The organism is Mycobacterium sp. MS1601 (assembly GCF_001984215.1).
Classification (GTDB): domain Bacteria; phylum Actinomycetota; class Actinomycetes; order Mycobacteriales; family Mycobacteriaceae; genus Mycobacterium.
On record NZ_CP019420.1, the window covers coordinates 2671027 to 2900198 of the forward strand.

213 protein-coding genes and 9 pseudogenes (2 of these 222 only partly in view) are annotated in these 229172 nt (G+C 66.1%); 116 read left to right on the plus strand and 106 right to left on the minus strand.

Annotated elements, in window-relative coordinates; translation table 11 throughout:
* Positions 1–539, minus strand: partial view of a thiolase domain-containing protein gene (locus BVC93_RS13070; RefSeq protein ID WP_083737740.1) — the beginning only. Its footprint begins 640 nt before the window's first position; the window shows 539 of its 1179 coding nt (coding positions 1–539); the start codon lies at positions 537–539; its stop codon lies off the left edge, out of view.
* 104 nt (positions 540–643) lie between these two features.
* Between BVC93_RS13070 and BVC93_RS13075 the strand changes: the two genes are divergently transcribed.
* The 3 genes from BVC93_RS13075 to BVC93_RS13085 all read left to right on the plus strand — a co-directional run bounded on the left by BVC93_RS13075 (position 644) and on the right by BVC93_RS13085 (position 4182).
* Positions 644–1834 carry a PucR family transcriptional regulator gene (locus BVC93_RS13075; protein WP_083737742.1) on the plus strand — a complete coding sequence of 397 codons (1191 nt, stop codon included), beginning with the start codon at positions 644–646 and terminating at the stop codon, positions 1832–1834.
* A gap of 147 nt (positions 1835–1981) precedes the next feature.
* Positions 1982–3325, plus strand: a complete 1344-nt coding sequence (locus BVC93_RS13080) for an MFS transporter (protein WP_083737744.1) — start codon at positions 1982–1984, stop codon at positions 3323–3325.
* Positions 3322–4182, plus strand: coding sequence for an NAD(P)-dependent oxidoreductase (locus tag BVC93_RS13085; RefSeq protein ID WP_083737745.1), 861 nt, complete (start codon positions 3322–3324; stop codon positions 4180–4182). The genes BVC93_RS13080 and BVC93_RS13085 overlap by 4 nt, the downstream gene beginning before the upstream one ends.
* A gap of 8 nt (positions 4183–4190) precedes the next feature.
* Here the strand turns inward: BVC93_RS13085 and BVC93_RS13090 are convergent, their stop codons facing one another.
* Positions 4191–4859: an NADPH-dependent F420 reductase gene (locus BVC93_RS13090; RefSeq protein ID WP_083737747.1), complete on the minus strand. Its 669-nt coding sequence runs from the start codon at positions 4857–4859 to the stop codon at positions 4191–4193.
* Between the two features lie 265 nt (positions 4860–5124).
* On the opposite strand from BVC93_RS13090, the gene BVC93_RS13095 reads away from it, so the two are divergent.
* The 4 genes from BVC93_RS13095 to BVC93_RS13110 all read left to right on the plus strand — a co-directional run bounded on the left by BVC93_RS13095 (position 5125) and on the right by BVC93_RS13110 (position 11199).
* Positions 5125–5850: a hypothetical protein gene (locus BVC93_RS13095; protein ID WP_157516897.1), complete on the plus strand. Its 726-nt coding sequence runs from the start codon at positions 5125–5127 to the stop codon at positions 5848–5850.
* A complete protein-coding gene (locus BVC93_RS13100; RefSeq protein ID WP_157516898.1) occupies positions 5847–6326 on the plus strand; it encodes a hypothetical protein in 480 nt (159 codons plus the stop codon). The genes BVC93_RS13095 and BVC93_RS13100 overlap by 4 nt, the downstream gene beginning before the upstream one ends.
* A gap of 46 nt (positions 6327–6372) precedes the next feature.
* Positions 6373–9117 carry a helix-turn-helix transcriptional regulator gene (locus tag BVC93_RS13105; RefSeq protein WP_083741018.1) on the plus strand — a complete coding sequence of 915 codons (2745 nt, stop codon included), beginning with the start codon at positions 6373–6375 and terminating at the stop codon, positions 9115–9117.
* An 81-nt stretch (positions 9118–9198) separates the two neighbouring features.
* A complete protein-coding gene (locus tag BVC93_RS13110) occupies positions 9199–11199 on the plus strand; it encodes a YncE family protein (protein ID WP_083737753.1) in 2001 nt (666 codons plus the stop codon).
* Positions 11200–11250: 51 nt separating this feature from the next.
* Here BVC93_RS13110 and BVC93_RS13115 read toward each other — a convergent pair whose 3' ends face one another.
* Complete coding sequence (locus tag BVC93_RS13115; protein ID WP_083737755.1) at positions 11251–13218, minus strand: S9 family peptidase; 1968 nt, start codon at positions 13216–13218, stop codon at positions 11251–11253.
* A 223-nt stretch (positions 13219–13441) separates the two neighbouring features.
* Here BVC93_RS13115 and BVC93_RS13120 point away from each other — a divergent pair, with 223 nt between their 5' ends.
* From BVC93_RS13120 to BVC93_RS13160, 9 genes and pseudogenes are all read left to right on the plus strand, one after another.
* Entirely contained in the window at positions 13442–14212 is a 771-nt protein-coding gene (locus BVC93_RS13120) for an SDR family NAD(P)-dependent oxidoreductase (protein ID WP_083737757.1), read from the plus strand.
* A gap of 66 nt (positions 14213–14278) precedes the next feature.
* Positions 14279–16824, plus strand: a pseudogene (locus BVC93_RS13125) (ABC transporter ATP-binding protein/permease).
* Complete coding sequence (locus BVC93_RS13130) at positions 16821–18548, plus strand: ABC transporter ATP-binding protein (RefSeq protein WP_083737759.1); 1728 nt, start codon at positions 16821–16823, stop codon at positions 18546–18548. Before BVC93_RS13125 ends, BVC93_RS13130 begins: the two are co-directional and overlap by 4 nt.
* Before the next feature lie 75 nt (positions 18549–18623).
* Positions 18624–18818, plus strand: a complete 195-nt coding sequence (locus tag BVC93_RS13135; protein ID WP_083741019.1) for a hypothetical protein — start codon at positions 18624–18626, stop codon at positions 18816–18818.
* Positions 18819–18853: 35 nt separating this feature from the next.
* Positions 18854–21451 (plus strand): helix-turn-helix transcriptional regulator, encoded by a 2598-nt coding sequence (locus BVC93_RS13140; RefSeq protein ID WP_083737760.1) that lies wholly within the window; start codon positions 18854–18856, stop codon positions 21449–21451.
* Between the two features lie 157 nt (positions 21452–21608).
* The gene (locus BVC93_RS34535) at positions 21609–23174 is read left to right on the plus strand and encodes a TNT domain-containing protein (protein ID WP_083737762.1); all 1566 of its coding nucleotides are present in this window, start codon (positions 21609–21611) and stop codon (positions 23172–23174) included.
* The gene (locus BVC93_RS33580) at positions 23171–23674 is read left to right on the plus strand and encodes a hypothetical protein (RefSeq protein ID WP_192860308.1); all 504 of its coding nucleotides are present in this window, start codon (positions 23171–23173) and stop codon (positions 23672–23674) included. The genes BVC93_RS34535 and BVC93_RS33580 overlap by 4 nt, the downstream gene beginning before the upstream one ends.
* An 88-nt stretch (positions 23675–23762) precedes the next feature.
* Positions 23763–23981 carry a hypothetical protein gene (locus BVC93_RS13155; RefSeq protein WP_083737764.1) on the plus strand — a complete coding sequence of 73 codons (219 nt, stop codon included), beginning with the start codon at positions 23763–23765 and terminating at the stop codon, positions 23979–23981.
* Positions 23982–24169: 188 nt separating this feature from the next.
* Complete coding sequence (locus BVC93_RS13160; protein ID WP_157516899.1) at positions 24170–24550, plus strand: hypothetical protein; 381 nt, start codon at positions 24170–24172, stop codon at positions 24548–24550.
* A 10-nt stretch (positions 24551–24560) separates the two neighbouring features.
* Here the strand turns inward: BVC93_RS13160 and BVC93_RS13165 are convergent, their stop codons facing one another.
* From BVC93_RS13165 to mdcA, 6 genes are read right to left on the minus strand one after another with little or no spacing between them, the layout of a single operon-like run.
* Positions 24561–25541 carry an ACP S-malonyltransferase gene (locus tag BVC93_RS13165; protein ID WP_157516900.1) on the minus strand — a complete coding sequence of 327 codons (981 nt, stop codon included), beginning with the start codon at positions 25539–25541 and terminating at the stop codon, positions 24561–24563.
* Positions 25532–26149: a malonate decarboxylase holo-ACP synthase gene (locus BVC93_RS13170; RefSeq protein WP_192860309.1), complete on the minus strand. Its 618-nt coding sequence runs from the start codon at positions 26147–26149 to the stop codon at positions 25532–25534. The genes BVC93_RS13165 and BVC93_RS13170 overlap by 10 nt, the downstream gene beginning before the upstream one ends.
* The gene (mdcD, locus tag BVC93_RS13175; protein WP_083737772.1) at positions 26146–27792 is read right to left on the minus strand and encodes a biotin-independent malonate decarboxylase subunit beta; all 1647 of its coding nucleotides are present in this window, start codon (positions 27790–27792) and stop codon (positions 26146–26148) included. Before mdcD ends, BVC93_RS13170 begins: the two co-directional genes overlap by 4 nt.
* A complete protein-coding gene (gene mdcC, locus BVC93_RS13180; RefSeq protein ID WP_083737774.1) occupies positions 27789–28094 on the minus strand; it encodes a malonate decarboxylase acyl carrier protein in 306 nt (101 codons plus the stop codon). Before mdcC ends, mdcD begins: the two co-directional genes overlap by 4 nt.
* A 2-nt stretch (positions 28095–28096) precedes the next feature.
* Complete coding sequence (locus BVC93_RS13185; protein ID WP_083737776.1) at positions 28097–28909, minus strand: triphosphoribosyl-dephospho-CoA synthase; 813 nt, start codon at positions 28907–28909, stop codon at positions 28097–28099.
* A gap of 1 nt (position 28910) precedes the next feature.
* Entirely contained in the window at positions 28911–30554 is a 1644-nt protein-coding gene (gene mdcA / locus BVC93_RS13190) for a malonate decarboxylase subunit alpha (RefSeq protein WP_083737778.1), read from the minus strand.
* A gap of 306 nt (positions 30555–30860) precedes the next feature.
* Between mdcA and BVC93_RS13195 the strand changes: the two genes are divergently transcribed.
* The 7 genes from BVC93_RS13195 (at position 30861) to BVC93_RS13225 (ending at position 38296) form a co-directional block, all read left to right on the plus strand.
* Positions 30861–31688, plus strand: a complete 828-nt coding sequence (locus tag BVC93_RS13195) for a lysophospholipid acyltransferase family protein (protein WP_083737779.1) — start codon at positions 30861–30863, stop codon at positions 31686–31688.
* A complete protein-coding gene (locus BVC93_RS13200; protein WP_083737782.1) occupies positions 31685–32398 on the plus strand; it encodes a TetR/AcrR family transcriptional regulator in 714 nt (237 codons plus the stop codon). The genes BVC93_RS13195 and BVC93_RS13200 overlap by 4 nt, the downstream gene beginning before the upstream one ends.
* 58 nt (positions 32399–32456) lie before the next feature.
* The gene (locus BVC93_RS13205) at positions 32457–33641 is read left to right on the plus strand and encodes an FAD-dependent monooxygenase (RefSeq protein ID WP_083737784.1); all 1185 of its coding nucleotides are present in this window, start codon (positions 32457–32459) and stop codon (positions 33639–33641) included.
* Positions 33642–33686: 45 nt separating this feature from the next.
* A complete protein-coding gene (locus BVC93_RS13210; protein ID WP_083737785.1) occupies positions 33687–34259 on the plus strand; it encodes a TetR/AcrR family transcriptional regulator in 573 nt (190 codons plus the stop codon).
* A gap of 12 nt (positions 34260–34271) precedes the next feature.
* The gene (locus tag BVC93_RS13215; protein WP_083737787.1) at positions 34272–34835 is read left to right on the plus strand and encodes a DUF308 domain-containing protein; all 564 of its coding nucleotides are present in this window, start codon (positions 34272–34274) and stop codon (positions 34833–34835) included.
* A gap of 150 nt (positions 34836–34985) precedes the next feature.
* Positions 34986–35432: an MmpS family transport accessory protein gene (locus tag BVC93_RS13220; RefSeq protein WP_192860310.1), complete on the plus strand. Its 447-nt coding sequence runs from the start codon at positions 34986–34988 to the stop codon at positions 35430–35432.
* Entirely contained in the window at positions 35429–38296 is a 2868-nt protein-coding gene (locus BVC93_RS13225; RefSeq protein ID WP_083737789.1) for an MMPL/RND family transporter, read from the plus strand. The genes BVC93_RS13220 and BVC93_RS13225 overlap by 4 nt, the downstream gene beginning before the upstream one ends.
* On the opposite strand, the gene BVC93_RS13230 is transcribed toward BVC93_RS13225, so the two are convergent.
* From BVC93_RS13230 to BVC93_RS13240, 3 genes are all read right to left on the minus strand, one after another.
* A complete protein-coding gene (locus BVC93_RS13230; RefSeq protein WP_083737791.1) occupies positions 38283–38720 on the minus strand; it encodes a hypothetical protein in 438 nt (145 codons plus the stop codon). The genes BVC93_RS13225 and BVC93_RS13230 overlap by 14 nt on opposite strands.
* A gap of 104 nt (positions 38721–38824) precedes the next feature.
* Entirely contained in the window at positions 38825–39853 is a 1029-nt protein-coding gene (locus tag BVC93_RS13235; protein ID WP_083737793.1) for a fused (3R)-hydroxyacyl-ACP dehydratase subunits HadA/HadB, read from the minus strand.
* Positions 39850–40497, minus strand: a complete 648-nt coding sequence (locus BVC93_RS13240; protein WP_083737795.1) for a cysteine hydrolase family protein — start codon at positions 40495–40497, stop codon at positions 39850–39852. The genes BVC93_RS13235 and BVC93_RS13240 overlap by 4 nt, the downstream gene beginning before the upstream one ends.
* 58 nt (positions 40498–40555) lie before the next feature.
* Here BVC93_RS13240 and BVC93_RS13245 point away from each other — a divergent pair, with 58 nt between their 5' ends.
* From BVC93_RS13245 to BVC93_RS13255, 3 genes are all read left to right on the plus strand, one after another.
* A complete protein-coding gene (locus BVC93_RS13245) occupies positions 40556–41563 on the plus strand; it encodes a GlxA family transcriptional regulator (protein ID WP_335583135.1) in 1008 nt (335 codons plus the stop codon).
* 99 nt (positions 41564–41662) lie between these two features.
* Positions 41663–42622, plus strand: coding sequence for a glycoside hydrolase family 6 protein (locus BVC93_RS13250; protein ID WP_083737797.1), 960 nt, complete (start codon positions 41663–41665; stop codon positions 42620–42622).
* Positions 42623–42629: 7 nt separating this feature from the next.
* Complete coding sequence (locus tag BVC93_RS13255; protein WP_083737798.1) at positions 42630–44270, plus strand: ABC-F family ATP-binding cassette domain-containing protein; 1641 nt, start codon at positions 42630–42632, stop codon at positions 44268–44270.
* On the opposite strand, the gene BVC93_RS13260 is transcribed toward BVC93_RS13255, so the two are convergent.
* Entirely contained in the window at positions 44258–44599 is a 342-nt protein-coding gene (locus tag BVC93_RS13260; protein WP_083737799.1) for an ANTAR domain-containing protein, read from the minus strand. The two genes, BVC93_RS13255 and BVC93_RS13260, sit on opposite strands and share 13 nt — an antisense overlap.
* 97 nt (positions 44600–44696) lie before the next feature.
* A complete protein-coding gene (locus BVC93_RS13265; protein ID WP_083737801.1) occupies positions 44697–45143 on the minus strand; it encodes an Hsp20/alpha crystallin family protein in 447 nt (148 codons plus the stop codon).
* A gap of 319 nt (positions 45144–45462) precedes the next feature.
* Between BVC93_RS13265 and BVC93_RS13270 the strand changes: the two genes are divergently transcribed.
* Complete coding sequence (locus BVC93_RS13270) at positions 45463–46071, plus strand: NAD(P)H-dependent oxidoreductase (protein WP_083737802.1); 609 nt, start codon at positions 45463–45465, stop codon at positions 46069–46071.
* On the opposite strand, the gene BVC93_RS13275 is transcribed toward BVC93_RS13270, so the two are convergent.
* Positions 46059–46478 carry a pyridoxamine 5'-phosphate oxidase family protein gene (locus tag BVC93_RS13275; RefSeq protein WP_083741022.1) on the minus strand — a complete coding sequence of 140 codons (420 nt, stop codon included), beginning with the start codon at positions 46476–46478 and terminating at the stop codon, positions 46059–46061. The genes BVC93_RS13270 and BVC93_RS13275 overlap by 13 nt on opposite strands.
* Complete coding sequence (locus tag BVC93_RS13280; protein ID WP_083737804.1) at positions 46475–47308, minus strand: NAD(P)H-binding protein; 834 nt, start codon at positions 47306–47308, stop codon at positions 46475–46477. The genes BVC93_RS13275 and BVC93_RS13280 overlap by 4 nt, the downstream gene beginning before the upstream one ends.
* 82 nt (positions 47309–47390) lie before the next feature.
* Here BVC93_RS13280 and BVC93_RS13285 point away from each other — a divergent pair, with 82 nt between their 5' ends.
* The gene (locus tag BVC93_RS13285) at positions 47391–48329 is read left to right on the plus strand and encodes an AraC family transcriptional regulator (protein ID WP_083737806.1); all 939 of its coding nucleotides are present in this window, start codon (positions 47391–47393) and stop codon (positions 48327–48329) included.
* 37 nt (positions 48330–48366) lie between these two features.
* Here the strand turns inward: BVC93_RS13285 and BVC93_RS13290 are convergent, their stop codons facing one another.
* Together BVC93_RS13290 and BVC93_RS13295 are read right to left on the minus strand one after the other, a co-directional pair.
* Complete coding sequence (locus BVC93_RS13290) at positions 48367–48618, minus strand: hypothetical protein (RefSeq protein ID WP_083737808.1); 252 nt, start codon at positions 48616–48618, stop codon at positions 48367–48369.
* A gap of 73 nt (positions 48619–48691) precedes the next feature.
* The gene (locus BVC93_RS13295) at positions 48692–49270 is read right to left on the minus strand and encodes a hypothetical protein (RefSeq protein ID WP_083737810.1); all 579 of its coding nucleotides are present in this window, start codon (positions 49268–49270) and stop codon (positions 48692–48694) included.
* 184 nt (positions 49271–49454) lie between these two features.
* On the opposite strand from BVC93_RS13295, the gene BVC93_RS13300 reads away from it, so the two are divergent.
* On the plus strand, positions 49455–49808 hold the full coding sequence (locus BVC93_RS13300; RefSeq protein WP_083741023.1) for a VOC family protein: 354 nt from the start codon (positions 49455–49457) through the stop codon (positions 49806–49808).
* Between the two features lie 296 nt (positions 49809–50104).
* On the opposite strand, the gene BVC93_RS13305 is transcribed toward BVC93_RS13300, so the two are convergent.
* A complete protein-coding gene (locus tag BVC93_RS13305; protein WP_083737811.1) occupies positions 50105–51745 on the minus strand; it encodes an acyl-CoA dehydrogenase family protein in 1641 nt (546 codons plus the stop codon).
* A gap of 119 nt (positions 51746–51864) precedes the next feature.
* Between BVC93_RS13305 and BVC93_RS13310 the strand changes: the two genes are divergently transcribed.
* The 9 genes from BVC93_RS13310 to BVC93_RS13350 all read left to right on the plus strand — a co-directional run bounded on the left by BVC93_RS13310 (position 51865) and on the right by BVC93_RS13350 (position 61908).
* Entirely contained in the window at positions 51865–52983 is a 1119-nt protein-coding gene (locus BVC93_RS13310; RefSeq protein ID WP_157516903.1) for a zinc-binding dehydrogenase, read from the plus strand.
* On the plus strand, positions 52980–53669 hold the full coding sequence (locus BVC93_RS13315) for a hypothetical protein (protein ID WP_083737813.1): 690 nt from the start codon (positions 52980–52982) through the stop codon (positions 53667–53669). The genes BVC93_RS13310 and BVC93_RS13315 overlap by 4 nt, the downstream gene beginning before the upstream one ends.
* Positions 53666–55120 carry an aldehyde dehydrogenase family protein gene (locus BVC93_RS13320; RefSeq protein ID WP_083737815.1) on the plus strand — a complete coding sequence of 485 codons (1455 nt, stop codon included), beginning with the start codon at positions 53666–53668 and terminating at the stop codon, positions 55118–55120. Before BVC93_RS13315 ends, BVC93_RS13320 begins: the two co-directional genes overlap by 4 nt.
* 38 nt (positions 55121–55158) lie before the next feature.
* Positions 55159–56613 (plus strand): Nramp family divalent metal transporter, encoded by a 1455-nt coding sequence (locus BVC93_RS13325; protein ID WP_197687550.1) that lies wholly within the window; start codon positions 55159–55161, stop codon positions 56611–56613.
* 100 nt (positions 56614–56713) lie between these two features.
* Entirely contained in the window at positions 56714–57670 is a 957-nt protein-coding gene (locus BVC93_RS13330; protein WP_197687551.1) for a 2-hydroxyacid dehydrogenase, read from the plus strand.
* A 114-nt stretch (positions 57671–57784) separates the two neighbouring features.
* Positions 57785–58519 carry an IclR family transcriptional regulator gene (locus BVC93_RS13335; protein WP_192860311.1) on the plus strand — a complete coding sequence of 245 codons (735 nt, stop codon included), beginning with the start codon at positions 57785–57787 and terminating at the stop codon, positions 58517–58519.
* Positions 58520–58562: 43 nt separating this feature from the next.
* Positions 58563–59738, plus strand: coding sequence for a CaiB/BaiF CoA transferase family protein (locus tag BVC93_RS13340; protein WP_083737819.1), 1176 nt, complete (start codon positions 58563–58565; stop codon positions 59736–59738).
* Positions 59735–60907, plus strand: coding sequence for a hypothetical protein (locus BVC93_RS33585; RefSeq protein WP_192860312.1), 1173 nt, complete (start codon positions 59735–59737; stop codon positions 60905–60907). The genes BVC93_RS13340 and BVC93_RS33585 overlap by 4 nt, the downstream gene beginning before the upstream one ends.
* The gene (locus BVC93_RS13350) at positions 60904–61908 is read left to right on the plus strand and encodes a CaiB/BaiF CoA transferase family protein (protein WP_192860313.1); all 1005 of its coding nucleotides are present in this window, start codon (positions 60904–60906) and stop codon (positions 61906–61908) included. The genes BVC93_RS33585 and BVC93_RS13350 overlap by 4 nt, the downstream gene beginning before the upstream one ends.
* Positions 61909–61965: 57 nt before the next feature.
* Here BVC93_RS13350 and BVC93_RS13355 read toward each other — a convergent pair whose 3' ends face one another.
* Positions 61966–63483, minus strand: coding sequence for a sensor histidine kinase (locus BVC93_RS13355; protein WP_083737825.1), 1518 nt, complete (start codon positions 63481–63483; stop codon positions 61966–61968).
* Entirely contained in the window at positions 63480–64232 is a 753-nt protein-coding gene (locus BVC93_RS13360; protein WP_083737827.1) for a response regulator transcription factor, read from the minus strand. The genes BVC93_RS13355 and BVC93_RS13360 overlap by 4 nt, the downstream gene beginning before the upstream one ends.
* Before the next feature lie 232 nt (positions 64233–64464).
* Between BVC93_RS13360 and BVC93_RS13365 the strand changes: the two genes are divergently transcribed.
* Positions 64465–64875, plus strand: coding sequence for a DoxX family protein (locus BVC93_RS13365; protein ID WP_083737829.1), 411 nt, complete (start codon positions 64465–64467; stop codon positions 64873–64875).
* A 33-nt stretch (positions 64876–64908) separates the two neighbouring features.
* On the plus strand, positions 64909–66330 hold the full coding sequence (locus BVC93_RS13370) for a phytoene desaturase family protein (RefSeq protein WP_083737831.1): 1422 nt from the start codon (positions 64909–64911) through the stop codon (positions 66328–66330).
* Here BVC93_RS13370 and BVC93_RS13375 read toward each other — a convergent pair.
* Genes BVC93_RS13375 through BVC93_RS13395 form a run of 5 tightly spaced genes read right to left on the minus strand, consistent with a single transcriptional unit; the run spans position 66327 to position 69169 of the window.
* Positions 66327–67004, minus strand: a complete 678-nt coding sequence (locus BVC93_RS13375) for an energy-coupling factor ABC transporter permease (RefSeq protein ID WP_083737833.1) — start codon at positions 67002–67004, stop codon at positions 66327–66329. The genes BVC93_RS13370 and BVC93_RS13375 overlap by 4 nt on opposite strands.
* Before the next feature lie 11 nt (positions 67005–67015).
* Positions 67016–67324: a nitrile hydratase accessory protein gene (locus BVC93_RS13380; protein ID WP_083737834.1), complete on the minus strand. Its 309-nt coding sequence runs from the start codon at positions 67322–67324 to the stop codon at positions 67016–67018.
* Positions 67324–67941, minus strand: a complete 618-nt coding sequence (gene nthA, locus BVC93_RS13385; protein ID WP_083737836.1) for a nitrile hydratase subunit alpha — start codon at positions 67939–67941, stop codon at positions 67324–67326. Before nthA ends, BVC93_RS13380 begins: the two co-directional genes overlap by 1 nt.
* Positions 67938–68672, minus strand: a complete 735-nt coding sequence (gene nthB, locus BVC93_RS13390) for a nitrile hydratase subunit beta (RefSeq protein WP_083737838.1) — start codon at positions 68670–68672, stop codon at positions 67938–67940. Before nthB ends, nthA begins: the two co-directional genes overlap by 4 nt.
* Positions 68669–69169, minus strand: coding sequence for a DUF1097 domain-containing protein (locus BVC93_RS13395; protein ID WP_083737839.1), 501 nt, complete (start codon positions 69167–69169; stop codon positions 68669–68671). The genes nthB and BVC93_RS13395 overlap by 4 nt, the downstream gene beginning before the upstream one ends.
* Positions 69170–69399: 230 nt before the next feature.
* Here BVC93_RS13395 and BVC93_RS13400 point away from each other — a divergent pair, with 230 nt between their 5' ends.
* Entirely contained in the window at positions 69400–70338 is a 939-nt protein-coding gene (locus BVC93_RS13400) for a GlxA family transcriptional regulator (RefSeq protein WP_083737841.1), read from the plus strand.
* A gap of 56 nt (positions 70339–70394) precedes the next feature.
* On the opposite strand, the gene BVC93_RS13405 is transcribed toward BVC93_RS13400, so the two are convergent.
* Positions 70395–71414, minus strand: coding sequence for a GlxA family transcriptional regulator (locus BVC93_RS13405; protein ID WP_236950351.1), 1020 nt, complete (start codon positions 71412–71414; stop codon positions 70395–70397).
* Positions 71415–71612: 198 nt separating this feature from the next.
* On the minus strand, positions 71613–72086 hold the full coding sequence (locus tag BVC93_RS13410; protein ID WP_083741027.1) for a DinB family protein: 474 nt from the start codon (positions 72084–72086) through the stop codon (positions 71613–71615).
* Between the two features lie 130 nt (positions 72087–72216).
* On the opposite strand from BVC93_RS13410, the pseudogene BVC93_RS13415 reads away from it, so the two are divergent.
* Positions 72217–72641: pseudogene (locus tag BVC93_RS13415) on the plus strand (DUF6596 domain-containing protein); the annotation flags it as partial.
* A gap of 162 nt (positions 72642–72803) precedes the next feature.
* On the opposite strand, the gene BVC93_RS13420 reads toward BVC93_RS13415, so the two are convergent.
* From BVC93_RS13420 to BVC93_RS13430, 3 genes are read right to left on the minus strand one after another with little or no spacing between them, the layout of a single operon-like run.
* The gene (locus BVC93_RS13420) at positions 72804–74069 is read right to left on the minus strand and encodes an acyl-CoA dehydrogenase family protein (RefSeq protein WP_083737842.1); all 1266 of its coding nucleotides are present in this window, start codon (positions 74067–74069) and stop codon (positions 72804–72806) included.
* A 13-nt stretch (positions 74070–74082) separates the two neighbouring features.
* Positions 74083–75105 (minus strand): phosphotransferase family protein, encoded by a 1023-nt coding sequence (locus tag BVC93_RS13425; protein WP_083737844.1) that lies wholly within the window; start codon positions 75103–75105, stop codon positions 74083–74085.
* Positions 75102–75680: a TetR family transcriptional regulator gene (locus BVC93_RS13430; protein WP_236950352.1), complete on the minus strand. Its 579-nt coding sequence runs from the start codon at positions 75678–75680 to the stop codon at positions 75102–75104. Before BVC93_RS13430 ends, BVC93_RS13425 begins: the two co-directional genes overlap by 4 nt.
* A 667-nt stretch (positions 75681–76347) precedes the next feature.
* On the opposite strand from BVC93_RS13430, the pseudogene BVC93_RS13435 reads away from it, so the two are divergent.
* Positions 76348–77475, plus strand: a pseudogene (locus BVC93_RS13435) (1,4-beta-xylanase); the annotation flags it as partial.
* Between the two features lie 189 nt (positions 77476–77664).
* Positions 77665–78288, plus strand: a complete 624-nt coding sequence (locus BVC93_RS13440) for a pyridoxamine 5'-phosphate oxidase family protein (protein ID WP_083741028.1) — start codon at positions 77665–77667, stop codon at positions 78286–78288.
* Between the two features lie 132 nt (positions 78289–78420).
* Here BVC93_RS13440 and BVC93_RS33985 read toward each other — a convergent pair.
* The 4 genes and pseudogenes from BVC93_RS33985 to BVC93_RS13460 form a co-directional block, all read right to left on the minus strand.
* A pseudogene (locus BVC93_RS33985) lies at positions 78421–79554 on the minus strand (cysteine desulfurase-like protein); the annotation flags it as partial.
* Positions 79488–80384, minus strand: a complete 897-nt coding sequence (locus tag BVC93_RS13450; protein WP_083737848.1) for a 2-hydroxyacid dehydrogenase — start codon at positions 80382–80384, stop codon at positions 79488–79490. The gene BVC93_RS13450 and the pseudogene BVC93_RS33985, both read right to left, overlap by 67 nt.
* Positions 80384–81448: an aldo/keto reductase gene (locus BVC93_RS13455; RefSeq protein ID WP_083737850.1), complete on the minus strand. Its 1065-nt coding sequence runs from the start codon at positions 81446–81448 to the stop codon at positions 80384–80386. Before BVC93_RS13455 ends, BVC93_RS13450 begins: the two co-directional genes overlap by 1 nt.
* 18 nt (positions 81449–81466) lie before the next feature.
* Positions 81467–84007, minus strand: coding sequence for a DEAD/DEAH box helicase (locus BVC93_RS13460; protein ID WP_083737852.1), 2541 nt, complete (start codon positions 84005–84007; stop codon positions 81467–81469).
* Between the two features lie 77 nt (positions 84008–84084).
* Here BVC93_RS13460 and BVC93_RS13465 point away from each other — a divergent pair, with 77 nt between their 5' ends.
* Both BVC93_RS13465 and BVC93_RS13470 read left to right on the plus strand, forming a co-directional pair.
* Complete coding sequence (locus tag BVC93_RS13465) at positions 84085–85587, plus strand: phospholipase D-like domain-containing protein (RefSeq protein WP_083737853.1); 1503 nt, start codon at positions 84085–84087, stop codon at positions 85585–85587.
* Between the two features lie 10 nt (positions 85588–85597).
* Positions 85598–86317 carry an NUDIX hydrolase gene (locus tag BVC93_RS13470; RefSeq protein ID WP_083737855.1) on the plus strand — a complete coding sequence of 240 codons (720 nt, stop codon included), beginning with the start codon at positions 85598–85600 and terminating at the stop codon, positions 86315–86317.
* On the opposite strand, the gene BVC93_RS13475 is transcribed toward BVC93_RS13470, so the two are convergent.
* The gene (locus BVC93_RS13475; protein WP_083737857.1) at positions 86280–86918 is read right to left on the minus strand and encodes a TetR/AcrR family transcriptional regulator; all 639 of its coding nucleotides are present in this window, start codon (positions 86916–86918) and stop codon (positions 86280–86282) included. The genes BVC93_RS13470 and BVC93_RS13475 overlap by 38 nt on opposite strands.
* 65 nt (positions 86919–86983) lie before the next feature.
* Here BVC93_RS13475 and BVC93_RS13480 point away from each other — a divergent pair, with 65 nt between their 5' ends.
* Complete coding sequence (locus tag BVC93_RS13480) at positions 86984–87349, plus strand: hypothetical protein (protein WP_083737859.1); 366 nt, start codon at positions 86984–86986, stop codon at positions 87347–87349.
* Here the strand turns inward: BVC93_RS13480 and helR are convergent.
* Complete coding sequence (gene helR, locus BVC93_RS13485) at positions 87346–89520, minus strand: RNA polymerase recycling motor ATPase HelR (protein ID WP_157516906.1); 2175 nt, start codon at positions 89518–89520, stop codon at positions 87346–87348. The two genes, BVC93_RS13480 and helR, sit on opposite strands and share 4 nt — an antisense overlap.
* Positions 89521–89580: 60 nt before the next feature.
* Between helR and BVC93_RS13490 the strand changes: the two genes are divergently transcribed.
* Both BVC93_RS13490 and BVC93_RS13495 read left to right on the plus strand, forming a co-directional pair.
* Positions 89581–90240: a cutinase family protein gene (locus BVC93_RS13490; RefSeq protein WP_083737861.1), complete on the plus strand. Its 660-nt coding sequence runs from the start codon at positions 89581–89583 to the stop codon at positions 90238–90240.
* Positions 90241–90284: 44 nt separating this feature from the next.
* Positions 90285–90977: a cutinase family protein gene (locus BVC93_RS13495; RefSeq protein ID WP_083737863.1), complete on the plus strand. Its 693-nt coding sequence runs from the start codon at positions 90285–90287 to the stop codon at positions 90975–90977.
* Between the two features lie 29 nt (positions 90978–91006).
* On the opposite strand, the gene BVC93_RS13500 is transcribed toward BVC93_RS13495, so the two are convergent.
* Positions 91007–91582: a TetR/AcrR family transcriptional regulator gene (locus BVC93_RS13500; protein WP_083737864.1), complete on the minus strand. Its 576-nt coding sequence runs from the start codon at positions 91580–91582 to the stop codon at positions 91007–91009.
* Between the two features lie 182 nt (positions 91583–91764).
* Here BVC93_RS13500 and BVC93_RS13505 point away from each other — a divergent pair, with 182 nt between their 5' ends.
* From BVC93_RS13505 to BVC93_RS13520, 4 genes are read left to right on the plus strand one after another with little or no spacing between them, the layout of a single operon-like run.
* Complete coding sequence (locus tag BVC93_RS13505; RefSeq protein WP_083737866.1) at positions 91765–92190, plus strand: MmpS family transport accessory protein; 426 nt, start codon at positions 91765–91767, stop codon at positions 92188–92190.
* On the plus strand, positions 92187–95078 hold the full coding sequence (locus tag BVC93_RS13510; RefSeq protein WP_083737867.1) for an MMPL/RND family transporter: 2892 nt from the start codon (positions 92187–92189) through the stop codon (positions 95076–95078). Before BVC93_RS13505 ends, BVC93_RS13510 begins: the two co-directional genes overlap by 4 nt.
* Entirely contained in the window at positions 95075–95416 is a 342-nt protein-coding gene (locus BVC93_RS13515) for a DUF732 domain-containing protein (RefSeq protein ID WP_083741030.1), read from the plus strand. Before BVC93_RS13510 ends, BVC93_RS13515 begins: the two co-directional genes overlap by 4 nt.
* Entirely contained in the window at positions 95413–95844 is a 432-nt protein-coding gene (locus tag BVC93_RS13520) for a DUF5078 domain-containing protein (protein ID WP_083737869.1), read from the plus strand. Before BVC93_RS13515 ends, BVC93_RS13520 begins: the two co-directional genes overlap by 4 nt.
* A gap of 168 nt (positions 95845–96012) precedes the next feature.
* On the opposite strand, the gene BVC93_RS33090 is transcribed toward BVC93_RS13520, so the two are convergent.
* Positions 96013–96174, minus strand: a complete 162-nt coding sequence (locus BVC93_RS33090) for a hypothetical protein (RefSeq protein WP_157516907.1) — start codon at positions 96172–96174, stop codon at positions 96013–96015.
* Positions 96175–96236: 62 nt separating this feature from the next.
* Between BVC93_RS33090 and BVC93_RS13525 the strand changes: the two genes are divergently transcribed.
* Positions 96237–97205 carry a helix-turn-helix domain-containing protein gene (locus BVC93_RS13525; protein ID WP_083737871.1) on the plus strand — a complete coding sequence of 323 codons (969 nt, stop codon included), beginning with the start codon at positions 96237–96239 and terminating at the stop codon, positions 97203–97205.
* A 13-nt stretch (positions 97206–97218) separates the two neighbouring features.
* On the opposite strand, the pseudogene BVC93_RS13530 reads toward BVC93_RS13525, so the two are convergent.
* A pseudogene (locus BVC93_RS13530) lies at positions 97219–98513 on the minus strand (PucR family transcriptional regulator).
* A 143-nt stretch (positions 98514–98656) separates the two neighbouring features.
* On the opposite strand from BVC93_RS13530, the pseudogene BVC93_RS13535 reads away from it, so the two are divergent.
* The 5 genes and pseudogenes from BVC93_RS13535 to BVC93_RS13555 all read left to right on the plus strand — a co-directional run bounded on the left by BVC93_RS13535 (position 98657) and on the right by BVC93_RS13555 (position 103346).
* A pseudogene (locus BVC93_RS13535) lies at positions 98657–100083 on the plus strand (APC family permease).
* On the plus strand, positions 100076–100747 hold the full coding sequence (locus BVC93_RS13540) for an SDR family NAD(P)-dependent oxidoreductase (RefSeq protein WP_083737872.1): 672 nt from the start codon (positions 100076–100078) through the stop codon (positions 100745–100747). The pseudogene BVC93_RS13535 and the gene BVC93_RS13540 overlap by 8 nt, the downstream one beginning before the upstream one ends.
* Positions 100744–101508 carry an SDR family NAD(P)-dependent oxidoreductase gene (locus BVC93_RS13545; RefSeq protein ID WP_083737874.1) on the plus strand — a complete coding sequence of 255 codons (765 nt, stop codon included), beginning with the start codon at positions 100744–100746 and terminating at the stop codon, positions 101506–101508. The genes BVC93_RS13540 and BVC93_RS13545 overlap by 4 nt, the downstream gene beginning before the upstream one ends.
* A gap of 9 nt (positions 101509–101517) precedes the next feature.
* Positions 101518–102486 (plus strand): agmatinase, encoded by a 969-nt coding sequence (gene speB, locus BVC93_RS13550; RefSeq protein WP_083737875.1) that lies wholly within the window; start codon positions 101518–101520, stop codon positions 102484–102486.
* Positions 102483–103346: a polysaccharide deacetylase family protein gene (locus BVC93_RS13555; RefSeq protein WP_083737877.1), complete on the plus strand. Its 864-nt coding sequence runs from the start codon at positions 102483–102485 to the stop codon at positions 103344–103346. Before speB ends, BVC93_RS13555 begins: the two co-directional genes overlap by 4 nt.
* Here BVC93_RS13555 and BVC93_RS13560 read toward each other — a convergent pair.
* The 8 genes from BVC93_RS13560 to BVC93_RS13595 all read right to left on the minus strand — a co-directional run bounded on the left by BVC93_RS13560 (position 103321) and on the right by BVC93_RS13595 (position 114003).
* Entirely contained in the window at positions 103321–103950 is a 630-nt protein-coding gene (locus BVC93_RS13560; protein ID WP_083737879.1) for a TetR/AcrR family transcriptional regulator, read from the minus strand. The genes BVC93_RS13555 and BVC93_RS13560 overlap by 26 nt on opposite strands.
* Before the next feature lie 26 nt (positions 103951–103976).
* A complete protein-coding gene (locus BVC93_RS13565) occupies positions 103977–104918 on the minus strand; it encodes a helix-turn-helix transcriptional regulator (protein WP_236950353.1) in 942 nt (313 codons plus the stop codon).
* A gap of 325 nt (positions 104919–105243) precedes the next feature.
* Positions 105244–106983 carry a BCCT family transporter gene (locus BVC93_RS13570; protein ID WP_083737883.1) on the minus strand — a complete coding sequence of 580 codons (1740 nt, stop codon included), beginning with the start codon at positions 106981–106983 and terminating at the stop codon, positions 105244–105246.
* Between the two features lie 85 nt (positions 106984–107068).
* Positions 107069–108436 carry an L-serine ammonia-lyase gene (locus tag BVC93_RS13575; RefSeq protein WP_083737885.1) on the minus strand — a complete coding sequence of 456 codons (1368 nt, stop codon included), beginning with the start codon at positions 108434–108436 and terminating at the stop codon, positions 107069–107071.
* A gap of 11 nt (positions 108437–108447) precedes the next feature.
* Positions 108448–109230 (minus strand): IclR family transcriptional regulator, encoded by a 783-nt coding sequence (locus BVC93_RS13580; RefSeq protein ID WP_236950354.1) that lies wholly within the window; start codon positions 109228–109230, stop codon positions 108448–108450.
* A gap of 20 nt (positions 109231–109250) precedes the next feature.
* Entirely contained in the window at positions 109251–110411 is a 1161-nt protein-coding gene (locus tag BVC93_RS13585; protein ID WP_442929084.1) for an aromatic ring-hydroxylating oxygenase subunit alpha, read from the minus strand.
* A gap of 17 nt (positions 110412–110428) precedes the next feature.
* The gene (solA, locus tag BVC93_RS13590; RefSeq protein WP_083741031.1) at positions 110429–111526 is read right to left on the minus strand and encodes an N-methyl-L-tryptophan oxidase; all 1098 of its coding nucleotides are present in this window, start codon (positions 111524–111526) and stop codon (positions 110429–110431) included.
* Between the two features lie 50 nt (positions 111527–111576).
* On the minus strand, positions 111577–114003 hold the full coding sequence (locus tag BVC93_RS13595) for a GcvT family protein (RefSeq protein ID WP_083737891.1): 2427 nt from the start codon (positions 114001–114003) through the stop codon (positions 111577–111579).
* Between the two features lie 137 nt (positions 114004–114140).
* Here BVC93_RS13595 and BVC93_RS13600 point away from each other — a divergent pair, with 137 nt between their 5' ends.
* On the plus strand, positions 114141–115559 hold the full coding sequence (locus tag BVC93_RS13600) for an amidase (protein ID WP_083737893.1): 1419 nt from the start codon (positions 114141–114143) through the stop codon (positions 115557–115559).
* Here the strand turns inward: BVC93_RS13600 and BVC93_RS13605 are convergent.
* Complete coding sequence (locus tag BVC93_RS13605) at positions 115514–116104, minus strand: helix-turn-helix transcriptional regulator (RefSeq protein WP_197687552.1); 591 nt, start codon at positions 116102–116104, stop codon at positions 115514–115516. The two genes, BVC93_RS13600 and BVC93_RS13605, sit on opposite strands and share 46 nt — an antisense overlap.
* 204 nt (positions 116105–116308) lie before the next feature.
* Here BVC93_RS13605 and BVC93_RS13610 point away from each other — a divergent pair, with 204 nt between their 5' ends.
* Positions 116309–117415, plus strand: coding sequence for an alpha/beta hydrolase (locus BVC93_RS13610; protein ID WP_083737894.1), 1107 nt, complete (start codon positions 116309–116311; stop codon positions 117413–117415).
* Positions 117416–117457: 42 nt separating this feature from the next.
* On the opposite strand, the gene BVC93_RS13615 is transcribed toward BVC93_RS13610, so the two are convergent.
* Positions 117458–118567, minus strand: a complete 1110-nt coding sequence (locus BVC93_RS13615; protein ID WP_083741033.1) for an epoxide hydrolase family protein — start codon at positions 118565–118567, stop codon at positions 117458–117460.
* An 85-nt stretch (positions 118568–118652) separates the two neighbouring features.
* Here BVC93_RS13615 and BVC93_RS13620 point away from each other — a divergent pair, with 85 nt between their 5' ends.
* The 12 genes from BVC93_RS13620 (at position 118653) to BVC93_RS13675 (ending at position 128791) form a co-directional block, all read left to right on the plus strand.
* A complete protein-coding gene (locus BVC93_RS13620) occupies positions 118653–119009 on the plus strand; it encodes an STAS domain-containing protein (RefSeq protein WP_083737896.1) in 357 nt (118 codons plus the stop codon).
* Between the two features lie 61 nt (positions 119010–119070).
* Complete coding sequence (locus tag BVC93_RS13625; protein WP_083737898.1) at positions 119071–119724, plus strand: hypothetical protein; 654 nt, start codon at positions 119071–119073, stop codon at positions 119722–119724.
* A gap of 37 nt (positions 119725–119761) precedes the next feature.
* Positions 119762–120241, plus strand: a complete 480-nt coding sequence (locus BVC93_RS13630; RefSeq protein ID WP_083737900.1) for a MarR family winged helix-turn-helix transcriptional regulator — start codon at positions 119762–119764, stop codon at positions 120239–120241.
* A gap of 11 nt (positions 120242–120252) precedes the next feature.
* On the plus strand, positions 120253–120669 hold the full coding sequence (locus BVC93_RS13635; protein ID WP_083737902.1) for a DUF5313 domain-containing protein: 417 nt from the start codon (positions 120253–120255) through the stop codon (positions 120667–120669).
* A gap of 92 nt (positions 120670–120761) precedes the next feature.
* Positions 120762–121457: a fumarylacetoacetate hydrolase family protein gene (locus BVC93_RS13640; RefSeq protein WP_083741034.1), complete on the plus strand. Its 696-nt coding sequence runs from the start codon at positions 120762–120764 to the stop codon at positions 121455–121457.
* Between the two features lie 69 nt (positions 121458–121526).
* Positions 121527–122318 carry a serine hydrolase gene (locus BVC93_RS13645; protein ID WP_083737903.1) on the plus strand — a complete coding sequence of 264 codons (792 nt, stop codon included), beginning with the start codon at positions 121527–121529 and terminating at the stop codon, positions 122316–122318.
* 347 nt (positions 122319–122665) lie between these two features.
* The gene (locus BVC93_RS13650; protein WP_083741035.1) at positions 122666–123796 is read left to right on the plus strand and encodes a VOC family protein; all 1131 of its coding nucleotides are present in this window, start codon (positions 122666–122668) and stop codon (positions 123794–123796) included.
* The gene (locus BVC93_RS13655; protein ID WP_083737905.1) at positions 123793–124728 is read left to right on the plus strand and encodes a fumarylacetoacetate hydrolase family protein; all 936 of its coding nucleotides are present in this window, start codon (positions 123793–123795) and stop codon (positions 124726–124728) included. Before BVC93_RS13650 ends, BVC93_RS13655 begins: the two co-directional genes overlap by 4 nt.
* Positions 124725–126242 carry a bifunctional 3-(3-hydroxy-phenyl)propionate/3-hydroxycinnamic acid hydroxylase MhpA gene (mhpA, locus tag BVC93_RS13660; RefSeq protein ID WP_083737907.1) on the plus strand — a complete coding sequence of 506 codons (1518 nt, stop codon included), beginning with the start codon at positions 124725–124727 and terminating at the stop codon, positions 126240–126242. The genes BVC93_RS13655 and mhpA overlap by 4 nt, the downstream gene beginning before the upstream one ends.
* Positions 126223–127173 carry an enoyl-CoA hydratase/isomerase family protein gene (locus BVC93_RS13665; protein WP_083737908.1) on the plus strand — a complete coding sequence of 317 codons (951 nt, stop codon included), beginning with the start codon at positions 126223–126225 and terminating at the stop codon, positions 127171–127173. The genes mhpA and BVC93_RS13665 overlap by 20 nt, the downstream gene beginning before the upstream one ends.
* Before the next feature lie 32 nt (positions 127174–127205).
* Positions 127206–127853, plus strand: a complete 648-nt coding sequence (locus tag BVC93_RS13670) for a TetR/AcrR family transcriptional regulator (protein ID WP_083737910.1) — start codon at positions 127206–127208, stop codon at positions 127851–127853.
* The gene (locus BVC93_RS13675) at positions 127850–128791 is read left to right on the plus strand and encodes an amidohydrolase family protein (protein ID WP_083737911.1); all 942 of its coding nucleotides are present in this window, start codon (positions 127850–127852) and stop codon (positions 128789–128791) included. The genes BVC93_RS13670 and BVC93_RS13675 overlap by 4 nt, the downstream gene beginning before the upstream one ends.
* On the opposite strand, the gene BVC93_RS13680 is transcribed toward BVC93_RS13675, so the two are convergent.
* Complete coding sequence (locus BVC93_RS13680) at positions 128781–129833, minus strand: MBL fold metallo-hydrolase (protein WP_083737913.1); 1053 nt, start codon at positions 129831–129833, stop codon at positions 128781–128783. The genes BVC93_RS13675 and BVC93_RS13680 overlap by 11 nt on opposite strands.
* A 261-nt stretch (positions 129834–130094) precedes the next feature.
* On the opposite strand from BVC93_RS13680, the gene BVC93_RS34755 reads away from it, so the two are divergent.
* Complete coding sequence (locus BVC93_RS34755) at positions 130095–130247, plus strand: TetR family transcriptional regulator (RefSeq protein WP_442929085.1); 153 nt, start codon at positions 130095–130097, stop codon at positions 130245–130247.
* 29 nt (positions 130248–130276) lie between these two features.
* Positions 130277–130636 carry a hypothetical protein gene (locus tag BVC93_RS13690; RefSeq protein WP_083737917.1) on the plus strand — a complete coding sequence of 120 codons (360 nt, stop codon included), beginning with the start codon at positions 130277–130279 and terminating at the stop codon, positions 130634–130636.
* Here BVC93_RS13690 and BVC93_RS13695 read toward each other — a convergent pair.
* Positions 130622–131536: a phosphotransferase gene (locus BVC93_RS13695; protein ID WP_083741036.1), complete on the minus strand. Its 915-nt coding sequence runs from the start codon at positions 131534–131536 to the stop codon at positions 130622–130624. The two genes, BVC93_RS13690 and BVC93_RS13695, sit on opposite strands and share 15 nt — an antisense overlap.
* A 125-nt stretch (positions 131537–131661) precedes the next feature.
* On the opposite strand from BVC93_RS13695, the gene BVC93_RS13700 reads away from it, so the two are divergent.
* Positions 131662–132201 (plus strand): DUF302 domain-containing protein, encoded by a 540-nt coding sequence (locus tag BVC93_RS13700; RefSeq protein ID WP_192860314.1) that lies wholly within the window; start codon positions 131662–131664, stop codon positions 132199–132201.
* A gap of 20 nt (positions 132202–132221) precedes the next feature.
* Here the strand turns inward: BVC93_RS13700 and BVC93_RS13705 are convergent, their stop codons facing one another.
* A complete protein-coding gene (locus BVC93_RS13705) occupies positions 132222–133115 on the minus strand; it encodes an enolase C-terminal domain-like protein (protein WP_157516911.1) in 894 nt (297 codons plus the stop codon).
* Positions 133116–133135: 20 nt separating this feature from the next.
* On the opposite strand from BVC93_RS13705, the gene BVC93_RS13710 reads away from it, so the two are divergent.
* Positions 133136–133957, plus strand: a complete 822-nt coding sequence (locus tag BVC93_RS13710; RefSeq protein WP_083737919.1) for a PHP domain-containing protein — start codon at positions 133136–133138, stop codon at positions 133955–133957.
* Between the two features lie 30 nt (positions 133958–133987).
* The gene (locus BVC93_RS13715) at positions 133988–135166 is read left to right on the plus strand and encodes a metallophosphoesterase (protein ID WP_083737921.1); all 1179 of its coding nucleotides are present in this window, start codon (positions 133988–133990) and stop codon (positions 135164–135166) included.
* Here the strand turns inward: BVC93_RS13715 and BVC93_RS13720 are convergent.
* On the minus strand, positions 135141–135674 hold the full coding sequence (locus BVC93_RS13720; RefSeq protein ID WP_083737923.1) for a M15 family metallopeptidase: 534 nt from the start codon (positions 135672–135674) through the stop codon (positions 135141–135143). The two genes, BVC93_RS13715 and BVC93_RS13720, sit on opposite strands and share 26 nt — an antisense overlap.
* Before the next feature lie 23 nt (positions 135675–135697).
* On the opposite strand from BVC93_RS13720, the gene BVC93_RS13725 reads away from it, so the two are divergent.
* Positions 135698–136177 (plus strand): hypothetical protein, encoded by a 480-nt coding sequence (locus BVC93_RS13725; protein WP_192860315.1) that lies wholly within the window; start codon positions 135698–135700, stop codon positions 136175–136177.
* A gap of 36 nt (positions 136178–136213) precedes the next feature.
* Here the strand turns inward: BVC93_RS13725 and BVC93_RS13730 are convergent, their stop codons facing one another.
* Together BVC93_RS13730 and BVC93_RS13735 are read right to left on the minus strand one after the other, a co-directional pair.
* Positions 136214–137149 (minus strand): nucleoside hydrolase, encoded by a 936-nt coding sequence (locus BVC93_RS13730; RefSeq protein WP_083737925.1) that lies wholly within the window; start codon positions 137147–137149, stop codon positions 136214–136216.
* Positions 137149–138321: a nitrate ABC transporter substrate-binding protein gene (locus tag BVC93_RS13735; protein ID WP_236950355.1), complete on the minus strand. Its 1173-nt coding sequence runs from the start codon at positions 138319–138321 to the stop codon at positions 137149–137151. Before BVC93_RS13735 ends, BVC93_RS13730 begins: the two co-directional genes overlap by 1 nt.
* 197 nt (positions 138322–138518) lie before the next feature.
* Between BVC93_RS13735 and BVC93_RS13740 the strand changes: the two genes are divergently transcribed.
* From BVC93_RS13740 to BVC93_RS13750, 3 genes are all read left to right on the plus strand, one after another.
* Positions 138519–139256, plus strand: coding sequence for an ABC transporter ATP-binding protein (locus BVC93_RS13740; RefSeq protein WP_083737927.1), 738 nt, complete (start codon positions 138519–138521; stop codon positions 139254–139256).
* Positions 139257–139354: 98 nt separating this feature from the next.
* Positions 139355–140155, plus strand: a complete 801-nt coding sequence (locus BVC93_RS13745; protein WP_236950441.1) for an ABC transporter permease — start codon at positions 139355–139357, stop codon at positions 140153–140155.
* Positions 140152–141189: an isopenicillin N synthase family dioxygenase gene (locus tag BVC93_RS13750; RefSeq protein ID WP_083737932.1), complete on the plus strand. Its 1038-nt coding sequence runs from the start codon at positions 140152–140154 to the stop codon at positions 141187–141189. Before BVC93_RS13745 ends, BVC93_RS13750 begins: the two co-directional genes overlap by 4 nt.
* Here BVC93_RS13750 and BVC93_RS13755 read toward each other — a convergent pair.
* Positions 141180–141899, minus strand: coding sequence for a GntR family transcriptional regulator (locus BVC93_RS13755; protein ID WP_192860316.1), 720 nt, complete (start codon positions 141897–141899; stop codon positions 141180–141182). The two genes, BVC93_RS13750 and BVC93_RS13755, sit on opposite strands and share 10 nt — an antisense overlap.
* 90 nt (positions 141900–141989) lie before the next feature.
* On the opposite strand from BVC93_RS13755, the gene BVC93_RS13760 reads away from it, so the two are divergent.
* Together BVC93_RS13760 and BVC93_RS13765 are read left to right on the plus strand one after the other, a co-directional pair.
* Entirely contained in the window at positions 141990–143399 is a 1410-nt protein-coding gene (locus BVC93_RS13760) for an FAD-binding oxidoreductase (RefSeq protein WP_192860317.1), read from the plus strand.
* Positions 143396–143833, plus strand: coding sequence for a VOC family protein (locus BVC93_RS13765; RefSeq protein WP_083737936.1), 438 nt, complete (start codon positions 143396–143398; stop codon positions 143831–143833). The genes BVC93_RS13760 and BVC93_RS13765 overlap by 4 nt, the downstream gene beginning before the upstream one ends.
* On the opposite strand, the gene BVC93_RS13770 is transcribed toward BVC93_RS13765, so the two are convergent.
* Positions 143793–144254: an acyl-CoA thioesterase gene (locus BVC93_RS13770; RefSeq protein WP_083737938.1), complete on the minus strand. Its 462-nt coding sequence runs from the start codon at positions 144252–144254 to the stop codon at positions 143793–143795. The genes BVC93_RS13765 and BVC93_RS13770 overlap by 41 nt on opposite strands.
* 36 nt (positions 144255–144290) lie before the next feature.
* On the opposite strand from BVC93_RS13770, the gene BVC93_RS13775 reads away from it, so the two are divergent.
* The 5 genes from BVC93_RS13775 to BVC93_RS13795 all read left to right on the plus strand — a co-directional run bounded on the left by BVC93_RS13775 (position 144291) and on the right by BVC93_RS13795 (position 150758).
* Positions 144291–145397, plus strand: a complete 1107-nt coding sequence (locus tag BVC93_RS13775; RefSeq protein ID WP_083737940.1) for a zinc-binding dehydrogenase — start codon at positions 144291–144293, stop codon at positions 145395–145397.
* A 174-nt stretch (positions 145398–145571) separates the two neighbouring features.
* Positions 145572–147251 (plus strand): oxalyl-CoA decarboxylase, encoded by a 1680-nt coding sequence (oxc, locus tag BVC93_RS13780; RefSeq protein WP_083737942.1) that lies wholly within the window; start codon positions 145572–145574, stop codon positions 147249–147251.
* Positions 147248–148522, plus strand: coding sequence for a formyl-CoA transferase (frc, locus tag BVC93_RS13785; protein ID WP_083737943.1), 1275 nt, complete (start codon positions 147248–147250; stop codon positions 148520–148522). Before oxc ends, frc begins: the two co-directional genes overlap by 4 nt.
* Positions 148522–149829: an AMP-binding protein gene (locus tag BVC93_RS13790; RefSeq protein WP_083737945.1), complete on the plus strand. Its 1308-nt coding sequence runs from the start codon at positions 148522–148524 to the stop codon at positions 149827–149829. Before frc ends, BVC93_RS13790 begins: the two co-directional genes overlap by 1 nt.
* Positions 149830–149834: 5 nt before the next feature.
* On the plus strand, positions 149835–150758 hold the full coding sequence (locus tag BVC93_RS13795) for an endonuclease/exonuclease/phosphatase family protein (protein ID WP_236950356.1): 924 nt from the start codon (positions 149835–149837) through the stop codon (positions 150756–150758).
* A 36-nt stretch (positions 150759–150794) separates the two neighbouring features.
* Here BVC93_RS13795 and BVC93_RS13800 read toward each other — a convergent pair whose 3' ends face one another.
* The 5 genes from BVC93_RS13800 to BVC93_RS13820 all read right to left on the minus strand — a co-directional run bounded on the left by BVC93_RS13800 (position 150795) and on the right by BVC93_RS13820 (position 154906).
* Complete coding sequence (locus tag BVC93_RS13800; RefSeq protein ID WP_083737946.1) at positions 150795–151448, minus strand: EAL domain-containing protein; 654 nt, start codon at positions 151446–151448, stop codon at positions 150795–150797.
* Complete coding sequence (locus BVC93_RS13805) at positions 151361–152080, minus strand: GAF domain-containing protein (protein ID WP_083737948.1); 720 nt, start codon at positions 152078–152080, stop codon at positions 151361–151363. The genes BVC93_RS13800 and BVC93_RS13805 overlap by 88 nt, the downstream gene beginning before the upstream one ends.
* A gap of 121 nt (positions 152081–152201) precedes the next feature.
* A complete protein-coding gene (locus tag BVC93_RS13810; protein ID WP_157516912.1) occupies positions 152202–152387 on the minus strand; it encodes a hypothetical protein in 186 nt (61 codons plus the stop codon).
* A gap of 125 nt (positions 152388–152512) precedes the next feature.
* Entirely contained in the window at positions 152513–153259 is a 747-nt protein-coding gene (locus tag BVC93_RS13815) for a methyltransferase domain-containing protein (protein ID WP_083737952.1), read from the minus strand.
* A 108-nt stretch (positions 153260–153367) separates the two neighbouring features.
* Positions 153368–154906, minus strand: a complete 1539-nt coding sequence (locus BVC93_RS13820) for a GAF domain-containing sensor histidine kinase (protein ID WP_083737954.1) — start codon at positions 154904–154906, stop codon at positions 153368–153370.
* 132 nt (positions 154907–155038) lie between these two features.
* On the opposite strand from BVC93_RS13820, the gene BVC93_RS13825 reads away from it, so the two are divergent.
* Positions 155039–155392, plus strand: coding sequence for a response regulator transcription factor (locus BVC93_RS13825; protein WP_083737956.1), 354 nt, complete (start codon positions 155039–155041; stop codon positions 155390–155392).
* Here BVC93_RS13825 and BVC93_RS13830 read toward each other — a convergent pair.
* From BVC93_RS13830 to BVC93_RS13860, 7 genes are all read right to left on the minus strand, one after another.
* On the minus strand, positions 155389–156036 hold the full coding sequence (locus BVC93_RS13830) for a response regulator transcription factor (RefSeq protein WP_083737958.1): 648 nt from the start codon (positions 156034–156036) through the stop codon (positions 155389–155391). The two genes, BVC93_RS13825 and BVC93_RS13830, sit on opposite strands and share 4 nt — an antisense overlap.
* Before the next feature lie 53 nt (positions 156037–156089).
* Entirely contained in the window at positions 156090–157076 is a 987-nt protein-coding gene (locus BVC93_RS13835; protein WP_083737960.1) for an FAD binding domain-containing protein, read from the minus strand.
* Positions 157073–157579, minus strand: coding sequence for a (2Fe-2S)-binding protein (locus BVC93_RS13840; RefSeq protein ID WP_083737961.1), 507 nt, complete (start codon positions 157577–157579; stop codon positions 157073–157075). Before BVC93_RS13840 ends, BVC93_RS13835 begins: the two co-directional genes overlap by 4 nt.
* Positions 157576–159657: a xanthine dehydrogenase family protein molybdopterin-binding subunit gene (locus BVC93_RS13845; RefSeq protein WP_083737963.1), complete on the minus strand. Its 2082-nt coding sequence runs from the start codon at positions 159655–159657 to the stop codon at positions 157576–157578. The genes BVC93_RS13840 and BVC93_RS13845 overlap by 4 nt, the downstream gene beginning before the upstream one ends.
* Before the next feature lie 3 nt (positions 159658–159660).
* The gene (locus BVC93_RS13850) at positions 159661–160485 is read right to left on the minus strand and encodes an alpha/beta fold hydrolase (protein WP_083737965.1); all 825 of its coding nucleotides are present in this window, start codon (positions 160483–160485) and stop codon (positions 159661–159663) included.
* A gap of 76 nt (positions 160486–160561) precedes the next feature.
* The gene (locus BVC93_RS13855; RefSeq protein ID WP_083737967.1) at positions 160562–162202 is read right to left on the minus strand and encodes a peptide chain release factor 3; all 1641 of its coding nucleotides are present in this window, start codon (positions 162200–162202) and stop codon (positions 160562–160564) included.
* Between the two features lie 102 nt (positions 162203–162304).
* On the minus strand, positions 162305–163006 hold the full coding sequence (locus BVC93_RS13860; RefSeq protein WP_083741041.1) for a potassium channel family protein: 702 nt from the start codon (positions 163004–163006) through the stop codon (positions 162305–162307).
* Positions 163007–163093: 87 nt separating this feature from the next.
* Between BVC93_RS13860 and BVC93_RS13865 the strand changes: the two genes are divergently transcribed.
* Positions 163094–164590: a potassium/proton antiporter gene (locus tag BVC93_RS13865; protein ID WP_083741042.1), complete on the plus strand. Its 1497-nt coding sequence runs from the start codon at positions 163094–163096 to the stop codon at positions 164588–164590.
* Between the two features lie 25 nt (positions 164591–164615).
* Here BVC93_RS13865 and BVC93_RS34540 read toward each other — a convergent pair.
* Positions 164616–165787: pseudogene (locus tag BVC93_RS34540) on the minus strand (hypothetical protein); the annotation flags it as partial.
* Between the two features lie 655 nt (positions 165788–166442).
* Complete coding sequence (locus tag BVC93_RS13885) at positions 166443–166745, minus strand: hypothetical protein (RefSeq protein ID WP_083737972.1); 303 nt, start codon at positions 166743–166745, stop codon at positions 166443–166445.
* 449 nt (positions 166746–167194) lie between these two features.
* Between BVC93_RS13885 and BVC93_RS13890 the strand changes: the two genes are divergently transcribed.
* Entirely contained in the window at positions 167195–167569 is a 375-nt protein-coding gene (locus BVC93_RS13890; RefSeq protein WP_083737973.1) for a VOC family protein, read from the plus strand.
* Positions 167570–167573: 4 nt separating this feature from the next.
* Here the strand turns inward: BVC93_RS13890 and BVC93_RS13895 are convergent, their stop codons facing one another.
* The 3 genes from BVC93_RS13895 to BVC93_RS13905 form a co-directional block, all read right to left on the minus strand.
* Positions 167574–169007: a protein adenylyltransferase SelO gene (locus tag BVC93_RS13895; protein WP_083737974.1), complete on the minus strand. Its 1434-nt coding sequence runs from the start codon at positions 169005–169007 to the stop codon at positions 167574–167576.
* A complete protein-coding gene (gene treS, locus BVC93_RS13900) occupies positions 169004–171256 on the minus strand; it encodes a maltose alpha-D-glucosyltransferase (RefSeq protein WP_083737975.1) in 2253 nt (750 codons plus the stop codon). Before treS ends, BVC93_RS13895 begins: the two co-directional genes overlap by 4 nt.
* 142 nt (positions 171257–171398) lie before the next feature.
* Positions 171399–172616, minus strand: a complete 1218-nt coding sequence (locus tag BVC93_RS13905; protein WP_083741043.1) for a multidrug effflux MFS transporter — start codon at positions 172614–172616, stop codon at positions 171399–171401.
* A 47-nt stretch (positions 172617–172663) separates the two neighbouring features.
* Here BVC93_RS13905 and BVC93_RS13910 point away from each other — a divergent pair, with 47 nt between their 5' ends.
* Both BVC93_RS13910 and BVC93_RS13915 read left to right on the plus strand, forming a co-directional pair.
* Entirely contained in the window at positions 172664–173122 is a 459-nt protein-coding gene (locus BVC93_RS13910; RefSeq protein ID WP_083737976.1) for a MarR family winged helix-turn-helix transcriptional regulator, read from the plus strand.
* Between the two features lie 63 nt (positions 173123–173185).
* A complete protein-coding gene (locus BVC93_RS13915; RefSeq protein WP_083737977.1) occupies positions 173186–174520 on the plus strand; it encodes a serine/threonine-protein kinase in 1335 nt (444 codons plus the stop codon).
* A gap of 19 nt (positions 174521–174539) precedes the next feature.
* On the opposite strand, the gene BVC93_RS13920 is transcribed toward BVC93_RS13915, so the two are convergent.
* Positions 174540–174926: a DUF2237 family protein gene (locus tag BVC93_RS13920; protein WP_083737978.1), complete on the minus strand. Its 387-nt coding sequence runs from the start codon at positions 174924–174926 to the stop codon at positions 174540–174542.
* A gap of 36 nt (positions 174927–174962) precedes the next feature.
* Here BVC93_RS13920 and BVC93_RS13925 point away from each other — a divergent pair, with 36 nt between their 5' ends.
* Positions 174963–176252 (plus strand): MFS transporter, encoded by a 1290-nt coding sequence (locus BVC93_RS13925; RefSeq protein ID WP_192860382.1) that lies wholly within the window; start codon positions 174963–174965, stop codon positions 176250–176252.
* On the opposite strand, the gene BVC93_RS13930 is transcribed toward BVC93_RS13925, so the two are convergent.
* The 6 genes from BVC93_RS13930 to chvE are packed head-to-tail and all read right to left on the minus strand — an operon-like array spanning position 176231 to position 183167.
* Positions 176231–177172 (minus strand): aldose 1-epimerase family protein, encoded by a 942-nt coding sequence (locus tag BVC93_RS13930; protein WP_083741044.1) that lies wholly within the window; start codon positions 177170–177172, stop codon positions 176231–176233. The genes BVC93_RS13925 and BVC93_RS13930 overlap by 22 nt on opposite strands.
* A complete protein-coding gene (locus BVC93_RS13935; protein WP_442929052.1) occupies positions 177169–178263 on the minus strand; it encodes a galactokinase in 1095 nt (364 codons plus the stop codon). Before BVC93_RS13935 ends, BVC93_RS13930 begins: the two co-directional genes overlap by 4 nt.
* A 2-nt stretch (positions 178264–178265) precedes the next feature.
* Positions 178266–179303, minus strand: coding sequence for a galactose-1-phosphate uridylyltransferase (gene galT / locus BVC93_RS13940; protein ID WP_083737981.1), 1038 nt, complete (start codon positions 179301–179303; stop codon positions 178266–178268).
* The gene (mmsB, locus tag BVC93_RS13945; RefSeq protein WP_083737982.1) at positions 179297–180529 is read right to left on the minus strand and encodes a multiple monosaccharide ABC transporter permease; all 1233 of its coding nucleotides are present in this window, start codon (positions 180527–180529) and stop codon (positions 179297–179299) included. The genes galT and mmsB overlap by 7 nt, the downstream gene beginning before the upstream one ends.
* Positions 180526–182067: a multiple monosaccharide ABC transporter ATP-binding protein gene (gene mmsA / locus BVC93_RS13950; protein WP_083737983.1), complete on the minus strand. Its 1542-nt coding sequence runs from the start codon at positions 182065–182067 to the stop codon at positions 180526–180528. Before mmsA ends, mmsB begins: the two co-directional genes overlap by 4 nt.
* Positions 182067–183167: a multiple monosaccharide ABC transporter substrate-binding protein gene (gene chvE / locus BVC93_RS13955; RefSeq protein ID WP_083737984.1), complete on the minus strand. Its 1101-nt coding sequence runs from the start codon at positions 183165–183167 to the stop codon at positions 182067–182069. The genes mmsA and chvE overlap by 1 nt, the downstream gene beginning before the upstream one ends.
* A gap of 284 nt (positions 183168–183451) precedes the next feature.
* Between chvE and BVC93_RS13960 the strand changes: the two genes are divergently transcribed.
* From BVC93_RS13960 to BVC93_RS14000, 10 genes are read left to right on the plus strand one after another with little or no spacing between them, the layout of a single operon-like run.
* Complete coding sequence (locus BVC93_RS13960; RefSeq protein ID WP_083737985.1) at positions 183452–184438, plus strand: ABC transporter substrate-binding protein; 987 nt, start codon at positions 183452–183454, stop codon at positions 184436–184438.
* A gap of 3 nt (positions 184439–184441) precedes the next feature.
* Positions 184442–185428, plus strand: a complete 987-nt coding sequence (locus BVC93_RS33995; RefSeq protein ID WP_236950357.1) for an ATP-binding cassette domain-containing protein — start codon at positions 184442–184444, stop codon at positions 185426–185428.
* The gene (locus BVC93_RS34000) at positions 185320–185967 is read left to right on the plus strand and encodes an ATP-binding cassette domain-containing protein (protein ID WP_236950442.1); all 648 of its coding nucleotides are present in this window, start codon (positions 185320–185322) and stop codon (positions 185965–185967) included. Before BVC93_RS33995 ends, BVC93_RS34000 begins: the two co-directional genes overlap by 109 nt.
* The gene (locus tag BVC93_RS13970; protein WP_083737986.1) at positions 185964–187046 is read left to right on the plus strand and encodes an ABC transporter permease; all 1083 of its coding nucleotides are present in this window, start codon (positions 185964–185966) and stop codon (positions 187044–187046) included. The genes BVC93_RS34000 and BVC93_RS13970 overlap by 4 nt, the downstream gene beginning before the upstream one ends.
* Entirely contained in the window at positions 187043–188050 is a 1008-nt protein-coding gene (locus BVC93_RS13975; protein WP_083737987.1) for an ABC transporter permease subunit, read from the plus strand. Before BVC93_RS13970 ends, BVC93_RS13975 begins: the two co-directional genes overlap by 4 nt.
* Positions 188047–189069 carry a LacI family DNA-binding transcriptional regulator gene (locus tag BVC93_RS13980; protein ID WP_083737988.1) on the plus strand — a complete coding sequence of 341 codons (1023 nt, stop codon included), beginning with the start codon at positions 188047–188049 and terminating at the stop codon, positions 189067–189069. The genes BVC93_RS13975 and BVC93_RS13980 overlap by 4 nt, the downstream gene beginning before the upstream one ends.
* Positions 189066–190733 carry a ribulokinase gene (araB, locus tag BVC93_RS13985; RefSeq protein WP_083737989.1) on the plus strand — a complete coding sequence of 556 codons (1668 nt, stop codon included), beginning with the start codon at positions 189066–189068 and terminating at the stop codon, positions 190731–190733. Before BVC93_RS13980 ends, araB begins: the two co-directional genes overlap by 4 nt.
* A complete protein-coding gene (locus BVC93_RS13990; protein ID WP_083737990.1) occupies positions 190730–191443 on the plus strand; it encodes an L-ribulose-5-phosphate 4-epimerase in 714 nt (237 codons plus the stop codon). The genes araB and BVC93_RS13990 overlap by 4 nt, the downstream gene beginning before the upstream one ends.
* A complete protein-coding gene (araA, locus tag BVC93_RS13995; protein WP_083737991.1) occupies positions 191440–192951 on the plus strand; it encodes an L-arabinose isomerase in 1512 nt (503 codons plus the stop codon). The genes BVC93_RS13990 and araA overlap by 4 nt, the downstream gene beginning before the upstream one ends.
* 2 nt (positions 192952–192953) lie before the next feature.
* The gene (locus BVC93_RS14000; RefSeq protein ID WP_083737992.1) at positions 192954–193964 is read left to right on the plus strand and encodes a zinc-dependent alcohol dehydrogenase; all 1011 of its coding nucleotides are present in this window, start codon (positions 192954–192956) and stop codon (positions 193962–193964) included.
* A gap of 15 nt (positions 193965–193979) precedes the next feature.
* Here the strand turns inward: BVC93_RS14000 and BVC93_RS14005 are convergent, their stop codons facing one another.
* Both BVC93_RS14005 and BVC93_RS14010 read right to left on the minus strand, forming a co-directional pair.
* Positions 193980–194663: a cache domain-containing protein gene (locus BVC93_RS14005; protein ID WP_083737993.1), complete on the minus strand. Its 684-nt coding sequence runs from the start codon at positions 194661–194663 to the stop codon at positions 193980–193982.
* Positions 194660–195406: a FadR/GntR family transcriptional regulator gene (locus tag BVC93_RS14010; RefSeq protein WP_083737994.1), complete on the minus strand. Its 747-nt coding sequence runs from the start codon at positions 195404–195406 to the stop codon at positions 194660–194662. Before BVC93_RS14010 ends, BVC93_RS14005 begins: the two co-directional genes overlap by 4 nt.
* A 148-nt stretch (positions 195407–195554) precedes the next feature.
* Here BVC93_RS14010 and BVC93_RS34005 point away from each other — a divergent pair, with 148 nt between their 5' ends.
* From BVC93_RS34005 to BVC93_RS14035, 6 genes are read left to right on the plus strand one after another with little or no spacing between them, the layout of a single operon-like run.
* Complete coding sequence (locus BVC93_RS34005; RefSeq protein ID WP_236950358.1) at positions 195555–196262, plus strand: hypothetical protein; 708 nt, start codon at positions 195555–195557, stop codon at positions 196260–196262.
* Positions 196250–196753, plus strand: a complete 504-nt coding sequence (locus BVC93_RS34010) for a cytochrome P450 (protein WP_236950359.1) — start codon at positions 196250–196252, stop codon at positions 196751–196753. Before BVC93_RS34005 ends, BVC93_RS34010 begins: the two co-directional genes overlap by 13 nt.
* Positions 196750–196935, plus strand: a complete 186-nt coding sequence (locus BVC93_RS14020) for a ferredoxin (protein ID WP_083737995.1) — start codon at positions 196750–196752, stop codon at positions 196933–196935. Before BVC93_RS34010 ends, BVC93_RS14020 begins: the two co-directional genes overlap by 4 nt.
* A gap of 5 nt (positions 196936–196940) precedes the next feature.
* Positions 196941–198311 (plus strand): glutamine synthetase family protein, encoded by a 1371-nt coding sequence (locus tag BVC93_RS14025; protein WP_083737996.1) that lies wholly within the window; start codon positions 196941–196943, stop codon positions 198309–198311.
* Positions 198308–199027, plus strand: a complete 720-nt coding sequence (locus BVC93_RS14030; protein WP_236950360.1) for an ABC transporter substrate-binding protein — start codon at positions 198308–198310, stop codon at positions 199025–199027. The genes BVC93_RS14025 and BVC93_RS14030 overlap by 4 nt, the downstream gene beginning before the upstream one ends.
* The gene (locus tag BVC93_RS14035; protein WP_083737998.1) at positions 199020–199853 is read left to right on the plus strand and encodes a class I SAM-dependent methyltransferase; all 834 of its coding nucleotides are present in this window, start codon (positions 199020–199022) and stop codon (positions 199851–199853) included. The genes BVC93_RS14030 and BVC93_RS14035 overlap by 8 nt, the downstream gene beginning before the upstream one ends.
* Here BVC93_RS14035 and BVC93_RS14040 read toward each other — a convergent pair.
* From BVC93_RS14040 to BVC93_RS14090, 11 genes are all read right to left on the minus strand, one after another.
* Complete coding sequence (locus tag BVC93_RS14040) at positions 199837–200877, minus strand: sugar phosphate isomerase/epimerase family protein (RefSeq protein WP_083737999.1); 1041 nt, start codon at positions 200875–200877, stop codon at positions 199837–199839. The two genes, BVC93_RS14035 and BVC93_RS14040, sit on opposite strands and share 17 nt — an antisense overlap.
* Complete coding sequence (locus BVC93_RS14045) at positions 200874–202391, minus strand: GMC oxidoreductase (protein WP_083738000.1); 1518 nt, start codon at positions 202389–202391, stop codon at positions 200874–200876. Before BVC93_RS14045 ends, BVC93_RS14040 begins: the two co-directional genes overlap by 4 nt.
* On the minus strand, positions 202388–203257 hold the full coding sequence (locus BVC93_RS14050; RefSeq protein WP_083738001.1) for a sugar phosphate isomerase/epimerase family protein: 870 nt from the start codon (positions 203255–203257) through the stop codon (positions 202388–202390). The genes BVC93_RS14045 and BVC93_RS14050 overlap by 4 nt, the downstream gene beginning before the upstream one ends.
* Before the next feature lie 30 nt (positions 203258–203287).
* A complete protein-coding gene (locus BVC93_RS14055; protein ID WP_192860319.1) occupies positions 203288–205108 on the minus strand; it encodes a GMC family oxidoreductase N-terminal domain-containing protein in 1821 nt (606 codons plus the stop codon).
* Between the two features lie 131 nt (positions 205109–205239).
* Positions 205240–206019, minus strand: a complete 780-nt coding sequence (locus BVC93_RS14060) for a sugar phosphate isomerase/epimerase family protein (protein WP_083738003.1) — start codon at positions 206017–206019, stop codon at positions 205240–205242.
* On the minus strand, positions 206020–206790 hold the full coding sequence (locus BVC93_RS14065; RefSeq protein ID WP_083738004.1) for a sugar phosphate isomerase/epimerase family protein: 771 nt from the start codon (positions 206788–206790) through the stop codon (positions 206020–206022). It abuts the gene before it with no gap.
* Between the two features lie 9 nt (positions 206791–206799).
* On the minus strand, positions 206800–207777 hold the full coding sequence (locus BVC93_RS14070) for an ABC transporter permease (protein WP_083738005.1): 978 nt from the start codon (positions 207775–207777) through the stop codon (positions 206800–206802).
* A complete protein-coding gene (locus BVC93_RS14075; RefSeq protein WP_083738006.1) occupies positions 207767–208798 on the minus strand; it encodes an ABC transporter permease in 1032 nt (343 codons plus the stop codon). Before BVC93_RS14075 ends, BVC93_RS14070 begins: the two co-directional genes overlap by 11 nt.
* Positions 208799–208800: 2 nt before the next feature.
* On the minus strand, positions 208801–209976 hold the full coding sequence (locus BVC93_RS14080; protein WP_083738007.1) for an ABC transporter substrate-binding protein: 1176 nt from the start codon (positions 209974–209976) through the stop codon (positions 208801–208803).
* Positions 209969–211114 carry an ABC transporter ATP-binding protein gene (locus BVC93_RS14085; protein WP_157516915.1) on the minus strand — a complete coding sequence of 382 codons (1146 nt, stop codon included), beginning with the start codon at positions 211112–211114 and terminating at the stop codon, positions 209969–209971. Before BVC93_RS14085 ends, BVC93_RS14080 begins: the two co-directional genes overlap by 8 nt.
* Positions 211111–212253 (minus strand): Gfo/Idh/MocA family protein, encoded by a 1143-nt coding sequence (locus BVC93_RS14090; RefSeq protein ID WP_083738008.1) that lies wholly within the window; start codon positions 212251–212253, stop codon positions 211111–211113. Before BVC93_RS14090 ends, BVC93_RS14085 begins: the two co-directional genes overlap by 4 nt.
* 282 nt (positions 212254–212535) lie before the next feature.
* Between BVC93_RS14090 and BVC93_RS14095 the strand changes: the two genes are divergently transcribed.
* A complete protein-coding gene (locus tag BVC93_RS14095) occupies positions 212536–213606 on the plus strand; it encodes an ROK family protein (RefSeq protein WP_197687553.1) in 1071 nt (356 codons plus the stop codon).
* 18 nt (positions 213607–213624) lie between these two features.
* Here BVC93_RS14095 and BVC93_RS14100 read toward each other — a convergent pair whose 3' ends face one another.
* Positions 213625–214623 carry a zinc-binding alcohol dehydrogenase family protein gene (locus BVC93_RS14100; RefSeq protein WP_083738009.1) on the minus strand — a complete coding sequence of 333 codons (999 nt, stop codon included), beginning with the start codon at positions 214621–214623 and terminating at the stop codon, positions 213625–213627.
* Between the two features lie 43 nt (positions 214624–214666).
* A complete protein-coding gene (locus BVC93_RS14105) occupies positions 214667–215044 on the minus strand; it encodes a winged helix-turn-helix transcriptional regulator (protein WP_083738010.1) in 378 nt (125 codons plus the stop codon).
* Between the two features lie 94 nt (positions 215045–215138).
* On the opposite strand from BVC93_RS14105, the gene BVC93_RS14110 reads away from it, so the two are divergent.
* Entirely contained in the window at positions 215139–215381 is a 243-nt protein-coding gene (locus BVC93_RS14110) for a hypothetical protein (protein ID WP_083738011.1), read from the plus strand.
* Positions 215382–215410: 29 nt separating this feature from the next.
* A complete protein-coding gene (hrpA, locus tag BVC93_RS14115; protein WP_083738012.1) occupies positions 215411–219316 on the plus strand; it encodes an ATP-dependent RNA helicase HrpA in 3906 nt (1301 codons plus the stop codon).
* 92 nt (positions 219317–219408) lie between these two features.
* On the opposite strand, the gene BVC93_RS14120 is transcribed toward hrpA, so the two are convergent.
* The 4 genes and pseudogenes from BVC93_RS14120 to BVC93_RS14135 all read right to left on the minus strand — a co-directional run bounded on the left by BVC93_RS14120 (position 219409) and on the right by BVC93_RS14135 (position 223158).
* Positions 219409–220380: an IS481 family transposase gene (locus BVC93_RS14120; protein ID WP_083738013.1), complete on the minus strand. Its 972-nt coding sequence runs from the start codon at positions 220378–220380 to the stop codon at positions 219409–219411.
* Positions 220381–220570: 190 nt separating this feature from the next.
* Entirely contained in the window at positions 220571–221908 is a 1338-nt protein-coding gene (locus tag BVC93_RS14125; RefSeq protein ID WP_083738014.1) for an aspartate aminotransferase family protein, read from the minus strand.
* Positions 221909–221993: 85 nt separating this feature from the next.
* Positions 221994–222770 (minus strand): annotated as a pseudogene (locus BVC93_RS14130) (ATP-dependent DNA ligase); the annotation flags it as partial.
* A 178-nt stretch (positions 222771–222948) separates the two neighbouring features.
* Positions 222949–223158, minus strand: coding sequence for a long chain fatty acid-CoA synthetase Faa4p (locus BVC93_RS14135; protein WP_083738016.1), 210 nt, complete (start codon positions 223156–223158; stop codon positions 222949–222951).
* 305 nt (positions 223159–223463) lie between these two features.
* Here BVC93_RS14135 and BVC93_RS14140 point away from each other — a divergent pair, with 305 nt between their 5' ends.
* Positions 223464–224237 carry a glutaminyl-peptide cyclotransferase gene (locus tag BVC93_RS14140; protein WP_083738017.1) on the plus strand — a complete coding sequence of 258 codons (774 nt, stop codon included), beginning with the start codon at positions 223464–223466 and terminating at the stop codon, positions 224235–224237.
* Between the two features lie 43 nt (positions 224238–224280).
* Positions 224281–224814 (plus strand): DUF1697 domain-containing protein, encoded by a 534-nt coding sequence (locus BVC93_RS14145; protein ID WP_083738018.1) that lies wholly within the window; start codon positions 224281–224283, stop codon positions 224812–224814.
* A gap of 6 nt (positions 224815–224820) precedes the next feature.
* On the opposite strand, the gene BVC93_RS14150 is transcribed toward BVC93_RS14145, so the two are convergent.
* The 5 genes and pseudogenes from BVC93_RS14150 to BVC93_RS14165 form a co-directional block, all read right to left on the minus strand.
* Complete coding sequence (locus tag BVC93_RS14150; RefSeq protein WP_083738019.1) at positions 224821–225741, minus strand: AEC family transporter; 921 nt, start codon at positions 225739–225741, stop codon at positions 224821–224823.
* 124 nt (positions 225742–225865) lie between these two features.
* Positions 225866–225952: pseudogene (locus BVC93_RS34015) on the minus strand (thiocyanate hydrolase subunit gamma); the annotation flags it as partial.
* Positions 225953–226040: 88 nt separating this feature from the next.
* The gene (locus tag BVC93_RS14155) at positions 226041–227342 is read right to left on the minus strand and encodes a TRAP transporter large permease (protein WP_083738020.1); all 1302 of its coding nucleotides are present in this window, start codon (positions 227340–227342) and stop codon (positions 226041–226043) included.
* A gap of 2 nt (positions 227343–227344) precedes the next feature.
* Positions 227345–227956 (minus strand): TRAP transporter small permease, encoded by a 612-nt coding sequence (locus tag BVC93_RS14160; RefSeq protein WP_083738021.1) that lies wholly within the window; start codon positions 227954–227956, stop codon positions 227345–227347.
* A 36-nt stretch (positions 227957–227992) separates the two neighbouring features.
* On the minus strand, positions 227993–229172 hold the 3' portion of the coding sequence (locus tag BVC93_RS14165; protein ID WP_083738022.1) for a metal-dependent hydrolase family protein. Its footprint extends 20 nt past the window's final position; only the last 1180 of its 1200 coding nucleotides appear in the window; its start codon lies beyond the right edge, outside the window — the gene reads right to left on this strand; the stop codon is at positions 227993–227995.

The window sequence follows — 229172 nt, forward strand, 5'->3', positions numbered from 1 at the left end:
GCCACTCCGTTGCGGTGGTTCTTGGCGCTGATCCGCGCCAGCGCGTCATGGTGCTCGCCGAAGCGGGCGGCGTAGTCGGTGGCCAGTTGGCCGAACACACCGGCGAAACTGCCTGCGCCGGATTCGGTGCGCCGATGGGCGGCACCCAGCAGGACGTCGTTGACGGTGCCGGCGTCGGCGTGCGTCATCTTCTCCGCGCCGATCACCAGGGCGGTGCGTCCGCGTCGGGATTCGATGAGATCCAGTGCGCCGAAGACTGCGGCACTTCCTGTGGCGCACGCATTTTCCAGACGGACCGCGGGGATGCGGGCAAGTTCGGGGTGGCCGACGCCCACCAGCGCCGCTTCGAAGCTCTGGCGGGAGAAGCCGTTGTTGAAGACGCCGACGTAGATGGCGTCGATGTCGGACGCACTGAGTCCGGCGTCGGCCACGGCCGCCAGCGCCACTTCGGCCATCAGCGACTCGACGTCGGGGTGATGTTCGAGCTTGCCGAACTTGGTGTGGGACCAGCCGATAAGCCGGGGGGTGTCCGCGATCATGCCATCAGTCTCCGGGTGGGGGTGTGACGCACACCACCGACTACAGTCGGACAGAACTCGGACGCATTTCGACAAAGCGAGAAAGGGCCAGGACAACGGCGACGATGAGCGATCGCGGTAGACGCGAGCTCGAACAACTTGTGGATGACCTGGCCGATCGACTGCAGCGGTCTGTCGTCGTGGACGACCCGACCATCCGGCTGATCTACTCGAGCAGGCATTTCGGCGATGAGGACCAACAGCGCATCCGCGCGGTGCTCCAGCACGACGTGGGTGGCGCGGCGACCGCGCACATCCTGGGTTGTGGTGTCGAGGGCTGGTCTGCTCCCGGCCCCATCCCCGCCCGTGACGATCTGGGAATGGCACGTCGGTGGTGTGGGCCCCTGCGTTGGCGCGGCCTGTTCCTCGGTGTGCTGATGGTCATCGATGCCCAGGCAACCTTGACCGGCCAGGACATGATCTACATTGCCGATTGCTGCGCCGACATCGCTGCACTGCTCTACCGGGAAGCGGCACCCGGTGGCGGATTGCGCGACGCCGCGGTGGCGGACGCCGTATCCGATGACGCGTCACGCCGGACCCGCGGTGTCGCGGTACTACGCGATGACGACACGTTCCGCGACAGTGGTGCGTGCACCGTATCGACGGTGCGGGTGCTCGGTGCCGTCGACACGATCCGAGTCGAAGCGGTGTTGCGTTCGGTGCTCGACATCCTCTCGAGGGTGCGCACGGCGACAGTGGCCTACGCGGTGCACGGCGCACATGCCACCGTGGTCCAGATGGGCTCCTCGGCTGACGCCGCGAGCACCCAGGCGCTGGCCGCGGCAGTGTGTGAACGCACCGCCACCACGGTGGGTTCGCGCACGGTATGCGGGATCGGCGGACCGCGACATGATCTGGGTGAAGCGTGGAAAGCCATGCGTGACAGTGAGATCGCAATCGAAGCGGCGACAAGGGTGCTTAGTCTGGGTGACGTCTGCCGGCACGAGGAGTTGGGCCCCTACACGATCCTGATGCGGTTGCCCACAGCGGAGTTGACGGCCGAGCTGTTGCCCGCGCCGCTGGTCGCCCTGTTGGCGGCGGATTCCGGGGGTGCGCTGACGCAGACCTTGGCGGCCTACCTCGAGCATGCGGGCAACAGTCCGCGAACGGCGCAGGCGTTGCACATCCACCGAACCTCGCTCTACTACCGCCTGGGGCGCATCCGCGAACTCACCGGCGTCGACCTCGACGACGGCAGGACCCGCCTGAGCTTGCAGTTGGGCCTCGCGGTGCTTCCGCTGCTGGGGGCGTGACGAGCGCATTTCGACAAAGTGAGGATTTCGTGGCCGGCAATCCCTCTCGACGTTGGTGGTGTGCGTCGTCACAGCGGCCCGATACTCGCTGTGCTCGCCGTCACACACTCTGACCGGCGATTCACTCCACAAAGAACGAAGGCACGGATGAGCCCAACCGCCCATGGTTCGACGCAGGCCCGCAAAGTCGTTGCGGCCAGCCTGCTCGGCAACACCATCGAGTACTACGAATTCTTCATCTACGGGCTCAGCGCCTCGTTGATCTTCAACAAGCTGTTCTTTCCCTCGTTCGATCCGGTGGTCGGAACCCTGTTGTCGCTCACCACTTTTGCGCTTGCCTTCGTCGCGCGACCCATTGGCGGTTGGGCGGCAGGTCATTTCGGTGACCGCATCGGCAGGCGGGCCATGTTGGTCCTGACTCTGTCGGGCATGGGGGTGGCGACCACGCTGATCGGGCTCCTACCCACCTACGAGACCATTGGCGTTGCCGCCCCGATCCTGTTGTCGGTACTGCGGTTCGCGCAGGGCTTCTCGCTCGGTGGTGAGGCCAGCGGCGGGTTCCTGATGGCGCTCGAGCACGCCCGCGGCGGCAAACGTGGCCTGTTCACCGGCATCGTGGGCACCGGGAACGTCTGTGGTCTGTTGCTGGCCAACGGCGTGTTCCTCGCGATAACGCAACTGCCGGAAGCCGCCCTGATGTCGTGGGGTTGGCGCATTCCGTTCCTGCTGTCGGGGTTGCTGGTGATGGTCGCCCTGTACATCCGGTTGCAGCTCGAAGAAAGTCCGGTGTTCGAGGCGGCGCAGCGCACCGGGACCGTCAGCGCCAGCCCGTCGGCGGAACTGTTCCGGCACCACTGGAGACGGGTCATCGGCGTGGCGTTGGCCAACATGCCCACCAACGTCATCTTCTACTTCGGTTCAGTGTTCTCTCTGACCTATGCGGTGCAGCAAGGTGCAAGCCGGTCGATGGTGTTGACCTCGATCATGGTGACGTGCGCGGTGCTCATCGTCGCGATGCCGTACTTCGGTGCACTCGGGGATCGGGTGGACCGCAAGAAGATCCTCCTGGTGGGCATCGCCTTGATGGCGGTGGTACCTTTCGTGTTCTTCCCGCTGCTCAACACGGGTCACCCAGCCCTGGTGCTGCTCGGTTTCCTGTTGCTGTTCGCGGGATTCGCCGCCAACTACGGCGCATTGAACGCCTTCCTGCCGCACCAGTTCCCGGCCCGGCTGCGGTACTCCGGTGTGGCCATCGGCACCAACCTCGGCGGTGTCTTCGGAGGGGCATTGGCTCCCATCATCGCCACCGCACTGCTGGGAAGGTACGGCAGCTGGGTGCCCATCGCGGTCTACCTGTTGGTCATCATGATCGCGGCAGCGATCGCCACGGCGCTGCTGAACGAGCGCACGGACGCCCTGGACGACGCCGCGATCTATGAGGAGCCGCCCACCGACGGGGATGTCCAGACCAGCCAGCCGGCCACCGCATGACAGCCACCACGGTGGGGTTCATCGGCCTTGGCGCCATGGGACTTCCGATGGCGCAGCGGGTTGCGGCCGGCGGTCACGCAGTGATCGCGGTCGAGGCGAGTCCGGTGCGAAGCGAACTGGCTCGAGCTGCCGGCATCACGCTGTGCGACCTTGCCGACCTGGAGCGTGCGGACATCGTTGTCGCGATGGTGGCAACCGCTGATCAGCTGTCCGCCGTACTCGGCGGCCAAGCGGGTGCGTTCTCGGTGATGCCGGCGGGAACCACCTGCGTGGTGATGTCGACCGTGGGGCCGGCCGCTGTGGAGAAGGTGGGGGCCCAGGCGGCCGAGCGTGGCATCGACGTGCTGGACGTCCCGGTCACCGGTGGCGTCAATGGCGCCGAGCGCGGCACGCTGACTCTGCTGGTGGGTGGCGACCCCGATGTGGTGGGGCGGGCGGAGGCCGTGCTGGCATGTATGGGCTCGATCTTCCTGTGCGGCAAGCAGGTTGGCGACGGTCAGTCGGTCAAGGTGGTCAACCAATTACTGTGCAGCGTCCATCTGGCAGCGGCGGCGGAAGCCCTGATGCTGGCTCAGCGGCTCGGGCTGGACTCCGCACGGGTGCTGGACGCGGTGAAGTCCGGCGCGGGTGGTTCCTGGATGCTGGGTGACCGCGGTCCGCGGATGCTCCAGCCAGACCCGCCGTCTCTGACAATGTTGGACATCTTCGTCAAGGACAGCAACATGGTGGCCGAAGCCGCGGCAGACGCCGGTTTCAGCGCGCCGATCCTGGAAGCCGCCCGCGAAAGATTCCGTCGCGCCGCCGACGCCGGCTACGGCCGCGAGGACGACTCAGAGGTGCGTCGTGCGTATCTGTGATCCGGCGCTCACACTGCGTGCGCACGCCAGTCAGCAGTGCGCTCGGGTGATGCTTCGGCGAGCGCCTTGACCGTGTTCTCGGCATCAAAGTCCTTGCCGTACACCGGAGTACCAGGCTGTTGGCGCCATGATTCGGAGATCGGGCCGGCATCCACCGGGTCGAAGCCGAGTTGATCGACGATGCCGTGCACCAGGTCGCGCCCGGCGCCGTCCTCTCCGGCGACAGGCAGCGCGATGCGGCCGGGCGTCCCGCCCGGTGATCCGCTCTCCAGCAGGTGTTTCCACCAGATGCCGTTGAACACCTTGAACACCGGTGCGCCGATCTGCTCGGCAACCCAGGCGCTCTCGACTTGGCCGCCCTCGATCGCGGCGATCTCACCGTCTCGCTGTTGCGGGTAGTAGTTGTTGGTCTCGATCACCGGAGCGCCGGGCCGCCGCGCATCCACTATGCCGTCGGCGAGGTCCGGGACGTTCTTCTGCGGAATGCTCACGATCACGAGGTCGGCGTCGGTCGCAGCGTCCTTGGCCCATACGGCCGTCGCGCCTGTCTCGTGCGCCAGATCCGCGAGTGTCTCCGGAGAGCGGGAGTTGGCCACCGCGACATCGTGTCCCAGCTCGCGGAGTCGACGGGTCAGTGTGCCGCCGATCAGTCCTGCCCCGATGATGCCGATCTTCATTGGTCGCCTCCGTGTGTTTGTCGGGTGTGACGCGCAACGCGGTCCAGTTGTCGTCTATTCCTCCAGGGCTGTTTCCTAGGGAAACACCTAGTTATCCGACACTCCTGCCAACCATTAACGTCCCTGTCCGGGAGGGAGAGGTCCGACGGCGGGCCACTCCATCGGCAGGCGACCGAGGCGGGTAATCGTGGGGGCAGACGGGACAATAGTGCGCCGTGTGGTCAGTGCTGTGGTCGCCATGTGCTTGGCAGCCGGAACGGTGTCGATGCCTACTGCGCAGGCTGATGACCCACTGGCGCCCATCAAGGCGCGCGTCACTGAGAATCGGGCCAGAACGGTCTGCGGCCCGTTGACCTACAACAGTGCACTCGAAGGTGCGGCCCAGTCTCTGGTGCGAGCCGCAAACGCACAATCCTTCCAGGTCACGGGATACGACGGCACGACGGTGAAGTCCTGGGGTTACGGTGATCCGCAGGCCGAGGCCATCAACCGAGCCTTCGACAATGGTGCGTGGCAGAACGTCAACAACTGCAACTTCACCGAGTTCGGGGTGGGCTTCATCCGCGACGAGGAGTTCGAAGAGGACACTGTCGGTATCGTCTTCGGCGCGCCGAAGACCGCCACGCTGCCACCCGGACCCGATCCCAACACAAACCCGACCCTCACTCCTATTCCTGCTGCAGAGCCGCTGACGCCGCCCAAGGTGGCGCCGACGAATGCGGTGCAGGTGTCATTCGGCCGGGGTGGGTTGCAGTGGACGGTGAATGTCACCAGCACGGCTGACATTCCCGGAACCTGTAGTTATGCAGCAAGCAATCCGATGCTACCGGGGGTCAATCGGAACTTCACCATCGCCCCCAACGGCAGGGCCGGCTTCGCTGTTGTTGCTCCGCCGCCGCTGTCGGTCTATCACGTCGTGGTGGCGTGCAGCGGCCCCTTTGACGGCAAGACCGTGGAGTTCGGCCGCGTCGAGCAGGATGTGAGAGCGTGATGAAGACCATCCAGATCGCCGCCATAGCGTTCGTCTTTGCGGCAACGTCCGCCGTGGTGAACGCGCACGCGGAGCCGAGCTGCCCAGACGGATACACCCCGGACAGCGGAGGCTGCGTCGCGCGTTTGACCGCGGTCAGCGCAGACAGCGCAGAAGGAACCTTGACCGGCACGCCGATCGGCGGCGCGACACCGGTCACCATCTTCGGCGAACAGCGCTTCTATCTGCCTTCGGCCGGATTCGGAAGTGCGCCACCCGATCTCGTCGCGCAGTGGGACGCCGCCATCGCCGGGGCCGGCCCCGGCGCTCCTTCCGACCCCAACTGGTACGGAGAAGGCAAAGCCGCCGCGTTTCTGCCCAGACAGCTCAACGATCTGGCGGCACGGCTACCCCCGGGCACCATCGTGGTCCGCGGTGAGCCCGACCCAACGGACAGCCATCTATTCGAGTTGCAGTCGATTCAGCCGGTCGCCTGACCTCCCACAGTGGGCGTTACCGCCACGGGTGGCGGATCATAAATTCATGGTCGACGGATCACGCCTGTGCGGTCGCGAAGCCGAAACGCAGGTGTTGACTCAATTCCTGGCCGATGTCAATGAGCCGGCTGCACTGATGTTGCAGGGCGAACCCGGGATCGGCAAGACGACGTTGTGGCTCGCCGGGGTGGCGCAGGCCCGTGAGCGTGGATTCCACGTTCTCGTCACCCGCCCGGCTGCGGCGGAGTCGGAGCTGTCCTACTCTTCGCTGGCCGACCTGTTGAGCAGTGTCGATGTCGATGCCTGGTCCACCTTGCCGGATCCACAACGGCGCGCGGTCGACCACGTTCTGCTGCGGAGCGAAACCGGCGAGCTGCCCACCGATCCGCGCGCTGTGGCGGCAGCAACGTTCTCGGTGCTGCAACGCTTGGCTGCGGACTCTCGGGTGCTGGTGGCGATCGATGATCTGCAATGGCTGGATACCTCCAGTACGCATGCAGTCGCCTTCGCATTGCGGCGACTCACCGGACGGGTCGCGGTGCTGGTAAGCACCCGCAGTGACCGCGACAGCACAGCCGCAACCGCGTGGCTGCAACTAGCGGATCCGGATGCAGTTCAACGGATCTCTTTGCAGCCGTTGGACATGAGCGAGCTGAATACCGTCATCACCGGCCGTGTCGGCAGATCGTTTCCGCGAACGACAATGCAGAAGATCCATGAACTCTCACGAGGCAACCCGTTTTACGGCCTGGAACTGGCGCGGTCACTGGACGAACACAGCCTCCTACCGACGTCGCTGCCCGCATCCTTGGCGAACGTGGTGAGCAGCCGCGTCGCCAGCCTCGCTGAGGACGTGCGGGAGGCTCTGCTGGCCGTGGCCTGCCTGGCAAACCCAACTGTCGAGCTGGTTGCCGATGCGGTGGCTTCTGACGCCGAGAGCCTGGTGACATTACTCAAGGGAGCGGAAAGCTCTGCCATCATCGAAATTACAGGTGGACGAGTGAGTTTTGTGCATCCGCTACTCGCTCGCGGCGTCTATATCGAGGCAGGACCGGTGCTCCGTAGAGCGATGCACGCGAGGTTGGCCAACCTCATCGATGAACCCGAGGCACGTGCACGACACCTTGCTCTCTCCGTCACGCGCGCGTCCCGGGGAACCATCGAAACGCTGGACATTGCAGCCGAACTGGCCCGCAAGCGCGGGGCGCCGGCAGCCGCAGCCGAACTGCTCGATCTCGCACTGGGGCTCGGACCGCAGGGTGATACGCCGGGCCGCCGGATCCGCGCAGCGAGTCATCATGTCGCGGCGGGCAACTCCAGCCGAGCCAGGGATCTCCTCAACGAAGCCATCGCGCAATCCCGGCCGGGGGGTCTGCGCGCGTGGGCCCTCATGCTGCTGGCCGTCGTGGAACTGTTCGACAACAGCTTCCTCGACGGCGTCAGGGTGCTTGAGCGCGGATTGCAGGAGGTCGGTGAGAACCTGGCTCTGCGCGGACTCATGTTGGTCACGCAGTCGTTCGCGCTGATCAATGTTGGCCGAACCGCCGAGGCGTCCGTCAAGATGGAAGATGCCGTTCTGGTTGCAACCAGCTCAGGGGCCTCGGCGTTACTCGGGCAGGCCCTCGGCATGCGCGCCATGGTGCGATTTCTGCAGGGTGGCGGCCTCGACGACGCCGACCTGCATCGTGCGCTGGAACTTGAGGACACCGAAGCGGACATCCCGATCGCGTTTCGGCCCATCGTGCAGAACGCACTGCTGTGGGGCTGGTCAGGTCAACTCGACCAGGCCCGGGACGCGCTGGCCACCATTCGGCGCGGCTGCCTCGAACGCGGGCAGGAGAGTGAGCTGGTCTTTGTGTCCTTCCACGCATGCTTTGTCGCGGTTTGGCTGGGGGACTTGGAGGAAGCCGCCAAGCTCGCCGAGGACACTGTGGATCGGGCACAACAGTTGGGCGGCAACGTCTCCCTGTTCATCGCCCTGACGACTCGCGCTGCGGTACGGGCGTACGCTGGTCGCGAGGTCGATGCTCGAGCTGACCTGACCGAGGCCTTGGCCGCCAATGCACGCAGCGGATTTGCGGCCATGCGCGAATGGCCGACGACGGTGCTCGGCTTCTTGGAAGTGTCGTTGGGTAATTACCGGGCGGCGCTGACAACCCTGGCCCCGCTGATCGCTCGAGTGACTGCAAACCCCGAGGCGACGGAGATGAGTACCGCGGCCTTCATCCCGGATGCTGTTGAAGCACTGATCCACACTGGGCGACTGGGCGAAGCTGAGGCGTTGATCGACATGCTGGAACGAAATGGCCGCCGACTCGATCGCCCGTGGATGCTGGCGGTGGGCGGACGTGGTCGGAGCATGCTCCTGGCCGCCCGTGGAGAGTACGACGCGGCTCTCCGCGTCGGGGAATACGCGCTGGTGGCGCACAATCGAATCGCGATGCCCTTCGAACGTGCGCGAACACTGTTGACTATCGGCATAATCCAGCGCCATCGGCGACACCAGCAGGCTGGGGCGGCATTCCTCGACGAGGCGCTGAACGTGTTCGAGCAGTTGGGAACCGAACTCTGGGCGGCCCGCACGCGTGCCGAGATGGTCGTCCGGAACACCCTCACCCCGGCAGAACAGCGAGTCGCCAGACTGACGGCATCTGGAATGACGAACAGCGAGGTTGCCGCAGCGCTGTTCGTCAGTGCGAAGACGGTCGAGTTTCATCTTGCCAGCGTCTACCGCAAGCTCGGTATTCGCTCACGGGCCGAACTCGGCCGGCTCATGCGTGAAGGTGACTAGTTTTCTAGGGAATCACCTAGTTACCCCCGGATTTGCCACTGACTAACGTCGAGTGCAGGAACGCGCGACGGGGGATTCCGAATGGGTAAAACGGTTTTCGAGTATCTGGGTACCGGTGTGGCGATCGCCGGCGCAGGTATCTGCATCGCCGGTGCGACGGGTGTGGCATACGCCGAGACCGAGCCGAGTGATCCGTCGTCGGCTTCGGAGGCCGCGGGCACCGACAGCGCCGAGGAATCCGAACCCGCCGATGACGCGGAGCAGACGGATGAGGATCCCCGGCCGAGGGACGAGGAGCCCGAACCGAGGGACGAGGAGTCCGAACCGAGGGACGAGGACAGCTTCGAAACCGTGAGTACCTCGGTGGACGAGCCGCAAACGCCGGATTGGCAGACGAACTTGTCGCAGTCGTCGGATGAGACAGAGCCAGGTGATGGGTACTCCGCAACCTCGACGAAGCAAACGGAGTCCACCGTCGAACTCGCCGAGCAGGATACGACCGAACCCACACCGGATGCGACTGAACCCGTTCGGGAACCGGAACCCGAGCCCGAACCCACCGGACCCGTCACCGCGATCGAGACGGAACCCGTTCCCACTGCCACTCCGACAGAAGCAGTTGAGGAGAACCATGCGCATCTCCACACCGCAGCGACCGGCCGCACCGCGAACGCGACGGTCACTGCCAATCCGGTGGAGAATCTGCTGGTTGGTGTGCTGACCTTCTTAGGGCTCAATACCCCTGAGGCTCCGGACAATCCGCTGGGTGCGCTGGTTTGGGGGCTGTTCCGTCGCATCGAGAGCTCTCTCGGCGTGGTGCCCAGGCCGGGGGATCCCACGGTGAACGCGCCGACCGCCGAAGGTGTTGTTACCGGCGAGGTCGGTGTGAAGGGGACACCCGGACTACCCGTGACGTTCACCGGCACCGTGGACCCCGCACAGGGCACAGTGGTCTTGAAGCCCGATGGCTCGTTCACCTTCACGCCCAGCCAGACTGCTCGTCTGGCTGCCGGTGCGCCCGGTGGTGCCGTCACCGCAACGTTCACGGTGACGGCGAGCAACGGGCTGGCCGCCACCAACACCACTCTCACCGTTCCGGTCAGCCCACTGGAGGCGGGCACTGTGCTCGCCACCATAAACGTGGGCGGGTATCCGTCGGAGATGGTGGTCAGCCCAGACGGAGCCTCGCTGTATATCGCCGCGCTGGTTGTCGACCTCGGGGCCGGCACCGGCACCTATGTAGTCAAGGTGATCGACACGGGCACCAACACCGTCCGCGCCTCGATTCCCCTTGGCGACAATGGGTTGACAGACCTCGCACTCACCCCGGATGGCACCTATGCCTACGTCACCACCTTCGAGGACAAGGCAGTGGCGGTGATCGACACAGCCACCAATACGGTCACGGCGACCATCCAGGTCAACGGGTCACCGTCGGAAGTGGCCTTCACGCCGGACGGTGCGTATGCCTATGTCACGAACTCCAGCTATCCGTTCGGGTATGTGGCGGTGATCGACACCGCCACCCAGACGAAGATCGGTGAGATCCCGGTGAGCTTCAGCCCGAGTGGTCTTGCCATCGCCGATACACCGATGAACGCCTTGGCCTATGTCGCCCAGGGAAATGTAGACGGTGCGTTCACGGTGAGGGTGATCGACACCGCAGTGAACATCACCGTAGCCACGATCAGCCTGGATACCCCAGCGGGCGCGATGGTGGCCAGTCCCGACGGCTCGCACGTCTACATTAGTGACAACAGCACCGAGGGCCTGCTGTATGTGATCGACACCGCCACCAACACCATCGGACACACCATCGTGTTTCGCGACTGGTTGTCTTCACCGGTGGTGAGCCCTGATGGAGCCCGCGTCTACGTCCTCGAGCACTCAGACGAGCAAGTCGAGGTGCGGGTGATCGATACCTCGACAGGTGCCGTGTTCCGAGAGCCGCTCACGGTGGGCGACTTCAGTGGTCTGGCGGTCAGCGCCGACGGCAGTATGTTGTACGCCGCCAACTCCACTGACGACACCATCTCGGTGATCTACACCGGCAACCGGGCCGCCGACGGCGCGGACGCGTGATCGGCCTATCCCTGCAAGCACTGCAAGTCTGATGGCGAACACCCGACGAGATCAGAGATTCTCCACGACCACTGGTTCGATGTTCTCGTTTGCAGGCAACTCGAACCCGAAAATCTGGGCGTAGAAGGACAACTCGGAGTCCAGTGCACGGCGGATGTTGACCGCCTGGCGGAACCCGTGCTGTTCGCCCTCGAACGGCACGTACGCCACGGGCACACCCTTGGTGCGTAGCGCGCTGACGATCATCTCGGCCTGATTGGGCGGCACCACTTCGTCCTCGAGGCCCTGCAGCACGATCAGCGGACGGTCGAATCCGTCGACGTGGTGGATCGGGGAGCGCTCGATGTACAGAGCGCGGCGCTCGGGATACGGGCCGATGAGGCTGTCGAGGTAGCGACTCTCGAACTTGTGTGTCTCGGTGGCCAGTGCCTCGAGGTCGGCCACTCCGAAATGGCTGGCGCCGGCGGCAAACGTGTTCCGAAAAGCAAGGGCAGCAAGGGTTGTGTAGCCACCGGCTGAGCCGCCGCGGATGCACAACTTGGCCGGGTCCACGCGCCCCTGCTCACCCAACCACCGGGCAGCTGCCTCGCAGTCGTCAAGATCCACCACACCCCACTGTCCGCGCAGTTGGTTGCGGTAGGCCCGACCGTAGCCGGTGGACCCCCCGTAGTTGACGTCCACCACCGCGAAGCCTCGGCTGGTCCAGTACTGCGTGCTGAGCAGCAACGTGGGGCGGGCGGCGCTGGTGGGCCCGCCGTGGATCAACACCAGCAGCGGAGGCAGCTCCCCAGGCTCTGGGGTGACCTCGGGGTTGGTCGGTGGATAGAACAGGGCGTGAGCGGTGCGCCCGCCGCTGGTGGGAAACGAGATCGCTTCAGGTGTCGAGAACCAGGACTGGTCGAGACCGAGTTCGCGTGGTGCGCGCAGTATTTCGGTGCCCGTCACGATGCCGGAACGGTCGACTGTCACCGACACCACGGCCGGCTCGGTGGTGGCCGAGGCGCCGACGAAGACGATGCGGCCACCCTCGGCCTGGATCGACGTGAACGACGTGTATGGCACGTCGAGGTCCACCACGGAGCCGTCAGCCAGTCGCAGCGCGAGGAACCCGAGCCCGTCGCGGGCTGAGGTGAACACCGTGCGTCCGCCTGACAGAAAGGCATAACTCGACAATCCGAAAACCCACTGTGCACCGCCGATCTCAGCGTCCATGGCCACCATGGACTCGACTTGCCCAGCGCCCGGCACCCACCTGTAGAGGTTCCACCAGTCGGATCGATCGGAGATGAACCAGAGGCTGCCGTCGTCGGCCCAGCGAGGACCGGTCACCGACTCACCGCCAGGGCGGCCCGCCACCACCTGCGTGGTGTCCAACAGTGGACCGGCGTCGCTGTTGTGCAACTCGGCCACACACAGCTCGGTGCCATCCCACGGCATGTCGGGATGTGACCACTGCAGCCAACACAGCCGTTGGCCGTCGGGTGAGATTCGCGGGTCGGACACGAAGTCCGGGCCGGTCACCACCACCCTCGGAGCAAGCTCGCCTGCGACGTCCAGGACGACGATCTCGTTGACGACATCGGCTGGTCCGCCGCCGGCGGGATGGTGCTCACGGACCACCAGGACCCAACGGCCGTCCGCCGTCACACAGCCGTCGGCCCAGCGGTCTCCGCGCGGCACCTGCGGCTCGGGCGTCACCGGTACCGGTGCAGCGGACCCGGCGACGGTGTAGAGACGTTGGTCGGCCCAGTCGGTGAACCACACGGTGTCGTCGGACAGCCACCACGCACCTCCGCCGTACTCGTGGACGGCGGTGCGGGCGTTTGCGCTCGCAGGCAGCAGGTCGACGGCGGGACCGTCGCCGGTGCGTCGGACCAACTGCGTGCGACCGCCCTCCAGCGGTCGCAGCTCAGACCACACTACAGCGTCGCCCAGCAGACGGACATCGCCGAGCCCGGCGGCGGCGCGCACCACCAGTTCGGAGGTCACCGGTGTGGGCCATGAGCCGAAGGTCGCCATGGTGGTCCAGCCTAGGCGTCAGAGGGATGCCCTCACCACGATTCTGATGGTGGTCGCGTTGTGCCTTCCGACGGTTCTCGCCCTGGGCGTGATTGCCCGGGATGACGTTCGGCCTGGTGCCGCCGGTGCACCTTTGCATGTCGTTAACGCCAGTGTGCTGAAACCAGAAATGGTCCAGGTCGACTGTTCATCGGCAGATGACAGCGATGGAAGGACGTCAACGATGATCGATCTGGCAGGTCAGACGGCGATTGTGACGGGTGGGTCACGGGGGATAGGCCGGGCCACGGCCGTGAAGCTGGCGCAGGCCGGTGCGCGGGTGGTGATCGCCGATCGCTCCGACCATGCTGCGGACCCAGCCACGGCGACGTGGAAGGCGATCGTGGACAGCGGTGGGCAGGCGGAGTCGGTGGCGCTCGACATCGCCGATTCCGACGCGGTCGATGAGGTGATCGGACAGGTGGAGACGCAGTACGGGCTCGACATCCTGGTCAACAACGCCGGAGCTCTGCTCGCAGGATCGCTCGCGGACACCGATAACCAGACGTGGCATCAGCAATTCCGCGTCAATGTCGACGGCACGTTCTACTGCATGCGGGCGGCGGTGCGCGCCATGCTTGCGGCGGGTCGCAAAGGCAAGATCGTCAACGTCACCTCCATCAGCGGGCTGCGCGCCAATCCCGGTTTCGCGGCTTACTGCTCCGCCAAAGCCGCCGTGGTGAACCTGACTCGGCAGGCGGGAATCGATTACGCCCCAATGGGAATCAACATCAACTCGGTCGCTCCCGGATTCGTGGAGACCGAGATGACCGCCATCTATGACAGCTCTATCCGAAATGCCCTGGAAGGCCAGACCCCCAACGGCAAATGGGCCACCTCCGAGCAGATAGCGGACGCGGTGCTGTTCCTGTGCTCCTCGCTGTCGGATCACATCGTCGGCGAGATCATGGTGGTCGACGGCGGCTGGATGGTGGGGACGCCCGTCGTGCTGTGAACACGGGGCCGACCGTGCCGCCACGACTTTCGTTAGCCTTCCTTACGTCGATCCACAGGAGGCGTGATGGCACGGGGCTCACGAGGCTTTCAGGGCGTGATGCTGCGCGGGTTCGGCGCCCGCGACCACGAGTCGACAGTGCTGGGCAAGGAGTTCCTGGCCCCGCACCTGGTCCGAGTGCACCTCGCCTCACCGACGCTGTTCGACGAGGTGATCGCCGAGCCCACGTCGTGGCTGCGGTTCTGGTTCCCCGACCCCGCCGGCTCCGACACCGAATTCCAGCGGGCCTACACCATCGCCGACTGCGATCCCGGCGCCGGACGCTTCTCCATCGACATGGTGCTGCACGAACCGGCGGGCCCCGCCTCCACCTGGGCTCGAGATGTGGAACCCGGCACCAGCATCGCGGTGATGTCCATGGGGTCGCGGGGCTTCAACATCGCCGAGGACCCCGCCGACCGGCCAGCCGGTTACCTGCTGATCGGGGACTCGGCGTCCACCCCGGCGATCAACGGCATCATCGGCGCCGTCCCGCACGACATTCCCATCGAGGCCTACCTCGAACAGCACGATGACAACGACGCGCTCATCCCCCTGGCTGAGCATCCCCGGCTGACCGTGCACCGCGTTCCGCGCCGCGATGCGGCAACCATGGCGGCTGCTCTGGAATCGCGGGACTGGTCTAACTGGTACGCCTGGCTGGGGCCAGAGGCCGGTTCGTTGAAACACCTGCGCACCCGGCTGCGCGACGAGTTCGGCTTCCCCAAGCAGGAGGTCCACGCACAGGCCTACTGGACCGAGGGTCGTGCCATGGGTACCGACCGCAGCCCCGAACCCGAGGCAGCTCCCCCAAGAGCGCAACGCCCGAGCGACCCCAGGGACAGTGGAAGGCCAACGCCGGCGGCCGACTGTTGGCGCCGCTGAAGACTTCACTGATCCTGTCCGGGGTTCTGCAAGCCGTGATCACCCTTGTCGAACTGGCGCCGTTCGTCCTGTTGGTGGAGCTGGCCCGGCTGCTGCTCAGCGGCGCCGACGCCACCCGCCTGTGGACGCTGGGCATCGCGGCGGTGGTGCTGCTGGGCGTCGGCACCACGTGTGCGGCCGGACTGGCGCTGTGGCTGCACCGACTGGACGCCGTGTTCGCCAGAAACCTGCGCGGCCGGCTGCTGACCAAGTTGGCCCGGCTGCCGCTGGGCTGGTTCACCACCAGGGGATCGGGCACCGTCAAACAACTGGTGCAGGACGACACCATGGCTCTGCACTACCTGATCACCCACGCGATCCCGGACGCGGTGGCCGCGGTGACCGCTCCGGTGGCGGTATTGGTCTACCTGTTTGTGGTGGACTGGCGCATCGCACTGGCGCTGTTCGTCCCGGTGCTGGTCTACATCGTGCTGATGTGGGTGATGATGGCGCAGTCCGGACCCAAAGTGCTCCAGGCACCCCGCTGGGCCGAGCGCATGAACGGCGAGGCCGGCGCCTACCTCGAGGGCCAGCCTGTCATCCGGGTCTTCGGTGGTGCCGCTGCCTCGACTTTCCGGCGCAGACTCGACGACTACATCGACTTCCTGGTGTCGTGGCAGCGGCCGTTCGTGGGCAAGAAGACATCGATGGACATCGTGACCCGGCCGTCGACCTTCCTGTGGCTGATCCTGGCTGTCGGCACGCCGCTGGTGGTCTCGGGTGGGCTCGACCCGGTGAATCTGTTGCCATTCCTGTTGCTCGGCACCACCTTCGGAGCTCGCCTGCTCGGTATCGGCTACGGCGTCGGCGGTGTCCAGGGCGGCTTGCAGGCCGCCCGACGGATCCAGAGCGTGCTCGACGAAACAGAACTGGCGGTCGCGGACGGACCTGCAGTCGCGCCTTCTGACAACTCCGTCGAATTCGACGGCGTGACGTTCGGTTACCGCGCGGACGTCCCGGTGATCGAGGACGTCACCTTGACGCTGCGCCCCGGCACCGTGACCGCACTGGTGGGCCCATCGGGATCGGGCAAGTCGACTCTGGCGGCATTGGCCGCGCGGTTCCACGATGTGCAGTGCGGAGCGATCCGCATCGGCGGCATCGACATTCGCACCCTGTCGGCCGACGAACTCTACCGCCGTGTCGGATTCGTGTTGCAGGAACCGCAGTTGGTGAACGGAACGGTAGCGGAGAACATCGCGCTGGCCGCTCCGGACGCCGGACAGGACACGGTGCAGGCCGTTGCGCGCGACGCCCAGATCCACGAGCGCATCGCGGCGATGCCCGACGGCTACAGCAGCATCCTCGGCGCCGGGTCCACCCTGTCCGGCGGCGAGAAGCAGCGACTGACCATCGCCCGCGCTCTGCTGGCAGACACCCCGGTGTTGATCCTGGACGAGGCCACCGCGTTTGCCGACCCGGAATCGGAATACCTTGTGCAGCAGGCGCTCAACCGGCTCACCCGGGATCGCACGGTGTTGGTGATTGCCCACCGGCTGCACACCGTCACCCAGGCCGACCAGATCGTGGTGCTCGATCACGGCAAGATCGCCGAGGCGGGTACCCACGAGGAACTGCTGGCTGCCGGTGGACGCTACCGCGCACTGTGGGAAACCGGGCAACCCGTCACCGCCGAGGTCGGTCGATGATCCGCACACTGCTGAGACTGGTGCCTGCTGACCGGCGCAACAGGGTCGGGGTGTACGTAGCGTTGACCGTGGCATCGGTGCTGCTGCGCGCGGCAGCCGCGGTGCTGCTGATTCCCTTGGTGGCTGCGCTGTTCGGTGATGATCCATCGCGGGCATGGGGATGGCTGGGATGGTTGACGGTGGTCACCGTCGCCAGCTGGGGCATCGACACCGCCACCGCCAGAATCGGTTTCGATTTCGGCTTCGCAGTTCTCGACAGCAGCCAGCACGACATGGCCGACAAGTTGCCGGATGTCACGCTGGACTGGTTTGGACCCGAGAACACCGCCACCGCACGACAGGCGATCGCCGCAACGGGCCCCGAACTCGCCGGAACAGTGGTGAATCTGCTGACACCGCTGGCCGGTGCGATCCTGCTGCCCGGCGCCATCGGTGCGGCGCTGCTCGCGGTGTCGGTGCCGCTGGGGCTGGCCGCACTGGTGGGTGTCGCGGTGCTCTTCGGCGCACTCTGGCTGTCGGGGCGGCTGGGGCGTAAGGCGGATGAGGTTGCCGGCGAGGCCAATACCGCGCTCACCGAGCGGATCATCGAGTTCGCCCGAACCCAACAGGCGCTGCGCGCGGCGCGACGGGTGGAGCCCGCCCGCAGCCTCGTCGGCACGGCGTTGGAGAAGCAGCACGGCGCCACCCTGAGGCTGCTGACCATGCAGATCCCGGGACAGCTGCTGTTCGCCCTCGCCAGCCAGATCGCCCTGCTGGTGTTCGCGGGCATGACGGCATGGTTGACGATGCACGGCGAATTGGGCATCCCCGAAGCCGTCGCGCTGATCGTGGTGCTGGCCCGATATCTCGAACCCTTCACGGTGATCAGCGAGCTGGCCCCGGCCATCGAGTCCACGCGCGCGACGCTGGGCAAGATCCGGGCCGTGCTGGACGCGCCGGTACACACCTTCGGCACCCGGACTCCGGGTTCTGATGCGCCTGCCATCGAATTCGACGACGTCCGTTTCGGTTACGGTGACACCCAGGTACTCGACGGTGTCAGCTTCACGCTGGCGCCGGGTAGCACCACCGCCATCGTCGGCCCGTCGGGCTCCGGCAAGAGCACCATGCTCGCGTTGATCGCCGCTTTGCACCAACCCACCTCGGGGAAAGTGCTGTTCGGCGGTGTCGATCTCGCCGAGATGACCGCCGATGCCCGCCGCGCCGCGGTCAGCATGGTGTTCCAGCATCCGTTCCTCTTCGACGGCTCGCTGCGCGAGAACATCCTGGTTGGCGATCCGGCCGCCGGCGAGGACGCCGTGGCGACTGCGATGCGGCTGGCCCGGGTTGATGTGCTCACCGCCCGGCTGGCCGACGGAGATGCCACCAAGGTGGGAGAGGCCGGGTCGGCCCTGTCCGGTGGTGAGCGACAGCGGGTCAGCATCGCCCGGGCGCTGCTCAAACCGGCTCCGGTGTTGCTGGTGGACGAGGCCACCAGTGCACTGGACTCGGAGAACGAGGCCGCTGTCGTCGACGCGTTGGTCGCCGACCCCCGGGCGAGAACCCGCGTCATCGTCGCGCATCGCCTGGCCAGCATCCGGCACGCCGACCGGGTGCTCTTCGTTGAGGCAGGCCGCGTGGTCGAAGACGGCAGCATCGACGAGCTACTGGCCGCGGGCGGGCGATTCGCCCAGTTCTGGCAGCAGCAGCAGGCAGCGTCGGGCTGGCGGCTGCAACCCAGGTAGTCCACCCTGCGGTGGCTGTAGAAGCAGGTAGTCAGGTGCGGCCCACACGGGCGCAGTCGGGGCAGCATGGTCGTCGTGGGCACTAGCGACGAGAACTACGACGCTGCCCTGTGCAGACTGCCCGACGTCTACGCCCGGGCGCTGCGGTACATCGATGCCGGCCTGCCTGCCGACGAGATCTGCGCGCATCTGCGGATCGAGGCTGAAGCTCTGGAGCCCCTGCTGGATCTTGCGCGCCGAAAACTTCGGACCGAGTTGTCTCGCACCTAAGGTGAGCAGATCCGTTTTTGGCTAATGTTTGGCTGGTGATCGAGGCATGGCCACTGACCGGCCGGGACGAGGAGATCGCCATGATCTCCGAGCTGGCAACCAGTTGTGAATGGCGTGGGATTCTGCTGGCAGGACAGGCTGGCGTGGGCAAGACCAGGCTGGCCCGCGAAGCCGTCGCCGTGGCCGTCGATGCCGGCTGGACCGTACGTCGCATTGCAGCTACAGCAAGCAGTCGCTGTATTCATCTGGGCGCATTCGCCCAGTGGATCGAAGATGCCGAAGGTCCACCCCTGGCGATGGCGCACCGGGTCATCACCGCCTTGACCGCAGGCGCCGACGGACGCCGGTTGTTGGTCTCGATCGACGACGCGCACCAACTGGACGAGCTGTCGGCGCTGGTGGTGCATCAACTGGTGCTGCAGCGATCGGCAGTCGTGATCGTCACCGTGCGCTCCGGCGCACCCGCGCCGGAGTCCGTGACCGCCCTGTGGAAAGAAGGGCTGCTGCGCCGAATCGAACTGCAACCACTGTCGCGCTCGGAGTCCGCTGCGCTGCTGGCAGCGGGGCTCGGCCTGCCCCCGGACCAGGACTGCATGGACCGGATGTGGCGGCTGAGTGCGGGAAACGCGCTCTTCCTGCGTCAACTGGTCGATCAGGAGCAGCAGGCGGGCCGGCTTGTTGCGCATCGAGGCCGGTGCCGATGGGTCGGCAGCGCCGAGGTGACGCCGTCTCTGGTCGAGTTGGTGGAGCGCCAGATCGGTGCAGTCTCCGACCCGGTGCGCGCCGTTGTCGACCTGGTTGCGGTCGCCGAACCGCTGGACTATGCCTGCCTGGCAGGGCTTGCCGAGCAGTCGGCCATCGAAGAAGCCGATCAGCGGGGCCTGATCCGGGCGTCGGGTGACGTGGTGCTCGTCGGTCACCCGATCTACGCGGAGATCCGGATGAAGCAGTGTGGCCCGCTCAAGCTGCGCCGGCTCCGTGGTCTGGTTGCCGGCGCCTTGACGGGGGAGTCGGATCCGGCCACCAAGCTGCGCCGCGGTCTGCTCTGGATGGAATCTGACCTGCGGCCCGACAGACAGGTGCTGACGTCCGCGGCCGCCGCAGCCAGCATGCTTCTCGACTTCGAGCTGGCCGCGCGGCTGTCCAGCGCGGCCGAGGATGCGCGCGTACACCGCGCCTACAACCTGGTGCTATCCCAGCAGGGCGACGTGGCGGCACAGGTCATCAACACCATCGCGTCCGAGGACGCACCACAGTCGGACTTCATCAATGACGTGGTGCTGCGCGCCGCGAATCTGCTGTGGAACGCGCGTTCGCCACAGGAATCCTGGGACGTCATAGAGGAGGGTCTTGCGTGCGCCACCGGACCGCGTCGCGGACAGCTACTGGCCTTCCGTGCCAACCAGCTGATGCTCGCGGTCCGGCCTGCGGATGTGGTGGCGATGATGACCACGGCGGACTACGGGGCGCTCGATGAGTATGGCCAGGCTGTTCGGCTGTGTTGCGAGACATCGGCTTTGGCGGAGGTGGGGCGGACGGCTGATGCCATCACGACGTCCACCGCCTGCAATACCGTGCTGAGTTCGATGCAGCAGGGCAGCTTCCTCGGCGAGGCTCGTGTGGAGTTCCACTCTTTCGCCCTGGCCATCGCAGGACACGTCCGGGAGTCGCGCCTGGTGGCCGATGATCATCTGATCGCTTGTGCCGCAGGGCCGTCCAGTGCGCGCGCGTTGGCTGCTGCGGTGGCAGGTTCGGCCGCTCTGGCGGCGGGAGACCTACCCCGGGCACTTGAGCTGCTCCCATCCGAAAGCGCGGCCGACGACCCTGACAACGTACTGGCGAACAGCTTCTTCCGTTTCCACCTGCTGCGCACCCAGGTGCTGGCCCGCCTCGGTGACGTCGCCGCGGCCGAGCGGGCGTGGCAGGAAGCTCAGGCCGATCGCCATCCTGCCTACGTTCTGGTGGAGCTCAACGCGCTGCTGGCGTCGGCGTGGCTGTCGGCAGGTCGACAACAACTGGCTGAGGCACGTCGACTAGCTAGAAGGGCCGTCGAATTCACCTGTGCTCACGGCCAACTCGCACGCGAGGTGTTGTGTCTGCAGACTCTGGTTCAATTCGACGACTCCACCGTCGCAGAGCGGTTGGCTGAGCTGGCGACGGTGGTCGACGGCCCGAGGGCACCGTTGACGGCCCGGTACGCACGTGCTCTCGGCGACGACGACGCTGTCCAATTGGAAACCGTCTCCACCGAATTCGAGGAAATCGGCGATCTGCTCACTGCCGCCGACGTTGCCGCGCAGGCGGCCTCGGCGCACCGCCGCGCAGGCCGGGTGGGCAGTGCGCTGACCGCCGCGGGTCGGGCCGCAACACTGGCCACCCGCTGCGGCAATGCCATTAGCCCGGCTTTGCGGGCGGCTACCATCACGCTGCCCTTCACCCGGCGTGAGCACGAGGTCGCGATCCTGGTGGCGCAGGGCATGAGCAACCGCGAGATCGCCGAGGCGGTGTCTCTGTCGGTGCGCACCGTCGAGGGCCACATCTACCGGGCCAGCTGCAAGGCTGGAGTGGTGACGCGCGCCGAACTCGCCTCTGTGATCAATCGCTCTGTGTGTGCACCTGTTTCGGCGATCTAGTGTGCAGACCACCGGCGGAGTGGCTGACGAACTAGGTAGTCCTGACGCGAGGGCCGACGAAAACAGGTAGTCGACTCCGGGTTGGTTGGCAACAAACCCGCGAAAGATCCCCAGGCGAGGTCGTTCGGAGCGGCCGCGAACTTCGTGAGGGGACATCATGAGCGCAGCGCTGTACATCGGTCGGACTGGCGCGCTGGCAGCAGCGCTGGGCATGGGGGCCGTGATCGCGGTGTCTCCTGCCGCCGCCTACGCCGACGACACGAGCTCCCCGGAATCCTCGGCCTCTTCGAACAGCACCGGGTCGAACACCTCGGAGACCTCGGAGACATCAGAGTCGTCGAAGGAGACGACCAAGGCTCAAGACGAGGCCCAACACAAGACCCAGGACAAGGTCGAGTCCGTTGAGGACGAAGAGCCTGAGGCCGACGACGCCAAGGCTGAAGACGCACCCGAGGACGAGCCGGAGCCCGAATCCGAGGCCATCGATGAGGGTGAGCCGAAGGCAGAGGCTGAGGTAGAAACCGAGCCCGAGACCAAGGCTGAGCCCGCCGCGAAGCGGTCGCCGAAGAACGGCAGTCCGCGTGCCGCCCAGGCCGCCGAGCGGGTGTCGACCTGGCAGACCTTCACCGGAACCCCCGCCAATGCGGTTCCCCGTGCTGTCCTGGCGACCCCGGACCTCGGCTCGTTCGTGGCGTACTTCATCTCCGACGGCACCGCGACGCGTCCCAACGCCGGCGTCTGGATCGGCAATGGGTTCAGCTACACCGCTGCCACGTGCAACCAGGGCCTCGAGTGCACGGGCGGCAACGGCGGCTCTCTGTTCGGCAACGGCGGCAACGGGTTCAACGGGGGTAGCGGCGGCCGGGCAGGCATGGTCGGTGACGGCGGCGACGGCGGTGCGGGGCTGTCAGGCATCAACGCCGGCAACGGTGGAAACGGCGGCCGGGCCGGGCTGATCGGTGACGGCGGCAGCGGTGGTGCCTCGGATCGGTACACCGCCGCAGCGGTGGGCGGCACCGGCGGCCGCGGTGGGCTGTTGGTCGGCAACGGGGGCAACGGTGGCCAGTCCTCGACCGGCGCTGACGGAGCTGACGGCGGCAATGGTGGGTATTTCTTCGGCGATGGTGGTCGTGGTGGAACAGGTGGACCGGGAACCGTCTTGTGCGACAACGCCGAACAGATCTGCAGCATCCATTCCTTCGGCGGGGCAGGAGGTAGCGGCGGTCAGGGTGGGCTGTTCGGGGGTGCCGACGGCGCCACCGGCGCTGCGCCTCTGCCGGTCACGTCGCCACTGTTCGTCGGGTACGACCCGAAGTGGTTCACCGGGGTCTACGACTGGGGTGGTGCACCCGGCGACCTGTATCCCAACGAGAGCAATCCGAACAAGCCGTACGCGATTCCCGGTACCGTCGTGCCCCACGTCACTCTGCCCGCTGGAACCGAGCTGAGTCGATTCGGCTACACCACCGGTGGATACCTGTCCGGGCCCGACGCACACATCGCGCAGCTGTCGTTGACCCCGAGCAGCGCGGTGCTGCCGCACTTCGAGTACGTCGTCGCCGACCCCACGAAGCTCCCCTTGGGCTGGAGCATCGAGCAATCGCAAGTGGCGCCATGGTTCGGGCAACCGGGGGGCGGTATGCAATACCGGATCCTGATGCCCAACGGCAACAACGGCACGGTGCAGGGACTACTGGACTCCGGCTACCTGGCCGTCAAGTGAGCGACACCCCCGACTTCACCCGCCTGGCCCGGAACTGGAGACACTGGTCGAATGCGGGCCAGCTCAACGAGATAGCGGTCGCGACTGACTGTGACGACTGCGCTGTCTTGTTCAGCACCACCACTTACTCCGTGCACCTGCGCAGAACCGGACAGTGGTGGAGTGTCGACACCATCGATGACCGAGGCCAACGACAGAACGACACCGCGAAGTTCTCGACGTTCGCACTGGCGGAGAAGTATCTCGTGTGGACGTGGGCGTCCCTGGCTCGAAGCTACGTCGGCGCAACCATTCTGGGCCGCCCGCTCTACGACGCCGGTTTTGCTGCCGGGGTTGAGAAAGAACTGGTTGCTCCGGGCACCTTCGAACTGCGTTCCCGGGAGGGGTGTGCGGTGTTGATGGAGCCCTACGGAACCATCTTCAGCCACCTGATCGACATGACCGAAGAGCAGATCGAGAAGATGGTCCTGGTGGATATGGGAGGAACGGCGCCGATGTAGGTGGAATCATTCGATCACCCGTCCTGTTACAGCAGACATCGCAGGTAAACAACCCGTCGATGGAATTGCGCAGGAAGAGGCGAGACCGATGACGAAGATCGGACTGACAGGAATCATCGTTGGCGTGCTGTCGGCGGTCGTGGTGGGGTTTGCTGCCCCCGCACAGGCGGATGACGACCATGGCTTCGGCTACAGCGGCCGGGACCGTGACCGTAGCTATTACGGCGGCGACAGCAACAGCCCGTGGCTGGGTCAACTGGTACCGGACGTCAAGGTGCCGCGAGTGGACACCAGCGTCCGCAACTGAAGTTGTGATCGGTAGCGTACAGGGTTAGAAAGGCCGAGCTGCCTGACGAGACGGCGGCCGCTGTTGTCACGAAGGTTGTCGAGTCGGGCGCGGAACACATCACGAACACCGTGTCCCCGGACGTCTTCACAGCGGAGGGTATTGACCAGGCATACGCGGCGATCGCGGGACGCGTGGGTGCCCACTCCATGGAAGTGGTGGAAGTGACGATCGTTCCCGGGGTACTGACCATCGAGGCCATCGACCCGAATGCCCCGATAGAGCCGAACCAGTGGCAGTACACCTCGGGTGTGGTGGGGCCGTCGCGGCCCGTCGACTACGGGGATGACGTAGAAGCCTTGCGGCAGAATCTCTTTCCCGTCGATGATGTGCCTGCAGTCAATATCACCGCCGCCGTCGGTGCTGCGGTGGCTGCCAGTGGAATTGCCGACGGCGCGGTCGGTAGCCTGAGCATCACACGCAACCTGCCCTTCGATACGAACATCGTGATGTTCATCAACGTGCAAGGTGAGCGCAGTAGTAAGCAGGTGCGCGCCGACGTCACCGGTCAGATCACCGAGGTGGTCTGACCAGCGAGCCTCATTGCCGGCGTTGGTCAGGGCGGTGTCGACTCCGGTCATCTGGACGCGCCCGTCCTGCTCTGAGTGCAGATCCGGCAGCCACGGAGAGCCCCACGTCGTCGAGTGCCACGGTCACCATGTCGGGCACAGCGGTGGCCACCAGCCGAGTCAGCGTGTGACCCGGCGTCATCTCGACAGCGCAGTCGACACCCAGCTCGTGAATCAGCCGGACGCCGTCGTACCAGCGCACCGGACGCATCACCGATTCGGCCAGGTCGCCCAGTACCTGGGCCGCGCTGTCGACCGCCCGTCCGCCGGTGTTGGTGACGTAACGCGATGTCGGGTCACAGACACGGAGTGCGGCCAGACGGGCGCGCAGCGCCGCAGCGGTGGGCTCCTGCAGGGGGCCGTGTGAGGCGATGTCCACAGCGAGCCGTTCGAAGCCGCGGGCACCCATATCCCGTGCCACGCCCTCGGCTACCCCGAACGCCGCGGACGTACCACCGACCACCGTTTGGGTGGCGCTGTTGATGTTGGCAACCCACAGCGGATCCGATGCGGTGGACGTGCGGGTCACCAGCGTGTCGACGGCGCGGATGGGCAGCCCCGTGATTGCCGCCATTCCCCACGATCGGCCGTCGCACACACTCTGCATCGATGTCGCCCGCAGATGCACGGCCGCCAGCGCGTCGGGCAGCGTGAGCACACCGGCAACCACGGCCGCGGCGAACGCTCCGACCGAATGTCCGTCCACGAAGTGGACTGTCACACCGGAGTCGTCGATCAGTGCACGCGCGCTGGCGACGCCGACGGTCACCAGCGCAAGCTGAGTCAGCAGGGTGTCCTGGCCAGGGCGGTCCAGGTCGCCCGGCACGCCCAGGCGTGCGCATGTCCTGAGGGCCTGCTCGATGGCGTCGTGGGCCGCTGGGGTGTCAGGAACACCGCTCAACATGCCCGGCCGTTGAGCGCCTTGGCCAGGGAACAGTAGTGCTACGGCCACGATGTCAGCCGGGATCGAGACACCAGCTGTGGTCCATCGTGGCTGCGAGCCATCAGCTCGGAGACGTCTGAGGCGAGCTCGGTGAGGCTGATTGCGCCCCAACCGAACTCCACCAGACAGTCCACTCGCGCCGGGACGTCTTCTAGCGCACCATGTAGGTCGCGCAGCCACTCGAACATCCCGTCGGTATCGGAGTCGGCGTAGACGGCTACGTCCAGATCGCTGTCGCGGTGCACACATCGGTGCCCGGTCGCCAATTGGAACCCGACGCTTCCGGTAGGCCCCCACCGCAACCCGCTGGCGCCCAGAATCGGGCGTACGGCCTCGAGCGCGCGGAAGGCGGGCAATTCGTGATCGCCGCCGAACTCGTTCAGTTGTTCCGGCGAAACACGGTGCACAACGGTACTCCTGGGAATCTCCAACCCGAATCGTTCAGCCCGGGAGTGTCCACGAACGCCTACCAGCACATGCCCGGGCCGTGGATGGCCGCGGCGCACCACCACCCACGGCATCTGGGTCATTGCCGCGCTCACCCACCGCGGTACGTCCTTGCCCACGGCCGTCGGTGAGGACAGCCTGAGCAGATCGTGCGGTTGTTCCGTGGTCACGACCACTCGCGGGCGATGAGATCGCGCACCGCCCGCGACGCGTGGCGTGTCCGTACTGCTGCGGCAGAGTCCAACCGGTTGGACAGGTCGACCGGACCTCCGCGAGCACGTTTCACCGCTTGCGTCACCGCTGCTGCGACGGTGGTGATGTCTTCGGGCCCAGGAGAATCGGCGTTACCGACGGATAGCAGCCCGTCGCAGAATCCCAGGGTGGCCCAGTCCTGGATGTGATAGCTCAGCGGGGTGATGGTCCTGGCCAGCTCCTCGAGTTCGGCCACCGTCCGCAGCGTGATCCGGGCGGCCGCTTCGCGGTGCATGGCGTGGATCTCGACTCCGGGGTCGTCGAGGGCGAGGATCTGGTTGGCTTGCAGGCCGTGGGTGAGGAAGCCTCCGGAGAGCGCTTTGCCCACGACGAGAGCAACGACAGGGTGGCCGGCAACTCGCGCGGCGTGATAGGCGTCGACAGTGACCGCCATCGCCTGGTGCAGTCCCACGGTCTCCTCGATACGGCCGTAGGCCTGGCTGGGCAGGTCCACCACCGCGATGATGGCCCGCTTGGTGGCGGCATCGACATCGGCGTCGGTGACATCGCGCACGGCCTGTGCCAGCGCCACACATTCGGTGAGACCGACCTCGCCGTGGCGGGCGCAGTGATAGGGATTGCCGGCGTCGGGAACCACGGCCAGATAGACCGCGTCGTCGGTGATGGCGCGGACCACCGAGGGAATCACCGGCTCGGGGTCACGGCCCGCCAGCGCGGCGAGCCAGGTCCTCCCGCGAGAGGCGCTGGCGGACTGCACATCCGATGGCCTGACGGCGGGTGGATTCTCGGAGAGCAGACGGGCCATTTCGTTGATACGCAGACTGCGCGGTTGCCCCGAGCTCAGGCCTGCCGACACGGCGTCGGTGACCCGCGCCCGGATCAGGTTGGTGTCGTCGGCCACCAGGTCGTCGGCCAGCCCAGCCGCATGACGGGCACGACCACCGTCGATGGCCCAGATCAGGGTGTGATCACCGGAGTCGAACTCGGCGATGCCGTGCTCCTGCTCGATCACGGCAGGACCGTTCAAGCCGAGTCGGGCCTGCGGGGTGACGATCAGCCGTGAGCACAGGCCCGCGACTATGCTCATACCGCCGAAGCTGCCGACTGTTCCGGCGACCACGCCGATGACGGGAGCGTAACGCCGCAGATCTAGTGCGGCCGAACAGATCTCGGCCACCGCGTTGAGTCCCAGGTTAGCCTCCTGCAACCGTACGCCGCCGGTCTCGAGCAAGATGACAGCCGCGACGGGGGTGCCGGAGGCAGACTCGGCGGCGGCCGCCAGCAGCGCCTGGCTGATCTTCGCGCCGGATACCTCACCCACACCTCCGCCCTGGAAGCGTTGTTCGATGCCGATCACCACCACGGGGTTGCCCGCGATGGTTCCGCGTGCGATCACCACGCCATCGTCGGCCGCCGGTGTGACACCCTGCGGCATCAACCACGGTGATTCGAGACGATCGAACGGTCCGGCTATCACCCGCACTGTGCCCTCGTCCAACAACGCTGAACAGCGCTGTAGCGCATCGAGTTCGATGAAGCTGTGGCGGTCGATCAACTGTTGCCACGTCAGTCCTACCAGCAGATCGTCGGGCGCACTCATGGGGTGGCCGTCGCAGCCTCGGCGGCCTGCCGCAAGCGCAATGTCACCACGCCGGGGGTGGCCCCGAAATCATTGAGCTCCCACGATCCCGCCAGCGGCGTATGGGTGAAAAAGAGTTCAAGGACGTCTCGCCAGGTGGTGTCGAATCCGTTCACGCTGGTGCGGACCCGCACCGAGGCCACCGACGCCGGCACGTCGTGCTCCTCGAAAAGGATCTCCAGATCGCCGGAGGCCACCACACCTACGTGAGCCCGGCTGTTGGGCCGCACCGTGGCGGGGAACTCATAGGTCAGGGTCGGCATCGTCAACAACTCCGTCGTTCGAGGGTGTCCAGGAACAGGGTGACCGCGAGCAGGTCGCCGGATCCGCCGGGTGACAGGTTCTTCGCCATGCACATCCGATCCAGTTCATCAAAAAGCGCTCGGCCTGAGGAATGTTCGAGTCCACCGGCGGCGAGAACCCGTTGTGCTCCGTGTTGGACGGCAGCCAATCCGGCAGCTCCGCCGCGGTACAGCAGGCAGGTGTCGTCCACACGGGCCATCAGCGCCAGCAGTGCGCCGAGCGGGCCACCTGATCGCAGGGCGGGCATCCCGTGACGTATGACGTCGGGGAAGCCGTCCCGGGCCTGCCCGCGGGCACCGTGCACACCGAAGCGCCGCGCTGCCACAGCGCCGTGTGAGGAGCGTTCCGCGCCGCCTGCCGGATCGTCGATCTGCGCCAGTTCGGCGGCGACGGACACCGCCTCTGCTGCGGTGGACGCTCCGGCTCCGGCCGCGGCGCTGAGCAGTCCCAGCGCCCACAGTGCGCCACGGTGGGTGTTGACGCCACCGGTGGCGGCCAGCATGGTGTGCTCACCGGCTCGGCCTATCTCGCCGAGCTGAGCTCGCAGCGGCACCCCCACGGGTAATGTGGCTCCAGCACAGGCACATTCGAGCAGCGCCTGGTGCAGTGCGTTTGCCGAGTCATGCAGCATCGCTGCCGTCATGTCGTTGTGCGCACCGCTGCCGCGCGCGTCGACCAGTCCCGGTTTGGGTGTGAGGTCCACCTCGTCATGTAGTGCGGCGACGGCGAGATCGGCGATCTGCAGCGCTTCGAGAGTCTGGACTGCTGTGCTCATGTCACCAATCCCTGAACTTCGAAGGCGGATCGTAGAGGCCTCCCGACCAGGCGACCAGATCTTCGATACTGCGTGCCGCGAGCAGGCTGCGATCGGCCAGCCGGGTCTCGACGCCCAGGTCCTCGGGGAACGCCACCAGGCCGTCACGACGCAAGGTCTCGACGTCGCGGGCGGTACGACCGACCGGGGTGACGCCCGCAATCGCGGCCAGGGCGGCCCGACGGAGCTCGAGCGAGGGTGTCTTGTACAGGTATGCGACACCCTCTTCGGTGACGACGTGCGAAACGTCGTCACCGTAGATCATCACCGGCGGCAACGGCATTCCCGCCGTTTTGCCGACTTCGACGGCATCCAACGTCTCGACGAAGGTGGGTACTCCGCCGGCGTGGAACGTCTGTGCGAGCTGCACCACCAGCTTTCGGCCGCGACGTCCCGTGCCCTGACCGGTGGCCAGGTCGAGCCACGGAGGTGACGGGTGCCTGCGGCCGTGCGGGTCGTGACCCATGTTGGGCGCCCCACCGAAACCGGAAAGCCTGCCGTCGGTGACCGTGGAGGAGTTCGCGTCACGGTCGATCTGCAGCGAGGAACCTATGAACATGTCGATGCCGTACTGACCGGCCAACTGGGCGAGCACCCGGTTGGACCGCAGTGAGCCGTCGGCGCCGGTGTAGAAGACGTCGGGTCGGGCGGCTGTGTAACGCTCCATGCCGGGCTCGCCGCCGAAGCAGTGGATGGATTCCACCCAGCCGGATTCGATGGCGGGGATCAGGGTGGGGTGCGGGTTCAGGATCCAGTTCCTGGCGATGCGGCCCTTGAGTCCGAGCATCTCGCCGTACGTCGGCAGGATGAGTTCGATTGCGGCGGTGTCGAATCCGACACCATGGTTCAGCGAAGTCACCTCGTGTCGTTCGTAGACCCCGCGGATGGCGATCATTGCCTTGAGGATGTCCACGGCTCCGATGTGGCGCGGGTCTCGGGTGAACAGTGGTTCCAGGGCGTAGGGCCGGTCGGCCACCACCACGAAGTCCACCCAGTCGCCGGGGATGTCGACCCGCGGCAGCTCGGCGGTGTCCACCACCTTGTTGACCTGAACGATCACCACACCGTCGTGGAAGGCCACCGCCTCGGCGATGGTGGGGGTGTCCTCGGTGTTGGGGCCGGTGTAGAGGTTGCCGTCGCCGTCGGCCAGTTCGGCGCACAGCAGTGCGACCCGCGGCGCCAGGTCGGTGAACATCCGGGAGTACAGCTCCACATAGGTATGAATGGCGCCGATCTGGACCAGGCCGTCTTCGACCATCTGCGCTATCCGCACACTCTGCGGCCCGGCGTAGGCAAGGTCGAGCCGGGTGGCGATCTTGCGCTCGAACAGATCCAGGTGTTCAGGGCGCGATACCGATGAGATCAGCATGTGCAGGTCATGCAACCGGCTGGGATCGCAGTCGGCAAGCGTGCGCGAGAGGAAGTCGGCTTGCTTCTGGTTGTCGCCCTCCAATGAGACGCGGTCTCCACTGTGAATGACACTGTGCAGCAGGGCCTTCAGCTGCTCGGGGGGAACCACCTTGCCAACGGAGCAGCTACGTCCAGCGGCCACCCGGTCGGCTTTGTCGATGCGTCGGCTGTTCCACACTCGCGGCGGCGCGCTCATGGATGCAACCGTATCGGAAGGTGTACGGATAACCGCGGACATTCCGGTCGCGCGCCCACCGGGGTATCCAACGCTGCGTGGGTGCGCAGGTGCGCTCGGCAGCGGCGGATCACCACACCGGGGCGCGCTGATGACACCGGTCAGGTGTTGCCCCGCCCTCAACGCACTCAATATGCCTGAGGTGGAACCGATCACGGAGCGGTGGGCATTGGCCAAAGCGGGGCAGGGGTTCGATCAGCCCAACTGTTGGGCGTCGCCTAGGAGGCGGAATGACCGTTTGACCGATTTGGTCAGTACGATGGTGGTATGTTGGAGCAGGCGCAGGTGGCTGCGTGGAAATGGGCGCTGAAGACGTCCGCCGACAAGCTGGCTCCAGTGATGGAGCTCTACAGGCCCTTTGTCGACGGTCTGGACGTGCTGCCCGCTGACGGACGATTCTTGTTGGTGGGCAACCATACTCAGTTCGCAGCAAGCGAGATCGTCCTCATCCCTTACTTCGTGCGGCAACGGCTCGGCAGGCGCGTGCGTCCATTGGCGGATCGTCAGTTCGGCAGGATGCCGGGTCCGCAGTTGCATCTGATGGACGCTTTCGGGGCCGTGATCGGCTCGCCGGAGTCCGCCGCACAACTGATGCGCGCCGACCAGCCCATCCTGGTGTTTCCTGGTGGTGGCCGGGAGATTGCGAAGTTCAAGGGCGAGGAGTACCGGCTACGGTGGCAGAATCGGGCTGGCTTCGCCAGGGTGGCCATCGAACATGACTATCCGATCGTGACGGCGGCCCTGGTGGGCGGCGACGACGTGTACCGCAGTCTGATGGCGCGTGACAGCCCGGCAGGCCAGGTCAGCACCTGGATCACAGAGAAGCTGGGTGGGCCAACGGATTCCGCTTTCCCTCTGGTGCGGGGTCTCGGACCGACTCTCATTCCACGGCCGCAGCGCATGTATCTGCGGTTCAGCTCGGCGATACCCACCTCTCGCCCTGAGGGAACGAGGTGCGAGGAGTGGATCACCGAAGTCAAACGCGAGGTGCAGGAACAGCTCGAGCATGACCTGGAGGATCTGCAGAAGATCCGCGCCGAAGACCCCTACCGCAACCTCAACCCGCTGGCGTGGCGTGCAGCAGTGATGCCATGACCCCAGAGGTACTGCCGGAGATCCACTCGGAGAAGGCGGCCCGAATTCTGGCCGCGGCCCGCAGTCTGCTGCTCAGCCGCGGGGTCAAAGGACTGACCGTCGCAGAGGTGGCACAGAAGGCGTATGTCGGCAAGGGCACGCTCTATCTATTCTGGGAAACCAAGGAGGACTTGATAATCGGTCTGGTCGCCCGTGAGATATTGTCCACCACAGGGGAACTCATCGATCACCTCGATTCTGACCCTGCTCTGGCGTCACCTGACCGGTTCTGTCCGACGATGGTGGCCACGGCCCGGGGCCGGCCGCTGATGGCAGCGCTGGCCGACCGCGACGAAGCGGTACTCGGGTTGCTTGCGACGCACCCACGGGCGGCCGCGCTCGACGCAGCTCTGGGGCCTGGGGCCATCCTGCGTGGAGTACTTCCGGTGTGGCGCGGTGCGGGAATCGTCGGCGGCGACTGGGACATCGAAGACCAGACTGTGGCGCTCAACGCACTGGCCGAGGGGATCATGATGACACTGACCCGCCCGGTCGTTGGCTCGGACGCCGACCCCTTGCAGGTCCTCGGCCGCGCCGTCGCGATCCTGCTTGGGGTAAAGAACGTCGACGATAAGCAGCTCACCGCCACTGCCGCGGCCATCATCGATCTCCTGAACGACGGACGGAACACGGTCCTGACATCGATCGCCGGTCAGCAGGCCGCCGAGTAGTCAGAACCCAGAAACGTCCAGGTTTCACCGCAGCAGACACGGGGCAACCAGCACCACCATGTCTCCGCACGCCGTCATCTCCGGTGCAGGTATCGCCGGTCCCGCCCTGGCCCACCAGCTGACCGCCCGCGGTTGGCGGACCACCGTCATCGAGCGCTTTCCGCAGCGTCGCGACGAGGGCCAGAACGTCGACATCCGCGGCGCCGCCCGTGAGGTGGTGCGCCGGATGGGAATCGAAGACGCAGTGCGAGCAGCGGGCACCGGCGAGATCGGAACCCGCTTTGTCAGGGCCGACGGGTCGGTGGCGGCGGAGTTCCCGGTCGACCCCAGCGGTGACACCGATGGACCCACCGCTGACCTGGAGATCCTGCGGGGCGAGCTGTCGCGCATCCTGATCGAGCGCACCAGCGGGACTGAATACCTGTTCGGCACTCAGATCGCCGATGTCACCGATCACGCCGACCATGTCACGGTGACGTTGCAGGAGGACGCCACCCTGGAGGCGGACCTGCTGGTCGTCGCCGAGGGCTTGCACTCCCGCAGCCGCCGGTTCGTCACCGATACCGAGGTGGATGAGTTGGGCATGTACTTCGCCTACGTCACCCTTCCACGGACCGAGCAGGACAACCGATGGTGGAACTGGCAGCACGAAACCGCGCATCGCGGTGTGCATCTGCGCCCTGACAACCTCGGTACCACCCGCGCCATCCTGACATTCATCTCCGACGTCCGCGGGTTCGAGGAACTCGACCGGGCCGGGCAGATCACCATTTTGAACCGCACGTTTGCCGACGTCGGAGGGGCTGCGCCACGGGTGCTTGCCGAGATCGCCAACGGGGCGCCGATGTACTTCTCCGCGGTGGGGCAGGTGCGACCGTCGTCCTGGAGCCGAGGTCGGGTCACCCTGTTGGGCGACGCTGCCTTCTGCAACGCCACCTTCGGTGGTGCCGGAACCAGCCTGGCACTCATCGGTGCCTACGTTCTGGCCGGTGAACTGGCTGCCGTCGACGACACCATGACGGCCCTCCAGCGCTATCAGCAGACCATGAAGCCGTTCATCGGGACCGCGCCCAATGTTCGCGCAGGGGTGCTGAGGCTCGCGAATCCCCGTACCCACCAGGGGATCCGGGTGCTGCACGCCGGGGCCGTAATCGCTGCGGGTCCGCTCGGGCGGGTGGCCTCCAAGCTTGCCGGGATAACGGACATCGCAGGCGGGAATCTGCGGCTGCCGCTGTACGCCTAAATAGCTTGGTTGCCTACCTACCTACTAGAAGGTAGGCTGCTCGACATGGCCACCACCGATGCGATCCTCGAATGCGCACGTGCCTCCATCGTCGCCGGGGGCTACAACGGATTCAGCTACGCCGACATCTCTGCTGTCGTCGGGATTCGCAAGGCCAGCATCCATCACCACTTCCCGACGAAGGTGGACCTGGTACGCACTCTGGTCAAGCGGTACCGCGAGCAGGCGGTGGCGGGAATGGTCGAATCAGAACGCCGCGCACCGGATCCGCTCGAACAGCTTCGTGGTTACACCGGCTACTGGGCGGCGTGCATCGGAGCGCCCGACACCAGTTACTGTCTGTGTGCGTTGCTCGCAACCCAGATCCCGGTGCTGCCCGACGAGGTGGCGGCCGAGGTGCGGGCCTATTTCCACGACCTCTCGACCTGGCTGGCTTCAGCGTTGGAACGTGGTGCTGCGCAGGGCATTTTCACCCTCGCCGGTACTGCGCAGGATGAGGCCGAGCTGTTCATGGCCACCGTTCACGGCGCCATGCTCACGGCTCGGACGTACGACAACCCGCAAATTTTTGCCACTATCGCCGACGGCGCCATCAACAGGCTCCGCACGCACATCTGACAGGAGCGAGTCATGACCGACACCATCAACGAATCCACGGTGCACGAGGGTAGTGGTCAGTGGTTGAAGCGTTATTACCTTGCCCGCGCGGCCTTTTCCGTGGTGTGGGTGGCAGCGGCGTTCGCTGTGCCCGCCGACGCGACAGTTCTGGTAGCCGCCCTCTTCCTGGTCTATCCCGCGTGGGATGCAGCGGCCAATGTTGTTGACGCACAACGAAGTGGCGGACTGCGGCGCAACCCCACCCAGGCCTTCAACGCGGCCGTGAGTGCCATCACCACCGGTGCGGTCGCCGTTGCACTCACCGCAGGCATGAATGCGGTGCTGGGTGTCTTCGGAGTGTGGGCGGCCATGTCGGGGCTTCTGCAGCTCGCCACCGCAGTCCGACGTTGGCGGAAGTCCGGCGCGCAGTGGGCGATGTTGCTCAGCGGGGTGCAGTCCACTGCGGCCGGAGTCATGTTCCTCATCGAATCGACCTCGCCCGAAGTGCCGAACATCACCGTGGTGGCTCCGTACGTGGCGTTCGGGGCCTTCTACTTCCTGCTGGCTGGGGTGTGGTTGATCGTTCGCAAGGCATGAGTCGTGGTAGCCACACCAGGGGATGAGACTTGGAAGTTACTGTGAGTGACTGATATTGACCGGGCATTCACTTCGTTGGTGCGGTTGTGGAGTCCCGTCCCGTGACGTAGCGTCAACCAGGTTGATTAGTCTTTCTATAGAAAGTCACGGATGCAGCGGGTTTCGATCAGCCGGCAGCTCGGGCAGCGGTGGATGGCGTTGGTGGCAGTGGCGGTTGTCGTGGTCGCGGGTTTTGCCGTCTACCGGCTGCGCGGCGTCTTTGCCTCCGAGGATGTGGTGTCCACTCCGAGCGGTGCCGAGAACGACATCGTGCCGTTCAACCCCAAACATGTGGTGCTCGAGGTGTTCGGGCCGCCCGGCACGGTCGCCACCATCACCTACACCGACGTCGATGCCCAACCGCAGCGCGCCGACGGCGTCGCACTGCCCTGGTCGTATGACACCACCACCACCCAGCCCGCCGTCTTCGTCAATGTCTCGGCCCAGGGCGACAGCGACTCGATCGGTTGCCGCATCACCATCGATGACGCGGTCAAAGACGAGAGAACGGCCAACAACCTCAACGCGTTCACCTACTGCCTGGACAAGTCCGGATGAGCGCGGCGCGAATCCCTGATCTTATCCGGCGGTACTCGGTGCTGATTGCGCTGTTCTGGCTGGTGCTGGCGGTGCTGACCAACGTCTTCGTGCCCCAGCTCGAGACGGTCGCCGAAATGCACAATGTTTCGCTGAGTCCACAGGACTCGCCGTCGCTGCAGGCCAGTAAACGCATTGGCAAGGTGTTCGACGAATTCGATTCCGACAGTTCGGCGATGATCGTGCTGGAAGGCGACGAACCGCTGGGCGCCGACGCCCACCACTACTACGACGGCCTGGTGCAGAAGCTCTCCCAGGACACCACACATGTCCAGCACATCCAGGACTTCTGGGGCGACCCGCTGACGGCCGCAGGTTCCCAGAGCGCGGATGGCAAGGCCGCACTGGTGCAGCTGTACCTGGCAGGTAACCAGGGCGAGTCGCTGGCCAACGAGTCTGTAGACGCGGTCCGCGAGATCGTCGACCAGAACCCGCCACCACCGGGCCTGAGGGCTTACGTCACCGGCGCCGCGCCACTGGTCACCGATCAGTTCGAGGTGGGCCGCCAGGGCACTTTGAAAACCACACTGATCACCCTCGGGGTGATCGCGCTGATGCTGCTGTGGCTCTATCGCCGGCTCACCACGGTGTTCCTGGTGCTGTTCACGGTGATGATCGAGCTGACCGCGTCGCGTGGTGTGGTTGCCGTGCTCGCCAACGCGGGCATCATCGAGTTGTCCACGTACTCGACCAATCTGCTGACGCTGCTGGTCATCGCCGCGGGCACCGACTACGCGATCTTCATCCTCGGTCGCTTCCACGAGGCGCGGTACGTGGGGGAGGACCGCGTCACGGCGTTCACCACCATGTACCACGGCACCGCACACATCATCCTGGGTTCGGGGCTGACGATCGCCGGCGCGGTGCTGTGCCTGACCTTCACCCGGTTGCCGTACTTCCAGAGCCTGGGAGTACCTGCGGGCATCGGTGTCCTGGTGGCCGTGGTCGCGGCCCTGACCCTGGCGCCGGCGTTGCTGATCATCGGCCGCCACTTCGGGCTGTTCGAACCCAGCAGGCCCATGCGCACCCAGGGCTGGCGACGGATCGGCACGGCGATCGTCCGCTGGCCAGGACCGATCCTGGTCGCGACGGTGGCCGTCGCACTCGTCGGTCTGATCGCCCTGCCCTGGTACACCACCAGCTACGACGCCCGCCCCTACCTGCCCGCCAGCGCACCGGCCAACGTCGGCTATGCCGCTGCCGAACAACACTTTTCGCAGGCCCGTCTGAATCCGGAACTGCTGATGGTGGAAGCCGACCACGACCTGCGCAATCCCACCGACATGATTCTGCTCGAACGGGTCGCCAAGGCGGTCTTCCACACCGACGGCATCGCGCAGGTGCAGTCGATCACCAGGCCGCTGGGCACGCCGCTGGACCACACCTCCATCCCGTTCCAGATCAGCGCGGGCAGCGCCTCACAAATCAACAACCTGCCCTTCCAACAAGCTCGCGGTGCGGACCTGCTCAAGCAGGTGGACGTCATCAACAACTCGATCGACATTCTGCGACAACAGTATTCGTTGCAGCAGCAGTCCAGTGCCGTCACCGACGAGCAGACCAGGGCTTTTCAGAACACTGTCGCCACCGCGCAGGATCTGCGTGACAAGATCGCCAATTTTGACGACTTCTTCCGGCCGCTGCGCAACTACTTCTACTGGGAACCGCACTGCTACGACATCCCGATCTGCTGGGCGCTGCGCTCGCTGTTCGAGGCATTGGACGGCATCAACGCCCTGACCGACCAACTGGCCGATGTCGCGGGTAGCATCGCCAAACTCGATGAGCTGCAACCGAAACTACTGGCGCTGATACCGCCGCAGATCGCCAGTCAGGAGGCAAATCGCGACTTGACCCTGACCAACTACGCCACCACATCAGGCATCAACGATCAGGCGGCGGCGGCACTGCAGAACGCCACCGCGCTGGGCCAAGCCTACGACGCATCCAAGACCGACGACTCGTTCTACCTGCCGCCCGAGGCCTTCACCAACCCGGAGTTCCAGCGTGGCCTCAAGCTGTTCCTCTCACCGGACGGCAAGGCCGCACGGATGATCATCACCCATGACGGGGATCCAGCCACCCCCGAGGGCATTTCACATATCGATGCCATCAGACACGCCGCGAAGGAAGCGGTGAAGGGCACGCCGCTGGCCGGTTCCCAGATCTACATCGCCGGCACTGCTGCCACGTACAAGGACATCCAGGACGGCGCCAAGTATGACTTGATGATCGCGGCGATCGCCGCGATGTGCCTGATCCTGCTGGTGATGATGTTCATCACCCGCAGCATCGTCGCGGCCTTCGTGATCGTGGGCACCGTGGCCCTGTCACTGGGCGCGTCCTTCGGGCTCTCGGTGTTGATCTGGCAGGAGATCTTCGGGATCGATCTCTACTGGATTGTGCTGGCGCTGGCCGTCATTCTGCTACTGGCTGTGGGATCGGACTACAACCTGCTGCTGATCTCCCGGTTCAAGGAGGAGATCGGCGCGGGTCTGAACACCGGCATCATCCGCGCGATGGCCGGGTCCGGTGCCGTAGTGACAGCGGCGGGACTGGTGTTCGCCGCCACGATGGCGTCATTCCTGTTCGCGGACTTGCGGATTCTCGGTCAGATCGGCACGACGATCGCACTGGGCCTGCTGTTCGACACCCTGATCGTGCGGTCGTTTATGACTCCTGCCATCGCGGCCCTGCTCGGGCGGTGGTTCTGGTGGCCACTCAATGTCCGTCAGCGTCCCGTGCCCCGGTCGTTCACAACGCCGAGCAGGGAGCGGCAACTGCAGCTGTGGGAAGACGGCGACCCGGTGGTCACCCGGGACTGACGTCGGCCAGCTTGCCTTTCAACCCGGCCACCCTGCGCAACTGCGCCGCCATGTTCATCGACGTCAACATCGGGATGCCGCCGATGAACGTGCGAAAGGACGGATTCCCGCCGTGCAGGTGCAGCATGAACAGGCAGCCGACAACGTAGAAGAAGCCGATGGTGAACAACGCGGCGGGTATCGCGTAAGCCAGTGGTGATCGTGCGTCGGCCACCAGTTCGGCGGCGTAGTCGACTTCCTGTTGCGACATCGGTTGGCGCTTGCGCACTTTGGCCAGCACTGCCTTGTGGGCGCCCACCTGATCACCCATCGGGTGGGGCCGGCGCTTCTCCAGTCGCGAGATGTAGACGAAGACGCACGTGGCGAAGACGATTTCCATCACCGCGGCGAGGATCGTGAGGTCGCCCCAGATACCCAGTGTCACGCCAGCGACGCTACCTGAACTTAGGGCTTCTATCTATATGTCGGATGGCGAGTCAGCCGCGGCCGCGAGGTTTCCGACGACGAGCTTGGTCGCTCGCGAAGTGTTCAGCGAAATCTGACGGTGAGGGTCGCCAGTCCGAAGATCTTCTTCCCCGCTGACTTCGCGCCGACGAGAAGGACGCCGGTACGGGTTTCGGGATCCAGTGATTTCACCTTGCCGCTGTACTCGATGTCGGCTCCCTCGGCTGCCGACACCACCGCCGGCTGTGACAGCCGCACGGCGTAGCGGGTAGCCGCACCCGGGTCACCCGTCCAGGTCGAGGCGAACCCGGCGCCCAGGCCCATGGTGAGCATTCCGTGCGCGATCACATCCGGTAGCCCCGCGAGTTTGGCGATGGCCTCGTCCCAGTGGATCGGGTTGGCGTCGCCGGCCACGCCGGCGTAGTTCACCAGGTCGCCGCGCGACAGCCGGGTGTGGTGCACACCCAGGTCCTGGCCTGCGGTCACGTCCTCGAAGCGCGGAGTTCCCGGCGTGCGGGCGGATCCGTCGGCGATGCGGATCTGCCCTGCGGGGCGCAGCGTCTTCACATAGTCGGCATCGGCGCCACCGATGTCGAGGATGTTCATGTCGTGCATCATCGCCTTCTGCACGGCCGTCTTGACCCCCGCGTCGATGTCGTCGGCGGTGACTCCGACCACGGTGGTGTGCAGGGTGTGCACCCGCTCGCCTGCGGAGTCGGTGAAGGTGTTGGTGACGGTGATGAAATCTCGGCCCGCCGTTCGTCGCACCGAGGTCAATTCGACGTCGATGACCAGTTCGTCGCCGGCCACGATCGGGCGGTGCGCCTCGAACACCTCTTCGGTCTGCAGGTAGGTGTCATAGCCCACGACAATCTCTTCGAACATGCGGCGATTGCACTGCATGCCGGGGGCGGAGGTGAAGGTCAGAGGCGCGACCAGATCCGGGTAGCCCAGCTTGGTTGCGGCGGCGACATCCCAGTGCGCGGGGTGGTAGTCCTGCACCGCGCGGGCGTACTCACGCAGCTTCTCCCGGCCGACGAGGTAGGTGCCGTCCATTTGGTAGTGGTGGCCCACCCGAGCTTCGAGAGGCGATGTTTCTGCTGCTGCGGTCACCCAAGCACCCTATCCGCCGCCACCTCCTGCCCCTGCAGCGCCGACACCACGAGGTTGTTCTTCGGCAGCTCGGAGCCCGTGGCCACGGCCTGCGCCCATGCCGCGGTGGTGGCCACCGCGGCGAAGTTCGACTGGAACAGCACCATCAACGTCGTGTGCAACACCTCGGCACTGACATGGCCGGCCTCGTTGGCCAGGTTGATCGCGCCAGTGGCATCGGACAGGATCTCGGCGGCGAAACCCAGCCCCTCGGCCTCGACAGCGGTGGCCAGATCGCAGTTGTTGGCCATGAAGCCGACAATGGTGATTGTGTCGATTCCCTTGTCGCGCAACCACTCTGCTACATCGGTGCTTGCGAACACGCTGCCGTAGTTCTTGCGGACATGCTTCCAGGACACGTCCACTGCGGCCTCGACGTCCGGGTGCAGCTGCCAGCCCGCCGACCCCGGGGCGAACACCGGAGCGTCCTCGGACTCCTCATGCTGGACCACCACCACCGGGATGTCCCGCTGGGCGGCGAGCTTGATGGCCGCCACGATGTTGGCCAGCGACTCCTCCCGCGGCGGGTGGTGAATCTGCAGGGGTCCGGCGAAATACTCCTGCTGGACGTCGACAACGATGAGGGCGCGGCGCGGTGTGGTCATACCTGTGATTGTCTGAGTACTCCGTGGCGGCGGCTAGTGGCATGGATGCATACTTTCGATGAGTTTGTGCCAACTGGAGGTGGCTGTGCGCATCGGCGTGTACGCATTCGACGGAGTCACCATGTTCCATCTCGCCGCGCCGCTCATGGTCTTCGGCGAACTGGGCCGTCTGGGGCTGGCGACGGACTGGGAGACCCGACTCTGGTCCGATCGACCAGGCTCCGTGCGCACCGACGAGGGTTACGCGATCGGCGAGGTCGCCGGACCCGAGGTCACCGACTGGGCGGACATCTTGATCGTGCCCTCATGGCCGCTGTCTGTGCCTCCGAGCACTGAGGAGTTCCGCGACCAGCTCAGACGGGCGCACGCCCGCGGGGCCACGATCGTGGGGCTGTGTCTTGGCGCGTTCCCGGTGGTCGACAGCGGACTGTTGCAGGGGCGCGCCGCGGTGACACATTGGGAGATGTTGCCGCAGCTGGCCACGGCCCTGCCCGGCAGCTCGATGCAGACGTCGGTGCTCTACATCGACCACGGTGACGTCCTCACCTCGGCAGGCACCGCCTCGTCCATCGACGCCTGCTTGCACCTGGTGCGTCGTCACCTCGGGGCGGCGGTGGCCACTCGGGTGGCGCGCAGCCTGGTGGTGGCCCCGCACCGCGAGGGCGGGCAGTCCCAGTACATCGAGCGACCGCTGGCGCAGGTTCCCACCAACACCGTGATCGCCGACGTCCAGCACTGGGCGTTGACCCACCTCTCCGAGAATCTCTCCGTGGACAGCCTGGCCGCGCGGGCGAACATGAGCAGACGCAGTTTCATCCGGCAGTTCACCGACACCACCGGGACGACGCCGGCGCGCTGGGTGCTTCAGCAACGCCTCGACGAAGCACGCGCTCTGCTCGAAACCACCGACTGGAGCATCGACGAGGTGTCTTCGGCATGTGGCTTCGTCAGCTCGGTCACCTTCAGGCAGAATTTCGCTGCCGCGTTCGCGACGTCGCCGACGGTGTACCGCAGACACTTCACCGCCACGTCGGAGGACGGCACGAGGTGGGCGCGGTCGACGTAGGAATCGGTGCTGCCGGCCTGCTGCGTGTCGCGGGCAGATTGGCGCTGATAACGGAGCGCCACTAAGTTTTCGATCGTGATCTCCTCAGCTGCGCGATGGATGACCTCTCTCCTGGCAGCGGCAGCTGTCGTCGGGTTCGGCATCACGGCCACCCCGGACACGGTTGGCCCCGCGCCGGAAGTGCGCCTGGTCAACGACGCAAACCCCCTGGTGGGCCGGCCGTTCTACGTCAATCCCAACTCCAAGGGCATCCGTGCGGCAGCCGGAAACCCGAGCCCGCAGCTGGCTGCCGTCGTCAACACCCCCACCGCCTACTGGATGGATCACCTGTCGACTCCGTCGGTGGATGCCAAGTACATCGCCGACGCTCAGGCCGCCGGCACGATGCCGATCTTGGCGCTCTACGGCATCACCAACCGCGACTGCGGCAGCTACGCCGCGGGCGGTTTCGGGTCGGCTGATTCCTACCGGGCCTGGATCGACGGCGTGGCCGCCGCCATCGGTGGCGGACCGGCTGCGGTGATCCTGGAACCCGACGCACTGGCCATGGCCGACTGCCTGTCGCCGGCCCAGCAGGAGGAACGGTTCGCCCTGATCGGCTACGCCGTCGACGTGCTGACCCGTAACCCCGCCACGGCCGTGTACGTCGATGCCGGGCACGCGCGTTGGGTACCCGCCGACGTGATGGCCGCGCGACTCAACCAGGTCGGTGTGGCCAAGGCCCGCGGTTTCAGCCTCAACACCGCGAACTTCTTCACCACCGAGGAGTCCGTCGGGTACGGCAACGCGATCTCGGGGATGACGGGCGGCAAACCCTTCGTCATCGACACCTCCCGCAACGGCGCAGGCCCCGTCGAGGGTGACCCCCTGTACTGGTGCAACCCCAGCGGCCGGGCCCTCGGTGTTCCGCCCACCACCAACACCGGCAACCCTCAGGTGGATGCCTTCCTGTGGATCAAGCGTCCCGGTGAGTCCGACGGATCCTGCCGCGGCGCCCCGAGCGCGGGCACCTTCGTCAACCAGTACGCCATCGACCTGGCCGCCAACGCCGGTTGGTAATGACCTCATGACCGCCACGCTTGTTGCCAAGGATGTGGCAGGCGGATACGCCCACCGGACACTGTTCGAAGGGGTGCACGTCACGGTCTCACCCGGCGACGTGCTGGGGGTGGTGGGCGCCAATGGCGCAGGCAAGAGCACCTTGTTACAGATCATGGCCGGGGTTCTGGAGCCACTGGCCGGATCGGTGAACCTGGCTCCTGCCGACGCGTTTGTCGGGTGGCTGCCGCAGGAGCACGAGCGGGTGCCGGGCGAGTCCGTCGCCGCCTACATCGCACGGCGCACCGGGTGCGCCGAGGCCACTGCGGCGATGGAGGTGGCTGCTGCCGCCCTGGACGACTCCGATGCCGCTGCGGACGCCTACTCCGCGGCACTGGATCGCTGGCTGGCCGCCGGAGCCGCGGATCTCGACGATCGGATGCCCGCCGTGCTGGCCGACCTCGGCATCGACGACTTGCCTCCCGAGTCGACACTGATGACGTCGCTGTCGGGCGGGCAAGCGGCACGCGTGGGACTGGCGGCGCTGATCCTGTCGCGTTTCGACATCGTCCTGCTCGACGAGCCTACGAATGACCTTGATCTGTTCGGCCTCGAGCGGCTGGAGAAGTTCGTCCGTGACCTGCGTGGAGGTGTGGTGCTGGTCAGCCATGACCGGGAGTTCCTGGCGCGCAGCGTAACCCGGGTCCTCGAATTGGATCTGGCGCAGAACACCACCACGGTGTTCGGCGGCGGCTACGACAGCTATCTCGAGGAGCGTGAGGTTGGCCGCAGGCACCGGCGTGAGCAGTACGAGGAGTTCGCGGACAAGAAGGCCGACCTGGTGGCACGCGCACGCGTGCAACGGGAGTGGTCCAGCCAGGGTGTGCGCAACGCCATCCGTAAAGCTCCGGACAATGACAAGATCCGGCGCCGCGCGGCCACCGAGTCCAGCGAGAAGCAGGCGCAGAAGGTGCGGCAGATGGAGAGCCGCATCGCCCGGCTCGAGGAAGTTGCTGAGCCACGTAAGGAATGGACGCTGCAGTTCACCATAGGGTCGGCGCCCCGGTCCAGCTCCGTGGTGGCCACTCTGGACAACGCCGTTGTGCGCCAAGGTGATCACGTCCTGGGGCCGGTGTCACTCCAGGTCGACGCGGGTGATCGGATCGGCATCACCGGCCCGAACGGGGCAGGCAAGTCGACACTGTTGCGGTTGCTGTTGGGGCGCACGTCGCCCGACGAAGGCCGGGCGAGCCTGGGTGCCAACATCGCGATCGGCGAAATCGACCAGGCCCGAGCAGATTTCACCGGACCCGGCCTGCTGGTGGAGCGCTTCGAGCGTCGCGTGCGGGACTGGAACACCGCCGATGTGCGGACGCTGTTGGCCAAGTTCGGGTTACGGGCAGACCACGTGGAGCGACCGGTGGACGCGCTCTCGCCCGGTGAACGGACCCGCGCCGGGTTGGCACTGCTGCAGGCAGTAGGCACGAACGTCCTGGTGCTCGACGAGCCCACCAACCATCTGGATCTCCCGGCGATCGAGCAGCTGGAGCAGGCGCTCGACAGCTACACCGGTGCGCTGCTGCTGGTCACCCACGACCGCCGCATGTTGCAGAACGTCCGGCTGGACCGCCGGTGGCTGGTCGACAAAGGCCGAGTTCAGGAGCTGTAGTCCTGGTCGGACCTATGGCGAGCGGTCATGCTGATGTTGGCGAACAGGTCGTCGAGCACCGCATTGACGGGGGTGTCGCGCAGCCGCTGTCGCACCCCGGACACGAGGGTCTCGGCGAGATCGTTGACCTTGATGTTCTCGGTCATCGAGAAATCGCGCAACACGGCGAAGGCGCCTTGGGCATCCAGGTCGTAGAAGGCCATGAGAATGCCTTTGGCCTGCTCGATGACCGCCCGCTGCGACACAATCGTCTGTAGCTGAGCGGACACTTCGTCCTGTTGTTCGGGTGTCAAATGTGTTGCGTGCCCGTTGTCGTCAACATCGCTCATCGCGTCCCCATCGTGAAAGACGGTGCAGGGCAACCCATGTGGCAGGCACCGTGGCGGGTGTGAAGGAGCCACCCGCCACGGTGTCCGCGGTGGTCACCTATGCGTCGATGGTTGTTCTCTCGATCGGGGTGGACGTTGCGGTGTGGCTGACTTCGATCTTGCGTGGCTTGGCCCGCTCGGCCACCGGAATGGTCACCGTCAGCACACCGTTCTCGTAAGTCGCCGAGATGGCTGAGGTGTCGATGTTGTCGCCGAGTGAGAGTTGGCGGCGGTACCCACCGGAGAAACGCTCGTTGGCCAACCACTGCGCTGAATCGTCGGAGCGAGCACTGCGGTGCGCCGAAATGGTCAGGGTGCCGCCGTCGACGCTGACGTCCACCGAGCCTGGGTCGATGCCCGGCAAGTCGGCGGTCAGCACGTAATGATCACCGATCTTGCACAAGTCCATCGGCATGAAGCGAGGAACACGGCTGGAACCGGACTGGTTCGTGAGCAACCCGCGGGACAACACATCAAGGTCACTGAAGGGATCAAAACGAAGCACAGTAATGCACCTCCTCGACACTCGCGGCCCGCCACCCTGGCGGGCGACCAAATCACTGTGCACCGCCGAGATTAGCACTCGACTATCGAGAGTGCCAGATCTTTTTTGCCCCTTTTTTGTTGCTGGCCGCAGTACGCAGGCGCCCTCGCGGCAGCCGAAACCGGGTCTGCTCCGCCTCGCCGCGGCGGGGCATACGTTCGGGGAGTGGATGTTCGGGGGCAGGCTTCGACATTCCCGCCGATGGACCACCATCGCCGCGGTTCACCGTGAGCACGCTCCGCGAGGTTGCGGAGCCCCGGGTGACTAGACTGGTCGATTTGTGACCTACATACTGCAGCTCGACTCGTCAGCCAACCTCGCCTCGTCGGCATCGCGGCAGCTGACAGCCGAGTTCGCACAACGGTGGGCCGCCGCAGGGCCGGGGCGCGAGATTCGTCGCCGTGACCTGCACGCCGACCAGTTGCCTCACCTGCACACCAATGCGTTGCATTTCACCGCGGAGCTGGAACCCGAGGGCAGTGTCACTCCCACCCCTGAGGCGCGCCGCCTGCAGGACGAACTGCTCGCCGAGCTCAGCGACGCGGCCGCAGTGGTGATCGGCGCCCCGATGTACAACTACTCGATGCCGTCGACGCTGAAGGCGTGGCTGGACTACGTCCACGTCATCGGCGCCACTTCGCCTGCGGCACAGGGCATCGCCCCGTTGGCGGGCAAGCCGGTGGTGGTGATCTCGGCGCGCGCCACACCAACCGGTGCCGACGTGGAGACCGACTTCGTGATCGGTCCGTTTTTCGGCATCCTCGGCGGTTTCATGGGTATGGCGGTCCAGGGTTTTGTGGTGCACACCGAACCGCCGGCCAATCCCGGTGATTTCCACCGTCCCGTCGCCGAGGTGCAAGCCGAGCTGGCCGCCGTTCACATCGCGTAACTGCTGACCTTCTCCGGCTGGATCACCAGGCGAAGCCAGTTCTGCGTCGACATCTCGGCCAGGTCGGCGGCGCGGCCCGGAACAGCGAGGTCCCAGTAGCGTGCCGCCAAGCGGTGCAGCAGTTCGTCTGCGCCGTCGTGTTCGAGAGTGACGGCGCCTGCCACCGAGACCCAATGCTCGCGTTCGCCGACGGGTGCGGACACCACCAGCGAGGCGCGCGAATCCTTCTGTAGAAGACGCACTTTCGCCGTATCTGGGCCGGTGAACAGCTGCACCGTGCCGTCGTCGGCGGCTTCGAACCAGACAGGCCGAGGTTGCGGTGGCTGCGGGCCACCGGCCACCGTCAGGAAGCCGTACAGGGGGCGGCGCAGCAGTTCGAGATCCTGGGTGGACAGTGTTGTGCTCATCGGGTCCACGCCCCGGCGGCGGCAGCCCGTACCGCGTAGTCCTCGAACGTCCGCGGCGGTCGCCCCAGTAGGTTGGCCACCCCGCCGGTGGTGGACGCGATCGCGCCCCGCTCCATCAGGGCGAACATCTCGGCGACGTGGTGTGCATCCTCGTCGCTGACCCCCTGCGCCTGCAGATCGGCGACGAACTCCTCGGCGGAGATCTGCTTGTAGGTGATGCAGCGGCCCGAGGTCTGGGAGATCAGCTCGACGGCCTCGGCGAAGGTGATGGAACGCGGCCCCGTCAGCTCGTAGGTCTGCCCGCCGTGCCTGCCGGGTTCGGACAACACCAGGGCCGCGGCGTCGGCGACATCCTCGACGTCGATGAGTGGCTCGGGCTTGGTGCTGGGCAGCGCGAGTTCACCTGCCACCAGGGCAGCGTGGAAGATGTCCTCATCGAAGTTCTGCGCGAAGTTGTTGGGCCGCAAGATCGTCCACTCCAGTGTGGAGCTGCGCACGGCTTCCTCGCCGGCTCGCATGTCGAGCCCGAAGCTGGAGTTGCCCCAGGTGTCGGCGCCGCGGCCGGACAGCAGGACCAGTCGTCGTACTCCGCGCTCTTGGGCCAGGGAGACGAAATCCCGCACCGGCCCGGGATCGCGCGGAGCCACCAGATAGAGGGCCGTGACGTCCCGCAGTGCGGTGTCCCAGCTGGCCGGATCGGACCAGTCGAACGGTGTCTGGCTGGATCGCGAGGCGGCGCGTACCGGGATTCCACGCAGACGTAGCCGTGGAACGAGCCTGCGGCCCGTCTTGCCGCTGGCGGCCAGCACAAGGGTGTTGTGATGTGTCATGGCTTCGAGCCAACCGGGAATGACTGGACGATTCCATGGGTAAAAAGCGGGAATGCCTGTCCATTCGTCTAACCTGACGAAGGTGGATGCATTTGCCGACCTGTTTCGCGGGGTGCGGGCGCACGGTTCACTGTTCGGCAGCACGGCGTTGAGCCCGCCGTGGTCGCTGCACTTCGTCGACGGTGCGCCCCTGACTTTGTGCACCATCCTCAACGGCTCGGGTTGGATCGTGCCCGAGCACGGGTCGCCTGAGCCGCTGCGTTCCTACGAGACGGTGGTGGTGCGTGGGCCGGGGACGTTCACCTTTGTCGACGACCTGGACACGCAGGCGGAATCGGTGCCATGCGGCGAATTCTGCGCGACGCCCGAGCTGGGCGGCACCCAGCACCGGCTGGGCTGGGCGGACGCTGATGGCGGCGAGGGCGCGACGTTGATCGTCGGGGCCTATCCGGTGGGTGGTGAGATCAACCGTCGGTTGCTGGACGCGCTACCGGTGGTGTTGCGGGTCGAGGCCGGCGGTACCGGTGATCCCGTGTTGGACCACGTGGCCGCCGAGGTGGCCGTCGACCGGCCGGGGCAGCAGGTGGTGCTGGACCGGCTGTTGGACTGGATGTTGGTGTGCACGTTGCGGGAGTGGTTCGACCGGCCTGACAGCCAGCCGCCGGCTTGGTGGGCCGCGCAGCGCGATCCGGTGGCCGGCGAAGCCCTACGACTCATGCACGGCGAACCCGCCGCTTCGTGGACGGTGGCGATGTTGGCACGACGAATCGGAGTGTCGCGCTCTACGCTGGCCAAGCGGTTCACCGATCTGGTGGGCGAACCGCCGCTGACCTATCTGACGAGCTGGCGGATGACGCTGGCAGCGGACCTGCTGGTGCAGCACAAGGCTGCCACCATCGCGGAAGTGGCCGGCGCCGTGGGGTATTCGGATCCATTCGGGTTCAGCGCAGCGTTCAAGCGGGTACGCGGGATGAACCCGAGTGAGTTCCGGCGGGTTGCGGCGCCTGCCTCAGGTCAGTGATGACCGTCGGTTGGAATGTGCCGTCGAGGAAGAAGGCTCAGGCGGCGTTACGGCTGGTGATGTAGAGCGGGAAGCACATCTCCCAGAGCAGCAGCACCGCGAGTGACCACACCAAGGGCTTCTTCAACTGCACCGAACCCACGCTCGAGATGATCGGGCGGCCCCGGTGAGCAGAGGCGGTGGCGTCCCGATAGACCCACACGGCACTGATGACCATGACCGCCACCACTGCAACCAACACCGTGATCAAGCCGCCGACGGTGCTGCCCGCCGGTACTGGAAGAAACATTGCGACCTCTCCTGCCGTCCCGCTGACGGTAGAAGATACCGGCTGCGGGGCAGGTCTGTCGGGTCGCTGAGTATCAGGCGGTCATCTGGTAGTTGGCCCGGCCGACGTAGACCATGCCGGATGGGGCAGCGGCGTCGACCGCGCTGACCACGGCCGCTGCGACCTGCCGGCGGCTGGTGATGTCGCCCGAGACGACAGTGAACGAGACACCGGCCTGCGCGAATTCGGACCGCAGGGCATACAGCGCGGTCTCGCCGGCCCGCATGCTGGCGGCGGCGGCGGCGTACCCCTTCGGTACGGCCTTCGCGGGATAGAAGTGCGCCTGGTGGCTGGTGGCGAAGACAATGCGTGCGCCGACGGGCATCAGCGGCACGGCTTGCCGAGCCAACCGCCGCTGGGCCTCGGGGCTGAGGCTTACCGCGTCGGCCGGATCGGAGTCGATGTCCAGGCCGCAGGACGCGTTGATGACCACCGCGTCGAGGTGGCCGTACTGCGCGCCGATGGAATCGATGACAGCCGAAATGCTGTCCTCATCCCAGCGGGCGGCGGTGACCACGCGGGTACCTGCGGCGGAAAGGAGCCTGGCAGCCTCTGTGCCGACGCCTCCGGCTGCGCCGGTGACCAGGACGATTCGTTCGGGCTGGTGTCCCATGTCGAGTTCCTTCCGTCACTTCCTCCGGTGCTGAGCACCCACCGTACCGCAGATCTTAAGAAAAATAAGGACTACTTAAGGTCACGGTAAGGCGATGATCGAGACTCGGAAAGGCTTTAGGACCCAACATCGCGCGACCAAAGCCGCTGCCACGGGCCCACGCGACGGAACTAGCGTGACACAGGTGAGCACACATGAAGTGAAGATGATCCTGCTGTCCACGGACGACCTGGACGAGTCCATCGGGTTCTATGCCGACACCCTTGGCATGACGCTGAAGTTCCGCGACGGCGCGCACTTCGCCGCTCTCGATGGCGGACCGGTGACGTTGGCGCTGGCGACGTCGGTGGACCATCCCATCCCCGGCCAAGTGGTGGTCGGGATCAAGACCGCGGACGTCGATGCCGCCGCCAAAGCGGTCGAGGCCAGCGGTGGCGGCATCGTGCGCGGCCCATACGACGACGCCCATGAACGTCGAGCAGTGGTCTACGACAACATGGGCAATGGTCTGGTGTTCTACAGTCCGCTGACGCGCTGACTTTCAGACACTCTCGAACAGTCCGGAATCCGGCAGCGTACCCGCGGCCGGTTCCAGACCCCAGGCTCGGTAAGAACCCTCGTCAAGGACGTCGACGCTCAGGGTCGACGCGCGGCCGACCGGCTTCGGTGAGGGCGGGGACAAACTCTCCGACAGCCACCGACCCCAGCGCCGGAGACGTTGGGGTCAGGCCTCTCAGATACTCGGCCAAAGCAAGTCGAACCCATCCGAGGTGCCGTTCCCGCCGATGACGTCTGCTCATCTCAGCCTTCATTCCACCGCCCCGCCCGAAGGATTCACCGCGCCGGCGCACGCTCGACGAGCCCGCGGCCGATGACCCGCAGCGCGAGAGTTTCATCGGCTCCCTCGAACAGTGCCAGTACCCGAGCATCCAGGAAGTACCGCGACACCGGGTATTCCTCGGCATAGCCGTAGCCTCCGTGCAATTGCTGCGCTTCGCGGGTCACCCACTCCGCGGAGCGGCAAGCCACGGACTTGACCATCGAAGCCTCCAGCTGGCCCCCGCCTGCGGCCAACAAGTCTGCGACGTCGTAGGCGTAGGCCTGGCAGGCCGCCGCGTGGCAGGCCATCATGCCCAACTTCCATTGCGTCAGTTGGTAATCGAAGAGAATCCGGCCGAACACTGCACGCTCGTGGCTGTAGCGGAATGCCGCTCCCAGCGCTGCCTTCATCAGTCCGACGCCACGAGCCGCCGTCTGGGTCCGGCCATTGGCGAAGGCGTTCATCTGCAGATAGAAGCCCCGCCCCAGTGCGTCATCGCCGCCGATCAAACAGTCCGCCGGCACACGTAGGTCATCGAAGCTGATCTCGAAACTGTGCATACCTCGATAGCCGATGGTGGGGATTGCCTGGGCTTCGAGACGTCCGCCGTGTGGGCTGTCCCAGGTCCAGGTGTGACCGGTGAAGGCGGGCTTCTCCACCACGAACAACGACAGGCCTTTGTGGCGCTGCTGCACAGTTCCGGTGCGGGCCATCACGAGCAGCAGTTCGGCCCGACCGCTGAATGTCGACCAGGTCTTGACCCCCTTGATGACGTAGTGGTCACCGTCGCGGACGGCGCGCACCGTGAGATTGGCTGCGTCAGAGCCGTATCCGGGCTCGGTGACCGCCACCGCGACCATCTTCGCGCCGGCTGCTACGTCGGGCAGCCAACGTTTGGCCTGGGCGGCGTCGCCACCTTTCATCAAGGCGGTGGCCAGAATTTCGGGGCGGGTCACGAAGGGCCCGGCCAGTCCCATCGAGGCGCGGGTGATCTCCTCGGTGGCCACCAGCATGGCCAGCAGATCGTGGTGACTGTGGGCCGAGTCCCCACCGGTGGAGGAGCCGCCGTACTCCTCGGGAATGCCCATCCCGAAGAACCCCATGGCGGCCAGTTCGTCGATGACTGCATCGGGGATGTCCTGATCATGTCGGTGCAACGCCTCGGCGAAGGGTTCGATCCGATCCCGGCCGAACTCACGGAACACCGTGCGCGCGGTGTCCAGATCCTCTCCGATCGGCAGGTCGCGGTATCCCTGTGTTGGCAGTCGTCTGGCAATCGCGGTCAGTAGCTCGGCGTCGCGCGCCGCCGCCAGAGCGGAGGCCGGGAACTCGACTCCGTTACCCCACAGTGTCTGGCGCCCTGCTGATTTCGACAGCACCTCGCCGGCCACGTATCCGGCGAACCCCAGGGCCAACGAGTCGCCGTCAGGCCCGGCGGTGCCGGCAGCGGCACGGCGGGCCAGTGACTGCCCCGCCCCCACCAGACATGCCACCTGAGCCACGTCGACCAGGTCCACCTGGTGGGCGTCAAGGGCTTGCTGGTCGACGCGGCCCTCGGCACTGCGAGTGCTGCTCGCGAGCGTGTCGACCGCGGTGCTGAGGTGACGCTGTGCCGTCTCCAACAGGTCCTGAGCTGAGTCGATGCACTCAGACATGAGTCCGTTCCTCTCCTGTGATGGCTGATTGCGATGCCGTTCACTTGTGCCCCGCATCACACCGATGGTACCTTATTTCGAACGACGTTCGTACATAGGAACAAACGAAAAGGGCGTTCATGACCAAGAGCCGTGCCGCGGTTTTGCAGAAGTTCGAGACCGACGTAGAAGTCGCCATGTTCGATGTCCCAGAGCCCCAACCGATGTCGGCGATCGTCGATGTCGCCTACGCGGGGATCTGCGGCACCGACCTTCACCTTCAGCGAGGAAAGCTCCCGATTCCGGTTCCCGTGGTGCTCGGCCACGAAGCGACGGGCTACATCAACACCCTGGGCGAGGGGCTCACCCATGACGTGCTCGGCCAACCGCTGGCCCCCGGCGATGCGGTCTCGTGGCTGAACAACATCTCCTGCGGGCGCTGCAAGTTCTGCCTGGTCGAGATGCAGCCGACCCTGTGTGTGGGTTCGCGCCGCATCTACGGCATCAATCAATCGGCAGACGTGTTCCCGCACCTGTCCGGTGGGTGGGCCGACCAGATCTACCTGCAGCCCGGCACCGTCCTGGTGAAGCTGCCGTCCGGGGTGGAGCCGCGGGATGTCATCCCGCTGGGTTGCGCCGGCCCGACCGCGGTGCACGGTGTTCTCGACGAGGTCACCGTCGGGGTCGGCGACACCGTGGTGGTGCAGGGCAGCGGACCGGTCGGTGTGGCCGCGGCGATTTACGCCCGCCTCGGCGGCGCCAAACGGATCATCATGCTCGGGGGGCCCGCCTCTCGGCTGGAACAGGCCGAAGCGCTGGGGCTGGCCGATCACTACTTCGATGTCACCGACGGCAGTGACGCCACCGAGCGGGCCGACGCCGTCCGCGCGCTGACCCCCGGCGGCCTCGGCGCCGATGTGGTCCTGGAATGTGCGGGTGTTCCCGCAGCGGTGGCGCAAGGCATCGATCTGTGCCGCCCGGGAGCCCAGTACAGCGTGATCGGCCAGTACACCGACAACGGCGCCACGCCGATCAATCCGCACTACATCACCCGAAAGCAGTTGCGGGTACACGGTTCCTGGGGATTCTCGGCCCGGCACTACATCCGCTACGTCCAGCTGCTGCCCGCAGTCCTGGAACGGTTCGATGTCCGCAGCATCGCCACGGAGTACGCCCTGTCCGACGTCAACCGGGCAATGGCCGACGTCCGGGCCGGCGCTGTCATGAAGGCCGTCATCAACCCGGGACTGGACCGATGAGCAGCGCCCTGTTGTACCCCGAGGTCGACGCGCCCGATCCCACGGTGCTCGCCCTGTTCGACGGTCTGCCCACCGGGTGCATCTCCGACGCGCGCGGACGTAGCGGGTGCGCCGTGGGATTGGTGCCGCTCTCGGGTGTCGATGACGCGACCCATGTCGTGGGTCCGGCCCACACCGTGCGCTCCGAACCCGGCGACAACATCGTGGTACACCGAGCCACCGACCTGGTGCGCCCCGGTGCCATTCTGGTGGTCGACGCCGGCGGCGCACTGGACCGCGCCATCGCCGGCGGACTGCTGCTGCGCTACGCCGCGACCAAGGGCGCCAAAGCTGTGGTGATCGACGGGGTGATCCGCGATCTGCCCGAGCTGCGCGACATCGACCTGCCGGTGTACGCCAGAGGGGTATGCCCGCACGGCCCGTGGAAGGACGGGTCGGGCGAGATTCGTGGCCGAATCACACTCGGCGGCACGGTGATTCATCAGGGTGATCTGATCGTGGCCGATCGCGACGGCGTGGTGGTGGTTCCGGTCGCCGACGCCGACCACATCGCGGCCGAGGCCCGCGCCATCGCCGCTCGCGAGGAGTCCTTCACCCGCGACATCGACAACGGCCATTGGGTGCGCCCCTGGGTCGACAAGCTTCACCTCGTTCCCGCCACCGACGCCGAAAGGATCGACGCATGAGCACATCCATCGCCGAGCGCATCAAGACGCCGGCCAACTTCATCGACAACCAACCATCACCGGCCACCACCACCCACGAGTGCCGCAATCCCGCCGATCCCGACGACCTGGTGGGCCTGGTACCGGAAGCTACTGCCGCAGAGATTGATTCGGCCCTCGACGCCGCCGTGGCGGCCGCCGCACACTGGCAAGCCACGCCGGCGCCGGTGCGCGGTGACCTGATCCGCGAGTGGATGGCCGTCATCTCCTCGCACGCCGAGGAATTGGCGTCGCTGATGACCCGTGAGATGGGCAAGCCGCTGGCCGAGTCCCGCGGCGAGCTGGGTCGTGCCCGCATGGAGGCCGAGTTCGCCGCTGCCGAAGGCACCCGGCTCTCCGGTGCCACCATCCCTAGCCGCACGCCCGGTCAGCTGATCTACACCGAGCTCGAACCGCTGGGTGTGGTGGCCGCGATCACGCCGTGGAACTTCCCGGCCGTGGCGCCGTTGCGCAAACTCGCCCCCGCCCTGGTCACCGGAAACACCGTGGTGCTCAAGCCGGCTCTGGAGACGTCACTGACGGCACTGGCCCTGGCGGATCTGGCTCGCGAAGCCGGCATCCCCGCAGGCGTGCTCAATGTCGTGTGCGGTAGCGGTGCCACAGTGGGTGACGCGCTGGTCAACGACGCCCGCGTCGACGCGGTGTCGTTCACCGGATCCACCGCCGTCGGCCGGTCGGTGAACCTGGCTGTGGCCGCCCGGCTGGGGCAGGTGCAGCTCGAACTCGGTGGCAAGAACGCCGCATTCGTCGAATCCGCCGACGACCTCGACGCCGTGATCGGTCACATCACCTCCGCCGCGGTGCAGGCGGCCGGCCAGCGGTGTACGTCCATCAGCCGGGTCATCGTCGCCGACGCCATCGCCGACCAGTTCGTCGAGTCCGTCAGCGCGGTGTGGGACGGCCTGGTGGTCGGCGATCCCACCGATCCCGACACCCAGGTGGGCCCGGTGGTGAGCCGAAACCAGTACGAGCGGGTGAGCGGCTACGTCGATCTGGGACTGTCAGACGGCGCGGTGCGCACGTCGGCAAACCGACCCGTCCCCGACGGCCTCTACTACGCGCCCACGGTCCTTGACCAGGTGACTCCGCAGATGCGGGTGGCCCGCGAGGAGATCTTCGGCCCGGTACTGACCGTGACCAGGGTCAGTGACGTCGACGAGGCCATCCACGTGGTCAACGACACCGATTTCGGCTTGGCTGCAGTGGTTTTCACGCGGGACATGTCAGTGGCGATGCGCTTCGCACGTGAAGCCCGTGCCGGCATGGTGCACGTCAACCACGGAACGATCTCCCAACCGCACGTGCCCTTCGGCGGGGTGAAACAATCCGGGGTGGGCGCCTTCTCGATCGGTTACACCAGTGCGGCCGCGTTCACCCAGACCAAGACCGTCTACCTCGCCCCGGGCCTGTGACGACGCGACCGGGCGGTCCTCCCAACAAAGGACAAGCCATGGCCAACGCGGGTAACACCTTCGCGCCGGAACCACCCTCGAAGTTCCTGCCGCCGATGCCCTACAAGGACATCCCGGAGGCACCCAAGCTGAAAAAGGTTCTTGGTCCGTCGATTATCATGGCGGCCTTGGCTGTCAGCTCCGGCGAGTACATCCTGTGGCCGTACATCACGTCCAAGGTCGGGTTGGTGATGCTGTGGGCAGCACTCGTGGGCGTCACTGTCCAGTACTTCCTCAACATGGAGATCGAACGCTGGACCTTGGCCACCGGCGAGACGGCGGTAGCCGGCTTTGTACGGCTGTGGAAGCCGTGGGGCGCGATCATGGCGGTCTGCGGGTTCATCTGTATCGTCTGGCCGGGCTGGGCAACCAGCGGCGCGACAATTCTGGGGTTCGCGCTGGGTTATGACAGCGGCACCGCCTCGTGGGTGGCGGTGATCGCGTTGATCGCGATGGCGCTGACGCTCACCCTGTCGCCGGTGGTCTACACCACGCTGGAGAAGCTCGAGACGGTCAAGGTCGTCGCGGTGGTGCTGTTCCTACTCGTTGCCATCGCCGTCGCTGTCGGGCCGCAGGCGTGGGGTGACCTGCACACGGCGGTCAGCGGTATCGGCACCGGCCTCGGCGCGATTCCCGAGGGCTTGAATCCTGCCGTGGTTCTGGGCGCCATTGCCTTCGCCGGGGCGGGGGCTCTGGCAAATCTGGCACAGAGCAACTGGATTCGTGACAAAGGGTTTGGGATGGGCTCTCATATCCCACGGGTGGTCTCGCCGATCACCGGCGAGGATCAGGCGGTGGCGGCAACCGGGAGCATGGTGCGCCAGGATGAGGAGAACCTCCGCAGGTTCCGCAACTGGTGGCGGGTAGCCAACATCGAGCAGCTGATCTCGTTCTGGCTGTTGACCATTCTCTCTATCTCCGTGTTGTCGCTGGTGGCGTACCAAACCGTCTACGATCGCGAGATTCCCGGATCCGGGGATCTGGTGTTCGTCCAAGGTATGGGTCAAGCGCTGAAAGAGGACGTCGGCGGCTGGTTCGGCACCCTGTTCTGGGTGATCGGCGGCGCCGGTCTGCTGATGACCGCGCTGGCCAATGTCGACTACCCATGCCGAATTGTGGCCGATGTGCTGAAAACCGTGTATCTGCAGAACAATCATCGGTGGTCGGAGAGCAAGATCTACGCCATCGCGGTGTGGACGCTGGTGTTTTCGGGTTGCACGATCATCCTTTCGGGCTTCAGCCAGCCCTTGTTGCTGCTTGTGGTGTCAGGGGCGCTCAGCGGTGTCGTGATGTTCGTCTACACCATCCTGGTCACCGTCCTCAACCGCCGCGCACTGCCGAAATCCATCCGCCTCAGCGGCTTCCGGCTCGGAGCGATGATCTTTGCCGCGTGTTTCTTCGGTTACTTCTCGCTGCGTCTGATCCTGTTCTACGGCGGACAGCTCCTCGGCTGATTGGAGGCAAGACAATGGTCAAGCGCTTACTGGTGCGGTTCATGGTGTTCATGGTGCTGTTCGTCAGTCTGTTGGTCCTGGTTCGATCGGTGGGCATGCTGTGACGGCACCGCACGTGTTCGTCTCGCGGCATCTGGGAGACCCCGCGATGGACCGCCTGGCGGACGGGCCGTTGCCGGTGCTGATCGGACCTGGCGCGCAGGCCACCCGGCCGCAGGTGCTCGACGCGGTGTCGGGCGCCGCGGCCGCGGTGACACTGCTGACCGACTCGGTGGACTCGGAGTTCTTCGACTCCGCCGGGCCACAACTGAAGGTGGTGGCCAACCTGGCCGTCGGTTTCGACAACGTGGACCTGGCCGAGGCCGCCACACGCTCGGTGATCGTGACCAACACCCCCAACGTGCTCACCGAGTCCACCGCAGACCTGACGATCGGGCTGTTGCTGGCCGTCGAACGCAGGATCGTGGAAGCAGATGCGTTCCTGCGCAGCGGAGCACCGTGGCGCTGGGAACCGAGGTGGATGCTGGGCCGTGACCTCGGCGGCCTGCAACTGGGCGTCGTGGGTTACGGCCGCATCGGTCAGGCGGTCGCCCGCCGGGCAACGGCGTTCGGTATGAACGTCGTTGCCCTGGAGGGTAAGTCAGCCGCAGCAGCCGGTGTCGCCACCATGGAACTGGACCAGCTGCTGGCCACATCGGACGTGGTGAGCCTGCACTGCCCGCTCACCCCGCAGACGCACCACCTGATCGGCGGTAGCGAACTGCGCTCCATGAAACGGGGTGCGGTGCTGATCAACACCTCTCGGGGTCCGTTGGTGGACGAGGCTGCGCTGGTCACGGCACTGTCCGAGAGGCGCATTGCCGGCGCCGGGCTGGACGTGTTCGAGTACGAGCCGGCTCTCACCGAGGGGCTGACCGCACTGCCCAACACGGTGCTGACACCGCATCTCGGCAGCGCCGGTGTGCAGACACGTGATGCCATGGCACTGCTGGCGGCGGACAACGTGTTGGCCGTGTTGGCCGGCGACGAGCCGTTGACCCAGGTCACGGCGATATGAGCGGAGCGCCGGGCGACCATCGCATCGGTCGCAGCGCAACGTTAGTCTCGATGCAGCTCACGGTATTGACGAGAGGCGGAATCGGTGGTCGGTCAGGACGGCACAGTCCGCTCGGTGGATCGGGTCATCTCGTTGTTCGAGCTTCTGGGCGAACGCAAGACTCCGCTGCGCCTGATGGAGATCGCCCAGGCCCTCGACATCCCCAAGAGCACCGCACACGGCCTGCTCCACACTCTCGTGGCCAGGGGATTGGTGGTCAAGGACGAGACCACTCAGCGCTACCGGTTGGGTATGCGGCTGTTTGCCCTGGCTGCAACGGCTTTGGAAGTCGGCGAGCTCCGCGAACTTGCCCGTCCCATCATGGAGGAACTCTCCAGACAGACACAGTCGACCTGCAACCTGGCGGTGCTCGACGGACACGACGTGATGTACCTCGAGAAGGTCGAGGACCCGAGCAGTCCGGTGCGAGTGATCACGCATGTCGGGACCAGGCTGCCCGCCCACGCGACATCATTGGGGAAGGCCCTGGTGGCCGGGCTTCCGGCGGCGCAGCGCAGCCAGTGGCTGGCCGAGCACGACTTCGTGGCCGTCACAGCCGACACCATCACCGATGCCGCGGCATTCGAAGCTGCCATGGACCAGGCCAACCGCACCGGGTGGGCTACCGATCGCCACGAGTTCCATCCGGCGATCTGGGGTGTCGCAGCCCCGATCCTCGACGCCAAGGGCGAACCGGTAGCCGCACTGAGTCTGACCAATCTGGATCCCAACGCCGATCTGGCCGAACTCGGCGCTCAGGTTCGCACTGCAGCACAAGGTATTTCGGCAGCGCTACACCCGACCGGCTAACCCGACGGGACGCTGCCTCCGCACACGTACAACGGGAGAGGCAATGACGTCCCCACCACCAACCCAACCCCTGTCCGGGCTCGTCGTCCTGGACCTCAGCCACCTGGCCGCGGGGCCGTGGTGCACCATGGTGCTCGCCGATCTGGGCGCCGACGTCATCAAGGTGGAACGGCCACCAAAAGGCGATATGTCCCGCGACGCCGGGGCGGTCTACGCCGGTGAACGCAGCGCGGTGTTCCTGGCGCTGAACCGCAACAAGCGCAGCATCGCGCTGGACTTGAAGTCCGACGAGGGACAAGCGGCACTGCATCGGCTGGCCGCCCGCGCCGACGTCGTGGTCGAGAACCTGCGCCCAGGCAAGGCCGACGAACTGGGCGCGGGATACGGCACCCTCTCGGAGATCAACCCTCGACTGGTGTACGCCTCCATCTCCGCGTTCGGCGAGAACGGTCCTGGCCTGGACCTGCCCGGCAACGATCCGATCATCCAGGCGATGTCGGGCGCCATGGCCATCACCGGCGCAGAGAACGGCCCGCCCGCGCGCCAAGGAGTCAGTGTCCCGGACTTCGGGGCCGGAATGATGGCCGGCTACGCCATCCTGGCGGCGCTGCACGGCCGGGAACGCACCGGCCGGGGCAGCCGGGTCTCGCTGAACCTGCTCGACGTCGAGGTCTTCGCCCTCGGGCCCCGTGCGCAGGAGTACCTGATCAATGGCGAAGAACAGCCCCGGCTGGGCAGCGCGCACCCGCAGTTCGCGCCCTACCAGGCCTTCGAGTGCGCCGACGGGAAGTGGTTCTACCTCTCCGTCATCAACGACAAGTTCTGGCGCCTGCTGTGCATCGCACTGGAGCGCGACGATCTCGCCGACGACAGCCGGTTCGTCACCAATCGTGATCGGGTGGCCAACCGACCGGAGTTGATCGCCATTCTCGATCCTCTGTTCGCGGCCGCTGACCGCGGACTGTGGCTCGGCCGGTTGCAGCGCGCGGGAGTGCCGGTGGGACCGGTGAACTCGCTGGGCGAGGCACTCACCGATCCCCAGGTGGTGCACAACCAACTGATCAGCACACTCGCTGCCGGGCCCGACGGCCCAGCAGTGCCCACCGTCGGGTTGCCCATGCGATTCGACGGGGCGCGGCCGGGCGTCCGACGCACCGCGCCCGCGCTCGGTCAACACACCGAAGAAATCCTGACATGGCTGGAGGAGTCGCAGAGATGACCACCCAGGTAACCCCGCAGACCACCGCCGAACTCGCCCTGGCCGCCGCGCGCCGAGGCGCCCAGCCGGTGATCGACATGCTGCGCGAGCCGGGTGTGGTCCCCCGGTTCACCTACGACACCGGAGGCTATCTGCGGCAGACAGAGTATCTGCCCGACACCTGGCGGGAGTTCCAGTGGACCGGCTTTCTGGCCGGCCGGTTGTGGTTGCTCGCCGACCATTTCGACGACGACGAGATCCGTGCGGCAGCATCGACTCTCGCGAACATCGTGGGCCGGACTCTGTCGGAGCGCCCGCCGCGCTTCTCCGCAGCGGGCAGTGACCTGTTCTATGCGGTGTGTCTGGGCGCCCGCCTGACCGGTGACCCGCAGCTGGCCGAGTTGGGGCTGCGGGCGGTACGCCAGTACGCCCGCAACTTCGACGAACATCTCGGGGTTTTCCTGCAGGTCGCCGGCGTCAATCGTGCGGTGATCGACACCGGACTGAACCTGTTGCCCTTCTACTGGGCCTATCCGCACGATCCGGAGGTCACCGAGTACGCGCTGCGCCACACCCGGCGACTACTCGACTGCGGCATCATCCGCGAGGACGGATCGACCTACCAGGCAATAGAATTCGATCTCGAGACCGCGACCGTGCGCAAGCGGTTCAACATGCAGGCCCTCAACGACACCACAACCTGGGCGCGTGGTCAGTCCTGGGCCATGCACGGTCACGTCAATGCCTACGAGGCCACCGGTGAGCAGCAGTTCTTGGACGTCGCCAGGGCGGCCTGCCGGTGGTACGTCGACCATCTGCCCGAGGGGCACGTGCCGTTCTACGACTTCGGCGATCCCGCCGCCCCCGCCATCCCGCAGGACTCCTGCAGCGCCTCCATCGCGGCCAACGCCCTGCTGCGGCTGGCCGACCTGGACGCCGAATCTGCGACATGGGCACGGCAGGCCGGACAAGACATCGCCGAGGCGCTGTTCACCCGTCATCTGACCTCCGGCGGGGTGGTGCTGCACAGCAGCTGGGGCCGGCTCCCCGAGGACAAGGCCGGCGCAGGCTTCTCGCGCTTCCCGCAGGAGGACGTCATGCCCTACGGGAATTACTGGACTGTGGAAGCGGCGTGGCGCCTGAGCCGCCCAGACTGGACGCCGCTGTCACTGGCCCGCCCGTCGGCATGACCGGGCCACTGGCTGGTCTGCGGATCCTGGACTTCACCCACTTCGTGGCCGGGCCGTGGTGCACCATGCTGATGGCCGACCTGGGCGCAGATGTCATCAAGGTGGAGCCGACCGGACGCGGCGAGATCAGCCGCTCCATGGGCAATGTGTATTCCGACGAAGACAGCGCCATCTTTCTGGGGTTCAATCGGGGAAAGCGCAGCGTCGAACTCGATCTCAAGAGGCCACAGGGCCGCGAGATCGTGGGCCGGTTGGTGGCGGACTGCGATGTGGTGATGCACAATTTCCGCCCGGACGCAGCAACCCGGCTGGGCCTCGACGCCGAAACGATCACACGACACAACCCGGCGGTGATCCATTGTGCGGTGAGCGCATTCGGAGAGTCCGGCCCGCTGTCCACAGCGCCGGGCAACGATCCGTTGATCCAGGGCATCAGCGGGGCGATGCTGGCCACCGATCCGGAGCATCCGATACGGCTGGGTGTCAGCCTGCCCGATTTCGCCGGCGGGATACTGGCCGGGATCGCCGTGCTCGCCGCGGTCCGGCGACGCGAGTCAACCGGAGCCGGAACCGTGATTACGCTCAATCTCCTGGATGCGCAGCTGTATTCACAGGCCGACCTGATTGCCGGGGGGAAGCATCGAACCGGCGGCCAGGTGATTCAGTGTTCGGACGGCTCGGTGTGGGTCGACGAAACGTGTTCACACACCGGCCCGTACACGCCCCAGGGGGGCGTCGAGTCGGTGCTGGCCGTCGCCGCGGCCCGTGGTGTCACCGCCGTGCGCGTCGCCGGACTGGGCGACGTCCTGCCGGGTCCGCCTGGACGAACAGTGACCCTGAGCAGGAACCGACGCCGTTCCACCACCCTGGTGGGCACCCCAGTGCAGTTCGACCCTGCGGTGAGCCAACCGGACCGTCATCCGCCGACGTTGGGCGAACACACCGAGGAGGTGTTGTCCGAGTTCGGGTTCAGCGAGTCGGAGATCGCCGGCTTGCGTTGAGGGCGGAGCGGGCCGACGAACTGCGCTACGCACTCGACGGCGTGGGGCGCACCTGACTCACGCCGACGTCGTGGCGGGCTGCATCACCGTTGGCAACCGGATTGCGAAAGCTGTTCTTCCCGAACTGGATTCGGCGCTGATGGTGCCGCCGTGCGCTTCGACGATGGACGCGGCGATGGACAGACCCAGCCCGAAGCTGCCGGACTCGCGGGACCTGGACTTGTCGGCGCGGACAAACCGCTCGAACAGGTGTGGCAACAGCTCCTGGTCGATGCCGGTACCGTCGTCGGTCACCGTGACCTCCACGAAGTCAGTCCCTGCCTCATTCGTGGAGTCGGTGCGTCCGGTCGCCACGGCAGTGCGCACCGTGGTGCCGTCGGGGGTGTGCACTCGGGCGTTGGACAGCAGATTGGCCAGCGTCTGGTGCAGCCGGGCGCTGTCACCGCGGACGAACACCGGGTGCTCGGGGACGTCGGTGTGCCAGAAATGAGCGGGCGCGGACACCGCCGCGTCGTTGACCGCGTCCACCACGAGCTCGGTGAGGTCGACATCGGTGGTGTCGAGGTCCTGTCCCTCGTCGAGGCGCGCCAGCAGCAGCAGATCGGACACCAGTGCGTTCATCCGCTGCGTCTCGGCTTCGATGCGGGCCAGGGAGTACTCCGTCATCTCCGGTAGCACCGAACTGTCCTGTCGGGTCAGCTCCGCGTAACCGCTGATGGCGGCCAGCGGGGTCCGCAGCTCGTGGCTGGCATCGGTGATGAACTGGCGCATCCGTCGGTCCGATGCCGCGACGTCACCCAGGGCGCGCTCGACGTGAGCGAGCAACCGGTTGAGGGTGTCGCCCACCAAGCCCACCTCGGTACGCGGATCGGTGTCGCCGGCGGGCACCCGGGGGGTGATGGCGTGGTTGTCGCGATCCAGGGGCAGCGCCGCTACCTCGGCTGCGGTGGTGGCGACCCGGCGCAGCGGCCGCAGTGCGAACCGGACGATGATGATGGTGCCCAGCGCGGTGAACACCACCGCCAAGGCTGTCAGCCCGGTGACGATCGCGGTCTCGCGGACCATCGCCTCCCAGGCCGGTGTTCGCGACACCCCGGTCACCAGGATCTCGTTGCCCTCGCCGGGCACACCGACCATCCGGTACCACCCCAGGCCGGGCAGTTCGACACTGCGGACAGGTTCGCCGAGCCACGACTGCTGGGTTATCGCTTCGACTGCCTCCTCAGGCGCGGTGGTGGCCTCGCCGTCCATGAAGTACGCCGAGTCAACCACCCGACCGTCCTGGATGAGGGCGACGACGTTGCCCGGGGCCTGCCCCACCAGGTTGACCAGAGGTTTCATGGAACCCGGTTCCGGGAGCTCGCCGCTGGGGCCCGGCGTGCTGCGGTATTTGGCCATCGACTGGATGCAGCCGTCGGAGGCGCCGGCCAGCTGGCCGTCGATGATGCCGAGCACCGACGCTCGCAGGCTCACCACGGACATGGTGCCGACGGTGACCAGCGCGATCATCACCACCGCCGACACTCCGACGACAAGCTGGCGGAGCAGGGTCCAGCTGCCCCAGATGCGTTTCATTCCGGGGCCCTCAACATGTACCCGACGCCGCGGACGGTATGGATCATCGGAGCGTGCCCGGTGTCGATCTTCTTGCGAAGATAGGACACGTAGAGATCCACGATGCTGGTTTTGCCGCCGAAATCGTAGTCCCACACCTGACGCAGGATGTCTTTGCGGCTCAGTGCTTTTCGTTGATTGCGCATCAGCACGCGCAGCAGGTCGAACTCGGTGGACGTCAGCGACACCGCAGCGCCTGCCCGTGTCACCTGACGGCTGGCGGCGTCCAGTTCCAAGTCGGCCACCTGCAGCGTCTCGTCCGCGGCCGGAGTGAGGAACGCCGTGCGGCGCAGCAGTCCGCGCAACCGTGCCACCAGTTCTTCGAGAGAGAACGGCTTGGTCATGTAGTCGTCGCCGCCGGAGGTCAACCCGGTCACCCGGTCGGCCACCGAGTCCCGCGCCGTCAGGAACAGGGTGGGCGTGTAGGTGCCGGTGTCCCGCATCTGCGCCAGCACGCCGAGGCCGTCGGTACCGGGCATCATGATGTCGAGGACCAGCAGGTCAGGGGTGTTGGCTTGATACCGCTCCATGGCCTCGTCCGCGTTGTGCGCGACGTCGATCTCCCAGCCCTCGTACTGCAGTGCCATCCGGACCAGGTTGGTCAGGGCGCGTTCGTCGTCGACGAGCAGCACCCGGATGGGCGACCCGTCGGCGCGGTACATCCTGGGTAACTGTCCCAGGATGGCCCGGCGGGGCTCCTGTTTCTCCATCGGCGCAGACGTCACAGACCCATTGTCGCCGCAACACGCCGAGCCGTCTGCGGGTTCATAGACATCTCATAGGAGGCGCACCGGGCGCGGCAGTCGGTGTGGCGCACGACTCATCGCCGGGGCGGTCAAAGTTGGCTCACACATGGATATTTGAATCGCCTATGAGAGTGGAAACGGTGGCCGTGGGGCTGCAGAGGATGGACTCAAATCACTTCGAGGGGAAGGTTCGGACATGTCCACGATCACCACCACCGGCACCGCAACGGATAGCCGGCCAGCCACCAGATCCGACCTTGCGCTCGGGGTCTTCAGGATTCTCGTGGCGCTGATGTTCGCCATGCACGGCACCATGAAACTGTTCGGCTGGCCCAGCGGCGAAGCGGCGGCTGTCGGTATGTGGCCTGTCTGGTGGGCGGGCATCCTGGAGGTAGTGCTCGGCGGCCTGATCGCCGCAGGGGTGCTCACCCGGGTGGCGGCGTTCATCGCCTCGGGCATGATGGCCGTCGCCTACTGGTGGATGCACTTCCCGGACGGTTTCTGGCCGATCGTCAACGGGGGAGAGGCCGCCGTGCTGTACTGCTTCCTGTTCCTGCTGCTGGTGTTCACCGGGCCGGGTGCGCTGGCGGTGTCACGACGCTTCTGAACTAGAGTCGGCCCCAAGCGGGATGGGGGTCCGATGGCAAACGCGCTGGTGGTGGGATCGGGGCCGAACGGCCTGGCAGCGGCCATCACCGTCGCACAGGCCGGAGTGGACGTCACCGTGGTGGAGTCCGCCGACGAGATCGGCGGGGGACTGCGTTCCGGGGAGCTGACGCTGCCAGGGCTGGTGCACGATCACTGCGCCGCGATCGTGCCCACCGCGGTGGCATCGCCGTTCATCCGGTCGCTGGAGCTGGAAGCGCACGGGGTGAGCTTCGCCTGGCCGGACATCGAGTTGGCCCACCCACTCGACGACGGCACCGCGGGGGTTCTGCGGCGTTCGGTGGCCGACACCTGCGCCGCGCTCGGCGCCGACGGCGCCCGGTGGAAGTCGGTGTTCGGCCGCATGGCCGACGCCTACGACCGGCTGGCCGACGACCTTCTCTCGCCCATGGTGGCGGTCCCGCGTCGGCCGGTCGAGCTGGGTCTGTTCGGGTTGCCGGCGATGGTGCCAGCCACCGCTTTGATGCGACTGTTCACCACACCGCAGGCACGCGCCATGATCGCGGGCAACGCCGCGCACGGGTGGACACCGTTGTCGCGGCCACCCACCTCAGCCATAGCCCTGATGTTCGCGGCGATCGCGCACCGCTACGGCTGGCCGTGTGTGGTCGGAGGGACAGCACGTCTGGCCGACGGGTTGGCAAGTGTGCTGCGTGAGCACGGTGGCCGGATCCAGACCGGCGCCGCGGTCAGCCAGCCCGGCCAGCTCGGCGGCTATGACATGGTGTTCTTCGACACCTCGCCGCGACTACCCGCGGATCTACTGGGCGATCGCATCCCGGCACGCATCCAGCGGGCACTGCGCAGGTACCGGTACGGCGCAGCAGCCTTCAAGCTCGATTTGGCTGTGCACGAAGGTATTCCGTGGACCAACCCGGAAGCACGGGCGGCGGGCAGTCTGCACGTGTGCGGCAGTGCCGAGGAGGTGGCCGCCGCCGAACGGGACACCTTCGCCGGCCGGATGCCGCAGCGGCCATTCCTCATCGTGGCTCAGCAGTACCTGATGGACTCGAGTAGGGCCGTCGGTGAGCTGAAGCCGGTGTACGCATATGCCCATGTGCCGCATGGTTATACCGGTGACGCCACCGGCGCGGTGCTGGCTCAGATAGAGCGGTTCGCTCCCGGTTTCCGCGATCGCATCGCAGCACAACGCGTCTCTACTCCCGCGAACTTCGAACAGTTCAATGCGAACTTCATCGGCGGTGACATCAACGGCGGTTCGATGGATCTGCGGTCGTTCATCGCCCGGCCGCGGCTGTCCCCGAATCCGTACTGGCTCGGGGTGCCGGGCATGTACCTGTGCTCGGCGGCGACACCTCCGGGTGGTGGTGTACACGGGATGAGCGGCCATCTGGCCGCCCGGGCGGCACTTCGCCGGGCGGCCAGAACACGTTAGGCCGGATGGAACAGACGCGGCTGTAGCCAGGCCTCTTCCCGGAACCGATGCAGTGCCTTGGCCGCCGCCAGCACGCCCAGGTCGGCCAGCGGTTCCACCAGGATCACCGCGAGGTACGCGACACCGAAGGTGGCGACGGAGGTGATTGTGTCGACGCTGAAGCCGTTGCCGTAGATCGCCCAGAACGTCACCCATGAGACGATGCCCGCCTGATACGTTGCCGACAACGCCAGTGCCTGACGGTATTTCAGGTCGACATAGCGGGTCTGGGGAGCTACCGCGCGGTGCGCCACGTACTGCAGCGCGAACAGTGGCACCAGCAATGTGGTCATGTTCATGCCGTACTGGGGGAGATCGAAGGGAGCGACCAGAATCCCTTGCAGCAGCAGGCCGCTCGCCAGACCGAACGACGCAGGTGCCGCCCCGAACAACAGGAACAACGTAGAGCCGAGGATCAGATGAACCTCTGACACCCCTACCGGGTAGTGGGGGAACACCTCGAAGAACACGAAGACCAACGCGGTGGTGGCGGCCGAGCCGGCCACCAGTGAGATCGGGCCGCGCTCCTTGACGTGCTTCCACGCCAGGGCCAGTGCGTAGCCGCCTGCACCGGCGGCGGTGACGTAGCTCAGCGCGAGCTTCGCGCCGTCCACAACTCCTGGTTCTATGTGCATCGCTTGTCCTTTCAGTGATGATCGTCGAGTACGGCGTGGTCGCCGTCGTCGGTGTGCAGTGGCGCGGTCAGCAGTTGCCGGTGGTCCACCACGTGTTCCAGGGCGGCGACCCAGTGGTCGTAGTACTGCCAGTCATCCCTGACGTCCTCGGGTGCCGACTCCCACGCGCCGATGGTGTCGATCAAGCTCTGCTGGAACTCGCTCCACGGGTAGTGTCCGAACTCGGATAGCGCCAGTGCCAGGCCGAAGGCCCGGCGTTGCCACTCATGGTCGAACGATGGGGCCGCCTGGTCGGTGGTGCAGGTGGTGTGCAGTTGCATCAGGACTGCCCCGCCAGAGCCACGCCCATCATGGACTCGGTGGTCACCAGCTTCATCAGCTCGTCGTCTGGGAGACCTTCAGTGCCCGCGGGGCGTTCGGGAATGACGAACCACCGTGAGTGGCCGCTGGAGTCCCAGACCTTGATCTCGGTGTCATCGGGCAGCGCGACACCGATCTCGGTGAGGACGGTGCGGGGTTCGCGCGCGGCGCGGGCCCGGAACACCGGATCTTTGTACCAGTAGGGTGGCAGGCCCAGCACCGGCCACGGGAAGCACGAACACAGTGTGCAGATCACCAGGTTGTGCACGCCCGGGGTGTTGGCCACCGCCTGCAGGTGCTCGCCTTCGGCGCCGGCCATGCCCTCGGGCAGGTCCAGCTCGGCCAGCGCCGCCGGGGTGTCCACCACCACTCTGGCGGCGAAATCAGGGTCCGTCCAGGCCTTCACAACGATCTTCTGCCCGTTCAACGGCGTCATCTCGGACTCGAAGTACGCCAACACCTTGTCCACGGTCTGGCTGGTGATGACGCCCTTCTCGATGAGCAGACGTTCCAGGGCGGAGACGCGCTCGGCGCTGGACTGTTCACGGTCGGATGGGTAGGCGAATTGGTCGGTCACTGGTTCTCCTGGACAGGTAGTAGGTAGGCCTCGAACAGTTCGGCGTAGAGCGTGTTGGCGCCGGCTTCGGCGCGCACACCCCAGAGTTCGGCGGGAGTGAACTCGACGATGTAGATGGGCATCGGATCGCCGATACCGTCCCCGGTGTGCACGAAGTAGCCGTAGTCGCCCTCGAAAATTCTTGTCACCGTACCGATTCGGTCACGAAGGTAGCCCGGCAGCCGGGTGTGGGCGCCGGCGGGCAGGTCGGCGATACGGACCCGTTGACCGACGGCGAACTTCGGATGGGCCACGTCACGACGAGGGCTGTCGCCGCGTCGCAAGTAGTCCATCACCTGATCGTCGATCGCGGCCGCCCCGGGGACAGACAGTGCCGACGAGGAATCGAGCACAGCGGCGATCTCGTCCTCGGTCACGTAGCCCTGGTCGATGAAGAACTGGGTGATGCCGCCCAGCCACTTCTCGTAGTAGCGGAACTTGAAGTAGTCGAACGGGTTCATCGCCTCGGCACCGGTGCGCAGTGACGCCCATGTCCATTCGTCCCGGAACGCCGTCGGCACCTCGCCGATGGGGTACTGCGGCACCGCGGTGTCGAGATGGGTGCTCAATCCCATCATCGCGACGTGGATGCCGAATATCCGCTTCTCCCATTCCTCCACGAACACCCGTTTCTCGAGGTCCAGTGGCTGGGGTAAGCCCTCCAGGCCGCCCAGATAATGCTGCAACTTCATGCCGGTGCCGCTTCCTTTCGTGTCATCACGGTGGCCAGATATTCCGAGGCGATGCCGAACGTTGCGCCCAGCACGCAGGCGCAGGCCGCCACCAGCCCGGGGTGGGAGATGCTCGTGGCAGTGACCAGCTGGCCGGTGCCGGCCACGGTCGACACGGTGGAGGCGAATCCCACCACCACAGCGGGAGTGGTGGACAGCAGGCTTACCCACGAAGCCTGCACCATCACCGCGCTGCCGACGCCGACGGCGATCGCCGTCATCGTGAGACTGCCGCCGAGCAGGTGCGCGGCATAGAGGCTGGCGCAGGCGATGACCACACCGGTGATGTTCGACAGCACGGACCGAACCCAGCCGGCGGGGCCACCGCCGACGAAGAAGAAGGAGGCCCATGCCAGGAACACCACCCAGATCGGGACGGTGATCACCGTGGCTGTGAAGGCCACCGCCACCCCACCGAGCACTCCGATGCTCAGGGTCAGCGCAGATCGCGAATCCATACAGTTCCACCTTGATCGCTCGAAATACTTGGGACAGTGGGAGAATCGTGAACAACGTTGGGCAGGATGTGTTTCCGTCCGGTAACGCACACTTTGCGGGTGACCGCCGCGGTGGACAGGATTGCTGCAGAAGTGGACATCGGTGACAGAGGACCGACGCTGAAGGACACATCGAGTGCAGATCCGGACATTACCGCGCCCGTGGCCATTGCCCGCGGCACGCTTGGCCGATGTGCCACGAGCAGGACCGCCGCCCCCGTCGTATCGCGGTGCTGGTCTTCGACGGGGTTCGCACCCTCGACGTCACCGGACCGGTGGAAGTCTTCGATGTCGCCAAGGCGTTGGGCTGTGCTTACGACGTGCGTCTGTACTCGACCGCCGACGCCACCACTGTTCGCTGTTCCTCGGGGCTGACATTTGCCGCCATCCCGATCTCGGAGCTGACCGCAGAGGCAGACACGTTGTTGGTGCCGGGAGGTGAATGCCTGGTGGCCCAGGTCATTCCGCACCATCTTCGGAGGTCCATCGAGACACACGCCAGGACGGCGCGACGGATAGCGTCCATCTGCGCCGGGTCGTTCGCTCTGGCTGCGACGGGACTTCTCGACGGCCGTCGCGCGACCACACACTGGCGCCACCTCGACACGCTCGCCGCCCGGTATCCCGCGGTCCGCATCGAGCGGGAGTCCATCTACACCCACGACGGCGCAGTGTGGACGTCTGCGGGTGTTGCCGCGGGCATCGACCTCGCCCTGGCGCTGGTCAGTGATGACCACGGAGCAGCTGTGGCACAGGAGATCTCGAAGGATCTGGTGGTGCTCAGCCGGCGGATGGAGGGACATCCGCAGATCTCGGTGGCGGCCAGGACGCCGCGCCCGAAGCATCCGGAGTTGGAGCGCCTGCTTGCCACGGTCAACAGCGACCCGGCGGGCAACTACGACCTCGACACCGTTGCCGTCCGGATCGGCATCAGTCCACGTCACCTCTCGCGACTGTTCAAGGCCCAGGTGGGTGTGACGTTGCATCAGTACGTCCAGGAGGTCAGGCTCGAGAACGCGGTGAGTCTGGTGCTGGCGGGAGAGTCGTTTCATGCCGCAGCCCGGCGCAGCGGCCTGCGTGACGGCGCCCGGGTGCGTGATCACCTCTCAGCGCACGGCGCCGCCGTCTAGACGGGGCGACGAGTCGAGGGGAGCCGGGGAGGAAGGGCTGCCTGGCTACGGAGCTTCTAGATGCCGGTGGTGCGGAATCGATTTCGGTAGGTTCCGGGCGAGATGCCAAGGTTGCGGCGAAAGGTGCGTCGCATGGTGTCCGGTGTTCCGAAACCCGCACGCCTGGCCACTGCTTCCTGCCCCTGATCGCCCGTGGCGAGCAGTACTTTCGCGGCCTCGAGACGAGCCTGCTCCACAAACCGGGCCGGGGTTGTCCCGGCCTGATCGTGGAACATGCGTACCAGGTGGCGCTCGCTGACAGCAGCTCGATGTGCCATCGAGGTGAGTGAATGGTCGGCGGCCGGGTCGGAGATGACGGAATCCATGATCTCGCGGAGCCCTCCGGTGGCTGGCAGCGCGGATTGCGCCCAGACGCTGAATTGTGCCTGTCCGCCCGGACGTTGGAGGAACACGACGGTCCACCGAGCCACCCGCCGAGCCACCGCGGGTCCGTAGTCGCTCTCCACCAGGGCCAGCGCCAGATCGATCCCGGCGGTGATGCCCGCGCCGGTGATGAACGGGCCGTCTTGGACGAACAGGGAATCCGGATCCACGCGCACCTGCGGATAGGTGCGGGCCAACGACTGACAGTGGGCCCAGTGGGTGGTGGCCCGGCGGCCGTCCAGCAGCCCCAGGTGTGCGAGGACAAAGGCACCCGTGCAGACCGAGGCGATACGGCGTGCGCGTGGCGCCAACTCGCCGACCATCGTCACCGCATCTGGCACCGTGTCCGGTGTCGGCTCCTCGGGGATGTCATGTACGCCCGGGGTGAAATCGAAGTCCGCCGGAACTCCGCCGGGCACCAGCAACGTGTCGATGGTCTGTGGCACCTCGGCCAGCGGCAGGTCCACATTCAAGGTGGCGTAGGCCGTGGTTCCGACGGCGCCGCCGGTGGGTGACGCCAACAACACAGTGTAGTGGGCGCCGAAATCATTGGCACGAGCGAAGATCTCGAGTGGCGCGGCGACGTCCTGCAGGGTCACCTTGTTGTAGAGCGCAAACACCACGGTCTTGGCCTCGGCGCTCAATGCGCCCACCAGGCCGCGAAGATGTCAGGAATCGTCTGCCACATGTCCGCCACTGCCCTTCCGTTTGTCCCTCTCACGCATCACACTGACGCATGGCGACGAACGTCCGGACGCTGGCTGAGCGTGCGGTCAATGTAGCGGGATTCTGTCCCCTCTGCAGTGTGGAGACTTACAACCATGAATTGAGGTGTGCTACAGCAGTACTGGCTACCGTCCTGTGGCGCCGTCGATGAGTTCGCGCAGGATGTCGAGGTGTCCGGCGTGCCTTCCGGTCTCCTCGATCATGTGTGTCAGTGCCCAGCGCATGCTCGGCGGTGTCCGTCCCGGTCGTAACGAGGGCGATTCGAGATCGTCACATTCGCCGATGACGCGGTTGGCGTCCTCGACTGCCCGGCGGTAGGCGAGTATCAGTCCTTCGACGGTGTCGTCGGGACCGGCATGAAACGTCGCGGCCCAGTCAGCTGTCGACTCGCCGAGGAACGTGTAGCGCTCGACGTGGGTCAGATGGTTGAGCAAGCCCAGCAAGTTGGTGCCGGACGGGACGGCGGGTTCACGCACCGCCGGTTCCGGCACTCCGGTCACCTTGTCTACGACGCACTGGCGTAGGTAGTCGAGGAAAGCCAGCAGTACCTCTTTCTCACTGCCGTCGGTGCGGGGCGGGCGTCTGTCCAATGCAGTCATACCTTCCACAGTGGAGGAGCCCCTCGTATATGCCAACATGCATTGCGCACAGGGCAAGAAACTGGTGCCCGACCGATGTCGAGAATGGCGTGACAGCACCGTGCCCTGGGTACGTGGCGCTGACGCTACGGCCCGCCAGCTTTCGGCCCGCACCGATGACGAGGCGGCCGCGGGACTACTGGCATGGTTCCTGCTGCACCACGCCAGGCGGGCGGCCCGCGTTCGCGCCGACGGCAGCCTGGTGACCCTCGCCGACCAGGATCGCAGTTTGTGGCGCACCGACCACATCGCCGAGGCGGTGCTGATCCTGCAGGCGGCCCTGGCCCGAGATCGCCTGGGCGAATACCAGGCGCAGGCCGCCATCGCCGCGCTGCACGCGGACGCCTCGAGCGCCGAGGAGACCGACTGGGTGCAGTCGAGTGGTATGACGAGCTGATCACACTGACCGACAGTCCGGTGGCCCGGCTCAACCGAGCGGCCGCCCTCGGCGAGGCCGATGGGCCGGCGGCCGGGCTGGCGGCGCTGGCCGAACTCGACCCGACGCTGCGCCGCCATCTTGGGATCGGTAGCCCGCAACCACCGTTGAACTGACTCCCGACAGCACCGCCGGCCCTGGCGGTGCATGGCGAGAGGACAGTCCCATCAACGACATTCTGCTGATGTTGACCGAGCTCTGGTACGGCCCACCGCCACCACCGGAGGTGCAGATGTGCGTCACTAATTGTGTTTGCGCAGCTCGGCTTTCGCGAGGGAACGCAGGTGCACCTCGTCGGGTCCGTCGAAGATTCGCATGGACCGGTGCCAGCCGTACATGGCGGCCAGCGGCACGTCATCGCTGACGCCTGCGCCGCCGTGTACCTGGATGGCCCGGTCGATCACGTCCAGCGCCACCCGGGGTACTGACACCTTGGCTGCCGAAATAGTCTGTGCCGCAGCTCGATTACCGTGCACGTCGATGGTCTTGGCCGCGAACTGACACAGCAGTCTGGCCTGGTCGATGGCGATGCGTGACTCGGCAATCTGCTGCTGCACCGTGCCCTGGTCAGCCAACGGCTTACCGAAGGCGATACGCGAGGTGGCACGCGCCGTCATCAGCGACAGTGCGCGCTCAGCCGCTCCGAGTGCCCGCATGCAGTGGTGGATGCGTCCCGGCCCCAGGCGCGCCTGCGCCACAGCGAATCCGGCTCCCTCTTCACCGAGGATGTTGGTCACCGGTACCCGGACGTTGTCGTAGACCACTTCGCAGTGACCGTGCTGGTCATGACGGCCGAACACCGGTACATCGCGCACGATGGTGACACCCGGTGTCGCCACCGGGACCAGCACCATGGACTGCTGGCGGTGCGGTGCGGCGTCGAAGTCGGTCTTGCCCATCACGATCAGCAGAGCGCAGCGGGGATCGGCCGCGCCGCTGGTCCACCACTTGCGGCCATTGATCACGTACTCGTCACCGTCGCGGACGATGCTCGTCTCGATGTTGGTGGCATCCGAGCTGGCCACCGTCACCTCGGTCATGGAGAACGCCGAACGGATCTCACCGTCGAGCAGCGGCTGCAACCACCGGGCCTTCTGGTCCTCGGTGCCGAACAGGTGCAGCAGTTCCATGTTGCCGGTATCAGGGGCTTGTCCGTTGGTGGCCTCGGGCGCCAGATGCAGGCTCCAGCCGGTGATCTCGGCCAGTCCTGCGTAGTCGAGCTGGCTGATTCCGGATTCGGCGGGCAGGAACAGATTCCACAGGCCGCGGGAGCGAGCCTCCCGCTTGAGTTCTTCGACCACCGGCGGCACCACGTGATCATCGGGGCCGGCGGCCCGGCGGTAGGCCTCGTACTCGTGCTCGGCGGGGAAGACATGCGAGTGCATGAAATCCACCAGCGTGGCGCGGAGCTCGCGGGCCCGCTCCGAGGGGCGCAGGTCAAGTGTCGCGGGATCGGTCTCGGGCGGCAGTGCCGGGGCGGCGACCAGGGGGGCGGTGGTGGTGGTCATGAAATCCTCCGGTTCATATGACGGCGGAGCGTGACGCCCGCTCCAGGGCTCGGTTCAGCAGTGGATCCACCATGGCACCGACACCGGCAAAGTCCTCGCCCTCGGTGTGGCCCTGCAGATGTCGGGCGTGGATGCCTTCCAGGATCACCGTCACCTTGAAATCTGCGAACACCAGATACCAGTCGATGTCAACGACGTCGATGCCGCGGGCATTCAGGTAGACGTCCACCAGTTCGTCGCGGGTGGGGAAGCCGGGTAGCGCTGTGGCGCCCGCGGTGATCGGATTGTGAAACTCGCCCTCGTGGTCCCAGAACGAGCACAGGATGCCCAGATCGGTCAACGTGTCACCGAGGGTGGACATCTCCCAGTCCAGCAGTCCGATGATGCGGGTGGGATTGCCGGCTGTGACCATCAGGTTGTCGATCTTGAAGTCCCCGTGCACGATTCCGGGGTAGCGGCTGGCAGGCAGCGTGGAGGCCAGCCGCGTGTGCAATTCCTGCACCTCCGCGCGCGGGCGGGTGACCGAAGACTCCCACTGACGCATCCAACGGCGCAGTTGACGCTCCAGGTAGCCGTCGGGTCTTCCCCAGTCCGCCAGTCCCACCGACGCCGGATCGATCTGGTGCAGATCGGCCAGTACCTGAATTGCATTGTGTGCCAGTTGTGCCCGCTGCTGCTCGTCGAGCTTGCGGGTGTCGTCGGCGGTGCGCAGGGTGATGCCGTCCAGTTTGTCCATCACGTAGAACCGGGCACCGATCACCGAGGTGTCGTCACAGAGCGCCACCGTCCGCGGTACCGGAACTGCGCTGCCCTGCAATGCGGAGATGGCGCGATACTCGCGCCCCATGTCATGGGCGGTGGGCAGGACATGGCCCACCGGAGGGCGGCGAAGGATCCAGTGTCGTTGCCCATCGGTGAGCTCGTAGGTCGGATTGGAGCGGCCACCGGCGATCAGCCATGCGCGCAGGTCGTCACCCACCGGGTGGGTCTCTACGTCGGCGAGCCAGTCCCGCAGCCGTGAAATGTTCTCGATCATCGTTGTGCTCCAACAGTTCCCAATGCCAGTTCGGCGTAACGCTGTGCGATTTGCTCAGGGGTGAGGTGGCCGTTCGGGCGGTACCAGCTGGCGATCGAGGAGCCCATGCTGATGATGGCTCGCGCCGCCTCGTGCGGATATGCTGTGGTGAATGCCCCCTCGGCGACCCCGCGGTCGATGATCACGCGGAACATCTGCTCCTGCTGATCTCGCAGGGCCACCACGATCCGGTGGCCCACGTCATCGAGGCTACGGATCTCCGAGGCCCCGATCAGCGCCTCGGCTCGACGCTGAGTGTGAAACAACGCCCACGCCCGCATCAGCGCGTCGAGTTGCTCGGTCGGTGAGTTGCCCGCCTGGATGAGCGCCGCGTTGGTCGAGGCGATGACGTCCTTCATCGCCGCTTCCATGATGTGTTGGAGGATGCGCTGTTTCGACGGAAAGTAGTGGTAGATGGTGGCCGGTGTCATACCGGCATCGCGGGCGATGTCGCGGATAGAAGTTCCGTGGTAGCCCCGCGATTGGAAGTTCTGGACCGCCGCGGCGACCACGACCCGGCTTCCGCTACCGTTCACTGTTCTCACAGTACGGCTCGCAGTGTCAGGCATCACGCGACTCCCGTCGCAGCCCGAACCGCGGTGGACGCAACCGTGGCGTGAGCGGCTGCCAGGTCCGGGTAGGGCATCGCCCACGGTGGCACGGTCTCCTCCTTCGCATCCGACCGATGTGACTCAGCTCTCCGCGATGTTGCCAACCGAACGATCGTTTGTCAACGGTGCATAAATTGGTCTATCGCTGCACTTCAGGGCGATTACGACATCTTCCCATCTAGAAAACGGTTGTTCGGCCGTGGATTGTGCGCCGTTCGAACGGGCCGAAAACGCGCGGTGGGCGCGGATCACGCGGCGTTGGCTGGGGACCATGCCGACTGCCGTGCCCGCCGACGTCCTCAATCCCGTGGACGTGCATGGGACCTCCTGGCGCCGAGCCGATTTGGCAACGGAAGTGACTGTGCATCAGGGTGTTTCGCAAAGCTATGTACTGCGGCGGCCGGTATCCGTAACGTTTCGGAGCCCCCGCACGACTGACTTGTCGACGGTATGGTGGGTGTCTCGCGGGTGGGGGTCGCCGCGTCAGGGGGAAATTCTCGAGCGTCACCGCCGACGTGCTTGGGTGCGGCACCGTGGCCGCCTATGAGGGAACGACAGCGATTCGCAAAGGATGACGATCGTGGTGCCAATAATCCGGCGGCGTACTGCGCTCAAGCTGCCGGTGGTTGCCTCCGCAGCAGCATTGTTGACGCTCACGCAAACCCCACGGGCCTCGGCGGCCCCGGCCAGGTGGACACCGGAGCGCGCGCACACCTGGTATCGCGGGCAAGGCTGGTTGGTGGGGGCCAACTACATCCCATCGAATGCTGTCAACCAATTCGAGATGTTTCAGGCCCAGTCGTTCGACCCCCAACTGATCGAGAGTGAGCTCCGCCTCGCCAGGCTGATCGGTATCAACACCGTGCGGGTGTTCCTGCATGACCAGTTGTGGACGCAGGATCGGGTGGGTTTCCTGCGCAGACTCGACCAGTTCATCGGCATTGCCGAGCGCAACCGGATCAAACCCCTACTGGTGCTGTTCGATTCGTGCTGGGACCCGCTGCCCAGAGCGGGCCGCCAGCGCGCACCACAGCGCGGCATCCACAACTCACGATGGGTGCAGAGCCCGGGGGCGGCGCGCCTGAACGACCGCCGCTATGCGTTGGTGATGAACGACTATGTCAAGGGTGTGTTGACCCAGTTCCGCAGGGATGATCGAGTGCTGGGCTGGGATCTGTGGAATGAGCCCGACAACCCCGCCAGCGTCTACAGTGACGTGGAGAATCCCGACAAACTGGAACTGGTGGCCGAACTGCTGCCGCAGGTGTTTCGCTGGGCGCGTGACGTGGACCCCAGCCAGCCGCTGACCAGTGGGGTCTGGGAGGGTGAATGGGGCGACCCGGCGCGGCGCACCGAGATCGCGGGCATCCAGCTCCAGCACTCCGACGTCATCACTTTTCACAGTTATGCGCCGCCGCCGGAGTTCGACTTCCGGATCGATGAACTGTCGCCGTGGCGGCGGCCGATGATCTGCACCGAGTACATGGCCAGAACCGAGGGCAGCACGGTCGAGGGAATTCTGCCGATTGCTCAGCGCCGCAACGTTGGAACGTACACCTGGGGCTTGATCGCCGGCAAGACACAGACGTATCTACCCTGGGATTCCTGGGACCATCCCTACGTGACCGAGCCTCCGCGGGAGTGGTTTCACGACCTGCTGCACCGCGGTGGCAGGCCCTACCGGGACCGGGAGATCCACACCATGCGCAGGCTCACCGGCCGGGTGGACGCCATGCCCGGGCGGCGTCCGGACTCCGAGTGGCGCACTCGACGGGGGCGCGTAGTCACCCGCTGACCCTCGTCGGCTCGCCGGTGCCACCGCCGCGGATGCCCTCGCTCGCCGTGAAACCACCAGTCAGTGAAGGAAATCGAGTTGAGGCGTGCCGACCCGCGGTGTTCACTTGTGAACATGGCGGACAGATTGGCGGGCCTGACCCGCAAGCCGGACCGTGCCGGCACCCGGGCCCTGGTGGACGAGGTGTTCGACACTTGCACGGTGGCCACCGTCGCCACGGTGCTCGACGATGAACCCTGGTCGGTACCGATGCTGGTGGTTCGTGACGGAGACCGGTTGCTACTGCACGGCTCCACCGGGGCCGGCGCCCTACGTCACCTCGCCGCCGGGGCGAAGGTGGCGGTCAGCGCGTTCCTGCTCGACGGCCTGGTGATCGCCGAACGGCAGTTCGAACACTCGGCGAACTACCGCTCGGTCGTGGTCCGCGGCGTCTGCTCGGCCATCAGCGGCGACGAGATTGCCGCAGCCCTCGACCTTTTCACCGAGCGCCTGATACCGGGGCGAGTCGGCGAATGCCCTCCGCACTCCGCCAAAGAGATCGCCCAATCCCTGGTACTGCAGCTGGCGATCACCGAGGACAACTGGATCGCCAAGCAGCGCTGCGGCCCGCCGTCCTCGCCGAGTGACCAATGGACCGGTGTCATCCCAGCTATCCATGGCTACGGGCCGCCGGTGTCGGAGTCCCCGCAACCCGTGCCGCGGTCCGTCAGTGACTTCGTGAGCCAACGGCGTCACTGAGTGACGCGAGCAGCCGGTCCACCTCCTGGGCAGTGTTGTACGGCGCCAACCCAATTCGTAGGCCGCCGGCCTCCCGAGCCCCAGATGGCGGGCCGCCTCGTAGGCGTAGAACGATCCGGACGGCGCATTGATGTCCCGGCGCGCCAGCTTGGCGCTCACCATCGCCGCGTCCACCCCGTCGAAGGTCACCAACAACGTCGGAGTCCGGTGCGCCGCCCGCGAGTGCACCGTGATCCCCGGGATCTGGCGCAGCCCGATTTCGATGCGCTCGCGCAGGGCCAGTTCGTAGGCGTCGACGGCGGCCATCGCGGTCACCAGACGGTCCCGTCGGCTGTCCCCAGCCGCCAGTCCGGCAAGGAAGTCGATGGCTGCGGTGGTGCCTGCCATCAGCTCATATGGCAGGGTGCCGTGCTCGAAGCGTTCCGGCACCCGATCGGGGGAAGGCAGTAACTTGTCGGGTCGCAATTCGGCCAGCACCGCGGCGCGCCCGGCCACCACACCGCAGTGCGGCCCCAGGAACTTGTACGGCGAGCAGGCGAAGAAGTCGGCCCCCAGTGCACGGACGTCGACACTGTGGTGGGCGGTGAAGTGCACACCGTCGACATAGAGCAGAGCATCCACGGCGTGGACATGCCCGGCGATGGTCGCGATATCCGGCATGGTGCCGATCAGGTTGGACGCCGCCGTCACCGCGACCAACCGGGTGCGCTCACTCAACTGTGCTGCGACGTCCTGCGCGGACAGCTCGGAGGTGGCCGGGTCGAAGTCCACCCACCGCACCGTGACGCCCGCGGCCGCAGCGGCCAACACCCACGGCCGGACGTTGGCGTCGTGGTCCAGCCGCGTCACCACGATCTCGTCGCCCGCACCCCAACTCCGGGCAAGGGTTCTGGCGAAGTCGAAGGTCAAGGCCGTCATGCTGCGGCCGAAGACCACTTCGTCGGCGGCGGCGCCAAGCAGGTCGGCGAGCGCGGCACGACAGCTCAGCACCAACTCTTCGGCATTGCGTGCCGCCACCGTGACGCTGCCCCGGTTCGCCAGCGGATTCAACAGGGCGCTGCGAATCGCATCCGCCACCGGGACGGGGGTCTGGGATCCGCCGGGACCGTCGAAGAACGCGGTACCTGACGAGAGTGCGGGAAAATGGCTGCGAATCGTGTCAACGTCGAGAGTGGGTGCCGTCACCCGTGAAGTCTGCCTCACACCCGGTTGGGTGGCACCTCGCCGTCGGCGAACGCGGTGATCTGGCGCAGCGCCACCCGCCACGCGCGCTCCTCGGCACCTGCCGTGCTACCGGCCACGTGTGGTGTCAGCAGCAGGCCGGGCGCCGACCACAGCGGGTGTCCGTCGGGCAGCGGTTCCGGGTCGGTGACGTCGAGCGCGGCACGTAGCCGTCCGGACCGCAGTTCGACGAGAAGAGCATCGGTGTCCACAGCAGACCCCCGGCCGGCGTTGACCAGAACGGCACCGTCACGCATCCGTGCCAGGAAGCCGGCGTCGACGATGTGGCGGGTGGCCGGGGCATCGGGCAGCATCGCCACCACCGCGTCCGCGTCCGGCAACAGGTTGTCCACATCGGCGAGGGCATGCACGCCCGGCCGCGCGGTGCGCCCCACCAGTGTCACCTCCACCTCGAACGGCGCCAGTCGCGCTGCCAGATTGGTGCCCAGATCGCCTGCCCCGAGCACCACGATCCGCTTACCGATCAAGGTGTCGCTGGTCCGGTGTCCCCAGGTGCCCGCCGCCTGTAGTCCGGCGAACAGCGGCAGCTCACGGTAGATGTCCAGCAGTACTGCCACTACCCATTCGGCAGTCGAACCCCCATGGGCGCCACGGCCGTTCGACAGCATCACTGCGCTTGGTACGAAGGGCCGCCACTGTTCGTAGCCGGCGTGCAGCGTCTGCACCAACCGCAGCTCTGGCAGGTCGGCGAACCGTCGTCCGGTGGCCGGGGCATCGAAGAAATCGACGACCACCACCGGGGTGTCGAGATGCTCCTCGGGCCAGGGCTGACCGGCCTCGTAGCGGACGGGCGCCAGCTTCTGCGACGACCCCAGTATCTGCATACCGAGGTCGTCGGGAACAAGCACCTTCATCAGATGTCCGAGCTCTCCCGCCACAGGTCGATACCGGATTCCGTTGCATATCTGTCGATTTCGGACAGCTCCTCGTCGGTGAAGTCCAGGTTGTCCAGTGCACCCAGGTTTTCGTCGAGCTGCGCGACGCTGGAGGCGCCCACCAGGGTGGAGGACACCGCGGGGTCCCGCAGCACCCAGGCCAGGGCCAGCTGTGCCAGCGACTGACCGCGCCGCTGTGCAATGGCGTTCAGGCCGCGGAGCTGGTCGCGCACCTGGTCGGTGACCAGCTTGTCGTCGAACGACGGGCGGGAGCGGTCAATGTCCTCGGCGGGCTGCTCGAGGTAACGATTGGTCAGCAGTCCCTGGGCCAGGGCGGTGAACGCGATGGCCCCCATGCCGGCCTTGCCGAGCTCGGCGGTGAGTCCGCCTTCGATCCAGCGGTTGAGCAGCGAGTACGACGGCTGATGGATCACCAGCGGGGTGCCCAGCCGGGCGGCGATGGCCGAGGCCTCTGCGGTCTTGCTCGCCGAGTACGACGAGATGCCGACGTAGCGGGTCTTTCCCGCGCGCACGGCGGTGTCGAGCGCGCCGATGGTCTCTTCCAGCGGTGTCACCGGGTCGATGCGGTGGGAGTAGAAGATGTCGACATGGTCCAGCCCCAGGCGGTCCAGCGACTCGTCCAGGCTGGCCAGCACGTAGGCCCGCCCACCCAGCTGACCGTAGGGGCCCGGCCACATGTCCCAGCCCGCCTTGGTGGAGATGATCAGCTCGTTGCGATACGGCTTGAAATCGCGCCGCAGCATCCGGCCGAAGTTCTCCTCGGCTGATCCGTACGGTGGGCCGTAGTTGTTCGCCAGGTCGAAGTGTGTGATGCCGCGGTCGAATGCGTGCCGCAGGATCTCACGCTGGCCGTCGAAGGGCCGATTGTCGCCGAAGTTGTACCAGAGCCCGAGCGAAATGGCGGGCAGCAGCAGGCCCGACGTCCCGACTCGCCGGTAAGGCATGGCGGCGTAGCGGTCCCGCGCCGCCGTCCACGGATCGTGGGTGAAAGGGACGTCGGTGATCACGAGGTCGTCGGCCATGGGTTCAGGTTAGTCGGCTCAGTCCAGCCGCCCTGCGTCCACCAGCGACAGCACCGGCTCGCCGGCCTCGTCGGAGGCCTCCAAATCCACCTCGACGTCGAAACCCCAGTCGTGGTCACCTGCGGGATCGTCGAGAATCTGGCGCACCCGCCACAGCCCGGGTTCACGGCGAATGATCAACAACGCGGGTCCACGGGCATCAGCTCCGGTGCCGACCTCGGAGTGTTCGTCGAAGTAGTTCTGGCCCAACTCTTCCCAGCGTTGCGCAGGCCACCCGGCATGCAACTCGGCGAGTGAGTCCCAGCGCTGCCGGGCGAACAGCTCCACCCGCCGGAACAGCGCGTTGCGCACCATGGCGGTGAAGGCGCGTTCATTGCCGGTGAGTGGGCGCGGCCGAGCCGGGATGGCCGCAGGCCTGTCGTGCGGCTGTTCGGGATCGGTGAGCTGTTCCCACTCGTCGAGCAGGCTGGAGTCGACTTGGCGCACCAGCTCACCCAGCCACTCCACGATGTCGGTCACCTCCTCGGTACGTGCGGCGGCGGGCACCCCGGAGCGCAGCGCCTTGAACGCATCCGACAGATACCGCAGCACCGCACCCTCGGACCGGGTGAGGCCGTACACACTGACCAGTTCCTTGAAGGTGAAGACCCGTTCCCACATCTCGCGGACAACAGATTTCGGTGACAGCTGACCGTCGGCGGCCCACGGGTTGGTCTGCAGGTAGACCTCGTACACGTGGCCCAACAGCTCTTCCAGGGGCTTGGGATAGGTGACCTCGTCGAGCAGCTCCAGACGTTCCTCGTACTCGATGCCTTCGGCTTTCATGGCGGCCACTGCCTCGCCCCTGGCTTTGTTCAGCTGCGCCGAGATGATCTGCCGCGGATTCTCCAGCGTTGCTTCGATCACCGAAACCACGTCCAGCGCATAGGTTTCCGACGTCGTGTCCAGGACGTCGATGGCGGCAAGGGCAAACGTGGACAGCGGCTGGTTGAGCGCGAAGTCGGGCGGGAGGTCGACAGTCAGCCGGTAACGCCGCCCGTCGGGCTCCGGTGTGTCCAGGCGTTCGAGCACCCCGGCTTGCAGCAGCGAGCGGGCGATGCCGACGGCCTCGCGGATCAGCCGTAGCTGACGTTTGCGCGGTTCGTGGTTGTCGGTGAGCAGCCTGCGCATGGCCTCCCAGGGATCCCCGGGGCGGTCGACGACGTCCAGGATCATCGACGTCGACACCTTCATGTTGCTGGTCAGCGCCTCCGGGGTGGCGTCGACCAACCGCGTCATGGTCTTCTCACTCCACGGCACCATGCCCTCGGGAACCTTGCGCCGCACCAACTTTCGGCGTTTCTTCGGGTCGTCGGCAACCTTGGCGAACTGCTTGAGGTTCTCGACCTCGTGCTCAGGTGCCTGCACCACCACATTGCCCACGGTGTCGAAGCCGGCCCGGCCGGCCCGGCCGGCGATCTGATGGAACTCGCGGGCATTGAGCAGCCGGGTGCGGGTGCCGTCGTACTTGGACAGCGCTGAGAACACCACCGTGCGGATCGGCACGTTGATCCCGACACCCAGGGTGTCCGTGCCGCAGATGACCTTCAGCAGCCCGGCCTGTGCCAGCTGTTCGACCAGGCGGCGGTACTTGGGCAGCATGCCCGCGTGGTGCACGCCGATGCCGTGGCGCACCAGTCGCGACAGCGTGTTCCCGAATGCCGTCGAAAAGCGGAAGCCGCCGATGTGTTCGGCGATGGCTGCTTTCTCCTCCTTGGTGCTGACGTTGACGCTCATCAGTGCCTGGGCCCGTTCCAGTGCGGAGGCCTGGGTGAAGTGCACGACATACACGGGGGCTCGCGAGGTCACGAGCAGATCGCCGATGGTCTCGTGCATCGGGGTGGTGGCATACGAGTAGAACAGCGGCACCGGTCGCTGCGCACCGGCCACCAGGGCCGTCGGCCGGCCGGTCCGTCGGGTCAGGTCCTCGCGGAGGAAGGTGACATCGCCCAGCGTCGCCGACATCAGCAAGAACTGGGCCCGCGGCAGCTCGAGCAGTGGCACCTGCCAGGCCCATCCCCGGTCTGGGTCGCCGTAGAAGTGGAACTCGTCCATCACACACAGGCCCGGTTCTTTTCCAGGTCCGCCGCCTCCTCCCTCACGCAATGCCACATTCGCCAGGATCTCGGCGGTGCACGCGATGATCGGGGCATCGGCGTTGACCGAGGCATCACCGGTGAGCATGCCCACGTTGGCGGCACCGAAGACGTCGCACAGCGCGAAGAACTTCTCGCTGACCAGCGCCTTGATCGGCGCGGTGTAGTAGCTGCGCCTGCCAGCGGCGAGTGCGGCGTACTGCGCACCCATGGCCACCAGCGATTTCCCTGACCCGGTGGGGGTTGCCAGGATGACGTTGGAGCCGCTGACCAGTTCGATCAGCGCCTCCTCCTGCGCCGGATACAGCGTGGTGCCGTTGGCCTCGGCCCACGTGGCGAACGAGGTGAACAGTTCGTCGGCGTCGTTGCCAAGGGCGCGCAGCGCACCGAGGTCGGTCGGGTCGTCCAGGAGTGGAGTGCTCATGTCGGGTACCAGCGTGCCTGACCGCTGCTATATCCGTGTCACCGGCCGACCGTGCACGGCTGTGGTAGACACACCAGATGCGCGACGGGCGCCTCCTGGTCACCGGTCAGACGTGCTGGCGCGTCGAGCACGCCGACCGGGTCGCGTGCATCATCGACGGCCAGGACTACTTCCGGCACGTCAAAGCCGCCATGCTGCGGGCGCGGCGCCGCATTCTGCTGATCGGCTGGGATTTCGACACCAGGATGTTGCTGGAGCGTGGCGGTAAAACACTGCCCGGGCCCAATCAACTGGGCACGCTGCTGCGCTACCTGGTCCGTATCCGGCCCGAGCTGGAGATCCACCTGCTGCGCTCCAACGTGCGGCTGGTGTCGGCCTTCGAGGCCATGTGGGGTGCGGTGACGCCGGTGGCACTGATGAACCGGCTCAGCAGTGACCGGTTGCAGTTCGCCGTCGACGGAGTGCATCCCACCGGTGCCGTGCCGCACCAGAAGATCGTGGTGGTGGACGACAAGATCGCGTTTTGTGGTGGTATGGACCTCACCGTCGACCGCTGGGATACGCGAGAGCACTTGGACCGCAACGAGTTCCGCCAGAACGTCGGCCACGCGTACGGTCCGCGCCATGATGTGGCCGCCGCGGTGGACGGGGCGGCCGCCCGGGCGTTGGCCGAACATGCCAGGCAGCGCTGGCACACCGCGACCGGGGTGGAGCTCGAGCCGGTGGAGGCCGCCCACCTGGTCTGGCCACGCGGCCTGGAGCCGACGATGCGTGACGTTCAGGTCGGCATCGCGCGGACACTGCCGGAGCTGCCCGAGCACCCCGAGGTCCGAGAGGTGGAGGCACTCAACCTCGCCGCTCTCGCGGTCGCGGACAAGTCGATCTACCTGGAGAACCAGTACCTGGCCTCCAGAAAGATCGTCGACGTCCTGGCTGTTCGCCTACGCGAGCCCGCCGGCCCGGAGGTCCTGATCGTGCTGCCCCGCCATTCCGAGAGCAAGCTCGAGGAACAGTCCATGGACAGCGCGAGGTATCGGCTGCTGCACATCCTGTGGGAGGCCGACAAGCACGGGCGGCTGGGGGTGTTTTGGCCGGTGACCGGCGGAGAGTCGAGTTCGCCAGGGACGAGCGGCCGGAGAGCTCGCCGCCCAGACAGCCCCGGCGGCACGTCGGTCTACGTGCACTCCAAGGTGATGGTGATCGACGATCAGCTGCTGCGCATCGGTTCGTCGAATCTGAACAACCGGTCGCTGGGCTTCGACAAGGAGTGTGACCTGGCGTTCGAGGCGGCCGGCGACGAGCAGAGATCGGCCATCGCGGCGGTGCGCAACGGTCTGATCGCCGAACATCTGGGTCTGGATCCGGGCGACTTCGATGCGGCCGTGGCGGCGGCGGACGGATCGCTGTTGGCTGCCATCGAGGGGGCCCGTGGTCAAGGTAGGACGCTGACGCCGTTCACCGAGGAGACCATCGCCGGTGAAGGCAGCCTGTTGGCGGAGAACGATCTGATGGATCCCGACCGCGTCCCGACGTCGTTCGTGCGCAGTGCGCAGCGTTGGATCGCGCGCCTCAATGAGTAGGTTCGGTGGCGTGACGATCAGCTACGACGACGACCTGCGGACGTTGATCTCCGGCCATCTGGCAGGGCATGAGCGCCGGGTGGTGACGGACTCGACGAAGCGGCACGCGGCGGTGGCGGTGGTGCTGGTGGACTCGGTGGCCGGTGAGGACCGGGTGGACCCCGTGCTGCCCGACGGTTGGATGGCCGGACGGCCGATGCCGGGGCAGAACCTGGACGGCCGCATGGTCGACGTGGCGGGTGGTGCGTCGTTCTTCCTGTGCCGCAGGGCTTCTCGGCTCAGTTCGCATGCCGCACAGTGGGCGCTGCCAGGTGGGCGGCTCGATCCAGGGGAGACGCCCGAGCAGGCCGCGCTGCGCGAGCTCGACGAAGAGGTGGGTATTCGGTTGCCGGAATCGGCGGTGCTGGGGTTGCTCGACGATTACGCCACGCGGTCGGGGTACGTCATCACCCCGGTGGTGGTGTGGGGTGGCGGCCGAGGTGATCCGCGTCCGTCGCCGGACGAGGTGGTGGCGGTGTACCGGGTGGGCCTGCACCAGCTGCTGCGCGACGATTCACCGCGGTTCGTCGCCATTCCGGAGAGCCCGCGGCCGGTGGTGCAGATTCCGTTGGGACACGACCTGATCCACGCGCCGACGGGTGCGGTGCTGTTGCAGTTGCGCTGGCTCGGACTGGAGGGACGCTCCGAGGCGGTCAACGAGTTGGAGCAGCCGGTGTTCGCCTGGAAGTAGCGAGGTCATGTTCCACCATGGCGGCGGCGTCGGCGGCCACCGCGGTGGCGTCGGCGTCGCGTGCGGTGGAGAACAGCAGCATGGCGGTGCCTCGCAGCATGCCTACCAACGTCAGCGCGGTGGTGTCGGGATTGGCGTCGGGTCGAACGGAGCCGTCGGCGATGCCGTCGCGGATGTGCTGGGCCAAGAGTTCTCTGAACCACGAATCCCGTTCGGCGAACAGTGGTCCCAGCTCTGAGTCGCTGCGCATGGACTCCGCCCACAGCTGCAGGAACGCCTCGGGTTTGGGGGAGCGCTGGCGGATGACACCCAGGTAAGTGGTGATCAGCGACGTCAATCGGCTCAGTCCGGTGGGCGCGTCGGCGGGTACGGCGAAGTTCTGTGAGTTCTCCAGTACCGCGGCCAGCAGCCGGGTCTTGCTACCGAAGTGATGGTTGACGATGCCGCGGCTGTAGCCGGCCGCGACGCCGACGTCGGCCAGCGACATCGACCGGGAACCGCGTTGCGCCACCAGTTCCGTGGCTGCGTCGACCACTCTGCGTCGGGCTTCGGTGCGCCGCTGTTCCTGGGTGCGGCGGGAGGCTTTCTCCTGGTCATGCATGGGTTGACAGTACCGCTGGGACGATTAAAGTTGCTTGATGTATGGCAAGTATCTGAAGGAGTGTCATGTCCGTTTTGGATGAAGCAGCAGTGCAGAAGTTTCTCGCCGAGGACGACGGCGGGCCCGTGGTGATGCTCAACTTGGTGAAGTTCGAGCCGGATGGCGGCGAGGCGAAGTACCTGTCCTACCTGGAGAAGTTCGAGACCAGCGGCGTCAAGGAGCGCTACAACGTCGAAGTCGTCTACGGCGGGGCAGGCTCGGCGCCCTTGGCCGCCGATGGCCGGATTTGGGACATGGTGGCCCTGGTGCGGTACCCGAGTCGCCGGCACTTCGCGGAGATGATCGTCGACCCGGACTATGTCGCATTCGAGCATCTGCGCAGCGAGGCGGTGGTGGCCGCAGTGCTGCAGCCCACCACCCCGGTGCTCTAGCTCGTGTGCAACCCGCTCAGCGCCTCTGGCAACGGACCGGTGTGCAGCACACCCAGGCGCTGGGTGGCCCGCGTCAGCGCGACGTAGAGTTCGGCGCCGCCTGCGTCGGAGGCCAGGATCTGATCGGGCTCGACCACCAGCACGGCGTCGAACTCCAGCCCCTTGGTCTCCGACGGCGGTACCGTGCCCGGTGTCCCGGGCGGGCCGATCACCACGCTGGTGCCGTCCAGTTGTGACTCACGGTCGACGAATTCAGCTATCGCCGAAGATAATTGGCCCGGAGTGACCTGTCGGGACCATGGTGCGACACCGCTGGAGCGCACCGACTCCGGCGGTGTCACCGCCGGTGCGATCTCGGCGAGCAGGTCCGCCGCCACCGACATGATCTCCGCGGGCGTGCGGTAGTTCACCGACAGCGTCCGATACACCCACCGGCCCGGCACATAGGGATCCAGCATGGCCCCCCAGCTGGGTGCACCCGCGGAGGACCTGCGCTGGGCCAGATCACCCACGACGGTGAACGACCGGCTGGGGCAGCGACGCATCAGCACGCGCCAGTCCATCTCCGAGAGCTCCTGGGCCTCGTCGACCACCACGTGGCGGTAGGTCCAGTCCCGGTCGGACGCGGCGCGCTCGGCCAGGTCGCGGGTGTCGCGCTCGGTGAACCGGTCGGCCAGCTTCTCGGCGTCGATGACGTCGCCTGCCAGAAGCTTGTCCTCGTCGTCCATCAGATCTTCGCGGTCGATCAGCAGGTCCAGCACCCCGGCGGCGTAAGCCTCCTCCTCCTGGCGTTCACGCTCCGCGACCGCCTCGGCCCGGCGGTCACGGCCCAACATGTCGATCAGCTCGTCGAGCAGAGGTACGTCCGACACCGTCCAGGCCTGCCCGTCTTCGCGCCACAGCGCGGGATCGGCACCCGCGGTGCTCAGCCTCTCCTGCGAGCTGTACAGCGATGCCAGCAGCTTCTCCGGAGTCAGGATCGGCCACAGCGCGTCGATCGCTTTGCCCACCTGCTCGTGATCGTCGAGTTCGGCGGACAGGTCCGACCGCAGTTCGGCCCAGGCATTCGTGTCCTCACGCGACAGCCAGCCTTTGGCGATCCGGCTGGTGGCACGCTCGGTGAGTACGTAGACGATGATCTCGCGGAACTTGGCCCTGGCATCGTTGTGCGGCAGTCCGCTGTCGCGGGCCTCCTGGCGCGCCCACTCGGCCGTCGCGGCGTCGATGCGCACCTCGGTGTCGGTCAACTCGATCGGGATCGGATCCTGGGGCAGTCGTTGCCAGTCGGCAATGGCCGCGGCCAGCACCTCGAGCATCTTCAGCGACCCCTTGAACCGGGCGGCGTCGGGAGTGTCCTCGGCGCTGACCTGCAGGCCCGGGACCAGATCGCCGGTGGTCATGAACACCGCGTCCGATTCGCCCAGCGACGGCAGCACCCGGCCGATGTGGTTGAGAAACGCCTGATTGGGGCCCACGATCAGGACACCGTGCCGCTCGAACCGGGCGCGCTGGGTGTAGAGCAGGTATGCCACCCGGTGCAGCGCCACCACGGTCTTACCGGTGCCGGGGCCGCCTTCGATCACCAGCACACCGGGATTGTCCAGCCGGATGATCCTGTCCTGCTCGGCCTGGATGGTGGCGACGATGTCGCGCATGCCCTCACCGCGCGGGGCGCTGACAGCGGCCAGCAGCGCGGCGTCGCCGCGTGCTCCCGCATGCGGGGTGCCGAACTGCTCGTCGGTGAAGTCGACGACGGTGCGCCCCCGGGAATGAAACTGCCTGCGCCTGCTCATGTCCTCCGGGTGCGCCGCGGTGGCCACGTAGAACGGCCGCGCCGCCGGGGCCCGCCAGTCGATCAGCAGTGGGTCGGATTCGGCGATCTCCACGCCGATGCCGATGCGCCCGATGTACAAGCGCTCACCTGCGTTGGTGTCGAGGCGGCCGAAGCACAGACCGTGGTCGGCCACATCGAGGCGCTGCAACTGCTTGGCCACCGCGCGCACCTCGACGTCGCGCTCCAGCAACGCCGCGCCCTCACGGTCGTCGTGGCCACGCAGGGCGGAGCTGTAGCGGGCCTGCAGCCGCGCCCGCTCGGCGTCCAGCCGCGAGTAGAGCTCGCTGACATACCTCTGCTCGGCCTGCAGTTCCTGTCCGTAATCTTGATCCGGCACCTGGCTCCTCACGTAGTCCCAGTCGATTATCCTGGCGTCGCAAAACACGCAGGGGGAGACATGAAGGCGCGGTGGGCAGCCCAGGTCACGGGCGCGGCGCTGGTGGCGGTTTGTGCTGCAGTGACTCCCGCCACCAACCCGGCGGCGAACGCAGACTCCTGTCCCGACGTCGAGGTGGTCTTTGCGCGCGGCAGCGGCGAGCCGCCTGGCGTCGGGGGAGTGGGCCGGGCATTCGTCGACGCGGTGCGCTCGCAGGCAGGCCGGCGAACCGTCGGTGTGTACGCGGTGGACTATGCGGCCAGCAGCAATTTCTCGGACCGCCCCGAGATCGCCAGGACCGTGGCGGCGGGTGTGCGCGATGAGGCCGATCATCTGACGTGGATGGTGCGGTACTGCCCCGACACCAAGATGGTGCTCGGCGGGTATTCGCAGGGCGCGGCGCTCACCGGCATGCTGACGTCAACGCCGCTGCCCGCTCGGGTGGCCGACCACGTGGCCGCCGTGGTGTTCTTCGGTAAGCCCTCCGGCGAACTGCTGCCGCGCTACAGCGTCACGCGCATCATCATCGGTAAGCGTTACGCGTTCAAGACACTTGATCTGTGCGCACCCGGCGACGCCGTGTGTGAAGGGATTCTCGACGGCCCCCGCGCAGCGCACCGGCTGTATCCGGTCAACGGCATGGTGGCCCGCGGAGCGGTGTACGCCGTCAGCAAGCTGTAATTGTTGCCTGCGTTGTACGCCGCTGTGCCGGGTAATGACAGCGCATGAGTCTGCGAAACACACTCGGTCTGTTCTGCGCGACGGTGGCTGCCGGCGCCCTGATCGGTGCTCCGGTGGCGTCCGCCGAACCCGCTTGCCCCGACGCCGAGGTGATCTTTGCCCGCGGAACCGGTGAGGCGCCGGGCGTCGGTGGCATCGGGCAGGCCTTTGTCGACTCGGTGCGCAACCAGGCCGACGGACGCTCTGTCGACGTCTACCCGGTGAACTACCCGGCCAGCGGCAACTTCAACGACCGCCTCGACATCGTGCGCAGCGTCACCGCGGGCGTCCGTGACCAGGGCGCCAGGATCGAGTACATGGCAGCCACCTGCCCGGACACCCGGCTGATCCTGGGCGGCTACTCGCAGGGCGGAGCAGTCACGGGTTTCACCACGTCCACGGCCGCGCCTGCCGGGGTGCCTGCTGAGCTGGTTCCGCCTCCGCTGCCCTCCGACGTCGCCGACAACGTGGCCGCGGTGGTGCTGTTCGGGAAGCCGTCGAATCAGTTCCTCAGCTCTTTCAACGCCCCGACCATCGACATCGGGGCGGCCTACACCGGCAAGACGCTGGATCTGTGTGCCGCCGGCGACACCATCTGTGAGGGTGTATTCGGTGCAGGACCGACGGTGGCTCATGCGCTGTATCCGGTCAATGGCCAGGTCTCCGAGGGTGCGGCGTACGCCGTCAGCCGAATCTGAGATGGCGCCGCGCTACTGATTCGGGGGCTCTAGCTCGAGCAGGCGCATCTCTTCGAGCAGGCCAGGAGAATGGTGCGCAGCTCGTTGTCGTCCACATCGGCCAGCATGGGATCGGTTGCGCAGGCGTAGATTCCGGCCGTGGTCATGGACATGGCCACCCGCGTGACGGTGTCGGGGGCGGGTCCCAAGAGCAGTGCCGAGAACCGGTCGATGATCTTCTGGAAGTCGCCGTACGATTCCACGATCTGATGGATGGTGGGATCACCGTAGAACAGCGATGACACCCGGCGGTGCCGGATGGCGAGTTCGACGAGTCCGCTGACCGCCACATCGCGCTGCGCCTCGTGGGAGGGCTGCAGTTCGGCGATCCGGTTCAGGTGTTCGATGTCCTCGAAGATCGGCTTCACGACGGCCAGTGCGATTTCGTCCTTGGACTGGAACTGGTAGTAGACCGCGCCCTTCCCGACACCGAGGCGGTCGGCGATCATCTGCAGCGATGTCCCGTGCACGCCGTGCTTGGCGAACAGCTCAAGGGCGGCGTCCAGCACCCGCTCACGGGCGAAGCCGCGCGGCGCAGTTGTTTTGGTAGCTGACGGTTTTGACACAAGAACCCCTCATCTACTGCCGTCACCGTGGGTGCAGACGTCGATCTGCGGACTGTACCCCGGTCTCGGTGTGACTACGAACACTTAGCCGCTCGGCTTGTAAAACGATAGTCGAATGGATAGCGTTTAGCCCCACTAAGGACGAGTCAAACCAACCGTTCAGCCACAGAGGAGTCCGGGGTATGAAGGTGGTCAGGCGAGCATGGCTGCCGCTGTTGATCGTGCTGGTTGTGGTGATCGCCGGATTCACCGTCCACCGCATCCGCGGATTCTTCGCGTCCGAGGGGCCGACGATCACGCCGGTGAACTTCGCTGACGACCCGGAACCCTTCGAGCCCAAGGTCGTCGAGTACGAGGTCGACGGCCTGGGTGGAGTCGCCAACGTCAACTACATGGACCTCGAGGGCAAACCCCAGCGGGTCGACGGAGCGGCGCTGCCGTGGCACGTGCGCCTGGAGACCACCAACCCCTCGGCCATGGCGCACGTGGTGGCCCAAGGCGACGGCAGCAGTCTGACCTGCCGCATCATCGTCGACGGTGAACTGAAAGAGGAACGAACTGTGGACGGCGTGAGCGCCCAGACCTTCTGCATCGAGAAGTCCGCATGAGCGATCCCTCGGCCGAGGCGCCCACCGGGCCCGTGCAGGTGATCGAACCCCGGCACTTCCACTTCGAGAAGCCCGCCCGGCTGTTCCGCAAGCTGTCGGTCCCGATCATCCTGATCTGGATCGCCATCGCGGCCTTCCTCAACATCTCGGTGCCCCAGCTGGAGACGGTGGGCGAGGAACGTTCGGTCTCGATGAGCCCCGACGAGGCGCCCGCGGTGATCGCGATGCAGCGCGCGGGACTGGTGTTCGACGAGTACAAGTCCAACAGCTCGGTGATGATCGTGCTGGAAGGCGAAGAGCCGCTGGGCGACGACGCCCGGCAGTACTACTCCGAGATCATCCGCAAGATGCAGGCCGACCCCACACATGTCGAGCACGTGCAGGACCTGTGGAGTGATCCGCTGACCGCCTCCGGCGTGCAGAGCAACGACGGCAAAGCCGTCTACGTACAGGCCAACATCGCGGGCAACCAGGGCGAGTCGCTGGCCAACGAATCCGTCCAGGCGGTCCGCGACATCATCGACAGCACGCCTGCGCCCGAGGGGGTGTCGACGTACATCACTGGCGCGGCGGCACTGTCAGCTGATCAGCAGGAGGCCAGCCACAACAGTCTGCGCATGGTGGAGGCGCTGACCTTCGGTGTCATCATCCTCATGCTGCTGATCATCTACCGCTCCATCATCACCACGGTGCTGATGCTGGTGATGGTGGGCGTCAGCATCGCCACGGTGCGCGGCACGGTGGCCTTTCTGGGCTATCACGACGTTATCGGTCTGTCGGTGTTCGCCACCGGCCTGTTGTCCACGTTGGCCATCGCGATCGCGGTGGACTACGCCATCTTCCTGATCGGCCGCTACCAGGAGGGCCGCGGTGACGGGGAGGATCCGGAAACCGCCTACCTCAACATGTTCGGCGGCACTGCGCACGTGATCGTGGGTTCGGGCCTGACCATTGCCGGCGCCACCTTCTGCCTGAGCTTCACCCGGCTGCCGTACTTCCAGACTCTGGGGGTGCCGCTGGCTGTGGGCATGCTGGTGCTGATCTTCACCGCCATGACCTTTGGCCCTGCCGTGATCACCGTCGCCAGCCGTTTCGGACTGCTGGACCCCAAGCGGTCCATGCGCAAACGGGGTTGGCGCAAGATCGGTGCCGCCGTGGTGCGCTGGCCCGGTCCGATCCTGGTGACCTCGGTGGCTGCCTCGCTGATCGGCCTTCTGGCGCTGCCCGGGTACGAGACCAGCTACAACGACCGGCAGTACCTACCGCCGGACATCAACACCAACCTCGGTTACGCCGCCGCCGAACGCCACTTCTCGCCGTCGCGGCTGAACCCCGAGATGCTGATGATCGAGACCGACCGCGATCTGCGCAATCCCGCGGACATGTTGGTGATCGAGAAGATCGCCAAACGGATCTTCGCGGTGGAGGGCATCGGCCGGGTACAGACCATCACCCGGCCCGACGGCAAGCCGATCGAGAACACGTCCATTCCGTACCTGATGAGCCAGCAGGGCACCCTGCAGACGCTGAACCAGCGTTACAACGACGACGTGATGGCCAACATGCTCAAGCAGGCCGAAGACATGCAGGTCAACATCGACTCGATGACCGAGATGCAGCGCATCACCACCGAAATGGCCGACACCACCCACCAGATGGTGACGCAGATGGACAACATGGTGGTCGACATCCAGAAGCTGCGCGACAACATCGCCACCTTCGACGACTTCTTCCGTCCGATGCGCAACTACTTCTACTGGGAACCGCACTGCTACGACATCCCCATCTGCTGGGCACTGCGGTCGATCTTCGACACCATCGACGGCATCGACGTGATGACCGCGGGCATTGAGGATCTGTTGCCCTCGATGTACCGGCTGGACTCGCTGATGCCTCAGATGCTGGCGATCATGCCCTCGATGATCGAGACGATGAAGTCGATGAAAACCATGATGCTGACGATGCAGCAGACCCAATCGGGGATGCAGGAGCAGCAGAAGATCATGTCGGAGAACCAGACCGAGATGGGTGACGCCTTCAACGCCGCCCGCAACGACGACTCGTTCTACCTGCCGCAGGAAGCGCTGGACAACCCGGACTTCGCCAAGGGGCTGGAGCAGTTCATCTCGCCCGATGGCAATGCAGTGCGGTTCATCATCGCCCACGAAGGCGATCCGATGTCGGCGGAGGGCATCGCCAAGATCGACGGCATCAAGAACGCCGCAAAGGAAGCCATCAAGGGCACGCCGCTGGAAGGCTCCACCATCTACCTGGGCGGCACCGCGGCGACGTTCAAGGACATGGCCGACGGCACGGCGTTCGACCTGTTGATCGCCGGGATCGCCGCGATCTGCCTGATCTTCATCATCATGCTGATCTTGACCAGGTCGGTGGTGGCCGCGGCAGTGATCGTGGGCACGGTGATCCTGTCGCTGGGCGCGTCCTTCGGTATCTCTGTGTTGATCTGGCAGCACCTCATCGGTATTCCGTTGCACTGGATGGTGTTACCGATGGCGGTGATCATCCTGCTGGCGGTCGGCGCCGACTACAACCTGCTGGTGGTGGCGCGACTCAAAGAGGAGATACATGCCGGTCTGAACACCGGCATGATCCGGACCATGGGCGGCAGCGGGTCGACAGTGACCGCGGCGGGCATGGTGTTCGGTTTCACCATGATGACGATGGCGGTCAGCGACCTGACCATCATGGGTCAGGTGGGCACCACCATCGGTCTTGGACTTCTGTTCGACACCTTCGTGATTCGCTCGTTCATGACGCCCTCGATCGCCGCGCTGCTGGGCCGTTGGTTCTGGTGGCCGCAGAACGTGCGGATGCGACCCAAACCGCAGCCCTGGCCGACGCCGAAGACCGCCGAGGTGACCTCGTGATCAGGGCAGTGGTTGGCGCGCTGGCTGTTTCGGTGGGGTTGGTGCTCAATGCCCCGGTGGCTGCGGCTGATCCGGATGAGGCGTTTGCCGACCAGTTGCACACCTTCGGGATCTACGGGCAGAAGGACTTCAACGCGTGGATCGGGAAGTTGATGTGCAAGCGGCTGCGTAACGGTCATGACGCGGATGCGTTCGCTTCGGCGAAGTTCGTCCACGATCAGTTGCAGAAGGGCAGCACCACCGATCAGGCGTGGCAGTTCGTGGGCGCTGGTATCCCGATCTATTGCCCGGAGCAGGCGTTTGTGTTGCAGCAGGCTGCGGATCGGAGTGGGCGATGAAGCGTGTTCTGACTTCGGTGTTGGCGGTGGCTTTTGTGGCCACTGCAGCTCCGGCGGCTGCTGATGCCACCGATGAGTATCCGATTCCCAGCCGGATGCTCAAGACCACCTGCACGGTGGATCAGTACATGGCCGCTGTCCGCGATACCGATCCGGTGTACTACGAGCGCTACATCATCGACTACAACAACAAGTCCCCTGATGTGCAGAAGTGGACTCGTGACCGGATCAGCTGGTTCTTCTCGATGGACTACGCGGGCCGTCGGGCGTACTCGGAGGAGACGGCCACCAACGCCTTCTACGAGACGCTGGCCTGGAACTGGCCCAACTGGGCCAAGCTGTTCTTCAACAACAAAGGCGTCGTCGCCCACGGCACCGACGTCTGCATGACCTACCCACCCGTCGACCCCACCGTCTGGACCTGGTAGCCGCCGCTCTCGTTCGCGCCACTTCACGCCCACTAGTCACCACTTCACAGCCACTCACGCCACCTCACGCCACCTCGCGCCACTGTGGCCACGTGCGCCCCAGACGGTGAACGCGCGTCACTCCTGGGCGGGATTGGGGTGCAGATTGCGCCCAGAAGTGACAGGCGGTCATTTGGCGGGCCTTGCGGGGGACCGCGGTGACACCGGCACGCCGTGCGCGATGCCGTTTGCGGCGTGGATCCCGGCCTGGAAGGCGGCGACGCTGCGGATGCCGCGGCGATCGCGGAGCTTATGCCATCGAGTTCGCTTCTGGTACAGCATGTTCTCCATGGTGGTGGAGCTCCACGGCCATAGACAGTGGCACTGGTGCCGTTGTTCGTTAACATAGTGACATGCACTCGGTGGCCATCCTCGCCTATGACGGCATGTCGGGTTTCGAATCCGGAGTGCCCGCAGAGATCTTCGGAATGACCGAGCTGTCCGAACAGTTCTCGGCGGGAATCGTGCGACCCTGGTACTCGCTCACCATGTGCGCCGAAACCCCCGAGGTGCGCATGCTGGGTGGAGCCACTTTGAGGACGCCACATGGCCTCGACACCCTGGCCGCCGCTGACACCGTGATCATCCCCAGCGTCCGGGACGTCACCGAGCAACCCTCACCCGAACTCGTCGCCGCGATCCGGTCAGCGCGCAATCGCGGCGCCAGGCTGGTGTCCATCTGCTCCGGGGCGTTCGCACTCGCGGCCGCCGGAGTCCTGGATGGCCGCACGGCCACCACACATTGGATCTACGTCGACCAGCTGCAGCAGCGTTACCCCGAAATCGACGTCGACGCCGCGCCGCTGTACGTCGACAGTGGTGATGTCCTGACCAGCGCGGGATGTGCGGCGGGACTTGACCTCTGTCTGCACATCGTGCGCAACGATCACGGCACTCAAGTGGCCAACGACGTCGCCCGCAAGCTCGTCATCTCGCCGCACCGGTCCGGTGGTCAGGCACAGTACATCGAAACACCCGTGCCCGAACCGTCGACGGACGGCCGCATCGCCGCCGGAATGGCCTGGGCGCTACAGCATCTGGACCAACCCCTGACGCTCGACGAACTGGCCGCCCAGTCCGCGCTGTCGCGGCGCAGTTATCTGCGGCAGTTCGCGAAGGCCACCGGTACCACGCCGATCAAGTGGCTCATCGAACAGCGCATCCAGGCCAGCCTGCCGTTGCTGGAATCGTCGTCGCTGTCCGTCGAACAGATCGCTGCCAGAGTGGGATTCGAATCAGTGGTGACCTTTCGCCATCATTTTGTGCGGCAGGTGCGCACCACCCCCAGCGACTACCGCGGTAGTTTCGCCCTGACACGCTGAGCAGCTGCCGAGATCACGGCGAACGATCGCATGCCCGCAAGCCGATGGCGAACGCGGTCAAATCGCTGTGCTGCAACGGATCCCGGCCGGTGATCTCCTGGATACGGGTCAGCCGGTGGCGCACGGTGTTGGTGTGCAGGTACAGTTCTCTGGCGGTTTCGCTCAGGGAACCGTTGGCGGCAAGGAACACCCGCAATGTCCGGACGTGTTGGGTGCCGCGGTGCCGATCCAGCTCAGCCAACGGGTCGATCAGCTGCTGTTTGAACGGTGCCAGCTGCGCCGCCGGCAGTTGCTCCAGCAGTGATTCCAGGGTGCTCAACTGATCGGGGCCGACCCGGCCGCCGCGGTGCTGGGCCAAGTCGAGGGCGATGCGTGCCTGAGTTATCGCCGACCCCAGTTCCGTCAGCGGCACCGGCGCGGAGTGTCCGGACGGCACCGAGAGCTCCTCGGGAGGATCAACCGCGAGCATCAGGCACAGATCAGGTGCATCGCCCACCAGCTCACCGGGAAACGCCATGGACAGCAGGGCGCCCGCGCCGGCGGGCCAGGCCGAGCAGGTGATCGCGGCGGCGCCGAAGCCGGGCCAGTCCAGCAGCTGGCTCAGGGCATCGGGCAATAGCATGCGGCGTTCCACCAGAGACAACAACTGCCCCACCCGCTCACGGCCCAGCGCTGCTTCGATATCCCTTTCGCCCTGGGCGGCCCGGACGAATCGGGTGATCATCTCCAACAACGCCGGTTCTGGCGCCTCGCCGCGCCCCACCCACTCGACCTTGTCCGGCGGTTCCAGCAGGAAATAGCAGCCCAGGATCTGGCCGGCGATGTCCAGCAACTGCCGGGGTGACTCGTGGCGCCGCAGTCCCGACACCAGCTCGGGGACCAGGGCATTGGTGGCCCTTGCGACGGCGATCTCCGTACCCAGCCAGTACTCGGCCACGTAGCGGCTGACCTGGCTGAACGGCACACTCGGCGGGGCAACCAGCACGGCGAGGCCCACGTGGTGGCAGTGCTCCAGCAACGCGGCGGGAACGGCGTCGTGGCCGTCGCCGACACCGAAACAGATGCCGGCGACGTCGGCCCCGGCCAACGCGTCGGCAAAGGTCCGGCAGTCCAGTGGGGTCTGCAGGCTGAGGCCGACGGTGCAGACCAACTCTCCGCCGCGCAGGTAGCGCGACGGGTCCCGCATCTCGGTTGTGTGCGCCCAGCTGATCGCCCGATCCAGATCGGCGACGTGGTCCGTGGGAGGGTGAGCCCCAGCCCGGAAGTCTCGAGGAGGTCGCGCACGGTCGGCGCCGACGGGTCGGGCATCTGCCGAGCGTAACGTCCCCGACACACCAGTGGGCCGATCGCATTGTGCGATCCACCAATGGGGTGGCGGTCCAACGGTGCGATCTCTGCGTCTTCGCCCTGTCCGCTGGTGTGATCGCACAACACCGGAGATAGTTCGTCTCATGTCATCAGCGGTCAGTCCGGTCGAGCAGCCCCAGCAGCTGCGCCGTGAATTCACGTTGTGGTCCTCGTTCGCCTTCGCGTTCGCCTTCATCTCGCCGATCGTCGCCCTGTACGGCATCTTCGGCCTTGCGCTGTCGGCTGCGGGACCGAGCTTCTGGTGGGGCTTCGGGCTGGTCTTCGGCGGCCAGCTCCTGGTGGCACTGGTGTTCGCCACCCTGGTGTCGCGCTGGCCGTTGGAGGGGTCGATCTACCAGTGGTCTCGCCGGTTGCTCGGCACCACCTACGGCTGGTTCGCCGGCTGGGTCTACATGTGGACGCTGGTGATAGCGATGGCCACGGTGGCCCTGGGGGCGGCGGGCTTCCTGGCCAACATCGCCGGGCTCGAGGCGCCCTCCGGGGGACGCTCGCACTGATCGCGCTCGGCATCCTGCTGGCCGGCACCGCGGTCAACCTCATCGGCCGAAAAGCGCTGAAGATCTTCATGATCGGCAGCATCGTGGCTGAGGTGATCGGCTCTGTGGTGCTGGGCACCTGGCTGCTGTTGTTCCATCGGCAGAACTCGCTGTCGGTGCTGTTCACCGGTGGCGGCCCCGATGTGGACCTCTGGGCGTACATGAGTGGGCCTTTCCTGCTGGCCGTCGCCTTCATCGGCTGGTCGTTCGTGGGCTTCGAAAGTGCCGGTTCCATTGCCGAAGAGGTGCGCGAGCCCCGCCGGGAACTGCCCAAGGCGGTGCTGTTCTCACTCGTGTTCATCTTCCTGGTGGTGGCCTATTCGAGCCTGGCGATCATCCTGGCGATTCCCGATCTGGATGCGGTTGCCGACGGGTCGGTGGCCGACCCGGTGTACGAGACCCTCACCACGGCACTGGGTCACGGCATCGCCAAGCCGGTCGAGGTGTTGTTCGTCATCGGTTTCCTGGCCAGTTTCCTGGCGCTGCAGACCTCGGCATCGCGGGTCATCTGGGCCTATGCCCGTGATCGCGCGCTGCCCGGAGCCGCTGCGCTGGTGCAGCTTCGGGGCCAGGCGCGTATCCCGGTGGTCGCGATCCTGGTCACCACGGTGGTCGGCAGCGCCCTGTTCCTGCTGAGCATCGTCGCCGGCGACGTGTACTCGTTGATGGTCAACTTCACCGCGGGCGGGTTCTACCTGGCCTTCCTGTTCCCGCTGATCGGCTTCCTGGTCGTGGTGCTGCGACGTTCCTGGTCGCCTGGGTCCTTCAGCCTCGGTGCGCTGACGGTGCCGGTGGCAGTGGTGGCTGCGGTGTGGGCCGTGCTGCAATTCCTCAACATCGCCTGGCCCCGTGTCGCTTTCGAACAGCGCTACCTGGATTGGTCGGTGTGGATCGGGGTGGCGGCACTGGCCGTTCTGGGCGGACTGACCATGGCGAGTGTGCGTTCACGGATCACGAGCCCCGCTGATGACTGAGCAGCCCGTTGCGCTGGTCACCGGCGGCGCCAGCGGTATCGGCGCGGCGGTGGTCGACGCGCTGACCGCCCGCGGGTTCAGTGTGGGCATCCTCGATCTCGCTGTAGGCGTGGATGTTTCGGACCCCACCGCCGTCACCGACGCCGTGGCACGCCTGCGTGATGAACTTGGTCCGGTCAGCGCGGTGGTGACCGCTGCCGGCCACTACGAGATGGCGCCCGCGGCCGAGATCACTGCCGAGGCCTGGCATCGGATGCTGCGGGTGCACCTGGGCGGGCTGGTCAACGTGGCACGTGCAACGCTTCCGGATCTGATAGCTCGGCGCGGAGCCCTGGTGGCGGTGGCCAGTGAGCTCGCCGTCGGCGGCGGTGAGCACGACGCGCACTACGCTGCCGCCAAAGGCGCGATCCTGGGGACCGCGCGCAGTCTCGCTGCCGAGGTGGCGCATCACGGTGTCAGGGTGAACTGCGTGGCACCTGGGCCCACCGATACCCCGTTGCTGGCGCCAGATTCGCCGTGGCGGGCAACCGAGTACCTGGCGACGTTGCCATTACGCCGGCTCACCAAGCCCACCGAGGTGGCGCGCTGTGTGGAGTACCTGGTGTGTGACGCGACCTTCAGTGTCGGTGACGTGGTCAACGTGAACTCAGGAGCGGTGATTTGAGTACCGATCTACGCGGGCGCGTTGCGTTGGTGACCGGCGCCGCCCAGGGGATGGGCGCCGCGCACGCTCGACGGCTCGCGGCGGCCGGAGCCACCGTCGCGGTCAACGATCTTCGTGACAGTGCCGAACTGACGGCGCTGGCCACCGACATCGGTGGGTTCACCGCCGCTGGTGACGTCGCGGACCGGGGCGAATGTGCACGCATCACAACCGAAGTGACGCAGCAAGCCGGACGGCTCGACATCCTGGTGGCCAACCACGCGTACATGACCATGGCGCCGTTGCTCGACCACGACATCGACGACTGGTGGAAGGTGGTGGACACCAACCTGGGCGGCGCCTTCTTCCTGGTGCAGGCGGCGTTGCCGCACATGCGAGCCCAGGGCGCTGGTCGCATCGTGATGATCACCAGCGAGTGGGGAGTCACCGGATGGCCGCAGGCCACCGCGTACGCCGCCTCCAAGTCAGGACTGATCTCTTTGGTGAAGACCCTGGGCCGGGAGTTGGCCGCTGAACACATCATCGTCAACGCCGTGGCACCAGGGGTGATCGACACCCCGCAACTGCACGTCGACGCCGACGCAGCCGGGGTTGGCCTCGATCAGATTCACCGGCAGTACGCGGCGGCTATTCCCTTGGGCCGCATAGGATCACGTGAGGAGGTTGCTGCGGCGGTGGAGTTGCTGTGTGACTTCGAGATGGAAGCGATTGTAGGACAGGTGGTCTCGTGCAATGGCGGATCGACCAGGACCCGTGTCTAGGAGGATGACGTGACCAGCGAACCTGACGTGCGGTCAGCGTCGGCAACCGTGGGGCAGGTGGACGCTCAACAGGTACCGCGGTATGCCGGCCTGGGCACCTTCGCCCGACTTCCGCAGTGCCGTGACGTCGAACGTTACGACCTTGCCGTCATCGGAGTCCCGTTCGACAGCGGTGTCACCTATCGTCCTGGCGCACGGTTCGGACCGTCGGCGATCAGACAGGCCTCCCGTCTGCTCAAGCCCTACAACCCTGCCCTCGACGTGGCTCCGTTCGCGGCGATGCAAGTGGTGGACGCCGGCGACATCGCTGCCAATCCGTTCGACATCGAGACCGCGGTGGCGCAGGTGTGTGCCGGCATCCTCGATCTGGTGCCGGATCCCGCCCAGCGTTTTGTGCTCCTCGGCGGTGACCACACCATCGCGCTGCCCGCACTGCAAGCAGTCAACCGCCACCACGGACCGGTTGCGTTGGTGCACTTCGATGCTCACCTCGACACCTGGGACACCTACTTCGGAGCGCCGTGCACCCACGGCACCCCGTTCCGGCGGGCAGCCGAACAAGGTCTGTTGGTCAAAGGGCATTCGGCGCACGTCGGCATCCGCGGATCGTTGTATGACCGCAAGGATCTGCTGGACGACGCCGAACTGGGGTTCACCGTTGTGCACTGCCGCGATATCGACCGCATCGGTGTCGACGGCGTGATCGAACGCGTACTGCAGCGGGTGGGAGGGCATCCGGTGTATGTGTCGGTGGACATCGACGTGCTGGACCCCGCCTTCGCACCGGGCACCGGAACACCGGAGATCGGCGGCATGACCAGCAGGGAACTGGTGGCGGTACTGCGCGCGATGCGTGCGCTCAACATCGTCGGTGCCGACGTGGTGGAGGTGTCTCCGGCCTACGACCATGCCGAGGTGACCGCAGTGGCCGGGGCCAACATCGCCTACGAGTTGATCAGCCTTATGGTCGACGGATGAGCCAACTCAGCTGGCCCGACGGTAAGCGTGCCGCTGCGGCGTTCACCTTCGACGTCGACGCGGAGTCGGCTGTGCTCTGGGGCAACGCCGAGGTGGGCGCCCGGATGAGTGTGATGAGCCATCAGGCGTACGGGCCACTGGTGGGTATTCCCCGGATCCTGGATCTGCTGGAGCAGCACCAGATCCGGTCGACGTTCTTCGTGCCGGGCCACACCGCCGACCGCTACCCGGACGCGGTGCGCAGCCTTGTGGCTGCCGGGCATGAGATCGCCCACCATGGTTATCTCCACGAGCAGCCCACGCAGTTGACGCTGGAACAGGAAATCGAAGCCCTGGACCGTGGTCTGGCGGCCCTGTCCGACGTGGCGGGGGTTCGGCCGGTGGGGTACCGGGCACCGATGTGGGACCTGTCGTGGCGTACCCCGGCGCTCCTGGCGGAGCGGGGATTTCTCTACGACTCCAGCCTGATGGACGCCGACCACCCCTACGAATTGGCCGTCACACCCGGCGCGGACCAATCGCTGGTCGAGATCCCCATCCAGTGGGCGCTCGACGACTGGGAGCAGTACTGCTTCCTGCCGGACCTGTCCGGCAGTGGGTTGATCGAGAGTCCACGCAAGGCGCGGGAACTGTGGCAGTTGGAGTTTGACGGGTTGCGCCGGGTTGGCGGGTGCTGGGTGCTGACCAACCATCCGTTTCTGTCCGGCCGACCCTCACGTGCCTTCGAGTTGGGTGATCTCATGCGCTACGTGCTGGACCACGCTGACGTCTGGGTGACGAATCTGTCCACGATCGCCGAACACGTTCGTGGGCTGGGGCTCCCACCCAGGTCCATCACGCCTCCGGCTGTTCCCCGCTGACGGGACCGCCGATCCGGCCGTTGGTGGCGTCCAGGATGGCGGTGTCGATCATCGCCATGGCCTCCTCCGAGGTGAAGGTGCGGTGCTCGACGATGACGGCACGACTGACGTCCTCGTCGATCACACGTAGTGCCCCGGTGACGGTGGCGGCGCACAGTCGTACCGTCAGGTCGTCGGTGCTGCGCCGTAACCGCTTGGCGATCACCGGCACCAGGGCACGTTCGAGTTCGTCGTGCACCATCAGGTACGAGGTACGCAGTGCGGGTTCGCTATCGGTCATCGTGGCGATCCGCATGGCACTGCGTTCGTCCTCGAGGTCCGCGGCGGTGAACGGATGGGCCACCACGTCGGCGGCCAGATGCTCACCGAGCGACAACTCGTCTGGCCAGCGTTCGAGCATGCCGACGAAGCGCTGCATGGACTTGGCCAGCACCGGTTCGACGCAGCTCTCCTTGGATCGGAAGTAGCGCCAGATGGTGCGGGTGGAAAGTGCTGCGGCGGAGGCGATGTCGTCGCCGCTGGTGCCGGAGACCCCGTTTTCCCAGAACAGGGCACAGGCGTGCCGCGATACCTCCAGTCGGGCCTGCGCCTGTTTGCTTTCCATGGTGGTTTACCACCATGCCACAGCGATCAGCCGTGCAGTGTCTGCTGTGGCGACTTCCCGTAGGCCTGCCGGTAGTGACGTGCGAAGCGGCCCCGGTGGGCGAACCCCCATCGGGTGGCGATCTGGGACACCGACGTCGTGTCCGGGTTGGAACTCACCAGCTCGCGGTGGGCGTGCTCGAGTCGCACCCGGCGGACGTATTCCATAGGGGTGCAGTCCAGCTCGCGGCGAAACATGTACTGCACCCCGCGTGGGGTCATGTTCACCTGCTTGGCGATGTCGACGATGGAGATGTCGGTTTGCGCCGACTCGTCGATGTAGGCGATGGCCCGGCGCAACAACGCGGCCTTGGGCCCCCCGCGGTCGGCCGCCGTGGGTTCGAGCTGGGCATTGGTGGGGAAGGTGGCCAGTACCACCGCCGCCAGGTGCATGGCGGCGGTGGAGGTCACCAGCTGCGAACTGGAGATCTCCGGATTCATCCGCACCCGTTCGCGCAGATATCCGATGAAGGCGCCCAGCTGATTGCCCGCCGCACGGGAGACGGGACGATGCCCCGTCAGCTTCACGTGAGCACCCGTGTCACCGGGGCTCGCCACCCGGTCCAATTGGTCGGGGTCCAGCATGGTCGCGTGGTAGACGGCTTTGCTCACCTGGCCGGAGTAAGCGGTGTCGGGCGGGGTTATCAGGGCGACGTCGCCAGGTGCCAGGACATCGCGGACCTGGCCGAACCTGGTTTCGATGTGTCCGGAATGCACCTGACCCACCGGCACTTTGTTCAGTGGCAGGACGGTGAAATCCATGTCGAAGCTGAAGGCCAGCGAATCCAGGCTGACCGGCCCCAACCATCGTCGGTCGACTTGAGTTCGGGTGGGCTGCCCCCGCCCGCCGATGCGCATCGCGGTGTAGGCCTCGGTGAGGAAGTCCTCGGTTTCGGCCAGATCAAAGCTCTCGAAATGGAGATCGTCCAACGGTAACCCCCCGGTATAGGCAGGCCATGACTCGACCCGCAGCATCCCGAGCCCCTCCAGGTGGCGCGGCGGTGCCCTCTATTGACAGCAAAGCGTGTGGCGGAGTGCTCAGCAAACTAGCAGTTCCTGTTGCGCCGGGTGGGGGTTTTCGCCGGAGAATTGTTGGGTAAAGGCAAGCAACGCTCAATGCATCGGCGTCATGGGTCATAGTTTCGGGAGGCCTTCTCATGCTCGATTTCATCTGCCCCACCTGCGGTTCCTTCGGCTTCGACGAGGCGGATTGCGGGGCCTGCGACGGCCGCGGCGATGACGTGAACGTCACTCGCTAGTCGCTGTCCTTCGGCCCTGCGGTGTCGAGTTTGTGGTACCGGGTGACCAGGTCGAAGTTATCGCCGTAGTGGCCGGCGCCGGTGACCACAGCACGCTCCACCAACTCGGTGCTGCGACGGTCGACGATGACGATTCTGTCGTTGCGCAGGTCTTTGTACAGCGCCACGCACAGCAGCACCATGACGATCACGAAGGGCACGGCCGCGACGATGGTCAGGTTCTGCAGGCCGGTCAAGGCGTCTGCGCCACCGCCGCCGATGATCAGCATGATCGCGGCGACGGCGCCGGTCAGCGATCCCCAGAACACCACCGTGGCACGGCGGGGTTCGTGCGAACCGCGTTCGGACAGTGAGCCCATCACGATCGAGGCGGCGTCGGCGCCCGAGACGAAGAAGATCGCCACCAGCACCATGACCAGCACGGTGGTTATCCCGGCCAGCGGCAGGGTGTCGAGCAGCTGGAACAGTGCGCCGGTGCTGTCGACCGCGCCTTCGGCGTCGACCATGTCCCCGACCGTGCGCTGGCGTTCGATGCCTGCACCGCCGAAGATCGCGAACCACATCAGGCTCACCAGGGTGGGAACCAGCAGCACGCCGGTGACAAATTGCCGAATGGTGCGTCCACGGCTGATGCGGGCGATGAACATGCCGACGAACGGCGTCCACGACACCCACCACGCCCAGTAGAAGATCGTCCAGCCTGACAGCCAGGCCGCCAGTTCAGCGTCGCCGTTGGCGTCGGTGCGCGAGCTCATCGCCACAAAATCGCGGATGTAGTCGCCGAGCGCGCTGGGGATCAGATTGAGGATCAACAACGTCGGGCCCGCAACGAAGACGAACACCGCGAGTACCAGCGCCAGCACCATGTTGATGTTCGACAGCCACTGGATGCCACGGGCGATGCCGGAGACGGCGGATGCGATGAACGCGATGGTCAGAACCGCGATGATGGTGACCAGGATCGGGGTGCCGACGCTGCCGACCCAGCCGTTGAAGACCAGGCCGTCGCCGATCTGCAGGGCGCCCAGGCCCAGTGAGGCGGCGGACCCGAACAGCGTGGCGAAGATGGCCAGGATGTCGATGATCTTGCCTGCCGGACCGTTGGCGCGATCGCCGAACAGTGAGGTGAAGGCTGCCGACAGCAAGCCGGACCGGCCCTTGCGGTACATGCCGTACCCGATGGCCAGGCCCACCACCGCATAGATGGCCCACGGGTGCAGGCCCCAGTGGAACATGGTGGTGGCCATCGCGGTCTGGAACGCCTCGTCGGACTGCGCCTCGCTGGTTCCCGGCGGCGGCGTGACGAAGTGGTTGAGCGGCTCGGCGACGCCCCAGAACATCAGCCCGATGCCCATTCCCGCGCTGAACATCATGGCGATCCAGGAGATGGTGCGAAACTCTGGCTGCTCGTCGTCACATCCCAACGGGATCCGGCCGTATTTGCTTGCGGCCAGCCACAGTACATAGATCACGAAGAAGCTTGCGGCGAGGACGAAGAACCAGCCCAGCCCTTTGATCGCGGCGTCTTTGGTGCCGGCCGACACCGCGGACAGTCCGGGGGTGTCCACCAAACCCCAGATCACGAACGCGATGGAGATGGCACCGGTGACGCCGAAGACCACCCAGTCGCGACCCGGATTGGGGTCCGTGGGCGTGACTGGTGTGGTGATGGGCGTCAGCGGATGCGGATTGTCGTCGGAGGCGGATTCGGAAGCGCTGTTCGTTTCGATCGACATCGGAGAGCTCCTAACGGCGTCTGTTGCGAATTGCGCACGTGTTGCGTATTAAACAACATCTGGAGATAAGGTGCCGGATAACCGCTTAACACTCCACGACGTTGAGGGCCAAACCTCCCAGCGAGGTCTCCTTGTACTTGTCTGCCATGTCGGCTCCCGTGTCGCGCATGGTCTTGATTGCGGTGTCGAGGCCGACATGGTGGGTGCCGTCACCCCGCAGTGCCATCCGGGCGGCCGTGATGGCCTTCACCGACGCCACCGCATTGCGTTCGATGCACGGGATCTGAACCAGGCCGCCTACCGGATCGCAGGTCAGGCCGAGATTGTGTTCGATACCGATCTCCGCTGCGTTCTCGACCTGGGCCGGCGTCCCGCCGAGCACCTCGGCCAGTCCGGCCGCCGCCATGGCGCATGCCGAGCCCACCTCGCCCTGACAGCCCACCTCGGCGCCCGAGATCGAGGCGTTGGTCTTGCACAGGATCCCCACTGCACCTGCGGTCAGCAGGAACCGGACCACCGCGCCGGCGTCGAACCCGGGAACGTAGTCCCGGCAGTAGTGCAGCACCGCGGGCACGATGCCGGCTGCGCCATTGGTGGGCGCCGTCACCACCCGGCCGCCTGCGGCGTTCTCTTCGTTGACCGAAAGCGCGTACAAGCCAACCCAATCCATGGCGGCAAGAGGGTCGGCGGAGTCGCGTTCCTGCTCCAGTCTGGCGCGCAGTGCCGCAGCTCGACGACGCACCTTCAGTGCGCCGGGTAGCACACCGGTGCCGGTCATCCCGCGGTCGACGCACTGCTGCATCACCTGCCAGATGGCCAGCAGGTCGGCGTGCACCTCCTCGGTGGGGCGCATGCTGGCTTCGTTGGCCAACATCAGATCGCTGATCCGCCAACCGGTTTTACCGGTCAGTGCCAGCAACTCCTCGGCCGTGCGGAAGGCGAACGGTACCGGCGCGGTGGAATCGCCACCGCGAGTGGCTATCTCGTCCTCGTCGAGAACAAAACCGCCGCCGACTGAGAAGTATTCGCGCACACCGAGTGTGCCGCCGGCACTGTCGGTGGCTGTGAAGCGCATACCGTTGGTGTGCTGCTCCAGCCGCCGGCCCATGTGTAACGCGATGTCGTCGGCCGCGCGGAACCGGATGCTCTGCGCCCCGGCAAGTGTCAGCCCCCGGCTCTTCTCCACGGTGGAGAGCAGGGCGGGAATGGCGTCGGGGTTCACGGTCTCCGGCCGCTCGCCCAGCAGGCCCAGCACCACTGCGCTGACCGTGCCGTGGCCCACCCCGGTGGCGCCCAGCGAGCCGAACAGCTCCACGTGCACGCCGGCGGTGGCGGTCAGAGCACCGCGCCGGTCCAGCCATTCGACAAAGCGGGTAGCTGCCCGCATCGGCCCGACAGTGTGTGAACTCGACGGTCCGATACCGACTTTGAAGAGTTCGAAGACGCTGATCACGGGAGGTTCCGTCAGCCGACGTAACCGAGGCGGCGACTGATTCTCTCGGCGGCCTGTGTGGTCAGCACTGCGACGTCGCGGAAACGGTCCGGCGCCAGCCGATAGGCAGGCCCTGAAACGCTGAGCGCCGCGATCACCTTTCCGGTGCTGTCACGAACTGGTGCGGCTACCGCATTGAGTCCCACCTCGAGTTCCTCGGTGACGCTCGCCCAGCCGGCTGTACGTGCCTGATCCAGCTCGACGGCAAGCGTTTTAACGTCGGCAATGGTGTTGTCCGTGAAGGTCGGCAGCTTCTCGCCGAGCAGCTCCCGGACCGCGGCCGGCGGAAGTGCCGACAGCAGTGCCTTTCCGCTGGAGGTGGCATGCGCGGGGCAGTTCTGACCCACCCAGGTGCGCAGAGTGATCTCGGCGGGTCCGTGTGCTTCGACGATGTTGATGATCCGGTCACCGTCGAGGATCGCGATGTTGGTGGTCTCGCCGCTCTGCTGTGCCAGTTCGTCGCAGACGGGCTGGCTCTCCTTGGCCAGATCCATCTGTGCGCTGGTGGAACCGGCCAGCCGGACGATGGTGAATCCCAGCCGGTACTTGCCGCGATCGGAGAGCTGCTCGACGAAACCCCGGGACTCCAGGACGGTGATCAACCGCGACACTGTCGATTTGTGCACACCGAGTTCCGTCGCGATCTCGGTGACACCGGCCGAACCGAACTTGCCGATGATCTCCAGCACCATCAGTGCGCGATCGACGGACTGAACTGCCGCGGGGGCCTTCTCGTGCGGGATATCTGCAACCATGGCGCGTCCCAGTGTAAACATCACGACCTCAGCCTGGCCTGCACCCATTGGTGGAACTCGACGATGTGGTGTTCAGAGGGCACCAGCACGCCCCCGTTGCGGTACGCCCGCGACGACATGGCAGGCTGGGTACGTTCACACGCCTCGAAGTCCTGGACGTTGACCCGATGGAAGAGCTCCACCGAGCGGTCGAGGTCACGTCCGGCGGCCACCACGTCGGGCAGATACAGCCAGTCGCATTCGACGATGGTGCGGTCCGCCGCCATCGGGTACATCCGGTGGAAGATCACGTGGTCGGGCACCAGGTTGATGAACACGTTGGGCCGCACCGTGATCGCGTAGTAGCGCCGGTCCTGGTCGGAGGTGACACCGGGAATGGTGTCCAGGCCGGGGCTGCCGTCGATGGTGAATCCTTCGACGTTCTCCCCGAACAGCGCGCCGTGGCCGACGAAGTATTGTGCGGCCAGCCCGTCGGCAAACTCGGGCAGCACCTCGGTGAGCTCGGGATGAATGGTGGCGCAGTGGTAGCACTCCATGAAGTTCTCGACGATGAGTTTCCAGTTGGCGGCAACGTCGTAGACGACCCGGCGCCCGACCACAAGATCCGCCACCGCGTAACTGTCCACAGCGCCGGCATCACCCAGGCGCTCGGTCACCGCACCCATGACGTCGGCCTCGAAGGATGGCGGCTCGGCCGCCAGGCACACCCAGACGTAGCCGAGCCATTCCCGCACGGCCACTTTCAGCAATCCATACTCGGTTCTGTCGATGCGTGCTCCGGTCTCATCGGTGAGTGAACCGAGATTCGGTGCAGCGAAGAGCTTTCCGTCCAGGTTGTAGGTCCAGGCGTGGTAGGGGCAGCGTAGGTGGCGCTTGACCGTTCCGGAGTCCTCGGTGCACAGCATGGCCCCGCGGTGGCGGCACACGTTGAGGAAGGCGTTGAGTGCACCGTCTTTGGCGCGCACCACCAGCACACTCTCCCGGCCGACCTGGACCTTTTTGAAGGCGCCGGGCGACGGCAGATCGGCGACCCTGGCGGCGCAGAACCACATCCGTTCGAAGATGTGTTCCTGCTCCGATTCGAAAATCGTTCTGTCGGAATAGAACCCGCCGCCGAGGGTGGGCATCAGGTTGCTCCCCGGGGCGGGGGTGCTGAACGTCGTCGGATCTGGGGCGCCCAGGGGGGCATCGACAGTGGTCATGTGGTCACCAGTCGCCGGGGGTTGAAGAGCCCGATGGGATGGGGGGTGTCTCCGGTGACGGCGAGGTCTGCCAGGACCTCGCCGACGACGGGGACGAACTTGAAACCGTGTCCCGAGAAGCCGCACGCCACTGTGACATTGGTGAATCCGTCGGGACGGGTGATCACGAAGTGCTCGTCGGGGGTATTGGAGTACATGCAGGTGGCGGTGTGGACGGCAGGGCCGGTGAGCGCGGGAAGCAGCTGCGTCGCCCGCTCCCGCATCTCGTTGATCTCTTGTTCGTGCACCGTGCGGTCGATGGTCTCCGGTGTACAGACCTGGCCCTTGCGGAAGAAGGCCACCTTGACTCCACCGTCGGGGCCGTCGATGGCCGGGAAACCGTAGATCTGCATGCCTGCGGTGTCCTCGCTGATGAAGATCGGGTGGTCGACGAACGGTGTTGTGCCGCTGTCCGGTTGGAGCCAGTACAGCACCTGTCGCTCGATGGTGATGGGGATGCCCAGTTCGGTCAACAGCGACGGCGCCCAGGCTCCCGGGCAGATCACCAGCTGACCAGCGGTGTAGGTGCCGCGCGCAGTGGTCACCCGGACCCCGGACGGACCGTCCTGCCATGACTGCACCTCCTCACCGAAGCGCAGTTCCGCGCCTTCACGGGCGGCGAGGTCGAGGTGTGCCTGCACCGTCATCTCGGGTCGGGCGAAGCCCGCCTTCGCCTCGTACAGGGCGACATCACCCGGCGCGGGCGTCAAAGTCGGGAAACGCCTGCTGATCTCACCGACGTCGAGCATCTCATGGTCCAGGGACCACTCCTGGGATGCGCGCAGGCTGCCCGCCACCGTCAGGCAGTCCGGTGCACCCATGAACAGACCGCCGGTGAGGCGGTACACCTCCAGGCGCGTGCTGTCGGCCAGTTCTGCCCACAGCTCGTAGGCGCGCAGCAGCAGCGGCACGTAGGCGGGATCCTCGAAATAGGACTGCCTGATGATGCGCGAACCGCCATGGCTGGAGCCTTTGTCATGGGCGGGGGTGAACTTCTCCAGGCCCAGCACCCGTACCCCACGCCGGGCCAGGTGGTACGCCGCGGCGCTGCCCATCCCGCCGAGCCCCACGACTATGGCGTCGAAGCTGTTGTCGTTCAAGGCTGTTACCTCCGGATCAGTATCATGTCGGGATCGACCACCGGCTCGGCGGTGACCACCGCGGTGTAGGTCGAGGTCAGGTAGGCGACAGTCACGGGGTCTCCGATCGCGATCTCGGCGGGCAGCCATGCGTAGGCGATGCTGCGTCCGATGGTGGCCGAGTAGCCGGCGCTGGTCACATAGCCCACCACCTCACCACTGACGCTGACCGGTTCCTTACCCAGCACCACAGCGGCAGGATCGTCGAAGACGATGCTGCGCAACATGGTCGAGGGTGGACCGGCCGAATCCAGTGCGGCTCTGCCCAGGAAGTCGCCCTTCTTGCCGGACACCGCGAAGCCGACTCCCGCTTCGGCGGGCAGGTGTTCGGCGGTCATGTCGGTGCCCCAGGAGCGGTAGCCCTTTTCCATCCGCAGACTGTTGAAGGCAATGCGGCCGGCGGCGATTGCCCGGTACTCGGCACCCGCGGCGAACAGCAGGTCCCAGAGCTTGAGACCGTGCTCGGCCGAGGTGTAGATCTCCCAACCGAGCTCGCCCACGTAGGAGACCCGCATCATCGTCACAGGCACCGATCCGATGAAGGTGCTGATCGCCTTGAAGTATCCGAATGTGTTGTGTGAGATGTCCGCTGCACACAGCGGTGCCACCAGGTCGCGGGCCCGCGGGCCCCACACCCCGATGCAGCAGGTGCCGCCGGTGATGTCGCGGACGGTCACGCCACTCTCCGGCAGGTGACGGGTGATCCAGTCCAGGTCCAGAGGTCCGTTGGCGCCCACCTGGAAGGTATCGTCGGTCAGCCGGGCGACTGTGAGATCACTTCGAATGCCACCGGTTTCGTCGAGCATCAGCGTGTATGTGACCGAACCGGGTCGTTTGTCGACATTGTTGGTGGTCAGCTGCTGCAGGAAGGCGCAGGCACCCCGCCCGCTGATCTCGTAGCGGGTCAACGGCGTCATGTCGTACAGCGCCACGTATTCCCTGGTCCAGCGTGCCTCGGCGATCGAGATGGTGGAGTAGAACTGTCCCGACCAGTCGTCGCGCTCTGGGAAAGCCACTCCGGCAGAGGCGAGTTCGTCCACCAGCGCCGCATTTGCCTGGTACCACGCGGGGCGTTCCCAGCAAGCGCCCTCGAAGAAGAACGCGCCGAGGTCCTGCTGCCGGGAGTAGAACGGGCTGACCCGCAGTTCTCGTGGGTCGGAGCGGTACTGGTGCGGATGGATGATGTCGTAGACCTCGACGAAACCCTGCGAGCTGGTCTTGAGGATGAACTCGGGGCTCTTCGCGGGCTCTTCGAAGCGGTACAGATCGCACTCGTGGACGTCGGTGCCGGGAGTGCCGTCGACAATCCACTCCGCCATCGCCTTGGCCACCCCGGCCGAATGCGTCACCCAGACTGCCTCGGCCACCCAGAAGCCGGGCAGGTCACGGTGCTCACCCATGATCGAGAAGCCGTCGGGGGTGAAGGAGAAGATGCCGTTGAAACCCTCTTCGTACTTTGAATCACCCAGCGCTGGAAGCAGATCGGCGCTGGCGGCCCAGGCGGGGGCGAAATCGTCGTCGGTGAACGGCAGCATGGAGGGCATGGGCTCGCCGGCGGTGTCGGTGAGCAGGGTGGTCATGTCCACCGGCATGGGCCGGTGTCCGTAGAAGCCGATGCCGAGACGGTCGCCGTACTCGCGGTAGTACAGGTCCTTGTCCTGGTGGCGCAGGATCGGCATCCGAGGATCGGTGTTGCCCTGCAGGTCGGCCAGCTGCCCGGTCTTGGCGAACTGGTGTGCCATCGGGACCAGCGGCACTGTCAGGCCCACCCTGGCGCCCAGCTGGGCGCCCCAGAATCCGGCGGCGGACACCACCACGTCGGCGGCGAACTCGTCGCCGGAGGCGGTGCGGACTCCGACCACGCGGCCGCCGCGCTCGAGCACGTCGACCACTTCCTGGTGACCCAGGAACGTCGCGCCCCGTTCGGTGGCACGCTCGGCCTGGGTGGTTGCGGCCGCCAGTGCCTTGGCCAGACCGTCGGTGGGGGTGTGGAAACCGCCCAGGATGCGATCGACGTCCAGGAGAGGGTAGAGCTGCTTGCACTGCTCGGCGTCCAGGAGTTGCCCGGGAATGCCCCAGGACCGGGCCCACCCGAGTTTGCGGTGCAGATCGGTCCAGCGCTGCGGCGTGGTGGCGATCTCGAGCCCGCCGACCTGCTGGAAGGCGCCCAGGCGGGAGAACTTCTCGACGGTGTAGCGGGCGAATTCGGTCATGGTCTTGGACCCGTTCGTCTGGAACACCAGACCGGGTGCATGCGACGTCGACCCGCCTGTGGTGAAGAGGGGCCCGCGGTCCAGGACGGTGACATCGGTGCACCCACGGGCGGTCAGTTCGTCGGCCAGCGACGTCCCGACGATTCCTGCGCCGACGATGATGATCTTCGGGGTGGCCATACCTGAGCTCCTGTTGCGCATAAAGCAACTAATGCGTGATGCGCAACAATATCCACCGGGGTGGCCTACCGCAACCTCTGCCGTTCTACGTATTTTCGCCGGTGCGCACGCCGGGCGGAGCTTTCTACGCTGACGCGATGCCCGATAGCCAACTGTGCTGGACTCCTGCCACCGTGCTCGCCGACCAGATCCGCTCCGGCGCCGTTTCGACCACCGAGGTCGCAACAGAGTTCGCCGACCGGATCGAGGCCGTCAACCCCGCGCTGAACGCCTACATCCACTTCGATCGTGAGCAGGTGTTGGCCGATGCGGCGCAACTGCAGGCCGAACTCGACGCGGGCACTCCCCGTGGACCCCTGCACGGCGTGCCGTTCTCCATCAAGGGTCTGACCACCATGGCGGGCCTGCCCTTTGATTCGTCGCTCAAGCCACTGGCAGGCACGGTGGGGACGCACGACGCCACTGTCGTCACCCGGATGAAGCAAGCCGGCGGCCTGTTCCTGGGCAAGACCAACGCCCCTGAATTCGGTTACTACGGAGGTACCGACAGCCACCTCTACGGACCCACCCACAACCCCTGGAAACCCGGTCACACCGCGGGCGGCTCCAGCGGAGGCGCCGCGGCCTCGGTGGCCGCCGGTCTCGGACCGCTGGCCGAGGGCGCCGACGGCGCCGGATCCGTACGCATCCCGGCGGCCATGTGCGGAGTTGTCGGCTTCAAGCCGTCGCTGGGCCGCATTCCCCACACACTGCTCGACGGGCGGCACTACACACACATCTTCCACGGGCCCATCACCCGTACGGTCGGCGACGCGGCACTGATGTTCTCGGTGATGGCCGGCGTATCGGATTCGGATCCGAACTCCGTGCCCGCCGACGGCATCGATTACGCCTCGGCGGTCCGGGGGGACATCACCGGGTGGCGGGTCGCATGGTCGCCCGACCTGGGTCTGGGTTACGTCGATCCCGAGGTGGCCGCCGTCTGCGCCGAGGCGGTGAAGGCATTCGAGGCGTTGGGCGCCGTGGTGGAGGAGGCGACGCCGGACTGGGGTGACCCCGAGGAGGCGATGTGGAAGGGCCTGTGGGTGCCCGGCTACTCGTGTGAGTACGACGTCCTGGACTGGAAGTCGTTGGGCGGGCAGGTCGACGACTTCCTCATCGAGATCTTCGCGCAGGCCGAGACGCTGACTGCTGTCGAGATCGGCCGTGCGGAGGCGTTCCGCGGCCGGATGTGGGACACCTTCAGCGCCTTCATGCGCGATTACGACCTGGTGGTCAGTCCGACGTTGGCGTCCGCGACATTCCCGCTGGACCGGTTTGCACCCGCTTGGCTGGACGGGCAGTCGTTGCAACGGCGGTTGCTGGGCTGGCTGCTGACGTACCCGTACAACATGACGACCACGCCGGCCATCTCGGTGCCCGCGGGATTCACCTCCGACGGCAGGCCGGTCGGGTTGCAGATCGCGGGTAGGCACCGCGCCGACGCCTCGGTGCTGAGGGCCGCCGCCAACTACGAGGCTGCCAGGCCGTGGGCTGCCGTGATGCCTGCGTTGTGACGCTCGACGATGCCGCAGTCGAGGGCGACCCGGGCGGCCTGCACCCGGTTGCTGACGCCGAGCTTGCGAAAGATCGCCTCTACGTGGGTGGTGACCGTGCGGACCGAGACGCAGTCACGCCGAGCGATCTCGGCGTTGGTGTGACCCTCCGCGACAGCGGCCAGCACCTCGGACTCACGGCTGGTCAGACCCAACTGGCGCCGCTTGGTGGCCACTTCGGCCACGGCCGCGAAATGGGGCGTCAGGGCGGCGATCGCCACCATGGTGGCCGGCGAGCAGTTCTGGCCGGTGCTCAGTTGCAGCGTGCCCACCGAGCACCCCGCAGCATCGCTCAACCTTCGCACCAGCGTGCCCGTCTCGCCCGGCCGGGCCAGACTGCGGGGCCCGCGGACCAGCGCAGCGACAGTGACCTGCCTGCCGTGGGCGTCCAGCGCGGTCAGCCGGCCGGACGTGATGCCGGTCGAGCTGTGCAGTACCTGCAACAGCGCTTCGCCGCGGTGCTCCGGGACGGGTGACATCAGGCCGGCGATGGAGGTGAAGTTCACGTCGACCACGTTGTCGCTGGACCATTTCTGGTCTTGCCCCGGCTTCGTCACCGGCGCGTTACGGCTGGTAACGGTGTCGTTTCGCGAACATGTGCAAAGACCGCCGAAATCGCGCGTTTGACGGCTCAGCGCGGTGGGTAGCCAGACCCAGCGCTGCAGTCCGAGCGGCGCCGGATTCTGCTGCCGCTCATGGAGGTTACGGCCATGGCCCTGCCCTCGCTCCATCCTGTTGACCTCATGCTGGCGTCCACCCGGCTGTACTCGTCGCTGCCAGTGGTGGGCAAGCACCTGGAACCCTTCGCGGGGCTCACCGCGATGATGATGTACGGCGGTCACTACGCGCCCGCCGCAGTCCGGGCGGCCATCGACCGGCGCAGCGCCGCGGCCGCGCCGGTCGAGGACACCGAAGCCGGCCTGGACCCGATTCGTGGCAGCCGGATCCCACCCTTCGTGCGGGCCGCTGCGCAACGCCGCCGCAGCCTGCACCGCGCTTCCGTGCGCTACGGAGATCACCCTGCGCAGCTGCTGGAGGTCTGGCGTCGCCCCGATCTGCCCGGCGGGCCGGCCCCGGTGCTGCTCTTCGTGCCCGGTGGGGCGTGGGTCCAGGGCACCCGGGTGCTGCAGGGGCACACCCTGTTGCACCATTTGGTCAGGCAGGGCTGGGTGTGCCTGACGATGGATTACCGGGTGTCACCCGTGCATCGCTGGCCTCGTCACATCGCCGACGTCAACGCCGCTATCGCGTGGGCGCGGGCGAATGTCGACCGCTTCGGCGGCGACCGCGGCTTTGTCGCCGTCGCCGGCTGTTCGGCGGGAGGCCACCTTGCCGCGCTGGCCGGCCTGACCCCCGGGGATCCGACCTTCCGCGGCGAGTTGCTCGACCATGCCGATACGTCGGTGGATGCGGTGGTGGGCATCTACGGGCGCTACGACTGGCAGGACCGCTCGACGCCGACACGGGCCAACTTCCAGGGCTTTCTCGAGCGAGTTGTGGTGCGCCGCAGTCAGAATCGTCATCCCGAAGTATTCGAGGCGGCTTCGCCGGTGGCGCGAGTCCATGCCGATGCACCGCCGTTCATGCTGATTCACGGAGACAGTGACGTCGTCATCCCGGTGGGGGAGGCGCGGGCTTTTCGTGACGCGCTCCGCGCGGTGTCCCGCAATCCCGTTGAGTATCGTGAAATCCCCCGTGCCGGACACGCTTTCGACCTTGTGGACACGTCGCACGCACGGCGCTGTGCGGTCGAGGTCTCACACTTCCTGAACGACGTGCACCAGCGCAGTGCGCATCAGGTGATGGCGGCGGTCTGATCCGTTCGCCGAATGCGGCGGTCGCCGGGGAAGGCGGTGTTGTCAGCGGATCGTATCGAAGAACGTCCGCACGTCCTCGACGAACAGATCGGGCTGTTCGAACGCCGCGAAGTGGCCTCCGCGAGGCATCGTGGTCCACCGGGTGATGTTGGGATAGCCGGCTTCGCACCACGAACGAGGTGCCTGCAGGATCTCCTTCGGGAACGCTGCCACCCCGGTCGGCAGCGTGACCGGCGACCCGTCGCCGAAGCTGCCGAAACTCTCCCAGTACAGCCGCGCCGACGAGGCTCCTGACGAGGTGAGCCAGTAGAGCATCACGTTGTCGAGCATCTCGTCGCGTGTCAGTGCGTTCTCGGGGTGGCCGTCGCAATCGGTCCAGGACCAGAACTTCTCGACGATCCACGCCAGCTGCGCCACCGGAGAATCGACGAGGCCGTAGCCCAGTGTCTGTGGCCGAGTGGACTGCTGCTTGGAGTAGCCAGCGTCCCACTTGCGGTAGTAGTCGATGCTCTCCAGCGCTCGCACGGCTTCTTCGGTTGGGTTGTCGAACGCGTCAGCCGGTGGGCGTCCGATCGGCATGTTGGTGTGGATGGCCACACAGTGGCCGATGTTGCGGCCGATCTGGCGGGTGACGGCTGATCCCCAATCGCCGCCCTGGGCGCCGAACCGTGAGTAACCCAAGCGCACCATCAGGGTGTCCCAGGCCCGCGCGATGCGCTCGACGCCCCAACCCGGCTCGGTGGGTTTGCCGGAGAAGCCGTAGCCCGGCAGCGACGGACACACCACGTCGAAACCGGCCTCGGTGAGCGGTTCGATCACTTTCTGGAACTCCACGATGGACCCGGGCCATCCGTGGGTGATGAGCAGTGGGAAGGTGTCGGCCTGGGGTGAGCGCTGGTGGATGAAGTGGATGTCGAGGCCGTCGATCTCGGTGGTGAACTGCGCGAACCTGTTCAGGCGGGTCTCGCGGTCCCGCCAGTTGTAGTCCGTGGCCCAGTATTCGGCCAGTTCACGGGTGTATGCCAGCGGAATGCCCTGACTCCAGTCGTCCACGGGTTCCGGTTCGGGCCAGCGGGTGTTGCGCAGTCGTCCGGAGAGGTCGTCGAGTGCGGAGTCGGGGATGTCGATGCGGAATGGGCGTACGTCGGCCATGTCCGTGATTCTGCCCGCCCACGGCATTCGCCAGGTTGTGTTGAGATACTGCCCGCAACGGTCGGGGAGGGCGTTGGGGAGAGGTATGGCTGAGCAGGCATCCAATGGGTTTGCCGTGTATGAACGGGTTGTCGACGGGGTGGCTGTGGTGGAGGTCAGTGATGTCGTCGACATGCTGACCGCGCCGCTGCTCGGTACCGCTCTCGGTACCGCCCTGGCCGACGCGCCGCGCGGATTGATCATCGATCTAACCGACGTGACCTTTCTGGCATCGGCCGGGATGACCGTGCTGGTACAGGCCAAGCAACAGGCCGGCGACAACATTGCCTTCGCGGTGGTGGCCGACGGTCCAGCGACCAGTAGGCCGCTGCAGGTCGTCGGTCTCGACGACCTACTGGGGTTGTGGTCGACGTTGGATGATGCACTGCGTGCGGTGGGCTGAGCCGGCCACCTGAGGTGAGACGGCCTTGGTCGCGGGTTTCGATCGCTGGCATCCTGGCGGTATGGGCCTGATCATCCGTCTGATCGAGCTGCTGATCATCGTCATCCCGATCGCCGGCGCCGCTTTCGCGGGTTACCGAGCTGTGCAGCGCCGGCGCCCGCAGGTGGCTGAGCAGCCAACCGACCGTCCGGTGACTGAGCCGCAACCGACCGGCAGCGCCGCTACCTGGAAGGCGATCCAGCGCACGGTCGTCGAGCACGACCGCACCGACACCCGCTGGCTGGAGTACGAGCTGGACCCCATCACGCTGCTGGAATATCCGCTGATGACCGATCTGACGGAAGCGGTTACCGAGCGCTTTCACCGCGCGAAGTGGCGCGCCGACCTGCTCCGGCCCCAGGCTGCCGAGTCACTTCTCGACGACCGCGACTCGGCGGCGGAGTATCGCCAGGCGGTTGAGGAGTACGTCAGTGCGTTCAATGTCGCCGAGGCTGAGGCCAGGCGTCGGCGCGATGCTGGTTATAGCGATGCCGAGAAGCAGCGGCTGCACCGGGCGCGGAGCCTGTTGCGGGTGGCCTCCGACGATGCGGCGACAAATCAGGAGCGAGAGCAGGCCTACCGGCAGGCACGCAAGGAGTTGGACGGCCTGGTCGAACTACCTGAGCGCACCCGGGCGCAGATCGAGCGGGGCATCGCCGGCGAGCTCGGCGCCTAACTGGATAGTGCACTAACTATTAGGGTACGATCGACTTATGTCCGTTTCCGCCGCGCAGGCTGACCCCCTGGCTCTCGAGCAACAGGTCTGCTTCGCGCTGGCGGTCACCAACCGGGCAGTCCTGGCTGTCTACCGCCCGCTCCTGGAGCCGCTCGGTCTGACCCACCCGCAGTACCTGGTGATGCTCGCACTCTGGGACCACCGCAAGATCTCGGCGGCACCCCTGTCCGTAAAACAGATCGCCACTACACTGCAGCTGGACTCGGCGACTCTCTCGCCGATGTTGAAACGACTGGAAGCACTCGGTTTGATCACCCGCACTCGCAGCGTCGCCGATGAGCGCTCCACCGACGTCGAACTCACCAAGGCCGGAGCGGCATTGCGCACCCAGGCCGAATCGATACCGCCCGCCGTCATCGCCCGGCTGGGTGTCAGCATGTCCGAAATCGAGCAACTCCACAGCGTCCTGACCCGCGTGAACTCCGCAGCGCTGGCCGCCGGAACCCTCGCCAGTTGAACAGGAGCATCATGGCCGCCGACAAACCGAACCTCTGGCAGTACATCGCCTTCTCGTACGGGAAGCGCCTGCCCCCTTCCATGAACCGTTGGGTCGCCGAGGATCTGGCCGGACAGGGCGCGGTGCGCCGCCACCTGATCCGCTTCGCCATCCCGCCGCTGCTGGTGCTCGGGCCGATCTGGTTGATCGATGCCTCGTTCTATGTGCGCCTGGAGATGACGGCGCCCATCTACATCTGGGCGATCCTGATGGCGCTGGCGCTGAACAAGGTGTGGCGCAGGCACCGGCTGGCTCAGCACGGTCTGGACCCCAATCTCGTCGACGTGATCAAACGCAAGCGCGATGCGCACATCCACGAGGACTACATCCGCCGGTTCGGCCCTCGTCCGGAGGATGCAAAGCGCCAGTCCAACAGCAGTCCGTTCTGAATCGCGTCGACGGGTTCGTGTCGAATGTCGCGCGGCCCGAAAGGACAGATGCCGCAGCCGGATTCGGCACCGCAGAGAACGAGGGAGTGTTCATGTTCACCGTCGCGGAGACGACGATCGCCGTGCACGGATCGACGGAGCGGTTCCCCGTCCGGCGGGTCTACTGCGTGGGACGCAACTATGCCGACCATGCGCGCGAGATGGGCGCGGATCCCGATCGTGAGCCGCCGTTCTACTTCACCAAACCCGCCGACGCGGTTTTCACCGCCACGCAGGGCTACCTGGGCGGGCCTGCGGGTGTGGTGCCGTATCCGCCGCAGACCGCCAACCTGCACCACGAGATCGAACTGGTGGTCGCGATCGGCACCGGCGGTGCAGATATCGCGGCAGAGGCTGCACTGCAACATGTTTGGGGATACGGAGTGGGCGTCGACCTGACCCGTCGGGACCTGCAGGATCTCGCCAAGCAGGCGCGCAGGCCGTGGGATCTTTCCAAGGGGTTCGACGCGTCGGGGCCGGTGTCGCCGCTGGTCCCCGCCGGCGTGGCAGACCCGGGGCAGGGACGGATCTGGGTCTGCGTCGACGGGCAACTGCGCCAGGAAGGTGACCTCAAAGATCAGATCTGGCCGGTCTCCGACGTGATCGCTCACCTCTCCGCGTCGGTCACGCTGGCGCCAGGGGACCTCATCATGACAGGAACCCCGTCGGGTGTCGGACCCATCGAACGCGGCCAACGCGTCGATGGCGGCATCGACGGCATCGGCGAACTTCACTTCACCGTCCGCTGATCGGGGCGGTGACCGCGTTGACGGCGCGTCCTTGCGGTGCGGGCCGCTTCGGCTGGGACAGTCGACGCCATGGTGCGGTTTCTCGCGGTTGTTCTGGTGGGCGCTCTGACTCTGATTTCTCCGGCAGCGCCCGCTCGCGCGGACTTCGCCCAGCGGATCGCCACCGCTGAGGAGTACCTGTCCACTCGACCAGGCACCGTCGGTTACGTGCTGCGGGATCGCTCGACCGGACTGGTTCACCGCAACCAGTCCGCGGGCGCGTTGATCTGGACGGCATCAACCATCAAACTCGCCATGGTGGTGGATCTGCTGACCAGGGCAACGGCTGGTCAGATCACCTTGACCAACGCCGACCGCCAGCTGATGGCCGCGATGATGCACTCCTCGGACAACGATGCTGCCGCCACGCTCTGGAAACGTTTCGGTGGCGTCGATCACGAGGCGTTCAACCGCAACTTCCCGTCCTATGGAATGACGGGGCTGCAACCTCAGCAAGGGTTCAGCGACGTCTACCCGGACTGGGGTTTCCAGAAGTCGAGCACCGACGACCTCGACCGGCTGATGAACTACGCACTGGGGCGGCTACCGGCTGCGCAGACCGAAGCGATTGTGTCGGAGATGCAGGGCGTGGATGCCAACCAACAGTGGGGTGTCTGGGGCGCGGGTACTGCCATGCAACCAGGCAACAAGAACGGCTGGTCCCTAGAGCAGGGCGGTTGGGTAGTCAACAGTGTCGGGTTTGCTGGGCCGGGCCAGCGGTACACCCTGGCCATCATGAACTCCCTCGAAGGTGAGGGCGGGTTCGAGGAGGGCAAGGCAACCACCACCCGGCTGGCCGAGATCCTGCTCGGTCCTGGCTGACGGAGCCGCGTCACCGTGCCCAAGTGGAGTCGTCGCTGAGCGGTAATCCGGTGACGGCGGCCTTGGCACCGGACCTGGTCCTGTCGGACAGGCGGTGACCCGTCCGACGCGCGCATGTTGTCGAGACGATGTGTGCGGAAGCCCTCGAAATCGTTTCCTCCATCGCATCCAGTACTGCGTGTACGTGTTCTCGGTGGCGATGGTGTGTTCGAGGCGGGCTGTGACTGCGGTCCGAGCGGCCGGGCCGTCCACACGTGGAGATCCTTGTGATGCGGGGTGTGCACCAACTCGATCTGATGATAACGTCGTAACTGACGAAATCATCATTACTATCCGAGGAGGTGACCATGACGACTCCCGTCGATGCCCACCACGGCCTGCATTCCGAGAGTGGAGCGCTGCGCGGTGAGCACACCGGACGCGGACGCAATCCCCTGATCAAGGTCGCGGACATCGCGTGGTTGGAGTTCGAGAAGCCCGACCTGATGCGTGCCGAGGCATTTGCCCGGGCATTCGGCTTCCACACCGCACTGCGGACCCCCGAGGAGATCCAGCTGCGTGGAACCCGGGCCGGATCGCCCGCGGTGATCATCCGGCGGGCCGCCCGGACCAGGTTCGCCGGTGTGGCGTTCCGCGCGCAGGACGAGGTCGACGTCCTGCGCCTCGCCGATGCGGTCGGAGCGCCCACACATCGGCTGCCGGACGCGCTCGGCGGAGTCGCGGTGGAGCTCCAAGACCCGAGCGGCTGCCGCGTGCAGGTGGTGGCGGGTATGCATCAGCTGCCGGAACTTCCCGAGCAGCAACCGACTACGTTCAATGCGGGCGACGGCGTGCAGCGTGTCAACGCCACCGTACGTCCGGCGCACGTGCCGGCCCGCGTGCAGCGGCTGGGTCACGTTGTCCTGCAGTCCAATCGCTATCTGGCCACCTTGAATTGGTATCTGGACAACCTGGGGATGATCGTCAGCGACTTCCTCTACTTCCCGGGGCAGCGTGACCGGGGTCCGTCGATGAGCTTCATCCGCTGTGACCTCGGGCCGGTCCCGGCTGATCACCACACGCTGGCTCTGGCGCTGGGGCCTGCGAACCGCTACGTCCACTCCGCGTACCAGGTCAGTGATCTCGACGCACTCGCCGCCGGTGGCGAGTACCTGCGCGCGCGGGGGTACCTGCGGTCGTGGGGTATCGGGCGGCACATCCAGGGCAGTCAGCTGTTCGACTACTGGCGCGACCCCGACGGCTTCCTGGTCGAGCACTTCACCGACGGTGACATGTTCGACAACACTCTCGAACCCGGCTGGGCGCCGTTCACAGCCTCCGGTCTGGCGCAGTGGGGCCCGCCGGTCACCAGCGACTTCCTGGAAACTGGCCCCAAAAATGCACGCACGCAGGTGCTTTCCATGATCAACGGACTGCGTGACGACAACGAGTTCGACGTACACCGCCTCATCGGCCTGATGAAAGTAGCGACTTCATGACCATCTCCGTTCTCAAGACCGCTGACGCCTGGTGGGTCAAGACCGACGCCGATCACGCCGCCGAGATCGCCACGGCAGCAACCACCACCGGCGAACTGCTGGGCGATCGCGCCGCGATCGCGGCCGCCACCGGCACACCCGTGGCGATCAAGGAACTCGATCTCGTCTCACCCATCACCGCGCCCTGCCGGGTGGTGGCGCAGATGACCAATTTCGAATCCCACGTGGTGGATTCGAACATGGATCCGGCTACCGTACCGCTGACCTTCTTCCGGAAATCATCGGCGTCGATCAGCGGACCCACCGACGACATCATCAAGCCCCAGCACGTCAAACTCATGGACTACGAGGTGGAGATAGGTCTGGTGATCGCCACCGACATGCCGGTGGGCACCACGGTGACCGACCTGAACATTGCCGATTACGTGGCCGGCCTGGTGGTCACCAACGATGTCTCCGCCCGCGACGTCCAGCTGCCGCAAACCCAGTTCTACGAGGCCAAGTCCTACCCCACGTTCACCCCGACAGGACCGGAACTGGTGCTGCTGGATGCCAAGGAGCTCAGCAGATTCGGCGATCTGCGGTTGCGTCTTTCCGTCAACGGCGAACAGCGCCAGAACGCACTGGTGGACGGTGACATGCTCTACCGTCCGCTGCAGGCGCTGCAGTCGCTGACCCGGTTCCAGACCCTGGCCGCCGGTGACCTGATCCTCACCGGAACGCCGGTCGGCACTGCACTGAGCGCGCCGCCCAAGATCATCGAGAAGATCGGCGCGCTGCTGCCGACTGCGCTGAAATGGAAGAGCTTTTTCGCCTCCCAGGCCAAGAACCCGAAGTATCTGCACGACGGTGATCTGGTCGAAGCTTCGGTGGCCACCGACGACGGAGCCATCGACCTCGGCGTGCAACGGATGTCGGTCCGGTACGCATGAACCCGATCGTGATCGTGGGCGGCGGGCCAACCGGGATCGCCGCGGCGACACTGCTCGCCCAGCACGGGGTGGCCTCGGTGGTGCTCGAGCGCTGGTCCGACATCTATCCGCAGCCGCGCGCGGTGGCCGCCGATGACGAGGTGTATCGGATCCTGGCCCGCCTCGGCATCGGTGCGGACTTTGCGAAGATCTCACGTCCGGGCCTCGGGCTACGCCTCGTTGATCCGGAACTCAAGGTCTTCTGCGAGTTTGGCCGCAGTGCTGTCGGAGTCCATGGTCACCCCGAATCCAACATGTTCGATCAGCCGGTACTCGAACGGTTGCTCCGCGACAACCTGAGCTCCTATCCCGCGGCACAACTGCGCTCCGACGTCGAGGTCACCGCCATCAATCCGCTTCCTGACGGCACCGTGGAGGTCCGGTTCACCGATCGGCTCACCGGTGGGCGGGAGAGTATCTGTGCCAGCTACGTGCTGGGCTGCGACGGCGCAAACAGCCTGACCCGCAGGGCCATCGGCTCCGCCATGACCGACCTGGGGTTCGAACAGCGCTGGCTGGTGATCGACATCGACACCGACGTGCAGCTGGGGCAATGGGAAGGCGTGCACCAGGTCTGCAGTTCGGTGCGCGCAGGCACCTACATGCGAGTCACCGAGACGCGTTACCGATGGGAATTCCAGCTGCTGGCGCACGAAACCGAGGACGACTACCGGACACTCGTCGAGATCGCCCCGTTGATCAGGCCATGGGCGCCATCCGTAGAGCGCCTGAGGTTGATCCGCACCTGCGAGTACACCTTTCGCGCCCAGGTGGCCGACCGGTGGCGACGAGGCAACATCTTCCTGCTCGGTGACGCGGCCCACCTGACGCCGCCGTTCATCGGTCAGGGAATGGGCTCAGGGCTGCGTGATGCGATGAACCTGGCGTGGAAGGTTGCCGGTGTCTGCCGGGGAGCGCTGCCGGAGTCGGCCCTGGACACTTACCAGACTGAGCGCAAACACCACGCGCGCAGCATGATCCGGCTCGCCGTGGCCATCGGATGGGCCATGACCGCGGGCGGCAGGCGCGGCGACGCACTGCGCAGCCGGGTGCTGCCACGGCTGCAAGCCCTGGCTGCCAGATTCGGGTCGCCGGCCACCCCTGCTCTGCGGCGCTCGGCGTTGACCCGGCGCACCCGCCGGCGAGGAGACCTGACGGGGTCGCTGTGCCCCAATGCCGAACTCGACGGACAGCGACTCGACGAGGTGGTCGGCACGCGCGTTGCCGTGGTGACGAGTCACCCGCTGACCACCCAGCAGCGCACCCTGCTGGTAGGCGACGGAGTGGCCCTGCTGGAGGTGGCAGCAGGCAGTAAGCTCGGCACCTGGTTGCAGCGGGGGCGGGCCAACACGGCGGTGATCCGTCCCGACCGTTCCGTGCTGGCCACCGCTGCCGATCACCGTGGCGCTGACGAATTGTGTTTTCTGGCAAGAACAATCGCAAGAGTGGGAGTTCATGACCATGCGCGCCGCTGAGCTCGAGCTGGAGACGGTGACCGTAGAACAGATCGAGCGTGTGCTGGTGGCGCGGGTGTCAGCCCCGCCCTACAACTTCATGACGGCCCAGATGCAGAAGGATCTCGATGCGTTGACCATCGCGGTGGACGCCGACGACTCTGTTGGCGCAGTGATCCTCACCGGCGGAATCGAACACCGCTACATCACCCATTTCGACATCGAGGACATTCTCACGGCGTCCACCGGCCGTGTGCTGCCGCACGCAGTGGTGTCAGGCCTGCTTGCCGGGGTGGCTGCCTTTCCCGGAGCACGTGACATCATCGAACGCAGCCCCATCGGCGGCCTGCTCACCATCACCCGCTTCAACGACGTGGTGCTGCGCATCATGCGCTCGCCGGCGGTCTACCTCGCGGCCATCGGAGGACCGTGTGGCGGTGGGGGACTGGAACTCTCGGTTTGCCTCGACGTGCGTATCGCCGCCGATGACGACCACACCGGCTTCATGTTGCCCGAACTGTTGATCGGGCTCACCACCACGGTAGGCGGGCAGCGCCTGGCACAACTGATCGGGCCGTCCCGCGCACTCGAGATGCTGCTGCAGGGCAGGCGGTACTCGTCGCAGGAGGCTCTCGGCATGGGACTGCTGAACCGCGTCGTCCCCGCCGAGCGCCTGATGGACGAAACCATGGAGCTTGCGCAGCTGTACTCCCGGCGCAACCGGGCCACCGTCGCCGCGCAGAAACAGATCTTCAACGAGCACCACGCCCTCAGCCCGGCCGACAGTCTGCGCAGGGAGGGCGCCACCAGTGTCATCTCGATCAACGCCGATGCGGCCAACCGCGCGCTGCAGGAGTGGGTGGACCGACAACGTGACGGGGACTCGGTGTTCCTCACCGAGCCCGAGCCGTGGGTCCGCGGTGATGCGGTCAGCCTCAACCGACGCGACTAGCATGTAGGGCTGATCATCCGGCAAGGAAGTACATGACCGAACCAGCAGCAGGTACCCTCAGCCGACTCGAGCGGCGCAAACAGCGCACCCGAGCGGCGCTGCTCAAGGCTGCCCAGTCCTTCATCGCCGCAGGCAAGCTCAACGCACCGGTCCTCGAGATCACCCAAGCCGCCGATGTGGGAATGGGGTCCTTCTACAACCATTTCCAGAGTAAAGAGCAGCTGTTCGAAGCCGCGGTGGCCGAAGTGCTGGACAACCACGGTGCCCTGATGGACGAGCTGACCGCGGGCATCGCCGATCCAGCCGAGACGTTTGCATGCAGTTTCCGGTTGACCGGCAGGCTGTTCCGGCTGCGCCCGCAGGAGACCCGAATCCTGCTGGCCCGCGGATTCGACGTGATGAGCGGGGAGCGGGGGTTGGCGCCGCGCGCGTTACGCGATCTCAAGGCCGCCGCCAAGGCGGGCCGCTTCGACATCGACGACTTCGAGCTGGCACTTGCCGTCGCCGGTGGTGCCTTGATGGGGATGGGCACGCTGATCAGCAACAACCCTGACCGTGATGACGCCGCTACTGCCGACAAGGTGACTGAAGACGTGTTGCGGATGCTGGGCCTGACAGCCAAGGATGCGCGTGCGATCTGCGGTCGGCCACTTCCGGATCTGGCCGGGCTCACCCAGTGACTGGATGGTTGGACGTCCACGCGCACTACGTCACACCGCGATACCGCGCCGAGTGCGAGACCGCGGGCCTCGGCGAACCTGACGGCATGCCTGGCATTCCCGGCTGGAGCGTGGAGCAGGCGCTGGAGGTCATGGCCGCCAGCGGAGTTGCGGCAGCGGTACTGGCCATCTCGTCACCGGGTGTGCATTTCGGTGACGACCGGGCGGCGCGTGATCTGGCCGCCCACGTCAACGATTTCGGCGCGGAGGTGGTGGCCTCCCGGCCCGGGTCCTTCGGGCTGGCCGCGGTGCTGCCGCTGCCCGACATCGACGGCGCGCTGGCCGAATTGGCGCGATCCAGAACAGATCTGGCAGCTGATGCGGTGGCGTGCAAGACCAACTACCACGGGCGGTATCTGACCGACCCTGAGTTCGACTGCGTGCTCGCGGAACTGGACAGCCACTCCGATGTGGTACTGCTGCACCCGACGTCGCCACCGGGTTGGGAGGCGACGGCGCTGGGATATCCGCGACCCATGCTGGAGTTCCTGTTCGATACCACCCGCTGTGTGGCCGATCTGATCCTGTCCGGCACTCTGACGCGGTATCCGGCGATCCGCTGGGTGGTGCCGCATGCAGGTGCGGTGCTGCCGGTGGTGGCGCATCGCCTTGCCGCCATGAGTGTGGTGACGGGAACACCCGTGGACGTGCCTGCTGCGCTGGGAGCGTTGTATTTCGACCTCGCGGGTTTCCCGATGCCGGTGGCCCTGGATGCTCTGCTGAAAGTGGCTTCACCGCGGCAACTGCTGTACGGCAGTGACTTTCCGTTCACGCCCGCACCAGCGGTGACAGCGCTGGCGCAGGCGTTGGCCCAGGAACCCACGTTGGCCGGGGCCGACCTGACCCTGGGCCCAGGTGCCACTGCCGCTGCGCTGTTCCCGCGGCTGCTCAGGGCGTGAGCACCATGCCGTCCTCACCGAGGGTGATCTCACCGCTGTAGTACTCGCTCATACCCTGGGTGAACAACTGCCGGGCGAAAAATCCGTTGGGGTAAGGCGTGAGGTGAGTCAACGCCAGATGCTTCACACCGGCCTCTTCGGCTTGCTTGGCCAAGGCGATGGTATCGGCGTGATAGTCGATGGTGCGTTCGGCGACCATGGCGTCGTACTCGTTGCCCATCTCCCGCATGATCGGGATGGAGCGCCGCACCAGATGTGTCGCATACGCCTCGTGGACAACAAGATCGGCGTCCTGCATGGCGGGCAGGTTCAGCGGGCTCACCATGGTGTCACCGCTGATGAAGACCTTCTTGTCGCCATAGGCGATGACGTATCCCAACGCGGGTTCCACCGGATCGTGCACCACCAGGTGTGCGTCGATGGTCACACCGTCCTGGTCGTAGACGCGGACCGATCTGGCATCATCGGGGAAGTCTATGTCGATGGGCACCGCCTGGCTGCCGGCCATGGCGTCGTGCAGATCCGACATGTTCTCGGCGCGGTAGCCGTTGTCGAGCCTGTAGGCCGAGTTCAGCGACGCCACCACCGCGGTGGTGCCCACGGGCCCGGCTACCGTCAGAGGTTGCGAGCGGCCCCAGATCCAGCCGTAGTTGATCAGCGTGCCGAGGCCGTTGAAATGGTCGGAGTGGTAGTGGGTGATGAAGACCCGTTCGATCTCGTGCACTGGCACACCCGAGTGGGCCAGGGATCGGGTGGCGCCCTCGCCGGCGTCGAACACGAAGATCTTGCCGCCGGCCGAGACCATGGTGCACGCCTGCGCTTTCGCGGCACTGTTCTCCGGAGATCCGGTGCCGCAGAGCATGACCCGCATGTCGCGGTCACCGCTGCCGAACGCGAACTGCTTTGCTTCGGTCAACTGGCTGCGGATAGCGCGATCGATGATCCAGTCGCGGTTGACGTAGGCGGTGAGGCCCGCGATCAGAGTCGCCGCCGCAACGGCGGTCACTGTGATGCCCGCGTATCTCTTCCACTGGCGTGACATGTTCCGTCGCTCCCTCACCCATTTGATGACTATTTCGTCAGTTACGCCGTGATCCTCAGTTACGGATGATCACAACGGTAGCGGTTTCTATGCTGAGCGTCCAGTAAGTGCTCGTGGGGCAACACCCGCCGCGCCGGGAAACGCGTTCAGCCACTGTGTACTCGATTGCGCAACTGCGTCTTTCAGTGTGGTCGTGGCCTCTGGGCTGGTCTGATGCCCTGGGACGGCGGTTAAGGTGATGCCATGGGCCGTCAAGCGGAGATGAGTGCGGAGAGTCGGTCGCGTCTGTTGGCGGCGGCATGGGAGTTGCTGGCCGAAGGCGGTTCGAGAGCCACCACGGTCCAATCGGTCGCCGAACGCGCGGGATCAGCAGAGGTTCGATCGCCTGGCACTTCGGCTCGAAAGAAGGGCTGATCGTCGGCGTCGTCAACAGTGCATTCGACATGCTGTACTCCAGCATCGCGTCGGCATTCGAGGAAGCCGAGCAGGCGGGGTGGCAGCAGATCCTCGGTGCTCAGTCGGTGGTGCTGACCGATGAACGGTTTCAGATCTTCGGAACTCTGGCCCTGGAGGCCGTTGTCGAAAAGGGTCCGGTCGCAGAGGCCTTCGCCGAAGGTCAGCGACGGATCCGTGACCTGTACGCCGACTACATCAGCAAGCATGAACTGGTGGGTGACGAAGTGGATCCGATGGAAGCGGCCACCGCATTGCGTGCCCTGACGCTCGGCCTCAACATCCACCGCCGGTTCGACGGCGGCGTCATCTCCTTGCCGCAGGCGTTCGACGCCCTACGTTCCGTGTGAGCGCCATGCCGCGATTGCCGGAGCCAGCCCTTCGGCCAGGATGGGGAGCTCCGGGATCAGGGCCGCGCACCCGACGAACTGCAGGGTACGGGCGGCGTCCATCATCTGCTGAACGGTTGGATCGGTCACCCGCAAACCCAGTTCCCTTGCAGCTGTGTCATATTCGTCGTTGGCGGCAGGTCCCAGGTGTGCCAGATCCCATTCCACCGGTCCCAGGCACACGTCCTCGAAATCGGAGAACTTGATGCCAGAGACGGTCCGGATGACGTTGTGCGAGGGTCCATCACCATGCAAGGGCTGGACGGTGACGCCGGGGAACGCTCTCGCGAAGGCCTGCTGATCGCCCAGTGTGGTGCTCAGTGCCTCGAATTCGGCACGCGCACGGTCGATGTCGGCCCACGACAACAGCTCGGACTCGGTGAGCGCTGACAGCAGCTGCGGTAACCCGGAGTTGAACGGAGCCAGGAACGGCAGCGATGCGGGATATCGGGCCAGCGCAGCGTAGAGCGGGGCGGTGAGGCCGACATCGACGCCCGCGTACGGTTGATGATCGGCGGAGACGTCGGCCAGCTCCCAGAACGTCATCGCGAAACCGTCCTGAACCGCCGGGTGCATGGGTACCAGCGGCGACGGCCCCACCACGGCGACGTCGTGATCGGCCAACCACGCCACCACGTCGAGTTCGCGTTGCTGGCGGGCGGCCCGGTCTTCGGGGGCCAGCCCAGGTGGGGTGACCACCTGGATCCTGGCCACCACCGGTTCGGGCCGCAGATGCACCACCACCGAGAACACGTCGTGCAGCACGACACCATCGACGACGCCGAGGCCGAGCTGTCGGCCCGCGTGGATGGCGGCCTGAACCGCGCGGTCACGACGGGTCGCCAGTTCATCTCCAGTCATCGTCATAGGCGCTTCACCCTGCCACGGGCGTCACGGCGATGTCACATGATTTTGGGTGCTAGCACTACCGTCGAAGTGAAGGCAGCGCGCTGGCGGAAGAGTCCAGAGCCGGACAGACTCGATTCATGCAGGAGAGCATCCCGACCACAGTCGAGCACCTGTCGCGCCGATTCTCGATCGGGCTTCCGGGTTCCTACGACGTGGTGCGTTCCCGGTTCGAGCGCCTGGTTCCCATCGTCGACTACGCAGCCTTTGCCGCGGCGCACAACTGGCAGGAGGCGGTGATGGCCGCCGACGACAGTGCCCCCTACGGCTTCATGCGCTACTACCGGGCGGATATCGCTGCAGCCCTGGCCGATTCACCGTCACAAGGGCGGGCCACAGAGTACCTCATGGGCAATCACGTGATCGCCGAGCAGATGTTTCGCCATGACCCCGCAGTCATGCTGCACGCGCCGTTACGCGTGGTGATCCACACCGACGACTCCGGCGCCACCCGCCTGGTGGTGGATCAACCCAGCTTGCTGTTCGCCAGCTATGGGCGGGCCGAGATCAGCGCGGTGGGAAAACATCTCGACGATCTGCTGGCCCGACTCATCACACTGCTGGGCGGGCGCGTGCCCCCGGCGCTGGCCGCCTCCAGCGCGCTGTCGGCCCGGTTGTGAGAATCTCGAGCACGGCGAACTCAGAGCGCTTGCTGTGCCACCGACAGCCGGTGTCGCCAGCGGGCGACGGCCGCGGGATCAGCAGCCCACCTGCTCAGCAACTCCATCTCCGGAGCGGCTGGCATGGGCGCCACCGGTAGGTACCCATCCACCGCGACCAGCTCGCGGGACGCGGTGGTGATGTCGGCGGTGACCCACGCCGGGCGACTGACTGCGCAGGCGTACCGCAGCTCCGGTAACGCCCCCGCCAATGCGACGGCACCCGCCAGCCCGACGCTGCTCTCGCGGCCTGCCCGCACCACACACGGCACCCGAACGGTCTCGGCGATGCGCAACGCCCGCCGCACTCCGCCCAACGACGAACTGCTCAGCACCGCGATATCCGCGCCACCGAGCCCGGCACGGTCCACAACGACGGCGATCGGCACGTCGACCCGGCGGCGCACCCCCTCGAGGATCGCGCGGGGCACCTCCACGTACTCGACCGCATCGGTGATGGCGCGGATCGTGGTGACCGCGGTGTCGACGTCCCAGTCGTCAGGCCCGACGACGCGAACCCTGCCCTGCGGTCCGAGGGCGTCGCGCACCGCCTCGATCCGGGCCGGTGTGTCACCGCCGGCCGTCACCTCCGCGGTCAGACACCCGGACGAACGCACCAGCGCACAAGCGCGGTCGACGTCGACGGCGGGCACTTGCACCGCCACCGGAACCCGTCCACGCACAGCGTCCGGCCAGCCGACGGTGCCCGGCTCCACCGCAGCCGTCAACGCACGCACGTCCCCCGGCGCGCTGAACTCACCCCAGCCCTGCGGGCCCTCGATGAGCATGGACTCCCGAGGGTCGGGTTCGCCGAAGCCCGGACTCACCGGCAGTGCCACCACGACGGCGTTGTCGAAGTCGATCAGTGTCTTCACGCATGGCACGATCTCATTCGATGCTTCCCCCCGACAATCATGTGCACTCACAATTCTCCTGGGACACCGGAGCGCAGGCGTCTATGAAGGACACCTGCCGGCGCGCCGTCCAGGTAGGACTGCCGGCCGTCGCCTTCACCGAACACATCGACTTCACCGAGTGGGGAGTCGACGACCAACCACCTGGTGACGGGGTAGAAATCGTTGAACGTCAACGTGTCTCACCCGTCGACGTCCAGGGTTATCTGGCCAGCGTGCAGGAATGCCGCGACCTGTTCCCCGGGCTGCGGGTCCTCACCGGTATCGAGGCCGGCGAACCGCACCACTTCGCCGGCGGCGTGGCAGCGGTGCTGAAGGAGGCATCGTTCGATCGGGTGCTGGGCTCGCTGCATTCCATCGTCCACGACGGCGGACTGATTTATGCCGACCGTGTTTTCCGCCACCGTCCGGCAGGTGAGGTGATGCGTGACTACTTCACCGAGATGCTGAACCTGGTGGCCGGATCCGACGTTTTTCAGGTGCTGGCGCACTGCGACTACCCACGGCGCTACTGGCCCGCCCAGGCAGGGGAGTACCGCGAGGCTGACTACGAGGAGGAGTACCGCAGCGTCTTTCGCGCACTGGCGGACTCCGGACGGGCGCTGGAGCTCAACACCGCCAGCCCGCTGGCCTCGGCCGAACTGATGCGGTGGTGGCACCAGGAGGGCGGAGACGCGGTGTCCTTCGGCAGCGACGCGCACACCCCGCTGCGGGTCGGGGACAAATTCGGCCTCGCCGTCGACATCGTGACGGCCGCCGGATTCAAGCCCGGCCGTGACGAGTACGACTTCTGGCGCAGGTAGCCGACCCGGACCGTCGGTACGCTGGCGGAAATGTCAGATGCCCCGGCGCGAACCTCCGTGCGCCCCCGCCGGTCGTGGCGGCGCCTGCTGATCGTCTTCTCCGTCATGGCCATCCTGCTGGGGGTGCCGTGGTGGACGCTGCTGTCACCTGCCGCGGACTGGCCGGTCACCGTCACCGTCATCGGCTCGGTGGTGCTCCTTGCCGCGTTCCTGGGGCTTCCGCTGATGATGATGATCGGCCACGGCCGCAGGCACCTGGACTGGGCCGCCATCACCGGTGACGTGGTGCTGGGGTCGGCGTGGGTGCTGTTCGTCTGGTCGGTGTTCGGCCAGATCCTAGGTGTGGCGATGTTCGTCGCGGGCGTACCCGACCCGCTGCGGGCGCGGCTGGTCTCGGTCGTGGTGCTGGTGACGGTGGTCGTTCTGCTGGCCTGGGGACATTACGAGGCCATGCGGGTGCCGCGGGTGCGTGACGTCGATGTGCCGCTGGAGCGACTGGGGCCAGGACTCGACGGGCTGCGGGTGGTGATGATCACCGACACCCACTACGGCCCGATCGACCGGGCGGCGTGGTCATCGGCGGTGATCGACCGGGTGAACGAGCTCGAAGCCGACGTCGTGTGCCACGTCGGCGACGTTGCCGACGGCACCGTGGACGTTCGTCTGGCGCAGGCGGCCCCGCTGGAGCGGGTCCAGGCGAAACTGGCCAGGGTCTATGTCACCGGCAACCACGAATACTTCAGCGAGGCCCAGGGCTGGCTGGACTACTTCCAGCGCATCGGCTGGGATGCGTTGCACAACAAGCACATCACCGTGCAACGCGGCGGGGACACCCTGGTGATCGCCGGCGTCGACGACCGCACCGCGCGGGCCTCCGGGGTCGACGGCCACGGCGCCGATCTGGGCGCGGCGCTGTCCGGTGCCGACCCGACGCTGCCGGTGCTGCTGCTGGCGCACCAACCCAAGCAGATCCCCGCAGCCGTCGACGCGGGCGTCGACCTGCAGATCTCCGGGCACACCCACGGCGGGCAGATCTGGCCGTTCAACTTTCTGGTCCGAATCGATCAGCCTGTGGTGCAGGGGCTCAGTCGCCACGGCGCCCGCACACAGCTCTACACCAGCCGCGGCACCGGGTTCTGGGGCCCGCCGTTCCGGGTGTTCGCGCCAAGTGAGATCACCGTGCTCACCCTGCGGCGTTCGGCCGCATAGGTGGGCACACGCCCTGGGGGTCGGCTGTCAGCTCGTAATGCCACAGCTCGTTGGCGAACACCTGGCACAGTCCAAAGCGTGGCGCATTGCGTGCCATCCACGCTTGTGCCTCCGGTGGTCCCACATCGACAGCGTGGCCCGTCACATGCGACGAGTTCTCCGGGGTGGCGACGAATTGCCGTGCGGCATCAACACTTCCGTAGGTGCGCACGCCGTCGTCGAACAACCGCTGCTGGAAACCGCGCGAGCGCCACCCGGAATTGATGCGCATGGTGACGCCCGCGTCCGCAGCCACCCGGGTGGCCTCTTGCACCGCCGCCAACAGGGCCGGATCGAGCCGCGCGATGATCGGGTTGGTGACGTCGAACGCCGTCAGCTCGAGACCATCGGGCAGGTAGCCACCGAACGAGTCCACAGCTCCGTCGCCGACCAGTGGATCGGCGTGCGCTGGCGCCGCAGTGATCACACACGCCACGGCGCACGCTGCCACCCAGAAGTCGACCCGCATGAGTGAACTCTACGATCTACGACATGCAGCAATCGGCCGCCGTGAGGAGAACCGGACTGATCCTTGCTGCGCTGGCGTTCCTGCTGGCAGCCGCGGCGCTGGCGGTGTCGCTGTACGCCTGGTGGTCGTCGACCAGGTCCGTCGAGTACACCGCCGAGCAGCAGTCTGCAGCCAGAGACAGCGCCTGTGCGGCGTACACGACGGTACGCACGGGCGTGCAGACCAACACCAACCTGGCGGTCGCCGGGGACGATGTCGGTGGTGCGCTCGCTGTCGCCGCCAACTCCCGAGTGGCGCTGATGAGTGGTGGACAGTATGTGCTGGACCGGGTGGACCCCGCGACCCCTGCCGAGTTGGCCGAGCCGCTGCGCCGGTTCGGCAACACCCTGCTGGACGTCGGTGCCGCCGCCACTGCGGGCGCGCTGAACACCGACCCGGCTCAGGCCGAGCTCTTGCGTGAGGTGGACGAGCTCAACGGTCAGTTGACTGCGCTGTGTGGCTAGGGACGGACTGCCCGGTCATTTGCCGGCACCACCGGATCACAGACCGTCCAACAGCCCGAAGATGTAGCCGCGCACGGCGTCCGCTCTGACACCGACCGCTATGGAGCAGTTGGGTGTCTGGATCCGATCGAGCACCGCGACACCTCTGCCCGCCTGGTCGTCGGTGATGATCTGCACCGAAATGTCTCGCCAGTCCAGCAAATCCGGTCTGGCTGTTGCTGCCACTGCCAGCGCATCATGCAGCGAACACGAATCGCCGACGAGCGGATCCTCCGGGTACTCTCTGGCCAATCGGTCGATCCAGGCCACCGCGTGTTCACCGATGTGCGGTGCGAAGTCGCCGTCGCTGCCGGCCAATCGCAATGCGTCCGCACGTGAGAGCTGTATCTGAGTCGTGACGTCGAGGCCGACGAGGCGAACCGCAGCGCCGCTCCGGAGAACTGCCTGAGCCGCCTCGGGGTCGAGCCAGAAGTTGAACTCGCCGGGCAGCGAACCCCAGCTGAGATTCCGGAAGTAGGTGCCGCCCATCACCACGATCTCCTTCACCGCGGTGGCGAATCCGGGCTCGAGATTGATGGCGACCGCGATGTTGGTCAGTGGGCCCAGGGCGATCACCGTGATCTCGCCGGGTGCTTCCATCACGAGGCGGGCGAGTTGGGCGGCGGCGTACCCCTGCGCTACCCCCTCCACGTTCGGTGCGGAGGGCGCCACCGGTCGTCGGCCTCGGGGGTCGCACAGAGGCGACGTGGCGCCGGTGAATACCGGGACACCGGAAACATCCCAGCGTCCAAAGAGATCCAGTACCAGCTGTGCTGCGCTCTTGGCATCCACATTGCCACTGACCGTCGTCACCGCTTGCAGATCGAACCCGGGTTCGGCGACCACCATGGCCAAGGCCAGGCCGTCATCGATCTCAGATCCCAGTGCACCCAACGACAGATCGGTGTCGACGATGACCCGACGCTTAGCCATCAATCCATTCCGATGGAATGATCCGCGAAGCGGTCGGTGAATAGTTGTTTGCCCGACACGTCCTGGGGCACGTCGGCGCCCCCACTTCGCAAGACCGGCGCAAGCTCGGCGACAAAAGAGTCGACACGTTCGAAGTCGTACGTCCCGACCGAGCCGTCGGCCTCGGGGCCGATCAGTCCTGCGTCGGCGAGATATCGTGCGCTGTATTCGGCTTCACCGTCGCTGTACGGAGACATAGACGGGTCCTGGGCTACGACGTCGACGATCTTGGCATTGGCCGGCGCCGGGTCAGCCAGGTAATCCACGGAAGCCTGCTGGACCATGGGAACAAGTTTCTCCAGGCATGGCGCCATCTCCTCCAGTCGGTCCCGGCGCACCGACAGATTGGATGCGTAGATGTTGTAGCCGGCATCCTTGAGCAGCTGGAAGCTGACCTTGCGCCCCCATGCGGGGGTGTCGAATTCGTAGGTGTAAGGCTCGGAGTTGGCAAACCCCTGCTGGATGATCTGGGTGTCGCCGACAAAGCGTGACGGGTTTCCGTCATAGCTGGTGTCGATCTGATCGCTGCGGACGAAGCCCTTGTCCACCAGCCATGCCGAGAAAACCGTGCCACTGGCCACCACAACAGGTGCGTCCAGGCCGTTGATCTCGGGGATCTGCAGGTCCTCGCCGTAGGACGCGGGGTCCCACATCAGCATCTGCGGTGTGTACTTCAGCAGTGGAGTGACGCCGACGACGGGTTGGGCGGCTGCTGCGGCAATCAGTTCATCACCATGTACCAACCCCAGATCGATGTTGTCGTCGACGTACATCTGCGAGCTGACGGACTGGAAGCCGATCGCTGGGCCACCGGCCTTCAACGTCAGGTCGACACCGGTGTCCGCGCCGTCGAACACCAGCGCCCCGGTGACGGACTTAGCCTCGGTATCCACCTGGTAATCCTCACCGAGGAGTTCGAAGAGTGCCCCCATATCGGACTGGGGCTGCCACTGCAGTTGGATCGCCACGTCGTCGCCGCATGCCGATGCCAGCTCGTGATCGCCGGTAGCCGTAGGTATCCCGGCGGCTGAGTCGGAGGGGCTCTCCGCAGAACCGCCGCAGGCGGCCAGCGGGGTGAGCAGTGCAGCCGATGCCAACACGGTGGCGATTCGGCGGGCAGGACGGACCTTCATCGGATGAGAACTCCTGGTCTTTGCAGGGCAGTCGGTGCTAGCACTATGAACCGCCGTGAAGACCGAGCGCAACAACTCAGATTTCATGTAACACGATCTTCATGGCACACAGATTGCATAAATATCTGCCCTGAAGACAGACTGAGAACACGTCAGACGCTTCACATACATGAAATTCAGAAGGGGTTGGTGAGCCTGTGCACCCGGTGGACGAGATCGTCTACGACCGAGTGTCGATGCAATACGACACCGGCACCCAGGCGCTGGAGGACATCGTGTTGTCGGTGCGCACCGGGGAATTCGTGGCGATCGTCGGACCCTCCGGGTGTGGGAAGTCGACACTGCTCAGACTTGCCGCCCGGCTAGAGCGACCGACCTCGGGCTACGTCGAGATCGGTTCCAGCTCTGTAGGTTTCGTCTTCCAGGAGCCGACCCTGATGCCCTGGGCGTCAGTGGCGCGTAACGTCAGCGTCCTCGTCGACCTGGCCAGACTGCCCAGCGGCGAGCGCAACTCACGCACCCGCGAGGCCATCGCGTCGGTGGGATTGGCTGACTTCAGTGATCAACTGCCCAGCAGTCTGTCCGGCGGTATGCGCATGCGCACCTCGCTGGCACGTGCCCTGGCGCTGCGACCCGACGTGTTGCTGCTTGATGAGCCGTTCGGTGCGCTCGATGCCCTCACCAGGGAGGACATCCAGATGCTGCTGCTGAATCTCTACGACCGGGAAGGCTTCACCGCACTGTTCGTCACCCATTCGGTCGATGAGGCCGTGCTGTTGGCCGACCGGGTGGTGGTGATGTCACCGCGGCCGGGACGCATCAAGGCGATCGTCGACATCAACCTGGCTCGTCCCCGTACTCGTGAACTGCGGTTCGAGCCCGAGTACGTCTCGTTGGTCGCCATGATCGCCGACACCATGAGAGGCACGTCGTGACCATCCGCTTGCCTACCCCAGGTGACGTCGAATCGTTCAACGCCAGGCCGGTGCGGTTTCCACGTCGCAGACGGCCTCCCGGGCGATTCCTCACCGCAATCAGCAGTTGTGTTGTTGCACTCGGCATCTGGTATTCGGTCAGCTACTTGGTGCTGACTCCGCAGCGGCGCTTCCTGCTGCCGCCACCGCACCAGATCCTCACCCGGTCGCTGCTGAACACCGAGCAACTACGCATCATGCTCGACGCGCTCTGGGTGACGGCACGAAGCGCGGCTCTTGGCTTGCTGATCGCGGCGGTGGTCGGAGTTCTGGTGGGTGCGTTGATGAATCAGGGTCGCTGGATCGAGCGTTTCATGTTTCCCTACGCCGTCGCGTTCCATGTGGTGCCGATCCTGGCGATCGTCCCGCTGATCGGGCTTTGGTTCGGCTTCGGGGCCACATCGCGGGTGGTGGTGTGCGCGATGATCGCATTGTTCCCCATCATCAGCAACACTCACTTCGGCCTCAGTTCGGTGGACCGCGGATTGCATGAACTGTTCGACCTCGGCCGCGCCTCGCGCCTGCAGCGTCTGCTGCGGCTGGAGTTGCCCTCGGCGATGCCGGCCATTCTTGCGGGCCTGCAGATCGCCGCAGGGCAAGCCGTGGTGGGAGCCATCATCGGGGACATGTTCTTCGCGCGCGGAGAGCCTGGTATCGGCACCCTGATCGACGTCTATCGGTCACAGCTGCGGTCGACGGACCTGATCGCCGCCATTCTGGTGGCCTCCGCCTTCGGTATCGCCGTGTTCAACCTCTCCAGGTTCGTGGCGCGTCGCGCCGTGGGCCGGTGGCACGGTCCCCGTGAGCGGCCCACCGGTCACAACCCCTCATCACGCACACAATCCGAGGAGCCGCAATGACATTCACCGTACCCACTGTGGACATCTCGCCGTATCTGAGCGGTGGTGATGGTGCCGGACGCCGCACCGTTGCCGAGCAGCTGGGCCGTGCCTGCACCGAGGTGGGCTTCATCCAGATCGTCAACCACGGTGTCGACCCTGCAATCATCGAAGGCCTGGCCGACGCTGTGGACGAATTTTTCGCACTGCCCTTGGATGTCAAGAAGCGGTACGCCGAGACGTCGGGCCCCAACCGTGGTTACCACCCGCCGAAGTCGGATTCTCTGAGCATGAGCCTGGGAATCCCGTCGGCAAACATGATGAACGATTTCTACGAGGCCTTCACCATCGGAAGTGAAACCGACTGGTATCCCGGTGAACAGCTGCCGGAGGCCAACTACGCCACCAATGTCTGGCCCACCGACGCTCCTGGCTTCAGGCCTGCCGTGGAATCGTATTTTGCTGCAGCCCAGGGTCTTTCGCGGGTCATGTTGGCCGCGCTGACAGACGCCCTGGGGCTTGCGAGCGGCTACTTCGATGCCATGACCGATCATTCGATCGACGTCCTGAAGATGAACAACTACGCACTGCCCGAAGGTGAGGTGCACCTGTGCGGGGATCTGACCGGCATGGGTGCCCACACCGACTTCGGGATCCTGACCATCTTGTGGGCAGACCAGGTGGCAGGTCTGCAGGTGCTCGACAAGCGCGGCCGCTGGCATGACGTGATGCCCGATGATGGTGCGTTGCTGATCAATCTGGGCGATGCGATGGCACGCTGGACCAACGATCGCTGGCTCTCGACGGTCCACCGGGTCAATCCACCGGTTGTGGACGGCCGGATCATGCGCAGACGGTCGGTGGCATTCTTCTTCGACGGCAACTTCGACGCCGTCATCGAACCGCTGGCCGGATGCGTGGGAGACGGTGAGTCCATGTACCCGCCGATCTCGATCGCTGACAACATCAACGCCAAACTCGCCGGTGTGCGGAGCAAGAAGGTGCCCTCAGCGGTCGGTCGTGAAGCGCACCGTGTGCTGTCGGCTCAAGACTGATGGCGGGTCACCGCGTGCAGACCAGCGTCTCGCCGAGCTGTGCGTCCCAAAGACGCTTGATCCTCGGCGAGCCATCGCATGAGCCGGGTGCACACATTGCGGGTGTGACTGGCAGCGGCCTGTTCCGCGTTGTGGGTATCGGCGGACGCGATGGCGCGCACCATGGCCGCGTGCTCGTCGATCGATGCCTGGGCGAACACGGGCTTGTTCCAGGCGGCCGGCACCACCAAGTGGGTGCGAGTGGTGAACTGCCCGAGCACGGCCAGAAGCGTCGCCGAACCGGAGAGCTCCGCGATCAAAAGGTGAAACTCGACATCCAACCGCATCAGAGTCCCCGCCGCGACGGGGGTGGTCTCCGCGGCTCGTGTCTGCTGGTCCACCAGATCCCACAGTTTCTCCAGATCGGCGTCGGTGACGTTGGCCGCCGCGCGCCGTGCGGCGATGCCTTCCAACGGCTCCTTCGCCTCGAAGATGTCGGGCAGATCCGCGGGCCGCAGTTTGGTGATCACCGCGCCGCGGTTGTGGACATGCTGTGCCAAGCCCTCGTAGATCAGTCGCTGGACCGCCTCACGCACCGGCGAACGGCCCAGATTCGTCGACCGTGCCAGAGCCGGCACGCTCAGGGCCGAACCGGGCTCCAGCCGGCCGTCGAGGATGCGCTCCAAGATCAGCTCGTACGCGTCATCGGCCAGTGACTGCTGGACACCCATCTCAACACCTCGCCTTCCCGGCGCCTGCGGCGAGCCAAATTTTAACCCATGCACTACATGAAATAATTCCATGAAATTGACGGGAGCCTTGTGCCTGATCTAACTGCTGCCCTCGCTGACCTCATCGACCTGCTCGGTGTCCAACGGGTAGTACCCGCTGCTCGCGCCTCGAAGTACCTGCGTGACTTCTCGTGGTACAGCCCGATTCTCGAATCCGAACTCGCCGACACCACTGTCGCGGCGGTCGCGTTGCCCACCACGGTGTCCGAGTTGACCGACATCGTGGCCTTGGCTGCGCGGCATCGGGTGCCGATCACCATGCGCGGTGCCGGCACCGGTAACTACGGACAGTCGCTGCCGCTCGAGCACGGCATCGTCGTCGACATCCGAGGTGTAGCCGGCGTCCAGTCCGTCAGCGACGGGCGTGCTGTCGTCCTGCCAGGCACGCGCATGAAGGACATCGAAATTGCCGCACAATCCACCGCCCAGGAACTCGCGGTCATGCCGAGTACCTACCGCGTGGCCACCGCGGCCGGTTTCGTCTCCGGTGGCTCCGGCGGCCTGGGCGCTGCGGCACACGGGGATCTGTGGAACGACAACGTTCTCAGCGTCGACATCATCACCGTCGAAGAGCAGCCCCGCCGACTCCACCTATCCGGCAACCAGGTGCACGCCGTGTTGCACACCTACGGCACCGTCGGTGTCATCGTCCAGCTCGAGCTGCGCTTGGTACCTGCCCACGAATATGCGCAGTACTGCGTGTCTTTCGACGAATTCGACTCCTGTGCCCGGTTCGGATGGGAGGTAGTCGACTCTCCTGACGTCCACGCCCGCCTCGCATCGGTGCACCAGGCTCCGCTCGGCGCGATGATGACCCCCATTGCTCATCTGTTCGCACCAGACGAGCACGTGGCCCTGATCTGGGCCGACCGCACGCACCAGCCGCATCTCGCCGCCTTGGCAGACCGGTATCGGGGCACGCTGCAGTCGTGGCCCGAGGGGGTAAAGGACATCACTCAATTCCCCTTCAGCCACAGCATCCTCTGGTCACGTAAAGCGCACCCGACCTCGTCCTGGCTGCAGTGTGAATACGCTGCCGACGACCAGGAAGCAGTCTCCAGACAGGTAGCCGACATCAGCGTCCGGTACGGCGGAACCTTTCTTCAACACCTGGAGTTCATCCGCTCGCAGAGCGGAGGTGTGCGCGCGGTGGGCATTCCGGCGCTGGTGGGTTTGCCCGACCACGGTGAGGCACTCGACCAACTGATGTCGTTCGCTTCATCGATCGGCATCAGGGTGCTGAACCCGCACAGCTTCGTTGTGGAGGAGGGCGGCTTCGTCGGCGACACCGACTACATGCTCGACCTCAAACAGACCTCCGATCCACATCTCCTCCTCAACCCCGGCAAGCTGGGCGGCAGCTTCTTCAACAAGCGAGCTTGGCGGGCAGGGTCGGTTCGAGAGCGCGAGATCGTGGCCCCGGAGAGCCTGCCGACATGACGCTGCCGTTCGATCATGCCGGAATCGAGTCGCTGGACATCGAAGCCGATGTCGCGCTCTACACCCTGGCCATGGGTCTACGACTTGTCCGCTGGGGCAGTCATCGCACCACCGGTCGACGGATCGCAATGATGCACGACGGGATGGGCGTCAAACTGGAACTCATCGAAGTGGCTGTGCGTGACGGAGCATGGGCGCACATCGCATTCCGTTCGTCAGACGTCGCCACCGACCACGACCGTGCGGTCGCCGCGGGGTTTCTCAGCGTGCAGGGTTGTACCCGAATCGAACCCGCCTTGGCGACGACAGCCTTCGTCCGGTCGCCTTCCGGGACCTTGGTCCAGTTGATTCAGTACGACGACGCCAGCCCTGATCTTGTGACCCCTGAGGGAGTCACGACGGCGCCGTGGCGGTGTCCAACAACGGGCGGATGACGTCCGGAATCGGGATCGGCTTCCGGGTTTCCCGGTCCACGTAGACGTGCACCCAGTGCCCGACGGCGGCCACCGGATGCTGCTGATCGGTCTCACCGGCCCGGGACCGGAACACACACAGTCGGTAGGTGACGCTGCTGCGACCCAGCCGGGCCACCGACAGGCCGACCATCAGCGGGTCGGGGAACTTCAGTTCGGCGAAGTAACGGCAGCCCGACTCGGCCACCACCCCCAGCCATGGCGCCGTCACGGGATCGACCCCGGTGCTGGTCTGGATCCAGGCGTTGATCGCGGTGTCGAACAGCGAGTAGTACACCGCGTTGTTCAGATGACCGAACATGTCGTTGTCGGTCCAGCGGGTCAACACCGGCCAGTGCACTCCGAAGTCGCTGCTGGTCAGCTCTCGTTCATCGGCGGTCATGGCCGCAAGTCTGGCAGGTGAGGCAGGCTGGTCCCCATGACCATCTCGATTCGTGGTGCGGTGCTGGAGGAGATCGGCCGCCCGCGGCCCTACGCCGAGTCCGCACCCCTGAGCATCTCCGACCTGGAACTCGCCCCGCCCGGTGACGGTGAGCTGCTGCTGCGCATCGAGACCGCGGGCCTGTGCCACTCCGATCTGTCGGTGGTCGACGGAAACCGGGTCCGGCCGGTGCCGATGCTGCTGGGCCACGAGGCCGCCGGGGTGATCGAGGAGATCGGCGGACACTCCGACCTGACAGTGGGGCAGCGGGTGGTGTTGACGTTCCTACCCCGCTGCGGTGCGTGTGCGGCATGCGACACCGACGGGCTGGCCCCCTGCACGCCGGGCAGCGCCGCGAACGGGGCGGGCACTTTGATGAGTGGTGCGGTGCGGCTGAGCCGAGGCGGCGAGCCGGTGCGCCACCACCTGGGGGTGTCGGGCTTCGCCACCCACGCGGTGGTGGACCGCCGTTCGGTGGTCCCGGTTGACGCAGATGTCCCCGCGGTGGTGGCTTCCTTGTTGGGCTGCGCGGTGCTGACCGGAGGCGGTGCCGTGCTCAATGCGGGGCAGCCGAGGCCGGGCCAGACGGTGGTTGTGGTGGGCCTCGGCGGGGTCGGGATGGCCGCGGTGCTGACCGCGCTGGCACACGACGATGTCCGGGTGGTCGGTGTCGACCGGCTGCCGGAAAAGCTGGACGACGCCCGTGCCGCGGGTGCACACGAGGTGTACACCCCGGAGGGGGCGGTGGACGCCGGCTTGAAGGCCGCGGTCGTCATCGAAGCTGTCGGCCATCCCGCCGCACTGGAGACTGCGGTCGCCCTGACCGCGCCGGGCGGACGCACCGTCACCGTCGGGCTACCGCGCCCGGACGCGCGGGTCACGTTGTCGCCGTTGGGCTTCGTCGCGGAGGGCCGCTCACTGATCGGCAGCTACCTGGGTTCGGCGGTGCCGTCCCGCGACATCCCGCGGTTCGTCGAGATGTGGCGTTCGGGCATGCTGCCGGTGGAGTCGTTGGTGTCGGCGTCCATCACCTTGGATCAGATCAACGAGGGGATGGATCAGCTGGCCGACGGCCGTGCGGTGCGTCAGGTCGTCGAATTCTGAAACCCTGACTCTCATTCCCGAGTCGGCGGCCGTACGGGTGACCGTCGGTAGTGGCGACCCTCGCGGATGTCCTCATGCGCTGGGATTGCAGATCGTGGGTGGGGGCTAGCGTTACCTGACAGTGTCCAGCCAACCCGGTAGTCCTGAACTTCGCGGCGTTGGACACTGAACCACATGACCGAGACAGACGGATTCCACCTGGTTGTCGACGCACTCAAGCTCAACGATGTCGAGACCATCTACGGCGTGGTCGGCATCCCCATCACCGACCTGGCCCGGCTGGCTCAAGCCTCCGGTATCCGCTACGTAGGGTTCAGGCACGAGTCGACCGCCGGTCACGCGGCCGCGGCGGCAGGCTTCCTGACCAAGAAACCCGGTGTGCTGCTGACGGTTTCCGGGCCCGGTTTCCTCAACGGCATGGTCGCACTGGCCAACGCGACGGTGAACTGCTTCCCGATGGTGCACATCGCCGGTTCCAGCGATCGCGCCATCGTGGACCTGCAACGTGGTGACTACGAAGAACTCGACCAGATGGCCGCGGCCCGGCAGTTCGCCAAGGCCAGCCTGCGCATCGACCGGGCGCAGGACATCGGCCGCGGCATCGCCCGTGCCCTGCGCATCGCGTCCTCGGGCCGCCCGGGCGGGGTGTACCTGGACATCCCGGCCGCGGTGCTGGCCGAGACCCTTGACTCCGGCGTCGCCGACGCCACCGTCTGGAAGATCAATGACCCAGCTCCACAGCAGTTTCCGGCGCAACAGAGGGTGCTGGAGGCCGTCGAGCTGCTGGCCGGCGCGCGGCGGCCGTTGATCGTGCTGGGCAAGGGCGCCGCGTACGCGCAGGCCGACCGAGGCATCCGCGCTTTCGTGGAGCGTACGGGTATCCCGTTCCTCCCCATGTCGATGGCCAAAGGTCTGCTGCCCGACGGACATACGCAATCCGCGGCGGCGGCCCGGTCTCTGGCGCTGGCCAAGGCCGATGTTGTGCTGCTGGTAGGGGCGCGGCTGAACTGGCTGCTGGGACACGGGGAAGCGCCACAGTGGTCACCGGAGGCGAAATTCATCCAGGTGGACATCGACGCGGGAGAATTCGACAGCAATCAACCCACCGCGGTCCCGCTGGCCGGCGACATCGGCTCGGTGATCGACATGATGGTCGACACCCTTGACCAGCATCGCGTCTCCTGCCCCGAGGACTGGCGCGCCGAACTCGCAGAGAAAACCCGCACCAACGACGCCAAGATGGCCGCCCGGCTGGCCGAGGACCCCGAACCCATGCACTTCCACAACGCCTTCGGTGCCATCAAAGATGTGCTGGCCCACTACCCGCAGGCCTACGTGGTCAACGAAGGCGCCAACACCCTCGACATCGGTCGCAATGTCCTGCCGATGACCGTGCCCCGCCACCGCCTGGACTGCGGCACCTGGGGGGTGATGGGCATTGGTCTCGGTTACGCCATCGCCGCGGCTGTCGAGAGCGGTCAACCGGTGGTGGCGATCGAAGGGGACAGCGCCTTCGGCTTCAGCGGTATGGAGATCGAAACCATTTGTCGCTACCAGCTTCCCGTCACCGTGGTGATCCTCAACAACGGCGGTGTGTACCGCGGCGACGACGTGAACCCGCTCGGTGCAGGGCCTGCGCCGACTGTGCTGGACGCCCGGGCCCACCACGAACACCTGATCCGGGCATTCGGTGGTACCGGGTACCACGTGCGTACCTCCGCCGATCTGAAATCCGCTCTGGCAGAGTCCATGTCATCAGGAGGGCCGGCGCTCATCGACTGTGAGCTGGACATCCACGTCGGCGCCGAGAGCGGCCACCTGACCAACCTGAACCCGAAAGGACTACCCCGATGAACGCGCCCCTGACAGGTATCAAGGTCATCGACTTCACCGGCGTGCAGGCCGGACCCGCCTGTACGCAGATGCTGGCCTGGTTCGGTGCCGACGTGCTCAAGGTCGAACGGGTCACCGGCGGGGACGTCACTCGTCACCAACTGCGCGACGTCCCCGACCTGGACGCGCTGTACTTCACGATGCTCAACAGCAACAAGCGCTCGTTGGCCATCAACACCAAGACTCCAGAGGGCCTGGAGGTGATGGAGAAGCTGATCCGCGAGGCGGACATCCTGGTGGAGAATTTCGCCCCCGGCGCGATGGACCGGATGGGCCTGTCCTGGGAGCACATCCACGACCTGAACCCGCGGCTGATCTTCGGTTCGGTCAAGGGATTCAACGACGAGTCACCCTGGAAGGACCTCAAGGTGTACGAGAACGTCGCGCAGGCCGCCGGTGGCGCGGCGTCCACCACCGGTTTCTGGGACGGTCCGCCGACCGTCAGCGCGGCCGCCCTCGGTGATTCCAACACCGGAATGCATCTGCTGATCGGACTGCTGACCGCGCTGCTGGCGCGGGAAAAAAGCGGTGTGGGACAGAAGGTGTCGGTGTCCATGCAGGACGCGGTGTTGAACCTGTGCCGGGTCAAGCTGCGTGACCAGGAACGTCTGGAACAGCTCGGCTACCTCGAGGAGTACCCGCAATACCCCAACGGCACCTTCGGTGACGCCGTGCCGCGCGGTGGCAATGCCGGTGGCGGTGGGCAACCCGGCTGGGTGCTCAAGTGCAAAGGCTGGCAAGAGGATCCGAACGCCTACATCTATTTCACCATCCAGGAGCAGAACTGGGCCAAAACCTGTGCCGCGCTCGGCCGGCCGCAGTGGGTCGACGACCCGGCCTACGCCACCGCCGCGGCTCGCCAGCCGCATCTGTTCGACATCTTCGCCGAAATCGAGACTTGGCTGGCTGACAAGACCAAGTATGAAGCGGTGGACATCCTGCGGAAGTTCGACGTGCCCTGCGCGCCGGTGCTGTCGATGAAAGAGATCGCCTACGACCCTGCCCTGCGGGCCAGCGGCACGGTGGTCGAGGTGCAGCAAGAGGGGCGAGGCACGTTCCTCACGGTCGGCAGCCCGGTCAAGTTCTCCGACTACACCCCGCAGATCACCGGGGCCCCGTTGCTCGGCGAACACAGCAGCGCGGTGCTCGCCGACCTCGGCTACTCGGCCGAGCAGATCGCGGGATTCATCACCGACGGCATCATCGCCGAGACGCATCTGGCGGCGCACTGATGTGGCAGCATCTGGGTGATCTACTGGCCGGCGCGCCGCCCAGGTCGACGGCGCTGATCGACGGCCGCACAGCGGTCACCTACGCCGAACTCGACGACCTGGTGACCGCACGCGCCGCGGAGCTCAGCGGGAGGGTGCTGGCGGTGACGGGCGCCAACACCGTCGACTTCGTGGTGACCCTCCTGGCTGCCGCCAGAGCACGTGTTGTTGCGGCCCCGTTGGATCCGTCCTTGCCCGAGGCGGAACGGACGCGCCGGATCGCGCTGCTGCAGAACCCGCACGGGCTGTGCGACGACGACGCGTTGATCATGCTGACATCCGGCACCACCGGAACTCCGAAGCTGGTCCCGTGGACACATCAGAGCCTGGCGGCCAGTGTGAAGACAGTGGTGGACAGCTACGGGCTCACGGCCCGGGACGCCACCGTCGCGGTGATGCCGCTGTTCCACGGCCACGGACTGGTAGCGGCGCTGCTGGCCACACTGACTTCACGCGGCACGCTGCTTCTACCCGAATCAGGCAGGTTCAGTGCGCACACATTCGCCGACGACATGGCCGCGGTGTCGGCCACCTGGTACACCGCCGTGCCCACCATCCACCGGATCGTGGCGCGCCGCGCGGACACCCTGCCGCCGCTGCGGTTCATCCGCAGCTGCAGCGCGCCGTTGAGCCCCGACCTGGTGACCGACCTGGAACGCCGCTTCGGCACCCAGGTGCTGGCCGCGTACGGGATGACCGAGACCACCCACCAGGCCGCGACCGTGCGCCCGGGTGCCGGTGCGGAGGTGCGCCAGAACACCGTGGGGACTCCGGTAGGCCTCGATGTGCGAATCATCAACGGAGAAATCTGTTTTCGCGGACCGACGGTGATGCGAGGCTACCTCGGCCCGGATCCCGCGGACCCCTTCCTGGACGGTTGGCTGCGGACCGGTGATCTGGGCATCCAGGACCTCGACGGCAACCTCGTGGTGACCGGCCGGATCAAAAACCTGATCAACCGGGGCGGTGAGAAGATCTCGCCCGAACACGTCGAACAGGTTCTTGCCGGGTGCCCGGGTGTGCTGCAGGCCGCCGTGGTGGGTGTTCCCGATGACCTCTACGGCGAACACGTCGCCGCCGCAGTGGTCCTCGACGGTGACACCGACCCCGGGCAGATCACCGAGTACTGCCGAACTCGACTGGCCCCGTTCGAGATACCACAGCAGATCGTGCCCGTGGCGGCTCTGCCTCAGACGGCCAAGGGTGATGTTGACCGGACCGCGTTGGCGGCGCTGATGGTTGGGCAGTCGCCGACCCGGGTACCTTGACGTGCGTGCGCCGTTGGCTGAGGAACCCCAAGACGCTGCCGGTCGGTGCCTATGACAGCCGCGAAGGACGATGGCGCGACCACCCCGACCACCGGTTGGGCGACTGCGCTGAGCTGACGGTGGCGACCTACAACATCTGGTTCAACGACCTGTATGCCACGCAGCGCTACCGGGCCATCGCCACACTACTGGCCGACGAGCAGCCCGATGTCATGGTGTTCCAGGAGGTCACACCGGCGGCGCTCGACATCCTCCTGGCGCAACCGTGGGTGCGTGAACAGTATCGTCGGGTGGCGATCGTGGGTGCGGCGCTGGGCAACTACGGCATGCTCGTGCTGTCCCGGCTGCCGGTCCGCGCCGCCACCTACACCCGGCTGCCCACCCAGCTGGCCCGCGGCTACCTGACCGTCGGACTGGCCGTCAATGGCGTCATCCAGAACGTCGTGTCGGTGCACCTGGAAAGTGGCAAGAGGAACCGGGAACTGCGCGCCCGTCAACTGGGATGTCTGTTCAGGGCATTCCGCGATGCCGGCGACGTGATCGTGCTCGGTGACTTCAACATGCGTGACGATGAGAACGACGCGCTGGATCCGGCGTTCCGCGATGTGTGGCCGGGTCTGCGGCCCGACGAACCCGGCTTCACCGAGGACACGTCGATCAACCACATGCGCTACGACATGAAGGACAAGCACCGCCATGTGCGCTTCGACCGAGTGCTGGTCAAGGGCTCGGCGTGGGTGCCACAGAGCATCGAACTGTTGGGGCGCGAACCGGTGGATCCGGCGCTGCCGAGGGTGTTCCCGTCGGACCATTTCGGGGTGCTCTGCCGGTTACGGTGGACCGGGGTCAGTTCGCAGGCCAGTGATCGTCCGCCTTGGCAGCGGCGACTTCTCGCCGGCCGAGCGGGCGCATCCGGTTCTGCGCGGTGAGCCGCCACCGTGCTGGCCGGCACTGCGGTACCGCGCTCAACTACGTTCGGCTGCGATTTTCAGCTGAGGCCGACCCAGGTGGAAACCCTGTCCGTATTCGATACCAAGACGAATGAGTGTCTGGAGCTGATCAGCCGTCTCCACCCCTTCCGCGATCAACTTCGCGTCGAGTTCGGTGGCCAGGGAGGTCAATGCGGTGACTATTGCGCGCTTTGCCGGATTGCTGTCGATGCCGGCGATCAGCTCGCCGTCGATCTTGATGATCTCAGGCCGCAGCCGCAGCAGTTGGGTGAAGCTGGCATATCCGGCACCGGCGTCGTCGACTGCCACCTCAATTCCCCGCTCTCGCAAAGCCGTCAACCTCTCACCGAGGTCATCGGGAAACGGTTCGTGTTCGGTGATTTCGACGATCAACCGTCGGTTCTGACGTACCAGGGAATCCTGAATTATGGTTTCCAATACGGCGTTTGGGCTCAGATTGACCGATACCGGGTAATCGCCCGAGATGCCGTCGGCGGCGGCCAAGACGGCACGCAGAGCCGCGCTCTCCAGGTCGAGGCCTCGACCCAGTCGGCGCGCGGTGCTGAACCATTGCGCCGGGGTCAACCCCATGGACGCGGGAAACCGCGCCAACCCTTCGTAGGCGATGGGAGCGCGGTTCTCCAGTCGGACGACGGGCTGAAAAGCCACCCGAGTGCGTCAGGCCGTTCCAGCAGCGCGTCCAGAGCATTCTGGTGCCTATCCGCCTCAACCGCCTCGGGCATCATCACCGACGCCACGAAGCGCGCTGTGAAGGCCCCCTGCCTGTGGAATGGACCGTCCGTGATCACGTTGGTCAGCTGCGTCGAGAGCTCGAACCGGCTGCCGATCAACGCCGAGACAAAATTGCTGACGGCGACCATTGGTTCGATGTCCGACTCGGTGAAGGCGGCCGGGCTCGTCGCGGCGAGCATCAGTGACCCGATGGCGGTGTCGTTGTACACCAGCGGGATCATGGCCCAGGAGCGGGTGCCCCACTGCCTGTTGCTGGCGCGGACAGTCTCCGACAACCGGCGGTCGACGAGCGCATCCTGTATCAGTAAGGGGCGTCCCTCCAGCGCGGCGATGCCCTGCAAACTGCTGTTCCTGGCTATCACGAATCCCATGGCCGGCGCCAAGACGCCGCTTGCCGACACCGTCACGTAGGAATCGTCGGTAGCTCGAAGCAGATTGATCGCGGCACCGTCGGCATCCGCCATGAACGCGCACGCCTGTTCGGCGACGCGGACCATCAACGACGCGGGATCCACCGAAGCGGTCAGTGCCCGAACCAACCGATCCATCGCGCTTTCCCTCGCCCCGGCGACGTGGTGCTGCCAGGAAGTGTGTTCGTGGGCGAGGCATGGACTGGCCCCCGCCGGCTTCGGTAGCGCCCAGGTTACCGACTGCTCTCACGACGAAGGCCTACAACAGCGGAAATGTCGGCAGATTGCTGGCTGGAGTCCCAGCGAAGCCAAACGCGCCCGCCTTCAGCACCGAGACTGACGCGGCAGACTCCGATCCGGTGAAGACGGACGTCGCGTCGAGCCGACGGAGGTCACCAGCCATGGTGGTGTCGACGCCGGTCTGCGGTGCGCTCGTCGTGGACAACTGTCGCCAAATCGTATGCACTGCTGCATGATTGGGCTCCAGCCGGGCCTCACACCCATCGGGTGTCCGTGCGTCGAGAACGTCGTGTTGCACCTGGCTTGAGGTGGGGGTAGCGGCGAAACCGGTCAGCGCCCCATGAGTGCGAAAACTCCCCACCCGAGAAACTCACGCTGGTATCGCGTGTAGCGGCCGGGTTCGGTGGTGAGTTCGGCGCGCACATCGGCGGCGAGCTCGTCGTCGGGATTGGCGTCGAGCCACCGACGGAGATTGAGCCACTGCGCTGCCTGGTAGCGGTCCCAACTGTCCTGATCGGCCAACACCATCTCCACAGTGTCGAACCCGAGATCGCCGAACTGCTCGATCAGCTCCGGTAACAGCAGGAAGTCGTTTTCCGAAACCGCGCCGCAGGCTTGAACGGTCACCTGGTCCGGCACTTCGCGTCGCCAGTACGGTTCGCCGATGAGCATGAGGCCGCCGTGGCGCAGGCTCTTGCTCAGCAGCTCGACGGTGCCGGCCACCCCGCCTCCGATCCACGTGGCTCCCACGCAGGCAGCGAGATCGACAGGTTCGTCAGCGACGAAACCGGCGGCGTCAGCATGTAGGAAGCGGACCTGGTCCGCGACGCCGAGTTCAGCGGCACGGGCACGGGCCTGTTCGGTGAACATTGTGCTGATGTCGACGCCGGTTCCGGTGACACGGTGATCACGGGCCCATGTGCAAAGCATTTCGCCTGAGCCGCTGGCGAGATCGAGCACGCGAGTACCGGGTTCCAGATGCAGGGCTTGCCCCAGGGCGGCGAGCTTGTCCGGTGTGAACGGGTTGTGGATGCGGTGGCCGCTTTCCCGGATGGTGAAGATGCGCGGAAGATCCACAGGCGGGTGCTCCTCGGGCTCGGTCGTTGACGGTGTTCGTTACCGGGCCGATCAACGTATCCGCTCGTCGTCGGGAAGTTCCATCGAATTTCCCGACCTGTAGAGAACTCAGTGATCGGCTATCAGTGGAATCGCCACTGTCAGCGTGGTTCCCGCGCCGGAAGGGCTGCTGACCGCCAGTTCTCCGGAGAGGGCATTCACCCGGTCCTTGAGCCCGATCAGACCGGAGCCGCCGCCGGAGACGGCACCGCCGATCCCGTCGTCGGCGATGGACAGCTCCAGCACGCCGTCACGGGCTCGGGCGTGCACCTTCACCTCGGAGGCCTGCGCGTACTTGGCGGTGTTGGTGAGCGCCTCTGCGGTCACGTAATACGCCGCCACTTCTACCGAATCGGGGATGCTGGAGTCGATCTCCAGAACGAGATCCACGGGCACGGGGGAGCGGCGCGCCAGAGTTTTGATGGCAGGGCCGAGGCCGCCCCTGGACAGGATGGCCGGGTGAATGCCGCGGGAGAGTTCCTGCAGATCCGAGTACAGCCCCGACATGCCCTTCACCACCTCGGCCAGCTGTGCACCGGCTTCGGGGTTGTCGGCGGCGACCGCCGACTGGATGGCGCCGAGCTCCAAGCCCAGCGACACGATGCGTTGCTGGGCACCGTCGTGCAGGTCGCGTTCGAAACCCCGGCGGGCGGAGTCGGCGGCGGCAACGATGCGCGCGCGGGACGCCTTGAGTTCGGCGCGGGTCTCGGAGTTCGAGATCGCGGTGGCCACCAGATCAGCGAAATCGCCGATCCGGTCCTCGGTTCCGGCGGGTATCGGGGCCGAGTGCACCGAGCCCACCAGGATGGCGCCCCAGACCCGTCCGTCGACCGTGACCGGGGCCCCGACACCGGAGACCAGCCCGGCCCGGACCACCCGCGCAGCGGCGGGCCCGGCTGCGGTGCTGTAGTCGTCCACCCGGGCCGGCCTGCCGGTGTTCAGGATCTGCACCGAAACGCCGTCGCCGGTCAGCGGCAGCCGCTCACCCACCTGCAAACGCAGACGGTGCTGATCGTCGGCTGCCGCCATCACCTCGGCCTCACCGTCGTGGAACTTCAGCAGCGTGACGTGCTCGGCGTGCAGACCGCGCGCCAGCTCGGCCACCGCGACGGCGTACACGGCGTCGGGTTCGGCGCCGCGAGCCACCTTGGTGGCGACGCGGCGTAGAGCTGCCTGTTGCTCGGCCAGGGCGCTGACGGCGGCCGCGGCCAGGTCGGCTTCGCGGCGCCGCTCGTCGGCCTCCAGAGCCCGCAGGCGGGCCTGCCCCACCAGGACGTTGGACAGCAGCGCCACCGTCAAGAACAGAAGTGCCGCCGGCGCCAGGCTGCCGCTGCCCTCCATCACGTGGAACCAGACATAGGCCAGCGTGCTGACCAGCGAGGTCGCCAATGCCAAGCCGAATCCCCAGCTGGCCGACACCACCAGAACGCCCAGCAGGAAGACCGCACCGAACGCGTTCTCGGGGGCCACCTGCTTGAGCAGACTCACCAGCAGCACCTCGACCGCGATCAGGACCACTGCCGTGGCGATACCCACGGCCAACGGGGGTGCGGTGGGCCGCAAGACCAGCGCCAATAGTCGCTCCCGCAGCGACATTTCCGCGTGCATGCGCTGATCGTACGGCCGAAATTCGAGGTCAGCACCGGTGTTGCGGGCGTGGGGAGAGATCTTCCCGTTAGCGGTAATGTCTCGGCGCGCCGGCTCTGACAGTCTGGAACAGTGCCGCAACAACCTGACCCGATGCGCTGTCTGATCGTCGACGACAGTGCCGCCTTTCGTGCGGCGGCAACCAGCATGCTGGAACGTGCGGGATTCGATGTCGTCGGTATCGCCTCCACCGAGGCCGAAGCGCTGAGTTGCGCGCAGCAGTTGCACCCGGACGTGATCCTGCTCGACATCGATCTGGGCGCCGAGAGCGGGTTCGACGTGGCACAGGCGTTGCACCGGGCCGGGCCGCCGGAGCCGTCGGTGATCCTGATCTCCACGCATGACGAGCAGGACTTCGCGGACCTGATCGCCGACAGTCCGGCGCTGGGATTCCTGCCGAAATTCGCGCTGTCGCCGGAGTCGATCCTGAAGCTGGTGCGCAGCTAGCGGCTGTCGAGGTACATGATCACCGCGCGGACGCGGCGGTGGTCATCCCCGGTCTCGGGCAGGTCCAGCTTGGTCAGGATGCTGCGGACGTGTTTCTCCACCGTGCCTTCGGTGACCCAGATGCGACGTCCGATCCCGGCGTTGGACAGGCCTTCGGCCATCAAAGTCAGCACCTCGTGCTCGCGGGTGCTCAGAGCCGCCAGAGGGTCGTCGCGGCGGCGGGCCGATACCAGTTCCTGAACCAGGGCGGGGTCGACGATGGAGGCACCCGCGGCGATCCGGCCCACGGTGTCGACGAAGTCACTGACATCGGTGACGCGGGTCTTCAGCAGGTAGCCGATGGCTTTGCCGCCGGCCAGCAGTTCCATCGCGTGGTCTACCTCGACGTGCGCGGAGAGCACCAGGATCGCGGTGGCCGGTAGCTCGGCCCGGATCACCTGGGCCGCATCCAGGCCCTCGCTGGTGTGCGTGGGTGGCATCCGGATGTCGGTGACCACCAGGTCGGGCTTGTGGTCGCGGACCGCACTGAGCAGGGAGTCGCTGTCACCGGCACGGGCCACCACGTCGAAGCCGGAGCGCTCCAGCAGGCTGGCCAGACCTTCCCGTAGCAGGACGTCGTCGTCGGCGATGACAACTCGGGTCATGGCGGCCTCCTGGGTCTGCAGCGGTACCGGCCGATTGTTGCATGCCCACGCTTCTAGGAACCCTCGGCAGCCACAGTCAGCGCACGGACCACGCTGTGCTTGCCGAGGTCGACCTTGAAGGCGTTCTGGCTCAGCGGTTTTGCCCCGCGCAGGGCCAGCTGCGCCGCCTCGCGGAAGGCAGCGGCCCCGGGCCGGCGTCCCACCAGCGCCGCTTCGGCGTTGCGCACCCGCCACGGCATCGCGGCGACACCACCGAGAGCGATTGCGGCGCAGCGGATCACCCCGTCGTCGAGCACCAGGCCCGCCGCCACGGACACCAGAGCGAAGGCGTAGCTGTGGCGGTCGCGGACCTTCAGATACCAGCTGTGTGGTGTGTACGGCGACGGCGGCAGCTCGATCCCGGTGACGAGTTCTGCGTGTGACAGGGTGTTGTCCCGCGCAGGTGTGCCCGTGGGCAACCGGAAGAACTCGTCGATCCCGATGGTCCGCCTGCCGGTGGCGGTCTCGGTGTGCACCCGGGCGTCGAGCATGCTCAAGGCGACGGCCATGTCGGAGGGATGGACGGCCACGCAGCTGTCGTCAGCGCCGAAGAGCGCGTGTTCGCGGTTGAACCCAGACAGCGCCGCGCAGCCGGAACCGGGGTTGCGTTTGTTGCAGGCGTCGAAGGCCGTGTCCATGAAGTAGGGACAGCGGGTGCGCTGGGTGAGGTTCCCGCCCGCGGTGGCCATGTTGCGCAATTGTGTGGTGGCGCCGCTGAGGATGGCCTGCGACAGCACCGGATACCGGGTGCGAATCAGGGGATGGTTGGCGACGGCGGAGTTGGTGACGCCCGCTTCGATCAGCACGCCGCCGTCGGGGGTGGTGCGCACGGCCGACAATCCCAGCCCGCGCACGTCCACCACCGTGGTGGGCTGCTCCACCCCGCTTTTCATCAGGTCCAGCAGGTTGGTGCCACCGGCGTAGAACATGCCGCCGGTTTCGACGACGCGGCGCACCGCGTCCTGGGGTGAGGTGGCCCGCTGGTAGTCGAACGTCTTCACGACGCGGCCTCTCTGATGGCGCTGACGATGTTGGCGTACGCGCCGCAGCGACAGATGTTGCCCGCCATCCGTTCTCGGATCTCTGAGTCGGTGAGTACACAGGCGTGGGGCTCGAATGCCGCGCCAGACTCAAAAGACTCGGCACTGACATCGCCGCGGGCATGTTCACGCAGCATCGCGTGCGCCGAGGTGATCTGACCGGATGTACAGAATCCGCACTGGAATCCGTCGTGCTTCAGGAACGCCTCCTGCAGCGGGTCGAGCTCCTCACCGTCGGCGATGCCCTCGATGGTCACCACGTTGTCGCCGTCGACGGTCACAGCCAGCGTCAGGCAACTCAGCACCCGCTCGCCGTTCACCGTCACCGTGCAGGCGCCACACAAGCCGTGATCACAACCCTTCTTGGTGCCGGTGAGGCAAAGGTGTTCACGCAGGATGTCGAGGAGGGTGGCGCGGACGTCGGTGGCCACGTCCCGGGTGACGCCGTTGACGGTCAGTTTCATCGCGCACCCTCTTCGAATGGTCGCATCAGGTCTTCACACGTGATGGGCAGCGAACGCAGGCGCCGGCCCGTGGCGTGGAAAATCGCGTTGGTGATCGCGGCGGGCACCCCACAGGTGCCGATCTCCCCGATGCCGCGGACTCCCACGGGATCCAGGGCGTCGTCGACGCCGTCGACGAACGTGATGTCGAACTCCGGCCGGTCGGCGTGGGTGGGCACGTAGTACTCACCGATCAGCTGCTGTGAATAGCGGTCGTAGGGAACCTGTTCCAGCAGGGCCATGCCCAGACCGAAGGTGATGCCGCCCATCACCTGGTTACGGGCGAGCTTGGGGTTGAGCACGCGTCCGCAGTCCATCACCGCCACCCACCGGGTGACGGTGACGCGGCCCAGCTCTTCGTCGACCCGGACCTCACAGAAGTGGGCGCCGAAGGATTGGGACGGTGCGACGGAGCCGTCGGGGGTGCTGGTGACGGTGAAGTCCGTCGGCTCCCCGGCGTCGAGCCTACGGCGCCATTCCTGGGCAGCCTGCAGAACCGCGGATCCGACGGTGGCTGTGGTCTGTGAGGCCCCGCTGTAGGGTGCGTCCGGGAAAGACGAATCCCCCGAGACGAATTCGACCTGATCGAGCGGCAGCCCGCAGGCGTCGGCGGCGATCTGGGCCATCACTGTCCGCACTCCGGTGCCCACCTCGTGGGTAGCTGACGCGAACTGAACCCGACCGTCGAGCAGGGTGCGTACCCGGCAGGAGGCAGGCATCCGGCGGCCCGGGTACGTAGCTGTGGCCATGCCCCAGCCGATCTGTATTCCGTTGCGCTGCAGACTACGTGGCTCCCTGGGACGGGCATGCCAGCCGAAGCGCTGCGCGCCGATCCGGTAGCAGTCCAGCAGATGCGCCGCCGACCAGGGTTTGCCGCTGGCCTGGTCGATGTCGCTGTGGTTACGAACCCGCAGTTCCAGCGGGTCCAAACCGCAGGCGTCGGCCAGTTCGTCCATCATCACCTCGAGTGCGAACAACCCCGGTGCCTCACCGGGGCCGCGCATGAAACACGGTGTGGGCGCGTTGGTCCGGGTGGTGCGGTGGGACACCTCCAGATGTGGTGAGTGATAAAGGATCCGGCTGGACAGCCCTGCGGGTTCGCAGAAGTGGGCGACGGTGGACGTCTCGGTCTCGGTGTGGTGTTCGGTGCTCAGCAGCCGACCGTCGGTGTCGGCGCCCAACACCAGCTCCTGTCGGGTGCGCGGCCGGTGCCCGGTGGAGGTGAACATCTGGTTGCGGGTCAGGACCAGCTTCACCGGCCTACCGATGTCGCGGGCGGCGACGGCTGCCAGTGCGACGTGCATCCACAGGAAGCTCTTCGACCCGAACGCTCCGCCCACCAGCGGTGAGATGATGCGAATCCGGTCTTCCGGGATGGCGAGATACGCCGCCAGCACCCGCCTTTCGCCGGTTATCCAGCGGGTGGTGTCGTGCACGGTCAAGCTGTCGGCGTGCCAGTGGGCGATCACGGCGGACAGTTCGATCGGGTAGTGCGCATTCACCGGTGTCGCGAAGGACGCCTCCACCCGGTGCGCCATGTCCGCCGGTCGGTGGCCTCGACTGTCCTGCAGTCTCTCGTCGTCGAGTTTCACGAAGTGATCGGGGCGGTAGCTGCCGTGGTGCACACCCTGGCCGTCCCCGTCGTCGTCGGTATAGCGCAGATCGAACAGCGACGCGGCGTCGGTGGCGTTCTCCCAGGAATCGGCCACCACCAGTGCCATGTGCTGACCGGCGTACTGCACCGTCAGATCCGACAGCGGCGGCCTCCGCTCGATCGGCAGATCCCAGGTCATGTCCACCGGCGGCGGCTGCAGTGCAGGGCAGTTCAGGGGCGTCAGGACATACAGCACCCCCGGGGCGGCAGCGGCCCGGGAGGCGCTGCTGTGAAGGGATTCCGCGGACACACTCCCCCGGTGCACCCGGGACTGCACCAGCACCGCGTAGGTCAGGCCGTCAAGGGCGGTGTCGGCGGTGTATCGGGCGCGGCCGCTGACCTTGTCGCGGCCCTCCACACGGTCGACCGGTTTGCCGACCTGCACTGTTCAGCTCTTCAAGAACGCCAGTACGTCAGCATTGATGACGTCGGCGTGCGTCGTGGGCATCCCGTGCGGAAAACCGTGGTAGGTCTTGAGGATCCCGTTCTTCAGCAGCTCTGCGGACTTCGGGCCGGAAGCCACGTACGGCACGATCTGATCCTCTGTACTGTGCATGACCAGCGTCGGCACAGTGATCTTCAACAGGTCCTCGGTGAAGTCGGTCTGTGAGAAGGCCACGATGCCATCGTAGTGAGCCAAGGCGCCGCCCATCATGCCCTGGCGCCACCAGTTCTGGATCACGGCCTCTTGGGGTTCGACCCCGGGTTGGTCGAAGTTGTAGAACGGCCCGGCGGGCAGGGCGCGGTAGAACACCGACCGATTGGCGGCCAATTGTGCCTGCAGGTCGTCGAATACGGATTTCGGCAGGCCTTCGGGGTTGGCGTCGGTTTGCACCATCAGCGGCGGGACCGCGCTGATGAGTACCGCCTTCGACACCCGGTCCTCACCGTGGCGGGCCAGGTAGCGCACCACCTCGCCGCCGCCGGTGGAGTGCCCGATGTGGATGGCGTCGTGCAGGTCCAGATGCGCGGTCAGTGCGGCGAGATCGTCGGCGTAGTGGTCCAGGTCGTGGCCATCGGAGCCCTGCGTGGAGCGGCCGTGCCCGCGCCGGTCATGGGCGATCACCCGGTAGCCCTGCGCCAGGAAGAACAGCATCTGGGTGTCCCAGTCGTCGGACGACAGTGGCCAGCCGTGGCTGAACACGATCGGCTGACCGGATCCCCAGTCCTTGTAGAAGATGTCGATACCGTCGGCGGTGGTGATGGTTGGCATGCGGACAACCTTGCTCTGGCCGCGGCGCGGAGTCGTCAACGCTGGCCACCAAAGGTGACTACCGGCTAGCGGGTAGTCAGTCGTCGCCGGCGGCCACCAGCGAACTCAGCCGGACCTCCGGGTGGTCACGCTGGAAACCCTCCAGGCGCCACCGGGTGGAAAACAGTGCGAGCATCACCCCGTCGGAGCGGGTGAGCACCTCGGCTGACGGCTGGCGGTTGACGAAGTCGGCGTCCTCGGGGTCCACCGCCCGGGCCACCTGATAGGGCAAGGATTCCAACGAGATGGGCGCCGACAGCTCGGCGGCCATCCGGTGGCTGGCCACCTCGAACTGCATCGGGCCGACGGCCGCGAGCACGGGGGACTGGTCACCGCGGCGGTCCGAGCGCAGGACTTGAACCACGCCCTCCTGCTCCAACTGCTCGATACCCTTGCGGAACTGCTTGTGCTTGCTGGGATCTTTACCGCGGGCCACGGCGAAATGCTCGGGGGAGAAGCTGGGGATCGGTGGGTAGCGCACCGGCACATCGCGGAACAGCGTGTCACCGGGGCGCAGGGCGGCGGCGTTGGCAAGGCCGATGACGTCGCCGGGCCAGGCGTTGTCCAAGGTGGTGCGGTTCTGGCCGAACACGGACTGCGCGTACTTGGTGACGAACGGCTTGCCCGTGGCCGCGTGGGTCAGTACGTCACCGCGTTCGAAGGTCCCGGAGCACACCCTGGCGTAGGCGATCCGGTCGCGGTGTGCGGAGTCCATACCAGCCTGCACCTTGAAAACGAAGGCGCTGAAAGGGGATTCGGGTGAGCGGCGGTTGCCGTCGACGTCCAGCTGGCCGCTGGGGGAGGGGGCAAGTGCCACCAGCACGTCCAACAGCTGGTTCACGCCGAAGTTCAGCGCGGCGGAGGTGAACAGCACCGGCGTCGAGACACCGCCGAGGAACGTCTCCTCGTCGTAGTTGGCGTCGTCGGCCTCCAGCAGCTCGGACTCCTCGACGGCGGTGTCCCAGTCGACGCCCGCGGCGTCGTGAGCCCGGTCGGGGCTGATGTGCTCTTCCGGGGCGGCAGTGGCGCCACCCGCGGTGCGGGTGAAGCGGATGAAGTTGCCGGTGCGACGATCAAGCACACCCTTGAAATCACCGGCGATGCCCACCGGCCAGGTCAGGGGGGTGGTCTTGAGGCCGATGCGCTCGTTGATCTCGTCCATCAGTTCCAGCGCATGCCGGCCGGGGCGGTCCCATTTGTTGATGACGGTGATGATCGGAATGCCGCGGTGCTTGCACACCTGGAACAGTTTCAGCGTCTGCGGCTCCAGCCCCTTGGCCGCATCGATCAGCATCACCGCGCAGTCCACCGCCGTCAGCACGCGGTAGGTGTCTTCGGAGAAGTCCGCGTGGCCCGGGGTGTCGAGCAGGTTGATCACACAGTCCTGCCCACCCGTCGAATAGGGGAACTGCAAAGCGGTGGAGGTGATGGAGATACCGCGGGCCTTCTCCATCTCCATCCAGTCCGACACCGTGGAGCGGCGGCCGGCCTTGCCGTGGATGGCGCCCGCCTCGGTGATGATGCGGGCGTGCAGCACCAACGCTTCGGTCAAGGTGGACTTGCCTGCGTCGGGGTGACTGATGACTGCGAAGGTCCGGCGGCGGCGCGCTTCCTCGGAGATACGACCAGAAGTGGCCCCGACGGCGGCCGTCCGGACACCAAGGACGTTCTCGCTCATTACGACGACGATGCTACCGGTTCTGTCGACTCGACCGCTCCGGGTGTGGGGTTCCCTCCAGCGAAGCGAGGGGGCGGACGAAGCCGGTGCGGAGCGAGACATTCACTCGAGCTCGGAAACTCCGGTGGACGGGGCGCGCAACAGTTGGGCGCCCCCGATGGCGTCTCGCACGGACTGTTCGACAGTGCTGTCGGCCACGAACACCATCTCGTCGCCCGCTTCGAGGACGTGGTCAGGGGCGGGCAGGATCACCTCGGAACCCCGTAGCAGCGTCACCAGCGCGGTGTTCTCCGGCAGCCTCAGCATGCCCACCCGTGCGCCGACCAGAGGGTTGTCGTCAGGCAGCGTCAGTTTGGTGAGTTCCGCCTGACCCTCGCGGAAGCCCATCAGCCGCACCAGGTGCCCGACGTCGATCGCGCCCTCCACTCCCGCGACCAGGGCGCCGGGCGCCGACACCGCGACATCGATGCCCCAGGACGAGCTGAACAGCCACTCGTTGGCCACCTCGTTGATCCTGGCCACCACGCGAGCCACCCCGAACTCGGTTTTCGCCAGCAGCCCCACCACCAGGTTGGACTTGTCATCGCCGGTCGCCGCGATCAGTACGTCGCACGTCTGGGCGCCGGCTTCTTCCAGCGTGGACAGTTCGCAAGCGTCACCCATCAACCAGTCCGCGGCGGGCACGGAATGGGGATCGAACCGGCGGCGTTCCTTTTCGATCAGTAACACCTGGTGGCCGTGATGCAGCAGTTCCCGCGCCACCGAGCGGCCGACGTTGCCCGCGCCGGCGATCGCGATACGCAGTTTCCGCTGTCCCACCTGCTCATCTTCGCGTATCGGCAGCCCGCCGGTCCTGCTTTACTGTGCACACTTCCCGGCGGACGGAACCAGATGACCTTGCAGCAGCTGTACGCGGCGTTGCTGATCGGCGGTCTGGTGTTGGTGTTCAGCATCGTCGGTACGCGTGTCGCCACCCGGGTGGGTTTCCCGGCGCTGCTGTTCTTCCTGTTGGTCGGCGTGCTGCTGGGCGAGGACGTGCTGGGCCTGGACTTCGACAATGCCGAATTGGCGCGCAACGTCGGCACCGCCGCGCTGGCGGTGATCCTGGTCGAGGGTGGCCTGACCACCAAGTTCAGTGACATCCGCAAGGTGCTGGCCCCGGCAGGTGCCCTGGCCACCGTCGGCGTCGTGGTCAGCACCGTGGTCACCGCGGTCGGCGCGCACGTACTGCTGCGCATGGACTGGCAGCTGGCGTTCCTGCTGGGTGCCATCGTGTCGTCGACGGACGCGGCGGCGGTGTTCTCGGTGCTGCGACTCATCCCGTTGCCACATCGCATCGCCGGCCTACTGGAAGCCGAATCCGGCTTCAACGACGCGCCCGCGGTGATCCTGGTGTTGACCTTCTCCGTGGTGCCGTTCGTCTTCGAGCCGGAGTCCGCGGTGGCGGTGATCGCCTACGAGTTGATCGCAGGCGCGGTGATCGGTCTGGTCTGCGGATTCATCGGCGCGCTGCTGATCCGGCGGGTCGCGCTCCCGGCGTCGGGGCTGTACCCCATCCTGATCTTCGGTCTGGGCATGGTGGCGTTCGCCGCGGCGGGCACCGCGCACGCCAGCGGGTTCCTGGCCGCCTATCTGGCCGCGGTGGTGCTGGCGAACACCGGACTGCCGCACCGGTCGGCGACCCGGTCGTTCGCCGAGGGCCTGGGCTGGTTGGCACAGATCGGGCTGTTCGTCATCCTGGGGCTGCTGATCAACCCGAGCGAACTGCTGCCCGACGTGGTCCCGGCCATCGTCATCGGCCTGGTGCTGCTGTTCCTGGCGCGACCGATCTCGGTGGTGCTGTCGCTGTTGTGGTTCAAGATTCCGTGGCGCGAGCAGTTCTTCCTATCGTGTGCGGGGCTGCGTGGCGCGGTGCCCATCGTGTTGACGACGTTTCCCATCGTGGCCGGTGTCCCTGACAGCTACCGGCTGCTGAACATCGTCTTCGTGCTCGTGGTCGTGTTCACCCTGATCCAGGGTCCGAGCCTGCGTCCGGTGGCCCAGGGCCTCGGCCTGATCTCCCGCGAGTCCACCCGCGAGATCCAGGTGGAGGCCGCCCCGCTGGACGTGCTCGACGCCGAGTTGCTGACCATGACGGTGGCGCCGCATTCCCGGCTGCACAACGTGACGGTGTTGGAGTTACGGCTGCCAGACCCCAGCGTCATCACCCTGATCATCCGGGACGGTCACACCTTCGTCCCGCTGCCGGACACCCGGATCGAAAGCGGTGACGAACTGCTGATCGTCACCACGTCCAAGACCAGGGCAGCGGCCGAGCGTCGGCTGAGGGCGGTCAGTCGCCGCGGCAAGCTGGCCTACTGGTTCGGCGAGTACGGCGAAGCGCACTGAGAGCAAGCGCCGCAGCGGCGGGCAGTCATTCCCGCTGCCCGTTGGCGCCGTCCTGGCCGCTCTGGGTGCTTCCGTGTCCGCCGGAACCGCCCCGGCCCGGGTGGCTGCCTGCTCCGTGCCCGTTGCCGCCGTCACCACCCGTGCCGCCGACTCCACTTTTGCCTGCGCCGCCGAAGCCGTTGCCGCCAAAGCCGCCGTGCCCGGCCGACGAGTAGGGCCCGGCGTCCCCGCCCCGGCCGCCGGCCCCTCCGGTCGCGTTGCCACCCGAGGTGGCGTCTCCGGCGTTGCCACCGGCTCCGCCGTTGCCACCGAAGATCCCACCGGTGCCGCCCTCACCGGCATCACCGCTGTGGGCGTCTCCGCTGACGGATTCGCCGTCGCCGCCGTCACCTCCGCTGCCGCCGTTGCCGGCCAGTGCGCTGCTTCCGCCGTGTCCGCCGGCGCCTCCGACGGCTGTGCCCTCCGAACCGGCGCTGCCGCCCACGCCTCCGTTGCCGCCGTTCCCCACACCGCGGGTGCTGCCACCGAGGCCGCCTTCACCGCCGTAGGCACTCTGTTCGTCGTCGGTGTAATGGTTCCCTCCGCTGCCACCGTCGCCGCCGTCGCCGAAGAATCCGCCCGTGCCACCGTTGCCGCCGTTGCCGCCGACGTTGATGCCGCCACCGGGCCCGCCATTGCCGCCCCGGCCACCGTTGCCGATCGCAGCGGCGCCGTGCCCGCCGTTGCCACCGTTACCGGACAGGCCGTCAGGAATTCCGCCGTGCCCGCCGTTGCCGCCGTTTCCGATGCCGAAGCCGGCGTTGCCGCCGGAACCGGCGTTACCGATTCCCGCGTTGCCACCGTTTCCGCCGTTGCCTGCGAGCGCACCGCCGTTGCCACCGCGGCCCCCGTCGCCGCCGGAGACCGAGGTGCCACCCAGTCCTCCGTTGCCGAACAGCCCGGCTGCGCCGCCTGCGCCGCCGTTGCCGATCAAGCCGTCGCCGCCGTTGCCGCCGTTGCCCGCGAACATGCCGCCGCGGCCCCCGCGCCACCATTGATGATCGTGTTGGTGCCCGATCCTCCTGCGCCTCCGTTGCCGAACAGCCCGGCGTTCCCGCCGTTGCCGCCGGGCCCGCCCGCACCGCCGTTGCCCCGCAGCAGGCCGCCGTTGCCGCCGGCCTGACCGGGCAGGGCACCGTCGACGCCGTTGCCGATCAACCAGCCGCCGGTGCCGACGACGTTGAACACCGCCGCCGATGCGGGATTCCACACCGCACCTGCGGGAAGTCCGAATCCACTTGTGCTGGTGCGGTTTCCATGATCCTCGAGGTAGGCAGGCTGTCCGGTCCCGGCCGATGCGGGGATGACATCCGCGGTGCCCTCGGCGTCATGGGCAGTCCAGTCCGGTCGGATTGCCACGGACGGCAGCGTCGGTGTGTCGGCCCCGGCCGCCAAAAGAGCGGTCGGGCTGGGCGGTGTAGGGGCGGCGATGATCGGCGCCTGCGATGGTGTGGTCTCGGTGGCGGCAACCAGTGACGGCGGCGCGAGCTGGCGTGCCGGCGTGTCGGCAGTTGGTGTCCGTTGCGGCTGCGCGGCGGTCAGGGCCCCGGTGCCGGCAAGGACACCGGCCGTGATTGCTGCAGTGAGAATGCCGTGCGCATGGAATGTTGCCATTGCTTCTGTGTCTCCCCGACCGGATCCGCGTGACCAATGAAATCGTCAGCATGATGCCACTCGAGCCCGGGATCTCTTGGCCGATCGCATTGAATTCGTCGGATGCTTTCGGATCATCTGTAGGACAGAGCCGAGGTTCCAGCCCTCCTTGTTGGTGGGGGATGCACGCAGTTGTGGTGCTCAGGCGGGTGTGGGTTGATCATGAGCCCGTACGAAGCTGCAGTGGCTTGCGGCGCTGTTCGCTCGGATCGGTGGGCATGTCCGCGGCCCGTCGAACGGGAGTCATGGTTGTGTTTGTGCCGACTGCGGAGTCACCGAACGCGGCCACGCCAGGGCGGTCCACTACATCAGCGCCGGTCAACTCCAGAGCCGGCGCCAGCACCGTGTCTTGGCAGCTGTCGGGGCGTGCGGAGGCCCAGCGTTCGGCGTACTGCACCCCGGTGACCATCAATGCCACCGTGGCGATGATGGCCAGCAGTTGTCCTGGCCAGCGAACCCACATCGATTGACGTTCGGCGGCCAGAGAGTTATCTGTTCCCAACTGTTTGCGTATGTGTCGACCCATGACCCACCCCCATAGCTATCACTCGCAGATCACCACCGGCCCGATGGTCGATGGAACTGCGGACGTTCTGCAGAGGTAGTCGTGATCTGCTGGGCGCCCCGAACGTACTGTGACATAGATAACAGCAATGTTCGGCTAACTTCTCGGGCGTGGCAGGTGCGTGCATCCGGAGATCTTGTCCTGTTGCTGATCTAGCGCCGGCGTGGAGTTTCAGTGAATCCGCTGGCGGCACTGCGGCAGGGCCTGCGCTCGGTCGCCGGTGTGGGCACCGCTAAACGGTTGCCGTTGCTGCAAATCCAGACCCGCGGGGCCGCACCGCAATCCGCTGCCGATACATCGGAAATCATGGGTTCGGCTTCGGCAAATTCGGCCACTAGGGTGGTGGGGTGCCTGTCGGATACCTCGCATCCATCTCCATCGACTGCCCCGATCCGGATGCCCTGGTGAGTTTCTACTGCGAGCTGCTGGGGCTCGAAGAGTTCTTCGCCACTCCCGACCGCGGGGTGGTCTCGTTGTCAGGCGCCGGGCCCATGGTGACGTTGATGCGCGTCGACTCCTACGAGCCACCGTCGTGGCCCGATGGTCCGCAGCACAAGCAGATGCATCTGGACCTCGCTGTCGACGAGCTCGACACGGCGGTGGCAGCGGCGGTGGCCATCGGTGCCGTCGAAGCCGAGGTGCAGGCTGCGCCCGAGCAATGGCGGGTGTTGCTCGATCCAGTCGGGCACCCGTTCTGCCTGAGCACGGTTCGCCCGGACTGAGAGCTCAGGTGCCGCAGAAGGTTCGGTAGTTCACAAAATCATCAGGGGCGGGCTCGGCGTAACGCTGCAACCCGGGACGTTCGGTGTACGGCGCGCCGAGGGCCACCATCAACTGCTGCGTTGGGCCCATGTCGCCGGTGGTGGCCGCCGCCAGCGCTTCTTCCACCAGATGATTTCGCGGAATGTAGATCGGATTCGTCCGGTCCATGAGGTCGGCGTCCGGGTCCAGCAGGAGCCAGCGAGCCAGCCAGCCGTCGAATGCCGCGAGGTCGACGAACAATCCCCGCACCGGCTCGGAGTCGCCTCGGGCGGCGGAGGACAGGTGCCGGAAGAACGAGGTGAAGTCGACGCGGCTCTGCGTGAGCTGCTCCAAGAGCTCGGACGCCATCTCATCCGGAAGCGCCTCTGAGACACCGAGTTTGGCCTGCAGTCCGGTGGCAAAAGCTGTTTCGTACCGCTCCCGGAAAGTGGCTAGGGAATCCTGGGCGATCTCGATAGCCCGGTCGGTGTCGTCGTGCAGCAGAGGCAGCAGGGTCTCGGCGAAGCGGGCCAGATTCCAGCCGATGATCGCCGGCTGGTTGCCGTAGGCGTAGCGGCCCCACTGGTCGATGGAGCTGAACACCGTCTCCGGGGAGTAGGACTCCATGAACGCGCAGGGGCCGTAGTCGATGGTCTCACCTGAGATGGTCGTGTTGTCGGTGTTCATCACCCCGTGGACGAATCCGACCAGCATCCACCGCGACACCAGCTGAGCCTGGGCCGCCATCACCGATTCGAACAGTGCCAGATAGGGATCGGGTGCCGCTGCCGCGCCAGGATGGTGGCGGGCAATGGCGTAGTCGGCCAGCTTGCGCACCAGGGCGAGGTCGCCGGTCAGTGCCGCGTACTGGAAACTGCCCACCCGTAGGTGACTGGCCGCCACTCGAGCCAGAACCGCTCCGGGCTGCGGAGTCTCGCGTTGTACCGTACGCCCGGTGGCCACCACCGCCAGTGAGCGGGTGGTGGGAATCCCCAGGGTGTGCATGGCCTCGCTGATGACGTACTCGCGTAGCATCGGCCCCACGACGGCCAGACCGTCACCGCCGCGGGCGAACGGGGTGCGCCCCGAGCCCTTCAGATGCAGATCACGGTCGCCGATCTCACCGAGCAGCAGTGCGCGCCCGTCGCCGAGTCGGGGTGTGAGATTGCCGAATTGGTGACCGGAGTAAGCCTGGGCCACCGGGTTGGTCTTTGGGGGAAGCGTTGTGCCGGTGAGCAATCCGATGCCGTCGGGTGTGCGTAGCCAGCCGGGATCCAGGCCCAGGTCAGCAGCCAGTGCGTCGTTGAGGATCAGCAGGCGCGGATCGGGCGCGGGCTCGGCGTTCCAGGCCACCGCCATCTCGGGCAACTCGCGTGCGAAGCGGTCGGCCAGCAGTATCGACGGCAGGTGCGTCGTCATACGAGTTCGGGCCCCTGGGCCGGTGCCTCCACCAACAGTGACATTCCATGGTGGGCAGGCATCTCCACGGCGAAGCTGTGCAGATCGTCCACCGACGCGATGGGGCTGCCGGTGAACATGTCCGACACCGTGGACCCGGGCGGCAACTTGTCCGAGCGCACGGTGCCCGCCACTTCCTCGTTGGCGAAATTCAGCACGGTCAACTGGTAGTGGCCTTCCTCGGCCAGTTGGTGCACCAGCACCAGCATGCCGCGGTGCGACACCTCGGGAATATCGATCTGGGTGCTGGTGGCGATGCCGTAGTGCGACCGTACCTTCAGGATCGCCTGAAGCTGTCGCAGGAAGCTGGTCTCGTCAGCCAGTTGTTCGGGGATTGAACCGTAAAGGCTTCTGCCGCGCGGCATTCCGGCGGACGAATGGGTGGCCTCGGGATTGACCCCCATCAGATCGTGGGCGGCCCGGTTGATCCAGCGGGTGTCGCCGCCCTGCAGCAGGTGCGAGACCTGCGACGTGGGCAGGGTCAGCATGCCGCACATGTCCCAACCGGACAGTGCGAACACACCGGGTTGCAGCGCGTTGAACATCGCCAACAACAGATGGGCCCGGCGGATTCGATCGATGTCCTCGATATCGTCGAGGTTGGTGATGCCGAGTGCCCCGGCGATCACGGTGGCGGTGGTACAGGCGATGCCGTTGGTGGTGAAAACCAGGTTGTACGGAGCGTTTTCACCTGTGAGCTTCTCGGTGAGGTCTGCCCGGACGGTGGCGCCCAACTCTTCTCCGGTGATCTCGGAACCCTTGTAGGTGAACATGTCATCGCGGTGCCCATTCGACCAGTGCAACAACTCGTAGGTCAACTCGTCGTGGTTCTGCAGGGCGTGTACCAACGAAGCGGGGTCCACCCCCAACTCGAGGGTGGTGCGTAGACACAGACGCAGGAACTCGGTGTCGGCAGTGGCCAGTGCGTGCTGGTAGCCCGGTCGGTTCACGAAGTCGTAGGACAGGTCCGCGCCGGCTTCGCCGATCTCGCGGATGTCGTCGATGGTGAGGTTGAGTTCCTGGAAGGTGAACCCGCCGACCTTGCGCACCATGCTGGCGATCAGGTGGTTGGCGGCCTCCGACAGCGGGTGACCTTCCGACCAGGCGGTGCTGTCCTCCGCGGCGGTCTTTTCCGCACCCAGGAAACCGTTGGCGTCCAAGCGAAGTCCGCCGGTGCCCAGGTCCGCCAGCGAGTGCAAGGCATCGCCGATGACCAGGCGCATACCGGCGAACGACGGGTCCAGCCAGTTGATGGACGGTTGGCCGTCTTTGAAGTAGTGCAGATACACCCAGCGGCGTTCAACGCCGTCGATGCCGACCACCGGGCGGGTAACGCTCCAGTTGGTTTCCTTGACGCCCTCGGCGTAGAAGATGACCCGTTGCAGCCGGCCGATGATGTAGCCCGCCTTGTCGAGCCACTCCTCGGTGGCGGTGTCGATGTTGACCGAGTCGGCACCGGCGGGCACCTCGGGCAGCTGCTCCCAGTCGCGGGGGTCGATCTCGACCATGTGGTAGATGCCGGGGTAGTCGGCGTACTTCATCTCTGCCAGCCGGAAGTCGGCGCCCTTGCCGGTATGGCCGGGCACGATGTCGTCGATGATGGTGCCGCCGTACCAGCCGGCGGTGCCGCACATCTGACGGAACTCGTCCTCGGTACCGAATGCCGGGTCGATCTGGGTGCTGATCCGGTCGAAGTGACCGTCGACGCTGGGAGTCAGTTCCCAGCCCCAGATGCCGCCGGCGCGCTTCACCGGGCCGGTGTGCACCGCTTCCACGCCGATCTCGGAGAACGCCTGCCACATCTTCTCGTCCGCCATGGCCTTGAGGAAGGACTCGTTGGGACGGGTGATCAGTGACAGCGGGTAAGCGGTGAACCAGACCGAGGCGGTGTCCACCGCGCCCCGGGGACTGGGGGTGGCGTAGGGGTTCTGCCACATGGACCCCTGACCGGAGAACTGCTGGCTGATCTCGTTGGCATCGGCCAGCATGGACTGCGACAGCAGCCAGGACACGTAGGCCGGGTTGTCGCCGGAGGCCGGGCCGTCCTGGCTCAACGACCGGCGGGTGAACGGTGTCTTGACCTTCGGTCGGTACCGCAGCGCACGTGGTCGCGCGGGGTGCAGGTGCTCGTCGAAGGTGATCTCTGTCGGCTCGTTCGGTTGATCGTCGCGGTCGTGATCAACGCGTTCCGGCTCAGCCGCTGCAGACATGAATCCCCTTCGCGAGCTCGTTTCCAGACGTGCTGTGATTCCCCTACGTATTCCAACGCGGCGTGCAATTGAAACAGCGGCTCGTCGTCCAGACCTGAGAACCCACCCTACGGACCAATCCCGGCAACGGCTCGTCTGCCGGCTATACGGACACCTGAGCGGAATCGGAGCGCGGGCGAGCCAGTGCAAAACCCGCCACGGCCACGACGGAGCAGGCGCACATCACCAGTGCCAAGGGCAGCGCGGTGTGCTCGCCACCCAGGCCCACCAGCGGCGATACCAGCGCGCCGATGCCGAACTGCAGGGCACCCAGCACGGCAGACCCGGTGCCGGCCTGATGGGGGACGGATGCCAGGGCCAGTGCGGTGGCGTTGCCGAGGATCAGGCCCTGGCTGGCGACGGCCACAAATATGGGGGCGGTGAGCGTCCAGGCGGGAGCGCCGGTGAGCACCAGAACCAGCACCGTGACGGCAGCGGCCAAGGTGACCCCCAGGCCGGTGCCGAGCAGCGTACGTACCGGTACGCGGTGGGCCAGCCGAGCCGAGATCGCGCTCATCACGCTGATGCCCAGCGCGTTCACCCCGAACGTCGCGCCGTACTGCACCGGCGTCATCCCGATCATGGACTGGTAGACGAACGGCGACGCGGAGATGTAGGCCATCATCACCGAGAACCCGAAGGCGAAGGCCAGGGTGTTGCCGGTGAAGGTCCGAGACAGCAGGGACCGCTTGGCCCGATTTCCGGTGCGCAGCTGGTGGCGACGTTCTTGTGGGTGAGATTCGCGGATCACCGCGACGGTCACGATGAACATCAGAACGACGACCGCGCACACCACCCAGAGAATTCCGCGCCAGCCGACCGGCCCCACGAGCAAGCTCCCTGCGAACGGTGCGATCACCGGTGCGACGCCGCCGACGATCATCATCAGGCTGAACGCCCGGGCGGCAGCCTTCCCGCTGGCGAGGTCGGACACGATCGCCCGGCCGATCACCATGCCCGCTGCCCCGGTGAAACCCTGCGCGAAGCGCGCGGCGATCAGGACGGCGATGTCGGGCGCGGTGGCCGCCACAACGCTGGCAACGACGCACAGCACCGTGCCGACAAGTAGCGGCCAGAACCGGCCCACCCGGTCAGACAGCGGACCGAATACGAGTTGACCTGCTGTGATGCCGAGCAGGAACGCCATGAGCGTCAACTGCACGGCGGAGGCGCTCGCACCCAGTTCACTGGCCATCTCGGGGAATGCCGGCAAGTAGAGGTCGGTGGCCACCGGAGCGACCGCAGACAGCAGGGCCAAGGACAGCAGCAGCGACGTGGTGATGGTTGCCGCCGGTGCCGGGGCCGGTCGGGTGATGGGCATGTCGTTCCTCACTATAGTTATTTGGACATAACTATAACTGTATAACGATGCTGCTCTACTATCGCGCCATGGACGTCGACGACCTAGCCGAACTGGCCCAGCTCATCCTCGACGCCGCACGGGAGATCCGGTTTCACAGCCAGCTCAACCCGCAGGCCGTCATGCTGAACCTCTCCGAGGCCAAGGTGATGACGTGCATCGACGCACAGCCCGGCGTCACCCCCAGCGCGGTAGCCGAGTACACCGGCCTGCAGCGCAGCAATCTCAGCACCGCGCTGCGCGTTCTGGAGGAACGTGGCTTCGTGGAGCGCCGAGTGGATCCCCACGACCGCAGGGGGGTCAATCTGTTTCCCACCGCGCTGTCGGTGGAGAACCTGAAGCTGCTCCAGCAGGAATGGGCGCGGACGTTGGCCCTCGGCCTCGGCGACGACGACAGTGATGTGGAGGCCGCAAAACGCCTGCTCGCCCGACTTGACGCCGGGCTTGCCGCCGCACGCCGCCGCTGACTGGGGTTTACTCGACTGCGCCCGGGTCAACAGTCAGCCAATGCAGGAGAGTGACGGTCGCTCATGCCCCTAGAGACCGGCCAGGAATTCGCCGGATACCAGGTCGTGGCGATCCTGGGTGTCGGCGGCATGGGTGAGGTGTACCTGGCCCAGCACCCGAGGCTGCCCCGTCGGGACGCGCTCAAGGTGCTGCGTGCCAACCACACCGAAGACCAGGAGTACCGCCAGCGCTTCGTCCGCGAGGCCGATATCGTCGCCGGGCTCTCGCACCCCAACATCGTCAGCGTGCATGACCGCGGCGAGGCCGACGGCAAGCTGTGGATCGCGATGGACTACATCGACGGCACCGACGCAGGCAAGCTACTGACCGGCCAATATCAGAAGGGCATGCCGGTGGGTCTGGTGATCCACATCGTGCGGGCCATCGCCGACGCGCTGGACTACGCCCACCAGCGTCAGCTGCTTCACCGCGACATCAAGCCGGCCAACATCCTGCTCGCCGATCCGGATTCCGACGACCCCCGGGTGTATCTGGGTGATTTCGGGATCGCGCGCTGGGCCGACGATTCAGCCAAGCTGACGGCGACCGACGTAGCCGTCGGTACGGTGGCCTATGCCGCACCTGAGCAGCTCATGGGCGGCGATGTCGACGGCCGGGCTGATCAATATGCGTTGGCCGCCACCGCTTTCCAGCTGCTGACCGGCAAGCCGCTGTTCCAGCACAGCAATCAGGCCGTGGTGATCAGCCAGCACATCAGCGCCGAGCCGCCCGACATCGCAGAACGCCGACCCGAGCTGGCGGCGCTGAGTCCGGTGTTCGCGCGGGCGCTCGCCAAGCTGCCACGCGAGCGGTTCGCCACCTGCAGACAGTTCGCGCGCGCACTGGAACAGCAGCTGGGAGTCAAGGACGACGATTCGGATGCCACCCAGCTGGCCTTCCCATCCGGCGCGGTCAAGACACGGCGGCCGGCGTCGTCACGTCGGAAAGTGTTCTGGGCGGCCGGCACTGCCGTGGCCCTGCTGATCGCGGGGCTGACGGCCACCGTGGTGGTGTTGGAGATGCGGTCATCGGATGAGCGGGGTTCCACCGTCGCCTCGACAGCGGTGCCTCAGCTTCCGGTGGTCAGGATCGGGGCCGACTGTGAACCGCTCGGTGGCGCCGGGGAGAGTACTGACGGCGCGGAGGCGTACTGCGCGCAGCTGCCTGCGGCCAACCAGGCGGTGTGGTCGCTGTACAAGGGCACGCTGCCGAGTCCCACCGTCGCGCCCGGGCCCACCGACGAGGTCTATCCGCCGGGAATCGAACAGCAGGTTCAGCTCTGTGTGCAGCAGACCGGCAAGAGCCGAATCGAATGCCGAGACGATGTACGACTGGGCAATATCAGCGGTCCGGCTTGACGACGGCCGGCCGCAGGAGCTACAGCCCGGCCAGGTCGTCGGGGACGTCCACGGCGTAGCGCTGTAGCTCTTCCAGCGTCACCAGATCCAGGGCGCGCTCGTGGGTGGCGGCCAGCACCACCGGGCAGGCACGACCGTCCTGGTGGGCGCGTAACCAATTGGCTGCGGTGATGCACCACCGGTCGCCGGGCACCAGGCCGGGAAAGCGGTACTGCGGCATCGGTGTCGACAGGTCGTTGCCGATGGAGCGCTGGTGTTCGAGGAACTCTGTGGTGACCACGCCGCAAATGATGTGCCGCCCCACGTCTTCGGCTCCGGTGGAGCAGCAGCCGTCGCGGTAGAACCCTGTCATGGGATCGGTACCGCACGGTTCGAGCGGACCCCCGAGAACGTTGAGCTCAGACATACCTCAAGTATTGCGTGCACAATGTCCGCCGTGGGAATGCGTCGGGTGGCCACGGCCAGCTTTGTCGGAACGGCTATCGAGTACTACGACTTCTTCATCTACGGCACCGCCGCCGCGCTGGTGTTTCCCGAGGTGTTCTTCCCGAACCTGAGTCCCACCGTGGCCACGGTCGCCTCGTTGTCGACGTTTGCGGTGGCGTTCCTGTCGCGACCGGTCGGCGCGGCCGTGTTCGGCCACTTCGGAGATCGTCTGGGCCGCAAGAAGACCCTGGTGGCCACGTTGGTGATCATGGGGTTGTCCACCGTGGGGGTGGGTCTGGTGCCGTCAGCCGAGACCATCGGTATGGCGGCACCACTGCTGCTGTTGGCGCTGCGACTGCTGCAGGGTTTCGCGGTCGGTGGCGAATGGGCCGGCTCGGCACTGCTGAGCGCCGAGTACGCCCCGCGGGACCGACGCGGACGCTACGGCATGTTCACCCAACTCGGTGTCGGGGCCGGCCTGGTGCTCGGCAACGCGGTGTTCCTGGTGGTGAATCTGACTGTGGGAGAAAAGAGCCCGACGTTCATGGACTGGGGCTGGCGGGTGCCGTTCCTGTTCAGTGCCGTGCTACTGATCATCGCACTGTACATCCGGGTGAGTATCGAGGAGACGCCGGTTTTTGCCGCTGTGGTGCACGAACCCGGGCAGGCACCGCTGTCCGAGCTGTTCGGGGCGCAACCGCGGCAGGTGCTGTTGGGTTCGGGATGCATGGTCGGTGTCTTCACCTTCAGCTTCATGGGCGGCACGTACCTCATGGGGTATGCGACGACGATCTTGCAGCACCCACGTGAAATCGTGCTGTCGGTCGGGGTGCTCGGTGGTGTGGCGATGCTGATCACCACGGCATTGGCGGCCACGGTGTGTGACCGTGTGGGCCGGCGGCGCGTCATCTTGACCGGTTTCTGCCTGGCGCTGCCGTGGTCCTTCCTGGTGATGCCACTATTGGACACCGATTCCACGCAGCTCTTCGGAGTCGCCATCGTCGGTACTTACGCCATCCTGGGTATCGCCAGCGGCCCCATGGCGTCGTTCCTGCCGGAGATCTTCGCAACTCGCTACCGCTACAGCGGTGCGGGGCTCACGTTCAACCTCGGCGGCATCATCGGCGGCGCGGTGCCGCCGATCCTGGCTGGACCTCTGGTCGACGCATTCGGTCCGCTTGCCATCGGCGTGATGATGGCACTGCTGGTGGGCATCAGTCTGGCGGCGACGTTCCGTCTGCCCGAGACCAAGGGTGTCGAACTGAGCGCCGTGGTGGGACCGTCTCAAGCCGTCGCGTCGCGGTAGACGATCGACCACCGGCCCGACACCGACTCACCCGGGGCCAGCCACCGCAGGCCGAGACCGTTGTTGAACGCATCGGCCGGTGCGGTCACCGGCTCCACCGCCACGGCGGTGACCGGGCCGTCGGGCGAGGGGAATTCACGGGTGATGAATGCATGCACGAAGCCGAATTGTGCGTCGGCGTGCAATGAGACGGATCGGCCGTCCGGAGCGTGCAATGCGTGGGTGCTGGTGCCGTCCGGCTCTGCCGCCACTGCCCAGCAGTCGTCGAGCGTCATCTCGGCGACGGCCCGCCCGCCGCGCAGGTCCCACTCGGATCCCTCCACCGGGGTGAGCCCGACGGGAAGCAGCCGGTCGTCGACGTCGACGTGGTATCTGCCGTTGACGGTCAGCGCGCACGTCTCGGTCGGCACGTCGCCGATCGTCAGGAACGGGTGCGCCCCGAAACCCACAGGCGCGCAGTTGGACCCGGTGTTGCGGAGCTCTTGTCTGGCCTCCAGGCCCGTGGGTGTCAGTCGGTAGTGCACCCTGGTGTCCAGGTCGAAGGGGTAGCCGGGCCGGGCTGTCACCGGCGCCTGCAGTGTCACCGAGGACTCGGTGCGCATGACGACGTTGTAGGTGGTGTGGCTGAGGAGCCCGTGCAGTGCGGTGCCGTAGGTGGTGTCGGTGATGGCGAGTTCGAATGTTCGACCGTCGTGTGTCCACCGGCCGTCGCGTATCCGATTGGGCCAGGGCGCCAGTATCTTTCCGCAGAAGAACGGAGCCGGGACCTCCGGGTGGGCCGCCGGGGTGAGAGCGACGTCGCCGACGCTGAGATGCTGCAGGGCGGCGCCCACGTCGACGATGACGGCGCGCACCCACCGACCGGGGGTCTCGAGCTGCAGTGTGTACTCGACCTCAGGTGCGCCCGAGACTGCCCTCACCACGAGGCGGCCCCGTTGGCGGGCCGGGTGTGTGTGATGGTGGGTTCACGGTGGCCGGCGCGGCGCACCGCCGCGAGAACGGCGTCTCCCACAGCGTCCGCGCGCGCGGTGGCGACCAATGCGATGACACATCCCCCGAAGCCGCCGCCGGTCATGCGCGCGCCCAGAGCACCTGCCGCGACGGCAGATTCGGCGATCAGATCGAGGTGATCGGTGGTGATCTCGAAGTCGTCGCGCATCGACGCGTGTGACTCGGTGAGCACGCGGCCCACTTCGACGAAATCGTTGCCGCGCAGCGCCTGCACGGTCTGCAGGACCCGCCGGTTCTCGGTGACGATGTGACGGGCGCGGCGCCGGTCCTCGGTGTCGTCCAGGGTGCTGACCACAATCTCCCCTCGGTCGTGAACGTCGCGTAACGAGGTTACGCCCAAAGCCGCCGCGGCCCGCTCGCACGACGCGCGGCGGGCTGCGTACTCACCGCCGCTGTGTTGATGGCGGGTGTGAGAGTTGATGAGCAGCAACACCAGATCGTGAGCATCGGGATCAAATGCCACCGACTCTGTCGTGTTGTCGCGGAAGTCGATGAGCTGCGCCCGTTTCGGTTCCGCGAAGAGGATTGCGAGCTGATCCAACAGCCCGGTGGGGACGCCGACGTAGTCGTTTTCGGCCCGGCTTGCGATGAGCGCCTGTTCCAGTCGGTTGATGGACCGGCCGGAAGCTCTCAGCAACGCGCCGAGCACCGCACACTCCAGTGCCGCCGAGGATGCCAGCCCGGCACCCATGTCGACACCTCCGGTGATCGACATGGCTCCGCCGGGGACAGGGTGGCCTGCGCACTGTAGCGCCCACACCACCCCGGCCACGTACGCCGCCCAGCCGGTGACAGCACCGGGAACGGTGTTGCACAGCACCGTGACCGGATTGGGGGAGCGATCGCTGCGTACCGCGAGCTCCCGGCTGTTGTCTGGCTCGAAGGTGACGGCGGTACGTTCGCCCACGGCGATCGGCAGGGCGAAACCGAGGTTGTAGTCGGTGTGCTCGCCGATGAGGTTGATCCGTCCCGGTGCCGAGAACCGCACGGTGCCCGCCACGGTCAGAGCCCCCGCAGTGTGTCGGCAAGGGCTTCTGGACTCACGTCGTTGATGAATGCCCCCATCACCGACTCCGAACTGGCGAGATACTTCAGCTTGGTGGCGCTGCGCCGTATGGAGATCACCTGGGCGTGGAAGTAACCCTCGCGCTGGGCGTGGCTGTCGGTGTACTGATGCAGTGCCGACATGTAGGGCATCGGATCGGCATACATTCGGTCGAGCCGTTGCAGGATCTGCTGGTACACGAAGGTGAAGTCCTCGAGTTCGGCATCGTCGAAGTCGAGCAGGCTTCGGACCTTCCGGTTCGGGTAGATGTGCACCTCCACGGGCCAGCGGGCCGCGAACGGCGCCAGAGCGGTGAAGCTCTTGCTGCTCATGATGATTCGGGCGCCGTCGGCGCGTTCCTCGGCCAGCATGTCGGCGAACATATTGGTGCCATGGGTCTGCCGGTGTGTGCCCGCTGCCGCCATCAGAGCCCGCGTTGTGGGCGGCAGATACGGATAGCCGTAGATCTGGCCGTGCGGGTGGGTCAGGGTCACCCCGATCTGCTCACCGCGATTCTCGAAACAGAACACCTGCTCGATACCGGGCCGCGACATCAGATCACCGGTGCGATCACGCCACACGTCGACAACCAGTCTCGCCTTGCGGTGATCCAGCCCGCCGAAGGATCCGTTGTGGTCGCTGGAGAAGCAGACCACCTCGCAGCGCCCGTTGTCGGCGGCAGACAGACTGGCGAAGCGGTTCTCGAATACCACGACGTCGTAGTCGAGAGCCGGTATCTCACTGCTCAATCCGGTGGGCCCTGGGCACAGGGGGCACTGATCGGGCGGGGGTTTGTAGGTGCGTTCCTGGCGCTGTGCCGCGATCACCACCCATTCCCCGGTGCGCCGGTCGAAGCGCAACTCCGGCGGGGATCCGGCGTGGACGGGCAGGACGCGACGATCGGGCACCGGGGCACACCGGTGCCCGGGCAGATCGTAGAACCACAGGTCGCGCCCGTCTGCCAGGGTCCGGTGGGTGGCCGCGAGGGTCAGGATGCGCCCTTCTTCTTGTTGTAGACGTCGAAGCCCACCGCAGCCAGCAACACCAGTCCCTTGATGAGCTGTTGGACGTCACTGCCGATGCCGATCAGCGACATGCCGTTGTTCAGCACGCCCAAGACGAAGCCGCCGATCACCGCACCGAACACCGTACCCACGCCACCGTTGGCCGACGCACCGCCGATGAACGCTGCCGCAATGGCTTCCAGCTCCATGCCGATGCCGGCCTGCGGGGTGGCCGAGTTGAGCCGGGCGGCGAACAGCAGACCCGCCAGCGCCGAGAGCAGTCCCATGTTCACGAAAACCAGGAAGGTGACCCGCTTGGTCTTGACTCCCGACAGCCGCGCCGCCGCGACGTTGCCACCGACGGCGTACACCTGCCGACCGAACACCGTGGAGCGCATCACAAAGGCGTAGATGACGAACGCGACTGCCAGCACGATGCCCACCACCGGGACGCCGCGGTAGCTGGCGAGCAGGAGGGTGAACGCGGCCAGCGCCGCCGTGATGGCCGCGCACTTGGCGATGAACCACCCGGTGGGCAGGACGTCGAAACCGTAGTGGGACTGAGCTCGACGTTGGCGTACCTGCTGCCAGACCGCCGCCACGGTGACCAGAGCGCCGAGGATGATGGTGGGCCAGTGGTAGAGGCTGCTGCCACCGATCTCGGGCAGGAACCCGCTGCTGACCGCCCCGAAACTGCGGGGGAACGGTGCTATCGACTGGCCCTCCAACAGATACTGGGTGGCGCCGCGGAACACCAGCATGCCCGCCAAGGTGACGATGAAGGAGGGGATGCCGACGTAGGCGATCCAAAAGCCTTGCCATGCGCCGATCAACGCCCCGAGAAGCAGGCAGGCTACGACAGCCACCGGCCAGGGCATGGAGTGGTTGATCATCAGCACCGCGGAGGTGGCACCGACGAACCCGGCGATCGATCCCACCGAGAGGTCGATGTGCCCTGAGATGATGACCATCACCATCCCGATGGCCAAGATCAGGATGTAGCCGTTCTGTTGAACGATGTTGGTGACGTTGAGCGGCTTGAGCAGGATGCCGTCGGTGGTGAACTGGAACAGGATGACGATGAGCACCAGGGCCACGACCATGCCGTACTGGCGGAAGTTGCCCCGGATCGCCGCGGTGAGGCGACTCACCGTGGAATCCGGTGGCGGCGCTGTCGACGCCGGTGGTGGGGTGTCCACCGTGGGGGTGGTGGTCATGTGGTTCGTCCCTTCATCATGTGATGCATCAATGTCTCCTGGGTCGCGTCAGCACGGCTGACCTCTCCGGTGAGGCGACCTTCGTTCAGCGTGTAGATGCGGTCGCACAAGCCGATCAGCTCGGGCAGTTCCGAGGAGATGACGATGATCGATTTACCCTCGGCAGCAAGGGCGTTGATGATCGTGTAGATCTCGTACTTGGCGCCGACGTCGATCCCGCGGGTGGGTTCGTCGAGGATCAGCACATCCGGGTCGGCGAAGATCCACTTGCTCAGCACCACCTTCTGCTGATTGCCCCCGGACAGGTTGCCGGTGGTGGTCTTCACCGACTGCGCCTTGATGTGCATGTCCTTGCGGAACCGGTCGGCGACCACCGCCTCCTCATGCTCGTTGATGACAGACATCTTGCTCACCTTCTGCAGCGACGCCAGGGTGACACTGCGGGCGATGTCATCCATCAGGTTCAGGCCGTAGTGCTTACGGTCTTCGGTGGCGTAGGCGATCCGGTTGGTGATCGCGTCGGACACGGTGTTGGTCCGAATCTCCTTGCCGTCCTTGAACACCGCGCCGCCGGCCTTCTTGCCGTAGCTGCGTCCGAACACGCTCATCGCCAGCTCGGTCCGGCCGGCACCCATCAGTCCCGCGAGGCCGACCACCTCGCCGCGGCGCACATTGATCGACACCCCGTCGACCACCTTGCGATGCTGGTCCAACGGATGGAACACCGTCCAGTCCTCGATGGCGAAGGTCACCTCGCCGATGGGATGCGGGGTGCGCTCGGGAAAGCGGTCGGTCATGTCACGCCCGACCATGCCCCGGATCACGTGCTCTTCGGTGATCTCGTGATCCACCGCAAGGGTTTCGATGGTCTGCCCGTCGCGCAGGATCGTGATGCTGTCGGCCACCTGCATCACCTCGTTGAGCTTGTGCGAGATGATGATGCACGTCAGGCCTTGGCCGCGAAGCTCGATCATGAGGTCGAGCAGGTGCCGGCTGTCCTCGTCGTTGAGCGCGGCAGTCGGCTCGTCGAGGATCAGCAGTTTGACCTTCTTCGACAGGGCCTTGGCGATCTCCACGAGTTGCTGTTTGCCCACCCCGATGTCGGAGATCCTGGTGCCCGGGCTCTCCCGCAAACCGACCCGCTGCAATAGTTTCTGGGCTCCGGTGGTGGTCTCATTCCAGTTGATCACCCCGGCCGACGCGTGTTCGTTGCCGAGGAAGATGTTCTCGGCGATGGTCAGCACCGGCACCAGCGCCAGCTCCTGGTGGATGATGCCGATGCCGGCGCGCTCGCTGGAGCGGATGTCCTTGAAATTACCGGGTTTTCCGTCGAAATCGATCTCACCGGTGTAGCTGCCGTGCGGGTAGATACCGCTGAGCACTTTCATCAAGGTGGACTTACCGGCACCGTTCTCCCCGCAGATGGCGTGGATCTCGCCCTGGCGCACCGTCAGGTTGACGTCGCGCAACGCGGTGACGGCACCGAAGCGTTTGGTGATGTCCCGCATCTGGAGTAGCGGTGTAGCGGACCGGCTCATCAGGCGAGCTGGTCCTGGGTGTAGTAACCCGATTCGACCAGCACCTTTTCGTAGTTCTCCCTGTCGACGCTGACCGGTTCCAGGAGATAGGACGGCACCACCTTCACCCCGTTGTCGTAGGTGGTGGTGTCGTTGACCTCGGGTTCGCCGTCGGTGAGCATGGAATCGGCCATCTGTACTGCGGATTCGGCCAGTTCCCGGGTGTCCTTGAAGACTGTCTGTGTCTGCTCACCCGCGATGATGGACTTGACGGAGGCCAGCTCGGCGTCCTGCCCGGTGACCACCGGCAGCGGGTTGGCCGGTGTGCCGTAACCCGAGCTCTTCAGCGCGGAGATGATGCCAAGGGACATCCCGTCATACGGCGAGAGCACGGCGTCTACCCGGCCGCTGGTGTAGGCCCGGCTGAGCAGGTTGTCCATCCGGGACTGGGCCAGCCCGCCGTCCCAGCGCAGGGTGGCCACCTGATCGAAGGACGTCTGGCCGCTGCGCACCACCAGCTTGCCGCTGTCGATGTAGGGTGTCAGCACACTCATGGCGCCGTCGAAGAAGAAGGTGGCGTTGTTGTCATCCGGCGATCCGGCGAACAGTTCGATGTTGAACGGGCCCGGGTTCTGCTCCACGCCGAGGGTGTCGACAATGTAATTGGCCTGCAGCACGCCGACTTTGAAGTTGTCGAAGGTGGCGTAGTAGTCGACGTTCTCCGACCCGCGGATCAGGCGGTCATAGCTGACCACCGGAATGTCGGCGTCAGCGGCCCGCTGCAGGATGTCGGTCAGCGAGGAGCCGTCGATCGGTGCGATGACGAGGGCCCGCACGCCCTTGGTGATCATGTTCTCGATCTGCGACACCTGGTTCTGCACCACGTCGTCGCCGTACTGCAGATCGGTCTGGTAGCCGAGGGCCTGGAACTGCTCGGCCATGTTGTCACCGTCGGCCACCCATCGCTCGGAGGACTTGGTGGGCATCGAGATACCGATGGTGCCGGTGTGTTCACCGCCGGCGTCGGTGGCTTCGGTGGTGGTCGACCGGCCGCAGCCGACGCTGGTGATCGCAACCGCGGCTGCGAGCACGCCCACAGCTCGGACAAAGCTCCTGCGCATGGGGAATCCTCCGCTTGGTTTGTTGCCGCACATCGACGGCTGGACGTGATCGCCTACGTGATGTGAGCGCTCACATGTGCGATCTTGTGACCTCTCTCACGTATTTGTCAAGGCGCCGAACAAACAAATGTGAGCGCTCACAAAATCGTTGACAGCGGTGGAATGTGAACGTTAACATCCCTGAATGTAACGCCGGTCACATCTTCTACCGTTGCATCTTCTATGCCTTCTCATCTCACCGGCGCTGCTCTGACCTCGGCGAATACTCGAATGAAGGGTTTGTCATGAGCAAGTTCTTGACCGCGGTGCTCGGCATCGTGACGGTGGGCGTCCTGTCGGCCTGTGGCAGCGGACCGGCGCCAGCCGGCGACGCCGGCGGCGGCTCCGACGACGGCCGGATCACCATGGGCTTCTCCCAGGTGGGTGCGGAAAGCGGGTGGCGCACGGCCAACACGGCCTCCATCCAGGACGCGGCCAAGGCCGCCGACATCGACCTCAAATTCTCCGATGCGGGTGGCAAGCAGGAGAACCAGATCTCAGCAATCCGGTCGTTCGTGCAGCAGCAGGTCGATGTGATCGCGTTCAGCCCAGTGGTCCGCACCGGCTGGGACGCCGTGCTGCTCGAGGCCAAGAATGCCGGCATCCCCGTGATCCTCACCGACCGCGCGGTCGACACCTCCGAACCCGACGTCTACAAGACCTTCCTGGGCGCCGATTTCGTCCGGGAGGGCACCTGGGCCGGTGACTGGGTGGTCAAAGAGTACGCCGCCGCCCCCGGGCCGGTGAACATCGTGCAACTGGAGGGTACGACGGGTTCCGACCCCGCCCTGGAGCGCAGCAAGGGCTTCGCCGAAGCCATCGCCGCCGATCCCAAACTCACCGTGATTGCCTCGCAGACAGGCGATTTCACCCGGTCGGGTGGCAAGCAGGTGATGGAGGCCTTCCTCAAGGCCAATCCGAAGATCGACCTGGTGTTCGCGCAGAACGACGACATGGCGCTCGGTGCCATGGAAGCCATCGAGGCCGCGGGCAAGAAACCGGGACAGGACATCAAGATCGTCGCGATCGACGCCACCCACGACGGGATGCAGGCCCTGGCTGACGGCAAGTTCAACTTCATCGTCGAATGCAACCCTCTGCTGGGCCCGCAACTGATGGAACTGGCGCAGCAGGTGGTCGCCGGTGACCCGGTGCCGCCACGCGTCGTCACCCCCGACGAGACCTTCGATCAGCAGCAGGCCGCCGCCGTGCTGCCGGACCGCAAGTACTGACCGATGCCGGTCAACGAGTTCGCGATGGCCACACCGGTGGTCGACATGCGCGGTATCACCATCAATTTCCCGGGGGTGCGGGCCCTTGATGCCGTCGACTTCCGCCTGCTCCCCGGCGAGATCCACGCGCTGATGGGCGAGAACGGCGCCGGGAAGTCGACCTTGATCAAGGCGCTCACCGGCGTCTACGACGTCGACGCCGGAAGCATCGCGGTTGCCGGTGTGCCGCAACGGTTCACCAGCCCCCGGCAGGCGCAGGAGGCGGGGATCAGCACCGTCTACCAGGAGGTCAATCTCTGCGCCAATCTGTCTGTGGCGGAGAACATCCTGCTGGGACGTGAGCCGCGACGCCTGGGGCGCATCGACTCCCGCGCCATGAGACGGCGCGCCGCGCAGCTGCTCGCAGAGCTCGATCTCGACATCGATGCCGGCTCCACCCTGGGGGATCATCCGATCGCGATGCAGCAGCTTGTTGCGATCGCCCGGGCGACAGCGGTGTCCGCGCAGGTGCTGATCCTCGACGAACCGACGTCGAGCCTGGACACCGGTGAGGTGGCCGAGTTGTTCCGCGTGATGCGCCGGCTCCGGGATGGCGGGACGGCCATCCTGTTCGTCTCCCACTTCCTGGACCAGGTGTACGCGATCTCGGACCGGCTGACCGTGCTGCGCAACGGACGCCTGGTGGGCGAATACCCGACGGCGGCACTGGACCGGGTGCAGCTGGTGGCGGCCATGCTCGGACACGAGATGGACCTGCTGGAGGAGTTGGGCGAGGGCACGGCGCACACCGTCGCGGAGACCCAGCCGGTGCTGCACGCCAGCGGGGTCGGTCGTGCCCCAGAGTGGCGCCGACGGACATCGACGTGCACCGGGGCGAAGTGGTGGGACTGGCCGGACTGCTGGGCTCAGGGCGAACGGAGTTGGCCCGCTTGCTGTTCGGAGCTGACCGTGCGAGCTCCGGTGACATCTCGATCAACGGCAAACCGGTGACATTGCGATCACCGCGGGCCGCCATCGCCCACGGTGTGGCCTTCACCTCCGAAGACCGCAAGGGTGAGGGCATCATCGGCGAGCTGACAGTCCGGGAGAATCTGGTGCTGGCACTGCAGGCCCGGCGCGGATTCGCGCGGCCCCTGTCGAAGAAGACCACCACCGAGCTGGTGCAGCGCTACATGCACGTGCTCGATATCCGCCCCCGTGATCCAGCAGCGTTGGTGAAGAACCTCAGCGGTGGCAATCAACAGAAGGTGTTGTTGGCCCGATGGCTGATCACCCGACCTCAGCTCTTCATCTTGGATGAACCGACACGCGGTATCGACGTGGGGGCCAAGGCTCAGATCCAGAAGCTCGTGGCGGAGTTGGCTGAAGACGGTATGGGCATGCTGTTCATCTCCGCAGAACTCGACGAAGTGGTGCGGATCAGCAACCGGATCGCCGTACTGCGGGATGGCCATTGCGTCGCGCAGGTCGGATCTGACTGCGGCGTCAGGGAACTGACTGCGCTGATCGCGGGTGGGAGCCCGACATGAACAGGAAGTTGCCTGCCTCACCACTGCTGTGGCCCACGCTGGCCCTGACCGCCCTGCTGGCGCTCAATGTGATTCTGACACCCAGCTTCTTGAGCATCCGCATCCAGGACGGGCACCTGTTCGGCAGTCTGATCGACATCCTGCGCAACGGTGCACCCACCATGTTGGTGGCACTCGGCATGACCCTGGTGATCGCCTCCCGCGGAATCGACCTGTCGGTGGGCGCGGTGGTGGCCGTCAGCGGCGCTTTGGCCTGTGCGCACATCGCAGCGTCGGGCGACCCCGCCGGTACCGGGACGGTGATCACCGCGATGGGTATCGCTCTCGGCGTGGCGGTGGGGCTGGGCCTGTGGAACGGAATGCTGGTCTCGGTGCTGGGTGTCCAGCCCATCATCGCGACGCTGGTGCTGATGACCGCAGGTCGCGGAATCGCGTTGTTCATCACCGACGGCCAGATCGTCACGGTCACCAGTGCCCCCTTCAAGGTGCTGGGTGCCGGGTATGCGTTCGGGTTGCCGGTGGCGATCCTGGTGAGTCTCGCGGTGTTCGCGGTGGTGGGTCTGGTGGTGCGGCGCACCGCCTTGGGCATGCTGCTGGAATCGGTGGGGATCAATCCGGAGGCCAGTAGGCTCGCCGGCGTCCGGCACCGCTCGATCGTCTTCGCCGTCTACGTCTTCTGTGCCCTGTGTGCCGGCGTCGCCGGCCTGATGATCTCGTCGAACATCTCGGCCGCCGACGCCAACAACGCCGGTCTCTGGATCGAGATGGACGCCATCCTCGCGGTGGTGATCGGAGGCACGTCGCTGTTGGGCGGCCGGTTCAGCCTGACCGGAACCATTCTGGGGGCTCTGATCATCCAGACACTGACCACCACCGTCTACACCGCGGGAATCACTCCGGAAACCACGTTGGTGTTCAAGGCACTGGTGGTGATCGCGGTGTGCCTACTGCAGTCCCCGAAGTTCCGGGCGGTGCTGACCCAACGGCGATCCCGGCCGCACGGGCACGACCGAAGCCCGACAACATCGGCCCCGGTGGGCCGCGACGACCTGCCCACGCGTGAGATGAGCCGATCATGAGCATCCGAACCACCGCCGGTTCGCCGGGTGGACTCCTGGCAGCCGAGTTGCTGCGGCGGGCCCGCGGTCGCTATCTGTCTCCGCTGGCCTCTCTGGCGTTGTTCCTGGTGATGTTCACCGCGGTGGTGACGCGCTATGACTTCGCCAGCCCGGCCCAGGTTTTCCTGAACCTGTTCGTGGACAACGCCTATCTGGTGGTGCTCGCGGTCGGTATGACATTCGTGATCGTGACGGGCGGGATCGACCTCTCGGTCGGTTCGGTGGTGGCGCTGTCGACCGTGATCGTGGCCACGGCGTTGCAGGGCGGCTGGCCGATGCCGCTGGCGATCGGTGCTGTTCTGGTGGTCGGGCCGGTGCTCGGGCTGTTGATGGGGTTGGTCATCGAGTACTTCGACGTCCAGCCGTTCATCGCCACCCTGGCCGGCATGTTCCTGGCCCGTGGACTGTGTTACGTGATCAGTGTCGACACCCTGCCCATCAAGGACCCGGTGTTGCGTCAGATCGGCTTGAACTACGTCTACCTCTACGAGGACAAGTTCATCCGGTGGACGGTGGTGATCGCCCTGACCGTGGTGGTGGTCGCGGCTTACGTGCTGCACCAGACCCGGTTCGGGCGCACGGTGTACGCCGTGGGTGGCAACCGCCAGTCGGCTGTGCTGATGGGGCTCGAAGCGTCGCGGGCGCGGGTGTCGGTGTATGTGATCAGCGGGTTGTGTGCAGCGCTGGCCGGCCTGCTGCTGGCGGTGCAGAAGCTGTCCGGATACAGCCTCAACGGCATAGGCATGGAACTCGACGCCATCGCTGCCGCCGTGATCGGAGGGGTACTGCTCTCCGGTGGAGTGGGTTTCGTGTTCGGGTCGGTGATCGGCGTTCTGGTGCTCGGCACCATCCAGACATTCGTGACCGCGGAGAATCTGGACTCGTACTGGACCCGGATCATGACCGGGGTCCTGTTGTTGGTCTTCGTTCTCGTGCAGCGTCTAGTGGTGAGGAAGCCAGGATGAGCAGTCAGCCGACGTTCCCGTCGAAACCGGTGATGGCCGATGTCGCGCGGCTGGCCGGGGTGAGCCACCAGACGGTGTCTCGGGTCATCAACGGGTCTGCCAACATCCGCCCGGCCACCAAAGAACGTGTGCAGCAGGCGATCGATGAACTCGGGTACCGGCCCAACACCGCGGCGCGCGCCCTGGTGACGCGCCGGTCCGGGATCATCGGGATCATCGGGACCAGCAGTGCCCTGTACGGCCCGTCGAGTGTGCAGCGTTCCGTGGAGGAGGCGGCCAGGGCGGCCGGATACTTCACCACGATGGTGCCGCTGGCCGAGGCGACCCCGGGTGGCCTGCGCGACGCACTGGACCGCCTGGCGCGGCAGTCGGTCGAGGCCATCGTGATGATCGCGGCCCAGGAGGACGCCCTGGACGTCGCGCACTCCGCGGATGCCGGGTTGCCCCTGATCGTCGTCGAGGGCGACCTGTCGGGGCGCGGCCTGAGTGTCGGTGTGGACCAGATCGAGGGCGCCCGCCATGCCACGGCGCACCTGATCGAACTGGGCCACCGTGCCATCGACCACATCGCCGGACCGGTGAGCTGGACCGAAGCCAAGGGGCGACGCATCGGTTACGAGGACGCGATGCGGGCGGCCGGGCTGACGCCGCGCGAGCCGCTGCAGGGGGATTGGACACCGGGACGCGGATACGAGCTGGGACGCGAGCTGGCCCACCGCGGCGACACCACCGCGGTGTTCGTGGCCAACGACCAGATGTCCATCGGGGTGCTGCACGCCTTCGCCGAAGCCGGCCTGTCGGTGCCCGGCGACGTCAGCGTCGTCGGCTTCGACGACATCCCGGAAGCGGCCTATCTGAACCCGGCCCTGACCACCGTCCGGCAGGACTTCCACGTCATCGGCCAACGCGCCATCGAGTTGGTGACCTCCATCCTGGACGGCTCACCGACCAGTATGCCGTTGCTTCCCCCTGAACTGATCGTTCGTCAGAGCACCGCGGTGTTCGAGGAGACCCCATGAATCGTGAGAAATACACTGTCGGAATCGATTTCGGAACCCTGTCCGGTCGCGCGCTGGTGGTGCGAGTCGGCGACGGCCACGAGATGGCCAGCGCCGAACACGTCTACGAGCACGCCGTCCTCACCGAGACGCTGCCCGGACACCCGGCACGGCTGCCTTCGATGTCGGCGCTGCAGGTTCCCGCGGACTACGTGAACGTCCTGCGCACCGCTGTCCCCGCGGCTGTCGCCAAGGCCGGGATCGACGTCGCAGATGTCATCGGTATCGGCACCGACTTCACCGCCTGCACCATGGTGCCGGTCACCGCAGACGGAACACCGCTGTGTGAACTCGAGCGGTTCGCCGATCGCCGGCACGCGTATGCCAAGCTGTGGCGCCACCATTCCCCGCAGCCGCAGGCTGACGACATCAATGCCGTCGCGACGCGCCGCGGCGAGGCGTGGCTGCCTCGGTACGGCGGACTGATCTCCAGTGAGTGGGAGTTCGCCAAGGCGCTGGAGATCTTCGACGAGGACCCCGAGATCTACCAGGCGATGGACCACTTCGTCGAGGCGGCGGACTGGATTGTCTGGCAACTGTGCGGCAACTACGTCCGCAACGCGTGCAGTGCCGGTTACAAGGGCATCCGCCAGGACGGGCAGTACCCGTCACGGGACTTCCTCGCCGAGTTACGGCCCGGCTTCGCTGATTTCGTCACCGACAAGCTCGAACACCCCATCGGCAACCTCGGCGACCGGGCCGGGGTGCTGACCGCGCAAGCGGCACGGTGGACCGGTCTGCCGCAGGGTGTTCCGGTGGCTGTGGGCAATGTCGACGCCCACGTGACAGTCGCCGCGGCCGACGCGCTGGAGCCGGGACAGCTGGTGGCGATCATGGGAACATCGACCTGCCATGTGATGAACTCGGATGTGCTGCGGGAAGTTCCCGGCATGTGCGGAGTGGTCGACGGCGGGATCTCTGCGGGCAGTTGGGGTTACGAAGCCGGTCAATCAGGGGTGGGCGACATCTTCGGCTGGTTCGTCAACAACTGTGTGCCCGAGCAATACCACGTCGAGGCGCGTCGTCGGGGGCTGTCACTGCACGATCACCTGACTGAGCTGGCCGGCCGGCAGAAGGTCGGCCAGCACGGCCTGGTGGCTCTCGATTGGCACAGCGGCAACCGCTCGGTGCTGGTGGATCATGAACTGTCCGGGGTGATGATCGGGCAGACACTGGAAACCACCTGTGTCGACATGTACCGGGCGCTGTTGGAGGCCACCGCGTTCGGCACCAGGATGATCGTGGAGACCTTCATCGCCAGCGGTGTCCCGGTCGAGGAGTTGGTGGTCGCGGGCGGCCTGCTGAAGAACCACCTGCTGATGCAGATCTATGCCGACGCGGTGGGCCTGCCGCTGTCGGTGGTGCCCTCGGCGCAGGCGCCGGCTCTGGGGTCGGCCATCCATGCCGCAGCGGCAGCGGGAGCGTTCCCGGACGTCCAGACGGCCGCCAAGCGGATGGGGCAGCGTGAACACAAGGCCTACAACCCGATTCACGCCAACGCCGAGGCCTACAACCGGCTCTATCGGGAGTATGTCGCGGCCTACGACTGGTTTGGCCGCGGAAACGACATGATGCGCCGGCTGCGGCACATCGGGACACGAGAAGCAGTGGGAGTGGTGGCGTGACGATTACCTCCGATGTCAACCGGGTGATCGCCGATCTGCGCAAGCAGGTTTGTGATCTGCATGCTCAACTGACGCATTACGAGCTGGTCATCTGGACGGCGGGAAACGTGTCGGCACGGGTACCCGGCCGCGACCTGTTGGTCATCAAACCATCTGGCGCAGACTATGATTCGATGACGGCCGAGGACATGGTGGTCTGCGATCTGTACGGCAACCTGGTCGACGGTGCTCTCAGTCCCTCCTCGGACACCGCCGCGCACGCCTACGTGTACCGGCACATGCCCGAGGTGGGCGGAGTGGTCCACACCCATTCCACCTATGCCACCGCGTGGGCGGCCCGAGGTGAGCCCATACCGTGTGTGCTCACCATGATCGCCGACGAGTTCGGCGGTGACATCCCGGTGGGACCGTTCGCCCTCATCGGTGACGATTCCATCGGCCGGGGCATCGTGGAAGTGTTGCAGCACAGCAAGTCACCGGCGGTCCTGATGCGCAATCACGGACCCTTCACCGTTGGCCGAACCGCCCGCGATGCCGTCAAGGCCGCGGTGATGGTGGAGGACGTCGCCCGCACTGTGCACATCAGTAACCAACTCGGCTCCGCGCCGCCCATCGACGCCGATGACGTGGCCGCCCTGTTCGAGCGCTACCAGAACGTGTACGGCCAGACCGGTCCGCACGCTGACCGCCCTGAGGAGATCGACCGATGATCGCATCCCGAATAGTCACCAGTCAGGTGTGGCTGGTGACCGGAAGTCAAACTCTCTACGGTCCGGACATCCTGGACCAGGTGGCACACCAATCACGGCACATCGCCGAACAACTCGACGCCTGCGTCGACATCCCGGTGGAGGTCCGGTGGATGCCCGTGGTCAAGGACACCGACGAGATCGCGCGGGTGCTCGGCGAAGCCGACGCCAGCGGTGACTGCATAGGGGTGATCGTGTGGATGCACACCTTCTCTCCGGCGAAGATGTGGATCAGGGGGTTGTCGGGACTTCGAAAGCCGTTGCTGCACCTGCATACCCAGTTCGAGGTCAAGCTGCCGTGGGACAGCATCGACATGGACTTCATGAATCTGAACCAGGCAGCACACGGCGACCGGGAGTTCGGCTACATCCAGTCCAGGCTGTCGACCCCACGCAAGACCATTGCCGGGCACATCAGTGAGCCGAACACTCGGCGCCGTATCGGTTGTTGGGTGCGTGCGGCCCTCGGCCGTGCCGAACTGGCCACCCTCAAGATCGCCCGCTTCGGTGACAACATGCGCGGCGTCGCCGTCACCGAGGGTGACAAGGTGGAAGCGGAAGCGCATTTCGGTACCTCTGTCAACACATATGGCGTCAACGATCTGGTGGAGGTGGTCAACCGGGTGCGCCCGGCGGAGGTCGACAAATTGATCCGCGAGTACGAGGCCGCCTACCAGGTGTCGGCCGAGCTGCGTTCCGGTGGTGAGCGGCACGCGTCGCTGCGACACGGCGCCCAGATCGAGCTGGGCTTGCGCAAGTTCCTCGGCGACGGCGGTTTTCACGCCTTCACCACCAACTTCGAAGATCTCGGCGGGCTACGACAGTTGCCGGGTCTGGCCGTACAGCGGCTGATGGCCGACGGCTACGGCTTCGGAGGGGAGGGGGATTGGAAAACCGCACTGATGCTCCGCGCGATCAAGGTGATGGCCGAGGGACTGCCGGGCGGCACCTCGTTCATGGAGGACTACACCTACGATCTGACACCGGGGCGAGAGCGCATCCTTGGTGCCCACATGCTGGAGGTCTGCCCCAGCATCGCGGCAGGCACGCCGTCGCTGGAGGTGCACCCGCTGTCGATCGGCAATCGCGAGGATCCGGTTCGGTTGCGTTTCACCGCGGCGCCGGCCGACGCGGTGGTTGTGGGTATCAGTGACATGGGTTCCCGGTTCCGGTTGGTGGCCAACGCGGTCCGGGTGGTCGAACCCACCGCCGCGCTGCCGAAACTGCCGGTGGCATGCGCAGTATGGGAGCCGCTGCCGTCATGGTCGACCTCCGCAGAAGCGTGGCTGATGGCCGGTGCCCCGCACCACACGGTGATGTCGACTGCTGTCGACACCGACACCATTGCCGACTTCGCCGAGATGACCGGTACCGAGCTGCTGGTCATCGACGAGTTCACCACGGTGCGCGGCTTCGCCCACGAGCTGCGCTGGAACAACGTGTATCACCATGTTGCGGCGGGGCTGTGACGATGCTGGCCGCGCGCCTGCACGGTGTCGGTGACCTGCGCGTGGGCACCGAGCCGGACCCGCAAGAGGCGCCACCGGGTTGGTCGTTGCTGCGGGTCACCTCGGTGGGGGTCTGCGGTTCTGATCTGCACTGGTTCACCGACGGCGGTATCGGCGAGAACCGTATCGAGCGCCCGGTGGTGCCCGGGCACGAGTTCGCCGCCGTCGCCGTCACGGGACCGCACGCCGGTCGCCGGGTCGCGGTGGATCCCGCCATCCCGTGCGCGCAGTGTGAAATGTGCCGGGCCGGCCATCACAACCTTTGCCCCACAGTACAATTCGCCGGACACGGTGACCTGGATGGGGCTATGCAGGAGCACTTGGTGTGGCCCGACGAGCTGCTGCACCCGCTGCCTGACGAGCTCAGCGATGACGCGGGCGCACTCTTGGAGCCGTTGGGTGTGGCCATCCACGCCGCCGGCGTCGGTCACGTACGGCACGGGTCCGATGTGCTGGTGGTGGGCGCCGGGCCCATCGGTGTCCTGAGTATGCAAGCGGCCTACCACCGCGGCGCCCGACGGGTGTTCGTCGTGGAACCGCTGCAGCACCGGCGGCGCACGGCGCTGCGCTTCGGGGCCGTGGACGCCTGGGCGCCGCAGACCGGCGCCGACGAGGTGCTCGAGGCCACGCAGGGCCGGGGTGTCGATGTGGTGATCGAGGCGGCCGGAACGGATGCGGCGATCGCGACCGCCGTGTCTGCGGTGCGACCGGGAGGCCGGGTGGCGCTGGGCGGCATCCCGTCAGAGGATCTGTCGGCCTTCCCGGCGGCGCCCGCGCGGCGCAAGGGCATCACCTTTGCGATGGTGCGCAGGATGAACGACACCTATCCGCGGGCGATCGAGCTGGCCATCACCGACATCGACCTCGATGCGCTGGTGACCGAGCGGCATCAGCTCGCCGAGGCCGACAAGGCATTCACCTCCGCGGCGCAACGCCACGGTGACAAGGTGGTGGTGGCGCTCTCGAGCGGCTGAGGGTGCCGTCAGCGCTCAACGCTGCAGCCACACCAGGGCCCAGGGAGTGTCCGGCACCGGGTGCCTGATTCCGGGCGTAGTGTGCCGCAGGCGTGCGCCGGGCAGGTGATCGGTGTCGTTGGACACGATTACGCGGCCCGCGGCGTTGACCAGAGCCAGCGGACGGGTGTCGCGCAGCACCGGCATCAGGGCTGCGTCGATGGCGGCAACCGGTACGTCGGCGCCTGCGATGCCGATGAATGTGCCGTCGCGGAGTCGTGCAGGGACGGCAAACGTGCATATGTTGATGTCCACCCCGGTGAAGTCGAGATAGGGGCCGTGGATGGTGCGGGTGCCTTGGTCACGGGGGACCGTGAACCATTCCATGGTGAAGTAGTCGTAGAAGTATTCGCTGCTCGGGTCGAGGTCCAGGTGCAGTGGCGTCGGTGGCGCCCCGGGATTGGCACCGTTGCGCCACCACTGGAGATACCGCGGTTCGTCGGCCAGCGCCTGTTCTGCCACCACCACACCGGCCCCGTTGAAAAGTCCTTGGTGGGTGGATAATTCGAGAAAAACAGCACTGCGCATCCTGGCCAGGTCCGTCGACCTGGGAGCAGGCTTTTGGTCCAACACCGACGACATCACGGTGCTGATGCGGCGCAGGGCCGCGAAGGTGTCCTCGACCAGTGTGGTGACGGTGCGGGCCACGTTCGATGTCACGGCGTGAGCTCCATGCGCAGACCGATCAACTGACGCGTGGTGGCCGAGCTGTGTGTCTCGGCGAGTCGCCGAGCCAGGTCCTCGTCTTCGGACTCGATGGCGTCAACAAGCAAGTGATGGCGGCGCGCTTCGGCCTCCGATGTCAGTGACATCTGCGGTAGCCACTTCAGGGCGGACAGCTCTGCTTGCAGGTTGACCTCGGCCCTGGTCAGGCGGGCCGATTGGGAGCATACGGCGACTTCGATCTGGAACCGGCTGTCGGCTCGGCGGCTGAGCATCAGGTCATTGCTGTCGGCCAGCCGCTGGGCCAGCGCGCGCAGCCGGGTGATGTCGGCGGCCACGGCGCGCTGCGCCGCCAGGACTGCGGTCGCGCCGGAGACGGCCAGCTGTTCATCACCGAGATCACGCAGATCGAGTGCAGTCAGGGAACGCATCCGTGCCAGCGATTCGACCATCACGGCGTCCTCGGTGGCACGCACAAAGCTGCCGCCGCCCCGACCCCGGCGGGTCTCGACGAGCCCGCGCTGGCGCAAGACCGCCAGTGCATCCCGAAGTGTCATGGTCGAGACACCGAGTTGTGTCGCCAGATCGATCTCGCTGGGGAGTTGTTCACCGTCGGTCATCACCCCGAGTCCGATGGCCGCCGAGATCCGGGCCACCACAGCGTCGGTGCGCGGGCCCACGCCATCGAGCGGTGAGAGCACTGCCCCCAACGCGGTGAGTCCACCGAGTGGCCGAGTCATCTCCGGCCATTCAAGCATGACCTGTGGTTCCGCGGGTTTTCTGGACGGCGCCAGGTCTGCGGTTCATGCCTATTGACGATGTGTTTCGGGTGAAAACATCTGGTTAACGGCGTGCCACTTTGAACTCTAAAAGTTTAGGTTTTAGGCCATGTCCTCGGATCAGTTGACCGATGTGCCCTTCCTGAACCTGGCCGACCCGTCGTTCTCCGTGCAATCGGAGGAAGCCCGGGCCGCCCGAGAGCAGAGCTGGTACGCCGAAACCAGCTACGGGCTGGCCGTGCTGCGTTACGCCGAGGTCTCCAAGCTGATGAAAGACCGTCGGCTGCGTCAGGGCAGCTGGGCCTGGCCCGCTCACAACGGCGTCACCGGCGGGTTGTTCGCGCACTGGTGGACCAACTCGCTGCTCAACCTCGAAGGCGAAGACCACCACCGCATCCGTCGCCTGCTCAACCCGGCCTTCTCGCCCAAGCTGTTGGCTGAGTTCGTGCCCCGCTTCCAGGAGCTGGCCGACGCGTTGATCGACGAGTTCTACGACACCGGCGAGTGCGAGTTCATGCGCCAGTTCGCCGAACCGTATGCGGTGCAGGTCATCACGGTCATGCTGGGCATCGACAAGTCCGAATGGCCCATCATTGCCGAGTGGTCCCGAGAGGCCGGGCTGGCCCTGGGTGTCACCTACAAACAGGACTACGACCGCATCGAGAAGGCCATGGCGGAGCTGTACCGCTACTGCGATGCCCTGATCGCGCATCGGCGGGCCAACCCCGTCGACGACTTCCTGACCCGGCTGGTGCTCGCCGAAGACGGCGGCGACGTGCTGAGCCCGAGGAACTGCGTACCGCAGTGGTACTGCTGATCTTCGGCGGTATCGACACCACCCGCAACCAGCTTGGCCTGGCCATCCAGACCTTCCTGGACCATCCCGACCAGTGGGCGCTGCTCGGTGAGCGACCCGAGTTGGCCAAGGCTGCGGTCGAAGAGGTGATGCGAGTGAACCCCACCACAACCTGGGTCACCCGGGAAGCGTTGGAAGACATGGAGTTCCAAGGCGTGCACATCGCCAAGGGCACCACAATCCACCTGATGGCCGAATCCGCGGGCACCGACCCGCGGGTGGTCGAAGGCCCGGCCATCGATCTCACCGCCAAGCGACCACCACACTTCGGTTTCGGTGGCGGCATCCACCACTGCATCGGCCACTTCGTGGCACGCACCGACATGTGTGAAGCGTTGGCTCTGCTGGCGGGCCGGCTGAAGGACATCCGCCGCAACGGCACGCTCACTTCACTTCCGTTGAGCGGCAACACCGGACCGATCAACCTACCTGTGGCTTTTGGGAACTCATGAAAATCACTGTCGACAGGTCGCTGTGTGACGACCACGGCCAGTGCACCATCGCCGCACCTGCTGTCTTCACCCTGGGCGACGACGGATTGCAATTCGACTCCGAACCCGACGACAGCCTGCGCCGAGACGTCGAAGACGCCGCCGACGTGTGTCCCATGCAAGCCATCCTCCTCGAAAGCTGACGGTCATGACCTCTACCGCGCTTGACCAGCACCGCCATGTCAATGCCACCGACGCCCGCATCGATGAGATCGAGCAGATCATCGCCGACCGCGGAGTCGAGTTCATCTACTATCAACTTGTCACCATCAGTGGCCGTTCGGTAGCCAAAGTGGTTCCTGCAAAACATCTTCGGCGTAACCTCGTCAAGGGTGTGCAGTTCCACCGCACCGCGCTGACCGACCTGCATGTCGACCGGCACGGCACCCTGATCGGAGGCGGTGAGGAAGCGCCGGAGCTGACCGCCATCCCCGACCTGGCGAGCTTCGCGGTGCTCCCGTGGGACACCTCGATCGCGCGCTTGCTCTGCAACGCCTACGAACCCGAGCATTTCGCCGAGGTGGGCGGGGAGTCGATGGCCCTGTGCACCCGATCGGTGCTGCAGACCGCGCATGCCGCCTTCACCGAAGCCACCGGCCTGGTGCTCAAGAGCGGCTGTGAGCCCGAGATGACCTGGCATGGACCGGGAATGGACGTCTACGTCCGGCCGGGCGGAGGTGCCGCCTACCAGCTGGCGAACCTCGAGATGATGCGGCCCATCTTCAAACAGGTTGTCACCTACGCCACGGCGATGGGCCTGGACATGATCGAAGGCGACTACGAGGATCCGGGGCAACTCGAGCTCAACTGGATGTTCGACGACTGCCACCTCACCGCTGATCGGCTGATCACCTACCGGCAGATCTGCCATCAGGTGGCCAAGGAGAACGGGATCAAAGCCAGCTTCATGCCCAAGCCTGCGACCGGGCGGATGGGCAACGCCTGCCATCACAACCTGAGCTTGTGGAGTGGTGACGAGAACACCTTCGTCGAACCAGGCCGCCGTGACATGCACCTGAGCAAGACGGCGCTGCACGCCGTCGGTGGCATCCTGTCCCACGCGGCCGGTGCTACTGTCGTCATGGCGTCAACGGTGAACTCCTACAAGCGGTTCTGGGATGCCGGACAGTTCGCGCCCACCTCCGCCAGTTGGGGCTGGGACAACCGGACATGCACGGCGCGTATCTCGGCGGTGGGCCGGGTGGAGTTCAAGATCCCCGACGCCAGCGTCAATCCCTACCTGTCGCACACGGTGCTGCTCGCCGCCATGAAAGACGGCCTGGACAATGCGACCCATCCCGGTGATCCACAGGTCGGCAACGCCGCCGACAGTGTGCACCCCGCGCTGCCGCTGACTCTCGGCGATGCGCTCACTGCCTTCAACGCCGACCCCGTGATCAGCGGTTGCCTGCCGGAGAAACTGGCCGAGCAGTACACGGCGATGAAGTTCGACGAATGGGCCCGCGCCTGCGGGGCCGTGACCGATTTCGACCGCGACATGTATCTGGAGTTCCTGTGACCCTGCCCCCGTCCACCACCCTTCGACTGGCCTGTGTCGACCTCTCGGCGCCGCCGTTGTTCGAGAAGGCCGACGCCAACGGCGTTCGGGTCGGTTACGAACCCTCCGCGGCCGAAACCGTCGCCGCCAAGATGGGCCGCACCGTCGAGTGGGTCATCACCACCTGGGATGACATGATCCCCGCCGTCAACGAGGGCCGGGCCGACGCCGTGTGGTGCGGCCAGGGCATCACCGAAGAGCGGGCAGCGCTGGTCGAGTTCACCGAACCGTATGCGGTGTTCGACGAGTCGGCGCTGGTGCGGGCGGATTCCCGGGTGACCCGACCCGAGGACCTGGCGGGTCTCAAGGTCGGGGCCATTGCCGTGAGCACGAACATGACTCTGGTGCAGACCTTTCCGGGCGCCGTCGCGGTACCTTTCGGTGGAAGCGCCGACGTGTTCGGCGACATGATCGGCGCTCTGCGCCGCGGTGAGGTCGACGCCATCGTCGACGACGACGTCGCCTTGGTGCCGGTGGGTGACGAACCTGATCTCAAGGTTGCGTTCACCGTTGCCACCCGCAACAAATGGGGTGTCGGCGTCGCCAAAGGCAACTTTGCCCTGCGCGACGAACTGAATGCCGCATTGGCCGCGGCCGTCGCCGATGGAACGTTGGGGCAGGTCTGGAAAGTGTGGATGCCGGATCTGGTGTTCCCGCTACCGTTGCAGGGTGACTGAAGACTGGCGGGAACTCAACCACGCCAACTGGGAATCGCGGGTGCCGGTGCACACCGCGGCCGACGGTTATGATCTGGCGGCCTTCGACGACCCCGGGTACCTGTCGAGCGTGGTGCGCTACGACCTACCGCGGTTGGGTCGGCTCGACGGGCTCGATGTTGTTCACCTGCAATGTCATATCGGCACCGACACGGTGTCGTTGGCACGTCTTGGGGCGGCATCGGTGACGGGCCTGGACTTCTCGGGGGCGGCGGTGGACGCGGGGCGACAGCTCGCCGAACGGGCCGGGGTGAGCTGCCGCTTTGTCGAAGCCGACCTGTATGACGCGCTGAGCGCCCTGGACATGCACTACGACGTGGTCTACACCGGTATCGGCGCCATCTGCTGGATACCGGAGATCCGCCGGTGGGCCGAGGTGGTGTCCGGGCTGCTGAAACCCGGCGGAAGGTTCTTCATGCGGGAGGGCCATCCCGTGCTGTGGGCATTGGACGACACCCGCACCGACGGTCTGCTGGCACTCAAGTACCCCTACTTCGAGTCCGGAGGCGGGCTGATCTTCGAAGAGGAGACCAGCTACGCCGGGTCGGCGGAAGTGGCACACCCCCGGGCCATGAGTTTCAACCACGGCCTCGGGGAGATTGTCACCGCGCTCATCGAGGCAGGCCTGCGTGTCACCCACCTCGAGGAACACCGTGAGGTGCCGTGGATGGCGTTGGACGAGGGGATGAGCGAGAGCCCCGACTTCCCAGGCGAATTCGTCGTGGTCGACAACCGCGACCGGCTGCCGCTGACCTATACCCTGCAGGCGGTCAAACCGGCGGGTTGAGTTCGTCTGTGCTGTTGGCCTGGTCGAAGGCCGCATCGAACCGCGCGTCGGGCAGCTGCCAGAGCAGTGTCCGCACGTACTCGACGGCCTCCGCAGCTCCGTGCCGCCGGTCCATGCCCGCGTCTTCCCATTCCACGGAGATGGGCCCGCGGTAGCCGATCTGCTCGAGCGCGCGAAACGCGTCTTCCCAATGGATGTTCCCGTGACCGGTTGACACGAAGTCCCACCGGCGACGAGGGTCCCCCCACGGCAGGTGTGAGCCCAAGAGACCGGAACGACCGTTCGCCGGCCGCACCCGGGTGTCCTTGCAGTCGACGTGGTAGATGCGGTCGGCGAAGTCGATGATGAACGTGACCGGGTCCAACCCCTGCCAGATCAGGTGGCTCGGATCCCAATTCAGCCCGAAGCCCGGCCGGTTGCCGATGGCGTCGAGTGTCCGGCGGGTGGTCCAGTAGTCGTAGGCGATCTCCGAGGGATGGATCTCCAGGGCGAACCGGACACCTTCGTCTTCGAAGACGTCGATGATCGGGTTCCACCGAGCAGCGAAGTCGTCATAACCCGCGTCGATCACGGAATCCGGGACAGGTGGAAACATCGCCACATAGGGCCAGATCTTCGATCCGGTGAACCCGGTGACCACATCCACGCCGAGGCGGCGAGCAACGCGGGCAGCGCGTTTCATGTCCTCGGCGGCGCGAGTGCGCACCCCCTCGGGTTCCCCGTCGCCCCAGACGTTCGGGCGCAGGATCGCGCGGTGCCGAAAGTCGATCGGATCGTCGCAGACCGCCTGCCCACCGAGGTGGTGAGAGATGGCCCGAACCACGAGACCGTGACGGTCGAGCACGTCACGACGACTCTGCAGGTAGCCGGGATCCTCTTCGGCCCGCTGCAAATCGAGGTGGTCTCCAGAAGCGGCGATCTCGAGGCCGTCATACCCCCAGCCCGCGGCCATCTCGGCGACCGTCTCGAACGGCAGATCCGCCCACTGCCCGGTGAACAGGGTGACCTCGCGACGGCTGATCATGGCGAACCCTCCTTGGTGATGGCCCGCGCGGCGCGCACGGCGGTGGTCATACCGGTCAGAGTGGAGTTGCAGACCAGCGCCGTCGGGATCACCCCGTTGCCCGCCACAAAGAGGTTCTCGAAGCCCCAGACGCGACATTCGGTGTCGCACACACTGGTGCCGTCGTCCGCCGGACCCATCCGCACGGTTCCGGTGAAGTGCAGCGACGAGCCCGCGGGCAGAACCGCCGAGTCGGTGTCGGGGTCGAAAGGGCCCAGCAGCTGCGCCGCGCGGCGCTGGACCTGCCGGGCCGCCTCCAGGTTGGCACGGTCGGTGTCGGTGTAGTCGAATTCGATGGTGATGCGCGGCATTCCAGCGGCATCGGTCTGTGTCTCGGAGAAAACCAGGGCGTTCTCCTCCCGGATCTCGGTGGCCACGTAGAACTCCAGTCCCACCGCGTAGGCCAGCGGCGTCAGATCCTCGTCGATCATCACCGAGTTCATCATGTGCACCTGGAACGGCTGGTCGGCGCCGCTGTGCGGAACCCACAGGCAATCGGCAGCCCACTCGTGGTCGGTCGGTGGGGCCAACTCGGCGAGGTCGAAGCCCAGGAGTTGTGGGTCGGCAAGCACCTGCCCGGAGAGGAAATAGTGCTCGTTGAGGCGGCGGCCGAGTGCACGGGGGCGGATACCCGAGGCGAACAGCAGCTGTGGAGTTCGGATGGCGTCGGCACACACCACGACGTGGCCAGCATGCAGCGCTCGCGTCTCACCGGTACGGACGTCGCGAACCTCGACACCGGTGGCCCTGCCGTCGCTGTGCAGCACCGCTGTGGCCAGGCTGCCGAGGTACAGGGTGAAGGCGGCGTCGACGGCACCACCGATGGGCGGGAAGATGAGCGCCGGCCCGGTGCGCTCCTTGAGTCCCGACGGCGCGGGATTGACTGCCATGGGCATGGTTTGGATCCCGCGGCCTTCCGCACTGACCGGATCGAACAGTTCGCTCAGCGCCGCCCATACCGCCCGCCCGGCGGAGGTCGGGGGGTAGGGGGTGCGGTTGACCCGCAGGAGCTCGGTGGCGCGGGCCAGATCGGCGCTCCACTGCGATTCCGGGATGTGCGGGAACACTTCGCTGCCCCATGGAGTGGGGGTGGCTGCAGTCCAATGGATTCCCATGCCGCCGGCGTTCCACGCCACGGCGGCCGCCGGCATGGCGGTGGCGTCCTCGCCGATGGACTGCAGGTGGTACATACCCGGCTGGACGTCGGCCATGGTGGCGCCGACGTCCATACTCGGGGCCACGCCGGTGTAGAAGCCCTGGATGCCGGTGGCCACCTTCTCGTTGTACCGGCCCCAGATCTCCGGTTCGGGAACGTCGTGCAGATGTTGGCCCGGTGTCGACCCCAGCGATGGCCCGCCGTCCACCATTGCGATGCGCAGGTCCGCATCGCCGTCGCGCAGGCAGCGGGCCACGGCAGCGCCCATGAGTCCACTGCCGACGATGAGGACATCGAAGGTTTCTTCTGTGCTTGTCATGTCCAGCTGATCCCGTGGTAGGCGCGGAAGGCATCACGACTGCGTTCGATCGACTCCAGGTCGTGGTACCGGCTGTAGTCCTGCTCGAGCAACATGTACTCCAGGTGGGGAAGGGTCAGGGCGGTGTTGATGATTTCCTGGATCGGCAGCACGCCGGTGCCGATCTCGGTGAAACAGAGCGGGTCTTCCACACTCTCGAACAGCGGCATGTCGATGTCGTCGTCGATGTCGACCACGCCGTCGTACATGGAGATCGGCTGGGGCGCTGCGGCGGGAAAGTCCTTTTGGTGCAGCAGGACAATGCGTTCTGGATACCGCTGCATCCACTCGATCGGATTGTGGCCGGCGCGGGTCACCCAGTAGGTGTCCATCTCGACGAAGACCAGTTGGGGATCGGTGTGCTCGAGGATGATCTGGTAGACGGCCTCGCCGTCGATGTTCTGGAACTCCTGGTAGTGGTTGTGGTAGTAGAACCGCATGCCACGGTCGGCGCACAGTTGCCCTACCTGGTTGAAGAAGTCGGCGCGGCGCAGTACGTGGTCGCGGTCGCCCCTGGGGAAGAACTCGATGTCGTTGCCGATCTGGTGACAGCCGATCTCCTGCTGGTAGTCCAGGAGTGCCGGAAGCCGGTCCAGGCGCAGCGGATTGACGTGCGCGCCCACGATCTGCAGACCGAGGTCGGTGAACATGGTGCGCAATTCACTTGCCGGGACACCGAATCCGATTCCGTCGTCGGTGTCAGCGGCGTGGTTGGCGGCCTCGAGGTAGCGGAAGCCGAGCTCCGAGATGCGTTGGAGAGTCTTGGGTGTCGATTCGGCGAGTGCTCGGCGGACCGAGTACAGCTGCAGTCCGATGCGTAGCGGCACGGGTGTTCCTCACGTCGATGATGGATGGGTTCACGTAAGTGCGTCGGCCAGGTGTTCGTTGATGCGCCAGCTGTTGGCCAGGATGGTCAGCATGGGGTTCACTCCGCCGTTGGTGGGGTGCAGCGCGCCGTCGGAGACTGTGATGCCCAGGTGGTGCCACAGGGCGCCGGAGGGATCGGTGACCGAGGCGCTGGGATCAACGCCCATCCGGCATGTCCCGGCCTGATGCTGGTCGGCGGAGGGGCCTCGACGGGGTGTCCATCGGGTGGCTACGGTCCGGATGGCCCCACTTGCGGCCAGCCATTCACGGGCCTTGTCGGTCAGCAGGTCAGCGACGGCGAGGTCGCTGGGATGCGAGCCCGGCGAGTCGAGGTGGACGAGGGGGACACCGACGGCGTCCCGCCGGTGGGCATCGACGGTGACCCGCGAATCCGCTTGCGGTACCTCGTGTACCGGCCCGATGATGACCGCGGACCGCCGGTAGGCGTGGGCGAGTTGGTCGACGGCCCCGGGACCGTAGGCCGAGACGAAGCCGGCCGCCACGAGTCCGCCCCACGCCTCGAACGGCGTGGAGGTGAACTCGTTGGCCAGGATGCCGCCGCCGGCGATCCCGGGATTGCCATGACGGTAGCGCGTGGTGGCGATGCTCGGGCCAGGGCCTTCCAGGTCCTGGACGGGGTCGGCGAAAAGGCCTGTCGCACCGGAGTAGAGGTGGCCCTGGAGATAGCGCCCGATCTGGTCGTAGGGGTCGTTGATGCCACTGGTCAGCAACAGCCGTGCCGTCTCGATGGCGCCCGCGGCCAGCACCACGTGACGTGCCCGAACCGAGCGGCGTCGTCCTCCGGCGACGAACTCCACTCCCCGCACCGTGGCACGTTCCAGGACGAGCCCGGTGACGACCGCAGATGCGGTGATGGTGCACCGACCCGTCGCCACCGCCGAACGCAGCACGGTGTTGTGTGACCCGTTTTTGGCGTCCGCCGGGCACGCGTGCCCCACACACAGCGCACACTGCACACACGCCGGTCGCTGGTTGTAGGCGCGGGTGTTGACGGCCATCGGTGGTGTGGTGGTGGGCAGTCCGAGTGCGCGGGCGCCGTCGGCCAAGTGTCGACCGATGGAGTTGTGCGGCACCCCGGGCATCGGATAGGGGTGCCGGCGGGCTCCGTCGTGCATCGCAGGTTCGCTCGGGCCGGCGACGCCGATGACGTGTTCCACTTTGTCGTAGTACGGGGCGAGATCGTCGTAGCTGATCGGCCAGTCCACGAAGTCACCACCGTAGATCGAGCCCATCGCGAAGTCTTCCGGGCTGAACCGCCATGCCATGGCGCCGTAGACGCGAGTGCCGCCACCGAGTGCCATGGCGTTGCCGTTCCACTGCGGATCGCCCGGCAGTGTCGACTCTCCGTTGACAAAACGTGCTGCGCCCAAAGCAGGTAAGTCGACCAGCCGGTCGAATCCGGAGAAGGTGCGGGCGCTGGCCCCGTGGCGAGTCGTCATCTGCGCAGCGGTCAGGGCGGGGGCGCGTTCGAGCACCAGGACATGCAGCCCGGCCCCGGTCAGCACATGGGCGGCCACGCCCGCACCTGCCCCGGAGCCGACGATCACCACGTCGTAGTCGGCCGCGAGCTGATCGGCGGGTGTGGTGGCCAGCATCGAATCCTCGATCTCGGGCCACCGCCGCCCCGGTGGGAGGACGCGGAACCCCACGGTGTCGAGCACGTCGGGCTGTTCGAGCACCACCGCGGCCACCCAGCGGCCGAAACGCTGCACAGCGTCGCGACAGGAGGTGTCGTCGCCGCGTAGCAGGCCGAGCAGCGAGCGCAGGCGCTGCTCGGGAGACCATGACATGAACACTGTTGCGCCAAAGGTCGTTTCGATCGCAACACGAACTGGTGCACCGATGTGCTCTAGAACCTGCGGCAGCTCGAGGAGCTGGGGAAACAGGGCGGACGCGGCCGCGTGGAGTAGGGGATCCGAGGTCATCGGGCCTCGGTGGGCGCGTTCCACACTTGCGTCGCGAACGCCGCAGCCTGCGCCAGATCCCGGTCGTCGGGCACGGTGTATTCGAGCGTCACCGATCCGGCGAACCCGGCTCGGGCGAGTGCGGAGATCACCTCGGCGATGCCCGGCGTGGCGGGGGAGACCCTGGCGCGGTCGGCGGCCGCGAAGTGCACCAGGGACACCTTGTCGGCGTGCGCACTCACGAGGCTGTCCAAGTCACCGTCGAGCGCGGCCAGGTGGTAGAGATCGGCCAGCAGCGCGGCGCGCTCGTCGTCGATCAGCACGCGCAGGTCGTCGGCCTCGTCGAGGGTGTTGAGCAGGAAGCTCTCATCGGTACGCAGCGCCTCGATGGACAACCCGACCTCGGCGGGAGCGTCCCGCAGCACTTCGCGGATCGCCGACGCGGCGCGCTCGACCCCGGCGCGGCGCGGCTCGTCCTGCCAGGCGATTTCACGGCAGGCAGGAACCACCACCAGCTGGGCCGCGCCAAGCTCAGCCGCCTGCTCCAGGGCACCACGGAGGTAGCGTTGGGCATCGGATCGGCTTGTCCTGTCGGGAGATCCGAGCTCGGCGTCCGGATTCCACTGCCAGCACAGCGACGGTGCGGTCAGACCGTACTCGGCCAGGCTGCTGCGCACCGCAGCGGAATCCAGATCGGGACGGGCGTCGAGTTCGATGGCAGTCAGGCCGGCTGCCGCGGTACGGGCCAGCGCGCGGTCGCGGTTGCCGAGCACCCACTCACTGGAAGCGATCTGCACTCACGACCTCCCCTGCCGGGCGTCGAGGTACTGCACGCTGGCGGCCAGTGCGTCGAGGATGTCGCCGTCGTAGGCATCGAACTCCACGATCCACCAGGCGGCGTTCTCGATGGCGGCCAGAGTGGGCTCGAGATCGACGCGGCCCTGCCCCAGCGCGACCATGGGAGCGTCCACATCTTCTGCGGCGCCGTCTTTGACGTGGATCAACTGCACCCTGGGGTCCAGCCTGGTGATCAGGGCGGCGGGATCCACACCTGCCACCGTGGACCAGTAGATGTCGAGTTCGAAGAACACCGACGGATCCAAGCCGGCGTGCAGGATCTCCAGGGGCAGGAGTCCGTCTACGGGACGTAGTTCCCACCAGTGGTTGTGGATGCCGAATTCGAGCCCCTCGGCGCGGGCCACGTCGTTGGCGCGACCGTAGACGTCGAGCAGTTCTTCGATGCCGGCGCGGCTGCCGTAGCGCCGATCCTCGGGCCAGCCGTGCCAGACGATGCGGCGGGTGTCGAGGATCTCGGCCTGACGCAGCACTGCGTCGCGCTGATCACCGAGTGGCAACTCGACGTGGGCCGAACAGACCTGCAGCCCGTTGCCCGCGAACACCGTTGCCGCGTGCCTGATCTGGTCTTCGTCGAGCTCGGCTTCGACACCGAAGGCGGTTTCCACACCGGAGAATCCGATGTCGGACAGCGCGCGGACGGTACCGTCAAAGTCCGATGCCAGCCGGTCTCGGACACTCCAGAGCTGGATGGCGACGGGGGGTGCAGACATGTTTTTCCTCTATTTCTCGGACACCGGGTTCGGCGTCGCCGATGTTCTCGACAGTCGCCGGATCACCACCGCCGTGCTTCCGGCGATCAGCAGAATGCTGGCCAGGAGCAGAGCTGATGCGGCGTTGACTTCGGGGCTCACCCCGAACTTCAACGCCGACAACAGATACAGCGGCCAGGTAGGGGTTCCGCCTGCGGTGAACTGCGACACCACCACGTCGTCGAACGACAGGATGAAGCTGAGCAGAAATGCCGCGAGCAGTGCCGGCGCCAACCGGGGCAGGGTGATCTGCCACAGCGTGGCCCACGGGCCGGCACCGAGGTCGGCACTGGCTCGTTCGAGGTCCAGGCCGGTGCCGGTGTAGCGCGCCCGAATGATCAGCAGTGCCACCGATGTGCCGAACACCGAATGGCCCATCATCGCCGTCAGCGAGCCGAAGGGTATGCCAAAACGCATGTAGAACAGCAGCAGTCCGATGGCCAGCACCAACTCCGGCACCACCAGAGTCAGCAGCAGCGCGCCCTCGTACGGCATCCGCACCGCTGTGCGCGCCCGTCCGATCACCAGTGCTGCGGCGCAGGCGAAGCACACCGACAGCACCGCCGAACCCAGGGCGATGATGACCGACGTGCCGATCGCATCGACGATCTGGGGGTTGTTCAGTGCTTCGGCGAACCACCTGGTGGAAAAGCCGGCCCACACGGTGATGATCTCACCGGCGTTGAAGGCGTACGCGAGGACCACGACGATGGGAGCGAACAGGAAGACGAAGGTCAACAGGGCGAAACCGGTCAGGAGCTGGTGCACCGTCGCCAACCGGAACACCGCGGCCAATACCCCGGCGCCGACTGCCAGCAGCACCAGGTCCGAACCGGTGGGGTCGAGGGTGACCACACCGATCCCACCTGCGATCAGACTGATTCCGCCGATCAGCAGGGCCACCGCCGCCGCCAGTGCGCCGCCACGGCCACGCGCCTCAGACGCCACCGAGATTCCTTTCTGCGCGACTGGTCATGAACAGGTAGAGCGCCAGGAACCCGGACAGGGCGATCACCACCAGCAGACCCAGAGCCGCGCCGAACGGATAGTCCTGACCCTCCAGGAATGCCCGGGCCACCAGGGTGCCCACGAAATCCACGCGGCCGCCGCCCAGTACCGCCGGAATGATGTACTCGCCGGTCATCGGGATGAAGACCAGCAATGACCCGGCGATGACGCCGGGGGCGACTACCGGCAAGGTGACCTGGCGGAACGCTGAGAGGCCGGAACTGCCCAGATCCTTGGCGGCGTCCACCAACCGCCAGTCCATCCGTTCCAACGCCGCGTACACCGGCAGGATGAACAGTGGCAGGTAGTTGTAGACGATGCCGATCTGCACTGCGGTGCCGGTGTTCTGCAGGTTCAACGGCCCGTCGACAAGCCCCACGGTGCGCAACAGGTCGGCGAGCAGGAAGTCGTCGCTGAGCACCAGTCGCCACGCGTACGCGCGGATGAGGAAGGCGGTCACGTAGGGAATCATCACCAACGCCAGCAACAGGTTCCGCCGACGGACCGGTGAGTACCGGGCCAGCCAGTAGGCGAACGGGAAACCCACCAGCACGGTCACGATGGTGCCCACGACGGCGAAGCGCACGCTGCGCCCGAACGCCTGGAGGTACAGGCCGCTGAGCGCCTCGGCGAAGTTGTGGAACGAGAAGCTGTACACCACGTCGCCGTACCCCTGGCGGGTGGCCAGGGAGTAGACCACCACGAGCACCAGCGGCAGCAGGAAGAACGCGGTGTACAGCGCCGCGGACGGCAACGCCAGCACCAGCGGGTAGTCGTCGTCCGGTGTTGCTCGCCGTCGGCGCAGCAGTGCCGCCCGCAGCGCCACCCCTGCTGGCAGGGTGGCCAGGAACAGTGCCACAGTGGCGAATTCACCGAGGCCGGCCACCATCACGGTGATCAGGACGCCGGCCCCGGCGATGGTCGCCGCCAGCGCGCGCAGCGCGTGCTTCGCGGCGACCATGTTCACGCAGCCCGGAATTCGTCGTACGCTTTGGTCACCACATCAAGGTATTCCGGTGTGGCAAGGAGGATCTCGTATTGCGCCAGCCGCGCGGGCGCAATGTTGATGGTGGGATCGTTGATCAGGCTGGGTTCGACGAACGGTTCGATGCCCTCGACAGGCACCAGCGTGCCGGTGGCATTCATCTCCTCGGCTGCCGCTTCCGGGGCGCAGACGTAATCGATGAACTTGTGTGCGGCCACGGGATTCTTGGCACTCCCCGCGATGGCCCAGTTGTCGATGAAGTACTCGGTGCTGCCTGTCTCCGGGAGCAGGAACTGAACCTGCGGGCCGCCACCGACGTTGATCTGCCTGGCGATGTAGTTGTATCCCATGCAGATGTCGATCGAACCGGTGGTGCCGCCTTCGAGCTCATCTGCGCCGAAGCTGGTGATCATCGGTTTCACCGAGATCAGCAGCTGTTTGGCCGCTTCGATATCCGCGGGGTCGGTGGACCCGATCGGTTTGCCGACCGCGGCCAGCGCCAGGGTGAACGTCTCCTTGGCGCCGCTGAAGAAGTTGACCTTGGCGCCCGGATTCGCCTTGATCAGGTCGAACACTTCGGCCAATGAGGTGGCGCTGCCCTGCACCGTAGCGGTGTTCCACCAGAATGCGGCAACACCAACGGCTTTCGGTACCACGTAGGTGTTGTCGGGGTCGTATTCGAGCCCCATCACGCCAGGTCGGACGTTCTTGATGTTGGGCAGCAGGGACTTGTCGAGCTCGCGCAGCAAGCCGCGTTCGACCAGCTGCACAGTCTCAGACGGCCCAGGCACCACGATGTCGTAGTCCGCACTTCCCGAAGCCAGCGCCGAGATCATCTCCAAGCCGCTGGAGTACGTGACGATGCGAACCTCGGGCCCGGCGCTGGTGCTGAAGGCTGACACGTTGTCTTCGGAGATGTAGTCGGCGTAGTTGCCGATCACCAGCTGGTCTTCGATCTGGTCACCGTTGAGGGCGGTCGGTGTCGAGGATGACCCGGAGGCCTGCTGAGGCCCGGAGGTGCCACATGCCGCCAGTGCCAGCGCAGCTGCTCCGGCACCGAGGCCGGCCAGGGCCTGCCTACGGGTGAGTGCGGCTCGGATCTGTCCGGCCTGCTGTTGCGGGGCCAGAACGGTGATGACGTGCTGCTTACGCATCGAGGTTCTCCTTGTGGTCTGTGATCGAGAGATCTGGAACTGCCGGCCCGAGCAGCAGGACGCTGTTCGGGGCAGCAGTGATGACGACGTGCTCTCCGGCCCGCAACGCCGCGGTGGCGGATCCCGGCCCGTACCGGTCCTGTCTGGCGACCATGCGCTGACCGTCGCGCAGCAGGATCACCAGCTGCATGCTGTGCCCGGTCAACATCGCCGTCTCGATGCGCCCGTGGGCATCGGCTTCGTCAGCGACGTTCACCGTTACGTCCTGCGGCCGGACACCGATGAGCGCCTCGTTGTGGCCGGCCGGTGCCGCGTGCACGGTGGTGCCGACGGTCATCTGCAGCTGTCCACCCAGCAGTGCGGCGTGATCACCGTGCACGTGGGCGCGCAACTTGTTCATCTCGCCGATGAACGAGGCCACGAACGCCGACGCCGGAGCGTCGTAAACCTGTTGCGGCGCAGCGAGTTGCTCGATGCGGCCGGCGTTCATGACGGCAATCCGATCCGACATGCTCAGTGCCTCACCCTGGTCATGCGTGACGAACACAAACGTCAAGCCAACCTCGGCGTGGATGCGCTTCAACTCGATCTGCATCTGTTCGCGCAGCTTCAGGTCGAGGGCGCCCAGCGGCTCGTCGAGCAGCAGTACACGAGGGCGGAGCACCAGGGCGCGGGCCAGCGCGACCCGCTGCTGCTGACCGCCGGACAGATCGGCGGGGCGACCCTGGGCCCGGTCGGCCAGACCGACCAGTTCGAGCGCCTCGGCGGCCTGGCGCCGGCGCTCGGTCTTCTTGACGCCGCGCTGCTTGAGCCCGTAGGCGACGTTGTCGACGACCGTCAGATGGGGGAACAGGGCGTAGTGCTGGAACACCGTGTTGACATCGCGTTTGTGTGGTGGCAATCCTTCAGCGGGTTGCCCGCCGATGAAAATTCTTCCTGCACTGGGCTGTTCGAACCCGGCGATCAGTTTGAGCGTGGTGGTCTTGCCGCAGCCGGACGGACCCAGCAGGGACAGGAATTCACCGTGCGCGATGTCGAGGTCCAGGTTGTCGACGGCCACCGAGTCGCCGTAACGCTTGGACACTCCACTGATCCGCACGTCGACGGAATCGGCCGGCGCGCAGCCTTCTTGTGTCATGAGGTGGCCCCAGTCGGGACGGCGCTCGCCGGCACGACGGCCACAACCTGTCCGGTGGCTGCCGAGCTCGAGATCGCATCACAAATCAGCGCCGCGCGGTAGCCGTCCTCGAAGTCGGCTCCGTGCGGGCGCACCGACTGCCCGGCCTCGACGCAGCTGAGGAAGTGGTGCAGTTCGTGGACGAAGGTGTGCTCCCAGCCCAGTACGTGGCCAGGTGGCCACCATGCGCCCATGAAGGGATCACTGCGGCCGGTCGCCAGCAGCCGCCGGAAGCCGCGCTGATCGTCGGGTCCGGGTAGGTCGACCTCCAGCTCATTGAGGCGTTCCAGTGCGAACCGGGCCGAGCCCAGGGTGCCGTTGACCTCGATCGACAGATCGTTGATGTGCCCGTGTGCAACTCGCGACGCCTCGAGGGTTCCGATGGCCCCGTTGTCGAACCGCACGGTGGCCACGAATGCGTCGTCGACGGTGACCGCCCCGCCGGGACGGTTGTCGAAGAAGGTCGCCGTGGCACCGGCGACCTCGCTGATCTCGCCGACCAGGTACCGACTCAGATCGGCGATGTGCGAGCCCAGATCTCCTAGCGCCCCGGAACCTGCCTGGTCGGCATCGAGTCGCCACGTGGCCGGAGAGCCGGGATCGGTGAGCCAGTCCTGCAGGTAGCGCGCCCGCAGATGCAGTGGGCGTCCGAGTGCACCACTGCTGATCAGCTCCTTGAACTTGCGGATCGCAGGCACGAAGCGGTAGTTGAACGCGCACATGTGCACCACCCCGCCACGTTCTGCGGCCTGCCAGATCCGCAGCGCCTCCGCACCGGTGCGACCAAGGGGCTTCTCGCAGATGACGTGTTTACCGGCCTCGATGGCCGCGACGGTCGGCTCCTCGTGCAGGTGGTTGGGGGCGGAGTTGTCGAAGATGCCCACATCCGGGTCGTCGATGACGGTGCGCCAGTCAGCAGTGGTGCGGGCGAAGCCGAAGGAACCGGCGAAGTCGTTGCGCCGGCGCGCATCTCGCCCGGCCACGACCTCGAGCCTGGGCAGCAGCGGCGGCGGCGAGTACATCGAGGCCACTGCCTGGTAACCCCGCGCATGGGCTCGGCCCATGAATGCCGTGCCCAGCAACCCGATACCGATCGACATTCCGCTCCTCGCTCAACTGACGAGTGGACGTTAGCCCAGACTTACGCCGAGCGTCAGTCAAAAGAACAGAAGTTACGGCGTGTTAACATACAAAACCACACGCCAGGAACTGCACAACCAGATCGATCGTGTCGCCCGTGGGGGACGCCCAACCGAGTTAAGGTCTGCAATCATGAACTCCAACAGCACCGATCGGTCAGGCGGCGCCAGCCCGGCCGATGTGCTGAGGCTCATCCGCGGAGGCCATGCCCGTACCCGGGGGATCTGCAACGCCTCACCGGGATGGCCCGGTCGACGGTCGCCCAGCGCATCGACGCACTGACCGAGCGCGGCCTGGTGGTGACAGGGCAGGACAGCGTGTCCTCCGGAGGACGTCCCTCGAGCACACTGCAGTTCAATCATCAGGCCGGTCTGGTGCTGACAGCGGACTGCGGTGCCACCCATGCCAGGACCGCCATCTTCGACCTCGGCCTCAACGTTCTCGCCGAGCGAGTCTCCGATATCAGCATCGCCGACGGACCGGTGTCCGTATTGGACTGGCTGTCAGCACAATTCACGGACCTGCTGGCGAGCTCCAAACTGCAGGAGCGCCGTGTGATGGCCATCGGGATCGGCCTGCCGGGTCCGGTGGAACATGCCACCGGCATGCCGGTGGCACCACCGATCATGCCCGGCTGGGACGGCTTCGATGTCCCGCGCTACCTGCAGCGCACGTTCCCCGTGCCGGTGCTCGTGGACAACGACGTGAACCTGATGGCACTCGGTGAGGCCGCGGTCGCCTACCCGCACGTCTCGCCACTGGCGTTTGTGAAGGTCGGCACCGGAGTCGGATGCGGAATCATCACCGGCGGTGCGGTTTTCCACGGCGCGCACGGCGCAGCCGGAGACATCGGGCACATCCGCGCCGCCGACCACCACGACGTTGTGTGCTGGTGTGGCAACGTCGGCTGTCTCGAGGCGGTGGCCGGCGGCAAGGCTCTGGTCGCCGACCTCTTCGACACCGGTGTGCGTACCAACGGCGACGTCGTCGACCGGGTACTGGCCGGTGATGCGGCGGCAGTGCGCGCGGTGCGCAACGCGGGTCGCGAAATCGGTGGCGTACTGGCCGGTTTGGTGAGCACCCTCAACCCCGCGGTGATCGTGCTCGGCGGCCAGATCGCCGAGGCCGGTCAGTACCTGCTGGCCGGGGTGCGCGAAGCCGTATATGCCCGTTCCCTGCCGCTGGGCACCCGCGACCTGGAAATCACCCGGTCTCAGCTGGCTGATCGGGCCGGCATCACGGGGGCGGCGATCATGACCACCGAGAAGCTGCTGACCGCCGACTCCATCGACGCACTGATCGCCGCGCGCTGACGTCCCGGCTACCGGGGATCACCGAGCCACCACCACCTTGCCCACCATCTGACCCGACTCCACAAGGCGGTGGGCCGCCCTGATCCCGGCCGCAGTGAAGTCGTCGATCACCGACGTCACGGTGCTGCGCACGGTGCCGGCATCCACCAGGTCGGCGACGCTGTTCAGCAGGTCCTGCTGGTAGGTCAGGTCATAGCCGAACAGCGACCGGGTGAACATCAACTCCCAGTGCCAGGCAATGCTCTTCTCCTTCAGCGGCAGCAGATCCATGCCCTCGGGTTCGTCGATGGCGGTGATCTCGCCAAACGGGCGGACGATCTGAGCGTAGGTCTCGATGTTGCCTGCGCTGTGGGGTGAGAAGAGATAGTCCACGCCCTGTGGCGCAATGCCTTTGGCCTGCGCCAGCAGGTTGCGGTGATCGATCACGTCGTCGGCGCCCATCTGGCGGGCCCAGTTCGCCGACTCGGCACGGCTGGCGGTGGCGATCACCCGCACCCCGGTCAGGGCCTTTGCGAGCTGGATCATGACGGACCCGACACCGCCCGCCGCGCCCATCACCAGGAGGTCGCCGGTCGACTCGGCCGTCAGGCGGAAGCGTTCGAACAGAGTCTCCCACGCGGTGATGGACGTCAGCGGTAATGCGGCGGAATCCTTGAAGGACAACGACTTCGGCATGCGGCCGACAATGCGGCTGTCCACGGCCTGGAACTGGGCGTTGCTGCCCTGACGGCTGATGTCGCCGGCGTACCAGACCTCATCGCCAGTCGTGTAACAGCTGACCTCGGTCCCGACGGCTTCCACCACGCCCGCGGCGTCGAAGCCGAGAATCACCGGTGTGTCCGACAGCGCCAGCGACCCGCGGCGTTTCACGTCGACGGGATTCACCGACGCCGCTTGCACGCGGACCAGGATGTCGTGCGGCCGGAGCTCGGGACGCTCGATCTCCACATCCTGCAATGCGTCCGGGTCTTCGAGGGACGCTGTTGCGAACGAGCCGACGGCTGTCATGGTGGTCATGACGGCGATGGTAGAACCGCCACCGCGGTTTCCTGCAAGGGCGCTAACTTCCCTGCGGGGAAGCGTTGCCGGTCACGTGATCAACGTGGTCCTCGACCCACTGCCGCAGTCGAGCCAGCGGGTCGGCGACGCTGACACCCAGTTCGGTCAGCGCATACTCCACCCGGGGCGGCACCTCGGCGTACACACTACGGGTGACCAGCCTGGCGTCTTCCAAGCGGCGCAGCGTCTGGGTCAGCATCTTGGAACCGACCCCGGGAAGACAATGCTGCAGCTGGGTGAACCGCTGGGGCCCCCGCTCGAGCAACCCGATGATCAGCGCCGACCACTTGTTGGCCAGCAGGTCCAGCAGCGCGCGGCACGGGCAGGCCTCGGCGTACACGTCGTGGTGGTCGTGCTGACCGGTGGGGCAGGAGCTCATGGCAGTGCCAACGCGCCACCGGGTCCGGAAGCTTCCCGCTGTTCTGCCGGGGCAAACGGGTTTCCCCGGGCTCGCCGTGGGGCACCTGAGGGCTATGTCGTCTGTCACCCAGTCGGGGACCGCCAAGACCCGATCCAAGGCCGCCTCGCTGGCCCGCACCGCCGTCCGCGCCGAGCGCAAGGTGGTGCGCGTCCAGCGGCGGATGTGGCTCGCGCAACTGCTCCTGTGGCCGCTGGCCATCGGCACCGCGCTGCTCGGCGCGCTGTGGCTGGCCCGCACCGTGCGGCGCGCTCGACCCGCCCCGGTGCCTGCGCCGGCCGACGTCCCGCTGCCCTAGGTACGGGACCAGCGGATACTCTTGTTCGAGTGTCCGCGAAGTCCAGCAGTGAGCTCTACCCGCGGCTGGACGGTCTGACCTACCGCGATGCCGACCGGCTACGTCGCCGGCTGCGTAACCTGCGCGGCTCCCAGAATCCGGCCAAGCTGGACCAGATCGAACAGCAGATCGCCGCCGGTGAGGCACTGGTCGCGACCAGACTGGCCGCGGTTCCGCAGATCACCTACCCGGACCTGCCGGTCAGCGAGCTGCGCGGCGACATCGCCGCCGCCGTCAGAGACAACCAGGTGGTAGTGGTGGCCGGCGAAACCGGCTCCGGCAAGACCACCCAGCTGCCCAAGATCTGTCTGGAGCTGGGCCGCGGGATCCGCGGCACCATCGGGCACACGCAACCCCGGCGCCTGGCGGCCCGCACCGTCGGCCAGCGCATCGCCGACGAACTCGGTAGTCCACTGGGCGAGACGGTGGGCTACACCGTCCGGTTCACCGATCAGGTCAGCGACCGCACGCTGATCAAACTGATGACTGACGGCATCCTGCTGGCCGAAATCCAGCGCGACCGCCGGTTGCTGCGTTACGACACCCTGATCCTCGACGAGGCCCACGAGCGCAGCCTCAACATCGACTTCCTGCTCGGCTACCTGCGGGAATTGCTGCCCCGGCGGCCCGACCTCAAGGTGATCGTCACCTCGGCGACCATCGAACCGGGCCGCTTCGCGCGGCATTTCGGCGATGCGCCCATCGTCGAGGTGTCGGGGCGCACCTACCCGGTCGAGATCCGCTACCGGCCGCTGGAAGTTGTCGTCAACGACGTCGATGACGATGATCCGGACGACCCCGATCACGATCAGGTCCGCACCGTGCTGCGCGACCAGACCGAAGCCATCGTCGACGCGGTGGCCGAACTGGAAGCCGAACCGCCGGGTGACGTGCTGGTGTTCCTGTCCGGCGAGCGCGAGATCCGGGACACCGCCGAAGCTCTCCGTGGAGCACCGGGTTTCAACGCGCACACCACCGAGGTACTGCCGCTGTATGCCCGGCTGCCGACGGCCGAACAGCAGAAGGTGTTCGCCCCGCACGCCGGCAGGCGAATCGTGTTGGCCACCAACGTCGCCGAAACCTCGCTGACCGTACCCGGCATCCGCTATGTGGTGGATCCCGGGACTGCCCGCATCTCCCGCTACAGCCGTCGCACCAAGGTGCAGCGCCTACCCATCGAACCGATCTCACAGGCGTCGGCAGCGCAGCGGTCCGGGCGGTCGGGGCGCGTTGCACCCGGTGTCGCCATTCGGCTCTACTCCGAAGAAGACTTCGAAAGCCGACCCCGTTACACCGATCCGGAGATCCTGCGCACCAACCTCGCTGCGGTGATCCTGCAGATGGCTGCGTTGCAGCTCGGACAGATCGAGGAGTTTCCGTTTCTGGATCCGCCGGACAGTCGCAGCATCCGCGACGGCGTGCAGGTGCTGCAGGAACTCGGTGCCTTCGACCGGCAGGGCGCACTCACCGACGTCGGCCGACGACTGGCGCAGCTGCCGCTGGATCCGCGGGTGGGCCGGATGATCCTGGCCGCGCACGACGAGGGCTGCGTACGGGAGATCCTGGTGCTCGCCGCCGCGTTGTCGATTCCCGACCCCCGCGAGCGGCCACCGGATCACCAGGAGGCGGCCCGGCAGAAGCACGCCCGCTTCGCCGACGAGAACTCCGATTTCCTGTCCTACCTCAACCTGTGGCGGTATCTGTCCGACCAACGCAAGGAGCGTTCCGGCAGTTCTTTCCGCCGTATGTGCCGCGAGGAGTTCCTGCACTACCTGCGGATCCGCGAATGGCAGGACCTCACCGGACAGCTGCGCAGCATCGCCAGGGATCTCGGCATCCGCGAATCCGACGAGCCGGCGACCCCGGCCGCCATCCATCGAGCGCTGGCCGCCGGACTGCTGTCGCACGTCGGTGTACGGGAAGGCGAGACACGGGACTTCCTGGGGGCGCGCAACACCCGCTTTGTCCTGGCGCCGGGATCGGTGCTGACCAAGAAGCCGCCACGGTGGGTGGTGGTGGCAGAGCTGGTGGAGACCAGCAGGCTCTACGGCCGCACCGCGGCGCGTATTGAACCCGAGGCTCTGGAGAAGGTGGCCGAGCACCTGGTGCAGCGCACCTACAGCGAGCCGCACTGGGACGCCAGACGTGGTGCCGTGATGGCGTTCGAGAGGGTGACGCTGTTCGGTCTGCCGCTGGTGCCGCGCCGCCGAGTCGGCTATGCAGAGGTGGATCCGGTGCTCTCCCGGGAGCTGTTCATCCGTCATGCGCTGGTGGAAGGTGACTGGCAGACCCGCCACCACTTCTTCCGGGACAACACCGCGCTGTTGGAAGAGCTCGCCGAGATGGAGGAGCGTGCCCGCCGCCGCGACCTGGTGATCACCGACGACGAGATCTTCGCTCTGTATGACGCCAGAGTTCCCGAGAGTGCGGTCTCGGCGCGGCATTTCGACGCATGGTGGAAGAAGCAGCGGCACCAGACGCCGGAGCTGCTGACCTTCACCCGGGAGGAGCTCCTGCGCGGTGAGGACGACGCCGACCGCCCTGATGCTTGGCAGGCGGGGGACCTGTCGCTGCCGCTGACCTACCGGTTCGAACCCGGCGCCGTCGACGACGGTGTCACGGTGCACGTCCCCGTCGAGGTGCTGGCCGGCCTTGGTGGCCGCGAATTCGCCTGGCAGGTACCGGCGTTACGTGAGGAGCTGGTGACCTCGCTGATCCGGTCGTTGCCCAAGGACCTGCGACGTAACTTCGTGCCCGCACCCGACACGGCCAAAGCGGTGCTGGGCGATCTGTCGCCGGACGGCGGCACGTTGTTGGAGAGTCTGCAGCGGGAATTGAAGCGGCGCAGCGGGATTCTGGTACCCATCGACGCGTTCGACCTCGAGAAGCTGCCGGCGCATCTGCGGGTCACGTTCGCGGTGGAGACACCGGACGGCAAAGAGGTGGCCCGTGGCAAGGACCTCGACGCACTGAAGGAGCAGTTGGCGGCGCCGGTGCGTCAGGCCGTCGCCAGAGCCGTCGCCGGTGAGTTGGAGCGCGCCGGGCTGCACGCATGGCCCGAGGGCCTCGCCGAGATTCCGAAGACCGTGTCCCGCAACAGCGGAGCGCACACGGTGCGCGGCTACCCGGCCCTGGTGGACAACGGTGCAGGAGTGGATCTGCGGGTGTTCGCCACCGCGTCCGAACAGCAGGCGGCCATGGGTCCCGGCACGCGCAGGCTGCTGCGCCTGGTCGCCCCGTCACCGCTGAAGAACGTCGAACGGGCACTGGACCCGCGCACCAGGCTTCAGGTGGGCAGCAACCCGGACGGGTCGCTTGCCGCGCTCATCGAGGACTGTGCCGACGCCGCAGTGGCGGTGATCGCGCCCAACCCGATCTGGACTCGGACCGAGTTCGACGCCGCTCGCGAGCGTGTCGCGGCACGCCTGGTGCCGACCACCCTCGACATCATCCAACGGGTGCAGAAGGTGTTGGTGGCTGCACACGAGGCCCAGATTGCGCTGCCGGAGCGCCCGTCGGCGGCGCAGGCAGAGGCCGTCGACGACATCAGGGCACAGCTGAGGACGTTGCTGCCCAAGGGTTTTGTGGCCCGCACCGGCGCGGCCCGCATGGGAAATCTGGTCCGGTACCTGACCGCGATCGTGCGTCGCCTCGAACGACTGTCACAGGCGCCCGAAGCCGATCGCGAGCGGATGCACCGGGTGATGGCCGTGCAGGACGCGTATGACGAGCTGCGGCAGGCATTGTCACCGATGCGCGCGGCCGCCAAGGATGTCAGGGACATCGAGATGCTGATCGAGGAGCTGCGGGTCAGCCTGTGGGCCCAGCAGCTCGGGACGGCGGTGCCGGTGAGCGAGAAGAGGATCTACAAGGCGATTGACTCGATCAGCCCGTAGAAGGTCAGTCTGCTTGGTCTCGCTACTCACCCGCCTGGTTCGTCGGCGGGATCGTTCGACTCGACTAATTGTCGTGACCTGAGACGTTGTTGTCAGACGGCGAGCCGGCTGATGGGTGGTTTTCCGCCGAGGGCGGAGTGGCCTCGTTGAGTGTTGTACCGGCGCAGGAACCGGTCAAGGCCGCGGGTGCGCAGGCTGTTGGATGTCCAGGCCCGGGCGTAGGCCCATTCGTTGAGCAGGGTGCGGTTGAATCGTTCTGCTTTGCCGTTGGTCCAGGGGCAGCCGGGCTTGATGAACCGTCGTTTGAGTTGCCAGGCTGAGCACACCCAGCCCCAGTTCCCGCCGTGCCGGTAGACCATGGCGTTGTCGGTCAGGACGCGGCGCACGCGTACGCTGTGGTCGGCGAACCAGGCCAGCGCCCGGTGCAAAAACGCGGCGCAGGTGAGGTCCTTCTCATCGGCGAGCACTTCGCTGTAGGCCAACCTGGTGTGATCATCGATAGCGGTGTGAACATAGTCGTAGCCGATCCGAATCGTTTTGTGTCGGTTGACCACTGAGACTGCAGCGTCGCGGCCGTGCAGGCGCCATCCGCCACCGGCGGGGATGCGGCCAAGCTTTTTGACATCGACATGGATCAGCGATCCGGGGGTTCGGTGTTCATAGCGATTGGCGCTGCGCCGCGAGGCGCGCACCGACTCTCCGGTAATGGGGTCGATCGCAGACAGATGCGGCACCTGGTGACGTGCCAGAATCCGTCCTACCGTCGAGGCCACCAGCCCAAGTTCGGCGGCGAGCACCACCGCACCCCGCTTGCGGCGTCGCCGGGCTGTAAGCACTTTCTGCTCGATGCGGAGGTTGGTGCGTGCCGGCATTCGGATCGGGCGCGAGGACCGGTCTACCAAGGCTGCGTCGCCGCCTTCGGCGTGCCGGCGTAACCACTTGTAGACCGTGGACCGGGAGATGCCGAGCTGTTCAGCGACATGCGCCGGCGGCCAGCCAGCGGCGACACGCTCAACGATCAGGCGGCGGGCGAACAGGTTGGTACGGGCGTTAGCGTGGGACAGGAGGACCTCCTACGGGTGAATGCCAGACACATCCACTCCGTCAGGAGGTCCTCCCAATTTCAAGCAGGCACGCCGTCAACAACCTGCCGGGTCACGACACCTAGACGGGCGGTCACGGAAACGAAACCTCGGGGCGCGGGGAAGTCGTGAGACATGAACTCGGTCCTTTCGATGCCGATGGATCGCTGGATCAGCTGAAGAATTCGTCGGATGCGGCAGCGATAGCCTGGTCAAGCATCTCCAGGCCGAGGGCGATCTCCTGCTCGCTAGCGGTCAGCGGTGGCGCGATGCGGGAGGTTCCGCCCATGCCTGGCAGTTGGTGCACCACCTCCATGTGTAGACCGAGTTCGAGACTTCGCTGCATGACTAACGCACCGAATTCGTCTGAGCCTTGCTTGGTTTCGCGATCGGTCACCAACTCGATGCCTTGCAGCAAGCCGCGGCCACGTACGTCACCGACCGCCCGGTGACGGTTCTGGATATCTAGCAAACCTTGACGCAACAGATTGCCGAGGTGGGCGGCGCGGTCAGCCAGCCCGTCTCGGTGCAGCACGTCGAGGACGGTGTTGCCGACGGCAGCCGCCAACGGATCAGAGACGTGGGTCGTGTAAAACAGGAATCCTCGCGCATGTGCCTCGGCTTCGATCTCGGCCGTCGTCACCACCGCCGCCAAGGGCAATCCGGCACCCAGTGTTTTCGACAGCGTCAGGATGTCCGGGACGATACCGTCGCGTTCGAAGGCGTACCACTGGCCGGTGCGGCACAAGCCTGTTTGTGCCTCATCGACGATCAGCAGCATGTCGCGCTCCCGGCACTTACGTTGGAGTGCCGCGAAATACCCTGCGGGAGGCTCGATCACGCCGCCGGAGGACAGGATCGGTTCGACGAGGCAGGCGGCCAGCGATCCCACCGATTGGGCGTCGATGAGGCCGAACGCGAAGTCCAGCTGTCGTTGCCAATCCAGGTCGCCCCCGGCGGTCAGGAAGTCCGGCCGATAGCAGTTCGGAGTGGGAATCGCGAAGTGCCCAGGAGCGGCCGGTCCATACCCGCGGCGGCCTCCGCTGTAGGTCGCCGCCACAGCGGCGTTGGTCATGCCATGCCAGGATCGCGAAAACGCGACGATCTCGTGCTTGCCCGTAACGAGCTTCGCCATACGTATCGCAGCTTCGTTGGACTCGGCGCCGGTCGAGAGCAACAGTACTTTTTCCAAAGATTCCGGCAGCGTCGCCGCCAGACCCCTCGCCAGATCAACGACGGGCCGCGACAGCATTCCGCTATACAGATGATCGAGCGAGGCGACCTGTCGACTCACTGTGGCGACGATGTCGGGGTGGCTGTGCCCGAGAATCGACGACATCTGTCCCGAAGTGAAGTCCAAGACTCGGCGACCGCTCTCGGTGACAAGGTAAGAGCCAATGGCGGTCGAAATGATCTCACGGGTGAAACCGTCGCCGCCGTCGTATCGGACCAGATAACGATCGGCGTCGGACCAGAACTGCGATTCGGATTGCGGCGAGGAAACGGGCATGAGGCATGTTAGGGGTCTTCGATGTTCGACGTCGATAAAATTTCGCCGCTTGCGGTCGGCAGGCCGGCGAATTGTGTTCCCGATGCTAATGGCCCGCCGGAGGGATAAGACCAGGAACGATGTCTCTCAGACGGAAGGTGAGCGGCTGCTCCAGTTGCGCATAGGTGCACGAATGCGGGTCGCGGTCGGGCCGCCAGCGGTTGAACTGCGCGGTGTGCCGGAGTCGTTCACCTTCCATGTGGTCGTAGCGCACCTCGACCACTCGCTCGGGCCGCAGTGGGACGAACGAGAGATCCTTGCCGGCGTTCCAACGCGACGCCTCGTTCTTGCGCGGTGTTCGGTCACCGGCTTCGTGAGCGGTCCAATTCCACGGATGGCCGTCGAAAGTGGTTACCAACGGCTGTAATTCAAGAAACAGCTGCCGTCGCTTCGCCATCGGAAAAGTGCCAATCACGCCCACCGAGTTGAGGGTGCCGTCGTTGGTATAGAGCCCGAGGAGCAACGAGCCGATCGCGTCGTCGCTGGATTTGTGGACCCGGTAGCCGGCGATAACGCAGTCGGCAGTTCGCTGATGCTTGACCTTGAACATGACCCGCTTGTCGGACTGGTAGGTGACCGTCAACGGTTTGACGATCACCCCGTCGAGGCCGGCCCCCTCGAACTCTTCGAACCATCGCTGAGCCGTCTCGAGATCGGTGGTCGCTGGCGTGACATGGACTGACGGACCAGAGTCGGCCAAGGCCCCAACGAGTGCTGCGCGACGCTCGGTAAACGGCCGGCGGGTGTAGTCCTCGTCTTCCAACGCGAGGAGATCGAACGCTACGAAGGGCGCTGGGGTCTTCTCCGCGAGCATCCGTACTCGCAATCCGACGCCGCCAGCTCCCGCAGGTACGACGTCGCGCCCGTGTGCTCGACATCGGGGAAAATAACCCGCCACGGCAGGCCGGACTCGGCTGACTCCACCCGTCCCAACTCTCCCATCTCCGGATCCTCCGCCCGCTGCACCCGCCGCATCGGCAGGCTCGCCGAAGTTCAGTCAACTAATCGCGGACGATGACCGCGATGTAGCCGATCGGGATGCCGGTGTGCGCGGCGATGCACTCGCGGGCGGCGGCGGACACCTCGGCGCGGCGGCGGGCGTAGGTGACGGCCTCGATCTCGGGAACCCGGATCGCCCAGCCGGAGGCGTCGCGGCTGACTTCGATGTCGAAACACTGTCCGACGGTGCTGAAGCTGGCGCGCGGGGCCACTGTGCGTCGTCTACGCCGACCGGACGCATGCCTGACCGTGGGCTGAAGGGGCATGATCAATCTCTCTGAGATGGCTGGCTGGCTGGTTTCGCGAGCTGTGCAAAACCGCAGCAAATCGTAGATCGTTTTGACGTCAACTCCTAATCGCGGCCGGTCCAGGCCGTGAACGGCGGATGAACGGTCGGGGTCCGCGGCTGGGTGGGAGTACTTCCCAGCGAAGCGAGGGGGGTGGGGGAGCAGGCGAAGGAGCTCCGGCCAGGGGGATCATGTGCGGTGCCGGAGTCGCAACGGGTACAACTGCGGTCATGGCCTCACGTTTTGCCGGCCTCGCGGCCGGCGTTCTGATTGTCACGGCGACTCTCACGGCTCCTTCGGCGTCCGCCGAGCCGATCCCGGTCGTCACGCCGGTGGTGTTGGTGGAGATCCCACACGATCCCAACGCCTATACCGAGGCCTTCGAGGTGGAAGGGAACACGCTGTACGAGGCCAGCGGCCTGGCCGGCCGCTCGGATCTGCGCGAGGTCGACCCGAACACCGGCGTGGTACGCCGATCGGTGCCGCTGCCCGACGACTACTTCGCCGAGGGCATCACCATCGTCGACGACACCATCTGGCAGCTCACCTACCAGGACGGTGTCGCGATCATCTGGGACAAGGCGACTCTGACCCCGCTACGGGAGATCCCGGTGACCGGTGAAGGCTGGGGGCTGTGCCGTGACGGCGACCGATTCATCATGAGTGACGGGTCCGGACGCCTGCAGTTTCGTAAACTCGGCTCGTTCGAGCAGACCGGCGCGGTGAACGTCACCCGCGACGGCGTCCCGGTCACCGGCCTCAACGAGCTCGAATGTGTCAACGGTCAGGTGTGGGCCAGCCTGTGGCCCACCGACGAGGTGGCCCGCATCGATCCGGCCACCGGCGCGATCAACCTGATTGTCGACGTCTCAAGCTTGTGGAAATTCGGACAGCGGTCGGTGGCGCAGGTGTTCAGCGGCATCGCCCACCTCGACGGCGAGGAGTTCCTGTTGACCGGCAAGAACTGGCCGGCGATGTACCGGGTGAGCATCCCGGGGGCTTAGCTGCGCTGCGCGCGTGGATCCGAGGGCGGCGGTAGCATCACGCATGGGTACCACCCGCTACGTCGCACTCCTGCGAGGCATCAATGTCGGCGGTCGCAACCTCGTCGCCATGAAGGACCTCAAGGCCGCTTTGCACCACCTCGACGACGTGCGTACCTATATCCAGTCCGGCAATGTGCTCTTCGAAAGCGACGCACCCGCCACGACCCTCGAGGCGGAGATCGAGGCCACCCTCGAGAAGCGACTCGGTGTCCAGCTGGTGGTGGTGGTGCGCGCGCACCGCCAGCTGAAGACCGTCGTTGCCAAGGCGCCCAACGGTTTCGGCGGCGATGACCATCACTGCGACGTGCTGTTCCTCAAGGCGCCGCTGACCGCCGAGCAGGTGATGGGCATCATCGACTTGCGGGACGGCGTCGACCAGGCCTGGCCGGGGTCCGGGGTGGTGTACTTCGCCCGGCTGCGCGCCGAACGCACCAAGAGCAAGATGAGCAAGATCGTCGGGACACCTGAGTACAAGCAGCTGACCATCCGCAGCTGGTCCACCACCGTCAAACTGCTCGGCCTGATGGACGGCTGACGACGGTCACAGGTCCATCAGATACGCCAGCACCGTGATCACCGGCACGGATGCCAGCGTGGTGATCAACGTGACGTCGCGGGCCAGGCTTTCACCACGCTGGAACACCGACGCGTAGGTGTTGAGGTTCTGCGCGGCGGGCAGTGCCGCCAGCACGGTGATGACGGTGACCTGTTCTGGAGATGCCCCGAACACCCAGCGGGCCAGGACATAGGCCAGCGCCGGCATCACCAGCACCTTGAAGATCACGGCGACCACCAGCTCCAGGCGGCTCTCTTCGGCGGGGCGTGCGGTTTGCGTGACGAGTGCGATGCCGAATGCCAGCAGCACGGTCGGGATGGCCAGGTCGGCCAACAAGTCCAGCGGTTCGTGGATGGCTCTGGGCAACGTGATGCCGGTGAGCGCCATCGTGATGCCGATGGCGCTGGCCACGATGATCGGATTGGTCACGAATTCTCTGGCCTGGGTGCGCACCGACCCACTGCCTTGCTCGGACGTGATGATCGCAACGCCGAGCGGCACCAGCACCACCGTCTGGAACACCAGCAGCACCGACACCTCGGTGGTACTGCCCAGCACGTAGGCGCTCAACGGGATCCCGAGGTTGCCCGAGTTGACCCAGGACGCCGCCCACGCACCGATGGTGGCCTCACCGCGCCGTCGGCCCCGGATGCCGACCGCGAACATGAAGTAGCCGGCGAACGTCACCAGTGCGGTGACGGCCGATACCAGAAGCGGGAGTGAAAAGACTTGTGCCGGAGCAGAATCCGAGAGCGTGATGATGAGCAGCGCCGGCACGCCGACATGGAAGGCCACTCGGTTGAGCACTATCCGCGCGTTGTCGCCCAGCACGCCGGTGCGGCCCACCACGGCGCCCACCGCAATGATCACGGCGATGACGGCGAAGGCCTCCAACACCGCCAGCACTGCAACGCCTCGTTCCTCAGGCGATCAGCCCGGCCCGGTCATCTGAATGCATCGATTATCCGCACCCGAGGTCGAGGATGCGAATTCAGGCCTCCAGTCGGGTGCGGACGGCGGCCAGCCGCGCCTTGAAGTCGGGATCCGGCCAGGCCCTGGCGGCCTGACCGGCAGCCTGTGTGGGCCCGATCTGTTCAGCGAACTCGGTGAAGAGGCGACGGCCTACTCGCGATAGCGGTTGAGCCTGGAAGCCGTCGGTACTGAGCTACTCCTGGACGTCATTGTCGAGTGGTGGGAGCGACTGCCTAAGTGTCGAGACCGAGCAAGCGGGGAAGCAACATCGAGACGTCCTCGACGTAGGTCAACAGCATGAGCATGGCGATGAGGACAGCCAACAGCGGCAGCATGGGCCGGACCACCCGTTCGATCGGTAGTTTTGCCACCGCAGCGGCGGTACTCAGGACCAGGCCGATCGGTGGTGTGATGAGGCCGATTGCCAGGTTGGCCGCCACCAGGATGCCGAAGTGAATCGGTTCGATGCCGTATTCGACCGAGATGGGCGCAAGAATCGGCATCAGGATGAGCAGTGCCGGTACGCCATCCATGATCGTGCCCACCGCCAGGAAGATCACCTGGACGATGAACAGGAAGACGAACGGGTTGGTGGTCAGGCTGGTGAGCGTCTGAGCGAGATGGTCGGGGATGTTGTTGACCGTCAGTGCGTAGCTCAGGATCGATCCGGTGGCGATGATGAGCATCACGATTCCGGTTAGCGAAATTGCTTCCGACATAGCCGTTTTCGCGCTTTCCCAGGTGAGCCGTCGGTAGATGAACTTGGCGACCAGCAGACCGTAGACCGCAGCTACGGCGGAGGCTTCGGTGGGGGTGAAGATGCCTCCGACGATACCGCCGACGATGATCAGCAGCATCAACATCGCCGGCAGCGCCCTTGCGGACCTGCCCAGAAACCCGCCGATGGTGAACGGCTCCTGTTGCGACGAGCCGCCGTAGCCGCGCCGGCGGGCGATCAACCAGACCACCAACATCAGCGCCGCGGAGTTCACCAGGGCGGGAAGCAGCCCTGCGGCGAACAATCCGCCGATGGACGTGCTGGTCAGCACGCCGATGATGATCAGGTCTGTGGTTGGTGGGATCAGGGTGGCGGTCGCCGCCGACCCGGCCAGGACGGCCGCCGAAAAGGGCGCCGGATAGCCGTTCTTGTTGAGCTCCGGGAGCATCACCTTGCCGATCGCCGCCGCGTCGGCGGTCGATGATCCGGAGACTCCGCTGAACATCACGGTGCTCGCGACGGTGACCACCGAGAGACCGCCACGTCCCCGGCCGAGGCTGTAGCGCGCGGCCTCGATCAGGGTCTTTGCCACCCCACCTTCGGCCATGATGGTCCCGGCGAAGATGAACAGCGGAATCGTCATCAAGGTGTAGGAGTCCAGCGACGAATACACCTGCTGCGGAACCGTGTTCAGCAGGTCTTCGCCGCCGGGGCTGGCCAGGATCCCGACGGTGCCCGAGATGGCCAGCGCGAAAGCGACGGGCATACCGATCGCCATCAGCACGAACAGGGTGCTGAGAATCAGCATCGCGACCATGATCAGTGTTCCTTGGCAGACTCGGGACCGCTGGTGTGGTCGACGACAGGATTGGAGTTGAGAAGCTCGACACCGTCCTCGGCGGCGGCGACGGCGAGGCTGCTGGATTCGCCAGTGATGTGGGCGCACACCGCATCCACGATTTCGAGAAGGATGACCAGCAGGACCGCGCCGAAACTCACCACGAGTCCGAGGTAGGGCCACACCATGCTGATTCCGGTTGCCGTGGCCTTGGTGGGGCCGACGATGTCCAGGTACTCGACAGCTTGGTAGACGAAGCCCGCGACGAAGACGATCACAATCAGATTGACGATCTGGCGCACGATGTCGCGTCCGAGTGCCGGCAGGCGCGCCACCACGAAACCCAGGGCGATGTGTTCACCCCGGCGGAGCGCGCGGCTGGCCGCCAGCAGGGACAGCCAGACCAGCCCGAACCTCGATATCTCTTCGGGCCACCCGAGGGGCTGCTGCAGGACATAGCGGTAGATGACGCCGACGAACGTCGCGATGCAGAGGAAGATCACGATCGCGGCGCACGCGACGGTGATCACCACGTCGAGCGCTCGACTGAGCGTCGCAGCAGCACGCTGCACGGAGGCGGCTGATGATTCCATCGGTGAGAATCTCCTGGATATGTCGACGAATACAGGTCAGCGAGAACCGTCGCGGACCACACAACCGGCCTGCGCCACCATCTGAATGTCACGCAATGCCTCGACTCCCCGGCTGGGATCACCGGGCAGCGCCACCAGATCGGCGATCCGGCCCTCCGTTACCCGGCCCACGATGTCGTCGACTCGGCACAGTTTCGCAGCCACGGTCGTCGCGGCCTGTAGCGCCGCCAAAGAAGACAGCCCGGCCTCCTGCAGCAGTTCGATCTCCCGGATCCCGGCGACGGTTCCTTCACACGGCAGCCCCGGCTGCACATCGCTGCCGGACGCGATGTCCACACCGGCGTCGATCGCCCTGTGGAGGCTGGCCAGGTGCTCACGATGAGCGGCGAGCGCTCCCGCAACACCATCAGCGTCGAAGCCCTGCTCGAGCATCCAGTCGCCGAGGGTCGTCACCGAGATCGTCGGCGTCAGGATGCTGCCTGTCTGTGCCATCAGTCGTGCGGTCTCGTCGTCGATCAGGTAGCCGTGTTCGAAGGACCGGATTCCTGCTTGGATCGCCGTCCTGATCGCGCCGCTGGATCCGGCGTGTGCCACCACGTAGGTATGGTGCGAGGCGGTGGCCGCCACTGCCGCGCACATCTCCTCCGCCGACATCTGTGGGACATCGAAACCCTCACGAGCGTCGGCGATTCCGCCGGTGATGTAGATCTTGATGATGTCGGCACCTGCTGCGAGCTCCGCGCGGCAGGCTCTGAGGAATTCGTCGGCGCCGTCGGCGTAGGCCGAAACGAAGTCCTTGCCGTGCCCGCCGGTGGTCGATATCGCCCTGCCTGCGCCCACTATGCGCGGAGCTTGAATCCAGCCTGCCGCCGCGGCACGTTTCAGGTGGAGGTCCGCCGCGTTCTGCTCGTGTACGCACCGGATGGTGGTGAAGCCGGCGAGCAACGCCTCCTGAGCGTGAAATGCCGCCCGCAGTACGGTGTCTGCAGCCTTCTCACCCGGGTCGACCTCGGAGAAGGGAAATACCGGAGTCAGGTGCACGTGTACGTCGAACAGTCCGGGAAGTACGGTCATACCCTCGAGATCGAAGTCGTTCGTGCCGGCACGCCGGGCGGCTGAGATGCGGGTGATACGGCCGCCCGGCCCCACCTCGATGGTCCGGGGAGGTGCGAGCTCGCCGGTATCCAGATCGAGGATGCGTGCATTGCAGAATGAG

Bases quoted from the DNA above. Each gene is read 5' to 3' on its own strand.
- BVC93_RS13075 (WP_083737742.1), top strand. From the start codon at position 644: ATGAGCGATCGCGGTAGACGCGAGCTCGAACAACTTGTGGATGACCTG.
- BVC93_RS13080 (WP_083737744.1), top strand. From the start codon at position 1,982: ATGAGCCCAACCGCCCATGGTTCGACGCAGGCCCGCAAAGTCGTTGCG.
- BVC93_RS13085 (WP_083737745.1), top strand. From the start codon at position 3,322: ATGACAGCCACCACGGTGGGGTTCATCGGCCTTGGCGCCATGGGACTT.
- BVC93_RS13090 (WP_083737747.1), bottom strand. From the start codon at position 4,859: ATGAAGATCGGCATCATCGGGGCAGGACTGATCGGCGGCACACTGACC.
- BVC93_RS13095 (WP_157516897.1), top strand. From the start codon at position 5,125: ATGCCTACTGCGCAGGCTGATGACCCACTGGCGCCCATCAAGGCGCGC.
- BVC93_RS13105 (WP_083741018.1), top strand. From the start codon at position 6,373: ATGGTCGACGGATCACGCCTGTGCGGTCGCGAAGCCGAAACGCAGGTG.
- BVC93_RS13110 (WP_083737753.1), top strand. From the start codon at position 9,199: ATGGGTAAAACGGTTTTCGAGTATCTGGGTACCGGTGTGGCGATCGCC.
- BVC93_RS13115 (WP_083737755.1), bottom strand. From the start codon at position 13,218: ATGGCGACCTTCGGCTCATGGCCCACACCGGTGACCTCCGAACTGGTG.
- BVC93_RS13120 (WP_083737757.1), top strand. From the start codon at position 13,442: ATGATCGATCTGGCAGGTCAGACGGCGATTGTGACGGGTGGGTCACGG.
- BVC93_RS13130 (WP_083737759.1), top strand. From the start codon at position 16,821: ATGATCCGCACACTGCTGAGACTGGTGCCTGCTGACCGGCGCAACAGG.
- BVC93_RS34535 (WP_083737762.1), top strand. From the start codon at position 21,609: ATGAGCGCAGCGCTGTACATCGGTCGGACTGGCGCGCTGGCAGCAGCG.
- BVC93_RS13155 (WP_083737764.1), top strand. From the start codon at position 23,763: ATGACGAAGATCGGACTGACAGGAATCATCGTTGGCGTGCTGTCGGCG.
- BVC93_RS13160 (WP_157516899.1), top strand. From the start codon at position 24,170: ATGGAAGTGGTGGAAGTGACGATCGTTCCCGGGGTACTGACCATCGAG.
- mdcD (WP_083737772.1), bottom strand. From the start codon at position 27,792: ATGAGTGCGCCCGACGATCTGCTGGTAGGACTGACGTGGCAACAGTTG.
- mdcC (WP_083737774.1), bottom strand. From the start codon at position 28,094: ATGCCGACCCTGACCTATGAGTTCCCCGCCACGGTGCGGCCCAACAGC.
- BVC93_RS13185 (WP_083737776.1), bottom strand. From the start codon at position 28,909: ATGAGCACAGCAGTCCAGACTCTCGAAGCGCTGCAGATCGCCGATCTC.
- mdcA (WP_083737778.1), bottom strand. From the start codon at position 30,554: ATGAGCGCGCCGCCGCGAGTGTGGAACAGCCGACGCATCGACAAAGCC.
- BVC93_RS13195 (WP_083737779.1), top strand. From the start codon at position 30,861: ATGTTGGAGCAGGCGCAGGTGGCTGCGTGGAAATGGGCGCTGAAGACG.
- BVC93_RS13200 (WP_083737782.1), top strand. From the start codon at position 31,685: ATGACCCCAGAGGTACTGCCGGAGATCCACTCGGAGAAGGCGGCCCGA.
- BVC93_RS13205 (WP_083737784.1), top strand. From the start codon at position 32,457: ATGTCTCCGCACGCCGTCATCTCCGGTGCAGGTATCGCCGGTCCCGCC.
- BVC93_RS13210 (WP_083737785.1), top strand. From the start codon at position 33,687: ATGGCCACCACCGATGCGATCCTCGAATGCGCACGTGCCTCCATCGTC.
- BVC93_RS13215 (WP_083737787.1), top strand. From the start codon at position 34,272: ATGACCGACACCATCAACGAATCCACGGTGCACGAGGGTAGTGGTCAG.
- BVC93_RS13220 (WP_192860310.1), top strand. From the start codon at position 34,986: ATGCAGCGGGTTTCGATCAGCCGGCAGCTCGGGCAGCGGTGGATGGCG.
- BVC93_RS13225 (WP_083737789.1), top strand. From the start codon at position 35,429: ATGAGCGCGGCGCGAATCCCTGATCTTATCCGGCGGTACTCGGTGCTG.
- BVC93_RS13240 (WP_083737795.1), bottom strand. From the start codon at position 40,497: ATGACCACACCGCGCCGCGCCCTCATCGTTGTCGACGTCCAGCAGGAG.
- BVC93_RS13245 (WP_335583135.1), top strand. From the start codon at position 40,556: ATGAGTTTGTGCCAACTGGAGGTGGCTGTGCGCATCGGCGTGTACGCA.
- BVC93_RS13250 (WP_083737797.1), top strand. From the start codon at position 41,663: ATGACCTCTCTCCTGGCAGCGGCAGCTGTCGTCGGGTTCGGCATCACG.
- BVC93_RS13255 (WP_083737798.1), top strand. From the start codon at position 42,630: ATGACCGCCACGCTTGTTGCCAAGGATGTGGCAGGCGGATACGCCCAC.
- BVC93_RS13260 (WP_083737799.1), bottom strand. From the start codon at position 44,599: ATGAGCGATGTTGACGACAACGGGCACGCAACACATTTGACACCCGAA.
- BVC93_RS13275 (WP_083741022.1), bottom strand. From the start codon at position 46,478: ATGAGCACAACACTGTCCACCCAGGATCTCGAACTGCTGCGCCGCCCC.
- BVC93_RS13280 (WP_083737804.1), bottom strand. From the start codon at position 47,308: ATGACACATCACAACACCCTTGTGCTGGCCGCCAGCGGCAAGACGGGC.
- BVC93_RS13290 (WP_083737808.1), bottom strand. From the start codon at position 48,618: ATGTTTCTTCCAGTACCGGCGGGCAGCACCGTCGGCGGCTTGATCACG.
- BVC93_RS13295 (WP_083737810.1), bottom strand. From the start codon at position 49,270: ATGGGACACCAGCCCGAACGAATCGTCCTGGTCACCGGCGCAGCCGGA.
- BVC93_RS13305 (WP_083737811.1), bottom strand. From the start codon at position 51,745: ATGTCTGAGTGCATCGACTCAGCTCAGGACCTGTTGGAGACGGCACAG.
- BVC93_RS13310 (WP_157516903.1), top strand. From the start codon at position 51,865: ATGACCAAGAGCCGTGCCGCGGTTTTGCAGAAGTTCGAGACCGACGTA.
- BVC93_RS13315 (WP_083737813.1), top strand. From the start codon at position 52,980: ATGAGCAGCGCCCTGTTGTACCCCGAGGTCGACGCGCCCGATCCCACG.
- BVC93_RS13320 (WP_083737815.1), top strand. From the start codon at position 53,666: ATGAGCACATCCATCGCCGAGCGCATCAAGACGCCGGCCAACTTCATC.
- BVC93_RS13325 (WP_197687550.1), top strand. From the start codon at position 55,159: ATGGCCAACGCGGGTAACACCTTCGCGCCGGAACCACCCTCGAAGTTC.
- BVC93_RS13340 (WP_083737819.1), top strand. From the start codon at position 58,563: ATGACGTCCCCACCACCAACCCAACCCCTGTCCGGGCTCGTCGTCCTG.
- BVC93_RS33585 (WP_192860312.1), top strand. From the start codon at position 59,735: ATGACCACCCAGGTAACCCCGCAGACCACCGCCGAACTCGCCCTGGCC.
- BVC93_RS13350 (WP_192860313.1), top strand. From the start codon at position 60,904: ATGACCGGGCCACTGGCTGGTCTGCGGATCCTGGACTTCACCCACTTC.
- BVC93_RS13355 (WP_083737825.1), bottom strand. From the start codon at position 63,483: ATGAAACGCATCTGGGGCAGCTGGACCCTGCTCCGCCAGCTTGTCGTC.
- BVC93_RS13360 (WP_083737827.1), bottom strand. From the start codon at position 64,232: ATGGAGAAACAGGAGCCCCGCCGGGCCATCCTGGGACAGTTACCCAGG.
- BVC93_RS13365 (WP_083737829.1), top strand. From the start codon at position 64,465: ATGTCCACGATCACCACCACCGGCACCGCAACGGATAGCCGGCCAGCC.
- BVC93_RS13370 (WP_083737831.1), top strand. From the start codon at position 64,909: ATGGCAAACGCGCTGGTGGTGGGATCGGGGCCGAACGGCCTGGCAGCG.
- BVC93_RS13375 (WP_083737833.1), bottom strand. From the start codon at position 67,004: ATGCACATAGAACCAGGAGTTGTGGACGGCGCGAAGCTCGCGCTGAGC.
- BVC93_RS13380 (WP_083737834.1), bottom strand. From the start codon at position 67,324: ATGCAACTGCACACCACCTGCACCACCGACCAGGCGGCCCCATCGTTC.
- nthB (WP_083737838.1), bottom strand. From the start codon at position 68,672: ATGAAGTTGCAGCATTATCTGGGCGGCCTGGAGGGCTTACCCCAGCCA.
- BVC93_RS13395 (WP_083737839.1), bottom strand. From the start codon at position 69,169: ATGGATTCGCGATCTGCGCTGACCCTGAGCATCGGAGTGCTCGGTGGG.
- BVC93_RS13400 (WP_083737841.1), top strand. From the start codon at position 69,400: ATGTGCCACGAGCAGGACCGCCGCCCCCGTCGTATCGCGGTGCTGGTC.
- BVC93_RS13410 (WP_083741027.1), bottom strand. From the start codon at position 72,086: ATGACTGCATTGGACAGACGCCCGCCCCGCACCGACGGCAGTGAGAAA.
- BVC93_RS13420 (WP_083737842.1), bottom strand. From the start codon at position 74,069: ATGACCACCACCACCGCCCCCCTGGTCGCCGCCCCGGCACTGCCGCCC.
- BVC93_RS13425 (WP_083737844.1), bottom strand. From the start codon at position 75,105: ATGATCGAGAACATTTCACGGCTGCGGGACTGGCTCGCCGACGTAGAG.
- BVC93_RS13440 (WP_083741028.1), top strand. From the start codon at position 77,665: ATGGCGGACAGATTGGCGGGCCTGACCCGCAAGCCGGACCGTGCCGGC.
- BVC93_RS13450 (WP_083737848.1), bottom strand. From the start codon at position 80,384: ATGAAGGTGCTTGTTCCCGACGACCTCGGTATGCAGATACTGGGGTCG.
- BVC93_RS13455 (WP_083737850.1), bottom strand. From the start codon at position 81,448: ATGGCCGACGACCTCGTGATCACCGACGTCCCTTTCACCCACGATCCG.
- BVC93_RS13460 (WP_083737852.1), bottom strand. From the start codon at position 84,007: ATGAGCACTCCACTCCTGGACGACCCGACCGACCTCGGTGCGCTGCGC.
- BVC93_RS13465 (WP_083737853.1), top strand. From the start codon at position 84,085: ATGCGCGACGGGCGCCTCCTGGTCACCGGTCAGACGTGCTGGCGCGTC.
- BVC93_RS13475 (WP_083737857.1), bottom strand. From the start codon at position 86,918: ATGCATGACCAGGAGAAAGCCTCCCGCCGCACCCAGGAACAGCGGCGC.
- BVC93_RS13480 (WP_083737859.1), top strand. From the start codon at position 86,984: ATGTCCGTTTTGGATGAAGCAGCAGTGCAGAAGTTTCTCGCCGAGGAC.
- BVC93_RS13490 (WP_083737861.1), top strand. From the start codon at position 89,581: ATGAAGGCGCGGTGGGCAGCCCAGGTCACGGGCGCGGCGCTGGTGGCG.
- BVC93_RS13495 (WP_083737863.1), top strand. From the start codon at position 90,285: ATGAGTCTGCGAAACACACTCGGTCTGTTCTGCGCGACGGTGGCTGCC.
- BVC93_RS13505 (WP_083737866.1), top strand. From the start codon at position 91,765: ATGAAGGTGGTCAGGCGAGCATGGCTGCCGCTGTTGATCGTGCTGGTT.
- BVC93_RS13510 (WP_083737867.1), top strand. From the start codon at position 92,187: ATGAGCGATCCCTCGGCCGAGGCGCCCACCGGGCCCGTGCAGGTGATC.
- BVC93_RS13520 (WP_083737869.1), top strand. From the start codon at position 95,413: ATGAAGCGTGTTCTGACTTCGGTGTTGGCGGTGGCTTTTGTGGCCACT.
- BVC93_RS33090 (WP_157516907.1), bottom strand. From the start codon at position 96,174: ATGGAGAACATGCTGTACCAGAAGCGAACTCGATGGCATAAGCTCCGC.
- BVC93_RS13525 (WP_083737871.1), top strand. From the start codon at position 96,237: ATGCACTCGGTGGCCATCCTCGCCTATGACGGCATGTCGGGTTTCGAA.
- BVC93_RS13540 (WP_083737872.1), top strand. From the start codon at position 100,076: ATGACTGAGCAGCCCGTTGCGCTGGTCACCGGCGGCGCCAGCGGTATC.
- BVC93_RS13555 (WP_083737877.1), top strand. From the start codon at position 102,483: ATGAGCCAACTCAGCTGGCCCGACGGTAAGCGTGCCGCTGCGGCGTTC.
- BVC93_RS13560 (WP_083737879.1), bottom strand. From the start codon at position 103,950: ATGGAAAGCAAACAGGCGCAGGCCCGACTGGAGGTATCGCGGCACGCC.
- BVC93_RS13570 (WP_083737883.1), bottom strand. From the start codon at position 106,983: ATGTCGATCGAAACGAACAGCGCTTCCGAATCCGCCTCCGACGACAAT.
- BVC93_RS13580 (WP_236950354.1), bottom strand. From the start codon at position 109,230: ATGGTTGCAGATATCCCGCACGAGAAGGCCCCCGCGGCAGTTCAGTCC.
- solA (WP_083741031.1), bottom strand. From the start codon at position 111,526: ATGGGCAGCGCCGCGGCGTACCACCTGGCCCGGCGTGGGGTACGGGTG.
- BVC93_RS13595 (WP_083737891.1), bottom strand. From the start codon at position 114,003: ATGGCCACCCCGAAGATCATCATCGTCGGCGCAGGAATCGTCGGGACG.
- BVC93_RS13600 (WP_083737893.1), top strand. From the start codon at position 114,141: ATGCCCGATAGCCAACTGTGCTGGACTCCTGCCACCGTGCTCGCCGAC.
- BVC93_RS13610 (WP_083737894.1), top strand. From the start codon at position 116,309: ATGGCCCTGCCCTCGCTCCATCCTGTTGACCTCATGCTGGCGTCCACC.
- BVC93_RS13615 (WP_083741033.1), bottom strand. From the start codon at position 118,567: ATGGCCGACGTACGCCCATTCCGCATCGACATCCCCGACTCCGCACTC.
- BVC93_RS13620 (WP_083737896.1), top strand. From the start codon at position 118,653: ATGGCTGAGCAGGCATCCAATGGGTTTGCCGTGTATGAACGGGTTGTC.
- BVC93_RS13625 (WP_083737898.1), top strand. From the start codon at position 119,071: ATGGGCCTGATCATCCGTCTGATCGAGCTGCTGATCATCGTCATCCCG.
- BVC93_RS13630 (WP_083737900.1), top strand. From the start codon at position 119,762: ATGTCCGTTTCCGCCGCGCAGGCTGACCCCCTGGCTCTCGAGCAACAG.
- BVC93_RS13635 (WP_083737902.1), top strand. From the start codon at position 120,253: ATGGCCGCCGACAAACCGAACCTCTGGCAGTACATCGCCTTCTCGTAC.
- BVC93_RS13640 (WP_083741034.1), top strand. From the start codon at position 120,762: ATGTTCACCGTCGCGGAGACGACGATCGCCGTGCACGGATCGACGGAG.
- BVC93_RS13645 (WP_083737903.1), top strand. From the start codon at position 121,527: ATGGTGCGGTTTCTCGCGGTTGTTCTGGTGGGCGCTCTGACTCTGATT.
- BVC93_RS13650 (WP_083741035.1), top strand. From the start codon at position 122,666: ATGACGACTCCCGTCGATGCCCACCACGGCCTGCATTCCGAGAGTGGA.
- BVC93_RS13655 (WP_083737905.1), top strand. From the start codon at position 123,793: ATGACCATCTCCGTTCTCAAGACCGCTGACGCCTGGTGGGTCAAGACC.
- mhpA (WP_083737907.1), top strand. From the start codon at position 124,725: ATGAACCCGATCGTGATCGTGGGCGGCGGGCCAACCGGGATCGCCGCG.
- BVC93_RS13665 (WP_083737908.1), top strand. From the start codon at position 126,223: ATGACCATGCGCGCCGCTGAGCTCGAGCTGGAGACGGTGACCGTAGAA.
- BVC93_RS13670 (WP_083737910.1), top strand. From the start codon at position 127,206: ATGACCGAACCAGCAGCAGGTACCCTCAGCCGACTCGAGCGGCGCAAA.
- BVC93_RS13680 (WP_083737913.1), bottom strand. From the start codon at position 129,833: ATGTCACGCCAGTGGAAGAGATACGCGGGCATCACAGTGACCGCCGTT.
- BVC93_RS34755 (WP_442929085.1), top strand. From the start codon at position 130,095: ATGAGTGCGGAGAGTCGGTCGCGTCTGTTGGCGGCGGCATGGGAGTTG.
- BVC93_RS13690 (WP_083737917.1), top strand. From the start codon at position 130,277: ATGCTGTACTCCAGCATCGCGTCGGCATTCGAGGAAGCCGAGCAGGCG.
- BVC93_RS13695 (WP_083741036.1), bottom strand. From the start codon at position 131,536: ATGACTGGAGATGAACTGGCGACCCGTCGTGACCGCGCGGTTCAGGCC.
- BVC93_RS13700 (WP_192860314.1), top strand. From the start codon at position 131,662: ATGCAGGAGAGCATCCCGACCACAGTCGAGCACCTGTCGCGCCGATTC.
- BVC93_RS13710 (WP_083737919.1), top strand. From the start codon at position 133,136: ATGCTTCCCCCCGACAATCATGTGCACTCACAATTCTCCTGGGACACC.
- BVC93_RS13715 (WP_083737921.1), top strand. From the start codon at position 133,988: ATGTCAGATGCCCCGGCGCGAACCTCCGTGCGCCCCCGCCGGTCGTGG.
- BVC93_RS13720 (WP_083737923.1), bottom strand. From the start codon at position 135,674: ATGCGGGTCGACTTCTGGGTGGCAGCGTGCGCCGTGGCGTGTGTGATC.
- BVC93_RS13725 (WP_192860315.1), top strand. From the start codon at position 135,698: ATGCAGCAATCGGCCGCCGTGAGGAGAACCGGACTGATCCTTGCTGCG.
- BVC93_RS13730 (WP_083737925.1), bottom strand. From the start codon at position 137,149: ATGGCTAAGCGTCGGGTCATCGTCGACACCGATCTGTCGTTGGGTGCA.
- BVC93_RS13735 (WP_236950355.1), bottom strand. From the start codon at position 138,321: ATGAAGGTCCGTCCTGCCCGCCGAATCGCCACCGTGTTGGCATCGGCT.
- BVC93_RS13750 (WP_083737932.1), top strand. From the start codon at position 140,152: ATGACATTCACCGTACCCACTGTGGACATCTCGCCGTATCTGAGCGGT.
- BVC93_RS13755 (WP_192860316.1), bottom strand. From the start codon at position 141,899: ATGGGTGTCCAGCAGTCACTGGCCGATGACGCGTACGAGCTGATCTTG.
- BVC93_RS13765 (WP_083737936.1), top strand. From the start codon at position 143,396: ATGACGCTGCCGTTCGATCATGCCGGAATCGAGTCGCTGGACATCGAA.
- BVC93_RS13770 (WP_083737938.1), bottom strand. From the start codon at position 144,254: ATGACCGCCGATGAACGAGAGCTGACCAGCAGCGACTTCGGAGTGCAC.
- BVC93_RS13775 (WP_083737940.1), top strand. From the start codon at position 144,291: ATGACCATCTCGATTCGTGGTGCGGTGCTGGAGGAGATCGGCCGCCCG.
- oxc (WP_083737942.1), top strand. From the start codon at position 145,572: ATGACCGAGACAGACGGATTCCACCTGGTTGTCGACGCACTCAAGCTC.
- frc (WP_083737943.1), top strand. From the start codon at position 147,248: ATGAACGCGCCCCTGACAGGTATCAAGGTCATCGACTTCACCGGCGTG.
- BVC93_RS13790 (WP_083737945.1), top strand. From the start codon at position 148,522: ATGTGGCAGCATCTGGGTGATCTACTGGCCGGCGCGCCGCCCAGGTCG.
- BVC93_RS13805 (WP_083737948.1), bottom strand. From the start codon at position 152,080: ATGGATCGGTTGGTTCGGGCACTGACCGCTTCGGTGGATCCCGCGTCG.
- BVC93_RS13820 (WP_083737954.1), bottom strand. From the start codon at position 154,906: ATGCACGCGGAAATGTCGCTGCGGGAGCGACTATTGGCGCTGGTCTTG.
- BVC93_RS13825 (WP_083737956.1), top strand. From the start codon at position 155,039: ATGCGCTGTCTGATCGTCGACGACAGTGCCGCCTTTCGTGCGGCGGCA.
- BVC93_RS13830 (WP_083737958.1), bottom strand. From the start codon at position 156,036: ATGACCCGAGTTGTCATCGCCGACGACGACGTCCTGCTACGGGAAGGT.
- BVC93_RS13840 (WP_083737961.1), bottom strand. From the start codon at position 157,579: ATGAAACTGACCGTCAACGGCGTCACCCGGGACGTGGCCACCGACGTC.
- BVC93_RS13850 (WP_083737965.1), bottom strand. From the start codon at position 160,485: ATGCCAACCATCACCACCGCCGACGGTATCGACATCTTCTACAAGGAC.
- BVC93_RS13855 (WP_083737967.1), bottom strand. From the start codon at position 162,202: ATGAGCGAGAACGTCCTTGGTGTCCGGACGGCCGCCGTCGGGGCCACT.
- BVC93_RS13865 (WP_083741042.1), top strand. From the start codon at position 163,094: ATGACCTTGCAGCAGCTGTACGCGGCGTTGCTGATCGGCGGTCTGGTG.
- BVC93_RS13885 (WP_083737972.1), bottom strand. From the start codon at position 166,745: ATGTGGGTTCGCTGGCCAGGACAACTGCTGGCCATCATCGCCACGGTG.
- BVC93_RS13895 (WP_083737974.1), bottom strand. From the start codon at position 169,007: ATGACGACGCACCTGCCGTCGATACTGCTGGCCGACCGCTTCGCACGC.
- treS (WP_083737975.1), bottom strand. From the start codon at position 171,256: ATGTCTGCAGCGGCTGAGCCGGAACGCGTTGATCACGACCGCGACGAT.
- BVC93_RS13905 (WP_083741043.1), bottom strand. From the start codon at position 172,616: ATGCCCATCACCCGACCGGCCCCGGCACCGGCGGCAACCATCACCACG.
- BVC93_RS13910 (WP_083737976.1), top strand. From the start codon at position 172,664: ATGCTGCTCTACTATCGCGCCATGGACGTCGACGACCTAGCCGAACTG.
- BVC93_RS13915 (WP_083737977.1), top strand. From the start codon at position 173,186: ATGCCCCTAGAGACCGGCCAGGAATTCGCCGGATACCAGGTCGTGGCG.
- BVC93_RS13920 (WP_083737978.1), bottom strand. From the start codon at position 174,926: ATGTCTGAGCTCAACGTTCTCGGGGGTCCGCTCGAACCGTGCGGTACC.
- BVC93_RS13925 (WP_192860382.1), top strand. From the start codon at position 174,963: ATGCGTCGGGTGGCCACGGCCAGCTTTGTCGGAACGGCTATCGAGTAC.
- mmsB (WP_083737982.1), bottom strand. From the start codon at position 180,529: ATGACCACCACCCCCACGGTGGACACCCCACCACCGGCGTCGACAGCG.
- mmsA (WP_083737983.1), bottom strand. From the start codon at position 182,067: ATGAGCCGGTCCGCTACACCGCTACTCCAGATGCGGGACATCACCAAA.
- chvE (WP_083737984.1), bottom strand. From the start codon at position 183,167: ATGCGCAGGAGCTTTGTCCGAGCTGTGGGCGTGCTCGCAGCCGCGGTT.
- BVC93_RS13960 (WP_083737985.1), top strand. From the start codon at position 183,452: ATGAGCAAGTTCTTGACCGCGGTGCTCGGCATCGTGACGGTGGGCGTC.
- BVC93_RS33995 (WP_236950357.1), top strand. From the start codon at position 184,442: ATGCCGGTCAACGAGTTCGCGATGGCCACACCGGTGGTCGACATGCGC.
- BVC93_RS13970 (WP_083737986.1), top strand. From the start codon at position 185,964: ATGAACAGGAAGTTGCCTGCCTCACCACTGCTGTGGCCCACGCTGGCC.
- BVC93_RS13975 (WP_083737987.1), top strand. From the start codon at position 187,043: ATGAGCATCCGAACCACCGCCGGTTCGCCGGGTGGACTCCTGGCAGCC.
- BVC93_RS13980 (WP_083737988.1), top strand. From the start codon at position 188,047: ATGAGCAGTCAGCCGACGTTCCCGTCGAAACCGGTGATGGCCGATGTC.
- araB (WP_083737989.1), top strand. From the start codon at position 189,066: ATGAATCGTGAGAAATACACTGTCGGAATCGATTTCGGAACCCTGTCC.
- araA (WP_083737991.1), top strand. From the start codon at position 191,440: ATGATCGCATCCCGAATAGTCACCAGTCAGGTGTGGCTGGTGACCGGA.
- BVC93_RS14000 (WP_083737992.1), top strand. From the start codon at position 192,954: ATGCTGGCCGCGCGCCTGCACGGTGTCGGTGACCTGCGCGTGGGCACC.
- BVC93_RS14010 (WP_083737994.1), bottom strand. From the start codon at position 195,406: ATGACTCGGCCACTCGGTGGACTCACCGCGTTGGGGGCAGTGCTCTCA.
- BVC93_RS34005 (WP_236950358.1), top strand. From the start codon at position 195,555: ATGTCCTCGGATCAGTTGACCGATGTGCCCTTCCTGAACCTGGCCGAC.
- BVC93_RS14020 (WP_083737995.1), top strand. From the start codon at position 196,750: ATGAAAATCACTGTCGACAGGTCGCTGTGTGACGACCACGGCCAGTGC.
- BVC93_RS14025 (WP_083737996.1), top strand. From the start codon at position 196,941: ATGACCTCTACCGCGCTTGACCAGCACCGCCATGTCAATGCCACCGAC.
- BVC93_RS14040 (WP_083737999.1), bottom strand. From the start codon at position 200,877: ATGATCAGCCGTCGCGAGGTCACCCTGTTCACCGGGCAGTGGGCGGAT.
- BVC93_RS14045 (WP_083738000.1), bottom strand. From the start codon at position 202,391: ATGACAAGCACAGAAGAAACCTTCGATGTCCTCATCGTCGGCAGTGGA.
- BVC93_RS14055 (WP_192860319.1), bottom strand. From the start codon at position 205,108: ATGTCATGGTCTCCCGAGCAGCGCCTGCGCTCGCTGCTCGGCCTGCTA.
- BVC93_RS14065 (WP_083738004.1), bottom strand. From the start codon at position 206,790: ATGTCTGCACCCCCCGTCGCCATCCAGCTCTGGAGTGTCCGAGACCGG.
- BVC93_RS14075 (WP_083738006.1), bottom strand. From the start codon at position 208,798: ATGGTCGCCGCGAAGCACGCGCTGCGCGCGCTGGCGGCGACCATCGCC.
- BVC93_RS14080 (WP_083738007.1), bottom strand. From the start codon at position 209,976: ATGCGTAAGCAGCACGTCATCACCGTTCTGGCCCCGCAACAGCAGGCC.
- BVC93_RS14085 (WP_157516915.1), bottom strand. From the start codon at position 211,114: ATGACACAAGAAGGCTGCGCGCCGGCCGATTCCGTCGACGTGCGGATC.
- BVC93_RS14090 (WP_083738008.1), bottom strand. From the start codon at position 212,253: ATGTCGATCGGTATCGGGTTGCTGGGCACGGCATTCATGGGCCGAGCC.
- BVC93_RS14095 (WP_197687553.1), top strand. From the start codon at position 212,536: ATGGCCCGGTCGACGGTCGCCCAGCGCATCGACGCACTGACCGAGCGC.
- BVC93_RS14100 (WP_083738009.1), bottom strand. From the start codon at position 214,623: ATGACCACCATGACAGCCGTCGGCTCGTTCGCAACAGCGTCCCTCGAA.
- BVC93_RS14105 (WP_083738010.1), bottom strand. From the start codon at position 215,044: ATGAGCTCCTGCCCCACCGGTCAGCACGACCACCACGACGTGTACGCC.
- BVC93_RS14110 (WP_083738011.1), top strand. From the start codon at position 215,139: ATGTCGTCTGTCACCCAGTCGGGGACCGCCAAGACCCGATCCAAGGCC.
- BVC93_RS14125 (WP_083738014.1), bottom strand. From the start codon at position 221,908: ATGCCCGTTTCCTCGCCGCAATCCGAATCGCAGTTCTGGTCCGACGCC.
- BVC93_RS14140 (WP_083738017.1), top strand. From the start codon at position 223,464: ATGGCCTCACGTTTTGCCGGCCTCGCGGCCGGCGTTCTGATTGTCACG.
- BVC93_RS14145 (WP_083738018.1), top strand. From the start codon at position 224,281: ATGGGTACCACCCGCTACGTCGCACTCCTGCGAGGCATCAATGTCGGC.
- BVC93_RS14155 (WP_083738020.1), bottom strand. From the start codon at position 227,342: ATGGTCGCGATGCTGATTCTCAGCACCCTGTTCGTGCTGATGGCGATC.
- BVC93_RS14160 (WP_083738021.1), bottom strand. From the start codon at position 227,956: ATGGAATCATCAGCCGCCTCCGTGCAGCGTGCTGCTGCGACGCTCAGT.